Source organism: Hydrogenophaga bisanensis (genome assembly GCF_042665135.1).
Taxonomy (GTDB): domain Bacteria; phylum Pseudomonadota; class Gammaproteobacteria; order Burkholderiales; family Burkholderiaceae_C; genus Hydrogenophaga; species Hydrogenophaga bisanensis.
Window position 1 is genome coordinate 357,744 of sequence record NZ_JBHTBX010000002.1, and the last position, 202,431, is coordinate 560,174.

Annotated in this window: 186 protein-coding genes, 3 tRNA genes and 1 pseudogene (1 of these 190 cut by a window edge); 110 read left to right on the forward strand and 80 right to left on the reverse strand. The window is 65.2% G+C overall.

Features of this window, described 5'->3' with window-relative positions:
* From mutM to mutY, 3 genes are all read left to right on the forward strand, one after another.
* On the forward strand, positions 1-551 hold the 3' portion of the coding sequence (gene mutM, locus ACFQNJ_RS04410) for a bifunctional DNA-formamidopyrimidine glycosylase/DNA-(apurinic or apyrimidinic site) lyase (protein WP_382254164.1). 265 nt of this gene lie to the left of the window's left edge; 551 of the gene's 816 nt are visible here — the last part of the coding sequence; the start codon falls outside the window, past its left edge; it ends in the stop codon at positions 549-551.
* A 67-nt stretch (positions 552-618) separates the two neighbouring features.
* The gene (locus ACFQNJ_RS04415) at positions 619-2,562 is read left to right on the forward strand and encodes a dynamin family protein (protein WP_382254167.1); all 1,944 of its coding nucleotides are present in this window, start codon (positions 619-621) and stop codon (positions 2,560-2,562) included.
* The gene (gene mutY / locus ACFQNJ_RS04420; RefSeq protein ID WP_382254170.1) at positions 2,559-3,647 is read left to right on the forward strand and encodes an A/G-specific adenine glycosylase; all 1,089 of its coding nucleotides are present in this window, start codon (positions 2,559-2,561) and stop codon (positions 3,645-3,647) included. Before ACFQNJ_RS04415 ends, mutY begins: the two co-directional genes overlap by 4 nt.
* Before the next feature lie 12 nt (positions 3,648-3,659).
* On the opposite strand, the gene rapZ is transcribed toward mutY, so the two are convergent.
* The 3 genes from rapZ to ACFQNJ_RS04435 all read right to left on the reverse strand — a co-directional run bounded on the left by rapZ (position 3,660) and on the right by ACFQNJ_RS04435 (position 7,219).
* Positions 3,660-4,583 (reverse strand): RNase adapter RapZ, encoded by a 924-nt coding sequence (gene rapZ, locus ACFQNJ_RS04425; RefSeq protein ID WP_374642192.1) that lies wholly within the window; start codon positions 4,581-4,583, stop codon positions 3,660-3,662.
* A gap of 13 nt (positions 4,584-4,596) precedes the next feature.
* The gene (recN, locus tag ACFQNJ_RS04430) at positions 4,597-6,240 is read right to left on the reverse strand and encodes a DNA repair protein RecN (RefSeq protein WP_382254174.1); all 1,644 of its coding nucleotides are present in this window, start codon (positions 6,238-6,240) and stop codon (positions 4,597-4,599) included.
* Positions 6,241-6,304: 64 nt separating this feature from the next.
* A complete protein-coding gene (locus tag ACFQNJ_RS04435; RefSeq protein ID WP_382254177.1) occupies positions 6,305-7,219 on the reverse strand; it encodes an NAD kinase in 915 nt (304 codons plus the stop codon).
* A gap of 98 nt (positions 7,220-7,317) precedes the next feature.
* Here ACFQNJ_RS04435 and hrcA point away from each other — a divergent pair, with 98 nt between their 5' ends.
* Positions 7,318-8,337 (forward strand): heat-inducible transcriptional repressor HrcA, encoded by a 1,020-nt coding sequence (gene hrcA, locus ACFQNJ_RS04440; RefSeq protein WP_382254178.1) that lies wholly within the window; start codon positions 7,318-7,320, stop codon positions 8,335-8,337.
* Between the two features lie 33 nt (positions 8,338-8,370).
* Positions 8,371-8,447, forward strand: a tRNA-Ile gene (locus ACFQNJ_RS04445).
* A 19-nt stretch (positions 8,448-8,466) separates the two neighbouring features.
* Here the strand turns inward: ACFQNJ_RS04445 and ACFQNJ_RS04450 are convergent.
* The gene (locus ACFQNJ_RS04450; protein ID WP_382254180.1) at positions 8,467-9,459 is read right to left on the reverse strand and encodes an extracellular catalytic domain type 1 short-chain-length polyhydroxyalkanoate depolymerase; all 993 of its coding nucleotides are present in this window, start codon (positions 9,457-9,459) and stop codon (positions 8,467-8,469) included.
* Positions 9,460-9,563: 104 nt separating this feature from the next.
* Between ACFQNJ_RS04450 and ACFQNJ_RS04455 the strand changes: the two genes are divergently transcribed.
* A tRNA-Arg gene (locus tag ACFQNJ_RS04455) sits at positions 9,564-9,640 on the forward strand.
* 85 nt (positions 9,641-9,725) lie between these two features.
* Positions 9,726-10,280: a transcription elongation factor GreB gene (gene greB, locus ACFQNJ_RS04460; protein ID WP_382254182.1), complete on the forward strand. Its 555-nt coding sequence runs from the start codon at positions 9,726-9,728 to the stop codon at positions 10,278-10,280.
* A gap of 17 nt (positions 10,281-10,297) precedes the next feature.
* Here the strand turns inward: greB and ACFQNJ_RS04465 are convergent, their stop codons facing one another.
* The 8 genes from ACFQNJ_RS04465 to metG form a co-directional block, all read right to left on the reverse strand.
* On the reverse strand, positions 10,298-12,559 hold the full coding sequence (locus ACFQNJ_RS04465; protein WP_382254184.1) for a RelA/SpoT family protein: 2,262 nt from the start codon (positions 12,557-12,559) through the stop codon (positions 10,298-10,300).
* A 92-nt stretch (positions 12,560-12,651) separates the two neighbouring features.
* The gene (gene nadB / locus ACFQNJ_RS04470) at positions 12,652-14,256 is read right to left on the reverse strand and encodes an L-aspartate oxidase (protein WP_374642126.1); all 1,605 of its coding nucleotides are present in this window, start codon (positions 14,254-14,256) and stop codon (positions 12,652-12,654) included.
* Positions 14,253-15,113, reverse strand: a complete 861-nt coding sequence (locus tag ACFQNJ_RS04475; RefSeq protein ID WP_374642124.1) for a segregation and condensation protein A — start codon at positions 15,111-15,113, stop codon at positions 14,253-14,255. Before ACFQNJ_RS04475 ends, nadB begins: the two co-directional genes overlap by 4 nt.
* Positions 15,114-15,142: 29 nt before the next feature.
* Positions 15,143-15,355, reverse strand: a complete 213-nt coding sequence (locus ACFQNJ_RS04480) for a DUF3460 family protein (RefSeq protein WP_374642122.1) — start codon at positions 15,353-15,355, stop codon at positions 15,143-15,145.
* Positions 15,356-15,398: 43 nt separating this feature from the next.
* The gene (locus ACFQNJ_RS04485; protein WP_382254189.1) at positions 15,399-16,481 is read right to left on the reverse strand and encodes a hypothetical protein; all 1,083 of its coding nucleotides are present in this window, start codon (positions 16,479-16,481) and stop codon (positions 15,399-15,401) included.
* Between the two features lie 20 nt (positions 16,482-16,501).
* On the reverse strand, positions 16,502-18,145 hold the full coding sequence (locus ACFQNJ_RS04490) for a SulP family inorganic anion transporter (RefSeq protein WP_382254192.1): 1,644 nt from the start codon (positions 18,143-18,145) through the stop codon (positions 16,502-16,504).
* A 74-nt stretch (positions 18,146-18,219) separates the two neighbouring features.
* Positions 18,220-18,960: a YoaK family protein gene (locus ACFQNJ_RS04495; protein WP_382254194.1), complete on the reverse strand. Its 741-nt coding sequence runs from the start codon at positions 18,958-18,960 to the stop codon at positions 18,220-18,222.
* A gap of 11 nt (positions 18,961-18,971) precedes the next feature.
* Positions 18,972-21,071 (reverse strand): methionine--tRNA ligase, encoded by a 2,100-nt coding sequence (metG, locus tag ACFQNJ_RS04500; RefSeq protein ID WP_382254195.1) that lies wholly within the window; start codon positions 21,069-21,071, stop codon positions 18,972-18,974.
* A 155-nt stretch (positions 21,072-21,226) separates the two neighbouring features.
* Here metG and apbC point away from each other — a divergent pair, with 155 nt between their 5' ends.
* Positions 21,227-22,318 (forward strand): iron-sulfur cluster carrier protein ApbC, encoded by a 1,092-nt coding sequence (gene apbC / locus ACFQNJ_RS04505; protein ID WP_382254198.1) that lies wholly within the window; start codon positions 21,227-21,229, stop codon positions 22,316-22,318.
* A gap of 33 nt (positions 22,319-22,351) precedes the next feature.
* On the opposite strand, the gene ACFQNJ_RS04510 is transcribed toward apbC, so the two are convergent.
* The 3 genes from ACFQNJ_RS04510 to ACFQNJ_RS04520 form a co-directional block, all read right to left on the reverse strand.
* Entirely contained in the window at positions 22,352-23,497 is a 1,146-nt protein-coding gene (locus ACFQNJ_RS04510; RefSeq protein ID WP_382254201.1) for an ABC transporter substrate-binding protein, read from the reverse strand.
* Positions 23,498-23,610: 113 nt separating this feature from the next.
* Positions 23,611-25,191 carry a benzoate-CoA ligase family protein gene (locus ACFQNJ_RS04515; RefSeq protein ID WP_382254204.1) on the reverse strand — a complete coding sequence of 527 codons (1,581 nt, stop codon included), beginning with the start codon at positions 25,189-25,191 and terminating at the stop codon, positions 23,611-23,613.
* A gap of 76 nt (positions 25,192-25,267) precedes the next feature.
* Positions 25,268-26,851 (reverse strand): 3,4-dehydroadipyl-CoA semialdehyde dehydrogenase, encoded by a 1,584-nt coding sequence (locus ACFQNJ_RS04520; protein ID WP_382254207.1) that lies wholly within the window; start codon positions 26,849-26,851, stop codon positions 25,268-25,270.
* Between the two features lie 170 nt (positions 26,852-27,021).
* Between ACFQNJ_RS04520 and ACFQNJ_RS04525 the strand changes: the two genes are divergently transcribed.
* The 9 genes from ACFQNJ_RS04525 to ACFQNJ_RS04565 all read left to right on the forward strand — a co-directional run bounded on the left by ACFQNJ_RS04525 (position 27,022) and on the right by ACFQNJ_RS04565 (position 37,791).
* Positions 27,022-27,960, forward strand: a complete 939-nt coding sequence (locus ACFQNJ_RS04525) for a helix-turn-helix transcriptional regulator (RefSeq protein WP_382254210.1) — start codon at positions 27,022-27,024, stop codon at positions 27,958-27,960.
* A gap of 130 nt (positions 27,961-28,090) precedes the next feature.
* The gene (gene boxC / locus ACFQNJ_RS04530; RefSeq protein WP_382254212.1) at positions 28,091-29,755 is read left to right on the forward strand and encodes a 2,3-epoxybenzoyl-CoA dihydrolase; all 1,665 of its coding nucleotides are present in this window, start codon (positions 28,091-28,093) and stop codon (positions 29,753-29,755) included.
* A 90-nt stretch (positions 29,756-29,845) separates the two neighbouring features.
* Positions 29,846-31,273: a benzoyl-CoA 2,3-epoxidase subunit BoxB gene (gene boxB, locus ACFQNJ_RS04535; protein WP_382254215.1), complete on the forward strand. Its 1,428-nt coding sequence runs from the start codon at positions 29,846-29,848 to the stop codon at positions 31,271-31,273.
* Positions 31,274-31,662: 389 nt separating this feature from the next.
* Entirely contained in the window at positions 31,663-32,952 is a 1,290-nt protein-coding gene (gene boxA, locus ACFQNJ_RS04540) for a benzoyl-CoA 2,3-epoxidase subunit BoxA (protein ID WP_382254218.1), read from the forward strand.
* Between the two features lie 96 nt (positions 32,953-33,048).
* Positions 33,049-33,675, forward strand: coding sequence for a DUF3305 domain-containing protein (locus ACFQNJ_RS04545; protein ID WP_382254220.1), 627 nt, complete (start codon positions 33,049-33,051; stop codon positions 33,673-33,675).
* Positions 33,672-34,496 carry a gamma-glutamyl-gamma-aminobutyrate hydrolase family protein gene (locus tag ACFQNJ_RS04550; protein ID WP_374640653.1) on the forward strand — a complete coding sequence of 275 codons (825 nt, stop codon included), beginning with the start codon at positions 33,672-33,674 and terminating at the stop codon, positions 34,494-34,496. The genes ACFQNJ_RS04545 and ACFQNJ_RS04550 overlap by 4 nt, the downstream gene beginning before the upstream one ends.
* Positions 34,493-35,083, forward strand: a complete 591-nt coding sequence (locus ACFQNJ_RS04555) for a DUF3306 domain-containing protein (RefSeq protein ID WP_382254223.1) — start codon at positions 34,493-34,495, stop codon at positions 35,081-35,083. Before ACFQNJ_RS04550 ends, ACFQNJ_RS04555 begins: the two co-directional genes overlap by 4 nt.
* Positions 35,043-37,124, forward strand: a complete 2,082-nt coding sequence (locus ACFQNJ_RS04560; RefSeq protein ID WP_382254618.1) for a 4Fe-4S binding protein — start codon at positions 35,043-35,045, stop codon at positions 37,122-37,124. The genes ACFQNJ_RS04555 and ACFQNJ_RS04560 overlap by 41 nt, the downstream gene beginning before the upstream one ends.
* A gap of 49 nt (positions 37,125-37,173) precedes the next feature.
* Positions 37,174-37,791 carry a TorD/DmsD family molecular chaperone gene (locus ACFQNJ_RS04565; protein ID WP_382254225.1) on the forward strand — a complete coding sequence of 206 codons (618 nt, stop codon included), beginning with the start codon at positions 37,174-37,176 and terminating at the stop codon, positions 37,789-37,791.
* Positions 37,792-37,807: 16 nt separating this feature from the next.
* Here ACFQNJ_RS04565 and ACFQNJ_RS04570 read toward each other — a convergent pair whose 3' ends face one another.
* Both ACFQNJ_RS04570 and ACFQNJ_RS04575 read right to left on the reverse strand, forming a co-directional pair.
* Positions 37,808-39,853, reverse strand: a complete 2,046-nt coding sequence (locus ACFQNJ_RS04570; protein ID WP_382254228.1) for a sensor histidine kinase — start codon at positions 39,851-39,853, stop codon at positions 37,808-37,810.
* The gene (locus ACFQNJ_RS04575; protein WP_382254230.1) at positions 39,850-41,241 is read right to left on the reverse strand and encodes a sigma-54-dependent transcriptional regulator; all 1,392 of its coding nucleotides are present in this window, start codon (positions 41,239-41,241) and stop codon (positions 39,850-39,852) included. Before ACFQNJ_RS04575 ends, ACFQNJ_RS04570 begins: the two co-directional genes overlap by 4 nt.
* Positions 41,242-41,676: 435 nt before the next feature.
* On the opposite strand from ACFQNJ_RS04575, the gene ACFQNJ_RS04580 reads away from it, so the two are divergent.
* The 10 genes from ACFQNJ_RS04580 (at position 41,677) to ACFQNJ_RS04625 (ending at position 52,094) form a co-directional block, all read left to right on the forward strand.
* Entirely contained in the window at positions 41,677-41,895 is a 219-nt protein-coding gene (locus ACFQNJ_RS04580; protein WP_374640658.1) for a formate dehydrogenase, read from the forward strand.
* A gap of 19 nt (positions 41,896-41,914) precedes the next feature.
* Positions 41,915-44,875 carry a formate dehydrogenase subunit alpha gene (locus tag ACFQNJ_RS04585; RefSeq protein ID WP_374640659.1) on the forward strand — a complete coding sequence of 987 codons (2,961 nt, stop codon included), beginning with the start codon at positions 41,915-41,917 and terminating at the stop codon, positions 44,873-44,875.
* A 12-nt stretch (positions 44,876-44,887) separates the two neighbouring features.
* Positions 44,888-45,490, forward strand: a complete 603-nt coding sequence (fdh3B, locus tag ACFQNJ_RS04590) for a formate dehydrogenase FDH3 subunit beta (protein WP_374640660.1) — start codon at positions 44,888-44,890, stop codon at positions 45,488-45,490.
* Positions 45,487-45,717, forward strand: coding sequence for a hypothetical protein (locus tag ACFQNJ_RS04595; RefSeq protein ID WP_382254237.1), 231 nt, complete (start codon positions 45,487-45,489; stop codon positions 45,715-45,717). Before fdh3B ends, ACFQNJ_RS04595 begins: the two co-directional genes overlap by 4 nt.
* A gap of 11 nt (positions 45,718-45,728) precedes the next feature.
* Positions 45,729-46,913 (forward strand): formate dehydrogenase subunit gamma, encoded by a 1,185-nt coding sequence (locus ACFQNJ_RS04600; protein WP_382254240.1) that lies wholly within the window; start codon positions 45,729-45,731, stop codon positions 46,911-46,913.
* A gap of 28 nt (positions 46,914-46,941) precedes the next feature.
* Complete coding sequence (locus ACFQNJ_RS04605; RefSeq protein WP_382254242.1) at positions 46,942-47,238, forward strand: hypothetical protein; 297 nt, start codon at positions 46,942-46,944, stop codon at positions 47,236-47,238.
* Positions 47,239-47,382: 144 nt separating this feature from the next.
* The gene (locus ACFQNJ_RS04610; protein ID WP_382254245.1) at positions 47,383-48,282 is read left to right on the forward strand and encodes a formate dehydrogenase accessory sulfurtransferase FdhD; all 900 of its coding nucleotides are present in this window, start codon (positions 47,383-47,385) and stop codon (positions 48,280-48,282) included.
* 77 nt (positions 48,283-48,359) lie between these two features.
* On the forward strand, positions 48,360-48,992 hold the full coding sequence (gene upp / locus ACFQNJ_RS04615) for a uracil phosphoribosyltransferase (RefSeq protein ID WP_374640665.1): 633 nt from the start codon (positions 48,360-48,362) through the stop codon (positions 48,990-48,992).
* Positions 48,993-49,155: 163 nt separating this feature from the next.
* Complete coding sequence (locus tag ACFQNJ_RS04620) at positions 49,156-51,687, forward strand: ABC transporter permease (protein WP_382254248.1); 2,532 nt, start codon at positions 49,156-49,158, stop codon at positions 51,685-51,687.
* Complete coding sequence (locus ACFQNJ_RS04625; protein ID WP_382254251.1) at positions 51,687-52,094, forward strand: group II truncated hemoglobin; 408 nt, start codon at positions 51,687-51,689, stop codon at positions 52,092-52,094. The genes ACFQNJ_RS04620 and ACFQNJ_RS04625 overlap by 1 nt, the downstream gene beginning before the upstream one ends.
* A 3-nt stretch (positions 52,095-52,097) precedes the next feature.
* Here ACFQNJ_RS04625 and ACFQNJ_RS04630 read toward each other — a convergent pair whose 3' ends face one another.
* Positions 52,098-52,748: a Smr/MutS family protein gene (locus ACFQNJ_RS04630; protein WP_382254253.1), complete on the reverse strand. Its 651-nt coding sequence runs from the start codon at positions 52,746-52,748 to the stop codon at positions 52,098-52,100.
* Positions 52,749-52,790: 42 nt separating this feature from the next.
* A complete protein-coding gene (gene radC, locus ACFQNJ_RS04635) occupies positions 52,791-53,483 on the reverse strand; it encodes a RadC family protein (protein ID WP_382254256.1) in 693 nt (230 codons plus the stop codon).
* A 121-nt stretch (positions 53,484-53,604) separates the two neighbouring features.
* Here radC and ACFQNJ_RS04640 point away from each other — a divergent pair, with 121 nt between their 5' ends.
* From ACFQNJ_RS04640 to serS, 3 genes are all read left to right on the forward strand, one after another.
* Complete coding sequence (locus tag ACFQNJ_RS04640) at positions 53,605-54,051, forward strand: FKBP-type peptidyl-prolyl cis-trans isomerase (RefSeq protein WP_382254258.1); 447 nt, start codon at positions 53,605-53,607, stop codon at positions 54,049-54,051.
* Positions 54,051-55,007: a 4-hydroxy-3-methylbut-2-enyl diphosphate reductase gene (gene ispH, locus ACFQNJ_RS04645; protein ID WP_382254261.1), complete on the forward strand. Its 957-nt coding sequence runs from the start codon at positions 54,051-54,053 to the stop codon at positions 55,005-55,007. The genes ACFQNJ_RS04640 and ispH overlap by 1 nt, the downstream gene beginning before the upstream one ends.
* A gap of 61 nt (positions 55,008-55,068) precedes the next feature.
* A complete protein-coding gene (gene serS, locus ACFQNJ_RS04650) occupies positions 55,069-56,394 on the forward strand; it encodes a serine--tRNA ligase (RefSeq protein ID WP_382254264.1) in 1,326 nt (441 codons plus the stop codon).
* On the opposite strand, the gene ACFQNJ_RS04655 is transcribed toward serS, so the two are convergent.
* The gene (locus ACFQNJ_RS04655) at positions 56,358-57,296 is read right to left on the reverse strand and encodes a LysR family transcriptional regulator (RefSeq protein ID WP_382254267.1); all 939 of its coding nucleotides are present in this window, start codon (positions 57,294-57,296) and stop codon (positions 56,358-56,360) included. The two genes, serS and ACFQNJ_RS04655, sit on opposite strands and share 37 nt — an antisense overlap.
* Before the next feature lie 119 nt (positions 57,297-57,415).
* On the opposite strand from ACFQNJ_RS04655, the gene ACFQNJ_RS04660 reads away from it, so the two are divergent.
* From ACFQNJ_RS04660 to ACFQNJ_RS04680, 5 genes are all read left to right on the forward strand, one after another.
* Positions 57,416-58,837: a form I ribulose bisphosphate carboxylase large subunit gene (locus tag ACFQNJ_RS04660; RefSeq protein WP_382254270.1), complete on the forward strand. Its 1,422-nt coding sequence runs from the start codon at positions 57,416-57,418 to the stop codon at positions 58,835-58,837.
* Positions 58,838-58,972: 135 nt separating this feature from the next.
* Entirely contained in the window at positions 58,973-59,326 is a 354-nt protein-coding gene (locus ACFQNJ_RS04665) for a ribulose bisphosphate carboxylase small subunit (RefSeq protein WP_382254273.1), read from the forward strand.
* 13 nt (positions 59,327-59,339) lie between these two features.
* Positions 59,340-60,143 carry a CbbQ/NirQ/NorQ/GpvN family protein gene (locus ACFQNJ_RS04670; RefSeq protein WP_382254276.1) on the forward strand — a complete coding sequence of 268 codons (804 nt, stop codon included), beginning with the start codon at positions 59,340-59,342 and terminating at the stop codon, positions 60,141-60,143.
* Between the two features lie 16 nt (positions 60,144-60,159).
* Positions 60,160-62,517 (forward strand): nitric oxide reductase activation protein NorD, encoded by a 2,358-nt coding sequence (locus ACFQNJ_RS04675; RefSeq protein WP_382254278.1) that lies wholly within the window; start codon positions 60,160-60,162, stop codon positions 62,515-62,517.
* Positions 62,518-62,707: 190 nt separating this feature from the next.
* Positions 62,708-64,792 (forward strand): ATP-binding protein, encoded by a 2,085-nt coding sequence (locus ACFQNJ_RS04680; RefSeq protein ID WP_382254281.1) that lies wholly within the window; start codon positions 62,708-62,710, stop codon positions 64,790-64,792.
* Positions 64,793-64,864: 72 nt separating this feature from the next.
* On the opposite strand, the gene ACFQNJ_RS04685 is transcribed toward ACFQNJ_RS04680, so the two are convergent.
* A complete protein-coding gene (locus tag ACFQNJ_RS04685; protein WP_382254284.1) occupies positions 64,865-65,818 on the reverse strand; it encodes a LysR family transcriptional regulator in 954 nt (317 codons plus the stop codon).
* A 113-nt stretch (positions 65,819-65,931) separates the two neighbouring features.
* On the opposite strand from ACFQNJ_RS04685, the gene ACFQNJ_RS04690 reads away from it, so the two are divergent.
* The 9 genes from ACFQNJ_RS04690 (at position 65,932) to ACFQNJ_RS04730 (ending at position 74,864) form a co-directional block, all read left to right on the forward strand.
* Entirely contained in the window at positions 65,932-66,654 is a 723-nt protein-coding gene (locus ACFQNJ_RS04690) for an HAD-IA family hydrolase (RefSeq protein ID WP_382254286.1), read from the forward strand.
* Between the two features lie 19 nt (positions 66,655-66,673).
* Positions 66,674-67,768 carry a class 1 fructose-bisphosphatase gene (locus ACFQNJ_RS04695; protein WP_382254288.1) on the forward strand — a complete coding sequence of 365 codons (1,095 nt, stop codon included), beginning with the start codon at positions 66,674-66,676 and terminating at the stop codon, positions 67,766-67,768.
* Positions 67,769-67,796: 28 nt separating this feature from the next.
* Positions 67,797-68,681, forward strand: a complete 885-nt coding sequence (locus ACFQNJ_RS04700) for a phosphoribulokinase (RefSeq protein ID WP_382254291.1) — start codon at positions 67,797-67,799, stop codon at positions 68,679-68,681.
* A gap of 20 nt (positions 68,682-68,701) precedes the next feature.
* Entirely contained in the window at positions 68,702-70,783 is a 2,082-nt protein-coding gene (tkt, locus tag ACFQNJ_RS04705; RefSeq protein ID WP_382254293.1) for a transketolase, read from the forward strand.
* A 13-nt stretch (positions 70,784-70,796) separates the two neighbouring features.
* Positions 70,797-71,465 (forward strand): HAD family hydrolase, encoded by a 669-nt coding sequence (locus ACFQNJ_RS04710; protein WP_382254296.1) that lies wholly within the window; start codon positions 70,797-70,799, stop codon positions 71,463-71,465.
* Positions 71,466-71,489: 24 nt separating this feature from the next.
* The gene (gene fba, locus ACFQNJ_RS04715) at positions 71,490-72,557 is read left to right on the forward strand and encodes a class II fructose-bisphosphate aldolase (protein ID WP_382254299.1); all 1,068 of its coding nucleotides are present in this window, start codon (positions 71,490-71,492) and stop codon (positions 72,555-72,557) included.
* Between the two features lie 149 nt (positions 72,558-72,706).
* On the forward strand, positions 72,707-73,249 hold the full coding sequence (locus ACFQNJ_RS04720) for a redoxin family protein (RefSeq protein ID WP_382254302.1): 543 nt from the start codon (positions 72,707-72,709) through the stop codon (positions 73,247-73,249).
* A gap of 24 nt (positions 73,250-73,273) precedes the next feature.
* A complete protein-coding gene (locus tag ACFQNJ_RS04725) occupies positions 73,274-74,170 on the forward strand; it encodes an MBL fold metallo-hydrolase (protein WP_382254305.1) in 897 nt (298 codons plus the stop codon).
* A gap of 292 nt (positions 74,171-74,462) precedes the next feature.
* Positions 74,463-74,864, forward strand: a complete 402-nt coding sequence (locus tag ACFQNJ_RS04730) for a GreA/GreB family elongation factor (protein ID WP_382254308.1) — start codon at positions 74,463-74,465, stop codon at positions 74,862-74,864.
* Between the two features lie 50 nt (positions 74,865-74,914).
* Here the strand turns inward: ACFQNJ_RS04730 and ACFQNJ_RS04735 are convergent.
* Positions 74,915-75,006: transfer RNA gene (locus ACFQNJ_RS04735), tRNA-Ser, on the reverse strand.
* 111 nt (positions 75,007-75,117) lie between these two features.
* Here ACFQNJ_RS04735 and ACFQNJ_RS04740 point away from each other — a divergent pair.
* On the forward strand, positions 75,118-76,563 hold the full coding sequence (locus ACFQNJ_RS04740) for a sensor histidine kinase (protein ID WP_382254311.1): 1,446 nt from the start codon (positions 75,118-75,120) through the stop codon (positions 76,561-76,563).
* Between the two features lie 10 nt (positions 76,564-76,573).
* Here the strand turns inward: ACFQNJ_RS04740 and ACFQNJ_RS04745 are convergent, their stop codons facing one another.
* From ACFQNJ_RS04745 to ACFQNJ_RS04775, 7 genes are all read right to left on the reverse strand, one after another.
* Complete coding sequence (locus tag ACFQNJ_RS04745) at positions 76,574-77,167, reverse strand: response regulator transcription factor (RefSeq protein ID WP_382254314.1); 594 nt, start codon at positions 77,165-77,167, stop codon at positions 76,574-76,576.
* 180 nt (positions 77,168-77,347) lie between these two features.
* Entirely contained in the window at positions 77,348-78,640 is a 1,293-nt protein-coding gene (locus tag ACFQNJ_RS04750; RefSeq protein WP_382254317.1) for a tryptophan--tRNA ligase, read from the reverse strand.
* An 8-nt stretch (positions 78,641-78,648) separates the two neighbouring features.
* Entirely contained in the window at positions 78,649-79,317 is a 669-nt protein-coding gene (locus tag ACFQNJ_RS04755; RefSeq protein ID WP_382254320.1) for a site-2 protease family protein, read from the reverse strand.
* Between the two features lie 57 nt (positions 79,318-79,374).
* Positions 79,375-80,010, reverse strand: coding sequence for an L-threonylcarbamoyladenylate synthase (locus tag ACFQNJ_RS04760; RefSeq protein ID WP_382254322.1), 636 nt, complete (start codon positions 80,008-80,010; stop codon positions 79,375-79,377).
* 2 nt (positions 80,011-80,012) lie between these two features.
* Positions 80,013-80,912, reverse strand: coding sequence for a DMT family transporter (locus ACFQNJ_RS04765; protein WP_382254325.1), 900 nt, complete (start codon positions 80,910-80,912; stop codon positions 80,013-80,015).
* Complete coding sequence (locus ACFQNJ_RS04770) at positions 80,912-81,766, reverse strand: 3',5'-nucleoside bisphosphate phosphatase (RefSeq protein ID WP_382254328.1); 855 nt, start codon at positions 81,764-81,766, stop codon at positions 80,912-80,914. The genes ACFQNJ_RS04765 and ACFQNJ_RS04770 overlap by 1 nt, the downstream gene beginning before the upstream one ends.
* Before the next feature lie 47 nt (positions 81,767-81,813).
* The gene (locus ACFQNJ_RS04775) at positions 81,814-84,729 is read right to left on the reverse strand and encodes a phosphoenolpyruvate carboxylase (protein WP_382254331.1); all 2,916 of its coding nucleotides are present in this window, start codon (positions 84,727-84,729) and stop codon (positions 81,814-81,816) included.
* Positions 84,730-84,858: 129 nt separating this feature from the next.
* Between ACFQNJ_RS04775 and hemC the strand changes: the two genes are divergently transcribed.
* From hemC to ACFQNJ_RS04795, 4 genes are read left to right on the forward strand one after another with little or no spacing between them, the layout of a single operon-like run.
* A complete protein-coding gene (gene hemC, locus ACFQNJ_RS04780) occupies positions 84,859-85,821 on the forward strand; it encodes a hydroxymethylbilane synthase (RefSeq protein WP_382254333.1) in 963 nt (320 codons plus the stop codon).
* A 14-nt stretch (positions 85,822-85,835) separates the two neighbouring features.
* A complete protein-coding gene (locus ACFQNJ_RS04785) occupies positions 85,836-86,672 on the forward strand; it encodes a uroporphyrinogen-III synthase (RefSeq protein WP_382254336.1) in 837 nt (278 codons plus the stop codon).
* Positions 86,669-87,841 (forward strand): uroporphyrinogen-III C-methyltransferase, encoded by a 1,173-nt coding sequence (locus ACFQNJ_RS04790; RefSeq protein WP_382254339.1) that lies wholly within the window; start codon positions 86,669-86,671, stop codon positions 87,839-87,841. The genes ACFQNJ_RS04785 and ACFQNJ_RS04790 overlap by 4 nt, the downstream gene beginning before the upstream one ends.
* Before the next feature lie 2 nt (positions 87,842-87,843).
* Positions 87,844-89,160 carry a heme biosynthesis HemY N-terminal domain-containing protein gene (locus ACFQNJ_RS04795; protein WP_382254342.1) on the forward strand — a complete coding sequence of 439 codons (1,317 nt, stop codon included), beginning with the start codon at positions 87,844-87,846 and terminating at the stop codon, positions 89,158-89,160.
* A gap of 153 nt (positions 89,161-89,313) precedes the next feature.
* Here ACFQNJ_RS04795 and ACFQNJ_RS04800 read toward each other — a convergent pair whose 3' ends face one another.
* The gene (locus tag ACFQNJ_RS04800) at positions 89,314-92,211 is read right to left on the reverse strand and encodes an Rne/Rng family ribonuclease (protein ID WP_382254344.1); all 2,898 of its coding nucleotides are present in this window, start codon (positions 92,209-92,211) and stop codon (positions 89,314-89,316) included.
* A gap of 437 nt (positions 92,212-92,648) precedes the next feature.
* Here ACFQNJ_RS04800 and ACFQNJ_RS04805 point away from each other — a divergent pair, with 437 nt between their 5' ends.
* The 6 genes from ACFQNJ_RS04805 (at position 92,649) to galU (ending at position 97,340) form a co-directional block, all read left to right on the forward strand.
* On the forward strand, positions 92,649-93,797 hold the full coding sequence (locus ACFQNJ_RS04805) for an RluA family pseudouridine synthase (RefSeq protein WP_382254346.1): 1,149 nt from the start codon (positions 92,649-92,651) through the stop codon (positions 93,795-93,797).
* A gap of 37 nt (positions 93,798-93,834) precedes the next feature.
* The gene (locus ACFQNJ_RS04810) at positions 93,835-94,197 is read left to right on the forward strand and encodes an H-NS histone family protein (protein WP_382254349.1); all 363 of its coding nucleotides are present in this window, start codon (positions 93,835-93,837) and stop codon (positions 94,195-94,197) included.
* A gap of 158 nt (positions 94,198-94,355) precedes the next feature.
* Positions 94,356-95,015: an HAD family hydrolase gene (locus tag ACFQNJ_RS04815; protein WP_382254351.1), complete on the forward strand. Its 660-nt coding sequence runs from the start codon at positions 94,356-94,358 to the stop codon at positions 95,013-95,015.
* 22 nt (positions 95,016-95,037) lie between these two features.
* Complete coding sequence (locus ACFQNJ_RS04820) at positions 95,038-95,397, forward strand: Rieske (2Fe-2S) protein (RefSeq protein WP_382254353.1); 360 nt, start codon at positions 95,038-95,040, stop codon at positions 95,395-95,397.
* Positions 95,398-95,418: 21 nt separating this feature from the next.
* A complete protein-coding gene (locus ACFQNJ_RS04825) occupies positions 95,419-96,411 on the forward strand; it encodes a S49 family peptidase (protein ID WP_382254356.1) in 993 nt (330 codons plus the stop codon).
* A 41-nt stretch (positions 96,412-96,452) separates the two neighbouring features.
* Positions 96,453-97,340 carry a UTP--glucose-1-phosphate uridylyltransferase GalU gene (galU, locus tag ACFQNJ_RS04830; RefSeq protein ID WP_374640738.1) on the forward strand — a complete coding sequence of 296 codons (888 nt, stop codon included), beginning with the start codon at positions 96,453-96,455 and terminating at the stop codon, positions 97,338-97,340.
* A 20-nt stretch (positions 97,341-97,360) separates the two neighbouring features.
* On the opposite strand, the gene ACFQNJ_RS04835 is transcribed toward galU, so the two are convergent.
* A complete protein-coding gene (locus ACFQNJ_RS04835; protein WP_382254358.1) occupies positions 97,361-98,146 on the reverse strand; it encodes an SAM-dependent methyltransferase in 786 nt (261 codons plus the stop codon).
* A 10-nt stretch (positions 98,147-98,156) separates the two neighbouring features.
* Positions 98,157-98,753: a Maf family protein gene (locus tag ACFQNJ_RS04840; RefSeq protein ID WP_382254361.1), complete on the reverse strand. Its 597-nt coding sequence runs from the start codon at positions 98,751-98,753 to the stop codon at positions 98,157-98,159.
* A gap of 37 nt (positions 98,754-98,790) precedes the next feature.
* Here ACFQNJ_RS04840 and ACFQNJ_RS04845 point away from each other — a divergent pair, with 37 nt between their 5' ends.
* The 22 genes from ACFQNJ_RS04845 (at position 98,791) to nagZ (ending at position 118,324) form a co-directional block, all read left to right on the forward strand.
* On the forward strand, positions 98,791-99,360 hold the full coding sequence (locus tag ACFQNJ_RS04845; RefSeq protein WP_374640707.1) for a YceD family protein: 570 nt from the start codon (positions 98,791-98,793) through the stop codon (positions 99,358-99,360).
* 133 nt (positions 99,361-99,493) lie between these two features.
* The gene (rpmF, locus tag ACFQNJ_RS04850; protein ID WP_011794326.1) at positions 99,494-99,676 is read left to right on the forward strand and encodes a 50S ribosomal protein L32; all 183 of its coding nucleotides are present in this window, start codon (positions 99,494-99,496) and stop codon (positions 99,674-99,676) included.
* A gap of 135 nt (positions 99,677-99,811) precedes the next feature.
* Complete coding sequence (gene plsX / locus ACFQNJ_RS04855) at positions 99,812-100,873, forward strand: phosphate acyltransferase PlsX (RefSeq protein ID WP_382254364.1); 1,062 nt, start codon at positions 99,812-99,814, stop codon at positions 100,871-100,873.
* A 20-nt stretch (positions 100,874-100,893) separates the two neighbouring features.
* Positions 100,894-101,871: a beta-ketoacyl-ACP synthase III gene (locus ACFQNJ_RS04860; RefSeq protein ID WP_374640709.1), complete on the forward strand. Its 978-nt coding sequence runs from the start codon at positions 100,894-100,896 to the stop codon at positions 101,869-101,871.
* Between the two features lie 69 nt (positions 101,872-101,940).
* Positions 101,941-102,891 (forward strand): ACP S-malonyltransferase, encoded by a 951-nt coding sequence (fabD, locus tag ACFQNJ_RS04865; protein ID WP_382254367.1) that lies wholly within the window; start codon positions 101,941-101,943, stop codon positions 102,889-102,891.
* Positions 102,892-102,924: 33 nt separating this feature from the next.
* Positions 102,925-103,674, forward strand: a complete 750-nt coding sequence (gene fabG, locus ACFQNJ_RS04870; protein WP_374640711.1) for a 3-oxoacyl-ACP reductase FabG — start codon at positions 102,925-102,927, stop codon at positions 103,672-103,674.
* Between the two features lie 113 nt (positions 103,675-103,787).
* Complete coding sequence (gene acpP, locus ACFQNJ_RS04875; RefSeq protein ID WP_101047920.1) at positions 103,788-104,027, forward strand: acyl carrier protein; 240 nt, start codon at positions 103,788-103,790, stop codon at positions 104,025-104,027.
* Between the two features lie 6 nt (positions 104,028-104,033).
* Positions 104,034-105,278, forward strand: coding sequence for a beta-ketoacyl-ACP synthase II (gene fabF / locus ACFQNJ_RS04880; RefSeq protein ID WP_382254371.1), 1,245 nt, complete (start codon positions 104,034-104,036; stop codon positions 105,276-105,278).
* A 17-nt stretch (positions 105,279-105,295) separates the two neighbouring features.
* Positions 105,296-105,742: a hypothetical protein gene (locus ACFQNJ_RS04885; RefSeq protein WP_374640713.1), complete on the forward strand. Its 447-nt coding sequence runs from the start codon at positions 105,296-105,298 to the stop codon at positions 105,740-105,742.
* Positions 105,743-105,802: 60 nt separating this feature from the next.
* Positions 105,803-106,444, forward strand: coding sequence for an RNA polymerase sigma factor RpoE (gene rpoE / locus ACFQNJ_RS04890; RefSeq protein ID WP_374640714.1), 642 nt, complete (start codon positions 105,803-105,805; stop codon positions 106,442-106,444).
* 36 nt (positions 106,445-106,480) lie between these two features.
* Positions 106,481-107,173 (forward strand): sigma-E factor negative regulatory protein, encoded by a 693-nt coding sequence (locus ACFQNJ_RS04895; protein WP_382254374.1) that lies wholly within the window; start codon positions 106,481-106,483, stop codon positions 107,171-107,173.
* 93 nt (positions 107,174-107,266) lie between these two features.
* Positions 107,267-108,217: a MucB/RseB C-terminal domain-containing protein gene (locus ACFQNJ_RS04900; RefSeq protein WP_382254376.1), complete on the forward strand. Its 951-nt coding sequence runs from the start codon at positions 107,267-107,269 to the stop codon at positions 108,215-108,217.
* A gap of 54 nt (positions 108,218-108,271) precedes the next feature.
* Positions 108,272-109,753, forward strand: a complete 1,482-nt coding sequence (locus ACFQNJ_RS04905) for a DegQ family serine endoprotease (RefSeq protein ID WP_382254378.1) — start codon at positions 108,272-108,274, stop codon at positions 109,751-109,753.
* 521 nt (positions 109,754-110,274) lie between these two features.
* Positions 110,275-112,086: a translation elongation factor 4 gene (gene lepA / locus ACFQNJ_RS04910; protein WP_374640718.1), complete on the forward strand. Its 1,812-nt coding sequence runs from the start codon at positions 110,275-110,277 to the stop codon at positions 112,084-112,086.
* A gap of 11 nt (positions 112,087-112,097) precedes the next feature.
* Positions 112,098-113,072, forward strand: coding sequence for a signal peptidase I (gene lepB, locus ACFQNJ_RS04915; protein ID WP_374640719.1), 975 nt, complete (start codon positions 112,098-112,100; stop codon positions 113,070-113,072).
* Positions 113,073-113,101: 29 nt separating this feature from the next.
* On the forward strand, positions 113,102-113,452 hold the full coding sequence (locus ACFQNJ_RS04920) for a DUF4845 domain-containing protein (protein WP_382254382.1): 351 nt from the start codon (positions 113,102-113,104) through the stop codon (positions 113,450-113,452).
* A 43-nt stretch (positions 113,453-113,495) separates the two neighbouring features.
* Positions 113,496-114,197: a ribonuclease III gene (gene rnc / locus ACFQNJ_RS04925; protein ID WP_382254385.1), complete on the forward strand. Its 702-nt coding sequence runs from the start codon at positions 113,496-113,498 to the stop codon at positions 114,195-114,197.
* A 4-nt stretch (positions 114,198-114,201) separates the two neighbouring features.
* Positions 114,202-115,224 carry a GTPase Era gene (gene era / locus ACFQNJ_RS04930; protein WP_382254388.1) on the forward strand — a complete coding sequence of 341 codons (1,023 nt, stop codon included), beginning with the start codon at positions 114,202-114,204 and terminating at the stop codon, positions 115,222-115,224.
* A gap of 6 nt (positions 115,225-115,230) precedes the next feature.
* Complete coding sequence (gene recO / locus ACFQNJ_RS04935; RefSeq protein WP_382254390.1) at positions 115,231-116,019, forward strand: DNA repair protein RecO; 789 nt, start codon at positions 115,231-115,233, stop codon at positions 116,017-116,019.
* A 21-nt stretch (positions 116,020-116,040) separates the two neighbouring features.
* Positions 116,041-116,829, forward strand: coding sequence for a pyridoxine 5'-phosphate synthase (locus tag ACFQNJ_RS04940; RefSeq protein WP_382254393.1), 789 nt, complete (start codon positions 116,041-116,043; stop codon positions 116,827-116,829).
* Between the two features lies 1 nt (position 116,830).
* The gene (acpS, locus tag ACFQNJ_RS04945; RefSeq protein ID WP_382254395.1) at positions 116,831-117,223 is read left to right on the forward strand and encodes a holo-ACP synthase; all 393 of its coding nucleotides are present in this window, start codon (positions 116,831-116,833) and stop codon (positions 117,221-117,223) included.
* Between the two features lie 18 nt (positions 117,224-117,241).
* Positions 117,242-118,324, forward strand: a complete 1,083-nt coding sequence (gene nagZ, locus ACFQNJ_RS04950) for a beta-N-acetylhexosaminidase (protein ID WP_382254396.1) — start codon at positions 117,242-117,244, stop codon at positions 118,322-118,324.
* Between the two features lie 26 nt (positions 118,325-118,350).
* Here nagZ and ACFQNJ_RS04955 read toward each other — a convergent pair whose 3' ends face one another.
* From ACFQNJ_RS04955 to ACFQNJ_RS05005, 11 genes are all read right to left on the reverse strand, one after another.
* Positions 118,351-119,031, reverse strand: a complete 681-nt coding sequence (locus tag ACFQNJ_RS04955; RefSeq protein ID WP_382254397.1) for an LON peptidase substrate-binding domain-containing protein — start codon at positions 119,029-119,031, stop codon at positions 118,351-118,353.
* Complete coding sequence (accD, locus tag ACFQNJ_RS04960; RefSeq protein WP_374640728.1) at positions 119,028-119,906, reverse strand: acetyl-CoA carboxylase, carboxyltransferase subunit beta; 879 nt, start codon at positions 119,904-119,906, stop codon at positions 119,028-119,030. Before accD ends, ACFQNJ_RS04955 begins: the two co-directional genes overlap by 4 nt.
* A 48-nt stretch (positions 119,907-119,954) precedes the next feature.
* Positions 119,955-120,764: a tryptophan synthase subunit alpha gene (gene trpA, locus ACFQNJ_RS04965; protein WP_374640729.1), complete on the reverse strand. Its 810-nt coding sequence runs from the start codon at positions 120,762-120,764 to the stop codon at positions 119,955-119,957.
* Positions 120,761-122,053 (reverse strand): tryptophan synthase subunit beta, encoded by a 1,293-nt coding sequence (trpB, locus tag ACFQNJ_RS04970; RefSeq protein WP_382254400.1) that lies wholly within the window; start codon positions 122,051-122,053, stop codon positions 120,761-120,763. The genes trpA and trpB overlap by 4 nt, the downstream gene beginning before the upstream one ends.
* 42 nt (positions 122,054-122,095) lie before the next feature.
* Entirely contained in the window at positions 122,096-122,785 is a 690-nt protein-coding gene (locus ACFQNJ_RS04975; protein ID WP_382254403.1) for a phosphoribosylanthranilate isomerase, read from the reverse strand.
* Positions 122,786-122,790: 5 nt separating this feature from the next.
* Positions 122,791-123,576, reverse strand: coding sequence for a tRNA pseudouridine(38-40) synthase TruA (gene truA / locus ACFQNJ_RS04980; protein ID WP_382254406.1), 786 nt, complete (start codon positions 123,574-123,576; stop codon positions 122,791-122,793).
* Between the two features lie 11 nt (positions 123,577-123,587).
* Complete coding sequence (locus tag ACFQNJ_RS04985; protein ID WP_382254409.1) at positions 123,588-126,197, reverse strand: FimV/HubP family polar landmark protein; 2,610 nt, start codon at positions 126,195-126,197, stop codon at positions 123,588-123,590.
* Between the two features lie 287 nt (positions 126,198-126,484).
* Positions 126,485-127,615 (reverse strand): aspartate-semialdehyde dehydrogenase, encoded by a 1,131-nt coding sequence (gene asd, locus ACFQNJ_RS04990; protein WP_374640734.1) that lies wholly within the window; start codon positions 127,613-127,615, stop codon positions 126,485-126,487.
* A gap of 234 nt (positions 127,616-127,849) precedes the next feature.
* Positions 127,850-129,508: an HD domain-containing phosphohydrolase gene (locus ACFQNJ_RS04995; protein ID WP_382254413.1), complete on the reverse strand. Its 1,659-nt coding sequence runs from the start codon at positions 129,506-129,508 to the stop codon at positions 127,850-127,852.
* 23 nt (positions 129,509-129,531) lie between these two features.
* Complete coding sequence (gene bcsS / locus ACFQNJ_RS05000) at positions 129,532-130,218, reverse strand: cellulose biosynthesis protein BcsS (protein ID WP_382254416.1); 687 nt, start codon at positions 130,216-130,218, stop codon at positions 129,532-129,534.
* Between the two features lie 2 nt (positions 130,219-130,220).
* Complete coding sequence (locus tag ACFQNJ_RS05005) at positions 130,221-132,119, reverse strand: glycosyltransferase (RefSeq protein ID WP_382254419.1); 1,899 nt, start codon at positions 132,117-132,119, stop codon at positions 130,221-130,223.
* Positions 132,120-132,702: 583 nt separating this feature from the next.
* Here ACFQNJ_RS05005 and ACFQNJ_RS05010 point away from each other — a divergent pair.
* Positions 132,703-133,863 carry a GGDEF domain-containing protein gene (locus tag ACFQNJ_RS05010; protein ID WP_382254620.1) on the forward strand — a complete coding sequence of 387 codons (1,161 nt, stop codon included), beginning with the start codon at positions 132,703-132,705 and terminating at the stop codon, positions 133,861-133,863.
* Positions 133,864-133,925: 62 nt separating this feature from the next.
* On the opposite strand, the gene leuB is transcribed toward ACFQNJ_RS05010, so the two are convergent.
* The 12 genes from leuB to ACFQNJ_RS05070 form a co-directional block, all read right to left on the reverse strand.
* Positions 133,926-134,996 carry a 3-isopropylmalate dehydrogenase gene (gene leuB, locus ACFQNJ_RS05015; protein WP_382254422.1) on the reverse strand — a complete coding sequence of 357 codons (1,071 nt, stop codon included), beginning with the start codon at positions 134,994-134,996 and terminating at the stop codon, positions 133,926-133,928.
* 22 nt (positions 134,997-135,018) lie between these two features.
* The gene (leuD, locus tag ACFQNJ_RS05020) at positions 135,019-135,666 is read right to left on the reverse strand and encodes a 3-isopropylmalate dehydratase small subunit (protein WP_374643450.1); all 648 of its coding nucleotides are present in this window, start codon (positions 135,664-135,666) and stop codon (positions 135,019-135,021) included.
* A gap of 11 nt (positions 135,667-135,677) precedes the next feature.
* Positions 135,678-135,932 carry a hypothetical protein gene (locus tag ACFQNJ_RS05025; RefSeq protein ID WP_382254424.1) on the reverse strand — a complete coding sequence of 85 codons (255 nt, stop codon included), beginning with the start codon at positions 135,930-135,932 and terminating at the stop codon, positions 135,678-135,680.
* A gap of 35 nt (positions 135,933-135,967) precedes the next feature.
* On the reverse strand, positions 135,968-137,389 hold the full coding sequence (leuC, locus tag ACFQNJ_RS05030; protein WP_382254427.1) for a 3-isopropylmalate dehydratase large subunit: 1,422 nt from the start codon (positions 137,387-137,389) through the stop codon (positions 135,968-135,970).
* Between the two features lie 32 nt (positions 137,390-137,421).
* A complete protein-coding gene (locus tag ACFQNJ_RS05035) occupies positions 137,422-138,363 on the reverse strand; it encodes a LysR family transcriptional regulator (protein ID WP_382254429.1) in 942 nt (313 codons plus the stop codon).
* Positions 138,364-138,587: 224 nt separating this feature from the next.
* Positions 138,588-139,898 (reverse strand): citrate synthase, encoded by a 1,311-nt coding sequence (gene gltA / locus ACFQNJ_RS05040; protein ID WP_382254432.1) that lies wholly within the window; start codon positions 139,896-139,898, stop codon positions 138,588-138,590.
* Positions 139,899-139,922: 24 nt separating this feature from the next.
* Positions 139,923-140,228, reverse strand: coding sequence for an FAD assembly factor SdhE (locus ACFQNJ_RS05045; RefSeq protein ID WP_382254435.1), 306 nt, complete (start codon positions 140,226-140,228; stop codon positions 139,923-139,925).
* Positions 140,229-140,242: 14 nt separating this feature from the next.
* Complete coding sequence (locus ACFQNJ_RS05050; RefSeq protein WP_374643387.1) at positions 140,243-140,947, reverse strand: succinate dehydrogenase iron-sulfur subunit; 705 nt, start codon at positions 140,945-140,947, stop codon at positions 140,243-140,245.
* A 31-nt stretch (positions 140,948-140,978) separates the two neighbouring features.
* On the reverse strand, positions 140,979-142,781 hold the full coding sequence (gene sdhA / locus ACFQNJ_RS05055; protein ID WP_374643389.1) for a succinate dehydrogenase flavoprotein subunit: 1,803 nt from the start codon (positions 142,779-142,781) through the stop codon (positions 140,979-140,981).
* Between the two features lie 3 nt (positions 142,782-142,784).
* Complete coding sequence (gene sdhD / locus ACFQNJ_RS05060) at positions 142,785-143,150, reverse strand: succinate dehydrogenase, hydrophobic membrane anchor protein (protein WP_374643391.1); 366 nt, start codon at positions 143,148-143,150, stop codon at positions 142,785-142,787.
* A 28-nt stretch (positions 143,151-143,178) separates the two neighbouring features.
* Positions 143,179-143,610 carry a succinate dehydrogenase, cytochrome b556 subunit gene (sdhC, locus tag ACFQNJ_RS05065; protein WP_382254440.1) on the reverse strand — a complete coding sequence of 144 codons (432 nt, stop codon included), beginning with the start codon at positions 143,608-143,610 and terminating at the stop codon, positions 143,179-143,181.
* A 157-nt stretch (positions 143,611-143,767) separates the two neighbouring features.
* A complete protein-coding gene (locus ACFQNJ_RS05070) occupies positions 143,768-144,592 on the reverse strand; it encodes a GntR family transcriptional regulator (protein WP_382254443.1) in 825 nt (274 codons plus the stop codon).
* A gap of 234 nt (positions 144,593-144,826) precedes the next feature.
* Here ACFQNJ_RS05070 and ACFQNJ_RS05075 point away from each other — a divergent pair, with 234 nt between their 5' ends.
* The 7 genes from ACFQNJ_RS05075 (at position 144,827) to creC (ending at position 154,432) form a co-directional block, all read left to right on the forward strand.
* Positions 144,827-145,813, forward strand: coding sequence for a malate dehydrogenase (locus tag ACFQNJ_RS05075; RefSeq protein ID WP_382254445.1), 987 nt, complete (start codon positions 144,827-144,829; stop codon positions 145,811-145,813).
* Between the two features lie 26 nt (positions 145,814-145,839).
* Positions 145,840-146,823, forward strand: a complete 984-nt coding sequence (locus ACFQNJ_RS05080; protein WP_382254448.1) for an HpcH/HpaI aldolase/citrate lyase family protein — start codon at positions 145,840-145,842, stop codon at positions 146,821-146,823.
* Positions 146,824-146,861: 38 nt separating this feature from the next.
* Positions 146,862-149,459, forward strand: a complete 2,598-nt coding sequence (acnB, locus tag ACFQNJ_RS05085; protein ID WP_382254451.1) for a bifunctional aconitate hydratase 2/2-methylisocitrate dehydratase — start codon at positions 146,862-146,864, stop codon at positions 149,457-149,459.
* Positions 149,460-149,629: 170 nt separating this feature from the next.
* On the forward strand, positions 149,630-151,630 hold the full coding sequence (locus tag ACFQNJ_RS05090; protein WP_382254454.1) for a marine proteobacterial sortase target protein: 2,001 nt from the start codon (positions 149,630-149,632) through the stop codon (positions 151,628-151,630).
* Complete coding sequence (locus ACFQNJ_RS05095; RefSeq protein WP_382254457.1) at positions 151,627-152,202, forward strand: class GN sortase; 576 nt, start codon at positions 151,627-151,629, stop codon at positions 152,200-152,202. Before ACFQNJ_RS05090 ends, ACFQNJ_RS05095 begins: the two co-directional genes overlap by 4 nt.
* Positions 152,203-152,261: 59 nt before the next feature.
* Positions 152,262-152,972 carry a two-component system response regulator CreB gene (gene creB / locus ACFQNJ_RS05100; RefSeq protein ID WP_382254460.1) on the forward strand — a complete coding sequence of 237 codons (711 nt, stop codon included), beginning with the start codon at positions 152,262-152,264 and terminating at the stop codon, positions 152,970-152,972.
* The gene (gene creC / locus ACFQNJ_RS05105) at positions 152,969-154,432 is read left to right on the forward strand and encodes a two-component system sensor histidine kinase CreC (protein WP_382254463.1); all 1,464 of its coding nucleotides are present in this window, start codon (positions 152,969-152,971) and stop codon (positions 154,430-154,432) included. The genes creB and creC overlap by 4 nt, the downstream gene beginning before the upstream one ends.
* A 3-nt stretch (positions 154,433-154,435) precedes the next feature.
* Here the strand turns inward: creC and rarD are convergent, their stop codons facing one another.
* The 3 genes from rarD to trhP form a co-directional block, all read right to left on the reverse strand.
* Complete coding sequence (gene rarD / locus ACFQNJ_RS05110) at positions 154,436-155,311, reverse strand: EamA family transporter RarD (protein ID WP_382254465.1); 876 nt, start codon at positions 155,309-155,311, stop codon at positions 154,436-154,438.
* The gene (locus ACFQNJ_RS05115) at positions 155,308-156,180 is read right to left on the reverse strand and encodes a Rossmann-like domain-containing protein (RefSeq protein WP_382254467.1); all 873 of its coding nucleotides are present in this window, start codon (positions 156,178-156,180) and stop codon (positions 155,308-155,310) included. Before ACFQNJ_RS05115 ends, rarD begins: the two co-directional genes overlap by 4 nt.
* Positions 156,181-156,253: 73 nt before the next feature.
* Complete coding sequence (trhP, locus tag ACFQNJ_RS05120; protein WP_382254470.1) at positions 156,254-157,630, reverse strand: prephenate-dependent tRNA uridine(34) hydroxylase TrhP; 1,377 nt, start codon at positions 157,628-157,630, stop codon at positions 156,254-156,256.
* Between the two features lie 80 nt (positions 157,631-157,710).
* On the opposite strand from trhP, the gene ACFQNJ_RS05125 reads away from it, so the two are divergent.
* The gene (locus ACFQNJ_RS05125) at positions 157,711-158,349 is read left to right on the forward strand and encodes an FMN-binding negative transcriptional regulator (protein ID WP_382254473.1); all 639 of its coding nucleotides are present in this window, start codon (positions 157,711-157,713) and stop codon (positions 158,347-158,349) included.
* A 5-nt stretch (positions 158,350-158,354) separates the two neighbouring features.
* Here the strand turns inward: ACFQNJ_RS05125 and ACFQNJ_RS05130 are convergent, their stop codons facing one another.
* The 7 genes from ACFQNJ_RS05130 to ACFQNJ_RS05160 all read right to left on the reverse strand — a co-directional run bounded on the left by ACFQNJ_RS05130 (position 158,355) and on the right by ACFQNJ_RS05160 (position 163,211).
* Positions 158,355-159,653 (reverse strand): glycerophosphodiester phosphodiesterase family protein, encoded by a 1,299-nt coding sequence (locus tag ACFQNJ_RS05130; protein ID WP_382254476.1) that lies wholly within the window; start codon positions 159,651-159,653, stop codon positions 158,355-158,357.
* 84 nt (positions 159,654-159,737) lie between these two features.
* The gene (locus ACFQNJ_RS05135) at positions 159,738-161,015 is read right to left on the reverse strand and encodes an RNA polymerase sigma factor (protein WP_382254478.1); all 1,278 of its coding nucleotides are present in this window, start codon (positions 161,013-161,015) and stop codon (positions 159,738-159,740) included.
* A 9-nt stretch (positions 161,016-161,024) separates the two neighbouring features.
* The gene (locus tag ACFQNJ_RS05140; protein WP_382254481.1) at positions 161,025-161,435 is read right to left on the reverse strand and encodes a VOC family protein; all 411 of its coding nucleotides are present in this window, start codon (positions 161,433-161,435) and stop codon (positions 161,025-161,027) included.
* A 13-nt stretch (positions 161,436-161,448) separates the two neighbouring features.
* Positions 161,449-161,874: a YciI family protein gene (locus ACFQNJ_RS05145; protein WP_374642303.1), complete on the reverse strand. Its 426-nt coding sequence runs from the start codon at positions 161,872-161,874 to the stop codon at positions 161,449-161,451.
* Positions 161,862-162,299: a VOC family protein gene (locus ACFQNJ_RS05150; protein ID WP_382254483.1), complete on the reverse strand. Its 438-nt coding sequence runs from the start codon at positions 162,297-162,299 to the stop codon at positions 161,862-161,864. The genes ACFQNJ_RS05145 and ACFQNJ_RS05150 overlap by 13 nt, the downstream gene beginning before the upstream one ends.
* 22 nt (positions 162,300-162,321) lie before the next feature.
* Positions 162,322-162,765: an SRPBCC family protein gene (locus tag ACFQNJ_RS05155; RefSeq protein ID WP_382254486.1), complete on the reverse strand. Its 444-nt coding sequence runs from the start codon at positions 162,763-162,765 to the stop codon at positions 162,322-162,324.
* A 77-nt stretch (positions 162,766-162,842) separates the two neighbouring features.
* Positions 162,843-163,211 carry a YciI family protein gene (locus ACFQNJ_RS05160; RefSeq protein ID WP_382254489.1) on the reverse strand — a complete coding sequence of 123 codons (369 nt, stop codon included), beginning with the start codon at positions 163,209-163,211 and terminating at the stop codon, positions 162,843-162,845.
* A 125-nt stretch (positions 163,212-163,336) separates the two neighbouring features.
* Here ACFQNJ_RS05160 and ACFQNJ_RS05165 point away from each other — a divergent pair, with 125 nt between their 5' ends.
* Both ACFQNJ_RS05165 and acnA read left to right on the forward strand, forming a co-directional pair.
* Positions 163,337-164,407 (forward strand): patatin-like phospholipase family protein, encoded by a 1,071-nt coding sequence (locus tag ACFQNJ_RS05165; RefSeq protein ID WP_382254492.1) that lies wholly within the window; start codon positions 163,337-163,339, stop codon positions 164,405-164,407.
* Between the two features lie 121 nt (positions 164,408-164,528).
* Entirely contained in the window at positions 164,529-167,255 is a 2,727-nt protein-coding gene (acnA, locus tag ACFQNJ_RS05170) for an aconitate hydratase AcnA (RefSeq protein ID WP_382254494.1), read from the forward strand.
* On the opposite strand, the gene ACFQNJ_RS05175 is transcribed toward acnA, so the two are convergent.
* The gene (locus ACFQNJ_RS05175) at positions 167,237-168,451 is read right to left on the reverse strand and encodes a serine hydrolase domain-containing protein (RefSeq protein ID WP_382254496.1); all 1,215 of its coding nucleotides are present in this window, start codon (positions 168,449-168,451) and stop codon (positions 167,237-167,239) included. The genes acnA and ACFQNJ_RS05175 overlap by 19 nt on opposite strands.
* Positions 168,448-168,870 carry a hypothetical protein gene (locus tag ACFQNJ_RS05180; RefSeq protein WP_382254499.1) on the reverse strand — a complete coding sequence of 141 codons (423 nt, stop codon included), beginning with the start codon at positions 168,868-168,870 and terminating at the stop codon, positions 168,448-168,450. The genes ACFQNJ_RS05175 and ACFQNJ_RS05180 overlap by 4 nt, the downstream gene beginning before the upstream one ends.
* A gap of 145 nt (positions 168,871-169,015) precedes the next feature.
* On the opposite strand from ACFQNJ_RS05180, the gene ACFQNJ_RS05185 reads away from it, so the two are divergent.
* From ACFQNJ_RS05185 to ACFQNJ_RS05210, 6 genes are all read left to right on the forward strand, one after another.
* On the forward strand, positions 169,016-169,939 hold the full coding sequence (locus tag ACFQNJ_RS05185; protein WP_382254502.1) for a S1C family serine protease: 924 nt from the start codon (positions 169,016-169,018) through the stop codon (positions 169,937-169,939).
* 15 nt (positions 169,940-169,954) lie between these two features.
* The gene (locus ACFQNJ_RS05190; protein ID WP_382254505.1) at positions 169,955-170,956 is read left to right on the forward strand and encodes an AAA family ATPase; all 1,002 of its coding nucleotides are present in this window, start codon (positions 169,955-169,957) and stop codon (positions 170,954-170,956) included.
* Between the two features lie 10 nt (positions 170,957-170,966).
* Positions 170,967-171,983 carry a DUF58 domain-containing protein gene (locus ACFQNJ_RS05195; RefSeq protein ID WP_382254508.1) on the forward strand — a complete coding sequence of 339 codons (1,017 nt, stop codon included), beginning with the start codon at positions 170,967-170,969 and terminating at the stop codon, positions 171,981-171,983.
* Positions 171,980-173,050: a VWA domain-containing protein gene (locus ACFQNJ_RS05200; protein WP_382254511.1), complete on the forward strand. Its 1,071-nt coding sequence runs from the start codon at positions 171,980-171,982 to the stop codon at positions 173,048-173,050. The genes ACFQNJ_RS05195 and ACFQNJ_RS05200 overlap by 4 nt, the downstream gene beginning before the upstream one ends.
* Positions 173,051-173,111: 61 nt before the next feature.
* Positions 173,112-174,332, forward strand: a complete 1,221-nt coding sequence (locus tag ACFQNJ_RS05205) for an FAD-dependent monooxygenase (RefSeq protein ID WP_382254513.1) — start codon at positions 173,112-173,114, stop codon at positions 174,330-174,332.
* Between the two features lie 31 nt (positions 174,333-174,363).
* Positions 174,364-175,362 (forward strand): Bug family tripartite tricarboxylate transporter substrate binding protein, encoded by a 999-nt coding sequence (locus tag ACFQNJ_RS05210; RefSeq protein ID WP_382254516.1) that lies wholly within the window; start codon positions 174,364-174,366, stop codon positions 175,360-175,362.
* A 12-nt stretch (positions 175,363-175,374) separates the two neighbouring features.
* On the opposite strand, the gene ACFQNJ_RS05215 is transcribed toward ACFQNJ_RS05210, so the two are convergent.
* The 4 genes from ACFQNJ_RS05215 to ACFQNJ_RS05230 are packed head-to-tail and all read right to left on the reverse strand — an operon-like array spanning position 175,375 to position 180,103.
* Entirely contained in the window at positions 175,375-177,159 is a 1,785-nt protein-coding gene (locus ACFQNJ_RS05215) for a DUF3592 domain-containing protein (RefSeq protein WP_382254518.1), read from the reverse strand.
* A gap of 47 nt (positions 177,160-177,206) precedes the next feature.
* Complete coding sequence (gene kynA / locus ACFQNJ_RS05220; protein ID WP_382254520.1) at positions 177,207-178,076, reverse strand: tryptophan 2,3-dioxygenase; 870 nt, start codon at positions 178,074-178,076, stop codon at positions 177,207-177,209.
* A gap of 12 nt (positions 178,077-178,088) precedes the next feature.
* On the reverse strand, positions 178,089-179,378 hold the full coding sequence (gene kynU, locus ACFQNJ_RS05225) for a kynureninase (RefSeq protein WP_382254522.1): 1,290 nt from the start codon (positions 179,376-179,378) through the stop codon (positions 178,089-178,091).
* 20 nt (positions 179,379-179,398) lie between these two features.
* Positions 179,399-180,103: a cyclase family protein gene (locus tag ACFQNJ_RS05230; RefSeq protein ID WP_382254525.1), complete on the reverse strand. Its 705-nt coding sequence runs from the start codon at positions 180,101-180,103 to the stop codon at positions 179,399-179,401.
* A gap of 205 nt (positions 180,104-180,308) precedes the next feature.
* Between ACFQNJ_RS05230 and ACFQNJ_RS05235 the strand changes: the two genes are divergently transcribed.
* A complete protein-coding gene (locus tag ACFQNJ_RS05235; protein ID WP_382254528.1) occupies positions 180,309-180,635 on the forward strand; it encodes a FeoA family protein in 327 nt (108 codons plus the stop codon).
* Positions 180,632-182,503 (forward strand): ferrous iron transporter B, encoded by a 1,872-nt coding sequence (gene feoB / locus ACFQNJ_RS05240; RefSeq protein ID WP_382254531.1) that lies wholly within the window; start codon positions 180,632-180,634, stop codon positions 182,501-182,503. Before ACFQNJ_RS05235 ends, feoB begins: the two co-directional genes overlap by 4 nt.
* Positions 182,504-182,579: 76 nt before the next feature.
* Here the strand turns inward: feoB and ACFQNJ_RS05245 are convergent, their stop codons facing one another.
* From ACFQNJ_RS05245 to ACFQNJ_RS05275, 7 genes are all read right to left on the reverse strand, one after another.
* Positions 182,580-183,923, reverse strand: coding sequence for a glycoside hydrolase family protein (locus ACFQNJ_RS05245; RefSeq protein WP_382254534.1), 1,344 nt, complete (start codon positions 183,921-183,923; stop codon positions 182,580-182,582).
* 78 nt (positions 183,924-184,001) lie between these two features.
* A complete protein-coding gene (locus ACFQNJ_RS05250) occupies positions 184,002-184,553 on the reverse strand; it encodes a hypothetical protein (RefSeq protein WP_382254537.1) in 552 nt (183 codons plus the stop codon).
* Positions 184,554-184,641: 88 nt separating this feature from the next.
* Entirely contained in the window at positions 184,642-185,562 is a 921-nt protein-coding gene (locus ACFQNJ_RS05255) for a class I SAM-dependent methyltransferase (RefSeq protein ID WP_382254539.1), read from the reverse strand.
* A gap of 37 nt (positions 185,563-185,599) precedes the next feature.
* Positions 185,600-185,938, reverse strand: coding sequence for a YkgJ family cysteine cluster protein (locus ACFQNJ_RS05260; protein WP_382254541.1), 339 nt, complete (start codon positions 185,936-185,938; stop codon positions 185,600-185,602).
* A gap of 21 nt (positions 185,939-185,959) precedes the next feature.
* Complete coding sequence (locus tag ACFQNJ_RS05265; RefSeq protein WP_382254543.1) at positions 185,960-186,274, reverse strand: YkgJ family cysteine cluster protein; 315 nt, start codon at positions 186,272-186,274, stop codon at positions 185,960-185,962.
* Positions 186,275-186,293: 19 nt separating this feature from the next.
* Positions 186,294-187,241: an ornithine carbamoyltransferase gene (gene argF, locus ACFQNJ_RS05270; RefSeq protein WP_382254545.1), complete on the reverse strand. Its 948-nt coding sequence runs from the start codon at positions 187,239-187,241 to the stop codon at positions 186,294-186,296.
* Positions 187,242-187,251: 10 nt separating this feature from the next.
* Positions 187,252-188,466 (reverse strand): aspartate aminotransferase family protein, encoded by a 1,215-nt coding sequence (locus ACFQNJ_RS05275; RefSeq protein WP_382254548.1) that lies wholly within the window; start codon positions 188,464-188,466, stop codon positions 187,252-187,254.
* 349 nt (positions 188,467-188,815) lie between these two features.
* Here ACFQNJ_RS05275 and ACFQNJ_RS05280 point away from each other — a divergent pair, with 349 nt between their 5' ends.
* The 12 genes from ACFQNJ_RS05280 to ACFQNJ_RS05335 all read left to right on the forward strand — a co-directional run bounded on the left by ACFQNJ_RS05280 (position 188,816) and on the right by ACFQNJ_RS05335 (position 198,973).
* Positions 188,816-189,163: a DUF3579 domain-containing protein gene (locus tag ACFQNJ_RS05280; RefSeq protein ID WP_382254551.1), complete on the forward strand. Its 348-nt coding sequence runs from the start codon at positions 188,816-188,818 to the stop codon at positions 189,161-189,163.
* Between the two features lie 419 nt (positions 189,164-189,582).
* Complete coding sequence (locus tag ACFQNJ_RS05285; protein ID WP_382254553.1) at positions 189,583-190,155, forward strand: hypothetical protein; 573 nt, start codon at positions 189,583-189,585, stop codon at positions 190,153-190,155.
* A 127-nt stretch (positions 190,156-190,282) separates the two neighbouring features.
* Entirely contained in the window at positions 190,283-191,143 is an 861-nt protein-coding gene (locus ACFQNJ_RS05290; RefSeq protein ID WP_382254556.1) for a DUF6731 family protein, read from the forward strand.
* A 3-nt stretch (positions 191,144-191,146) separates the two neighbouring features.
* Complete coding sequence (locus ACFQNJ_RS05295) at positions 191,147-191,557, forward strand: hypothetical protein (protein ID WP_382254558.1); 411 nt, start codon at positions 191,147-191,149, stop codon at positions 191,555-191,557.
* Positions 191,558-191,689: 132 nt separating this feature from the next.
* Positions 191,690-192,127 carry a hypothetical protein gene (locus tag ACFQNJ_RS05300; protein WP_382254561.1) on the forward strand — a complete coding sequence of 146 codons (438 nt, stop codon included), beginning with the start codon at positions 191,690-191,692 and terminating at the stop codon, positions 192,125-192,127.
* A gap of 224 nt (positions 192,128-192,351) precedes the next feature.
* Positions 192,352-192,645: a YciI family protein gene (locus ACFQNJ_RS05305; RefSeq protein WP_382254563.1), complete on the forward strand. Its 294-nt coding sequence runs from the start codon at positions 192,352-192,354 to the stop codon at positions 192,643-192,645.
* Positions 192,642-193,352: a DUF1294 domain-containing protein gene (locus tag ACFQNJ_RS05310; RefSeq protein ID WP_382254566.1), complete on the forward strand. Its 711-nt coding sequence runs from the start codon at positions 192,642-192,644 to the stop codon at positions 193,350-193,352. The genes ACFQNJ_RS05305 and ACFQNJ_RS05310 overlap by 4 nt, the downstream gene beginning before the upstream one ends.
* A 68-nt stretch (positions 193,353-193,420) precedes the next feature.
* Positions 193,421-193,849 (forward strand): hypothetical protein, encoded by a 429-nt coding sequence (locus ACFQNJ_RS05315; RefSeq protein ID WP_382254569.1) that lies wholly within the window; start codon positions 193,421-193,423, stop codon positions 193,847-193,849.
* 27 nt (positions 193,850-193,876) lie between these two features.
* The gene (locus ACFQNJ_RS05320; protein ID WP_382254572.1) at positions 193,877-194,218 is read left to right on the forward strand and encodes a hypothetical protein; all 342 of its coding nucleotides are present in this window, start codon (positions 193,877-193,879) and stop codon (positions 194,216-194,218) included.
* 159 nt (positions 194,219-194,377) lie between these two features.
* Entirely contained in the window at positions 194,378-196,306 is a 1,929-nt protein-coding gene (locus tag ACFQNJ_RS05325; RefSeq protein ID WP_382254574.1) for a methyl-accepting chemotaxis protein, read from the forward strand.
* A 197-nt stretch (positions 196,307-196,503) separates the two neighbouring features.
* Positions 196,504-198,057 (forward strand): methyl-accepting chemotaxis protein, encoded by a 1,554-nt coding sequence (locus ACFQNJ_RS05330; RefSeq protein ID WP_382254577.1) that lies wholly within the window; start codon positions 196,504-196,506, stop codon positions 198,055-198,057.
* 82 nt (positions 198,058-198,139) lie between these two features.
* Complete coding sequence (locus ACFQNJ_RS05335; RefSeq protein ID WP_374643349.1) at positions 198,140-198,973, forward strand: TIGR00266 family protein; 834 nt, start codon at positions 198,140-198,142, stop codon at positions 198,971-198,973.
* A gap of 156 nt (positions 198,974-199,129) precedes the next feature.
* Here ACFQNJ_RS05335 and rpsT read toward each other — a convergent pair whose 3' ends face one another.
* On the reverse strand, positions 199,130-199,423 hold the full coding sequence (rpsT, locus tag ACFQNJ_RS05340; protein ID WP_374643347.1) for a 30S ribosomal protein S20: 294 nt from the start codon (positions 199,421-199,423) through the stop codon (positions 199,130-199,132).
* Positions 199,424-199,552: 129 nt separating this feature from the next.
* On the opposite strand from rpsT, the gene murJ reads away from it, so the two are divergent.
* Positions 199,553-201,118, forward strand: a complete 1,566-nt coding sequence (gene murJ, locus ACFQNJ_RS05345) for a murein biosynthesis integral membrane protein MurJ (RefSeq protein ID WP_382254579.1) — start codon at positions 199,553-199,555, stop codon at positions 201,116-201,118.
* 31 nt (positions 201,119-201,149) lie between these two features.
* The gene (locus ACFQNJ_RS05350) at positions 201,150-202,007 is read left to right on the forward strand and encodes a SirB1 family protein (RefSeq protein WP_382254582.1); all 858 of its coding nucleotides are present in this window, start codon (positions 201,150-201,152) and stop codon (positions 202,005-202,007) included.
* Between the two features lie 101 nt (positions 202,008-202,108).
* Here the strand turns inward: ACFQNJ_RS05350 and ACFQNJ_RS05355 are convergent.
* Positions 202,109-202,303, reverse strand: a pseudogene (locus ACFQNJ_RS05355) (AIR synthase-related protein); the annotation flags it as partial.
* Between the last annotated feature and the right edge of the window lie 128 nt (positions 202,304-202,431).

Genomic DNA, 202,431 nt, shown 5'->3' on the forward strand with positions numbered 1-202,431 from the left:
ATGACCATCTGAATATCGTCACCAGCCGCGGCACCCTGCGGCTGCATGACCCGCGCCGTTTCGGAGCGGTCATCTACGCCACTTCCCTGCAGGACGGCGTGGTGAGCAAGCTGCTGGGCGGCCTGGGCGTCGAGCCGCTGGAGGCCGGATTCGACCCGGTGAGCTTTCATCAGGCGCTCAAGCGCCGCCGCAGCCCCATCAAGCAGGTTCTGTTGGCGGGTGACGTGGTGGTGGGGGTGGGCAATATCTACGCCAGCGAAGCCTTGTTTGCGGCAGGCATCCGGCCGACGACCCGGGCTGATCGCATCAGCCTGCCGCGCGCCCGCAAGCTGCATGCCGCCATCGTGGCGGTGCTGCAGCGCGCGCTGGCGCTGGGCGGCAGCACCCTGCGCGATTTCAGCAGTGCCGAGGGGCAAAGTGGCTACTTCCAGCTCGATGCCATGGTGTACGGCCGGGTTGGGCAGCCCTGCCGCGTCTGCGGCACCGCCATCCGCCAGATACGTCAGGGGCAGCGGTCGACCTACTACTGCCCGAGCTGCCAGAAGCCGTGAGAGCGTTGACCGCAAGGGCCTTGCATGGACGCGATGCTATATTGACTGGCAGAGGAAAAGAGACCCCATGACATTCAATCAGGAACTGGACGAACACGGCACCTGGCGCAAGCAGTTTGCGCTGCGCCTGAAGCTGCTGGCCGAGTGGCTCAATGACCACGACCTGATGGATCCGGCCATCCGCGAGCGTCTTGACCAGTTGCATGCCCAGGTCAAGGATGACCGGATCATGGTGGCGTTCGTGGCCGAGTTCTCGCGCGGCAAGTCGGAACTGATCAACGCGGTGTTCTTTGCCGGCTACGGGCGCCGGATCATGCCGGCCAGTGCAGGGCGCACCACCATGTGTCCGACCGAGCTGGGCTACGACGCCGAGGTGCCTCCCTGCATCCGCCTGCTTCCCATCGAAACCCGCCTGCAACCGCAATCCCTGCTGGACTGGCGCAATGCGCCAGGCAAGTGGGAGCGGGTCGATCTGGACGTCAACGATCCCAAGCAGTTGGCCAAGGCCATCCAGAAAGTGGCCGAGGTCCGGCGTGTCACCCAGGACGAGGCGCGTGCCCTCGGGTTCTGGAACGACGAGTTGCCCGATGACAACCCGCCGCTGGGGGCCGACGGCCTGGTCGAGGTGCCCAAATGGCGCCATGCGCTCATCAACATGGCGCACCCCCTGCTCAAGCAGGGCCTGGTGATTCTGGATACCCCCGGCCTGAATGCGATCGGCGCCGAGCCCGAGTTGACGGTGAGCCTCTTGCCCCAGGCGCATGCCGTGGTGTTCATCCTGGCGGCCGACACCGGCGTGACCAAGTCGGACCTGACCATCTGGCGCCAGCACCTCAGTGCCCTGGGCAACACGCCCGAATCGCGGCTGGTGGTGCTCAACAAGATCGACACCATGTGGGACGAGCTCAGCTCGCCCGAACAGGTTCAGTTGCAGATCGCCTCCCAGCGCAGCGATTCGGCCGACGTGCTCGGTATCTCGCCGACGCAGGTGCTGGCGGTCTCGGCCCAGAAGGGCCTGCTGGCCAAGGTCAACCGGGACGACGAGCTGCTCAAGGCCAGCCGGCTGGCCGAGCTGGAAAAGGCGCTGGGTGTGGGCCTGATCGGCCAGCGCCGCCAGATCCTGCAGTCCGCCGTGAGCAAGGGCATCGAGGCCCTGCGGCAGGATACCGGGCGACTGGTGCGAACCCGCACCCGTGACATCGTCGAGCAGATGCAGGAGCTGGACGGCCTGCGTGGCAAGAATGCCGGCGTCATCAAGCAGATGCGGCTGCGCATCGAGCAGGAACAGGCCGATTTCGACGCCAGCGGCGCCAAGATCCAGGCGGTCCGCTCGGTGCATCTGCGTCTGCTGCGCGAACTGTTTGCCCTGCTCAGCAGTTCCCACCTGAAGAAGGAAGTCAGTGCGCTGGCCAAGGCGCTCAAGCAGCCGGGCATCAAGCTGGGCGTTCGCAGGGCGTACAGCGAGACCTTCGACCGCTTGCGGGCTGATCTGGGCAGTGCGGTCCGGCTGGTGGGCGAAATCCAGTCCATGCTGGAAGGCAGCTTCCGCAATCTCAATGCGGAGTACGGTTTCTCCCTGCAGCCGCCTGCCGCGCCGCAGTTGGAGAGCTGTGCCCGGGATCTGGATCAGATCGAGAAGAGCCACCTGCAGTACCTGAGTCTGGGCAATGCCTTGAGGCTGGCGCAGCCCGAGTTTGGCGAGCGTCTGGCCAGGGCGCTGATGAGCCGCCTGCGCGTGGTCTACGACTCGGCGGTCAACGAGGTGGAGTTGTGGAACAAGTCTGCGGCCTCCCAGCTGGATGCCCAGTTGCGTGAGCGGCGGCGCAACTTTGCCCGCCGGATTGAGGCGGTCTCCCGCATCCAGCAGGCCGCTGGCGGTCTGGATGAGCGCATCCGGGAACTGCAGAAGCAGCAGGGCGAGTTGCTGCTGCTCGATGCCAAGCTGGCCGAACTCACCAGCGCGCTGGTGGCGGGAGACGGTGTCCAGAAGCCGGCGGCCGTCACCGCATGAGTGCGCCGAGGTCGCCGGCGCTGTCGCTGGCGGTGCCTGCCGACATTGTTGAGGCCTTCGCGCCGGCGCTGATCGACTGGCAACGCCGTTGCGGCCGGCATGGGTTGCCGTGGCAGGGCACCCGCGATCCTTACCGGGTCTGGCTGTCCGAAATCATGTTGCAGCAGACCCAGGTGTCGACGGTGCTGTCGTACTACCCGCGCTTCCTGGCACGGTTTGACACCGTGCAGGCGTTGGCCGCTGCGAGCACGGACGAGGTCATGGCGCTGTGGAGTGGGCTGGGCTACTACAGCCGCGCGCGCAACCTGCATCGCTGTGCCCAGATGGTGGTCAGCGAATACGGCGGGGTGTTTCCCTTCAGCTGGCAGGAGTTGCAGAAGTTGCCAGGCATCGGCGCCTCGACAGCGGCGGCCATTGCCGCCTTCTGTCACGGCGAGCGCGTGTCGATCGCCGATGGCAATGTCCGTCGGGTGCTGTCCCGGTTGCTGGCCTACGAGGGTGATCTGGCCCAGGCGGCCGGGCAGGCGTCCCTGTGGGAGGCGGCGCAGCAGCTGGCGCCGCTTGCCCCCTCGCTGGCCGACATGCAGGCTTACACGCAGGGTCTGATGGATCTGGGGGCCACCGTGTGCACCCGCAGCAAACCCGCCTGTGTGGTGTGCCCCATGTCCGGGCTCTGCCGGGGGCGCCTCCAGGGGGATCCCGCGCGCTTTCCCGTGAAGTCGCAGCGCGCAGTCCGGCGACACGAAAGCTGGTGGTTGCTGGCGCTGCTGCGAGAGGGATCGGACGGGGCCGAGGTTTGGCTGGAGAGGCGGCCTGCGCCGGGCATCTGGGCTGGACTCCACTGCCTGCCCGTGTTCGCATCCGAGTCGGATGCTGCCCAGCAGGTGCCCGGTGGACTGGACGCAGCCACGGTGCTGCCGGTGAGGGGCCATGCACTCACCCACCGTGAACTTCGGCTCCACCCCCTGTCGGTGGCGGTCAGCGGCGACTGGCAGCCTGGTGGCCCCGGCCAATGGTTGCCCCTGTCCCGGCTCGCTGAGGTGGGCATGCCCACACCCGTTCGGGAGCTGCTGGCCGGCTTCTGAGGGGGGTGGCGCTCAGGCCGTGGCGCTGCCTTCGGCGGAGCGGGAGGGTGGTGTGGGCCAGGCCTCGATTTCCCGGTGCCGGATGCGGGTGGTCCAATCGGCGGCAAACCGTTTGGCCAGCAGCTCACTGAGGTAGACCGAGCGGTGCTGACCACCGGTGCAGCCGATCGCCACGGTCACATAGCTGCGGTGGTCTTCGAGCATCTGCGGCAACCAGTGCTCAAGAAAGCCGGTGATGTGATCGGCCATGCGCGCCACACCGGCTTGGCTGGCCAGGTAGTCGGCCACCGGGGCGTCCCGGCCCGTCAGCGGGCGCAGTTGCGGGTCGTAGTGGGGATTGGGCAGCATCCGCACATCGAAGACGAAGTCCGCATCGGTGGGGATGCCCCGTTTGAACGCGAAGGACTCGAACACCAGCGTCAGCGGCGAACTGGTGGTGCCGAGCAGCTCCTTGATGTGGCTGCGCAACTGGGCGGGCCGGATGATGCTGGTGTCCAGCACCAGGGCGTGCTCACGCAGCTCGGCCAGCAGCTCGCGCTCATGCTCGATCGCTTCGGTCAGTGCGCGCCGCTGGTCGTCGGACTGCTTGAGCGAGAGCGGGTGGCGGCGACGGGTCTCCGAAAAACGCCTGACCAGGGCGTCGGTGGCGGCGTCCAGAAACAGGGTGGTCAGGTGCACCGGACGTCCCGGGTGATGCCGCAGCGCATCGAGACGGGCGGGCAGCCCGGGCAGCGATCGGGCGCTTCGCACGTCCATGGCGATCGCCACCCGTTCGGCGCGGTGGCTTTGCTCCAGGGCAATGAACGCATCGAGCAGTTCGGGCGGCAGGTTGTCCACGCAATAGAACCCCAGGTCCTCCAGCGCGGTCAGGGCCACCGACTTGCCCGAGCCGGACATGCCTGTGATCAGCACGAGCTCAATGGGGGGCGCATCCATGGTCCGGGTCACGTCAGGCTCCCAGCAGTTCGCGGGCATGGGCCAGTGAGGCTTCAGACCGGTCATTGCCGCCGAGCATTCGGGCGAGCTCGCGCACACGCGATTCGGCATCGATGATGGTCACACCGCTTTCGGTCTGGCTGCCACTCAGGCGTTTGCTCACCAGCAGGTGGTGGTGCGCACTGGCAGCCACCTGGGCCAGGTGCGTGACGGCCAGCACCTGGCGGTCCTGTCCCAGCTGGCTCAACAGGCGACCGACCGTGTGGGCCACCGCACCACCGATGCCGGAATCCACTTCGTCGAAGATCAGGGTAGGTGCCTGCCCCAGCTGGCTGGTCACCACCGAGATGGCCAGGGCGATGCGCGAGAGTTCGCCACCCGAGGCTACCTTGCCTACCGGGCGTGGCGTGACCCCGGCATGACCGGCCACCAGGAACTCGACCTGTTCCCAGCCATGGGCCTGAGGCTCGTCCAGCCGGTTGAGTGCCACCTCGAACAGCCCGCCCTGCATACCCAGCTCCTGCATGGCCGCGGTCACGGCCTTGGCCAGGCGCGGGGCGCTGTCGGCGCGCTGCTTGCCGATGCGCCGGCATTCCGTATCGAAGGCCTTGAACGCTCGCCGCTCGCTGGCCTGCAAAGCGTCCAGATCGAGGGCTTCGTCGAGTCGCGCCAGTTCGGCTTTCCATTGCGCCAGGAGTGCGGGCAGTTCCTCGGGGGGGCGACGGAAACGCCGGGACAGCGACAGCCACTGCGACAGGCGCTCGTCCAGCGCCTGAAGGTCGGAAGGGTCCAGATCGCCGTGGCGCCCGTACTGGTGAAGGCTGTGGACCGTGTCCTGGACCTGGGCCAGAGCCGCTTCCAGCGCTTCGACTGGCGACGAAAAGGCGGGCTCGATCGCGGCCTGGGCCTGCAAGGCCTGCAGGGCGCGGTGAATCATGCCGGCCGCGTTTTCTTCGCCTTCATCCAGGGCGTGAATGGCCGTCTGCGCAGCTTCCTGCAGCGCCTGGGCGTTGGCCAGGCGGCTGTGGCGGGCGTTCAGTTCATCCCACTCGTCTTCCCCCGGCGCCAGCTTGTCCAGTTCACCGATCTGCCAGGACAGCCGCTCGCTTTCCTGCTGCAGACTGGCCTGGCGTTCGGTGGCCTCGTCCAGTCGCCGACGCTCCAGCCGCCACGCGTTCCAGAGACGAAGGGCCGGTGCGGTGTCCACACCCGCGTAGGCGTCCAGCAACTGGCGCACCGCGTCGGCGCGCGTCAGGCTCTGCCAGGCGTGCTGGCCATGAATGTCGACCAGATGGTCGGCCAGGGCCTTGAGCTGGGCCATCGTGGCAGCGCTGCCGTTGATCCAGCCCCGGCTGCGACCTTCGCTGTCGACGGTGCGCCGCAGCAGCAGCGTGTCCTCTCCGGCAAAGCCCTGATCGTCCAGCCAGCTGCGGATGGCAGCCGGCGTGTCGAACTCCGCGCTGATTTCGCAACGGGCAGCACCCTCGCGCACCACACCGGCCTCAGCCCTGGCGCCCAACGCGAGTTGCAGGGCGTCAATCAGGATGGATTTGCCGGCGCCGGTTTCCCCGGTCAGGACACTGAACCCGGGACCCACGTCGAGCTCGAGCTCGGGAACGATGACAAAGTCTCGCAGGGCAATACGGCGAAGGCTCATGGTGGTCGGAAGGACGGCGTATCGGACAGGAAAGGGTCGGATGCCGTGTATTGTGGCCCGGAAATCAGGCGCCTTCGTTCCAGTGGAGTTTCATGCGCAGGGTGTCGAAATAGCTCCAGCCCACCGGGTGCAGCAGCCGCAGCGAATGGGGGGAGCGCCGGACCACGATGCGGTCACCGTGCATCAGGCTGGTGAGCGTCTGCATGTCGAAATTGGCGCTGGCGTCCTTGCCCGCCACGATCTCGACGGCGATCTCGCTGTGCGAGGACAGCACCACCGGCCGGTTGGACAGCGTGTGGGGGGCAATCGGCACCATCACCCAGCCATCGATGGCGGGGTGCAACATGGGTCCGCCGGCCGACAGCGCATATGCGGTGGAACCGGTGGGGGTCGCGATGATCAGGCCGTCGGCCCGCTGGTTGGCCACGAAGTGGCCGTCCACCTCGACCCGCAGTTCGATCATGCTGGCCACACCGCTGCGGTTGACGACCACATCGTTGAGGGCGGTGGCCTCGAACACGCAGCGGCCGTCACGCCAGACACTGGCGGCCATCAACGATCGGGCGTCCTCTTCGTACTCGCCGCGCAGCATGGGTCCCAGCCGCTGCCGGAAATCCTCGAACGGGAGGTCGGTGATGAAGCCCAGGCGCCCCTGGTTGATGCCGATCAGCGGGACGCCATAGCGGGCCAGCTGTCGGCCGATGCCCAGCATCGTGCCGTCGCCCCCCACGACCAGGGCCAGGTTGCAGTCGCGACCGATGGCCGGCACGTCCAGCGCGGCATACTGGCTCAGACCCGTGTTCAGGGCGGTGTCCTTTTCCAGGGAGACATCGCAGCCTTCGTCGTGCAGAAAGTGCGCGATCTCTTCCACCGCGTGCCTGGAGCCCGGCGCCTGGTATTTGCCGATGATGGCCACATGCGCAAAGCGCAGTGTGCGCGGCCGAAGCGTGGCGCCTTGCGGAACGGAGGACTGGATCATGCGCGGATTACAGCATAGGCAGGCAGGGCCTTGCTGCAGGCAAGCCCTTGCCGGGGCTGCAGGCAAGGGCCGACCATCCTCCGTAAAATGGATGAACCATGATGGATGACCGTTCCAAACTGTTGCTCAAAGCGCTGGTCGAGCGTTACATCGCCGACGGACAGCCGGTGGGGTCGCGCACGCTGGCCAAGGCAACGGGTCTGGAGCTGTCGCCGGCGACGATCCGCAACGTCATGAGTGATCTGGAGGAACTGGGTCTGATCGCCAGTCCCCACACATCGGCAGGCCGCATTCCGACCGCGCGGGGCTACCGCCTGTTTGTGGACACCATGCTCACGGTGCGGCGCGAGGAGTTGGCCGGCATGGGTGAGCTGACGGCACCGGCCCTGGAAAGTGCCCAGCCACAGCGGGTGATCAGCCACGCGGCCCAGATGCTGTCCAACCTGTCCCATTTTGTGGGCGTGGTGATGGCTCCCCGGCGGGCGACCGTGTTCCGTCACATCGAGTTTCTCAGCCTGTCCGACCGGCGGGTGCTGGTGATCCTGGTCTCGCCCGACGGAGATGTGCAGAACCGCGTGATCCACACCCAGACCCAGCTGACGCAGTCCCAGCTGCAGGAAGCCGCAAATTTCTTCAACGCCCACTACTCCGGCCTGGCCATGGAGTCGGTGCGTGAGCGACTGAAATCGGAACTGGAAGCCCTGCGCAGCGAGATCGCCGAGCTGATGAAGGTGGCGGTGGACATCGGCAGCGAGGCCGGCGCCGAGCAGGACAAGGTGGTGGTGGCCGGTGAACGCAACCTGCTGTCGGTCAGCGAGTTTTCCAGCGACATGGACAACCTGCGCCGCATGTTCGACCTGTTCGAGCAGAAGACCCAGCTGGCGCGCCTGCTGGACGTGTCGGCCCAGGCCGACGGGGTGCGCATCTATATTGGTGGTGAAAGCCAGGTGGTGCCTTTCGAGGACCTGTCGGTCGTGACTGCACCGTACGAGGTGGACGGGCAGGTGGTCGGCACACTGGGGGTGATCGGCCCCCAGCGCATGCCCTACGACCGGATGATCCAGATCGTCGACGTGACCGCCAAGCTGGTGACCAACGCCTTGAGCCACGGCAAGTGAGGCCGTTGCCCGTCCTACAATAGCGGGTTCGGTGGGGCGTTAGCTCAGTTGGTCAGAGCAGGGGACTCATAATCCCTTGGTCGCTGGTTCGAGCCCAGCACGCCCTACCAACCCATCATCGCAGGCTCCTCAACGCGAGGGGGCTTGGCTGAAGAATTCCCAGATCACCCGACTGGCGTCCAGTGCCTGGCTGGCGGGCTCCTTGCCACGTCGCACGACGCTGGCTCCGGGCCAGGAATGTCCTCCCGTCTCCGTGACGCACAGCTGGACACGTGCACGACCGTCACAGGATTCGGTCACTTCGCATCGTGCGCCGTCGCGCTGCAAGACCGGACGGGGTGCCCCGGTGCAACGGTTGCGCACGATCCAGCGTTCCACGGTCTCGGGGACCGAGACAAAGTCCATCACCTTGGAGCGGTCACGAAACGCCCCTTCCCCTGCGCCACCCTGGTAGAGCACATGGGTGTCGTCCCGGGCATGGATGTGCAGCACGCTGACCGGCCGGGCAGGCTGACAGGCCAGGGTCGCGTCCGTGCCGGCCACCGCAGCGACGGCGCGGAACACATCGGCGGCTTCGCATGCCAGGCGGTAGGCCATCATGCCGCCGTTGGACATGCCGGTGGCGTACACCCTGTCCGGATCGATGGCCGTGCGTGAACCGATGTCTGCCACCACCGCACGCGCGAAGGCCACGTCGTCGATCGCCTTGTCGCGGGCGTCGCCACAGCAATGGCCGGCATTCCAGGTGGCCAGCTTGTCCCCAGGCCATCGGCTGTAGCCGTTGGGGAAGGCCACCACCACGCCTTCGCGATCGGCCAGCGAGCGCAGACCGTAGCGGGCATCATCCGCCATGAACTCGGCGTGTCCGCCACCGCCGTGAAAGGCCAGGATCAGCGGTGCTGGTCTTGCCGGGTTCAACGAGCGAGGGACGTGCAGCAGGTAACGTCGCTCCAGCCCCTGATGCGACAGCACCACGCTCTGCAGTTCAGGCATGTCGGGTGCCTTCTGGCGGGCGGCCAGCCGCTCGCGCAGCGAGGGGCCTTGAGCGTGTGCCGACAAGGTGGTCGATACCAGCAGGGCGGCCATGAGCCACAGAAAGCCATGTCGACAGGATGCGTTCATGTCATCTTCCCCCTGGCGCGCAGTGTAGGCAATCCAGCACTGTTGCCCAAGAAAATCAGGGGGCTGGTCAAGCGCCAAAAAACCATGCTATACTTCATGCTTCAGCGGCTGTAGCTCAGTTGGATAGAGTACTTGGCTACGAACCAAGGGGTCGTGGGTTCGAATCCTGCCAGCCGCGCCAAATAAAAAGCCTGCAGCCAACGCTGCAGGCTTTTTTCTTTGGCGAATCCGTTTCGTTCGTGTATCCCTTCAGCGGATGGCATCACATGAGCAAGGCATTTACCCGTGAGTCCGACCACGAGGACGACGATGAGGACAGTCCGGCAGTGGTGGTTGCCCCGGGCGGCAAGAACTACATCACACGCGCCGGTTACGACCGCTTGCGCGCCGAGCTGATGCAACTCATCGACGAAGAGCGCCCCAGGATCGTCGACGTGGTGCATTGGGCGGCCAGCAACGGCGACCGTTCCGAGAACGGTGACTACCTTTATGGCAAGAAGCGACTGCGCGAGATCGACCGGCGCATCCGCTTCCTGACCAAGCGTCTGGAAATCGCTGAGGTGGTGGATCCGTCCATCCATCATGGCGGCGATCAGGTCTTCTTCGGCGCCACCGTCACCTACGCGGATTCGGATGGCGAAGAGACGACGGTGCGCATCATGGGGATCGACGAAGCCGACAGCAGCCAGGGCCAGATCAGCTGGATTTCCCCGGTGGCCCGAGCCCTGATCAAGAGCAAGGTGGGCGACGTGGTCAAGCTGGCGCTTCCCGGCGGGGTTCAGGAACTGGAAGTGCTGGCGGTCGAGTACCCGGCACCCTGACGGGGCAGCCGCCAGGCTCAGGTCTTGGTGGGCGGTTTGTAGCGCTGGGCCCGGACGACCGATGTCGTGCGTTTGAGGCTGCGCAGCACCGCCGCCAGGTGCTGGCGGTCACGGACCGAGACCGTGAACCGGATGTCGGTGGCCGTTTGTGCCGGTTCATCTCCCATGTCCACATGGGTGATGTCCGACTCGGCCTGGGCAATGGCCGAGGCGACGCGCGCCAGCACGCCCTTTCCATTGGTGACCGTCACGACCAGCGTCGCGTCGAAGGCGCGCACCGGTTCGTCGGCCCACTCAACCGGCAGGAAGCGCTCGCTGTCACGGGCCAAGAGGCGTTTGCCGGTAGGGCAGTCCTCGACGTGGACCACTAGGCCCTCGCCACGGCCCAGGTAGCCCACGATGCGATCGCCGGGAATGGGGCGGCAGCAGGGCGCATACTGCACCGAGGCACCTTCGCTGCCGTCCAGGCTGACAACGCCCTGGCTGACGGTTTCGTCCTGTCCGCTGGCGTAACGTTCCCGGCTGATCAGCAAGGCGTCGGGTTTGTGTCCGGCTTCGGCCAGCAGGACAGCCAACTTCTTGCCCACCATGCTGGCGATGCGCTTGCCCATGCCGATGTCGGACAGCAGTTCCTCGCGGGTCCGGTTGCCGGAGAAGCGCAACAGTTTTTCCCAGGTGGCCTTGTCCTCGCCATCCTGGGCAGGCAGTGCTGCAATGCCTTCGGAGCGCAGGGCCTGGGTGAGCATGCGCTCACCCAGTTCCAGGGCTTTCTCGTGGGCCACCGTCTTGAGGTGGTGACGCAGCTTGGACCGCGCGCGCCCGGTCTTGACAAAGGACAGCCAGGCCGGATTCGGCTCGGCCTTGTCGCTGGTGACGATCTCGACGACGTCGCCGTTGTTGAGTTCGGTGCGCAGTGGCCGCTGCTCACCATTGACGATGGCGCCCACCGCGCTGTTGCCGACGCCGCTGTGGATGGCGTAGGCAAAGTCGATGACGGTGGCGCCCCGGGGCAGGGACAGGATCTTGCTCTTGGGCGTGAACACGTAGACCGCGTCCGGAAAGAGGTCGATCTTGACGTGGTCCCAGAACTCGGCGGCGTCGTGGGTTTCCTGCTGGATGTCCAGCAAGGATTGCAGCCACTGGGTGCCCAGTCGCTGCGAGGTGTCGCTGCCGGGTTCGCTGGCCTTGTACAGCCAGTGAGCGGCCACACCGGACTCGGCCACCACGTCCATGGCATGGGTGCGCAACTGGAACTCGATGTTGGTGCCGACGGGGCCAATCAGCGTGGTGTGCAGCGACTGGTAGCCATTGAGCTTGGGAATGGCCACATAGTCGCGGAACTTGCCCGGCACCGGCTTGTACAGCTGGTGCAGAACCCCCAGCCCGGTGTAGCAGTCGGTCAGCTCCGGCACGATGATGCGAAAGCCGTAGATGTCGGTGACCTGCGAGAAGGACAGGTGCTTGCTGTCCATCTTGCGGTAGACGGAATAGAGCGTTTTCTCGCGCCCCATGATGCGCACCTGCATGCCCTGCCGTGCGAACGCGGTTTCGACTTCACCTTGCACCCGGGCGATCAGATCCTTGCGGCGTGTGCGCGATTTGTTCAGGGCCTTGCTCAGCACCTCGTAGCGCCAGGGGTGCAGGAAGCGGAAGCACAGGTCCTGCAGTTCGCGGTAGGTGAAATTCAGGCCCAGCCGGTGGGCGATCGGGGCGTAGATCTCCAGGGTTTCGTTGCTGATGCGCTGCCACTTGCTGCGGGGCATGTCGCTCATGGTCCGCATGTTGTGGGTGCGGTCGGCCAGCTTGATCAGGATGACGCGCACATCCTTGGCCATGGCCAGCAGCATCTTGCGAAAACTCTCGGCCTGGTTCTGCTCTCGGGTGTCGAACTCCAGCTTTTCCAGCTTGGTCAGACCATCGACCAGGTCGGCCACCGTGACCCCGAAGCGCTCCGCCAGGTCCAGCTTGGTGATGCCGCAGTCCTCGATGACGTCGTGCATCAGCGCGGCCATCAGGGCCTGGGCGTCGAGCTTCCATTCGGCGCATTGCGCGGCGACCGCGATCGGATGGGTAATGTAGGGGTCACCGTTCTTGCGCAACTGACCCAGATGCGCTTCGTCGGCCAGCCGGTAAGCCTGCCGGATCTGTTCGATGTCGGTCGGACCCAGGTAGTCCAGCTTGCCCAACAGAGCGGCAAAGCTGGCCGCAGCCGCACTGGCCGTGGCCGAAACGAGGGCCTCGGAAGGGGATGCGACGGCTGGCTCGGCGAGCTGGGACATGCCCCTACTTTAGCGCGAGAAGCGGTGAGTTGCAGCCGGCAGCACGAATTCGGTGCGTATGCATGTGGTTGGACAGGGGGCGGTCACCGGATTCAACGGGCCGGAGGCACCAGAACAGTGGGCTTGGCCTCGGGCAGGCGGTCGGGGTAGTCGCGGCTGAAATGCAGGCCCCGGCTTTCACGGCGCAGCATGGCCGACATCACGATCAGGTCGGCCACCTGCACCAGGTTGCGCAGCTCCAGAAGATCCCGAGTGACGTGGAACTGCGAGTAGAACTCGTGGATTTCGCTCTGCAGCAGGGCGATGCGGTGGGCCGCCCGCTCCAGGCGCTTGTTGGTGCGGACAATCCCCACGTAATCCCACATGAAGCGGCGCAACTCGTCCCAGTTGTGGGAAATGACCACCTGTTCGTCCGCGTCGGTCACCCGGCTTTCGTCCCACAGCGGCATGGACGGGCGTTCGGCCACCTCGGCTTGACGGATGGCCGCCACCGCCGCCCTGGCGAACACCATGCATTCCACCAGCGAGTTGCTGGCCAGGCGGTTGGCCCCGTGCAGGCCGGTGCAGGTGGTTTCACCCACCGCGTACAGGCCCGACAGGTCGGTACGCCCTTCCAGGTCGGTGACCACGCCGCCGCAGGTGTAATGCGCCGCTGGCACCACGGGAATGGGTTCCTTCGTGATGTCGATGCCCAGTTCCGCACAGCGGGCCAGGATGTTGGGAAAGTGCTCGCGGATGAACTCGGGGCTCTGGTGCGAGATGTCGAGGTAGACGCAGTCCAGGCCGTGCTTCTTCATCTCGAAGTCGATCGCCCGCGCGACGATGTCCCGTGGCGCCAGCTCGGCGCGCGGGTCGTGGTCGGGCATGAAGCGGTGGCTGCCCAGGTGGGGCGGCAGCAGCAGCCGGCCGCCTTCGCCACGGACAGCCTCGGTGATGAGGAAATTCTTGACGTGCGGGTGGTACAGGCAGGTCGGGTGGAACTGGATGAACTCCATGTTGCCGACCCGGCAACCCGCGCGCCAGGCCGAGGCGATGCCGTCGCCCGTGGCCGTGTCCGGGTTGGTGGTGTAGAGGTAGACCTTGCCTGCCCCCCCGGTGGCCAGGATGGTGTGGGGGGCGCTGAAGGTCTCGACCTCGTCGCGGTCCACATCCAGGATGTAGGCGCCATGGCAGCGCAGCGGTGTGGCACCCGGCCGGTGGTCCGGCAATTTCCGGTCAGTGATCAGGTCCACCAGCATGTGGTTCTCGAAGAACGTGATGCCAGGGGTCGCTCGGGCCCGCTCGCTCAGTGTGGTCTGCACGGCGGCCCCGGTGGCGTCGGTCACGTGCACGATGCGCCGGTGGCTGTGGCCGCCTTCCCGCGTGAGGTGAAGTTCGCCGTTCTCGGTGGAAAAGGGCACGCCCATCTCCCGCAACCAGGTGATGGCCGAGGGCGCATTCTCCACCGTGAAACGGGTGGCTTCGAGGTCGCACAGGCCGGCACCGGCTTCCAGCGTGTCGTCCACATGAGAGGCGTAGCTGTCGCCTTCAGCGAGTACCGCGGCGATACCGCCCTGTGCCCAGTTGCTGGAACCGTCGGAAATGCCGCGCTTGGTGACAACCGCCACGCGGTATTGGGGGGCCAGGTGCAGGGCGGCTGTCAGGCCGGCCAGTCCGCTGCCGATGATCAGGACATCGTAGTGATGGGTGGTGGTCATGGTGTGTCGCTGGGGGTGTAGGCCAGGCGAACATAAATGGGGGCAAAGGCTTCGGCCTGGGTCAGCTCGATCAGCGTTTCCTTGGCCAGCTCCAGCATGGCGATAAAGGTCACGACCAGCAGCGGTGTGCCCTGGGTCACGTCGAACAGGTCGGCAAACTCGACGAACTTGCGGCCCTGAAGCTTGCGCAGCACGATGCTCATGTGTTCGCGCACCGACAGCTCTTCCCGGCTGATGCGGTGGTGTTGCACCAGCTTGGCCCGCTTGAGGATGTCGCGCCAGGCGCTTTGCAGGTCCAGCACGCTCACATCCGGAAAACGCGGCACCAGCGCCTGCTCGACATATACCTGCGCGCGCAGGAAATCGCGGCCGTACTGGGGCATGTCCGCCAGCCGCTGCGCCGCGATCTTCATCTGCTCGTATTCGAGCAGCCGGCGCACCAGCTCGGCACGCGGGTCTTCGGCCTCCTCGCCGTCGGCGGTCTTCTTGGGTGGCAGCAGCATGCGCGACTTGATCTCGATCAGCATGGCCGCCATCAGCAGGTATTCGGCGGCCAGTTCGAGGTTGCTGGCGCGGATCTCGTCGACGTAGCTCAGGTACTGGCGGGTGACCGCCGCCATCGGAATGTCGAGGATGTTGAAGTTCTGCTTGCGGATCAGGTACAGCAGCAGGTCCAGGGGGCCTTCAAAGGCCTCCAGGAAGACGCGCAGCGCGTCCGGTGGGATGTAGAGGTCGCGCGGCAGGTCGAACAGGGGCTCGCCGTACAGGCGTGCCACCGCCACGTGGTCCACGACCTCGGGCAGGACCTCATCCAGACCCTCGGGCGGGTCGTCGAGGACCGGGTTGTCCGGGTTCATGGTCAGTCAGCCGTGGACCGTGCCGGGGATCAGAGGGGGGTGGGCTCGGTCTGGTAGACGTAGGGCTTCTGGGGCACGCGGGCGGCCTCGGCCTGACGCTGGAACTCGCGGTCGACCTGCTTGTCCCACAGCAGGGAGCGCCCCTGGCGCTGACCTTCCTCAAGCTCCGGGCGGGCGGTCTTGAGCTGGTCGATGAACTGCGTGGCGTCGGAGGTGTAGTGGGGGCGACCGAAGATGGACATGCTTGTCTCTCTGCAAAGCGGACGGTGAGGGGAATCAGGGATTTTACCGATCCGCCGCCACCCCTGCAGGCAGGGGCTCCACCGACCGGCTGTCCCAGTTCAGTACCGTCTCACGCACGGTCATCCGGGGGGCCAGCGCGGGGAACTCACGCCGGATCACATCGGCCGCGAACCGCGCCATGAAGCGCGACTTGAGTTCGGCCCGAGCCCGGTCCACGCCGATGTCCTCGTAGGGCACCGAGGACAGGACGAGGAACCCGTCGTCCGGGATGCGGCCGGCCGCCATGTTGCCCTCGATGATGCCCGCTGCCTTGCGGATGGGGTCGGCCAGATCGGGGCTGTAGGGGCCGATGATCAGCGCCACGTTGGGCAGGTGCAGCCAGTCGAAACCTCGACCGACGCAGATCATCCATTCGCGGTGCTCGATGTCCAGGGACCGTTCGGTCTGCCGCAGGGCGGCGATGTGGGCCAGGTTGCCTTCCAGCAGGGGCAGCAGGTCGGCGCGCATCCTGGCCGGCATGTCTGGCAGGAGCTGCTGCAGGCGGGCTGGCAGCTCCGGCCGATCCGCCTCGCTCAGATCGGCCATCGACAGGGTCTGGCCATCGCGCCCGTGCAGGACCAGGGCTTCCTCGTCGGTCTCGAAACCGCAGACCAACGGGTAGACGGTGCCGTGTCCTTGCCCGAACAGTGCGGAGACCTCTTCGCGGATGCCGAAGGTGTGTGCCCGGGCGTCGTCGGTCCGGTAGTGAAAGCCGGCACAGCCGCGACGTTCGTCACCGCGCGAGTAGTGGTAGGTGATCATCATGAGCGCCTGCCGGCCGCTGGCGACCACCTTGCCGACTGCGGCCGTCAGCGTTTCCCCCAGATGGGGCCAGCCCAGGTGGAAGATACCCCCGAGGTTGCGGAACGGCAGGATGATGCCTTTGGGTGTGCGGGTGGCCACCGGGATATTGATGCGGCCATCCATGCATTTCATCACCAGGATCGCCGTGGGATGACTTGCGTGGTAGCGCTGACGGGCCAGCCAGGCTTCCGGACTGGCGTATTCGCCCGCATGGCGCCGGGCCAGGTCGAACAGCCAGTCAATGCGCTCCGCAATGGGTCGGTGGTGAACGGAGGTGGGCATGCCTGGGCCGCCGGGTCAGTCTATTGGCAGGTGTGCAGCCGATCCGCGAAGCCGGAGCGCCGGATCAGGGACATGGGTTGCTCGTGCAGACCCACCATGCCCAGGTGGGCGCCCCGTTTCTCCAGCGCCTTGTGCAATTGCTCCAGGGCGTCCAGGCCGGTGGTGTCCAGCGAGACGAGCTGGCTGGCGTCCAGCATGACGTGAGTACCTGTCGGCGCGGCCTCAACCTCGGCCACGATGGGGTCGATCTTGGCCACGGCACCGAAGAAGAGCGAGCCGTACAGCCGGTAGGTGAGCTGGTGCTCATGCCGGGCGACGAGGTCGGCCCTGAAGAGGTCGCTCTGGCGCCGCACGAACAGCACCACGGCCAGCACCAGACCGAGTTCGACCGCCACCGTGAGGTCGAACACGATGGTGACCAGGAAGGTCGAGACCATCATCAGGCGGTAGTGGTTGCTGAACTGGCGCAGGCGGGCGAACTCTTTCCATTCGCCCATGTTCCAGGCGACGAACAGCAGCACACCGGCCAGCACCGCCAGCGGGATGTGCTGGGCCAGCGGCGCGGCCAGCAGCACCACGGCCGCCAGGGTGAGGGCATGCACGATGCCGGCGATGGGCGACGTGGCGCCCGAGCGGATGTTGGTCACCGTGCGGGCAATGGTGCCGGTGGCCGGCATGCCACCAAAGAAGGGCACCACCGCGTTGGCCACGCCCTGCGCCATGAGCTCCTGGTTGGGGTCGTGCTTGGGGGTGTCGCCCAGCTGGTCAGCCACCCGGGCACAGAGCAGCGATTCGATGGCGCCCAGCATCGCAATCGTCAGGGTGGGGGTGACCAGCAGCCGGACGGTCTCCCAGGAGAAGTCGGGCAACTCGAACGAGGGCACCCCCTGGGGGATGCCGCCAAAGCGGGTGCCGATCGTCTCGACCGGCAGGCTCAGGGCCCAGGCCGCGACCGACAGTGTGACCAGGGCCACCACTGGCGCTGGCAGCCGGGACGTGGCCTTCAGGGCCGAGACGGTGTCGATCTGTTCGATCTGGCGGCGGAACTGCGAGTCGACAGCCCACAGCCGGGGCCAGATGAACAGGCCGATGACACAGATCACACCCAGACCAAAGGCCCAGGGGTTGAAGCTGTCGAGGTGGCGTGAAATGGTGGCGATCTGGCTGAAAAAGTCGGCCGGCATCTTGGTGATGTCCAGCCCGAACCAGTCCCGCAGTTGCGACAGGCCGATCAGCACCGCGATGCCGTTGGTGAAGCCGATGACCACGCTCACGGGCACATAGCGCACCAGCGTCCCGAGGCGGAACAGGCCCAGCAGGAACAGCAGCACCCCCGCACTGGCCGTGGCGATCAGCAGGTTGGCCACGCCGTAGCGTTCGACGATCCCGTAGACGATGACGATGAAGGCACCGGCCGGGCCACCGATCTGCACCGAGGTGCCGCCGAGCGCGGAAATCAGGAAGCCGGCGATGATGGCCGTCCACAGGCCCGCTTCGGGCTTGAGGCCCGAGGCGATGGCGAAGGCCATGGCCAGAGGCAGCGCCACGATGCCCACGGTCGCTCCTGCCCCGACATCACGGGCCAAACGTTCCTTGTTGTAATCCCGCAGATCCTGAACGATGCGGGGGCGAAAGGGGGCGAGGGGCGGCAACTTGACGGCCATCTGCCGATCTTAGCCACGCGCTGGCTTCGCCAAGCTGACACGGTGTGCGCTTCGTCGTCGGGGTTTACACCGACTCAGCGGGCGTGCAGGCGGTGCCAGTCGTCCAGCAGCGGGCGCAGCACCAGCAGGAGCAGCAGTGCCGCCAGCGGCACCGTGCTGATGTAGCCCAGGTACTTGAACCCCAGGGCGCCGGCGACGCCGCCCACCAGAAAGCTGGCCACGAGCTGGGCATGCACCTTCAGGCGTTTGCGGTCTGCCTGTACGGGTGCCATGTCGGGGTGGCGGTTGACGTAGAGCAGCTTGCCCAGTTCGATGCCCAGGTCAGTGATCAGGCCGGTCAGGTGGGTGGTGCGGATGCGCGCCTGCGAAATCTTGGTGATGACGGCATTCTGCAGGCCCATGATGTAGCACAGCAGCACCACAGTGACCGGCAGGAACAGGGTGTGCCAGAGGCTCATGGCGGCACCGAACAGACCGAAGATCAGCAGCAGCGCCGCTTCGATCAGCAGGGGAAGGCCATAGGCACTGCGCAGTTGCAGGCGCATGCCCCAGTTGACGATCCATGCGGTGCTCATCGCACCCAGCAGGAAGGCCAGCACCGAGGCGACGCCTGCACCGACCAGCGCGAACTGACCCAGCACCAGGTTGTCGGTCAGCGATGAAAGAATGCCGGTCATGTGCGAGGTGTACTGGCCCACGGCCAGAAAGCCACCCGCGTTGGTGGCCCCCGCGACAAAAGCCAGCACCGTGCCGAGCTTCAGGTCCGCCTGCGGCGTACGCTGCAGGGCGGTGAAGCCACGGATCGGGGCAAACATGCCAGCCGTGGTCAGTGAATGCGCATGCCGGGCGTGGCGCCTGGCCAGGGGTGCAGCACATGGATGCCGGGCTGGGCTTTCTCGTCGGCGTGGCTGGCGGCCAGCACCATGCCTTCGCTGATGCCGAACTTCATCTTGCGCGGGGCCAGGTTGGCCACCATCACCGTGAGTTTGCCCTCCAGGTCTTCGGGCTTGTACATGCTGGCAATGCCGCTGAAGACATTGCGGGTCTTGCCTTCGCCCACGTCCAGGGTCAGGCGCAGCAGCTTGGTCGAACCTTCGACCGCTTCGCACTTGACGATCTGGGCGATGCGCAGGTCGACCTTGGCGAAATCGTCGATGGAAATCGTTGGGGCAATGGCCTCGCCGCCGGGCCGCCCCAAGACGAGGTCAGCCCCCTCGGGGGGCAGCGAACCAGGCGCAGCCGGGAGCGTGGGGGCCACATTCTGGGGTTCGAACAGTGCATCGAGCTGCTTGATGTCAACCCGCTGCATCAGGTGCTGGTAGACGCCGATGCGGTGGCCGGCGCCCAGGAGCCTGGAGGCGTCGGCAAAGCGCAGCGGTTCGATCTGCAGGAAGGCCTCGACATTGGCGGCCAGGGCCGGCAGCACGGGCTTGAGGTAGAGCGAGATCAGGCGGAAGGCTTCAATGCAGGTGGTGCAGACGTCCTGCAGGCGGCCGTCCATGCCCTCCTGCTTGGCCAGCTCCCAGGGCTTGTTCTGGTCGACGTAGGCGTTGACGCGGTCGGCCAGTTGCATGATCTCGCGCAGCGCCTTGCCGTATTCGCGCTCGGCGTACAGCTCGGCCACCGCGGGAGCCGCGGTCTGGATGTGGTCGAGCAGTGCGTCGCCATCGGCCGCGACGGCGCCGAGCTGGCCGTCGAAGCGTTTGGCGATGAAGCCGGCCGCACGCGAGGCGATGTTGACGTACTTGCCGATCAGGTCGCTGTTGACACGCAGCATGAAGTCGTCGCGGTTGAAGTCGACGTCCTCGTTCTTGCCGGTGAGCTTGGCGGCCAGGTAGTAACGCAGCCATTCGGGGTTCATGCCCAGGCTCAGGTACTTCAAAGGGTCCAGGCCGGTGCCCCGGCTCTTGCTCATCTTCTCGCCGTTGTTGATGGTCAGGAAACCGTGCACGAAGACCGCGTTGGGCACCTTGCGGCCGCTGAACTTGAGCATGGCCGGCCAGAAGAGGGTGTGGAAGGTGATGATGTCCTTGCCGATGAAGTGGTACTGCTCGGTGGTCGGGTCGGCCATGAAGGCGTCGTAGTCGCGGCCGGTCTTGCCGAAGTAGTTCTTGAGCGAGGCGAGGTAGCCGATGGGCGCGTCCAGCCAGACGTAGAAATACTTGCCCGGCGCATCGGGGATCTCGATGCCGAAGTAGGGCGCGTCGCGGCTGATGTCCCAGTCGCCCATCTTGGGCTTGCCGTCCGGACCGGGTTCGATCCACTCGGCGATCTTGTTGAGGACCTCAGGCTGCACAGCGCCACTCTGCGTCCACTGGTCCAGGAAGGCCAGGCAGCGCGGGTCGGACAGCTTGAAGAAGAAGTGATCGGAGGTCTTGAGCACCGGCGTGGCCCCGGAGAGAGCCGAGTACGGGTTCTTGAGTTCGGTGGGTGCATAGACCGCGCCGCAGACCTCGCAGTTGTCGCCGTACTGGTCCTTGGCGCCGCATTTGGGGCATTCGCCCTTGATGAAGCGGTCGGGCAGGAACATGGCCTTCTCGGGGTCGAAGAACTGCTCGATGGTGTGGGTCTCGATCAGGTCATTGGCCTTGAGGGCGCGGTAGATGTCCTGGGCCAGGTGGTGGTTTTCCGGGCCGTCGGTGCTGTGCCAGTTGTCAAAGCCGATGTGGAAGCCATCCAGGTATTGCTTGCGGCCGGCGGCGATGTCGGCCACGAATTGCTGGGGCGTCTTGCCCGCCTTCTCTGCGGCAATCATGATCGGCGCCCCGTGCGCGTCGTCGGCGCAGACGAAATGCACCTCGTGTCCCTGCATGCGCTGGAACCGCACCCAGATGTCGGCCTGGATGTACTCCATGATGTGGCCAATGTGGAAATGGCCGTTGGCGTAGGGAAGGGCGGTGGTGACGAACAGGCGGCGCTGGCTCATGGCAGCTTTCTTTCGGTATCGGCTGGGGAAAACCCGTGATTTTAGGTGGCCTATGTCCATATGGGGGCTGGGTGAATCGGGGGAGTCCCCGCGCAGGGGTAGACTTCGGCCACTTTTCACCGTTTAGCGATACGCCCCACAGGAGACCCGATTCCATGGCCGTCGACCAACAAGCCCTGCTGCAGGCCCTGCAGGGTGTCACCGATCCGAACACCGGCAAGGACTTCGTGTCCACCAAAGCGCTCAAGAACCTGCAGGTGCAGGACGGCGACGTGGCGTTTGATGTCGAGCTGGGCTACCCGGCCAAAAGCCAGATGCCGGCCTTGCGGCGCGCCCTGATCACGGCCGCCAGGGAAGTGGCGGGTGTCGAGAACGTCTCGGTCAACCTGAGCGTGAAGATCATTCCGCACGCCGTGCAGCGCGGCGTGCAACTGTTGCCCAACGTCAAGAACATCGTCGCCGTGGCCTCGGGCAAGGGCGGTGTGGGCAAGAGTACGACCACGGTCAACCTGGCGCTGGCCCTGGCGGCCGAAGGTGCCAAGGTCGGTATTCTGGACGCCGACATCTATGGCCCGAGCCAGCCGATGATGATGGGTATCGAGGGTCGTCCCGAGAGCACGGACGGCAAGACCATGGAGCCGCTGGAGAACTACGGCGTGCAGGTCATCTCGATCGGCTTCCTGATCGACAAGGACGAGGCCATGATCTGGCGCGGTCCAATGGCCACGCAGGCGCTGGAGCAACTGCTGCGCCAGACGAACTGGAAGGACCTGGATTACCTGCTGGTGGACATGCCGCCCGGCACCGGTGACATCCAGCTCACCTTGTCGCAGCGCGTGCCGATCACTGGTGCGGTCATTGTCACCACACCTCAGGACATCGCCCTGCTGGATGCGCGCAAGGGCATTCGCATGTTCGACAAGGTGGGCGTCCCGATCCTGGGCATCGTGGAGAACATGGCGGTGTACTGCTGCCCCAACTGCGGCCACGTGGAGCACATCTTCGGTGCCGATGGCGGCAAGAACATGGCGGCTGAGGTGGGCACGGACTACCTGGGATCCCTGCCTCTGAACATGTCGATCCGCGTGCAGGCCGACAGCGGCATGCCCACCGTGGTGGCGGATCCGGAGGGCGAAGTCGCCAACATCTACAAGACGGTGGCGCGTCAGGTGGCCATCAAGATTGCGGCCAAGGCCAAGGATTTCTCCAGCAAGTTCCCGAGCATCAAGATTTCCAAGGACACCTGAGTGGTGGTGTGACTCGCGTGGCTTGGGGCTGGTTCAATAGCGAAGCTGCCCCTTGTCGTCGATGATGGCCAGTTCCACGTAGGCTGATCCGTTGTGGGATTGCGGCGAGTAGCGTGCCCTGAATGGCCCGAAAGCGATCTCGCCAGTTCCCTCCATGGTTCGGATGAAAGACGCCGCATTCAGTTCGCGGCCAGTGCGTTTGAGCCCTTCGACCAGGAGGCGCGCATGCACAAAACCCTCGAACTGCGACGCCGATGGCGCCGCGTCGGCAGACCGGGCCTTCAGCAGGCGCAGGTACTCCGCCACCACGGGGACGGTGCTGTTGCGCAGCGAAGGCATGATCTGCGCCAGAATGATGCCTCGTGACTTGTCCTTGAGTTCGCGGTTGATCACGTCCAGGCTGGCCACCGAGTAACCATAGAACACCGGCCGTGCTGCCGTGGCCTGCACCGCTTTGACATAGTTGGGGAAGGTCATGCCTGCCGTGCCCAGGATCACCGCCTGGGCGCCCGATTTGGCCGTGGCGACCGCAGCCGCCGCAAAGTCGGGCGAAGCCGGGTCGACGCTGATCTCGGCCACCAGGGGCATGTTCTCCGAGACGGACGCCTTGCGAACCTCGGACAGCAGGGCCTTGCCCAGGGGGTCGTCCTGATAGAAGAATGCCACCTTGCTCACGCCAGTCTGCTTGAGCTGCGACAACATCTTCTCGGACTCGTTGGCATAGCTGGCGCGCACGTGAAACAGGTAGGGATTGACGCCTTCCCGCAGGGACGAAGCGCCTGTCACGGGCCCGAAAAGAATGGTCCTGGATTCCTTCAGCAAAGGAAGCACCGCCGCCGTGTGGGCCGTGCCGGAACTGTTGAACAGCATGAACACCTTGTGTTCGTCCACCAGCTTGCGGGTGTTCTCGACCGAGCGTTTGGGGTCAAAACCATCATCCAGCGACACGAAGCTGATCTTGCGGCCGTGCACGCCACCAGCGGCATTGACCGAATCGAACAGCAGCCGGGCGCCTTCACCGTACTGGGCGGTCTGCGCTCCCAGTGGGCCGGACAGCACCTGGGAGGCCCCCAGCCTGATTTCGGTGGCGGTGACACCTTCATCCACCGCAAAGGCCGTGGTGGTGACCAGGCACATGCCTGCCAGGGTGCGTTTGATCCACAAGTTCTTCATTTCCATACTTTCTCCTCGGTGGGAAGTATGGTTATGAAGTAAAACGATTGCAAGCAAACGGGATCGGGGTTTTCCCGTGTGGCTACAGCTGCCGCGGACCAGCGGTCGCCTTGACCAGGTCAGTGGCGCCCGAACAGCCGCTGTGTCTCGATGTCCCTGAGCTTGAAGCGCTGGATCTTGCCGGTCGCGGTCTTGGGCAACTCGCTCACGAACTCGATGAAGCGCGGGTACTTGTACGGTGCCAGCCTTTCCTTGACGAACGCCTGCAGCTCCGCCTCTGTGGCATTCCAGCCGTTCTTGAGCACCACAAACGCTTTCGTCTTGGTCAGGCCTTCGTCGTCGTTCTTGCCGATGACGGCAGCCTCCAGAACCGCCGGGTGCTGGACCAGGGTGGCCTCCACCTCGAAAGGGCTGACGTAGATGCCGCTGACTTTAAGCATGTCGTCGTTGCGGCCGGCGTAGGTGTAGTAGCCGTCCGGATCGCGCACATACTTGTCGCCGCTCTTGGTCCACAGACCCTGGAAGGTATCGCGCGACTTGGCTCGGTTGTTCCAGTACATCAGGGCAGCGCTCGGCCCCTGGATGTAGAGGTCACCGATCTGGTTGTGCCCGGTGATGACGCTGCCATCTTCGTCGCGCAGTTGCACCTCGTAGCCCGGCACCGGCTTGCCGGTGGTGCCGTAACGCACATCGCCCGGGCGGTTGGACAGGAAGATGTGCAGCATCTCGGTGCTACCAATGCCGTCGATGATCTCGCAGCCGAAGTGGGCGGTCCAGCGCTCGCCGATGTCGCGTGGCAGTGCCTCGCCGGCCGACGAGCACAGGCGCAGGCGGACCTGCGATCGCGCCGGCAGATCCGGGCTGGCCAGCATGCCGCCGTAGCCGGTGGGTGCCCCATAGAACACCGTCGGCTGGTGATCGACCATGCGCTTGAAGGTGGCCTGCGGGGTCGGTCGTTCGGCCATCAGGACCACGCTGGCTCCGACCGACAGCGGGAAGGACAGCCCGTTGCCCAGCCCGTAGGCGAAGAACAGCTTGGCCGCCGAGAACACCACATCGTCTTCGCGCAGGCCGAGCACGCCCTTGCCATACAGTTCGGCGGTCCAGTACAGGTTGGCTTGCGTGTGCACCGTTCCCTTCGGGTTGCCGGTGGAGCCGGACGAGTAGAGCCAGAAGGCAGGCTCGTCGGCATGGGTGTCGGTGCCGTCGCCCGGGGCCTGGGCGTCCAGCAGCTCGCCCAGATCGCACGCACCGTCCGGCAGCGCGACCTGGGCGCGAGAGACGATGATCTGTCTCAGGCTGTGCCCGCCGCTGGCCAGGGCTTCCTGCAGGGCGGGCAGCAAGGCACCCGACACCAGGGCTGCTCGCGCGCGGCTGTCGGCCAGCATGTAGGCGTAGTCCTTGGCGGTCAGCAGCGTGTTGACGCACACCGGCACCACGCCCGCGTGCAGGGCGCCCAGAAAACTCACCACCCAGTCGCTGCTGTCGTGCATCAGCAGCAGGACGCGCTCCTCGCGCTGCAGGCCCAGGGCCTTCAGCGCCGCAGAGCAGCGCTGGACGCGGTCGGCCAGTTGCCCGTAGGTCAGCGTGCCGGCTTCGTCGATCAGCGCGGTCTTGCCGGACCGGTGGGCGTTCAGCGCCATCAGGTGGCGGGCGAAGTTGAAACGCTCCGGAGGTGGGGCGATCTCGGCGGTCGTCATGTCTGTCTCCTCGTGTCCTTTTCGGATCTGTCGGGTGGATTCGGGCGGTGTCTTGTTCCGGCGGTTTGGGCTGGTGTCAGGTGCGCCAGGGGGCCACGGCAACCAGGGCGTCCAGTGCGGCGGTGCTGGCCTGGATGGCACTGCGGCGGTGGTAGAAGCCCATGGCGCGCAAACCACCGAGCTCTTCGCCGCCGCCGGCGCGCCCAGGGCCACCGTGCAGGCTCATGGGCATCACATTGCCATGGCCAGTCTGGCTGGCGGCCACGTCCGGGCTGATGACATGCACGCGCCCGTGGCTGTCGGCCAGCTCCAGCGCTGCTCGTGCCATGAACGCCGGGTCCTCGCTGTAGACCGAGGCCACCAGCGAGCCTTCGCCGCGCCGGATCAGGGCGTAGGCCTGAGCCTCGTTGTCATACGGCATGAGGGTGGCCACCGGACCGAAGACCTCCACCTCATGCAGTACCTTGGCTGCCACCGGGTCCTGGGTGCCCAGCAGCACCGGCGCCACGCAGGCGGCCACCGCACGGTCGGCGTCCAGCAGCTCGGTGCTGTTGCCATCGAACAGCACATCGGCTTCGGTCTTCAGGTGGGTCAGACCAGCGATCACGTTGTCGTACTGCTCACGGCTGACGAGCGAACCCATGCGCACGTTCTCGTGGCGGGGATTGCCCACGCTGCACTTGGCCAGCTTGGCGCCAATGGCCTGCGCGGTGGCTTGATAGAGGGCGCGCGGCACGAAGATGCGGCGGATGGCGGTGCACTTTTGGCCGCTCTTGACGGTCATCTCTCGCACCACTTCGCTGACCAGCAGCTTGAAGGCTTCGCTGTCCTCGGTGGCGGCCGGGTCGAGCAGGGCGCTGTTGAGGCTGTCGGCCTCGATGTTGCAGCGCACCGAGCGCTGCGCCACGGCCGGGTGGCTGCGGATGATGCGTGCCGTCTCGGCCGATCCGGTGAAGCTGACCACATCGAAGGGTTGCAGCTGGTCCATCAGCCCCACGGACGACCCGCAGATGACCGACAGCGCGCCGGCGGGCACCACGCCTGCCTCGATCACGTCCGCCACCATGCGCTGGGTCAGCCACGCGGTGGCGGTGGCGGGCTTGACGATCACCGGCACGCCCGAAAGCAGGGCCGGGGCGGCCTTTTCCCACAGGCCCCAGCTCGGGAAGTTGAAGGCATTGATGAACAGTGCCACCCCCCGGGTGGGGCTGAAGACGTGCTGGGTCTGGAACACCGGGTCCTTGCCCATGCGGATGCGGTCGCCGTCCAGCAGCGCCCGGGCCTCGCCCAGGGCTTCACCCTGCTTGGCGTAGTAGCCCAGCGTGAAGATGCCGCCGTCGATGTCGACGGCCGAGTCCTTGGTGACGGTGCCGCAGTTGCGGGTGGCGATGTCGTAGTAGGCGTCGCGGTTGGCTTGCAGCACCTTCACGATGGCACCGAGCATCGCGGCGCGCTGGCCGTAACTCATGGCACGCAGGGCCGCGCCGCCGGTGTCGCGGGCGAAGGAAAAGCCTTCGGCCAGGTCCAGTCCGCGGTTGTCCACCCGCACCAGAGGGGTGCCCAGCACCGGGTCCAGCAGGGTGGTTCCCGGGCCGGAGCCGGTCTGCCAGCGGCCGGCGAGGTGGTTGGGCAGCAGGGGAATGTCGGTCGGGATGCTCATGGGTGGTGGCAATGGATTGCGTAAATGCCGTGGTCACGGCCAGGGTTTGACGGTATAAATGCACTATCTTGCGTCCCGGCAAGTATGCAATAAAGTGCATGTTTGTGGGACAGCTGGCCGCTAGGGTTTACCCGTGCCAACACCGTAAACAGACGAAAGGCGCCCGCGCCATGACCAGTACCGACACCATCGCCCCCCCATCGCCCGCCCTCTTGTCCGACGAGGAAGATCGCCATCCTTTTCTGGTGGCGCTGGGTGAGCGGGTGCGCAACCTGCGATCGCGCAAGGGCATGACCCGCAAGGCAGTGGCGCTGGCGGCCGACGTGTCGGAACGTCATCTGGCCAATCTGGAGTACGGTACCGGCAACGCCTCCATCCTGGTGCTGTTGCAGGTGGCGCAGGCACTGCATTGCTCGTTGGCCGAACTCATCGGCGACGTCACCACCTCTTCGCCCGAATGGTTGCTGATCCGCGAACTGCTGCAGGGCCGCAGCGAGGCCGATCTGCGTCGCGCACGCCTGCAACTGGTGGATCTGCTGGGGGCCGGCGGGGGGGTCGACGCCCAGGGCCGGCAGGCGCGGGTGGCCCTGATCGGGCTGCGCGGCGCGGGCAAATCCACGCTTGGCCAGCGGCTGGCCGACGACCTGGGCTATCCCTTCATTGAGCTCAGTCGTGAGATCGAGCAGTTCGCCGGCTGCAGCATCAGCGAGATCCACAACCTCTACGGCGCCAATGCCTACCGCCGCTACGAGCGGCGCGCGCTGGAAGAGGCGATCCAGATCTACCCCGAGGTGGTGATTGCCACCCCCGGCGGTCTGGTGGCTGACTCGGCCAACTTCAACCTGCTGCTGCAGCACTGCACCACCGTGTGGCTGCAGGCCGACCCTGCAGACCACATGGGCCGCGTGGCCGCGCAGGGGGACATGCGCCCCATGGCGGCCAGCCGCGAGGCGATGGAGGATCTCAAGCGCATTCTGGATGGGCGGGCGGCGTTCTACTCCAAGGCCGACCTGGCCTTCAACACCAGTGCCCAGCCACTGGAAGAAAGCTTCCAGAAGTTGCGCCAGCAGGTGCGTCAGTTGCTCAAGGTCCCGGTGCCTCGCGGTTGAAATCAGGGTAAATACCGAGGTGCATGCAGTAAATTGCATTTGACCTTGCTGTGATGCATGCACTATTATTCACGTCATGCCGCACGACCCCGTGCACCCTGACCGCCACCGCCCACCCCAGGAGACAACGATGAGCACCGCCAACCCCCGCGTCGACTACCAGACCCATCCGTCCCGTTACCAGCACATCCAGCTGGCCTTTGACGGCGCCATTGCGACGCTGTCGCTGGCCATCAACGAAGACGCCGGCCTGCGTCCCGGCTACAAGCTCAAGCTCAACAGTTACGACCTGGGTGTGGACATCGAACTGCACGACGCGCTGCAGCGCATCCGTTTCGAGCACCCCGAAGTCAAGTCGGTCGTCGTCACCAGTCTGAAGGACCGCGTGTTCTGCTCCGGCGCCAACATCTTCATGCTGGGCTTGTCCAGCCACGGCTGGAAGGTCAACTTCTGCAAGTTCACCAACGAAACCCGCAACGGCATCGAAGACAGCAGCCAGCACAGCGGCCTGAAATTCGTGGCGGCGCTCAACGGCGCCTGCGCCGGCGGCGGCTACGAGCTGGCCCTGGCCTGCGACGAGATCGTGCTGGTGGACGACCGCAGCAGCGCCGTGAGCCTGCCCGAGGTGCCCCTGCTGGGCGTGCTGCCTGGCACCGGCGGTCTGACCCGCGTCACCGACAAGCGCCACGTGCGCCACGATCTGGCCGACATCTTCTGCACCAGCGTCGAAGGCGTGCGCGGACAGAAGGCCGTGGACTGGCGCCTGGTTGATGCCATCGCCAAACCCGCGGTGTTTCAGCAGGCGGTGCGCGAACGCGCCGAGAAGCTGGCCGCCGGCAGCCACCGCGGCGCGCCCGGCGCCAAGGGCATCGAACTGACGCCGCTGAACCGGACCATCGAAGCCGACCGCCTGGTCTACACCAACGTCACGGTCGAGATCGACCGCAGCAAGCGCGTCGCCACCTTCACCGTCAAGGCTCCGCAGGGTGCGCAGCCCACCGACATCGCCGGCATCGAGGCCCTGGGCGCCGACTGGTATGCCCTGCAGATGGTGCGCGAACTGGACGACGCCATCCTGCACATGCGCACCAACGAGCTGGACATCGGCACCTGGCTGCTCAAGACCGAAGGCGACAGCGCTGCGGTGCTGGCCAACGACGCGCTGATGCTGGCCCACAAGGACCACTGGTTCGTCAACGAGACCATCGGCCACCTGCGCCGGACCTTCGCCCGCCTGGACGTGTCCTCGCGCAGCCTGTTCGCGCTGATCGAGTCCGGCTCCTGCTTCGCCGGCACCCTGGCCGAACTGGCCTTCTGCGCCGATCGCGCCTACCAGCTGGTGCTGCCCGACGAGCCGGAGAAGCAGCCGGTGCTGACCCTGGGTGAAATGAACTTCGGCTACCTGCCGATGGTCAATGGCCAGAGCCGCCTGCAGCGCCGCTTCTATGAAGAAGCCGGCCCGATGGAAGCCGCCCGAGGCGCGATCGGTCAGGCGCTGGACGGCGATGCCGCCGTGAAGCTGGGCCTGGTCACCGCCGCACCCGACGACATCGACTGGGCCGACGAGATCCGCCTGGCGCTGGAAGAGCGCGCGGCCATGTCGCCCGACGCGCTGACCGGCCTGGAGGCCAACCTGCGCTTCGCGCAGAAAGAGAACATGTTCACACGCATTTTCGGCCGCCTGACCGCCTGGCAGAACTGGATCTTCCAGCGCCCGAACGCCGTCGGTGAAAAAGGTGCGCTCAAGGTCTACGGCAAGGGCGACAAGGCCCAGTTCGACTGGAACCGCGTCTAAACAGAAAACTCGTTGTGCGGTGGGTTTCCCGGTGGAGCCAGCCGCAACCGAACGACAGTCCACCGAAGAGTCCACCCGCAGGAGCACACCATGTCGAGCATCAACTACAGCGAGAAGATCCCCAACAACGTCAACCTCAGCGAAGACCGCACGCTGCAGCGCGCGCTGGAGCACTGGCAGCCCAATTACCTGCAGTGGTGGCAGGACATGGGCCCGGAAGGCTCGCAGAACTTCGACGTCTACCTGCGCACCGCCGTCAGCGTGGACCCGCAGGGCTGGGCCCAGTTCGGCCATGTGAAGATGCCCGACTACCGCTGGGGCATCTTCCTCAACCCCGCCGAGCAGGACCGCAAGATCCACTTCGGTGACCACATGGGCGAAGCCGCCTGGCAGGACGTGCCTGGCGAACACCGCGCCAACCTGCGCCGCATCATCGTCACGCAGGGTGACACCGAGCCCGCATCGGTCGAACAGCAGCGCCACCTGGGCCTGACCGCGCCCAGCCAGTACGACCTGCGCAACCTGTTCCAGGTCAACGTGGAAGAGGGCCGCCACCTGTGGGCCATGGTGTACCTGCTGCACAAGTACTTCGGCAAGGACGGCCGCGAAGAAGCCGAAGCCCTGCTGGAGCGCAACAGCGGCAACGCCGACAACCCGCGCATCCTGGAAGCCTTCAACGAGAAGACGCCCGACTGGCTGAGCTTCTTCATGTTCACCTACTTCACCGACCGCGACGGCAAGTTCCAGCTCTGCGCGCTGGCCGAATCCGCGTTCGACCCGCTGGCCCGCACGACCAAGTTCATGCTGACCGAGGAAGCGCACCACATGTTCGTGGGCGAGTCGGGTGTCGGCCGCGTCATCACCCGCACCTGCGAGATGATGAACCAGCTCAAGACCGACGACGTGAACAAGCTGCGCGCCGCCGGCGTGATCGACTTGCCGACCATCCAGAAGTACCTGAACTTCCACTTTTCGGTGACCATTGACCTGTTCGGCGCCGACCAGTCGTCCAACGCCGCCACCTTCTACAGCTCGGGTCTCAAGGGCCGTTTCGAAGAGGGCAAGCGCACCGACGACCACGTGCTCAAGGGCAACACCTACAAGATCATCGACGTGGTCAACGGCCAGCTGATCGAGAAGGAAGTGCCGATGCTCAACGCGCTCAACGAAGTGCTGCGCGACGACTACATCAAGGACAGCGTCGGTGGTGTGGAGCGCTGGAACCGCCTGATCGAGAAGGCTGGCATCGACTTCCGCCTGAAGGTGCCGCACAAGGCCTTCCACCGCAACATCGGCACGCTCAAGGGCGTGAAGGTCAGCCCGGACGGCCGCGTGGTCACCGACCACGAGTGGAACGCCAAGGTCGAAGAGTGGCTGCCGACCGATCAGGACCGAGCCTATGTGGCCAGCCTGATGGGCCGCGTGGTGGAGCCGGGCAAGTTCGCCAACTGGATTGCGCCGCCGGTCATGGGTATCAACCGTCAGCCGGTGAACTTCGATTACGTACGCTTCAATTAACCCCCCTGCGCCGCTGCGCGGCTTCCCCCCTTTCTGGCGCACCTTCGGCGCTTGAAGGGGGGACGATGCGAGTGGCCCGGCGAAGCCGGTTCCACCGCATCCTTGACGAAGGCACGGCCTCCGGCGAGCTACAAGATGGACGACTTTTCTTGTCTCGCAAGCCTCCGAGCGTGAGCCTGGGTGGCTGACGCAGTGAGGTAAAGGAGGAGCCGGCCGCAGGCCGGCGGGGGACACGAACGGAGTCAGTCACCCGGGCTCACGCGGTGCCACCACGAAGTCAACCGCGACACGAACGGAGTCGGTTACCCCGGCCCATGCGGTGCCACCACGAAGTCCAAAGACACCACACAATAGAACGCCACGAAAACGAATCGCAACGGAGACCCCAGATGAACGCCCCCTTGGAAGCCGCCGTCATCAAGCAGCACCTGATCGACCCCGAGATCTGCATCCGCTGCAACACCTGCGAATCGATCTGCCCGGTCGGCGCCATCACGCACGACTCGCGCAACTACGTGGTCGACGTCAACAAGTGCAACTGGTGCAACGACTGCATCTCGCCTTGCCCCACCGGTTCGATCGACAACTACCGCCGCGTCGTCAAGGCCAAGGCCTACAGCCTGGAGGAACAACTGGGCTGGGACGTGCTGCCGCCTGAACTCTCGGGTGCCGAGATCGCCGCCATGGCATCGGACGCGGGCGCTGACGAAGCCGTTGCTGTCTACGAGCCGGAGGCCCAGCCCGCCGCCGACCCCAGCGGCCAGAGCGCCTTCAATTCCGCCCAGTACGGCGCCACGGTGCCGCCGTGGAGCGCCGCCCACGCCTACACCAACCTCTACGGCCCCAAGGCCGCCGAGAAGACCGTGACCGCCACCGTCACCGGCAACCTGCGCGTCACCGCGGTCGGCAAGGAGTACGACACCCACCACATCGTGCTCGACTTCGGATCCATGCCCTTCCCGGTGCTCGAAGGCCAGAGCATCGGCATCATCCCGCCCGGTGTGGATGCCAACGGCAAACCCCACCACGCGCGCCAGTACAGCATTGCCAGCCCGCGCAATGGCGAGAGGCCCGGCCACAACAACCTGTCGCTGACCATCAAGCGCGTGCTCGAAGACCATTCGGGCCAGCCGGTGCGCGGCGTTGGCAGCAACTACATGTGTGACCTCAAGGTCGGTGACCAGGTGCAGGTCATCGGGCCGTTCGGCACCAGCTTCCTGATGCCCAACCACCCCAAGTCCAGTATTGTCATGATCTGCACTGGCACCGGTTCGGCGCCCATGCGCGCCATGACCGAATGGCGCCGCCGCCTGCGCGCCAGCGGCAAGTTCGAGTCGGGCAAGCTCATGTTGTTCTTCGGTGCCCGCACGCAGGAGGAGTTGCCGTATTTCGGTCCGCTGCAGAGCCTGCCCAAGGATTTCATCGACAGCAACTTTGCCTTCAGCCGCACGCCAGGCCAGCCCAAGAAGTACGTGCAGGACGCCATGCGCGACCGCGCCGCCGACCTGGCTGCCTTGCTGCAGGACCCGAATGCGTACTTCTACGTCTGTGGCCTCAAGGCCATGGAAGAGGGCGTGGTGCTGGCGCTGCGCGACATCGCCGCCGGTGCCGGGCTTGACTGGGACACCGTGGGTGCTGAGCTCAAGCGCGAGGGCCGGCTGCACCTGGAGACCTACTGACCGACGACCCTTGCAGCCCATACCCATGGGCCAACGCTGACTTAGGGGAGCCACGTACGACGGGTCGGGCATGCATGGCGTACAGTCCGGTTTGCCATGCAAACCGATTCATATGACACGCACGCCCGACGCCCGTCCATCGATGTCGCCGTCGTGATGCGGCGCGAGCCTGTCACCGGCCCGATGAGCCGGTGGCAGTCCGCGCGCTGGGTGCTGGTGGACGTCATCCCCGAGGGCGAGCCGTTCCTGGCCGATCTCTCGGACGTTGGGCAGGCGATGCTGCCACCCGAGGAGGTGGTGCCCGTGGATGCGGGTGGATTGCCTGAAGCACGCCACTGGATATTCCGGCATCGCCGCGTGACCCTGTTCCGGGATGACGCCGAAGGCTATTTTCTGAACCTCACCAGCCCCACCCCTTGCTTCTGGGTGTTCTGGCGCAGCGACGACGAGTGGCTGGTGGACGGCGAGCCTGGAGCGATGCCGCAGATCGTCACCCTCAGCTACCACGACGCCGGCCGCTGGCTCGATGCCCAGGAAAAGGTCGATCAGGTGCCGGCGCCACCCGCGGTGGTGGGTTGGTTGCAGGCGTTCGTCGATCGGCACCACCAGGTCGAACCCAAGCGTCGCAAACGGCCGGAAAGCTTCCGCCCGCTCACCGACCGCTTCGGTCAACCTGTCCGGATCTCCACCGACAAGCTCTCGCGTGGCAGGGGCGGCACATGAGCCTGCGCATTGGCATCTCGGCCCGCCTCTTGCACGACCCGCCCCCCGGATTGGGACTGCCCCAGAAGCGGCTGCAGTTCCTGGAGAGTTCCATGGCCCACTGGATCATGGCACACAACGCCATAGCCCTGATGGTGCCTTTCGTGGACGAGGCGGCGCCCACGCTGGTGAACCGGGTGCCGGTCAGCGAGGTGGTCAATCTGCTGGACGGACTGGTGCTGCAAGGCGGCATCGACATCTGTCCGCAAACCTACGGTGCGCTGCCAGGTCATCCGGACTGGGCTGGCGATCCCATCCGCGATCGCTACGAGCTGGCCCTGCTTCGCGGGTTCGTGGAAGCGGGCAAACCGGTGCTGGGGGTCTGCCGCGGTGCACAACTCATCAATGTCTATTTCGGTGGCACCCTGGTGCAGGACATTCCGTCGCAGTGGCAGGACGCGGTGCCGCACCAGGATACCGGGCGCTATGACCGTCTGATGCACGACGTGACTTTTTCTCCGGACGGGCTGCTGGCCGACCTGTACGGTGCAGACCTCACCCATCGCGTGACCAGCATCCACCACCAATGCGTTGACCGACTGGGCGACGGTCTGGTGGTGGAAGCCCGCAGCCCTCGCGATGGCGTCATCGAGGCCATCCGCCACGAAGGCACTGGCTTTGTGCTGGGACTGCAATGGCACCCGGAGTTTCACCTGCAGGCGACCGATGAAACCCTGGGCCTGCTGGACAGCGGCCCCGTGATGGAGTCCTTTCTCAGGGCTGCCCGCTTGCGTGCCGGCAGGCCACGGAGCACGGCCCTGTCCAGCCAGGAGACGTCATGAGCAGCGAGGACAATGGCTTCCTCTCCCGCTGGTCACGGCGCAAGGCGCTGGTCCGCAGTGGTCAGTCTTTGCCACCGGAGCCCCCGCCGCCCGAGCCCGAAGCCCCTGTGCCGGTGTCGGCGCAGGCCCAACCTGGGTCAGCGCACGCCGAGGTGTCAGAGCCGGTGGTCAATCACCCTGCTGAGCAGCCCGCGCCCACCCTGGACGATGTGGCGGACCTGACCCCCCAGTCGGATTTCAGGCCGTTTGTCGCGCGGCATGTGCCGGCCGACGTGCGCAACGCCGCGGTCAAGAAGCTGTTTGCCGATCCGCACTTCAATGTGATGGACGGGCTGGACATCTACATCGACGACTACACGAAAAGCGAACCGATTCCCGCCGACATGCTGGCCAAGATGGTGGGCGCCCAGTTTCTCAAGCTGGTCGATGAACCGACGGCCACCGAGGCGCCTGCGCCGCTTGCTCAGCCAGAGCCGGTGGCACCCCCCACAGAACAGCCCCAAGAAGCCCACGATGACCACCCTGATCTGCAACTGCAACCAGACCATGCCCCTGGATCCCAAAGCCCTGGGGCAGGCGCTGGATGAAGACCTGACCCTGCATACCACGCTGTGCCGACGCGACGCACCGGCTTTCCAGCGCGCGGCCCGCAGCCGGGATGAGCTGGTGGTGGCCTGCACCCAGGAAAGCCGCCTGTTCACCGAACTGTCCCAGCAGACCGAAGGCGCGGTCGATCTGGATGTTCGCCCGATCCGTTTTGTCAATATCCGCGAGACCGGTGGGTGGGGGCGGGAGGCACGCCAGGCGACGCCCAAGATGGCGGCTTTGCTGGCGGCCGCGCGCCTGCCCGATCCCGAGCCGGTGCCCACGGTCACCTACCAAAGCGATGGTCGCCTGCTCATCATCGGCCCGCTGGAGCAGGCCGAAACCCTGGCCGCGCTGGTCAGCGACGCGCTGGACGTCACCGTCCTGGCCACCGGGGGCAGCGGCCAGCAGGCGCGTCAGTATCCTGTGGTGGCCGGACAACTGCAGAGCCTGCGAGGCTGGCTCGGTGCTTTCGAGGTGACGGTCAGCAGCAGCAACCCCATCGATCTGGACCTCTGCACCCGCTGTAACGCCTGCGTGGCCGCCTGCCCGGAAGGCGCCATCGGTCTGGACTACCAGATCGATCTGTCGCGGTGCCAATCGCACCGGGCCTGTGTCAAGGCCTGCGATGCCGTTGGTGCCATCAACTTCCAGCGCGATGCGCAGACACGCGAGGAAAAGTTTGACCTCGTGCTGGATTTGCGCGACGCGCCAGGCTTCACGCAGCATGCGCTGCCCCAAGGCTACGTTCATCTGCCGCCGACGGCAGACGCCATGGCGCAGGTGCGCGCCGTCACGCAGTTGCGCGATCTGGTCGGTGAGTTCGAGAAACCCAAGTTCTTCACCTACAAGCAGAAGCTCTGCGCCCACGGGCGCAACCTGAGCGTGGGTTGCAACGCCTGCGTGGATGTTTGCTCGGCCTCGGCCATCAGCAGCGACATCAAGCGCAACCAGATCGTCGTCAACCCCAATCTGTGCGTGGGCTGCGGCACCTGCACCACCGTCTGCCCCACTGGCGCCCTCAGCTACGCCTACCCGCGCGCCAGCGAGCAGGGTGTCAAGCTGCGCACCCTGCTGGCCAGCTACGCCAAGGCGGGCGGCAAGGATGCGGCCGTGTTGTTGCACAGCCAGGCAGCCGGTGCGGCAATGGTCAATGACCTGGGCCGCATGGCCCAACTGGACAAGACGGTGCGCGGTGTGCCGGCACGCGTGATCCCGCTGCCGCTCTGGCACACGTCCTCTGTCGGTATCGACCTCTGGCTCACGGCATTCGCCTACGGTGCCTCGCAGGTCTGGGTGCTGATGACGGGGGAGGAAGCGCCCCAGTACCACGACGCCTTGCGTGAACAGATGGCCGTGGCCGAATCCATCGTGCAGGCGCTGGGCTACAGCGGGCGCCACTTCAAGCTGATCGAGGTGCGCGACGCGCGCGACCTGCCGCTGCTGGACAGCGAACTCGGTGAGGCGCCGGCCCAGGGGGTGACCCGTGCGGCGAGCTTCGCGGTCCAGGCCGAGAAACGGGCCACACTGGACCTGGCACTGGACCACCTGCTGCAGGACAGCGCCAGCCGCGCCGGTCGCACCAAGGACGCCGCCATTGCCCTGCCCGCTGCGTCACCCTTCGGCACCCTGAACGTCAACCGCGATGCCTGCACCCTGTGCCTGAGTTGCGTCAGTGCCTGCCCGGCCGGCGCGCTGCAGGACAACGCCGATCGGCCGCAGCTGCGCTTCATCGAAAAGAACTGTGTGCAGTGCGGCCTGTGTGCCACCACCTGTCCCGAGAATGCCATCTCCCTGCAGCCCCGGTTGCTGCTGGGCGAAGAGCGCCGCCAGCCGCGTGTGCTCAATGAGGCGCAACCCTACCAGTGCGTGCGTTGCGGCAAGCCCTTCGGCACCCTCAAGGGTATCGAGGTCATGATCGCCAAACTCAGTGGCCACGCGATGTTCCAGGGCGAAGCGCTCGAGCGTCTGAAGATGTGCGGCGACTGCCGCGTGGTGGACATCTACACCAATCCGGACGAGAAGAAGATCACGGACATCTAGGCCCCAGCGCTGCTGCTGCGGTGATGAGCGAACCGAACCAAAGAACGATATGAACGAAAAGATTCCCGTGTCCTCCGCCCTGGATGAGGAAACCGCCCGTGCCGAGGTGTACGGCCTGCTCGCGGCCCTCTACTACGCCCCTCCCGGTGCCGATCTGCTGGCGCAGTTGCGTGTCGCCGTCACCGAGGCGCCTGCCGCCGGTGGTTTTCTGGAGGAGCCGTGGCGCCAGTTCGTGGGCACCGTGCGCGAGCTGAGCGATCAGCAGGTGGCTGACGAGTACGACGCCCTGTTCGGCGGCGTGGGCAAGCCCGAGGTGTACCTGTTCGGTTCGTTCTACCTCAGTGGCTTCCTCAACGAAAAGCCGCTGGCCGCCCTGCGTGGTGATCTGGCGGCGCTGGGGCTGGTGCGCGATGAAGCCATGCCCGAGACCGAAGACCACTTCGCCTGCGTGTGTGAAGTGATGCGCTACCTGATCGCGGGAGACGACGTCGAGGTGGCCAACCTGACGCAGCAGCAGAAGTTCTTCAGCACCCACGTGCAGCCCTGGGTGCCCGCCATGTGCGACGCCATTACCGCTCACCCCAAGGCAAGGTTCTACGCCGCGCTGGCGGCGTTCACCGCCGCTTTCATCAGTGTGGAGGCCCAGGGGTTCGATCTGATGGCCTGAGGGGCCGCGTGACCGGTCAAGGCTGAAGCAGCCCGGGCCGACCGTCCCGGGTGGGTGTGGCGTCGGGCACGCGGGGCTCGGTCAGCAAGCGCACGCTGAACACGGCACCGCGCTGGCCGTCTTCCTGGTTCCCAGCATTGATGCTGCCCCCATAGCGCTCCACCAGTCCCAGGCTGATCCACAGGCCCAGACCGTTGCCGTCGTTCTTGGTGGTGAAAAAGGGCCTGAAAAGACGCTCGGTCACGCCCGGCGCCAGTCCGAGGCCGGTGTCCTTCACCTGCAGCATCGCTCCGCGTGCGCCGTGTTCATCGGTCCAGTCCTGGGTGACCAGCCGCAGCGTGCCGCCCTGCGGCATGGCCTGGATGGCGTTGATCAGCAGGTTGATGATGACCTGTTGCAGTTCCTGCCGGTTGAAGCCCACCCGCTGTGTGGCCTGCAGGTCGCGCACCACTTCGATCCGGGTCTGTGCCAGCAGGTGCGCCACCAGCACCAGGCAGTCGTGAATGGTCTGGTTGAGATCCAGCGTTTCCACATAACCGGCGTATTCGGTGGGTCTGGCGTACTGCAGCAGCTGGGTGACGATCAGCCGCATGCGCTCGACCTGCTCGTCCAGGAGCTTGAATTCGTCTTTCACCGGTCGTGCATGCGAGCCCAGCGTCTCCCGGATCAGGTCCAGATTGCCCTGCATGACCGCGATCGGGTTGTTGATCTCGTGTGCGATGCTGGCGGTCAGCTGGCCGATGGCGGCGAGTTTCTCGCTCTTGACCAGCTGCTGCTGCGCCAGCCGCAGTGAGGCGTTGCTTTCCTCCAGCTCCCGCGTGCGTTCGGCCACCTTCTGGTCCAGCTCTTCGCCCCAGCGCCGCAGGGCGGTGGTCTTGTCGTCGATCACGTCCAGCAGCTGGTCCAGATGACCGGCCAGCGCGCCGAGTTCGTCGCGCGCCGGCAGCGGGCCCACACGCGCGGCGCTGTCGCCATCCTCCACGCGCTGCATGGTGCGGTTCATCTGCTCCACCGGGCGGAAGATGCTGCGCGCCCAGCGCACCGAGAGCATGGCCGACACCGCCATCACCCCCAGGAAGATCAGGCCCATGACCGCCAGCATGGCGTGCCGGACCCAGCGAAAGGGCGACTCCAGAAAGCCCACGTACAGCATGCCCACGCGCTGGCCGGCAGCGTCCAGCAGCGGCTCGTAGGCCGAGACATACCAGTCGTTGACGACAAAGGCGCGGTCCAGCCAGGTCTCGCCCTGACCGAGCACCCGGTCGCGCACGGTCTGCGAAACGCGGGTGCCAATGGCGCGCTGGTCCTGGAACAGGCGCACGTTGGTGGTGATCCGCACGTCGTCCAGGAACAGGGTGGCTGTGCCTTCACTTCCAAATGGCAAGGCACCGTCGGGATAGACGATGCGGTTGATGTGGTCGATGAAGTCCAGGTTCTGGTTGAGCAGCAGGCCGCCCACCAGCAAGGCTTGCGGTTGACCGGTCGCATCGAGTACCGGCTGCAGCGCCAGCAGCACCAGCGCGCGGTCTTCGGTGGCGCGCGCATCGGGGGATGCGTTGCGCGTGGGCACCAGGGGGATGTTCAAGCGGGGTAGCAACTGGGGAGCCAGTGCCGCCAGTTCCTCGCGTGAGAGCCGCACGATCTGGGCCGCGCGGCCCTGGTGCCCTGTGGTGGTTTGAAGCAACGGAACCACGCTGGCGGGCAGGGCGCTTCCCGGGTCCTTGTGCCGAAACAGCAGCAGGAAGTCCAGGCCAAGCTCCTGCCGGTCGGCGGCCAGCTGTGCACCCAGGTCATCGCCGGCCATGGCCTGCAGCAGCCTCTGCGAACGCGCCACGCCGCGGGTGCCGCTGCCCACCTCGGCCAGGGTCTGGTCAAAGTAGCCGCGGGCCACCGCCAGGTCACTGCGCACCTTGGTGATCAGCAGGCGGTCATAGGTGATGCTGCTCCAGACCGCGATGGCCAGCACCAGCAGGGGAAACACCACCAGCAAGGGCAGCAGCGCCATCGCCAGCAGCTTGTTGCGCACCGAGGTGGCCAGCCAGCGCGGCGTGGGCAGCTTCATGCCAGGCCCTGCCCCCATTCGGCCACCCGGCGCTCCAGGGTGCGGCGAGATACTCCCAGCAACTCCGCGGCCCGGGTCTTGTCGCCCTGCACCGAGTCCAGCACCGACAGGATGTGAAGCTTCTCCAGGGTGGCCAGGTCCATCGGGCCGCCAGCGGGTACCGGTGGTGTGCGGGGTGCTTCACCAGGGTAGAGGGCCGACACGTTGAGCGAACCCAGAATCAGCGAGCGCTCCAGCAGGTTGCGCAACTCGCGCACATTGCCGGGCCAGTCGTACTGGGCCAGGAAGGCCAGCTCCTCGGGGCTGATGGCCAGGGGGGGCACGCCCAGCGCTGGCGCCAGCTGCGTGATGAAATGCGCCACCAGCTCCGGGATATCCTGCTTGTGCTCGCGCAGCGGCAGCAGCGTCAGCTCCACCACCTGAAGGCGGAAGAACAGGTCCTTGCGGAAGCGTCCGGCCGAGACCTCATCGGCCAGACGCCGGTTGCTGGCGGCGATGATGCGCAGGTTCAGCGGCACCAGCTGTTCGCTGCCCACCGGCCGGATCTTCAGGTCCTCGATCGCCCGCAGCAGCGTGGCCTGCACGGGCAGGGGCAGCTCTGCGATCTCATCCAGGAACAGGGTGCCGCCCTGGGCATAGTGAAAGAGTCCCTCGCGCGCCCGGTTGGCGCCGGTAAAGGCCCCTCTGGCGTGGCCGAACAGCTCGCGTTCAATGAGCTCGGGCGACACCGCTGCGCAATTGACGGGCACGAAGGGGCCGGAGGCTCGCGGACTCTGGGCATGCAGTTCCCGCGCCACCAGCTCCTTGCCGGTGCCCGACTCTCCCTGCAACAGCACCGTGCTGTTGACGGACGCCACGCGGGCTATCGAGGCGCGCAGGGCCTGCATCGCGGGGGAGCTGCCCACCACCGAAGGACCGCCCGTGACCGGCATCGCCATGGCCCGGCGCAGCACGAAGTTCTCCCGCCGCAACCGCGCCCGCTCGTAGCACTGCTTGACCGCGTTCAGGATCTGGGGCACCCGAAACGGCTTGAGGATGAAATCGGACGCACCGGCACGCAGGGCTTCGATCGCGGTGTCCAGGTCGGCAAAGGCGGTGATCAGGATCACCTCGCCGGCGTAACCTTGTTCCCGCAGCTCCTTGAGCCAGGTCACGCCGTTCTTGCCGGGCAGCGAGATGTCCAGGATCACCAGATCGACGTGGTGGCTGCGCAGCCAGTTGGCGCCATCTTCCGCACTGCCGGCACTCATGACGAAATGGCAGCGGGGGGCCAGTGTCTTGACCAGAAAGTTCAGCATCCCCTGCTCGTCGTCGATCACCAGGATCGACCAGCCGGGCCAGCCTTCCAGGTGGCGTTCGGGCAGAGAGGGCAAATTGCTGGGTTCCACGCGGCCGCATTCTACGGACGTAACCGAGCGTTTCACTGGGGCATTGACGGAAAACCGACAGGGGCATCAGGCCTCTGCGCCGCACTGTTCGCGACAAGTTGTCGCATCGGCCAGTCGACAAGCTGACGTCTGCCCGCGGGGAATGGGCGCCCCGATCGCTCGTCCGCAGGGAAGGCGCGCGTCGGGGGGTACTTTTGCGCGGGCCAGCAGGCCCGCAGCGTCAGCAAGCGAAGGGTGGCACGAAAATCGCTTTCAGTTCTGGTTGCTGCGGATGTTGCAGCGCCGCAATCAAATACCCCGGGGTGTTCCCCGTGGGTTGTCGGGTAGGTGCCAGCTTGCACAGCCTGAGCACAATGGGTAGATTCAGCATATGCAAAAAGCCCGCAAGTGCAGCGTCTCGCCTGCACGTGCGATCGTGTTCCACAGGAGACATGCATGAGCAAGCCCCCACGTCCGAGCGACAAGCCTTCCCTGAGCCGCCGCACCCTGTTTGCGGGGGTCGGAACGGCCGGTGCCGTCGCCGCAGCCGCGAGCCTGATGCCCCGCGTGCAGCCGGAGGACATCGCACCCGTTGACAAGCCGGCGCCGACCCGCGGCGGTGGCTACAGCCTGACGGACCACGTCAAGCAGTACTACAAGACCACCCTGATCTGAACCGGACAGGAGCCCCACGATGTTGTTGACCAAAAAATCCGGCGGCGCCCATTCGCGCGGCCACACCCCGTTTGTCCAGAGCCTGCAGCGCGGCCTGTCCGCTGCCTTGCCGACCATGGACCGTCGCGCATTCCTGCGCCGCTCCGGTCTGGGCGTCGGCGTTGGCCTGGCAGCCACCCAGCTCACGCTCGTCAAAAAGGCCAAGGCCGCCAGCGGCGGCTCCATCGACGGCACCGGCAAGATCGAGGTCAAGCGCACCGTCTGCACCCACTGCTCGGTGGGTTGCGCGACCGACGCCATCGTCGAGAACGGTGTCTGGGTGCGGCAGGAGGCCGTGTTTGATTCGCCGATCAACCTGGGCGCCCACTGCGCCAAGGGTGCGTCGCTGCGTGAGCACGGCCACGGCGAGTACCGTCTGCGCTACCCGATGAAGCTCGTCAACGGCAAGTACCAGCGCATCAGCTGGGATCAGGCCTACGACGAGATCACCGCCCGCATGCTGGAGCTTCGCAAGGCCAGCGGTCCCGACTCGGTCTACTTCATTGGCTCGTCCAAGCACAACAACGAACAGGCCTATCTGCTGCGCAAGTTCGTCAGCTTCTGGGGTTCCAACAACTGCGACCACCAGGCGCGCATCTGCCATTCGACCACGGTGGCCGGTGTGGCCAACACCTGGGGTTACGGGGCGATGACGAACTCGTACAACGACATGCAGAACAGCAAGGTCGCCCTGTACATCGGTTCCAACGCCGCCGAAGCCCACCCGGTGTCGATGCTGCACATGCTGCACGCCAAGGAAAACGGCTGCAAGATGATCGTGGTGGACCCCCGGTTCACCCGCACGGCCGCCAAGGCCGACGAGTACGTCCGCATCCGCTCCGGCACCGACATTCCTTTCCTGTTCGGTCTGCTGTATCACATCTTCAAGAACGGCTGGGAAGACAAGAAGTACATCAACGACCGCGTCTACGGCATGGAGAAGGTCCGCGAGGACGTCATGGCCAAGTGGACGCCGGACAAGGTGGAAGAGGCCTGCGGCGTCAAGGAAGCGCAGATGCTCAAGGTCGCCAAGATGCTGGCCGACAGCCGCCCGGGCACCATCGTCTGGTGCATGGGCCAGACGCAGCACACCATCGGCAACGCCATGGTCCGCGCTTCCTGCATCCTGCAACTGGCGCTGGGCAACGTGGGCAAGAGCGGTGGCGGGACGAACATCTTCCGTGGTCACGACAACGTTCAAGGGGCCACCGACGTCGGGCCCAACCCCGATTCGCTGCCGGGCTACTACGGCCTGGCCGCCGGCTCGTGGAAGCACTTTGCCAATGTCTGGGGTGTGGACTACGACTGGATCAAGTCGCAGTACGCCGAAGGCATGATGGAGAAGCCTGGCATCACCGTCTCGCGCTGGATCGATGGCGTGCTCGAGAAGAACGAGCTGATCGATCAGGAAGCCAACATCCGCGGGATGTTCTTCTGGGGCCACGCGCCCAACTCCCAGACCCGTGGTCTGGAGATGAAGCGCGCCATGGACAAGCTTGATCTGCTGGTGGTGGTGGATCCGTATCCGTCGGCCACGGCCGCCATGGCGGCCATGCCGGGCAAGCCGGAAGACCTGAACCCGAACCGGGCGGTCTACCTGCTGCCAGCCGCCACGCAGTTCGAGACCAGCGGTTCCTGCACCGCCTCCAACCGCTCGCTGCAATGGCGCGAGCAGGTGATCGAGCCGCTGTGGGAGAGCCGCACCGATCACATGATCATGCACCAGATGGCGCAGAAGCTGGGTTTTGCCGAGCAGTTGTCCAAGAACTACAAGATGGTCAAGGGCAAGGGCGGCATGGAAGAGCCGTCGGTCGAGGACATCCTGCGCGAGATCAACCGCAGCGTCTGGACCATCGGCTATACCGGGCAGAGTCCCGAGCGGCTGCAGGCCCACATGCGCAACATGGGCGCCTTCGATGTCAAGACGCTCAAGTGCAAAGGCAAGGTGGTCGACAAGGTCAACGGCTACGACATGAGCGGTGACTACTTCGGCCTGCCCTGGCCCTGCTACGGCACGCCCGAAATCAAGCACCCCGGTTCGCCCAACCTGTACGACACGTCCAAGCATGTGATGGACGGTGGCGGCAACTTCCGCGCCAACTTCGGTGTCGAGCGCGAAGGCGTGAGCCTGCTGGCCGAGGACGGTTCGCACTCGGTGGGTGCCGAGATCACCACCGGTTACCCCGAGTTTGACCACGTGCTGCTCAAGAAACTGGGCTGGTGGGACGACCTGAGCGACGCCGAGAAGGCCAAGGCCGAGGGCAAGAACTGGAAGACCGATCCGACGGGCGCGATCATCCGCGTGGCCATGGCCCACGGCTGCCACCCGTTCGGCAACGCCAAGGCCCGCGCCGTGGTGTGGAACTTCCCTGATGCGATCCCGCAGCACCGCGAACCGATCTACGGCATCCGTCCGGACCTGGTGGCCAAGTACCCCAGCCACGACGACCAGAAGAACCGTTGGCGCCTGCCCATCCTCTACAAGTCGCTGCAGCAGAAGAACGTCGAGGAAAAGGTCCACGAGAAATTCCCGCTGATCATGACCTCCGGCCGACTGGTCGAGTACGAGGGCGGCGGCGAGGAAACCCGCTCCAACCCCTGGCTGGCCGAGCTGCAGCAGGAAATGTTTGTCGAGATCAACCCGGCAGCGGCGGCCGAGCGCGGCATCCGCAACGGTGACCGCGTCTGGGTCAGTTCACCGACCGGCGCCCGCCTGAACGTGCAAGCCCTGGTGACCGAACGTGTGGGCCCGGACACGGTGTTTCTGCCCTTCCACTTCTCCGGTCGCTGGCAGGGTCAGGACATGAAGCCGTACTACCCCGATGGCGCGATGCCCGTGGTGCGGGGCGAGGCGGTCAACACCGCCACGACCTACGGTTACGACATCGTGACCATGATGCAGGAAACCAAGACCACCGTCTGCAACGTCGAGAAGGCCTAAGGAGCACACACGATGGCACGAATGAAATTCATCTGTGACGCCGAGCGCTGCATCGAGTGCAACGGCTGCGTCACCGCCTGCAAGAACGAACACGAAGTCCCCTGGGGTGTGAACCGCCGCCGTGTGGTCACGCTCAACGACGGGGTCCCTGGCGAGAAGTCCATCTCGGTGGCCTGCATGCACTGCAGCGACGCACCCTGCATGGCGGTCTGCCCGGTCAACTGCTTCTACCGCACCGACGAAGGGGTGGTGCTGCATGACAAGGACGTGTGCATTGGCTGCGGCTACTGCTCGTACGCCTGCCCGTTCGGCGCGCCGCAGTTCCCTTCCCAGGGCACTTTCGGTGTCCGGGGCAAGATGGACAAATGCACCTTCTGCGCTGGCGGCCCGGAAGAGCACGGCAGCCAGACCGAGTTCGAAAAGTACGGACGCAATCGTCTGGCCGAAGGCAAGCTGCCCGCTTGCGCCGAAATGTGCTCGACCAAGGCACTGCTGGCCGGCGATGGCGACACCGTGGCCGACATCTTCCGCAGCCGCGTGCTGCGCCGCGGCAAGGGCGCCGAGGTCTGGGGCTGGGGAACCGCCTACGGCAGCAGCAATGGAGGCAAGGCATGATCACACGCATCCTGATCGCATCGGGCATGGTGCTGGCCCTGGCGGCCTGTGGCGAAAAACCGCAGGGCATGGGCGGCATCAAGCAGGACGCGGCGCCGTACACCGGCGTCGGCAAGAGCCAGTATGTGCAGGGTGGCTGGACCACCGGTGACAAGGGCAGCTGGGAACAGCAGCTCAAGGCGCGGGCACAGTACGGCCAGAACGACTACAGCCGGGCCAGCAATTGAGGGAGGCCACCATGCCCAACCGTTCTCTTTCGCGTTGGTGTCTGGCGGCCTGTCTGGCGCTCAGCGCCGGGCTGTTGCATGCCCAGGACGCCGCCAAACCCGCTGATGCGCCGGCTGCGGCGGCGCCTGGCGGCATCCGCAGCGCCAACATCTTCGAGATCGCCCCGGACGCCGACAAGGATCCCGGGTATGCATCCCAGACCAACGCCGAGCGGCGGCAGGTCCAGCCCGGCAACAACGCGCCCATGTGGCGCGATGTGGGCAAGGGGGTGACCGGCTACAGCAGCCTGCCGGTGACGCAGGCGCCTGAGGCGGGCAACCTGATCCAGCCCTTCGTCCAGTACCCCGGTTCCGCGTTGACCAATGCGGGAGAAGCCTGGCGCCAGGTGCGCAACCACTGGCTGATTCCTTATGGCGGTTCCTTGCTGTTCATCGTGCTGCTGGCCATGGCCATCTTCTACAAGGCCAAGGGGCCGCTCGGTGGCCACGTACCCGATACCGGCCGCAAGATCGAACGGTTCACGCCGTTGGAGAGGGCGGCCCATTGGACCAACGCCGGTGCCTTCGTGGCGCTGGCCATCTCGGGCATCGTGATGGCTTTCGGCAAGTTCTTCCTGCTGCCCGTGATTGGCACCACCCTGTTCGGCTGGCTGACCTACGCCCTGAAGAATGTCCACAACTTCGTGGGGCCGCTGTTCGCCGTGTCCCTGCTGATTGTCATCATCACCTTCGTCAAGGACAATATCGCCAACAAGGCCGACTTTGTGTGGCTGAGCAAGGCTGGCGGCATGCTGAGCGATCACGAAGTGCCCTCCCATCGCTTCAATGCGGGCGAAAAAGGCATGTTCTGGTGGGGCGTCACCATCCCGGGCATCATCGTGGTGGCCTCGGGGCTGGTGCTGAACAAGCTCGTGCCGGGCCTGCTCTACCTGCGTGGCGACATGCAGATCGCGCACATGATCCACCTGGCGGCGGCTGTGTTCATGATGGCGATCCTGATGGGCCATATCTACATGGGTACCGTGGGGGTCAAGGGCGCCTACGGGGCGATGAAGACGGGCTATGTCGACGAGGGGTGGGCCAAGGAGCACCACGAACTCTGGTACGACGACATCAAGGCCGGCAAGATCCCCGCGCAGCGCAGCCGCGTAGCCGACGATGCCAAGGTGCCGCCAGCCGCGGCGGCCAAGGCCTGAGTTCACACCACGCACGGACGGAAATTCCATGAAGAAGACACTGCTGATCACGGCCAGCCTGTTGCTGGCAGCGACCGCCCAGGCCAAGCTGCCAGCGCCGGTGCTGGACGATGCCGCCAAGGCCAAGGCCGAGGAAGCCAAGGCCAAGACCGCACACGGTGCCAAGGTGGAGGCATACAAGCTCTGCATGGCCATGGAGCGTTCGGCCGCGCACTACTTCAAGACGTCGGCCGCCGGTGGCAAGGCGGTCAAGCCGGCCCAGGCTTCTCCGGCCTGCGCCGATCCAGGGCCTTTCGTGTGGCCTGCGGCGCCCGCCAAGAGCTGATCTCACCCCTGCTGGTCCGGCCAGCGTTGGACAACAAGGCCTTTCGGGGCCTTGTTCCGTCTGTGGCCCGGGTGTTCTCGGTCCTGAACGCTGTCAGGGCATGACGACCGGCTGGTCCATCCGAAGCGATACTCGAACATCCGCATGTTTGCCGACACCCTGGACACCGTTTTGGCCACTTCTCCCACCCTGATGCGCCGTCCGCGTCTGACCAGCGCCAGCGCGCCGCTGACCCGTGATATTGCGGTCGTCAACGAGTTCGGCGAGCAGTCCAGCGTGGCCATTCCGGCCGAGCGGGACCTGACCGTCTATGTCGACAAGCGGGAGCTGGTGACCCTGATGACCCTGGGTGCCCATCCGGAATGGCTGGTGCTGGGTTACCTGCTGAACCAGCGACTGGTGACCTCCATCGATGAGATCGAATCGGTCACGGTGGACTGGGAGGTCGGCGCGGCAGCGGTCACCACCCGCCGGGGCATCGAACGCATCGAGGAGCGCACCGCCCGGCGCGTGGTCACCACCGGTTGCGGGCAGGGCAGTGTCTTTGGTGGGCTGATGGACGAGATCGACCGCATCGTCCTCCCGCCGGAGGCCGTGCTGCGGCAATCCGAGCTGTACCGGATCGTCAACGCCATCCGCCTGAAGGAGAGCACCTACAAGTCCGCCGGATCGGTACATGCCTGCGCCCTGTTCGATGGCGATCAGCTGCAACTCTTTGTCGAGGATGTGGGGCGCCACAACGCGGTGGACACGATCGCCGGCTGGATGGCTCTGCAGTATCCCCAGGTGCCACCGGCCCGGCGCGTGTTCTACACCACCGGGCGCCTGACCAGCGAGATGGTCATCAAGGCGGCCCAGATGCAGGTGCCGGTGGTGGTTTCGCGCTCGGGCATCACGCAGATGGGCCAGGAAGTGGCCCAGCGCGTCGGCCTCTGTGCGGTGGGCCGGGCCACCCACACCCGTTTCCTGTGCTTTGCCAACCCGCACCGGCTGCTGCACGATGCGGTGCCGCCTTTGCAGACTGTCCGGTCGCCGCAGGACTGAGCTGCCCGACTACACTTGGGTGATGGGTCCCGGCCGGGTGGCGCGGGCGGTCATTTCATTTCCGAGAAAGTCTTCCGATGAGCCGAGAAGTCCACATCATCGATCACCCTCTGGTCCAGCACAAGCTCACGCTGATGCGCAAGAAGGACACCAGCACCAAGAGCTTCCGGGAGCTGGTGCATGAGGTCTCCGCCCTGCTGGCCTATGAGCTCACGCGCGACATGCCGATGCAGGAGATCGAGATCGAAACCCCCCTGGAGACGACCAAGTCCCGGGTCATCGATGGCAAGAAGATCGTGCTGGCCTCCATCCTGCGCGCGGGCAATGGCTTCCTGGATGGCATGCTGCAGATCATCCCGGGTGCCCGTGTCGGGCACATCGGCCTGTACCGCGATCCTGAAACCCTGCAGGCGGTCGAGTACTACTTCAAGATGCCGCAGGACATGCACGAGCGGGACGTGATCGTGCTGGACCCGATGCTGGCCACCGGCAATTCCGCAGTGGCGGCGGTGGACCGCCTCAAGCAGACGAACCCGCGCTCCATCCGTTTTGTGTGCCTGGTGACCTGCCCGCAGGGTATCAAGACCTTCCACGATGCCCACCCGGATGTACCGGTCTACACACCCGCCGTCGATCGTGGCCTGAACGAGCACGGGTACATCGTTCCCGGACTGGGCGATGCCGGGGACCGGATCTTCGGCACGAAGTAAGGCCCACCCCCATCGCTGGCTCACTGCGTGTGGCCAGCTCCGCCCCTCAAGGGGCAACGCGAGCGGACCGGCGGAGCCGGATCCGCCGCGTTCTGGACCAGAGCCCCGGTGTTCCATACTTTGTTGAAACACGGGGTTGGGCCGGATGGGTTAACGTTCGGGGATGGCTGCTCTTCCTGTTTCTTCCTGGTCCCTGGGCTGGCGCACGCTGTGGCGCGACTGGCGCGCTGGCGAGTTGCGCTTGCTGGTGATTGCCGTGGTGCTGGCCGTGGCGGCCCTGACCGCTGTCGGATTCTTTGCCGACCGCCTGCAGAACGGGCTCAACCGGGATGCGCGGGCGCTCATCGGAGGTGACGCCGTGGTGGCCAGCGACAACCGGCCGTCCGATGCCTTTGCCACCCGCGCGGCGGAGCTGGGACTGCGCAGCGTGCAGACGCTGGGTTTTCCGACCATGGGTCGCGCACCCGACGATCTGGGTGGCGCGGCCCGGCTGGTGGCCCTGAAAGTGGTGGCGCCCGGTTACCCCCTGCGCGGTGTCCTGCGCGTGGCATCCGCACCGGGTGCCCCCGATGCACCGACCCAGGACATTCCCGCGCCCGGCACCGCCTGGGTCGATCAGGCCCTGCTCGTGGCGCTGGACCTGCAGGTGGGCCAGAACCTGCTGCTGGGCGATGCGGCGCTGCGCATCGATCGCATTCTGGTGGTGGAGCCCGACCGTGGCGCGGGCTTCATGACCTTTGCGCCCCGGGTGATGATCCATGACGCGGATCTGCCCGCCACTGGCCTGCTGCAGCCGGCCAGCCGCGTGACCTGGCGACTGGCCGTGGCCGGTGAAGACGCTGCGGTCCGGCGCTGGAGCGATTGGGCCCAGGCCGAGATCGACCAGCCCGAGGTCCGCGGCATGCGCCTCGAATCGCTTGAAGGGGGGCGGCCGGAGATGCAGCAGACCCTGGAGCGGGCCGAGAAATTCCTCAATCTGGTGGCCCTGCTGGCCGCCTTGCTCTCGGCGGTGGCGGTGGCCATTGCGGCCCGCGGCTTCGCCCAGCGCCATCTGGACGACTGCGCGATGCTGCGTGTGCTGGGTCTGTCCCAGGGTGTGATGGCGCGCGCCTATGCCTTTGAGTTCCTCGTGGTCGGCCTGGTGGCCAGTGCGCTGGGCGTCGCCATCGGTTACGGGGTGCACCACGCCTTCGTGGTGTTGCTGTCCGGTCTGGTGGAGTCGGCCTTGCCGCCGCCTTCGGTCTGGCCGGTGTTGCTGGGTCTGGGCATGGGGCTGACGCTGATGGTGGCCTTCGGCCTGCCGCCGGTGCTGCAACTGGCCCGCGTGCCGCCCCTGCGCGTCATCCGCCGCGATGTCGGACAGCTCAAACCCGCCACGCTGGCCGTGCTGGGCCTGGGTATCGCCGGCTTTGCCGGCCTGCTGCTGGTGGCCAGCCGGGACCTGGTGCTCGGTGGGATCGCGGTGGGTGGCTTTGCAGCGGCGGTGGCTGTGTTCGCCCTGGTCAGCTGGCTTTCGGTGCGCTTGCTGCGGGTGAGCGTCAACGAGACCACCGCGCCCCGTGCGTTGGTGCTGGCCACCCGCCAGTTCTCGGCACGTCCCGTCTTCGCCGTGGTGCAGATCAGTGCCCTGGCCGTGGGCCTGCTGGCTCTGGTGCTGCTGGTGCTGTTGCGCACCGACCTGATCGCCAGCTGGCGCAACGCGACGCCGCCCGATGCGCCAGACCGCTTCGTCATCAACATCCAGCCCGAGCAGGGCGATGCCTTCCGTCAGACGCTGGCACAGGCCGGCGTCGAGCGCTACGACTGGTTTCCCATGATCCGGGGCCGACTGGTCACTGTCAATGGTCAGGCGGTGCAGCCCGAGCAGTACGCCACCGACCGGGCGCAACGGCTGGTCGAGCGCGAGTTCAACCTCTCGCACACCGCCGAGAAGCCCGCACACAACACCGTGAGCGCCGGTCGCTGGACCGACGATGAGGCCGATGGGCTGAGTGTCGAGGACGGTCTGGCCGAGGAACTCGGTCTCCAGCTTGGGGACCGCCTCGGCTTCGATATCTCTGGCCAGATCGTCGAGCGGCGCATCACCAGCCTGCGCAAGGTGGACTGGGGCTCGATGCGGGTCAACTTCTTCGTGATCTTCCCGGTCTCGTCCCTGCCGGAGGTGCCCGTCACCTACATCAGCGCCTTCCGGGCGCCAGCGGGCGATCTCCGCTTTGACAACGCGCTGGTGCGCCAGTACCCCAACATCACCAACGTGGACATGAGCCAGACGATTGGTCAGGTGCAGCGCGTGCTGGGACAGGTGATCCGTGCGGTGGAGTTCCTGTTCGGCTTTGCATTGGCCGCCGGCCTGGTCGTGCTGTTGGCCACCATCACCGCCACCCGCGGTGAGCGCGAGCGAGAGTTTGCGGTGCTGCGCGCGGTGGGCGCCGGCTCGGTGCTGCTGCGGCGCGTGCAACGCATCGAACTGCTGGGCGTGGGCCTGCTGGCCGGTTTTCTGGCCTCGGTGGTGGCGGTGGTCGTCGGCTGGGCCCTGGCGAAATACGCCTTCCAGTTCAGCTGGCAGCCGCCCCTGCTCGTCCCGCTGGCGGGGTCGCTGGCAGGTGGTCTGCTGGCACTGGGTGCCGGCTGGTGGACCTTGCGCGGTATCCTGCGGACGCCCGTTGTCGATACCCTGCGAAAGGCCAGTGCCTGATGACCATGGAACCACCCACAAAGCCGTCCACCCCCTTCGATTGGATCGGGGGAGAACCCCGGGTGCGGGCGCTGGTCGACCGTTTCTACGACCTGATGGACATCGAACCAGGCTACCGGGAGTTGCGTGCAGCCCACGGCAGCCTGTTGGACGATGCGCGCGACAAGCTGTTCTGGTTTCTGTGCGGCTGGCTGGGCGGTCCGTCGCACTACGAAGACCGGTTCGGCCATCCCCGGCTGCGCATGCGCCACATGCCCTTTGCCATTGGCATCCTTGAACGCGACCAGTGGCTGGCCTGCATGGACCAGGCCATGGGCGAGACGGGGGTGCCCGAGGACTTGCGGGCACGGCTGCGCGAGAGTTTCTTTCGCACCGCCGACTGGATGCGCAACACCCCGGGATCCTGAGCCTCAGCGGCCGACCGGCCGCAGCAGCACCACCAGCGCGCCGGCACCGCCCTCGGCCGGCCGGGCCTGCACAAAGGCCATGACCTCGTTCTTCTGCACCAGCCAGCGCTGCACGCGCCCCTTGAGCACCGGGGTGCGACCGGGCGAGCCCAGGCCTTTGCCGTGCACCACGCGCACACAGCGCAGGCCCATCTGGTGACAGTCGCGGATGAACTGTCCCAAGGCTTCGCGGGCCTGATCGGTGCGCAGGCCATGCAGATCGATCTGGCGCTGGATGCTCCAGTGCCCCTCCCGCAGCTTGCGCATGACGTCGTCACCCAGACCCGGCCGACGGAAACTCAGGTGTTCGTCGGTATGCAGCAGTGTCTCGACGTCAAACTCGTCCGACAGGGCTTCCTGCATCACGGCCTGCTCGTCGCGCTGGCGCTGCACCGGCCGGGGCGGGACGGCAGGTGGACGGTGGTGCACCCGCCGCTGGTCGTTCAGGGGCCGCACGGGGCCCACCGTCAATTCGAAAAGCCTGCGCTGGCGCTCCTCTCGCTGGGCACGCTCGCGCTCTGCCGCCGCCTGTGCGGCAGCCGCCTCGGCACGGGCGCGCAACTCGCGCCTCAACTCACCCAGATCGGCCAGCGCATGAACCTTCATGCCCCGCATTGTCCCGCAGCCTGCAAGACCGTGCGGTCCGACCCGGCAAGTTCACACCAGTCCCATTTCCGCCATCGAGGCGGCCTCGGTCCGCGTGACAATGAAATGGTCCAGTACCCGCACGTCCACCAGGGACAGCGCGGCCTTGAGCGATTGGGTCAGGGTCTCGTCGGCGCGGGACGGCCGGGCCGTCCCGCTGGGGTGGTTGTGGGCCAGCACCACGGCCGCCGCGTGGTGGTGCAGGGCACGCAACACCACCTCCCGCGGGTAGACGCTGGTCTGGGTCAGGGTGCCGCGAAACAGCTCTTCCAGCACGATCAGGCGGTTCTGGCTGTCCAGGAACAGCACGCAGAACACCTCGTGCTCCCGTGCGCCCAGCTGAAGCTGCAGGTAGTGACGGACAGCGGCGGGGCTGTCGAACAGAGGCTGCTCGCGCAACTCCTGCACCAGGGCGCGGCGCGAGAGCTCCAGCACGGCCGACAGCTCGGCCCGCTTGGCCGGCCCCAGGCCCTTGACACTGCGCAACACCTCCGGGGAGGCATGCAAGAGGCCCCCGACACCACCGAGACGCTCGAGCACTTCGGCGGCCAGCTGCATCACGCCCTTGCCTTGCAGGCCGGTGCGCAGCAGCAAGGCCACCAGCTCGGTGTCGCTGAGTGTGCCTGCGCCGCGCGCGAGCAGCTTTTCGCGCGGTCGCGCGTCGGCCGGCAGGCCCCTCACACCTGGCCGTGTGGATGCTTCCATGGTCTTTTCCTCCCTGTCTGGCCCGCTTTTTACAATAGCGGCTTGGGGTCTTGACGCCCCCTCATCCCCCAGCTTGATGACGAAAGGCCGCTGCTGGCCCGCCATCTCACCGGAAACACGCATGTCCCAAGTCCAAGAAGGCTCCTTTCTGACCCTGCATTACCGCCTGTCCGGCCCCGATGGCCAGGTGGTGATCAACACCTTCGAGGGGCAACCGGCCACGCTGAGCATCGGCGGAGGGCAGCTCTCGCCCGCCATCGAGCAGCGCCTGCTGGGGCTGGCTGAAGGGGTGCACACCACCATCGAGCTGGCCGCCGGCGAGGCCTTCGGTGAACGCCAGCCCGACATGCTGCAATGGGTGGCGCGCAAGCTGCTGAACGAACTGGGTGATCCGCATGAGCAGTACGCCGTGGGTGATGTGGTGCAGTTCCCCACACCCGACGGGCTGGGCAGCTACGCGGGCGCCGTTCGGGAAGTGCGCGAGGATGGTGCGGTGCTGTTCGACTTCAACCACCCGCTGGCCGGCCAGCCGGTGACCTTTGAAGTGCAGCTGATCGGAGTCCTGTGATGTCTGAGATCCTTCTGGCAGAGCCGCGAGGCTTCTGCGCCGGCGTGGACCGGGCCATCGAGATCGTGGAGCGGGCGCTGGCCAAGTTCGGCCGGCCCATCTATGTGCGTCACGAGATCGTGCATAACACCTATGTGGTCAACGACCTCAAGGCCAAGGGTGCCATCTTCATCGAGGAGCTGGACGAGGTGCCACCGGGGGCGACCCTGGTGTTTTCGGCCCACGGCGTCAGCAAGGCCGTCCAGGACGAGGCCGAGCGCCGTGGGTTCCGCATCTTCGACGCGACCTGTCCGCTGGTGACCAAGGTGCATGTGGAGGTGGCCAAGTTGCACCGCGAGGGCTACGAGTTCATCATGATCGGCCACAAGGGTCATCCGGAGGTCGAGGGGACCATGGGTCAGCTCGACAGCGGCATCCACCTGGTCGAGGACGAGGCCGACGTGGCGCGCGTTCAGCTGACGCAGACCGAGAAGCTCGCGGTGGTCACCCAGACGACGCTCAGTGTGGACGATGCCGCGGGCATCCTGGCGGCCGTCAAGGCGCGCTTTCCACAGGTGCGAGAGCCCAAACAGCAGGATATCTGCTACGCCACCCAGAACCGCCAGGATGCGGTCAAGCTGCTGAGTCCGCAGGTCGACATCGTGATCGTGGTGGGCAGTCCGACCAGTTCAAACAGCAACCGCCTGCGTGAGGTGGCCCTCAAGCTGGGCACCCCGTCGTACATGGTGGACAACGCCGATGAACTGCGCCCGGAGTGGTTCGAGGGCAAGACCCGCGTGGGCCTGACCGCCGGGGCTTCCGCGCCCGACATCCTGGTGCAGCAGGTGATCGATCGCCTGCGCGAACTCGGGGCCATCGCCGTGCGGCGCATGGAGGGCCTGACCGAGACCGTCAAGTTTCCGCTGCCCAAGGGCCTGAAGCTTGACGACGATGCGTCGGTCAGCCACCTGCATTGAACCAGTCACACCGGACGCGCCGCGAACCTGCCCGGGCGCGAGCCAAACCTACAATCGACCCATGCTAGACATCCTTCAACTCCGCAAAGACCTGGACGCCGTGGTGGCGCGCCTGGAAACCCGCAAGCAGCCCCAGCCCTTCCTGGATGTGAACGCCTTCCAGGCCCTGGAGCACGAGCGCAAGGCCCTGCAGACGCGCACCGAGAGCCTGCAGGCCCAGCGAAACAGCCTGTCCAAGCAGATCGGCATGCTCAAGGGCAAAGGCCAGCACGCCGAGGCGGAGGCCGTGATGGCCCAGGTGGGCGAGATGAAGGCCGAACTGGAAGCCTCCGCCGCGCGTCTGGACGTGATCCAGACCGAGTTGCAGACCCTGTTGCTGGCCGTGCCCAACCTGCCGCATGAGAGCGTGCCGGTGGGGGCGGGCGAGGAGGGCAACGTGATGGTGCGCCAGTGGAGTCCTGACGGCAAAGGGCCGCGCACGTTCGACTTCGAGGTTCGTGACCATGTGGACATCGGCGAGAAGCTGGGCCTGGATTTCGACACCGGCACCAAGCTGGCCGGCTCCCGCTTCACCTTCATGCGCGGCCCCATTGCCCGCCTGCACCGCGCGCTGGCCCAGTTCATGCTGGACACGCAGACCCAGCAGCACGGCTACACCGAGTGCTACACGCCCTACATCGTCAACGCCGACACGCTGCGCGGCACCGGCCAGTTGCCCAAGTTCGAGGCCGACCTGTTCGCGGCCAACAAGGGTGGCCAGGAGGGTGCGGACGAGAACCAGGCGCTGTACCTGATCCCGACCAGCGAGGTGACGCTGACCAACGTGGTGCGTGACACCGTGCTGGCCGAAGCCGACCTGCCCATCAAGCTGACGGCCCACACGCCGTGCTTCCGTTCTGAAGCCGGCAGCGCCGGCCGCGACACGCGCGGCATGATCCGCCAGCATCAGTTCGACAAGGTCGAGATGGTGCAGATCGTGCATCCCGAGAAGAGCTACGAAGCGCTGGAAGAGATGACCCGCCACGCGGAGGCCATCCTGCAGAAGCTGGGCCTGCCCTACCGCGTGATGAGCCTGTGCACCGGCGACATGGGTTTCGGTGCCAGCAAGACCTATGACCTGGAGGTCTGGGTGCCGGCGCAGGGCACCTACCGCGAGATCAGCTCGGTCTCCAACTGCGAGGCCTTCCAGGCACGCCGCCTGCAAGCGCGCTTCAAGAACGCACAGGGCAAGAACGAGCTGGTCCACACCCTCAACGGGTCCGGCCTGGCCGTGGGCCGCGCGCTGGTGGCGGTGCTGGAGAACTGCCAGAACGCCGATGGCAGCGTGACGGTGCCCGAAGTGCTGCGCCCCTATCTGGGTGGCGCGGAGCGCCTGTCGGCCGTCTGAGCGAGGTGGCTGCGCTGATCGAACAGCCACTGTTTGAAGGCCTGCGCGGCGGGTGAAAGGTGCTTGCCGCGCGGGTAGACCACATACCAGTGGCGCATCAGCGGAAAGCCTTTCACATCCAGTTGCACCAGCTCGCCCAGCGCGAGCTCGGACACCACGGTGCTGGCCGAGACCACGGCCACGCCCAGGCCACCGGCCACCACCTGCTTGATGGCTTCGTGGCTGCTGACCTCCAGCCGGGGGGTGATCGTCACGCCCTGCTCGGCAAAGTAGCGTTCGCTCGTCAGCCGGGTGCCTGAACCGGCTTCCCGAAGGATGAAAGGCTCCTTGGCCAGACGCTGGGGTGCAATCCGGCGCTGGCTGGCCAACGGGTGTCCGGGGGGTGCCACCAGCACCAGCGGGTTGTCGGCAAAGGGCTCGCAGACCACATCCATGTGCTCGGGCGGCTGGCCCATGATGTAGAGGTCGTCCTGGTTGCTGCCCAGGCGCTGCAGCAGGTTCTCGCGGTTGCCCACCTGCATGGCCACGTCAATGCCAGGGTGGGCGACGCAGAAGCTGCCCAGCAGCTTGGGCACCGTGTACTTGACCGTGGTCAGGATGGCCACGCGCAGGCTGCCCCGTTCCACGCCCTGCAGCATCGCCAGGTCCTGTGACAGGCGTTCCATCCGGTTTTCGATGTCCTCGCACGCCTGCGCCAGGGTCTGGCCGGCGGCCGTCAGGAAGATCTTCTTGCCCAGCTGCTCGAACAGTGGCTGCCCTACCGTCTCCGACAGTTGTTTGACCTGCAGCGACAGCGTGGGTGGCGACAGGTGCATGGCGGCGGCAGCACGCGCGAAACTGCCATGCCGTGCCACCGACAGGAAGATGCGCAACTGGTGCAGGGTGGCGTGACGAAGGTTCATGCAGCCTCTTTTATAGATTTATAAAAGTCTAACGTAATCGTCAAAACAATTGACTTTTATTTATTTCACTAAGGACCAAGAATCGGCTCCATTCCATCCACATCCAAGGAGCACAGCCGATGGCCACGAAAACCTACAACGCGGGCGTCAAGGAGTACCGCAGCACCTACTGGGAACCCCACTACACGCCCAAGGACACCGACGTCCTCGCGTGTTTCAAGATCACCCCACAGCCTGGCGTGGACCGCGAGGAAGTCGCCGCCGCCGTGGCGGCCGAATCGTCCACCGGCACCTGGACCACGGTCTGGACCGACCTGCTGACCGACCTGGACTACTACAAGGGCCGCGCCTACCGCATCGAGGACGTGCCCGGCGACGACACCTGCTTCTACGCCTTCGTGGCCTACCCGATCGATCTGTTCGAGGAAGGCTCGGTGGTCAACGTGCTGACCTCGCTGGTGGGCAACGTGTTCGGCTTCAAGGCCCTGCGCGCCCTGCGCCTGGAAGACGTGCGCTTCCCCATCGCCTACATCAAGACCTGCGGCGGCCCGCCCCACGGCATCCAGGTCGAGCGGGACATCATGAACAAGTACGGCCGCCCGCTGCTGGGCTGCACCATCAAGCCCAAGCTGGGCTTGTCGGCCAAGAACTACGGCCGCGCCGTATACGAATGCCTGCGCGGCGGCCTGGACTTCACCAAGGACGACGAGAACGTCAACTCGCAGCCCTTCATGCGCTGGCGCCAGCGTTTCGACTTCGTGCAGGAAGCCATCGAGAAGGCCGAGCGCGAGACCGGCGAACGCAAGGGCCACTACCTGAACGTGACCGCGCCCACGCCGGAGGAGATGTACAAGCGCGCCGAGTACGCCAAGGAAATCGGCTCGCCGATCATCATGCACGACTACCTGACCGGTGGCCTGTGCGCCAACACCGGCCTGGCCAACTGGTGCCGCGACAACGGCATGCTGCTGCACATCCACCGCGCCATGCACGCCGTGCTCGACCGCAACCCGCACCACGGCATCCACTTCCGTGTGCTGACCAAGGTGCTGCGCCTGTCCGGCGGTGACCACCTGCACTCTGGCACCGTGGTGGGCAAGCTCGAGGGCGACCGTGCGTCGACCCTGGGCTGGATCGACCTGATGCGCGACAGTTTCATCAAGGAAGACCGCAGCCGCGGCATCTTCTTCGACCAGGACTTCGGCTCCATGCCCGGCGTCATGCCGGTGGCCTCGGGCGGCATCCACGTCTGGCACATGCCTGCGCTGGTCAACATCTTCGGCGACGACTCGGTGCTGCAGTTCGGCGGCGGCACGCTGGGCCACCCCTGGGGCAACGCCGCCGGCGCCGCCGCCAACCGCGTGGCGCTGGAGGCCTGCGTCAAGGCGCGCAACGAAGGGGTGGCGGTGGAGAAGGAGGGCAAGGCCGTGCTGACCGAAGCCGCCCAGCACTCACCCGAGCTTCGGATCGCCATGGAGACCTGGAAAGAGATCAAGTTCGAGTTCGACACAGTGGACAAGCTCGACCTGGCCCACAAGTAAGCCCCTGTCGATTTCGATCCATGACTTTGTCGCCAAGCCTTGCCGTGCCTTCAGCACTGTCTGCGGCTTTGCTTCGCGTCCTGAATCGAACTTGACCGGTTCGGACGCTGTTTCATTTTTCTGAGGACACACACCATGAGCATGCAGGATTACCACAGCCGCCTCTCCGACCCCGCCAGCCGCAAGTTCGAGACCTTCTCGTACCTGCCGGCCATGACGAAGGACGAGATCCGCAAACAGGTCGAGTACCTGGTGAAGAAGGGGCTGAACCCGGCCATCGAGCACACCGAGCCGCAGTACCTGATGGACTCGTACTGGTACATGTGGAAGCTGCCCATGTTCGGCGAGACCGATGTCGACAGGGTGCTGGCCGAATGCGAAGCCTGCCGCCAGGCCAACCCGGACAACCATGTGCGCCTGATCGGCTACGACAACTTTTCGCAGTCGCAAGGCGCCAGCATGGTGATCTACCGCGGAAAGACCGTCTGAGGGAGGAGGGGCCATGAGCGACACACTGGATGCCTACCGCGTCGCCGCGCAGCCTTACTACCGCCCCGTCGCCGACGAGGTCGAGCTGTTCGAGGCAGCGTATTCGGTGCGCATGCCCATGATGCTCAAGGGCCCTACCGGCTGCGGCAAGACCCGCTTTGTCGAGTACATGGCGTGGAAGCTCCGCAAGCCGCTGATCACCGTGGCCTGCAACGAGGACATGACGGCGAGCGATCTGGTCGGCCGCTTCCTGCTGGATGCCAACGGCACGCGCTGGCAGGACGGCCCGCTGGCCACCGCTGCGCGCCACGGCGCCATCTGTTACCTCGATGAAGTCGTCGAGGCACGGCAGGATACGACCGTGGTCATCCACCCGCTGACCGACAACCGCCGCGTGCTGCCACTGGAGAAGAAGGGCGAACTGATCAAGGCCCACCCGGACTTCCAGATCATCATTTCCTACAACCCGGGCTACCAGAGCCTGATGAAGGACCTCAAGCAGTCCACCAAGCAGCGCTTCGGCGCGCTGGATTTCAACTACCCCGAACACGCCGTGGAGGCCGAGATCGTGGCGCACGAAACCGGTGTCGCCCTGGACGTGGCGGACAAGCTGGTCGGCATTGCCGAACGTGCGCGCAACCTCAAGGGCCACGGTCTGGACGAAGGTATCTCCACCCGCATGCTGATCTACGCAGGCAGCCTGATCGCCCAGGGTGTGGCCGCGCAGGCCGCCTGCCGCGTCGCCCTGGTGCGCCCGATCACCGACGACCCGGACATGCGCGACGCGCTGGACGCTGCGGTTGCGACCTTCTTCTGAGTCACCCAGATCCCCCATGAGCGTTCACCTGAACGACCACACCGAGTGGACCGGGCAGCTTGCGCCGGCCTCGCGCGAGCTGCTGGAGCACAGCTGGTCCGACGCCACCAAGGTGTTTTCGGCGCGGGGTCTGGACAACTACGTCAAGGGCGCCGCTGCGCTGCGCGGTCTGGGCCGCGGCGACGAGCTGGTCAATGCCTGGATCGACAGTGCGCCGCAGGTGGCGAAGGAGGTGGGCGAAGACGTGGTGGGCGAACTCGCCACCACCGCGCTCATGCTCGCGTCCAAGACTTCGGGCGCAGTGATCGAGCTGGTGCTGGCCACCGCACCCACGGCGGCACGCCGCCTGGCCGACGGTGGGCTGTTCCTGCAGTACCTGCAGTTCGTGGGCACGCTCGTCGCGCAGGCGCCGCGTGGGCTGCGGCCCATGCTGGGCCAGCTCGATGCGCTGTTCGGCCAGCTCACGCTCGGCGGCCTGCGCCGCTGGGCCACCTGGGGAGCGCAGGCGCACCGCACGAACTACGAGGAACAGATCGCCTACTTCGGCCTGCAGTCCAAAGAGTCGCAGGCCATGCTGCAGAAGGAGCGCAAGGGCACGCTGCTGGTGGATGTGCAACGGCGGATCAACATGTACTTGCGCGCCCTGTGGGGACGCGACTTCTTCATGCGGCCCACGGCGGGCGACTACGAGAGCCGTGAAGGCTACCGCCCCTTTATCGAGGACTTCTTTCTGCACCTGCCCGACGCCTACGACGCGGTCGAGGGCAACACAGGCACCGTGCACGCCACCGAGCTCTACCGCGCCGCCGCCGCCCACGCCGCCGCGCACGTGGTGTTCACCCGCCAGCCGATCTCGGCCGAGTCGCTGAACCCCTGGCAGATGGCACTGATCGGGCTGGTGGAGGACGCGCGGGTCGAGGCGTTGACGCTGGCGAGGTTCCCCGGCATGCGGGCACTCTGGGCGCAGTTGCACACCGCGCAGGCCACGCAGCAGGGCACAGCGGGCGACTGGCTGAACCGCCTGGCGCGCGCGCTGCTCGACCCGGCCTATGACGACACGCATCCTTGGATCGTCCAGGGCTGCGCACTGCTGACCGAAGCCCTGCCGCGCATCCAGTCCGATCCGCACGATAACAGCGTGTCCTGGGACATCGGCGTGCAGCTGGCGCACAGCTACCGCGAGCTCACGCAAGGCCCAGCCTTCCAGCCGCGTACTGATGGGCAGACGGCCGCCTATCGCGACGACAACCGCTACTTCTGGGCCTTCGACGGGTTCGACTTCGAGCGCTCCATCGCCGCCGGCTACGAGCCGCCGCAACAAGTGCGCAAACAGGTCAACCTGATGGAGTTCGTCAACGAGCTGGAGGTGGAGGGCGCCGGCGACGACGCGCAGGAGATCTGGGTGCTGGGCACCGAGCTGTTTCCCTACGAAGATCTGGGCGTGTCTTTCAACGAGAGCGAGGGCCGCGAACCGGTGCTGCCGCCGGTGCACTACGGCGAGTGGGACCACCTGATCCAGCTTGAACGCCCGGTCTGGGCCACGGTGCAGGAACGTCGCCCCAAGGCCGGAGACCCGGCGGTCATCGACGGCATTCTGGCCGAACACCGGCGCCTGATCGGCCGCATGAAATACATCCTGGACGCGATGCAGCCGCAGGGCGTGCAGCGCATCCGCAAGCTGGAAGACGGCGACGAGATCGACCTCAACGCCGCGTTGGCCTCGCTGACCGACCTGCGCATGGGCCGTCAGCCCGACCCGCGCATCATGATGCGCAGCGTGCGCAAGACGCGCGACATCTCGGTGCTCGTCCTGCTCGACCTTTCCCAATCGACCAACGACAAGGTGGTCGGGCAGGAGCACACGGTGCTCGACCTCACGCGCTCGGCCTGCGCGCTGCTGGCCGATGCGATCCAGAAGGTGGGCGACCCGTTCGCCATCCACGGCTTCTGCTCCGATGGCCGGCACGATGTGAACTACTGGCGCTTCAAGGACTTCGATCAGCCCTACGACGAGGTGGCCAAGGCACGCCTGGCGGGCATGGAGGGGCAGCTCTCCACCCGCATGGGCGCGGCCATCCGCCACGCAACGGCCGCGCTGAAGGCGCAGCGCAGCAGCAAGAAGCTGCTGCTGGTCATCACCGACGGCGAACCTGCCGACGTGGACGTGCGCGACCCGCAGTACCTGCGCCAGGACACCAAGAAGTCGGTGGAGGAGGCCGGGCGCCACGGCGTGATGACCTACTGCATGAGCCTGGACCCGCGCGCCGACCAGTATGTGCGCCGCATCTTCGGCGAGCGGAACTACCTGGTGGTGGACAAGGTGGAACGGCTGCCGGAAAAGCTGCCGGTTCTGTACGCCGGTTTGACGCGCTGAACAGGCCCCTCACGGGCGTTCATGCTGCCCGACAGCCACCGGCGCCCAGTCCAGCGACGCGGCCATCGGCCGCTGGGCGGATGCCGGCAGGCACGGGCCAAGCGGTCAGTGAGCGGTTGAATTGCTCGAAATCACCGCTTTTCGCGCGTCCATGCGGCCAGAAAATCCATAAGATGGCGCGGATATGCCCATGGCTGACTCACCAACCGCCTGTGATCGTCTGATGTCCCGACTGTGCTGTCTTGCATCAGCAGCGCCTTGGGGCTTTGGCCTTGGGCGTGCGCTGGTGTGTCTGGCCGTCGCGCTGATCTCGATGGCTGTGCAGGCCGAGCCGCGCACGGTGCGGGTGGGCATCTACGAGAACCCGCCCAAGATCCAGGCGGGCCCACAGGGCCAGCCCAGCGGCATCCTGGGCGACCTGCTGGCGGAAGTGGCCCGACAGGAACAGTGGACCCTCGTGCCGGTGGGGTGCGACTGGGAAGAATGCCTGCGGCTGCTGGAGACCGGGGCCATCGACCTGCTGCCCGACGTCGCCTACAACGAGGAGCGCGCCAAGCGCTTCGATTTCCACCGCATTCCCGCGCTGCCAAGCTGGTCCCTGCTGTACCGGCGCCCTGATGTGACCCTGCAGTCGGTGCTTGACCTGAACCACAAGCGCGTGGCGGTGCTGGATGGGTCCGTTCAGCAGAGCCATCTCGCAGGAATGCTGAGCAGTTTCGGTCTGGACGCCGAGCTGCTGCCTGCCAAGACCTTTGAAGAAGCGTTTGCGATGGTGGTCAGCGGGCAGGCCGATGCCGTGGCCGCCAACAGCTATTCGGGCGACCTGGCCGCCAGCGACTACGGACTGGAGTCCTCCGCCGTGGTGTTTCAGCCCAGCAAACTGTTCTATGCCACCGGCAAGGGGCAGGGCGCCGACCTGCTGGCCGCCATCGACGCCTTGCTGGAGGCCTGGCAGGCCGATGCCGACTCCTTCTATTTCCAGACGCTGGCGCGCTGGGGCCAGCAGGGCACGCAGACGCGCGTGCCTGTCGCCTTCTGGTGGGGGCTGGCGGCGGTGGTGGGGCTGCTGGTGCTGGCGGTGGGGTTTGTGGCCCTCTTGCGGCGCGAGGTGGCCCGGCAGACGCGGGCGCTGCGCGAGAGCGAAGAACGCCTGCGCCTGGCCCTGGCCGCTGCATCGCAGGGTCTGTACGACCTGGACCTGCAGACGGGTCAGGCACAGGTCAGCCCCGAGTACGCGACCATGCTGGGCTTTGACCCGAAGACCTTCACGCTGACCTTCACCCGCTGGCTGGAGTACCTGCACCCCGACGACAGGCCGCTCGTCAAGTGCGTGTTTGATGACTACGTGGCCGGTCGCCGGGCCGATTACCGGGTCGAGTTCCGCCAGCGCACCCATGACGGTCGCTGGAAATGGGTTCTGTCGATGGGCAAGATCCAGTCCCGGGATGCCGACGGTCGGCCCCTGCGCATGCTGGGTACCCATACCGACATCGACGCCACCAAGGTCGCGCAGGCCGCGCTGCAGGAGCTCAACGCGTCCCTGGAAAGCCGGGTGGCCGCACGCACCGCCGAACTCACCGCCGCCAACCAGGAGCTCGACAGCTTTGTGTACGCTGTCTCCCACGACCTGCGCGCGCCCCTGCGCGCCATGATGGGGTTTTCCGGCTTGCTGGAGGAAGATCTGGGGCCCGGCCTGCCCCCCGCGGCCAAAGGCCATCTCGATCACATCGTGCAGGCCGGGCGCAAGATGAGCGCCCTGATTGAAGGGCTGCTGATGCTCTCGCGCAGTGCGCGGGACGCCTTGCAACTTCATCGGGTGGATGTGTCGGCCCTGGCGCGGGCCCGCCTGGCCGAACTGGCCGCTGCCGAACCTGCCCGTTCAGTGGCGGTGACCGTCGAAGATGGCCTGGTGTTCCAGGGCGACGAACGCTTGCTGGCCAGCGTGGTGGACAACCTGCTGGACAACGCCTGGAAATACACCGGCCACACCTCCCAGGCCTCCATCCGGGTGCAGGCTTGCGAAGAGCCGGGCTACCGCGGTTTCAGCGTCATCGACAACGGCGCCGGCTTTGACATGGCGCACAGCATGCGCCTGTTCAAGGCCTTCCAGCGCCTGCACCGGCAGGATGAGTTTCCCGGCATCGGCATCGGGCTGGCCACGGTGCAGCGCGTGGTGCAGCGGCATGGCGGCCACGTCACGGCCACGGCCGAGCCGGGCAAGGGCGCGGTGTTCTCGGTCTGGCTGCCCGTGGTCATGCCGACCTCGTCCGACTGACCGCGCGACGGTGTCAGGCGCCGCACGCCGGGCCGGCTGCCCGGCGGAGTCCTGACCATGGGTTGCCGTGGCTCATGAGGCGAGGGTGTTGGCCGGCGGCAACTGCAGCAACGGGCCGTATTTCTCGGCCAGGAACGTCTCTGCCCGCTCCAGCATGAAGTAGCGAAACGCCTCGGCCGCCGGCGACAGCAGTTTGGACAGGGTGTGCACCACGTTCCATCCACGAACGATGGGGGTGCCCTCCACGTCCAGGCGCGCGATCAGGCCGTGCTCCAGTTCCAGCCCGATGGTGTGCAGCGAGAGAAAGCTGATGCCCATGCCCGCCATGACGGCCTGCTTGATGGTCTCGTTGCTGGTCATCTCCATGACCACGCGCGGCTCCATGCGCGACTTCTCCAGAAACTTTTCCAGTGCGGCCCGCGTGCCTGATCCCCGTTCGCGCAGGATGAAGCCGTAGGGCCGCAGCGACTCCACGGTGGGGTGCCCGATGTTGAGCAGCGGGTGGTCGGTGGCGGCCACGAAAACATGTGGGTGGGCGGCAAAGGGCTCCGCGCGGGTGGCCAGTTCGGTGGGAGGCCGTCCCATCACCGCAATGTCCACCTCGTTGCCCTGCAGCATCCTCACCAACTGCTCCCGGTTGCCGACCGCCAGGCGGATGTCCACGCCTTCATGCTCCCGCTTGAACTCCGCCAGCAGTCGGGGCAGGAAGTACTTGGCGGTGCTCACCATCCCGATCGTCAACTGCCCCACCTCCACCCGCTGCAGGCGGGCCGCCGCATCCTCGGCGTCCTTGAGCGTGGCCAGCATCTTGCGGGCGTAGACCAGCATGTATTCGCCCGCCGTGGTCAGTGCCACACGGCGCCCGTTGCGCTCGAACAGCGGCAGACCCACGTGACCTTCCAGTTCCTTGACCTGCATGGTCACCGCCGGGGGGGTCAGGTGGAGCACCTCGGCTGCCCGGGCAAAGCTCAGCTGCCGGGCCACCTCGGAAAACACCCGCAGCTGTCGGAAGGTGGCGTTCTTCATTAAGTAAAAACTGAATCTAGAAACAAGATATTGTGAATTTACCTTATTTCAGTGCCTGCTTATAGTTGATTCAACCCGAAGCCCTCGGGACCTCCCGGAGTGCGAACAGCCCCATGCTTGAAGCCCTGATCTTTGATGTCGACGGCACCCTGGCCGATACCGAGCAAGTTCACCTGGCCGCTTTCAACCACGCGTTTGCTCAGGAAGGAATGGGCTGGCACTGGGACCTGCCCCTGTACACCCGGCTGCTCGAAATCTCTGGGGGCAAGGAGCGCATGCTGCACTGGTGGCGAGAGGTCCAGCCGGACCTGCAGGAACTCAGCGGCGGCGCTGTGCAGGCCGTTATCGACCGTCTGCACGAGGTCAAGACCGCTTACTACGAGCAGGCCGTGGCCGATGGCGCGGTCAACCTGCGCCCGGGCGTGCTCCCGCTCATGGATCAGGCCCGCCGTCAGGGCCTGCAGCTGGCGATTGCCACCACCACCTCGCCGGTCAATATCGCTGCCCTGCTGCGCAAGGCCATCGGCGAAGACTGGCGTCTGAACTTCCTGGCCATCGGTGACGCCAGCAACGCCCCCATGAAAAAGCCCCACCCGCAGGTGTACCTGAAGGTGTTGGCGGACATGCAGCGCACGGCCGCCCAATGCCTGGCCTTCGAGGACTCGTCCAATGGCCTTAAGGCCGCCATGGCCGCAGGCCTGGCCACCGTCATCACCCCGAACGATTTCACCGCTCACCACGACTTCCAGGGAGCGCTTCGGGTGGTGCCCGACCTCGGACATGTCTCGGTGGCCCAACTGCGGGACTGGCACGCCAGGGCGCGCATCAGCGATTGAACTTCAGAGAGCCTTCACCATGACCACACGCCGCCGTTTTACCCTGACCCAGTACCTGATTGAGCAGCGCCGCCGCTTTCCGGGCGCCAGCGGTGACTTCAATGCCCTGCTGCTCGATGTCGCGCTGGCCTGCAAGGCGATTGCCCGCTCGGTGGCACAGGGGGAACTGGGCAACGTGCTCAGCCATGTCGATCAAGAGGTGGCCACCGCTGTCAATGTGCAAGGCGAGGAACAGAAGCGCCTGGACGTGATCAGCAACGCCTACTTCACCGAGATGACCGAGTGGGGAGGTCACCTGGCCGGCATGGCGTCCGAAGAGATGGACCAGCCCTACCAGATTCCGGCACCGCACCAGCGCGGCAAGTACCTGCTGGTGTTCGATCCGCTCGACGGCTCCAGCAATCTGGACGTCAACGTCACGGTGGGCAGCATCTTCAGCATCCTGCGGGCGCCGCAGGATGCGATCGACAGTGGACGTGACGTGGTGGAGGCCGACTTCCTGCAGCCTGGAACGCAACAGCTGGCCGCCGGCTACGCGCTGTATGGCCCGACCACGATGCTGGTGCTCACCGTGGGCAATGGCGTGGCTGGTTTCACGCTCGATCCCAATCTGGGCCAGTTCATGCTCACACACCCTGACATCCAGGTGCCGCAAGAGACGCAGGAGTTCGCCATCAATGCGTCCAACAGCCGTTTCTGGGAGGCACCCATCAAGCGCTATGTGGACGAATGTCTGGCCGGCAGGACCGGCCCGCGCGGCAAGGACTTCAACATGCGCTGGATCGCCTCCATGGTGGCAGAGGCGCACCGCATCCTGATGCGCGGTGGCGTTTTCATGTACCCGAAAGACACCAAGGATCCTGCCAAGGCCGGCCGCCTGCGCCTGCTCTACGAAGCCAACCCGGTGGGGATGCTCATTGAGCAGGCGGGCGGTCGCGCCAGCACCGGACGCGAGCCGGTGCTGCAAGCCTTGCCCACCACGCTGCACCAGCGCATCGGTCTGGTGTTCGGCAGCAAGAGCGAGGTCGAGCGCATCGAGCGCTACCACCGAGAACCCGTGGCCTACAAGGACGACAGCCCGCTGTTTGCCGAGCGCTCGCTCTTTCGTGCCTGACAAGCATCTGCATTGATCGGAGACCCCCATGTCGGAGAGACACCCCATCATCGCCATCACCGGTTCGTCTGGTGCCGGCACATCCACGGTGACACGCACCTTTCAGAACATCTTCCGTCGTGAAGAGGTCACGGCCGCGGTGATCGAGGGCGACAGCTTCCACCGCCTCGACCGCAAGAGCATGAAGATCCGCATGGCCGAGGAGGAGGCCAGGGGCAACCGCCACTTCAGCCACTTCGGGGCCGAAGGCAACCTGTTCGAGGACATCGAGAGCCTGTTTCGCCAGTACGCCACCGACGGGACCGGCAAGTGCCGCAAGTACCTGCACAACGCCGACGAGGCCGCGCCCTATGGCCAGGAACCCGGCACCTTCACGCCCTGGGAGGACATTCCCGCCGGCACCGATCTGCTGTTCTACGAGGGCCTGCACGGCGCGGTGAAGACCGAGACGGTCGACATTGCCCGCTACCCGGATCTGCTGATCGGCGTCGTGCCCTCGATCAACCTGGAGTGGATCCAGAAGCTCATCCGCGACAAGACCCAGCGCGGCTACAGCCAGGAGGCGGTGGTCGACACCATCCTGCGCCGCATGCCCGACTACGTGAACTACATCGTCCCGCAGTTCGGCCTGACGCATGTGAACTTCCAGCGTGTCCCGGTGGTGGACACGTCCAACCCGTTCATCGCCCGCGACATCCCGACCGCCGATGAAAGCATGGTGGTGATCCGGTTTGCCAAGCCCAAGGGCATCGACTTCCAGTACCTGCTGAACATGATCAACGGTTCATGGATGAGCCGCGCCAACACCATCGTGGTGCCCGGCGGCAAGATGGAACTGGCCATGCAGCTGATCTTCACGCCCTTCATCTGGCGGATGATGGAGCGGAAAAAGCGGGCACTTGGTCTGGGTTGAAAAGAACAAGGAGACACACCATGCAGAACCCGACCCCTGAATTCGCCCGCCATATGGCCAACGCCATCCGCATGCTCGCCGTGGACGCCGTGGAAAAGGCCAAGAGTGGTCATCCCGGCGCGCCCATGGGCATGGCCGACATCGCCGAGGTGCTGTGGAACCGGCACCTCAAGCACAACCCGGCCAATCCGCACTGGCCGGACCGCGACCGGTTCGTGCTGTCCAATGGTCACGGGTCAATGCTGATCTATGCGCTGCTGCACCTGACGGGCTACGACCTCCCGATGGAGGAGCTGAAGAACTTCCGCCAGCTGCACAGCAAGACCGCGGGCCACCCCGAGGTGGGCATCACTCCCGGCGTGGAAACCACCACCGGCCCGCTGGGGCAGGGCATCAGCAACGCGGTGGGCATGGCGCTGGCCGAGAAGCTGCTGGCGCAGGAATTCAACCGCGAGGACGAAGACGCCACACACCACATCGTCGACCACTTCACCTACGTGTTCCTGGGCGATGGCTGCATGATGGAGGGCATCAGCCACGAGGCCTGCGCGCTGGCCGGGACGCTGCGCCTGTCCAAGCTGATCGCCTTCTACGACGACAACGGCATCTCGATCGACGGTCATGTGGAAGGCTGGTTCACCGACGACACCCCCAAGCGCTTCGAGGCCTATGGCTGGCATGTGATCCCGAATGTGGATGGCCACGACCCGGCCGCTGTGGAAGCGGCGCTGCTGGCGGCGAAGAAGCAAGCGCAGCAGGCCGATGGTCAACCGACACTGATCTGCTGCAAGACGGTGATCGGCATGGGGTCGCCCAACAAGGCGGGTACACATGACGTGCATGGCGCGGCCCTGGGGCCGGCCGAAGTGGCGGCCACCCGAGAAGCCCTGGGTTGGACCGCGGCGCCCTTCGAAATTCCAACCGACGTGGGTGCCGCGTGGAACGCCAAGGACAAGGGTGCTGCCGCCGAGGCCGAATGGCGTCGGCGCTTCGAAGCCTACCGCAGTCAGTACCCGCTGGAGGCCGCCGAGTTCGAGCGCCGGATGGCGGGCAACCTCTTGCCCGATCTCGCGACCCGGCTTCCCGAGCTGCTGGCCAACATCTCCTCGCGTGCCGAGCCGGTGGCCACGCGCAAAGCCAGTCAGAATGCGCTGGATCTGTTGGCCCCGCTGGTGCCCGAGTTCTTTGGCGGCAGCGCCGACCTGACCGGCTCCAACCTCACCAACTTCAAAGGTTGTGTGAAAGCCGGCCGCGATGCCTGGGGCAACCACCTGAGCTACGGCGTGCGCGAATTCGGCATGGCCGCCATCATGAATGGCATCGCCCTGCACGGAGGCTACATCCCCTACGGCGGCACCTTCCTGACCTTCAGCGACTACAGCCGCAACGCCATCCGCATGGCCGCACTGATGAAGTTGCGCGTCATTCACGTCCTCACCCACGACTCCATCGGTCTGGGGGAAGACGGTCCGACGCACCAGTCGGTCGAACATGTGCCCAGTCTGCGCCTGATTCCTCAGCTCGACGTCTGGCGTCCGGCCGATGGCTTGGAAACGGCTGTGGCCTGGTCCTGCGCTGTGGAGCGCCGCGACGGCCCTAGCGCCCTGTGCCTGTCGCGCCAGAACCTGCCGCGGATCACCGAACGCATCAGCGCTGGCCAGATCCGGCGCGGGGGCTACATCCTGTCAGAGATCGAGGATCCCCAAGCGGTTATCTTGGCCACCGGCTCCGAGGTGGAAATCGCCCTGCAGGCGCAAGCCACCCTGGCGGCCGAAGGGGTGCGCACCCGCGTGGTGTCCATGCCCAGCACCAGCGTGTTCGATCGCCAGCCACAGGCCTATCAGGACCTGGTGCTGCCCCTGTCGCTGCCTGTGGTCGCGGTGGAGGCGGCGCACCCGGACTTCTGGCGCAAGTACGTCGGTCGCACCGGTGTGGTGATCGGCATCGCCAGCTTCGGCGAGTCGGCCCCGGCCAAGGACCTGTACCGCCATTTCGGCATCACACCGACCCGTGTGGCGGATGCGGCACGAACCCTGGTGCACCGCGCCACCCAGCGGCGACAGGCGCCATTGCCCGAGCACATCATCCCGGCGAGCAACTGACGTGAGTGCCCGCATGCCCTTTGATCTGGTGCTGTTCGATCTCGATGGGACCCTCATCGAGACCGCGCCCGAGATCGCCGATGCGGTCAACGACACCCTGGCCAGGTTTCAGCTGCCTGCCGTCAGCCAGCAGCAGGTCAATGACTGGATCGGTCACGGCACACGGGAGTTGTTGATCCAGGCGCTGGCCTTCACCGGCAACACCCCGGCCGAGACGGTGCGCCACGCCGACAGTTTCCGCCTCATCGAGGCCGAGTTCTCGGTGTTCTATGCGCGCCGCTGCGGCACCCGAAGCCGCCTCTACCCCCGTGTGCGGGAGACCCTGCAGGCCCTGCGCGCCAGCGGGGTGAAGCTGGCGGTGGTGACCAACAAGGAAGGGCGATACACCGAGACGGTGCTGCGGTCGCACGACCTGCTGCCCCTGTTCGATCGCATCATCAGTGGCGACACGCTGCCGGTGAAGAAGCCCGATCCGGCCGGCATCCACGACTGCATGCAGCGCTTCGGTGTGGCACGCGAACGCACCCTGTTCGTGGGTGACTCCAGCATCGACGTGGCCACCGCCCGCAACGCGGGTGTCACGGTCTGGGCCTTGCCCTATGGCTACAACATGGGTCAGCCGATCGAGGCCTGTGGGGCCGACCGGGTGATCCCGGATTTCTCGGCGTTGAGCACCTCTTGATTCCCAACCACCAGAGAGACATCCATGGCCCTCATCTCCTTGCGCCAACTGCTCGACCATGCCGCTGAGCATCACTACGGACTGCCGGCGTTCAATGTCAACAACATGGAACAGGTGCAGGCCATCATGCAGGCCGCCGATTCGGTCGACAGCCCGGTCATCCTGCAGGGCTCCGCCGGAGCACGCTCCTACGCGGGCGAGCCCTTCCTGCGCCACCTGATCGCCGCCGCCATCGAGATGTACCCCCACATCCCCGTGTGTATGCACCAGGACCATGGCGCCACGCCGGGCGTGTGTTTCCGCTCGATTCAGTCGGGCTTCAGCTCGGTGATGATGGACGGTAGCCTGCTGGCTGATGGCAAGACGCCGGCGAGCTACGAGTACAACGTCGCCACCACCAAGCAGGTGGTCGATCTGGCCCATGCCTGCGGCGTGTCGGTCGAGGGTGAACTGGGCTGTCTGGGCTCGCTGGAAACCGGCAAGGCTGGCGAGGAGGATGGCCATGGCGCCGAAGGCGAGCTGGACCATTCCATGCTGCTGACCGATCCCGACGAGGCGGCCGACTTCGTCACCAAGACCCAGGTGGACGCGCTGGCGATTGCGATCGGGACCAGCCACGGCGCCTACAAGTTCACCCAGAAGCCCACCGGCAAGGTGCTGCGCATCGACCGCGTGCGCGAGATCCACCAGCGCATCCCCAACGTCCATCTGGTGATGCACGGCAGCTCCAGCGTGCCCGAGGACTGGCTGGCGATCATCAACCAGTACGGTGGCGACATGGGCCAGACCTACGGCGTGCCGGTGGAGGAGATCGTTGAAGGCATCCGCAACGGCGTGCGCAAGGTCAACATCGACACCGACCTGCGCATGGCCAGCACCGGTGCCATCCGCAAGCACCTGGCCGAAGACCGCAAGAACTTCGACCCGCGCAAGTTCTACAAGGAAGCGACCAAGGCCATGCAGGCGATCTGCGCCGCGCGCTACGAGGCCTTCGGCTCGGCCGGCATGGCCAGCAGGATCACCAAGGTCCACAGCCTGGAGGCGATGCAGAGGCGTTACGACAAGGGCGAACTGCTGGCCCGGGTGGCCTGAGTTTCCACGGTAACCCACACGACAGCGTCGGGCCGCTCGTCTGCGCTAGATTCGGGGTCAAACCACCTCACGATCTGGCCGATGTCTTCTTTGTTCTTCTCGATCCTGTCATCTCTTGCGACCGGACGCCACCCGCGTCTGCCGCAGTGATGGTGGCCTGGCTCCGCAAGCAGCTGGCCAACTGGCGCGGCCACCTGCTCACCCTGCTGATGGTGGCGGCGGTGGTGATCACGGTGCAGTGGTGGCAGACCCGCGACGTGCCTCCCGGGCCCCTGCCCGATGTGCCGCTGACGGTTCTCATGCCCGATGGCTCCCGATCCGAGGCAACCCTCAGGTCGCTGAGTGAGCGCCATGCCGGCTCACCGGTCGCACTGCATGTGTGGGCCGAGTGGTGCCCGATCTGCAAGGCCGAGGAGGGCACGATCACTTCCCTGGCCCGTGACTGGCCGGTGATCACGGTGGCCATGCAGTCCGGTGATGCCGCCAAGGTGGCGGCCGAGCTTCGGCAGCGCCACCTGCCCTGGGTGACCGCGGTGGATCCCCGCGGTGATGTCAGCCGGCAGCTCGGATTTCGCGCTGTACCGGCGTTTGCCGTGATCGATGCCGATGGCCGGCTGCGTCTGCCCGCCGTGGGCTACACCACTTCGCTGGGCATGCGCCTGCGCTTGTGGTGGATTCGTCTGGCTGGCTGATTCCCGCCTTACAGGAGTATCTGCATGGAGATGTTGAAGTTCGGGTCCGTGTCCGTCTGGCTGGGTGAGAAATCCGGCAAGTACCCCGACGGCAACCAGGTGATCGTGCAGGGATCGTCCGAGCGCGTGGCGTTCGACACGCCCCAGGTGGCTTTGCACATCGGCGCACCCCTGCTGGAGGTGGATCGGGTGATCCTGGGGCATGTGCACGAGGACCACATAGTCGCGCTGCACGCCCTGCCGCATGCCCAGGTGCAGGTCCATGAGGCCGATCTGGCCGCCGCGCAGTCGTGGGAGGGCCTGGCTCGGCACTATGGCTACCCACCCGACGTCCTCGAATCCGTGCGCCAGATGATCGTGCGCGACTTTGCCTACCACCCGCGTCCGGATGCCACCGCCTACCGGGATGGCGACACCTGGGACCTGGGCGGGGGCGTGACCATCCGGGCACACCACCTGCCGGGTCACACGTCCGGACACAGCGCCCTGGTTGTGGAGAGCGAGGGCGTGGCCTTTATCGGCGACATCGATCTGACCGGCTTCGGTCCCTACTATGGTGATGCCACCTCCGATCTGGCCCTGTTCCGTCGCAGCCTCCAGGCAGTCCGTGAGCTGGATGCCCGCGTCTGGGTCACCTCCCACCACCGGGGTGTCGTGACGGACCGCCAAGCCTTTGTCGAAGCCCTGGAGCGTTTCGCGGCCAGAATCGATGAGCGCAGCGAGCGATTGCTGGCCTACCTGCGCGACGGACCGCAGTCGCTGGACCAGCTGGTTGATCGCCGCTTGCTGTATCCCCCCGGCTTCGATCTGCCCTACGTGGTGTGCGCGGAGCGTCGCAGCATCCAGCTTCACCTGGACGAGCTGATCGCGCAGGGGCTTGTGCGCGAGACAGGCGACGGCACCTACCGCCATGGGGCCTGAGGGTCCTTCCGGGTTTCCGGTCTTGTCCCCAGGTGCGTGGCGGCTTACACTGGTCATATGTTGACCACTGACGTCATTCGCTGCGACTGTCTGCCTCGGCTGACAGGCACCACCCGGTGCCCTGTCTGCGCAGTCACGTCCATGCCACGTCACGGGTTGCACCTGCCGGTGGCACATTCCTGAGCCCGGCGATACCCCTCCCTCACTTCTGCGCCCCCTCTCCATCGCCGGGCCCCTCTCAGGCGCCAATGCGGCCAGTCGAACCGGTCTGGCCATTCCGATGGAGTCTTTCATGCCCGAAATTCAAGGCGTTGGCCGCACGCTGACCCAGCTCGATTTCGTCCGTCTGTGCAAACTCAATGGCGGGTCCTTGCCCGACATTCTTGAAGCAGGCCCGGTGGTGGCCGATCTGGTCGATGCCCGCGAGGTACCACCGGATGTGGTGACCATGTATTCCCAGATCGAAATCCGGCAGCACGGCAGCGGTCAGGTCAGCAGGCTGACCCTGGTGTATCCGGCCGACGCGGAGCCGGTGGCCGGGTTCGTCTCGGTACTTTCGCCGGTGGGTGCGAGTCTGCTGGGTTTGCGGGTGGGTGATACGGCGACCTGGGACACCCCCCACGGCGAGGCGTGCTCTGCAGAGATCCTGGCCATCCTCTTTCAGCCGGAAGCCAGTGGTGACTACACCACCTGACAGAACACGCCCATGAAAAAAGCGGCCCACAGGCCGCTTTTCTGGTGTCTTGGCGGAGAAGGAGGGATTCGAACCCTCGATACAGGAGATCCTGTATGCCGGATTTCGAATCCGGTGCATTCGACCACTCTGCCACCTCTCCGCGTCGAAGCGTCAAATTGTAGCAGGTCCGGTCGCGGTCATTGCCCGCATGCCGACGGCTTGGCGGGGGTGCGACAATCGTGCTTCCGCATTACACCGCGCCAGTTCATCCATGCTCGTCGATACCCAGCCGGCCACGCACCAGCACGTGCCCGCTTCGCCCGAAGTTCGCGACGAATGGATCGACTCGCAGCTCATCGGTGTGCTGATGGACAACGCCAGCATGGCACTGCTGGCCGCGGTTCTGGTGATTCCAGGTCTCATCTTCATCCTCTGGGACCAGGTCGCGACTCCCTTGCTGCTGGGCTGGCTGGGGATGGCCCTGGTTGTTCTCTACGGGCGTTTCAAGCTGTTGGAGGTGTACCGCCTGCGTTATGACAGTGTGGAGGGCATGCAACGCCAGGCCTTCATGCGTCGCTACGTCTGGACCTGGGGTGCGGTGGGGGCGCTCTGGGCATTGCCGGTGGCCATGACCTACCTGCAGACCACTCTGCAGACGCAGTTCGTGGTGGGTTTGGCTCTCATGGGCTACGGCTTGTTGTCCCTCACCGCGTTCAGCGCCTGGGCGGGCGCCTTCCACGCCTACATCAACTCGCTGGTCGGTACGGTGATGATCAGTCTGCTTGGCGTGCAGTGGTGGCTGGGTGGTTCCCGTCAGGACTACCGCATGACCATGGTGCTGATGTTTCTGCTGCTGGTCTTCTGGTTTCTGTTGCGCATGGCGGGGCAGCGACTCAATCAGATCCACCGTTCCAGCTTCGAGCTTCAATTTTCCAACCAGGAGCTGATTGATTCGCTCACACGGCAGACCCAGGCTTCGTTGCGGGCGGTGGCCACCAAGAACCGCTTCCTGGCATCGGCGGCCCATGACCTGCGCCAGCCGGTGCACGCCCTGAGCCTGTATGCCGACTGGCTGGCCACCGAGCCCGAAATGGCCCGTGAGATTTCACCGCGCATCCTCCAGTCCACCCGGGCGATCAACGAGCTGTTCGACTCGCTGTTCGACCTCACCCGCATCGATGCGGGCAACTACAAGGTGCGACTGCAGAATGTCGATGTGACACAGCTGTTTGCCGACCTGGCCCTGCAGTACGAGCCCATTGCCGCAGGCAAATCGCTGAAGCTGAGGACGCATGCACGTCCGGCGGTGATCTGGGCAGACCCGGTGGTGCTGCGGCGCATCCTGGGCAACCTGCTGTCCAATGCCATCAAGCACACGCAACGGGGCGGCATCCTGCTGGCCCTGCGTCAGCGTCCCGACATGCTGGTGCTGGAGGTCTGGGACACCGGGGTGGGCATTGCCCGTGAGCATCAGCAGGCGATCTTCCAGGAGTTTTTCCGGGTCTCTCAGCACCAGGGGACGGAAGACAGCCTGGGCCTGGGGCTGACCATCGTCTCCAAGCTGGCGACGCTCATGGGCTACCAGCTGGCTCTGCGCTCGGAGCCGGGACGCGGCAGCGTGTTCCGCGTCATGTTGCCTGCCTACACGCAAAACAGCGTCAGCGAACCGCTGACGCCCCATGTGTTGCTGAGTTCGCAGCTGATGGAGCTGCGCTGAGCCGATCGGCTCAGTAGTCCAGCAGGCCGGCGGTGCGGGCCAGGTGGCTCGCCTGAGAGCGGCTCTTGACGTTCAGGCGACGGAACAGGCGCCACAGGTGAACCTTGACCGTGTGTTCGCTGATTTGTAGTTGCTCAGCGATGTCTCGGTTGGAGAGACCGCGGTCGAGCATCACCAGCAGTTGCTTCTGCCGTTTGGACAGCTTTTCGGGAATGGTGGGGGCATTCTCGTCCTCGGGCTCGTCCGAGAGGAACTCGCGCAGCACCTTGCCGATCTGGGCGGCTCCGGCCGACTTCTCCACGTAGGCGTCGGCACCCGCTTCGCGGGCCAGATCTTCGTAGTCGGAGGCTGGGGAGGCCGACAACACGATCAACGACGTATCCGGCAGCATCTGACGGATCTCGCGCACACCGGACACGCCGTTGGTGTCGGGCAGCTTGAGGTCCAGACACACCAATTCCGGCTCGCCATGCTCTGCGATCGCCTTGCTCACCGAGGCCAGGCGCTCAAGTTCGACCACCTGGGTCGACGCGCGAAGACGACGCAACAGCATCACAACAGCTTCGCGCATCAGGGGGTGGTCATCGATGACAAAAATACTCATGGCGATCGCTATATTGGCAGGAATGTTAGAAGGATAGTCCCTAAGCCGCGTCTTGGCGATACTGAAAAGTACCGGCCGGCAAACTTTCTTTTAATGGATATCGGCAAAACCCGTTCCGACTTGAACCTTCGTGGTTCTTGCGCGAGCATATCCCGAAAACCGTGCGGCAGTTCTCACATTTCAGGCATCCGGCGCCAGTTGAGCCAAGGCGTCGGCGATGACCGACCGGTCTGCAGCCAGTTCAATGGATTTGGCCAGCGCCGCCAGCGCGGAGACTCCCTCTTGCTGCAGGCGCCCGATGTGCTGCGCTGCCTCGCGGGGATTGGCGAAACCCTGGCTCTGCAGCAGCAGCTCTCCACGGGCGTCGGTCAGCTTGAAGTAGAAAAGACCGTCTTTCTCGCGGTACTGCTTGAACGCCGGTTTGGCGATCTTGCCCGCCCTGGCGTCCTGAGCCGGTGCGGCCAGCTGGTGCAGCGGGCGCAGTCCAACCGCATGGCGCAGGCGTGCCGTGAATGGCGTGGCAATGGCGCGGGCCTTGACCGCGCCGATCTTCAGAATGGCTTCGATGCGGGCAGGATCGCGCACCAGCTCGTCATACACCACCCGCATGGGGGCAATCTCCCGGTCCAGCCGCTCGAACAGGCGTTCCTTGGCTTCTCCCCAGGCAATGCCGGCCGCAAAGGCCTTTGCCAGTTCGGCGGTTTCCTCGGCGCTGGCAAAGGCCTGGTACAGCTGGAACAGCGCCGAGCCTTCGGTGTCCTTGGGTTCGCCCGGTGCCCGGGAGTCGGTCACGATGCCCATGATGAGTTTGCGCAACTGCTCGCGTGGCACGAACAGCGGGATCGTGTTGTCGTAGCTCTTGCTCATCTTGCGCCCGTCCAGGCCGGGCAGGGTGGCCACGTGCTCCTCGATCACCACCTCGGGCAGGGTGAAGTGCTCGCCGTACAGATGGTTGAAGCTGGACGCCATGTCCCGCGCCATCTCGATGTGCTGGATCTGGTCACGGCCCACCGGCACCTGGTGGGCATTGAACATCAGGATGTCGGCGGCCATCAGCACCGGGTACATGAACAGGCCGGCCGTCACGCCGTGGTCGGGTTCCTCACCCGCAGCCGTGTTCTTGTCCACCGAGGCCTTGTAGGCGTGGGCCCGGTTGAGCAGCCCCTTGCCGGTCACGCAGGTCAGGAACCAGGTCAGTTCTGGGATCTCCGGAATGTCGGATTGCCGGTAGAAGGTGACCTTGTCCGGATCGAGCCCGCACGCCAGCCAGGTGGCGGCAATCTCCAGGGTCGAGCGCTGCACCCGGGCCGGATCACCACCGGTCTTGATCAGCGCGTGGTAGTCGGCCAGGAAATAGAAGTTCTCGGTATCGGGCTGACGGCTGGCTCGCACCGTGGGGCGGATGGCGCCCACGTAGTTGCCCAGATGGGGGGTGCCGGACGTGGTGATGCCGGTCAGGACGCGGGTTGTCATGGGAAGGCTCAGAAAAGGATCAGGCGCAGGGGGGTGAGCAGAAGCTCGATGGCTTCACTGGTGAGCATCATCAGGGGCCGCATCCACAGGGTGCTGACCACCCCGGTGATGACCAGGGCCATCACGACGAAGAAGCCCCAGGGCTCGACGCGGGAAAGCATCGAGGCCTGTTTCCAGGGCAGGACGCCCACCAGAATGCGGCCACCGTCCAGCGGCGGCAGAGGGAACAGGTTGAAGGCGAACATCACCAGGTTGACCAGCAGACCCGCCTCGCACATGCGGGTGAAAAAGTCTTCGGTCACCCCGGTGGCCACCAGCACGTACAGCAGCACGGTCCAAGCCACCGCCTGCACCAGATTCGCACCGGGGCCGGCCAGCGCCACCCAGATCATGTCGCGCTTGGGGTTGCGCAGGCGGCTGAAGTTCACCGGCACCGGCTTGGCGTACCCGAACAGAAAGGCCCCCGATGTGGCGACATACAGCAGCAGCGGCATCAGGATGGTGCCGAAGGGGTCGATGTGCTTGATCGGGTTGAGGGTGATGCGACCCATCATCTCGGCTGTCCGGTCGCCATAGTGGCGCGCTGCATAGCCGTGCGCAGCCTCGTGCACGGTGATGGCAAACAGCACCGGGATGGCGTAGACCGCAACGGTCTGGATGATCTGGGCGAAATCCATGGCAGGCAGGCGAAAACCGCTATTGTCCCCGAAGCGGGGCAGCCTCGAGGCGCAATCTCAAAGACCCAGCGCCGCCAGCGGGCCCTGGCCTTCGCGCACCACTTCCGGATCCCCCCCGGTGCCCATCGGCGTCAGGTCGATCACGGTGGTGGGCTCCAGCGAGCAGGCGCCCGCGTCGATGACCCCGTCCAGATCGCGTTCGAAGCGCTCGCGGATCTCGTGGGCGTCGTTCATGGGCGTCGTTTCCCCTGGTGGGATCAAGGTGGTGGCCAGCAGCGGCGCTCCGTGCTCGGCCAGCAGCGCCAGCAGCACGCCATGGTCAGGCACCCGCAGGCCGATGGTCTTGCGCGAAGGGTGGCTCACCCGCCGTGGCACTTCCTTGCTGGCCTCCAGGATGAAGGTGTAGGCACCCGGTGTGGCTTGCTTGAGCAGGCGGTACTGGCGGTTGTCGACCCGGGCGTAGCTGGCCAGTTCGCTCAGATCCCGGCACAGCAGGGTCAGGTGATGCCGGTCGTCCACCTGCCGGATCCGTCGCAGCCGGTCGGCAGCGGCCTTGTCATCCAGGTGGCAGACCAGGGCATAGCTGGAGTCGGTGGGTACCGCCAGCACCCCCCCTTTGGCCAGCAGCTGCACCGCCTGGCGCAGCAGCCTGGCCTGCGGATTGTTGGGGTGAATCTCGAAGAATTGCGACATGCTCAGGCGCTCCGTGGTGATGCTGCCGCCCGCGCGTTGATCCAGCTCGCGGTAACGCCGCAGGCCACGATCAGGGCCATGCCGGCCAGCTCGGTCGGCCCCGGCACATGGCCGAAGGCGACCCAGCCGCAAAGCATGGCGAAACCGATCTGCGCATACAGGTAGGGCGAGAGGGTGGATGCCGGTGCACGGGCAAAGGCCAGAATCAGCAGGAAGTGGCCCACCGTGCCCATCAGGCCGACCAGGCACAGCAGACCCAGCGTCTGCAGGTCCGGGATGGCCTGCCAGACCAGCGGCACCATGACCGTGGCCAGCAGGGCGCCAACCCAGCCGGTGTAGAAGTGCATGGTCATCGGGTCTTCGGTGCGCGCCATGCGGGCGGTCAGGATCTGGAACCACGCGTAAGTCAGCACCATCGCCAAGGGCAGCAGGCTCGCCCAGCCCAGCACACCGGCGCCAGGGCCGACCACCAGCAGCGCGCCACCAAAACCGCCCAGCACCAGCAGCCAGCGCAGCAGACTGACCTGCTCACGCAGGAACAGGGCCGCCAGCAGGGTCACCGCCAGCGGCGTGATCATCACCACCGCGGTGAACTCGCCCACCGGCATGTACTGGACGCTGACGAAGGACAGACCGCTGACGGTCAGCAACAGAAAGCCGCGCAAGGCCTGCCAGCGGGGGTGTTGCGTGTGCAGCAGACGGCGCCCCCGCACCGGCAGCATGACCGCAGTGACCGCCACCGCCTGGAAAAGGTAACGGAACCACACCGCCATCAGCACGGGCACAAAGGCCCCCACCACCTTGACGGCGGTGTCGAGCACGGCAAAGCAGGCCGTCGCGGCGATCAGGAACAGGATGCCGAGGGCCGCAGCGGGGGCTGCCTGAGGGCGGGAGACCGTCATCACTGCACCCGGGACTCGAGTGCTGTCCACACCGGGGTGACGTGTCCGGGCAGGTCGGGCAGTCGGCCCAGATCGCAGTGGCTCTCCTCGGGGCTGTGGAAATCGCTGCCCCGGGACGCCATCAGGTCGAACTCACGACAGAATTCGGCGTACTTGACGACATCGGCTTGACCGTGTGCACCGGTCACCACCTCGACCGCTTGCCCACCCAGGGCCTTGAACTCGGAGAACAGCGCGAACTCTTCATTGGTGCTCAGCTTGTAGCGACCCGGATGGGCAATCACGGCGACACCGCCGGCACCGGTGATCCAGCCCACCGCATCGCGCAGTGTCGCCCACTGGTGGGGCACGTAGCCGGGCTTGCCGTCGGCCAGGTACTTGCGGAAGACCTCGTAGGTGTCCTTGCAGTGTCCGGCCTCGACGATGTAGCGCGCAAAATGGGTTCGCGAGATCAGTTCCGGGTTGTCCACGAATTTCATGGCCCCCTCGAAGGCGCCAGGTATGCCGACGCGTGCCAGTTCGTCGCCCATTTCGCGGGCTCGCCGCTCGCGGCCCGACCGTGTGCGATGAAGTCCCTCGGCCAGCACAGAATCGCGATGATCGAAACCCAGGCCGACAATGTGCACCGTCACGCCGATGAAGGTCACCGAGATTTCGACGCCCGTCAGGCAGGGCAGGCCGGCGGCCCTTGCGGCCTGCAGCGCGCGCTCGGAACCACCGATCTCGTCATGGTCGGTCAGCGCCCAGAGACCGACCCCATTGGCCACGGCGCGCTGCGCCAGCGCCTCGGGCTCCAGCGTGCCGTCCGAGACGAGGGAGTGAGAGTGCAGGTCGGCGTTGAGCAGGTGGTCCACCGGCCCATTGTAGGTTCCTGTGGCTCATCCTGCCTTGTGCTCAGCCATCAGCCCGTGTTGCGAAGACCTGCCGCGATGCCGTTGATGGACAGATGGATGCCGCGGCGCACCTTCTCGTCGCGCTGCGGATCGCTCTCGCCGGCCCGGTAGCGGCGGATCAGTTCGACCTGCAGGTGGTGCAGCGGGTCGATGTAGGGGAAGCGGTGGCGCATCGAACGCTGCAGCGCCGCGTTGTCCACCAGGCGCTGCTTCTCGCCGGTGATCAGGGTCAGTGCCTCCGTGGTGCGGTGCCATTCGGCCTCGATGGCGGCGAACACCTTCTCGCGCAGCTTCTTCTCGGGCACCAGCTCGGCGTAGCGCGTGGCCAGGGCCAGGTCGCTCTTAGCCATGACCATGTCCATGTTCGACAGCAGGGTGCTGAAGAAAGGCCACTGCTTGAACATCTTCTGCAGCAGAGCTTTGCGCGCGGGCAGGCCCTTCGGTCCCTCGGCGTGCAGGAAGTCATGCACCGCCGAGCCGAAACCGTACCAGCCCGGCAGCGTCAGCCGGCACTGGCCCCAGCTGAAGCCCCAGGGGATGGCGCGCAGGTCCTCGATGCGCTGCGTGGCCTTGCGCGAGGCCGGGCGCGAGCCGATGTTGAGTTCGGCGATCTCGCGGATGGGCGTGGCGGCGAAGAAGTAGTCGGCAAAACGCGGCGTGTCGTACACCAGCGCGCGATAAGCGGCCATACTGGCGGCCGACAGGCTGGCGGCGGCTTCCAGAAAGGCCTTGGGCGCGTTGCGGGTGGGCTGCAGCAGGGTGGCTTCCAGCGTGGCAGCGACCAGGGTTTCCAGGTTGCGGCGGCCGATCTCCGGGTTGGCGTACTTGGAGCCGATCACCTCGCCCTGTTCGGTCAGGCGGATCTGGCCGCGCACCGTGCCGGGGGGCTGGGCCAGGATGGCCTGGTAGCTGGGGCCGCCGCCACGGCCCACGGTGCCGCCTCGGCCATGGAACATCCTCAAACGGATACCCCCACGCTCCACCGCTGCGCGGGTCGCTGCCCCCCGGGGGGGCGCGGTTTCAGCTTGGGGCGGCCCGGCGCTGAAACCCTCTGGGTGGTTTTCAGCATTGAGGCTATCGAACAGTTCCACCAGCGCGATCTCGGCGCGATAGAGCTCCCAGTTGCTGGTGAAGATGCCGCCGTCCTTGTTGCTGTCGGAGTAGCCGAGCATGATGTCCTGCTCGCTGTAGCCGCTGGCGGCGCCGCGCTGCACCATGGCCCGCACGCCGGGCAAGTCGTAGTAGGCGCGCATGATGGGCGCGGCGTTGCGCAGGTCTTCGATGGTCTCGAACAGCGGCACCACGACGAGGTCTGCGGTCGCGTCCTCGGCGAGCAGGCCGTGCATCAGACCCGTTTCCTTTTGCAGCAGCAGCACTTCCAGCAGGTCGCTCACCGTTTCGGTGTGGCTGATGATGGCGTGGCGAATGGCCTGGGCGCCAAAGGTCTCGCGCCCCCAGCGGGCGGTCTCGAAGATGGCCAGCTCGCTCTGCGTGTGCGCCGAATATGTGGCGCCGGGCACGCGCAAGGGGCGTGCATCGTTGAGCTGGCGCAGCAGCACGGCTCGCTTGGCATCTTCCGGCAAGGCGCTGTAGTCGGGTTCGATGCGGGCGGTGGCCAGCAGTTCGGCCACCACTTCTTCGTGCTTGTCCGAACTCTGGCGCAGGTCGACGGTGGCCAGGTGGAAGCCGAACACCTGCACCGCGCGGATCAGTGGCTTGAGTCGCTCACGCGCCAGCGGCGCACCGTGGTGTGCCAGCAGCGAGGTTTCGATGGTGCGCAGATCGGCCAGCAGTTCGTCGGCGCTGGCATAGGGGTCCTGCGGCGCGACGGCATGGCGCGCGGCCTCGCCGCCCGTGAGCTGCTGGAGCGTGGCGGCCAGGCGGGCGTACATGCCGGTCAGCGCACGGCGGTAGGGCTCGTCCTGCCGGTGGGCGTTGGTGTCGGGCGAGCGTTCGGCCAGCGCGCGCATGGCGGGCGTGACCTCGGTCAGGATGGCCGACATCGACAGTTCGCCACCGAGCAGGTGCAGCTGCGTGAGGTGGTGGCGCAGCACCATCTCGGCCTGGCTGCGCAGGGCCAGCTCCAGTGTAGGCGCGACCACGTTGGGGTTGCCGTCGCGGTCGCCGCCGATCCATTGGCCCATGCGCAGGAAGGGCGCAACGCCTGCGGCGGCGGCTTCGCCCAAGCCCTCTTCCAGATCGCGGTACAGGCGCGGAATCTCGGCCAGGAAGGTGGCCTGGTAGTAGCTCAGCGAGTTCTCGATCTCGTCGGCCACCGTCAGCTTGGTGAAGCGCAGCAGGCGGGTTTGCCACAGCTGGGTCACGCGGGCGCGGATCTGCAACTCGTTGTCGGCCAATTCGCGCGGCAGCAGGTGCTCGCGCTCGGCCAGCAGGCGGGCGATGGCGCGTTCGGCATCCAGAATGCTCTTGCGTTGCACCTCGGTCGGGTGGGCCGTGAGCACCGGCGAGATGTGGGCCTGCGCCAGGGTCTCCACGATGGCGACGGGCGCAATGCCGGCCTTGTGCAGACGCTGCAGCGTCATGGGCAGGCTGCCGGCCTGCAACTCGCCGGCGCGCTCATGCACGGCGCGGCGGCGGATGTGGTGCCGGTCCTCGGCCAGGTTGGCCAGGTGGCTGAAATAGGTGAAGGCGCGGATCACGCTGACTGTCTGCTCGCCCGAGAGACCCTTGAGCAGTTTCTTGAGCGCCTTGTCGGCCGACTCGTCGGCATGGCGGCGGAAGGCCACCGACAGCTGCCGGATCTGCTCGATCAGGTCGAACATGGCCGAGCCTTCCTGTTCGCGGATCACGTCGCCCAGAATCCGCCCCAGCAAGCGGATGTCCTCGACCAACGGGCGGTCCTTGTCGGTGGCAGGGTGCCGCTGGGACGGACGATTCAGGGCGCGGGACGGTGACGTGCTCATGGGCGGGTGTTGCTGAAAAAACGGGCAGCGGGCATGCTAGCATCCGAAAGCTGTCGGATCCCGGACGTCCCGTTACCAACCGGGTACGAAAACAACGCGCCGGGCTTGATCTTTTTTCACTTTCCCGCCGTGTCCCATTCAAATCCCGATACCCCGCTTTCGCTCACCATTGCCACGCGCGAAAGCCGCCTGGCGCTCTGGCAGGCCGAGCATGTCAAGGCCTTGCTCGAACAGCGCGGTCACAAGGTCACCTTGCTGGGCATGACCACCCGGGGTGACCAGATTCTGGACCGCACGCTCTCCAAGGTGGGTGGCAAGGGTCTGTTCGTCAAGGAACTGGAGGTCGCGCTGGAGGAAGGGCGGGCCGACATCGCGGTGCACTCCCTCAAGGATGTTCCCATGGAACTTCCCGCCGGATTCGAGCTGGCCTGCGTCATGGAACGCGAAGACCCGCGCGACGCCTGGGTGTCCCCGCTTTGCGCCGGTCTTGAGGCGCTCCCACCGGGCGCCGTGGTGGGTACCTCCAGTCTGCGCCGTGTGGTCCTGCTGCGTGAGGCGCTGGCCAGGATGGGGCGCGATGACGTGCGCATCGAGCCGCTGCGGGGCAACCTGGACACCCGATTGCGCAAGCTCGATGACGGGCAGTATCACGCCATCGTGCTGGCGGCCGCTGGCTTGAAACGGCTGGGCCTGGGCGAGCGCATCCGCAGCATTTTCGAGCCCGAGTCCTCGCTGCCTGCCGCAGGGCAGGGGGCCCTGGGCATCGAAATCCGCAGTGGGCGCCCTGACCTGGTGGCCGCCCTGGCGCCCCTGGTCCATCAGCCGACCTGGCTGTGTGTGGCCGCTGAGCGCATGGTGTCGCGCGCGCTGGGCGGCAGCTGCTCGGTGCCGTTGGCGGCACATGCCCGCTGGCAACCAGATGGCCGGCTGATGCTCGAGGCCGCCTGGGGAGATCCGGAAGGGCCGGCCGCCCTGCTGCGGGCCAGTGAGACGGTTGCCGTGCAGACACTGGACGAGGCCGAGGCGCTCGGCGAACGCGTGGCCTTGGCCCTTCGCGCCAAGGGTGCGCGGGTCGCGTCATCACAGGCCTGACGGATCAGGCTTCCATGAACCGGCCTGTCCTTCATGGCCTGTACATCACCCGGCCGGCGCAAGAGGCAGCAACCTGGGTGGCGTCGCTGGTGGATGCAGGCTGGCCCGCCATGGCCTTTCCGCTCATCGACATCGGCCCTCCCGCAGATCCGGTGTTGCTGGCCGCCCGGGATGCCATCCGACAGGAGGCCTACCGCTACGATGCCCTCATGTTCGTCAGTGGCGCCGCGGTCGTCCATTTTTTCGAGGGCCTTGACCGCCTGCCCTGGCGACCTGCAACGCGCTTCTGGGCCCCGGGGCCGGCCACGGGGCGTCGCCTCGTGGAGGCGCTGGCCTGGCACGGTGTGTCGCCTGACCGTGTGGACATGCCGGCTGCCGATGCCGACAACTACGATTCAGAATCCCTCTGGCCCGTGGTCCAGCCCATGGTCAGGTCAGGTACCCGGGTGCTGCTCGTCCGGGGACGTTCCCGGGGCGCCGATCCAGCCTCGGCGGGGGACATCCCGGGACAGGGCAGGAACTGGCTGATCGAGCGATGCCGCGAGGCTGGCGCCGTGGTCGAGGGCTGTGTGGCCTACGAGCGTGGTGTTCCCCGTTGGACCGAGGAGCGGGTGCGCCTGGCGAGTCAGGGAATGCGGCCCGGTCACGCCTGGCTGTTCAGCAGTTCCGAATCCATTGATCATCTCGCCAGGATGCCCGGTGCCGCCGACTGGCGTGAGGCCTGTGCGCTGGCGACCCATCCCCGGATTGCCGAGCGGGCGAGCCGGATCGGCTTCGGTTCGGTGGTCCGCCTGCGGCCGACCCTGCAGGACCTGCTCTCCGCTCTAGAATCAGGCTGGAGCCGCCCATGACCGAACCCACGTCGCCGTCCCCCGCATCCCCGCCGCCTGCGCACATCCCGGCCCATTCTGGTGTCGTTCCCGTTCACCGATGGACCGGGCTGGTCATCGGTGTCGTGGCCCTGGTTGCGCTGGCGGCCCTGGTGTCGGTCTTTCTGCTGTGGCAGCGCCTGGACATCACACAACAGGAGTTGGCCAGGCGCAGTCAGGACACCCTGGGCAAGGCCATCGAGGCCCGTACACTGTCCGAGCAGTCGGGTGCCCTTGTCGACTCGATTCAGGCGCGGCTGTCGGTGGCTGAGGTCAAGCTGTCCGAGGTCACTCTCCAGCGAAGCCAGCTCGAGGAACTGATGTTGTCGGTCTCCCGCTCCCGGGACGACAATCTGCTTCAGGACCTGGAGTCAGCCATCCGTCTGGCGCAGCAACAGGCCCAGCTGACCGGCAGTGCCCAGCCATTGATTGCTGCGCTGCAGGCGGCGGACCAGCGGATCGCCCGTGCCGCGCAACCGCGACTCAATCCCGTGCAGCGGGCCATTGCGCGTGACATCGAACGCATCCAGGGCGCGTCGACGGCCGACCTGCCTTCGTTGCTGGCGCGTTTTGATGACATTGCGCGCCAGGTGGACGACTGGCCGGTGCGCAATCAGGTCGGACCGTCTCTGGCGGCTGCCGACGGGGCATCCGAGGCGGTGAAGGGAAGCACCGGGTCAGCCGACGACGTGTCCGACGAACCTGCACCAGCCCCCGCTGCCGAGCCTTCAGCCGCAACCTCCCAGGCGACGGAGCAGGGTTGGTCAAGACTGGTGGCTGGATGGGACCGGTTTTGGCAGAGGGTGTGGTCCGACGTGACCCGTGAGGGGCGTGAACTGGTTCGTGTCAGTCGCATTGACGAGCCTGATGCCATGTTGCTTGCACCCGAGCAGGCCTACCTGCTCAAGGAAAACGTCAAGCTCAAGCTGCTCAATGCCCGGTTGGCCTTGCTGTCCCGTCAGGCCGCCGCGGTGCAGGCGGATCTGAAGGCGGTGGATGGGGCCATCGCCCGTTACTTCGACCCCCGTCATCCGCTGGTCGCACAGGCCCGAGATGAGGTCAAGGGCCTGCGTCAGCAACTGCTCTCGCTTGAACTGCCCCGTCCGGACGAAAGCCTGGCGGCACTTGTTGTGGCGGCAGGAGGTCGTTGACCATGCGCAAGCGATATCAGCGCGGGGCCATGCGAGGGGTTTTCTGGTTGCTGGCCATGGCCTCCATGGCGGTGGCACTGGCCTTGATGATGGGTGACAACGATGCGACGGTGACCCTTTTCTGGTTTCCCTATCGCTTTGATGCCTCGTTCAACCTCATCCTGGTGCTGTTGCTCGCCAGCTTCGCCCTGCTGTACCTCGGCCTCAGGGGATTTGCCACCTTGCGGGAGATTCCCCGGCGGGCGCGGCGCTGGCGCGACCGTCAGATCGAGCGTGCCGCAGTGTCCGGTATTCTGGATGCCCTGGCCTATCAGCTGGCGGGCCGATTTGTCCGCGCGCACACGTCCGCGGGTGAGGCGCTGCGTCACCTGGATGAGCTTTCGGAAGAGCCTGCTGGCCTCAATCTGGGACAGATGCGTCTGCTGGCCCACCTGCTGGCCGCGGAAAGCGCACAGTCGCTCCAGAATCGGGGTGCGCGCGATGAACACCTGGGTGTGGCGCTTCAGTCCTCATTGGCCAGGCACGCGCCGGATGCACACGAAGGCGCCCTTCTTCGGGCGATTCGCTGGGCGATCGAGGACCGCAACCCATCGCTGGCGCGCTCGCGCTTGCAGGATGTCCCTCAAGGGGCCGCGCGACGCATCCAGGCCTTGCGACTGCGTTTGCGCGTGGCCCGTCTGGATGGTTCTGTCGCCGAAGCGTTGGAAGTCACCCGTCTGCTGACCAAGCATCGCGCCTTCTCACCCGATGCGGGGAAAAGCCTTGTGCGCGGACTGGCACTCGATGCACTGAGGCAGGCGCGAGATTTCAACCAGTTGCAGAACGTCTGGCACAAGCTCACCGAATCCGAGAAGTCCATGCCGGAACTGGTGCTGGCGGGGGCGCAGCGTGCTCACGAGCTGCTGGCCCTGGAGACAGACACCGGGTCCGAGGGGCAGGCCGATGGGGCACAGAAGGTGCTCGGCTGGATAGAACCGATCTGGCCCCAGGTCGCCAATCTGGATGACGAATCGCTGCGGCGCCTGGTCAAGGTGATCGAGCCCGCCATGGCACATGTGGAGGGACCGTGGCTCTCCCGCATCGAGCAGGCGCTTCAGGATGCCCCTGGCAACCCCTATTGGCAATATCTGGTGGGGCAGGCCTGCCTGCAGCGCCGGTTGTGGGGGAAGGCCGCCCTGTTGTTGGGACAGGCCAGTCACGGCTTGCGCGATCCCGGCCTGCTGCGCCGCACCTGGCGTTCTTTGGCGCGTCTCGCTGAGGAACGTGGAGACCACGCCGCTGTGGTCTCTGCCTTGCAACGCGCAGCCAGCATCGACTGAGTTCGACAGTGCCCCGAGGCTGGTGAGATCGGGCCGAAACGGATGTGAATGGCGCACAAAAAAGCCGCTCTTTGAAGAGCGGCTTTTTCACTGGTGATGCCTTCAGGGGACCGACCCGGATGCACCAAAGCGCATCCGAGCCGGATGGGAGCATCACCGATTCTCGAAAGGCAGGGTGACCTGGCGCAGATCCCGTCGGGTTTCGACCAGCACCAGCGGACCTTCATCGACCACCACCACCGGGCGGGGTTCACGTGGCACATGAACCGGCTTGGGTTCCGCGGCAATCGCTGCCTGAACCTTGGCGACTTTCTCCTGGTCCGAGTTCACCCATTCCAGCCCAACTGCCTGTGCCACTTGCTGCATGTCGTCCACGGGCAGCGTGTAGGCGGACACGGCAGGCATGCCGGGAGTCTGGGCAGCGGCGGGCGCAGGTGCCGCGGCCACCGTGTTCACCGCCAGCACGGCGACCGGTTCGACCGTTGCTGCGACCACCGGGGTATCCACGTCGACAGGCGACTCGGCGGATGCCGAGGGTGCCACAGGCATGGTGAAGTAGCTGCGCTGCGGTGCCTCTTCGGCCGGTGCCTCGGCGGGCGTCTCGACTGGCTCGTTCCGGGTGTCGGCGCTGGTAACTTCCTCGCGCGAACGTTCCCGGCGATCACGTCCGTAGCGATCGCGGCTGCGGCGTTCACGCGGCTGACGCGCAGCCTGGCCTTCGTCCTGCGAGGCTTCCGTGGCTGCCGTGTTGGCCATGTCGGCAGCAGACACCGCGGTGTCCGCAGGAACATCGGTCACGGTCTGTGCGGTGGTGGGTGCTGCAGCCTGAAGATCGTCCGGTTGACGGCGCTGGCGATCACCACGGCCGCGTCGATCACCCCGCTCGCGGCGCTGACCTTCCGCCGTGCTGTCGTTGGTCTCCGTGGGGGTGACGCCCGAGGCGTTCTCGACCATGTTCTGTCCCTGGGCACCCTGCTGATCGCGGCGGCCACGGCCGTTACGGCCCTCCGGTCGGCCGGTCTGCTCCTGGCGCGTGTCGCCGCGCTCACGCTGGCCCTCGACGTTGCGCGCGTCTTGCCGGCGTTCGCCCTGTCGACCCTCCACGCGCTCTCCGCGCTCGGCACGCTCTCCGCGGCCGTTGCGCTGTCCCTCGCGTGCCGGGCGTCCTTCGCCGCCGGCTTGCTGGCCGCGATTGCCACGCCCGCCATCGCGTCGGCGATCACCTCGCCCTTCGCCGCGACCCTCGGCCGCCGTGCCGGCGGCCGGGGCGGTACTCGGGGTCACCACCGGGGCCGGCGTGGTCGCTGCCGGCGCCAGGCCGAACAGGCCCTTGAGCCAACCGAAGAAGCCTTTCTCGGCCGGCGCAGCCACCACGGTCGGTGCGGGTGCCGGCGCCGCGGGGGCCGGTGCCGGTGCAGCCTCTGCCTTGGGTGGTGCCACCGGTGCCGGGCCATCGAAGACCACGCCCTTGATCACCGGATCCTGCTTGTTGGTGCGTTCCTGGCTGCGGCGTGTGAAACTGGCCACGTCGTCCACTTCCTCGGCCAGCTTGTAGCTGGAATCCAGGTTGTCCAGGCGCGGGTCGTCGTGCTTGAGGCGCTCCAGTTTGTAGTTCGGCGTGTCCAGCGACTTGTTGGGTACCAGCAGCACGTTGATGCGTTGCTTGAGCTCGATCTTGGTGATTTCCGTGCGCTTTTCGTTGAGCAGGAAGCTCGCCACTTCCACCGGTACCTGCACCAGCACGGCGGCCGTGCTGTCCTTGAGGGACTCTTCCTGAATGATGCGCAGAATCTGCAGCGCCGAGGACTCGGTGTCGCGGATGTGGCCGGAGCCGCCGCAGCGCGGGCAGGGAATCGACGAGCCTTCGCTGAGCATGGGCTTCAGGCGCTGGCGGCTCATCTCCAGCAGGCCGAACTTGCTGATCGAGCCGAACTGCACGCGGGCACGGTCCTGGCGCAATGCGTCGCGCAAACGGTTCTCCACCTCGCGACGGTTCTTGGACTCGTCCATGTCGATGAAGTCGATCACGATCAGGCCGCCGAGATCGCGCAGACGGGCCTGGCGCGCGACTTCGTCTGCGGCCTCCAGGTTGGTGCGGGTGGCGGTTTCCTCGATGTCGCCGCCCTTGATGGCGCGTGCCGAGTTCACGTCCACAGCCACCAGCGCTTCCGTCTGGTCGATCACGATGGCGCCGCCGCTGGGCAAGGTCACGATGCGGCTGTACGCGGTTTCGATCTGGTGTTCGATCTGGAAACGGGAAAACAGCGGGGCATCATCCCGGTACCGCTTGACGCGATGCTTCTGCTCCGGCATCACGTGGCTCATGAACTGGTGAGCCTGTTCGTAAATGTCGTCGGTATCGATCAGGATTTCGCCGATATCGCTGTTGAAATAGTCGCGGATGGCGCGGATCACGAGACTCGATTCCTGATAGATCAGGAACGCACCCTTGCCGGATTGGGCCGCACCATCAATGGCGGTCCAGAGCTTGAGCAGGTAATTGAGGTCCCATTGCAGTTCGGCCGCGTCCCGGCCGATACCCGCCGTGCGGGCAATGATGCTCATGCCATTGGGGTACTCGAGCTGGTCAAGAGCCGCCTTGAGTTCGGCGCGGTCCTCACCCTCGATGCGTCGGCTGACACCACCACCCCGCGGGTTGTTGGGCATCAGCACCACGTAGCGGCCGGCGAGGCTGATGAACGTGGTCAGGGCGGCACCCTTGTTGCCCCGTTCTTCCTTCTCGACCTGAACCAGCAGTTCCTGGCCTTCCTTGATCACGTCGTTGATGCGTGCCTGCGAGGGCGAAACGCTGCCCTGGAAGTACTGACGCGAGATCTCCTTGAACGGCAGGAAGCCGTGACGATCTTCGCCGTAGTCGACGAAACACGCCTCCAGCGAGGGTTCCACCCGCGTGACGACCGCCTTGTAGATGTTTCCCTTGCGCTGTTCGCGCCCTTCGATTTCGATCTCGTAGTCGAGCAGTTTCTGCCCGTCGACAATCGCCAGCCGGCGTTCCTCGGCCTGGGTGGCGTTGATCAGCATGCGCTTCATGGCGGCATTTCCTTCGTAAACACGTTGCACGTCGTCCGGACAGGGCCGGACATCGGGGCTGAAGCCCGCTGACAACGCAAACGAGGGAGGAATTGCCGGAGAGTCGTCGAGGTGGTCGTTGCACGGGCGTTCGCGACAGGCGCGGTGGGCCGTGCGCCCCTTCCTCAAGGCATAGGCGCGTGGAGTCGGTTGACCAGGAAAGGCTGCAGGGATGTCGAAGACATGGACTCGCCGCTGATTTTCTCTGATGTCGCTTCATCCTCGGCCAGCTCAGGGCGCCCATCGTTGGGTCCGCACACAGGGCTGGCCGATTGGGGTATTCCGTTTCGGGTTTGCAATCGTCTCACGGGTTTCCCTGCCTCGCGGACCCGGTCTCTACGGCTGCGTGCCCCGAAAATGCGAGGTCACGCCACGTTTCGGGCGTCAAGCGCGGCAGGTTGCCGGTTGCACAGTCGGCGGCGGCAAGCGTCCGGTTTTCCGGTGTCGCCTGGATGGTTCATCCAAATTCAAGCAAATCAACCACTTACGGCTTTCAGACTGGCAAAGGGCATTATAGTGCGAGGCCCCGCATCGCGGTATCGGTATCAACAGCAGGTTTTCCCTTGAGTTCCAGTCCAACTTCCCACCAGACGCCTGCCGTGCAGCACCTCACGGTCGACGAGGAGTCGGCGGGTCAGCGGCTGGACAACTATCTCATCCGGGTGCTCAAGGGAGTCCCGAAGACCCATATTTACCGGATCATTCGCTCCGGTGAAGTCCGTCGCAACAAGGGTCGTGTGGCAGCCGACGACCGATTGGCGGCGGGGGATGTGCTGCGCGTGCCTCCGGTGCGCGTGTCGGCCCGGCCGCCAGACATGGCGCCTGCCGTGCCCGCCAGGCAGTTCCCCGTGCTCCATGAAGACGATGCTTTCCTGGCCATCGACAAACCGGCCGGGGTGGCTGTGCACGGGGGCAGTGGGGTCAGCTCCGGTGTCATCGAGCAAATGCGTCAGGCCAGGCCGCAGGCCCGATTGCTGGAGCTCGTGCATCGCCTCGACCGCGAAACCAGTGGCGTGCTGCTGATCGCCAAGAAACGCAGCGCACTCAAGGCCTTGCAGGACCAGTTCCGCGAACGCGAAACCGGAAAAACCTATCTCGCCCTCGTCAAAGGTGCCTGGCCGCAGCGACTGAAGGTGCTGGACCAGCCACTGCACAAATACCTGTTGCCTGACGGAGAGCGACGTGTGAAGGTCGTTTCGCGCGATGATCCGGATGGCATGCGATCCATTTCCCTGGTGCGGGTGGTCCGTCATCTGCCGCCAGCGCCGGAATTGGCGCTGTCCTCTCCGCAGGGCTTCAGCCTGCTGGAAGTCACGATCAAGACCGGGCGTACCCATCAGATACGTGTTCATCTCGCGCATGCAGGTCATCCGATTGTGGGTGACGACAAATACGGCGATTTCGAACTCAATCGCCAAATGGACCGACGGGGACTCAAGCGCATGTTTCTGCATGCCTGGCGCCTCAAATTTGTGCATCCGGTGACGGGTGAGGCAGTGGAATTGCAGGCCAAATTGCCTCCGGATCTTGAGGCCTTCCTGCATTGAATGAATTTGGTATTAGAATTGGCCCCGCATCGTTGGGATGCAGATTCCGATCAATACAATTTCTTTCAAACACAAGACACAAGGATCGACAATGGCAACCTATTCCGAATTGATGGCGCAGGCGCAGGCACTCATGGCGCAGGCCGAACAAGCGCGCAAGGATGAGCTGGCTTCCGTGATTGCCGACATCAAGGCAAAGATGAAGCAATACGGCATCACAGTGTCTGACCTGGGTGGTGCCAGTGCCGCTGGGCGCAAGGCGGCCAAGAGCAAATCGGCGGCACCCGCCAAATACCGCGGTCCGAATGGTGAGCTCTGGGCCGGCGGCCCCGGTCGCAAGCCGGAATGGGTTCGCGCCGTTCTGGCTGCAGGCAAGAGCATCGAAGACTTCCGGATCTGAACCCGGTCGCACCTGCGGCGTGATGGTTTCGGGGGCGCTTGTGCGCCCCTTTCTGTTTTCTGTGGCGTGCCCGAGTCTGTCAGTCCTGTCATTCCGGGCATTCGATTGGGCGATTCGTTGCGACGGATAATCGGTGTCCTTCAATTTCACCGCTGCCCATGCGACCCCGACAGTTCGATCTCATTGCCTTCGACTGGGATGGCACCCTGTTCGACTCCACAGCCATCATCGTCCGTTGCATCCAGGCGGCGGTGGCCGATGTGGGCGGGCGTGTGCCCGATGACCGGTCAGCCAGCTATGTGATTGGCATGGGCCTGATGCAGGCACTGGCGCATGCCGCGCCCGATGTCCCGCCGGAACGGTATCCGCTGTTGGGTGAGCGCTACCGCCACCACTATCTGGCCCACCAGCATGACATCAGTCTGTTTGATGGGGTTCTGCCCATGCTGCACATGCTGCGGGAGCGGCACCACTGGTTGACGGTGGCCACGGGCAAAAGCCGGCGCGGACTCGATGAGGCCCTGCGCAGCACCGAGTTGCATGGCGTTTTCGATGGCTCCCGAACGGCCGACGAGACCGCTGGCAAGCCTGACCCCAAAATGCTGCTGGAACTGATGCGGGAGTTTGGTGTCGAGGCCGATCGGGTTCTGATGATCGGTGACACCACCCACGACCTCCAGATGGCGGTCAATGCCGGCTGTGCCAGCGTCGGCGTGAGCTATGGCGCTCACGAACCCGATGGGTTCGATGCCCTGTCGCCCCGTTACGTGGCGCATTCCGTTCAGGCACTTCATGACTGGCTGCAAGCCCATGCCTGATCAGCAGGACGTTAACGATGGCATGTTGCATCCCCTGTGCAACAGCCGCGACCTGGTCGACAGCGGTCTTGCCGCGTCCTTCGATGTGATCTATGCCGGACAGACCTGCCGCGCCTTCGCCATCCGGTTCCGCGGACAGGTCCATGCCTACCTCAACCGCTGTACGCACGTGGCCATGGAAATGGACTGGCGACCGGACCACTTCTTTGACGATACCGGTCAGTGGCTGCTGTGCGCCACCCATGGAGCGCACTACGACCCGGCGACCGGCGCCTGCCGGGGAGGTCCCTGCAAGGGCGGCCTGATCCGCATCGATGTGGTCGAGCGGGACGGGGTCGTTCACTGGCGTTCACAATACCACCTGAAACCAGCTCTTTTCTGAGCTGGGTCTCCACCTGCTGTCATGACCGAAGAGAACACCGCCCATCCCGTACCCCCTCTGACCCAGCCGCCGGCTTCCGTTGCCGCATCCGGCTGGGAAAGGGCGACCATCGAGAAACTCCTGATGGCCAGTCTGCGCGAGCAGCAGGCGGCCAGACGCTGGCGCTGGTTCGGTCGCCTGTTCTGGCTGGCGCTGATCGGCGGCGCTGTCTGGCTCGCGCTTCAGTCGGGCCAGGTCACGCACCAGACTGCCTCGCCCCACACGGCGGTGGTGGAAATCAGCGGCGAAATCGCCGCCGAGTCCGAGGCCAGCGCCGAGAACGTGGTGTCTGCCGTTCGTCAGGCCTTTGAGGACAATGGTGCCCAGGCGGTGGTGCTGTTGATCAATTCGCCGGGTGGCAGCCCGGTGCAGGCCGGCATCATCAACGACGAGATCCATCGCCTCAAGGCGATGCACGGCAAGAAGGTCTATGCCGTCGTGGAAGAAACCTGCGCGTCGGCTGCGTACTACATCGCGGCGGCGGCCGACAACATCTATGTCGACAAAGCCAGTCTGGTGGGCAGCATTGGCGTGCTCATGGACGGTTTTGGCTTCACCGGACTGATGGACAAGCTGGGCATCGAGCGCAGACTGATGACGGCGGGTGAAAACAAGGCGATGCTCGACCCGTTCAGCCCGCAGGACGAGAGCCAGAAGGCGTACATCCAGTCCATGCTGGCGGAAATTCACCAGCAGTTCATCGAAGTCGTCCGCAAGGGCCGGGGGGATCGGCTGGAGAACAACCCCGACATTTTCTCTGGCCTTGTCTGGAGTGGCCAGCAGGCGGTGGCCCTTGGTCTGGCCGACGGTCTGGGCAACCTGGACTACGTGGCGCGCGAGGTCGTGCAGGCCGAAGACATCGTCGACTACACCCAGCGCGAACCGGTGGGCCTTCGACTGGCCAAACAGTTCGGCATGAGCATCGGCCAGGGTATCTGGCAGGCGGCGTCCGCCGCCGGCGTGAAGCTGCGCTGAACTGATCTGATCTGCTTGAACTTGCCTACCAATCACGGAGGATTTGCTTGATCACCAAAGCCGTTTTTCCCGTTGGCGGACTCGGTACCCGCTTCCTGCCTGCCACCAAGGCCATTCCCAAGGAGATGCTGCCGGTGGTGGACAAGCCACTGATCCAGTACGCGGTGGAGGAGGCCTATGCCGCCGGTGTCAGGGAAATGATCTTCGTCACCGGTCGTCACAAGCGCGCCATCGAGGACCACTTCGACACGGCCTACGAACTGGAGGCCGAACTGGAGCAGGCGAACAAGAAAGCACTGCTGGACCTGGTTCATTCGATCAAACCCGACGACATGGACTGCGTGTACGTGCGTCAGCCGAGGGCTCTGGGACTGGGGCATGCCGTGCTGTGCGCCGAGCGATTGGTCGGCGACGAACCGTTTGCCGTGCTGCTGGCCGATGACCTGATGCTCGGTCGCGACCAGGCCTCAGGGGGCCCCACCGTGCTCCAGCAGATGGTCCGTGCCTATGAGCAGCACCAGGGCACCATCCTGGCGGTGCAGGACGTCCCGCGCGCAGAGACCCGTCGCTACGGGGTGGTGGATGTCCGCGGGGTCAATGAACCGGTGGCCGAGGTGTTCGGCATGGTGGAGAAGCCGGTTCCCGAAGTGGCGCCGTCCACGCTGGCCGTGGCCGGGCGCTACATCCTCACCCCTGCCGTGTTTGAAAGCATTCGCCGTCAGCCCAGGGGCGCTGGCGGTGAAATCCAGCTGACAGACGGCATTGCTGCCCTCATCGGAACCGAGAAAGTGTTTGCCTACCGCTACGACGGCCGGCGATACGACTGTGGCAGCAAGCAGGGTTTTCTGGAGGCCACCATCGATCTGGCGCTGGCCAATCCGGAGCTCAGTGCCAGCGTGCGAGAGCACATGGTGCGCGCACTGGGCTGACGCATTTCGGGTGCCATTGGTCAGGCGCCCAGCAGGAAAATGCCCGGCAGATCCAGCGGCATCTGTGACGCCCAGCCCTGCTGACGCCACTGACTGACGGTCCCGCTGCGCAGGGCTTCCTCAGGCAGGGTGAGGCCGCAGGCCAGTGCCAGACGCGTGCCAGGTTGCAGGCTCTGCAGCAGGGTCTGCAGCAGGGCTGCATTTCGATAGGGCGTCTCGATCAGGATCTGTGTCTGGCCGGTGCGCAGGGCCAGTTGCTCTAGTTCCTTCAGGCGCCGCGTGCGCCCGGCCGGATCGCTGGGGATGTAGCCGACGAACGCGAAGTTCTGGCCGTTCAGGCCGCTGGCCGCCAGTGCCAGCATGAGAGACACCGGGCCGGTCAGGGCCCTGACCACGATGCCATGGGCATGGGCTGCCCGGACCACCGAGCTGCCAGGGTCGGCAATCGCCGGCATGCCGGCCTCGCTGACCAGGGCCATGTCGTGACCCTGCAGGGCAGGTTCGATCAGCGGCCTGATCTCGGCCGTGTAGCTATCGCCGGGGCGGTGATCTCCCTGCTTGTGGATGCTTCGGGGCAGTTCCACGATGGACTGTGCCTGCAGGGGGGCCGCCAGCGGGTGCGTGAGCGCCACACGCTTGAGGAAGGCGCGGGTGGACTTGGCGTTCTCCGTGATCCAGTGGGTGATGCCGGATGCCCTGTGCAGGGTGGCTTCGGGCAGCACACCGGTCAGTGGCGCAGCCTCTTGGCCCTGCTGGAGGCAACCGAAATCCAGTGGGGTGGGGATCAGGTACAGCGTGCCGGCCATGTCCGAAATCTCAGAGCAAGGGGATGCCCGCCGCGCGGATCATCCGGCAGGTGCGGATCAGCGGCAGGCCCACCAGGGCGGTGGGATCGTCGTTGTCAATCCGTTCGAGCAGCGCAATGCCCAGTCCTTCGCTGCGGGCGCTGCCGGCGCAGTCGTAAGGTTCCTCGGCCCGCAGGTAGCGTTCGATCTCCTCGTCGGTCAGGTGCCGGAAGGTCACCTCGACCGGCGCCAGATCGACCTGCTCAAAGCCGGTGTGCCGGCAAACCACGGCCAGGGCGGTCTGGAACACGACGGTTTGCCCGCTCATGGCCTTCAGTTGGGCCACCGCCCGCTCATGGGTGCCTGGCTTTCCAAGGGATTGGCCGTGCAGGTCGGCGACCTGATCGCTGCCGATGACCACGGCATCGGGGTGGCGATCCGCGACGTCGCGGGCCTTGGCCAGGGCCAGCCTGCGCGCCAGCGCCACCGGCGCTTCGCCAGGCTGCGGGGTTTCATCGACGCGAGGTGCGTCGGTTTCGAAAGCAATGCGCAGCCGTTCCAGAAGCTCACGACGGTACTTGGAGGTGGAGCCCAGAATGAGGCGGCGCGCAGAGGAAGGGTTTGTCATTTCGCTATTGTCGGCCCATTCTTTTAAACTCCCTGTGATGAGCAAAAGCGCTGCCAAACAGAACTGGAATCCGGATCGCCTCGACATCATGGCCATGGCCCAGGCCGGTGGATCCCTGGCGTCGGAAGACCCCGTCTCCGCCTATGAACGGCTGGGTGCCGAAGTCTTCGCGCCTGATGGACAGGCCTTGCCGTCGCAGGTCTCGTGGTCGGCGCGCGCGGAGCTTCGTCAGGGCAGTGGTGTGCAGGTCGATCCCTGGTTGCACCTTCAGGCGACCGTCACGATTCCCCTGTGCTGCCAGCGGTGTCTCCAGCCCGCAGACGTGCGCCTGGAAGTGGATCGCTGGTTCCGCTTCGTCGCGGACGAGGCGACCGCAGAGGCCCAGGACGACGAATGCGAGGAGGATGTGCTGGCGCTGGAGCCCAGACCCCGCTTGCGGGACCTGATCGAGGACGAGTTGCTGATGGTCATTCCCCTGGTGCCGATGCACGAAGCCTGTCCTCAGACACCGCCTCAGCTGTTGCAGGCCAGCACCGAAGCCGAACTTCCTGACGAGCGGCCCCATCCGTTTGCCGCCCTGTCCGGGCTCAAGCGCGGATCCGACTGACGGTGATGTGCGAGTCGCTTCACTTCAGGCTATAATGCTTGGCTTTGCGCTGGCATGCATATCACGGAATGTGTAAGGTACGTGGCGCACCCCCTCAGACCCATACCGATCCCCGGATCCCAAGGAGCCCAACATGGCCGTCCAGCAAAACAAGAAGTCGCCTTCCAAGCGCGGCATGCACCGTTCGCACAACGCCCTGACCGTGCCCGGCATCGCCGTCGAGCCGACCACTGGCGAAACCCACCTGCGTCACCACATCAGCCCCAACGGTTTCTACCGTGGCCGTCAGGTGCTCAAGAACAAGTCAGAAGCCTGATGTGAGGGCTCGCTGCAGGCAGGATCGCGATACCGCGAGCCGGTCGCAGGAGTCCGCACAGGCGCCGGCCCGCATGTCTCATGCGGGCTTTTTTGTTTCTGGTGGCCTGTGGGCTGCCGAATCCAGGTTCTCAGAATGATCACCATTGCTGTGGATTGCATGGGGGGAGACGTCGGCCCGGCGTCCACCTTGCCGGCGTGTGCGGCCTTTCTGGACAGTCATCCGGAGGTCCGGTTGCTGCTGGTTGGCCGACCGGAGGCCATGAGTGCCTGGCCCAGTGTGCTGCAGCACCCCCGCTGTCAGGTGGTGCCGGCGACCGAGGTGGTCGCGATGGACGATCCGGTCGAGGTGGCGCTGCGCAAGAAGAAGGATTCTTCGATGCGGGTGGCCATCACCCAGGTCAAGGACGGTGCTGCCCAGGCGATCGTGTCCGCTGGCAACACCGGTGCGCTCATGGCCATCGCGCGCTACGTGCTCAAGACGCTGGACGGTATTGATCGTCCGGCGATCGCCACCCAGATGCCCAATGCCCGGGGTGGGGCCACGACCGTGCTGGACCTGGGGGCAAACGTCGACTGCTCGCCAGAGCATCTGCTGCAATTTGCCGTCATGGGGTCGGCACTCGTGCAGGCCGTCAGCGGTCTTGCATCCCCGTCGGTGGGCCTGCTCAACGTGGGCGAAGAGGTCATCAAGGGCAGCGAGGTCATCAAGCAGGCGGGTGTCCTGCTGCGCAGGGCGGCCGAGGCCGGCGACCTCAACTTCCACGGCAACGTCGAAGGTGATGACATCTTCAAGGGCACCACCGACATCGTGGTGTGCGACGGCTTTGTCGGCAATGTGGCGCTCAAGGCCAGCGAAGGCCTGGCTTCCATGATCGGTGCATTCATCAAGGAAGAGTTCTCGCGCAGCATCTTCACCAAAATGGGTGCCTTGTTTGCCTATCCGGTGTTATCCGCCTTCAAAAAGCGGGTCGACCATCGCCGCTACAACGGCGGTGCCTTGCTGGGGTTGCGCGGTCTGGTGTTCAAGAGCCATGGATCGGCCGATGCGTTCGCGTTTGAGCATGCCCTGGCGCGGGCGTATGATGCAGCCCGCAACCACCTGCTGGAGAGCGTGAGGGATCGCATCGCTCACGCGGCGCCGCTGATGTCCGCGGCGCTGCAAGCCCAAGACGCTGGTGCTGCCACCTCTGCCTGACCGAATCCGATACCTACCGAATGTCCCGCTACGCCCGCATCACCGGAACCGGCAGCTGTCTGCCGCCGCGCCAGCTGTCCAATGCCGACATGGTCGAGCTGTTGGCACAACGCCAGATCGAGACCAGTGACGAGTGGATCGTTGAGCGGACCGGCATCCGTTCGCGGCATTTCGTGGACGATGGTGTGTTCGCCAGCGATCTCGGGGTGCAGGCGGCGCGTCAGGCACTCAAGGCTGCTGGCGTGGACGCGGCCGACATCGATCTCATCATTGTGGCGACGTCGACCCCGGACATGGTCTTTCCGTCCACGGCAGCCATCATCCAGCACAAGCTGGGAGTGGCCGGCTGTCCGGTGTTCGATGTTCAGGCGGTCTGCAGCGGCTTCATTTACGCACTGACGGTGGCCGACGCCATGATCAAGGCGGGCACCGCCACCCGTGCGCTGGTGATCGGGGCGGAGGTGTTTTCCCGCCTGCTCGACTTCAACGACCGCACCACCTGCGTGCTCTTCGGGGATGGTGCGGGCGCGGTCGTGCTGGAGGTGTCGGATACGCCCGGCATCCTGGCCACCGACATCCACGCGGACGGCAAGCACGTCGGCATCCTGTGTGTGCCGGGCCATGTGTCGGGCGGCCAGATCCTGGGCGATCCCCTGCTCAAGATGGACGGCCAGGCTGTGTTCAAGCTGGCGGTCGGTGTGCTCGAAGACGCTGCGCGGGCTGTGCTGGCCAAGGCGGGTCGAACCGAAGCCGACATCGACTGGCTGATTCCCCACCAGGCCAATATCCGGATCATGGCGGGCACGGCGCGCAAGCTCAAATTGCCCATGGACAAGGTCGTCGTGACGGTGGATCGGCACGGCAACACCTCGGCGGCGTCCATCCCTCTGGCGCTGGATCACGCGGTGCGTGCCGGGCAGGTCAAACCCGGGCAGACCCTGCTGCTAGAGGGTGTGGGCGGCGGTTTCACCTGGGGTGCGGTCCTCGTCGACTTCTGACACAGGGCTGCAGCAGCCTGCCGATGGCAGCGGGCGCGCGGCCTCACTTACCTTGGAGACTCCTTCGACATGAGCCAGTTTGCTTTCGTATTCCCGGGTCAGGGCTCGCAGTCCGTCGGCATGCTTGATGCCTGGGGTGATCACCCGGTGGTGATCGAGACCCTGAACGAGGCGTCCGATGCCCTCGGTGAAGACGTGGGCCGTTTGATCAAGGAGGGCCCCAAGGAGGCGCTGGCCCTGACGACCAATACACAGCCCGTCATGCTGGTGGCAGGCGTCGCTGCCTGGCGGGTCTGGGTGGCCGAGGGTGGCGCCATGCCTGCGGCTGTGGCCGGTCACTCGCTGGGCGAGTACTCGGCGCTTGTGGCCTCCGGGGTGTTGACGCTGACCCAGGCGGCGCCGCTGGTGCGTTTCCGCGCTGCCGCCATGCAGGAAGCGGTGCCGGTGGGCACCGGCGCGATGGCGGCCATCCTGGGCATGGATGCAGCCAGGGTTCGGGAAGGCTGTGCCGAGGCTCAGGCTTCGTTTGGTCCCGGCAGTGCCGAGGTGGTCGAGGCGGTCAACTTTAACGATCCCGCCCAGACCGTGATTGCCGGCAGCAAGGCTGCCGTCGACAAGGCCTGCGAGGTGCTCAAGGCCAACGGCGCCAAGCGGGCCTTGCCCCTGCCAGTGTCGGCTCCCTTCCATTCCAGCCTCATGAAGCCCGCCGCCGAGAAGCTGCGTGCCCGTCTGGCCGAGACGGTGCTGGCGGCTCCGCGATTCCCGGTGATCAACAACATCGACGTGGCGGTGGAGTCAGACGCCGATCGCATCCGTGATGCCTTGTACCGCCAGGCCTTCGGTCCGGTTCGCTGGGTCGAGTGCGTGCAGGCCATCAAGGCCCGCGGCATCTCGACCATCGTCGAATGCGGCCCCGGCAAGGTGCTGGCTGGCATGACCAAGCGCATCGACGGCGAACTGACGGGGTCTGCCCTTTACGATCCCGCGACGCTGGCCGAAGTCAAGACCTTGCTGTCCTGACCGCCTGTCATTCATTCCGAACAGGAGAGGAACATGTCCGAGAACGTTTTTGCTGGTCAGGTGGCCCTGGTCACCGGTGCTTCACGGGGCATCGGAGCGGCCATCGCACTCGAACTCGCCCGCAAAGGGCTGAAAGTCATCGGCACCGCCACGACCGATGACGGTGCGGCCAAGATCAGCCAGGCCCTAGCCAACTTCGAGTTCTGTCGTGGCGCGCGGCTGGATGTGAACAACGCGACCGAAGCCGAGGCCCTGATCGACGCCATCGTCAAGGAGCACGGTGCGCTGCATGTACTGGTCAACAACGCAGGCATCACCCGCGACATGCTGGCCATGCGGCTGAAGGATGAGGACTGGGATGCGGTACTGGATACCAATCTCAAGGCGGTGTTCCGCATGAGCCGCGCCGTGATCCGCCCGATGATGAAGCAGCGTTACGGGCGCATCATCAGCATCACCAGCGTGGTGGGAGCCTCCGGCAACCCGGGGCAGGCGAACTATGCGGCGGCCAAGGCCGGTGTGGCCGGCATGACCCGCGCGCTGGCGCGAGAGCTGGGCAGCCGCAACATCACGGTCAACTGTGTGGCCCCTGGCTTCATTGAGACCGACATGACCGCATCGCTGCCTGAAGAACAACAGAAAGCCCTGCTGGGCCAGATCCCTCTGGGGCACCTGGGCAAGCCGGCCGACATTGCGCATGCCGTGGCCTATCTAGCCAGCCCCCAGGCGGCCTATGTCACCGGGCAGGAACTGCATGTCAACGGTGGCATGTTCATGGCCTGAGGCCGGAACCGGTACGATCACGCCGCGCAGGCCGCCCGGCGGGCCGTTCTAGGGGTGCTACCCTAGCCCGGCTAAAATGGCGGTTTGTATCTCAACCACCCTTAGAGGGACTTATGAGCGATATCGAAGCACGTGTGAAGAAAATCATTGCCGAGCAACTCGGCGTGGAAGAAGGTCAGGTCACCAACGAGAAGGCTTTCGTGGCCGATCTGGGTGCTGACTCGCTCGACACCGTGGAACTGGTGATGGCCCTCGAAGACGAGTTCGGCATCGAGATTCCGGACGAAGACGCCGAGAAGATCACGACCGTGCAGAACGCCATCGACTACGCTGTCGCCCACCAGAAAGCCTGATTGCCCATGAGCCGCCGTCGCGTCGTCGTGACCGGCCTGGGTTGCATCAGCCCCGTGGGCAACACGGTGTCTGACGCCTGGGCCAACCTCCTGGCCGGCCAGTCCGGTATCGACCTGATCACCAAGTTCGATGCCTCGGCCATGGCCTGCAAGATTGCCGGGGAGGTCAAGGGTTTTGATCTCGAGTCCTACATCGGTGCCAAAGAGGCACGGACGATGGACACCTTCATCCATTACGGCATTGCTGCGGCCCACCAGGCCGTGATGGATGCCGGGCTTCCCACCGGGGAGTCGCTGGATGAGGAAACGGCCACGCGCATCGGCTGCATCATCGGCTCGGGTATCGGCGGTCTTCCGCTGATTGAAGAGACACACACCGAACTCACGAACCGTGGTCCACGCAGGATCTCGCCGTTCTTTGTCCCGGCGTCGATCATCAACATGATCTCGGGTCATGTGTCGATGCGGTTCGGTTTCAAGGGCCCCAATCTGGCGGTCGTCACCGCCTGCACCACCGGACTGCATTGCATTGGTGAAGCTGCCCGCAAGATCGAATACGGCGATGCCGATGTGATCGTGGCCGGCGGGTCCGAGGCCACGGTGTCGCCCTTGGGCGTCGGCGGTTTTGCCGCCATGCGAGCCCTGTCCACCCGCAATGAAGACCCCAAGACCGCTTCCCGTCCCTGGGACAAGGACCGTGACGGTTTTGTCCTGGGTGAGGGCGCGGGTGTGATGGTGCTGGAAGAGTACGAGCACGCCAAGGCACGCGGTGCGAAGATCTACGCCGAGGTGGCGGGCTACGGCATGAGCGCGGACGCTGGTCACATGACCGCCCCGAACATGGACGGGCCCAGGCGCGCCATGCTCAATGCCCTGCGCAACGCCGGACTCAACGCCGACCAGGTGGACTACATCAATGCCCACGGCACGTCCACCCCGTTGGGCGATGTCAACGAAACCAATGCCATCAAGGCGGCTCTCGGGGATCACGCCCGCAAGCTGGTGGTCAACTCGACCAAATCGATGACCGGTCACCTGCTGGGAGGTGCCGGCGGCATCGAGAGTGTCTTCACGGTGCTGGCGCTCCACCACCAGAAGAGTCCGCCGACCATCAACATCTTCAACCAGGATCCTGACTGCGACCTGGATTACTGTGCGAACACCGCGCGGGACATGAAGATCGATGTGGCCGTGAAGAACAACTTCGGCTTCGGCGGCACCAACGGAACGCTGGTGTTCAAGCGCGCCTGATTCCCGTCCGGACCATCATGCGTCACGCCCCATCGGTGATCCATCCGGTGGGGCGTTCGTCTTTTCTGGCGCGGCTCCTCATCGTTCTGGCTGTCATTGGCCTGCTCATGATTCTGGCGTGGCTGGCTTCGGCGGGCAACACCGGATCGGTATGGGCAGTGGCAGGCACCTCCCTGCTGGTGTGGGTGCTCTGGTGTTTCTGGGCGTTCTCCGTGTGGCGGCGCGGTCCTGAGGGACGTCTGGAGTGGCGGGCGGGGGAACCCGAGGTGGCGGGGTGGTACTGGCATGCCATGGCGCGAGACACCGGCATTCCGCTGGATGGAGCGCCGGTTCAGACCCTGGAACTGCCGGGTGTGGTGCTGGTGCGGTTCCCCGGGTTCTGGCTGTGGCTGGAGGAAGCCTCGGGACGTCGGACCTGGTGGCCCTTGCGCCGGGCCTTGAAGGCTTGCCAGGAACGTTCATAGCCCCGGTGCCTTGGGGCTGAAGACCGATGGGGTATATTTCCCGGCCAATCTGAATGCCGCATGAGAACCAACGACACCACGGCTGCGCCTTCCTCCGACAGTGATGCCTTGCTGGTGCAACGCACGTTGGCTGGCGAGATGCGGGCCTACGAACTCCTGGTGCTCAAGTACCAGCGCCGGGTCGAGCGCCTGATCGGGCGCATGGTTCGTGATGTGGATCTGGTTCAGGATATCGCACAGGAAACCTTCATCCGTGCCTACCGGGCCCTCGGTCAGTTTCGTGGGGATGCCCAGTTCTACACCTGGCTGTATCGCATCGCGGTCAACACCGCCAAAAAACAGTTGATGGAGCTCAAGCGGGATCCGCTGGTGTTCCAGTCTGCGCTCAAGTCGGCCGAAGAAGATGAAACTTCCTCGTCCGAACGCGAACTAACCCACGGAGCGACCGACGGTGAGACGCCTGAGGCGATTCTGGCCAGCAAGGAGATTGCTGAGGCGGTCAATGCGGCCATGGAAGCCCTGCCCGAGGAACTGCGCATGGCCATCACCCTGCGTGAAATCGAAGGTATGAGCTACGAAGAGATCGCCCAAGCGCTTGATTGTCCGATCGGGACGGTCCGTTCGCGGATCTTTCGAGCCCGGGAGGCGATATCGGCCCGTATCAAGCCCATGCTGGATCGCCAGGGGGGCAAGCGGTGGTAGTTCGTTGGGAAAGTTCAGTTTTTCAGGATGTCAGTCATGGATGCCAGCTCGGATAGTCAGCGCCACCCGTCAGGGGAGGATGCCGCGGTCGGTGTGCAATTGCAGCAGATGTCGGCTTGCCTGGATGGTGAGCTGTCCGATGCGGAGTTTTCCGACGTGCTGCAGTGCCTGGATCGCCAGTCAGGCGGATCGATGCGCCAGTCTTGGACGGCCTACCACCTGATCGGCGAAAGCCTCCGGGGTGAGATGGCGGGCCATCGCGGTCTCGCTCCCGCCGATTTCCTGGCGGGCGTCCGTGGCCGGCTGGCTGAAGATGCCCAGGCGGAGGTGGTGCCCCCATCGTTGCCTTTGCCGGACGTCAGTCAGCCCCTGGTGAGGGGCAAGGCCGCCAATGACGCGGTTTTCCGCTGGAAGATGGTGGCGGGTCTGGCGTCGGTGGCCGCCGTGATGGCCGTCACCTGGGGGGTCTTGGGCACAGGTCCCTCAGGGGTCAGTGGTCCGGTGATGGCGCAGCGGGGTGGCGAGGTCTCACCGGTGGTGGCCGTCAGCGCGACGCCCGCCCAGGAAAGTACAACGACTGTCGCGGTCGAAACTCCCCAGGGTACGATCATCCGGGATGCCCGTTTGCAGCAATTGCTGGCCGATCACCGTCAGAATGGGATGTCTGCCCTTCAGATGCCGGCGGGTTTCCTGCGAAACGCCACGCACGACAATGCTCGCGGCCGTTGAGAGTACAGGCTGATGCAGGCGATCTTTCTTCATCCATTGCTGTTCATGCGCTCTTGGCTGACGGGAACTCCGAGACGATGGGGGGCCGCTTCCATGGTGGCTCTGTCGATGGGCTGGTGCGGTGTGGCCGCGGCCGAGTCTTCCCGCAGCATCAACGAATGGCTGAGCCGGATGCACGAAGCCTCCAGGCAAAGGGCTTATGTGGGCACTCTCGTGGTGTCTGCCGGTCCGGCCATGTCGGCCTCCCGGATCTGGCATGTCTGTGACGGCACCCAGCAGATGGAGCGAGTGGAGACCTTGACCGGCGCGCCACGGACCACGATCCGCCGCAACAGCGAGGTGATCACTTTCGACACCGAAGCAAAGGTGGCATGGACCGAGAAACGGGAGTCGCTGGGGCTGTTCCCTGAGTTGCTGCGTACTCCCAGCAACCTCATTCCCGACTTCTATGCCGTGCGAGAGCAGGCGCCTGAACGCGTGGCCGGCCACGTGTCCGACGTGATTGAACTGCAGCCCAAGGACAAGCTGCGGTTTGCCTACCGCATCTGGGCCGAGAAGAAAACCGGTCTGGTGATGAAACTCCAGACGCTGGATGAGCGCCACCAGGTGCTTGAGCAGGTAGCTTTCACCGAGCTCCAGTTGGATGCCCCGGTGCGGATGGACAAGCTCAAGAAGCAGATGGCCGACACCAGGGGCTATGAAGTCCTCAAGCCCTCCTTGCGCAAGACCACCCCCGAGGCAGAGGGCTGGCGCCTGCGCGAGCCCGTGCCAGGGTTCCAGTCCATGAGTTGCCACGTGCGCGAGAGCGAGGGCTCGGCGGCAGGGGCTGCGCCCATGCAATGGGTCTTCTCCGACGGTCTGGCTTCGGTCTCGCTCTTCCTGGAGCCGTATGACCCCAAACGACACGTGGAAGAAGGTCAAGCCGCCACCGGCGCCACCCACTCGCTCACACGACGAATGGGTGAACATTGGCTGACGGCGATGGGTGAGGTGCCCATGTCCACACTCAAGCGATTTGCCCAGAACCTGGAACGCGCGCGCTGACACTGCCCAGGCGCGAGTCACCCGGTCAGATGACCCTGTTTTTTCGGGAGTACCATGAAGACGACTTTCGTCATGCATCGCGCATTGCTTTCTGTCGCGGGCGCTTTGGTGCTGGGGGGGGCACTGTCACTGCCTGTGGCGGCCCATGCCCAGTCTGCGCCTAACCCGCTCGTCCGCGGCCTGCCAGACTTTACTGATCTGGTGGAGCAGGTCGGACCATCGGTGGTCAACATCCGCACCCTTGAGCGCGCCACTGCAGACCCTGGCAGCGGAGGGCCGGACGAACAGATGCTGGAGTTCTTCAGGCGCTTCGGCATTCCGGTACCGCCGGGGGGCGCTACGCCCAGAGGCCCACGCCAGGACAGGGGTGGTGCGGAAGAGGCGGTGCCCCGTGGGGTGGGTTCCGGATTCATTCTCAGCAGCGACGGGCTGATCATGACCAATGCCCACGTGGTCGATGGTGCGGATGAACTGGTGGTGACGCTGCCCGACAAACGTGAGTTCAAGGCCCGCATCGTCGGCACCGATCGCCGCACGGACGTCGCGGTGGTCAAGATCGATGCCAACGGACTCAACGCCGTGCGGGTGGGTGACGTCAATCGCCTGCGGGTGGGGGAGTGGGTGATGGCCATCGGCTCTCCCTTCGGTCTCGAGAACACGGTGACCGCCGGCATCGTCAGTGCCAAGAAGCGCGACACGGGCGATTTTCTTCCCTTCATCCAGACAGACGTGGCCATCAATCCTGGCAACTCCGGCGGCCCGCTGATCAACATGCGGGGCGAGGTCGTGGGCATCAACAGTCAGATCTACTCGCGCTCCGGTGGCTTCCAGGGCATCTCGTTTGCCATTCCCATTGATGAAGCCATGCGCGTGGCCGACCAGCTACGCAGCAACGGACGCGTGACCCGAGGCCGCATTGGCGTGCAGATCGACCAGGTCAGCAAGGAGGTCGCCGAATCCATCGGACTCGGGCAGCCGCGCGGTGCGCTGGTGCGTGCCGTGGAGCCCAACTCGCCCGCGGCCAAGGCGGGCGTTGAACCTGGCGACATCGTCATCCGGTTCGATGGCAAAGAGGTCGAGAAGTCTGTCGATCTGCCACGGATGGTCGGCAACACCCGTCCGGGTTCGCGCAGCAGCCTCACGGTCTTCCGCCGGGGTGCGCAAAAGGAATTGTCGGTCACGGTGGCGGAACTCGAACCTGACCGGCCTGAGCGCAAGGCGGCGGCTCCCGAGTCGCCCAAGTCTTCGGCCACCCTCAATGCCCAGTCGCTGGGCCTCACACTGGCCGAATTGACCGCTGCTCAGAAAAAGGAACTGAGCCTTCAGGGTGGGGTCAGGGTTCAGGCCGCTGACGGGCCCGCCGCACGAGCGGGTCTGCGCGAGGGAGACGTGATCCTCGCGATTGCGAACACCGAAACGCCCGGCCTCAAGGAGTTCGATGCGGTGCTCTCCCGCTTGGACAAGTCTCGCCCGGTCAATATCCTGTTCCGGCGCGGAGAGTGGGTACAGTACGTGGTGGTCAGGCCTGCGCGCTGACACGGCGAGACGACGTGATCAAGACAAACCGCCAATACCACCCACGCGGTGGGGGTTATTGGCGGGCGGATGCAGATTCGCGACGGTCAAGTTTTCTATCACCTCAAACACACCCATAGTTTTTGATTGTTAGTGAACGCTTGCACCATTTTCTTGAACGCGTCGGGATTCGATAGAATCGAACGCAAACCGGGACGTTGTTTTCGGACCAGGGGCCGTAGAGTCCACCATGCGGGATGTTCACAGTTTGTCCCAACCCCTTCCACAAGGGGTGCACAGGAATCGCCTGGAGGCTTGTGCATAAAATGTGGATAAAATCCCTTGTTGTTGCGCTGCAACGAGGCAGTATGCGGCTTGGCAGGGTGTGCAGAACGGGCTTTTTGCCTAAAATGAAACCCCAACTATCGCAGTTGCCATAGATTGTTGGTTACGGGCGCGTCGACACCAGACGCGCCCTTTTTTATGCACTCGCGCGGTAGCGCAGAGATGCAGTTTCTTCCTGTGCTCGCGTCCCACTTTCGATGAACCACATCCGCAATTTCTCCATCATCGCGCACATCGATCACGGCAAGTCCACGCTGGCTGATCGCATCATCTCCCGTTGCGGTGGCCTGTCGGATCGGGAGATGAGTGAGCAGGTGCTCGACTCCATGGACCTTGAAAAGGAGCGAGGCATCACGATCAAGGCCCAGACCGCTGCGCTGCAGTACAAGGCGCGGGACGGAAAGGTCTACAACCTCAACCTGATCGATACCCCCGGCCACGTGGACTTCTCGTATGAGGTCTCGCGCTCGCTGTCGGCTTGCGAAGGCGCGCTGCTGGTGGTCGATGCCAGCCAGGGTGTCGAGGCACAGACCGTGGCGAACTGCTACACCGCGCTGGACCTGGGTGTGGAGGTGCTGCCGGTTCTCAACAAGATGGACCTGCCGCAGGCCGACCCGGACAACGCGAAGCAGGAAATCGAGGACGTCATCGGCATTGATGCGACCGAGGCGGTGCCTTGCTCGGCCAAGACCGGCATGGGGGTGGAAGACATCCTGGAGATGGTGGTCGCCAAGGTGCCGCCACCCCGGGGCAATCCCGACGCACCGCTGCGCGCCATGATCATCGACAGCTGGTTCGACAACTATGTGGGCGTGGTGATGCTGGTGCGGGTGGTGGACGGACGCCTGAACCGTGGCGACAAGATCAAGCTGATGGCCACCGAGTCGCTGTACAACGCCGAGAAGCTTGGGGTGTTCACGCCGCACAACGAGCCGCGCGAGTCGCTCAACGCGGGCGAGGTGGGCTACATCATCGCCGGCATCAAGGAACTCAAGGCCGCGAAGGTGGGCGACACGGTCACCGCCATCAAGACCAGCAGTGGCGCCAACCTCCCGTTTGCCACCGAGGCGCTTCCCGGTTTCAAGGAGGTCCAGCCGCAGGTGTTTGCCGGCCTGTACCCGTCCGAAGCCAGCGAGTACGACCAGTTGCGGGATGCGCTGGAGAAGCTGCAGCTCAATGACGCTGCGCTGCGCTACGAGCCCGAAGTGTCGCAGGCGCTTGGGTTCGGCTTCCGCTGCGGCTTTCTGGGGCTGCTGCACATGGAGATCGTGCAGGAACGCCTGGAGCGGGAGTTCGACCAGGACCTGATCACCACCGCACCCAGCGTGGTGTATGAAGTGGTCAAGGGCGATGGCGAGGTCATCATGGTGGAGAACCCGTCCAAGATGCCCGATGCCGGCCGTATCGAGGAGATCCGCGAGCCCATCGTGACCGTGCACCTGTACATGCCGCAGGAGTATGTGGGGGCGGTCATGACCCTGGCCAACCAGAAGCGCGGGGTCCAGCTGAACATGGCCTACCACGGCAAGCAGGTCATGCTGACCTACGAACTGCCGCTGGGCGAGATCGTGCTGGACTTCTTCGACAAGCTCAAGTCGGTCAGCCGCGGGTACGCGTCGATGGACTACGAATTCAAGGAGTACCGGGCGTCCGACGTGGTGAAGGTGGACATGTTGCTCAACGGCGAGAAGGTCGATGCCCTGTCGATCATCGTGCACCGCACGCAGGCGCAGTACCGTGGTCGCGCCGTGGCGGCCAAGATGCGCGAGATCATCAGCCGCCAGCAGTTCGACGTGGCCATTCAGGCGGCCATCGGCGGCAACATCATTGCGCGTGAAACCATCAAGGCGCTGCGCAAGAACGTGCTGGCAAAATGTTATGGGGGTGACATCACCCGCAAGCGCAAGCTTCTTGAGAAGCAGAAGGCAGGCAAGAAACGCATGAAACAGATCGGTTCGGTTGAAGTGCCGCAAGAAGCCTTCCTGGCCATCCTGCAGGTGGAGGAATGATGCAGGCTGTCATGGGAGGCATCACCGGGATGGTGCTGGCCGCTTTCGCGGCTTACGCAGGGGCTTGGTACTTCGGTTCGGTCGAGGGAAACTTTGCCCTCTTGCTCATGCTGGCCACCGTGGTCACGGGTGGCTATTGGATCGCCGAGCGGCTCTACTTCCTGCCGCAGCGAAAGAGGGCGGCAGAGAGATTCGACGCGGAGCGGAATGAACGTCTGAGCGCCTTGAAATCACAGGGCTTCCAGCCCGAGGCCTCCGATCAGGCCGCGGCCCAGCAGACCCGGCAGAAACTCCTGATGCAGCCCTGGTGGCTCGATTGGACTGCCGGCCTGTTTCCGGTCATTCTGGCCGTCTTTGTCCTGCGATCCTTCCTGTTCGAGCCCTTCAAGATTCCTTCGGGCTCCATGGTGCCCACCTTGCGGGTGGGCGACCTGATTCTGGTCAACAAGTTTCACTACGGCATCCGCATGCCGGTGTTCAACAACCTGCTGGTGGCCAACCATACCCCCGAGCGAGGGGATGTGATGGTGTTCCGGTACCCGCCGCAGCCCAGTCTGGACTACATCAAACGCGTCATCGGGGTGCCTGGCGACGAGGTCGCTTACCTGAACAAGCAGCTGACGGTCAACGGTCAGCCCGTGCCCAAGGAGCCCAAGAGCGACTTCTTTGATGGCGACTCGATGCGCTACTCCAAGCAATTCGGTGAGAAGCTGGACAGCAGGGTCTACAACACCCTCAACGACGATGACAGGCCCGCGTTTGTTGCCGGTGCCGCCGAGTTCCCCTACAGGGACAACTGCCGCTACAGCGTCGAAGGCGTGGTGTGCAAGGTGCCTCCCGGGCATTACTTCATGATGGGCGACAATCGGGACAACTCGCTCGACTCCCGCTACTGGGGCTTTGTGCCCGAGGCCAACATCGTGGGCAAGGCCTTTTTTGTCTGGATGAATTTCGGGGATCTTGGCAGGATCGGCAGTTTCGAGTGAGGCGAATCACATCAACCGGAGGAACGAGCATGCAACTTCAACGGCGGCAACGTGGACTGACTTTCATCGGACTTTTGTTTGTGGGAGCGATCGTCGCGTTTTCGGGCGTCATCGTCGCCCAGATCATTCCCACCTACCTGGAGTACATCTCCGTCGACAAGGCAGTGAAGAAGGCCGCCACCGGCACCACGGTTGCCGAAGTGCGTGCCACCTTCGACAAGGCGGCCCAGATTGATGACATCCGCTCCATTGCGGGCAAGGATCTGGATGTGGGCAAGCAGGGTGACAAGGTCATCGTTCGCTACTCCTATACCCGCGAAATCCATATCGGTGGGCCGGCCTACATCGTCATGAAGTACCAGGGAGACTCCAACCGATGACCATTCGGGGCCGGCACCGGCCGGCTATCTGGGGGTATTTCTGATGACCACCCTCGCAGCGCTTGAGCAGCGCCTCGGGCATCGGTTTGAACAGCAACGGCTGCTTGAACGGGCTGTGACCCACCGAAGTTTCTCGGCCGACCACAATGAACGGCTGGAATTTCTGGGTGACTCGGTCCTCAATCTGGCCATCTCCGGGCTGCTGTTCGAGCGCCTGGGGGACTTGCCTGAGGGAGATCTCTCCCGGGTGCGCGCCAACCTGGTCAGACAGGAAACCCTGTTTGAGATTGCCACCCGGCTGGATGTCTCGTCCAGCCTTCGTCTCGGGGACGGCGAGAAGCGATCAGGGGGACAGAAGCGTCCCTCCATCCTCGCGGATGCGCTGGAGGCGCTCATCGGCGCCGTGTACCTGGATGCAGGATTCGACGCTGCCAACTCGCTGGTGCGCCGGCTGTACGCTGGTCTGGAACTGCATGCCAGCATGCAGGCCATGGCCAAGGATCCCAAGACCGAGTTGCAGGAGTGGTTGCAGGCACGGAAGATGAAGTTGCCCGCCTACCGGGTGGTGGCCACGACCGGCGAGGCGCACCGTCAGACCTTCGACATCGAGTGTGCGGTGCCGGAAGCGGGGCTGGTGGAGCGCGGCATCGGGAGTTCCCGCCGTGCCGGTGAGCAGGCGGCCGCAGCCGCCATGCTCCAGACCCTGTTGGCACGTCAGTCACGTGTCGCCGCCAAGAAAGCCTGAACGAATGTCTATCCCCTCACGTCCCCCTACGCCCAGCCCGGCCGATCAGGACCTGGAAGCCATGCTGGCGCGCGCCCTGGGCAAGGACGACGCTACCGAGGCCTCTGCGCCACCTCCGGCCGAAGAGCCGGTCGAGGTGGACCCCGCTGATCAGCGCTGCGGGTTTGTTGCCATCGTGGGCAAGCCCAATGTGGGCAAATCCACGCTGCTCAATGCCCTGGTGGGCCAGAAGATCAGCATCACCTCCCGCAAGGCGCAGACCACAAGGCATCGCATCACCGGTTACCGGACGGTCGGCGCCAACCAGTTTGTCTTTGTCGACACGCCGGGATTCCAGACACGGCATGGCAACGCACTCAACCGATCGCTGAACAAGACGGTGCTGGGGGCGGTGGCCGATGTGGACCTGATCCTCTTTGTGGTGGAGGCAGGGCGTTTCAATCTGGCCGACGCCAAGGTGCTGGACCTGCTGCCCAAGGGCATTCCCGTGGTGTTGCTGGCCAACAAGTTTGACCTGATTCACCGGCGTGGTGAGCTGGCTCCCTGGCTGCGCAGCATGCAGGAGCGGCATGCCTTTGCCGAGTATGTGCCCATGTCGGCCAAGAACCCGCGGGATATCCAGCGGCTGTTTGCCATCTGCGAGAAGTACCTGCCGCAGCAGCCCTGGATGCACGACCCCGAGGAACTGACCGATCGCAGCGAGCGTTTCATGGCGGCCGAGATGGTGCGCGAGAAGCTGTTCCGTCTCACCGGCGATGAGTTGCCCTACACCTCGACGGTCATCATCGACAAGTTCGAGCAGGAAGGCGCGCTGCGCCGCGTGGCCGCCACCATCGTGGTCGAGCGCGAGGGACACAAGGGCATGGTCATCGGCGAGAAGGGCGAGAAGCTCAAGCGGATCGGGACCGAAGCCCGTCAGGAGCTGGAAAAACTCTGGGACTGCAAGGTGTTTCTCGAGCTGTGGGTCAAGGTCCGGTCCGGCTGGGCCGATGATGACGCCCGGGTCAGGTCCTTTGGCTACGAGTGACGCGGCATGGCCACGCGCCGGACTTCCGATGAGCCTGGCTTTGTCCTGCACCGCTACGACTGGAGCGAGTCCAGCCTGATCCTGGAGGTGTTCTCGCGACACCATGGTCGCCTGGCGCTGGTGGCCAAGGGCGTCAAGCGTCCCACTTCCCAGTTTCGAGCCGTGCTGTTGCCGCTGCAACCGATCCTTCTAGCGTGGGGGGGGGAAGCCGAGGTTCGCACACTCAAGTCGGCCCAGTGGCAGGGTGGTCATGTCATGCCGACCGGCGATGCCCTGCTGGCAGGCAGCTACCTCAATGAACTGCTGATGCGCCTGCTGGCGCGCGACGATCCCCACCCGCGTCTTTTCGATGACTATGCGCTGGCGGTTCAGCTGCTCGCCGAGCGCAGCGAAACCCAGTCTCTCGTGCTCCGAGCCTTCGAGCTCGTGCTGCTGCGTGAGACCGGGTTGCTGCCGGATCTTGCCCGCGAGGGCAGTTCGCTGGCCCCCCTGGATCCTGAGGGCGTCTATGTGCTTTCACCGGAGGCGGGCTTGCGGCCTGCCCACGAAAATGATGCTCATCCGGTGACCGGCGAGTGCTGGCTGGCGCTGCAGCAGGCACTGGCCACACCCGATGCCTTGCTCAATGCCATGAGGATCAGCATGGGGGTGATGCCGGCATTGCGTGCCCAATTGCGTACCTTGCTGCACTACCATAGTGGCGTTCGCACATTCCGTACGCGCCAGCTGATGCTGGACGTTCATGCGCTCTCGCGAGGGAAGGCCACCGGATCCCGGTCCGAGGCCCCCGCGTGATTTCACTTTTTCAGGACACACATGGCATCCGATCCGGTACCGCAAGGTTGCAAGACCGCCTTGTCGGTCAACCTCAACAAGGTCGCGCTGGTGCGCAATACCCGCCATCTGGGCATTCCCTCGGTCACCAAGGCGGCCACGCTGTGCCTGCAGGCGGGAGCGCGCGGCATCACCATTCACCCGCGTCCGGACGAGCGCCACATCCGGCGACATGACGTCTTTGATCTGGCCGAGCTGATGCGGGACTGGCCCGATCGCGAATTCAACATCGAGGGCAACCCGTTCCACAACCTCATGGACATCGCCCGGGATGTCCGGGCGCGGGGTCTTCCATTGCACCAGCTGACCTTCGTCCCGGACAGCGAAGGACAGTTCACCAGCGACCATGGCTGGGCCTTTCCGCAGGATGCGCAGCGTCTGGTCCCGGTGATCGCCGAGGCGAAGGCACTGGGTGCGCGCGTGAGCCTGTTCATGGACCCGGCACCTGAGCAGATGATCGGCGCCCATGCGGTGGGCGCTGACCGGGTCGAGCTGTACACCGAGCCCTATGCCGCGGCCTGGGTCGACCCGGCGTCCCGAGCCGAACAGCTGGAGCGTTACCGACGTGCGGCGCTGGCGGCGCAGGCCGCCGGGCTGGGCGTCAATGCCGGTCATGACCTCAACCGCGACAACCTGACCGAGTTTCTGCGCACCGTCCCAGGCGTGGACGAGGTGTCCATCGGCCATGCCTTGATCGCCGATGCGCTCGAACTGGGTTACGTGGATACCGTGTCGGCGTACAACCGCTGTATCGACCAAGCCTTCGCCTGAGATGATCTACGGCATAGGGACCGACATCTGTGACATCCGCCGTGTGCAAGCGGTGCTGGACAGACAGGGGGAACGCTTTGCGCAGCGGGTCCTGGGTGAGACGGAGCTGGCCGTCTGGCGCCAGCGGCGACAGCGATGGCCCAGGCGCGGTCTGAGCTATCTGGCCACCCGCTTTTCGGCCAAGGAGGCGTTCTCCAAAGCCATTGGATTGGGCATGCGCACGCCCATGACCTGGCGCGATTGCGAGATCCTGAACGAAGCAGGGGGCCGGCCGGTGATCGTGCTGCACGGCGCCTTGCGTGAATGGTTCGATGACCGTCGCCTGCGCGCGCATGTCACTGTGACCGATGAAACCGATTACGCCGCCACCTTCGTGGTGGTCGAGCAATCCTGAACGAAAAGGTCTGCGAACATGCATGCAGCACCCCTGATCATTGATGTGGCCGGCTTGCGGCTGAGCGACGATGACCGCCGCCGTCTCGATCATCCCTTGGTGGGCGGCGTCATTCTTTTCGGCCGCAACTGGCAGAACCGAAGGCAGTTGACCCAGTTGTGCCGGCAGATCAAGACCGTGAGGCGGGATCTGCTGATCGCGGTGGACCACGAAGGCGGTCGCGTGCAGCGTTTCCGGACCGACGGGTTTACGCACTTGCCTGCCATGGCGAGGCTGGGTCAGCTGTGGACGGGGTCCGGCAAAGGTCATGCGGCTGCGTCGGCGCTGTCCGCGATGAACGTGGCCACGGCCACCGGTTTTGTGCTTGGCGCCGAGCTCAGGGCCTGTGGGGTCGATCTCAGCTTCACACCGGTGCTGGACCTGGATTACGGGGAGAGTTCGGTCATCGGTGATCGCGCCTTGGCGCGTGATCCTTCGGTGGTGGCTGCCCTTGCGCAGGCGCTCATGCATGGCCTGCGCCGATCAGGCATGGCCAATTGCGGCAAACATTTTCCCGGGCACGGATTCGTGCGTGCCGATTCGCATGAAGCCATTCCGGTGGACCGGCGCAGCCTGACCGCGATCCTGGCCGAGGACGCGGCGCCGTACGGCTGGCTGTCGGCGAGCCTGGACGCGGTGATGCCCGCGCATGTGATCTACCCGCGCGTGGACACGCGACCTGCCGGGTTCTCGTCGCGATGGATCCGGGACATCCTGAGGGGACGACTCGGTTTCACCGGGGCGGTGTTCAGTGACGACCTGAGCATGGCCGCCGCCCGCCAGATCGAGGGCCGGCAGGTGAGCTTCACCGAGGCCGCCCTGGCCGCGCTGGGAGCGGGCGGTGACATGGTGCTGCTCTGCAACCAGTCGGTGGTGGACGGTGGTGCGCCCATTGACGACGCCATCGAGTCGCTTTCCCGGGCCGTGGTCGAAGGAACGTGGGTGCCGGATGCGGCCAGCGAAAGCCGCCGCCTCGCGCTCCTGTCACAAGGCGCGGCGCCCGACTGGGACGAATTGGTGATCAGCGAGCGCTACATGCAGGCGCTGGCACTGCTGCCCTGACAGCGCACCCAAGACTGAAGACGGGTTCAGCGCTCCACGCCCATGCGGTCGAGGAGGTCGGACACCAGCTCCAGTCGCAGCAGGGGATTGTCCAGGGTCATGAGTCGCTGCTTGACTTCCGGGGGCAGGGGCAGGAGTTCTGCCCACCGGTTGGCCACCCAGCCGCAGTCGTCCCACTGATAGGGGGGCTGCAAAGGCAGTTCGTTCATGGACGAAGGTTCGCGCTCCTGCAGGTTGGCCAGCACGCGTTGCAGGGCATCCCGGGTGCTCACCAGATGCTCCGGCACCGCGATGACCCGTTCCGCGGGGTCCAGCACCACATCGCCGACCCAAAGCCCGTGAGGCAGCTGGCGGCTGCTGCGGATGTGGAAGCGCTGTTGACCGCGGCAGTGGATGAGCATCAGTCCTGCCTGGGGGCGCTCCACCTGTTCAATGTGGGCCAGCGTGCCGATCGGGTGAAAGGCCTCGGCAGCGAAACCGGCCTGTCCGGGCGCCGCTGACGGGTCCAGGCGACGCACTTCGCTGCCCTCGGTCAGGCAGACCACGCCGAAGGGAGCGCCGGCCTTGATGCAGCGGTTGATCATGTCGAGGTATCTCACCTCGAAGATCCGCAGCGGCATCCAGCCGCCGGGAAACAGCACGGTCTGCAATGGAAACAGGGGAAGCTGCGTCAGGGTCAGCGGCGCAGCGGCGGATGCATCGCTCAATCGGGCACCACGGCGTCGGCGCTCTGGCGCTGGAGCATGGCCAGAATGCTGGCCACCTGGCTGCGCAACTCGCGGCGGTCACAGATGAAGTCGACGGCGCCTTTGGTCTGCAGGAACTCGGCCCGCTGGAAGCCCTCGGGCAGCTTCACACGCACGGTGTTCTCGATCACGCGGGGGCCGGCAAACCCGATCAGCGCCTTGGGCTCCGCAATCACCACGTCGCCGACAAAGGCGAAGCCGGCCGACACACCGCCCATCGTCGGGTCGGTCAGCACGCTGATATAGGGCAGGCCCTTCTTGGCCAGCCGAGTCAGCGATGCATTGGTCTTGGCCATCTGCATCAGGGACAGCAGACCCTCCTGCATGCGGGCGCCGCCGGTAGCGGTAAAGCAGACAAAAGGCACCTTCTGGGCAATGGCCTCTTCGACGCCGCGCACAAAGCGCTCGCCGACCACCGATCCCATCGAGCCGCCCATGAAGTCGAATTCGAAACAGGCGGTCACCAGGCTGATCCCCTGAACCGCACCACCCATCACGATGAGCGCGTCGGTCTCGCCGGTGACCTCCAGCGCTTCTTTCAGGCGCTCGGGGTACTTGCGGCTGTCCTTGAACTTCAGGGCATCGACCGGCAGCACTTCCTGGCCAATCTCATAGCGCCCTTCGGCGTCGAGGAAGGCGTTGAGACGGGCGCGCGCACCGATGCGGTGGTGGTGGCTGCAATGGGGGCAGACGTTCTGGTTTTTTTCCAGGTCGGTCTTGTAGAGCACCGCTTCGCAGCTGGGGCATTTGATCCAGAGCCCTTCGGGCACACTGCGCCGCTCGGCCGGATCGGTCTGGGTGATCTTGGGCGGCAGCAGTTTTTCGAGCCAGGACATGAACTTCTCCTTCAACGCCCAGGCGCTGGGCCCGGGAAAGATGCTGGATTATGCGTCCAGCGCTTTTCGTATCGTGCGCAGGAAATGGGCCGCCACCGGGATGACCTTTTCGTAAGGTTCATCCTCGATCAACTGGATCAGGCGGCTGCCGATGACCACCGCGTCAGCAGTCCGGCCAATCGCCTTGGCTGTGTCGGCATCTCGGATGCCAAAGCCCACGCCAACCGGAATGCTGACATGCCTGCGGATGCGCGGCAGCATGGCTTCCACCTGGCCGACGTCGAGCGTCCCTGCCCCGGTGACGCCTTTGAGGGACACATAGTAGACGTATCCGCTGGCCACCCTGGCCACCTGTGCCATGCGCTCGTCGGTCGAGGTGGGGGCCAGCAGGAAGATCAGGTCCATGCCCTGGTCGCGCAAGGCGGCGGCGAACTCCTCACACTCCTCGGGCGGGTAGTCGACCACAAGCACACCATCCACGCCGGCCGCGCCGGCATCCCGGACAAAGCTTCCCGCGCCGTGCTTCTGGTCGTATCGTTCGATCGGGTTGGCATAGCCCATCAGCACCACCGGGGTATGGGCATTGCGCTCGCGGAACTTGCGCACCATGGCCAACACCTGGACCAGGCCAATGCCCAGCGCCAGCGCACGGTCGCCGGCCTTCTGGATCACCGGGCCATCGGCCGACGGGTCGGAGAAGGGGATGCCCAGCTCGATGATGTCGGCGCCGGCTTCAGCCATGCCCTGCATCAGGTCGGGTGTGATGTCGGCGTAGGGGAAGCCGGCTGTGACGTAGGGAATCAGAGCCTTGCGGCCATCGGCCAGCAGGGTGGCCAGGGTGTGTTCGATACGGCTCATTTGGACACCTTGATGACGGCAGTTTCGGTACCACCCTTGACCGACTGGCCACGGCAGCTGGGACGGCAGTAGAAGTCCGCGTTGGACAGGTCGGCCACGGTGCCGATATCCTTGTCGCCTCTCCCTGAGAGGTTGACCAGAATGGACTGTGTCGGCTTCATGCCCTTGGCCATCTTCATGGCGTAGGCCACCGCATGGCTGGACTCCAGCGCCGGAATGATGCCTTCGGTCCGGCAGAGGTAGTGGAAGGCCTCCAGTGCCTCGGTATCGGAAATGCCGACATATTCCGCGCGACCGATGTCCTTGAGATAGGCATGCTCGGGTCCGACGCCAGGGTAGTCCAGCCCGGCACTGACGCTGTGTGTCTCGGTGACCTGGCCATTGTCGTCCTGCAGCACGTAGGTGCGATTGCCGTGCAGCACACCGGGGCTGCCCTTTTGCAGCGACGCCGAGTGCTTGCCGCTGTCCAGACCTTCGCCCGCGGCTTCCACCCCGATCAGGCGTGTGCTTTCAAACGGGATGTACGGGTGGAAGATGCCCATGGCGTTGCTACCACCGCCCACGCAGGCCACCACCGCGTCAGGCTGTTCGCCAGCGCACCCGGCCTCCCGGAGCATCTCGGGCATCTGCACGAGGCATTCCTCGCCAATCACGCTCTGGAAGTCCCTCACCATCATCGGATAGGGATGGGGGCCGGCGACCGTGCCGATGATGTAGAAAGTGTTGTCCACATTGGCCACCCAGTCGCGCATTGCCTCATTGAGCGCATCCTTGAGCGTCTTGCTGCCGGACTCGACCGGCACCACCGTGGCGCCCAGCAGTTTCATGCGGTAGACGTTGGGGCTCTGGCGTTTGACGTCTTCGCTGCCCATGTAGACCACGCACTCCAGACCATAGCGGGCGCAGATGGTGGCCGTGGCCACGCCGTGCTGCCCTGCGCCGGTCTCGGCAATGATGCGCGGTTTGCCCATGCGTTTGGCGAGCATGGCCTGCCCAATCACGTTGTTGATTTTGTGGGCGCCGGTGTGATTCAGGTCTTCGCGCTTGAGGAAGATTTGCGCACCGCCCATTTCGCGACTGGTGCGCTCCGCGTGATACACCGGACTGGGGCGGCCGACGAAGTGCTTGAGTTCCTTGCGGAATTCGGTCAGAAACGCCGGATCGTGCTGATACTTCGCGTATGCAGCCTTGAGTTCGTTGATGGCGTGAGTCAGGGTCTCGCTCACGAAGCTGCCGCCGTAGATGCCGAAGTGGCCGCGGGCGTCAGGTTGCTGGTAGGCGTAGGTCATGGGGTGTCTTTCGGGGTTTTGGCCCGGCTGCACCCGTGGGTGTCAGCTGTGGCTGGGGGACTGTCTGGCGTCTGCCGCCCTGACGGCGGCGACAAAAGCGCGCATTCGGGCGCTGTCCTTGATGCCTTTGAGTGGCTGACCGTCAGGCCCGATGGCCTCGACGCCGGAGCTCACATCAACGGCCCAAGGCCGCACGATGGCCATGCCATCGGTCACGTTTGCAGGCGTGAGTCCACCAGACAAAACGAGGCGAGAGCTGGCGTTTAGTCGCTGGTGTGACCACGGGAAGGCTGTCCAGTCGAAAGATTGTCCGCCGCCGCCGTAGCCGTCGACGTGGGCGTCGAGCAGGAGAGCCTGGGCATTGGCGTAGTCATCCGCATATTTTAGGAGATCGAAGCGGGCGCCGTCAGGGCCCGGGGGAATCCTTGCCGCCCGGATGAAAGGTCTGCCCACTGCCGCACAGTCGGAAGGGCTTTCATCGCCATGGAACTGCAGCAGGGCGTGTGGAACCGCCGCCACGGCTTGCGCGATGAACGCCGGGTCGGCGTTGACGAACAGCAGCACCGGCGTGACAAAGGGCGGCAAACGCCGAGCCAACTCGCTGGCGCGCTCGGGGGTGACAAATCTCGGGCTGCGCGGATACAGCACGAAGCCGATGGCGTCGGCCCCGGCGCGCACCGCGTCGTCCACATCGGCCTCGCGGGTCAGGCCGCAGATCTTGATCCGGGTCATGAGGGTCAGGGCAACCAGTCGAAAGCAGGGGTACGGACCGGCAGTCCGAACGCCTCATCATAGACCGGACCCAGAAAGTAAAGGCCGTCGGGGGAAAAGGTTGGTGCCGCAGCGTCCCTGTCCCGGGCGGCCAGCACCTCCGCCATCCAGGCGGCAGGACGGTTGCCAGAGCCGATGTAAATCAGGCAGCCCATGATGTTGCGGATCATGTGGTGCAGGAAGGCGGTGGCCTCGAACTCGAAGCGCCAGTAGGCGCCGCGGCGCGCGATGTCGATGCGCAGCATCTCTTTCACCGGGGTGTGGGCCTGGCACTGGGACGCGCGAAACGAGGTGAAGTCGTGCTCGCCCAGCAGGGTTCTGGCCGCCTGTTGCATGGCCTCGATGTCCAGGGGTCTGAACACCCAGCCAACCTGGCCCTGATCGATGCTGGGCCGCACCGGGGACTCCAGCAGGACGTAGGCATAGCGCCTGGAACGCGCACTCGCCCTTGCATGGAACCGGTCCGGGACCTCGCGGGCCCATTGAACGGCGATATCGGGTGGCAGAAAGCTGTTCGTACCCCGTACCCAGGCGTTCTCCGGCCGTGCAACAGGGCTGTCGAAATGAACCACCTGGTTCAGGCCGTGGACGCCCGCATCCGTACGGCCCGCGCACAGGGTGTGGACCTCCGGCACGGCCAGAAGCGCCGCCAGTGCCTTCTCCAGGTGATCCTGCACGGTGCGACCCGACGGCTGGCTCTGCCAGCCGTCGTAGGCACCACCGTGGTAACTGACGCCGAGTGCGATCCGCAATGGCGATGCGCTCAGGAGAGATCGGCCAGGAAGGTGCTGGCCTTGGTCTTGAGGGTGCCGGTGGCCTCGGCCAGGACTTCCTCGGCCAGTGAGCGAGCGCCTTCCAGGTCACCGATGGCACGGAACTCTTCGGCCAGCGACAGCTTGGTTTCAAGGGGGTTCTCGCCACCGGGGTCAACGTTGTCAGCGGCCGTGTCTTCGGTTGCCGGCCCGAGGTCGAGGTTGATTTCGTCCAGATCGAAGGAGAGCATTTCGCCGCCGGTGGTGGCCGGCGCGGGCGCTGGGGCCGAGGCGGGCGGGGCCTCTTCCAGTGGGACAGGTAGGGAATCCTGGAGATCCAGAATGTCGAGCGATTCGTTGGGGTCAAAGGTCGGGGCCTCTGCCGCAGGTGCAGGCGCAGCGGACACCAGAGGGGCAGGGTCGGACGGGAAGTCCAGATCGAAGTCCATCGAGCGTGAGGCGGGGCCTTCTGCAGTGGCGGGTTCCTGGGTGAGGGAATCTGTCGATCCCAGGTCATCCAGCCGGGACACCGCGGCAGGCGCGGCTGTGGGTTCGACCGGCGCGCTCGTGTCGAGACCCAGGTCAAGGTCCAGATCGAGATCGGCCGGGACAGACAGGGCATCTTCCTGGCCCAGCGTGCTCGCGCCGAACGGCACCGTGTTGGGTGCGGCATAGGCTGTCGAAGCGCCAGCGCCAGCGCCAGCGCCAGCGGCGGCGGCAACCATGCCTGCGGGCTTGCCACCCGGCTGGTACAGCGGGTTGCCCGGATCCAGCTCGCGGCCGAGTTCGCAGGCACGCTCCCACTCAGGGCCCTGACCCTGTGTCAGGCTGAATGCCTCGGTCGCCACCACTTCGAACGCACGCGTGTCCCGGCGCTTGGCGTAAATCTCCAGCAGCTTGTTGTGGATGGCCACGCGTGTCGGTGTGCTGCGCATGGCTTCCTTGAGGATCTCCTCGGCCTGCAGATCACGCCCGTACGCAAGGTACACATCAGCTTCGGCAACCGGGTCCACGTCGCCGGCCGCGTCGAGCTGGCTGGGCGAGTAGACCATGGACGACCCGGAAACCGAAGCCTCGGTGGTGTCGATGCGCTGACCACCGCTGGAGCCGAAGAAGGAATCGGGCTGCAGGCGGCTCTCCAGGAAGGAACTGTCTACCGGTGCATTCTTTTTCCGCTGGCGCATGCGGTAAAAGCCAAAGCCGGCCAGCAGGGCAAGAAGGCCACCTGCGGCAGGCAGCACCAAGGGGTTCTCCACCAGGCTGGACACGAAAGAGGGCTCTTCCGGTGCAGGGGCTGGCACAGCTATTGGCTTCTTGGGCGGTACGGGGGCTGCGGCCGCCGGCGGGGGCGGCTCCACCGGGGCCGCTGCGGGTGTTGCCGATGCATCGGCAGGGGCAGGCGCAGTGGCGGCGGGGTCAGCGGCCGCCGGAGTGGATGCCTCCACCGCCACGGTGCCTGGTGCAGTTGATGCGGGAGCCGCCGGCGAGGCAGGCACTGCCGGCGTCGCCGCCGTGCTGGCTGCTGTCGGGGCAGCAGCGGGCGGTGTCAGCTTGGACAGATCATTCACGTTGCGGGACAGCTCAGCGACACGCGTCTCGGTCTCTTGCTTCTGGCGCTGCTGGGCAATCTGCGCTTCATTGCCGTCATTGGTGCCGGGTTTGGACAGTGTCAGCTTGTCCTGCGCGGTGGCGGCAGGCTTCTTGTCTTCCACCTGTGTCTGGATCTGGCCGGATGCCTGCCGGTCGGCGGCGGCGACGGCAGCCGGTGCGGCGGTCGACGCCAGGCGACGGCGGAATTCGTTGAAGTCCCGGCTCTGGGACACGATGGTCTGGCGGGCTTCCGCCGCAGGAATCGACGATGCCGCAGCTGCGTCGGGCATATCGAGCACGGCGCCCGCCTTGATGCGGTTGACGTTGCCTCCGATGAAGGCCTGCGGATTGCTGCGCAGCATCGCCACCAGCATCTGGTCCAGGGATACCTCGGCAGGCCGATATGCTTCGGCAAGTCGTCCCGCGGTATCACCCGCCTTGACCCGCACTTGCCCTCCGCTGCTTTCGGCGCGTGGAGCTGGTGCCGCTGTTTGACGCTGGGCAGCCTGAGGGGCGCGGGTATCCTGCGATGGGACACTTCCCGGCGCTGGACGTGTCTGTGTCGCTGCGGGCGCAGCGACGGCCGCCGGCGTCCTGGCACCAGTGCCGCCAGCCACGGGCGGGAGAGGTGCAGGTGCAGGGCGCGGGCTCGGCGGATCGAACAGCATCGTGTAGTCACGAACCACACGGCCTGCTGCCCAGTTGGCTTCCACGATCAGGTCCATGAATGGCTCGGTGACGGGCCGTGTGCTCGTGACGCGAAGGAAAGCCCGACCGTCTGCACTGCGTTGCAGGACGATGTTCACACTGGCCGCCACTGACGTGAGTTCCATGCCCGCAGCTCTGTAGGCCGCCGGTGAGCCCACACTGACCCGCAGGCTCGCAGCCTCTTCGGCGGTGATCTCGGGGACCTCGATGTCGGCTCGTAGAGGCTCTCCCAGCGCCGACTGCACCACCACACGGCCCAACGCCAGCGCGTGGGCATCCAGCGGTTGTGCGAGGCCACTGCACAGCATCACGGCGGCAGCCACCGCATGCAGGCGAGCCCAGCCCCTCGCAGAAGTAACCGGTGTTTCAGCAGAAGGAGCTTGGTGGGAATGGGTGATTGTGGGCACGGGAACCTCGACGTGATAAACCGAGAAAAGACCTTAACATCAACGTATTACGGTGACAAGCTGAGAATCAGCTTGAGTTTCCGGGCAGGCCGTTGATCGGCTGCCGGCGCCGTTTGTCGTTGCTAGTTCACAACGAAAAAGCCGGCGCGTGGCCGGCTTTTTCGGGGTACTGAGAACTATGTAACGGTCTGTGGCCTCTTGGCTTACGCATCCAGCAGGATACGCAGCATGCGGCGCAGCGGCTCGGCGGCGCCCCACAGCAACTGGTCGCCGATGGTGAAGGCGCCGACGTACTCGGGGCCCATCGCCAGCTTGCGGATACGACCGACCGGGATGGTCATGGTGCCGGTCACGGCCACCGGGGTCAGGTCCTTGATGGTGGCTTCACGCGTGTTGGGCACCACCTTGGCCCACGGGTTGTCGGCAGCGATCATCGCCTCGATGTCGGCCACCGGCACATCCTTCTTCAGCTTGAAGGTCAGCGCCTGGCTGTGGCAGCGCATGGCACCCACGCGCACGCAGAAACCGTCGACCGGGATCGGCGCCGAGCCGAAGCCCTCGCCCAGCCCCAGGATCTTGTTGGTCTCGGCCATGCCCTTCCACTCTTCCTTGGACTGGCCGTTGCCCAGGTCCTTGTCGATCCAGGGAATCAGGCTGCCGCCCAGCGGCACGCCGAAGTTGGCGGTCTCGGCGCCGCTCAGGCTGCGCTGCTTGGCGATCACCTTGCGGTCGATTTCCAGAATGGCGCTCTTGGGGTCATCCAGCAGGGCCTTCACTTCGGCGTTCAGCGTACCGTACTGCGTCAGCAGTTCGCGCATGTGCTGGGCGCCGCCACCGGAAGCGGCCTGGTAGGTCTGGGTGCTCATCCACTCGACCAGTCCGGCCTTGTACAGCGCACCCACGCCCATCAGCATGCAGCTGACCGTGCAGTTACCGCCAATCCATTCCTTGCCCCCATTGGCCAGTGCGTTCTTGATGACCGGCATGTTGACCGGGTCGAGGACAATGACCGCGTCCTTTTCCATGCGCAGGGCAGAGGCGGCGTCGATCCAGTGGCCGTTCCAGCCGGCAGCGCGCAGCTTGGGGTAGACCTCGTTGGTGTAGTCCCCGCCCTGGCAGGTGATGATGATCTCGCAGCGCTTGAGGGCGTCGATGTTGTTCGCGTCCTGCAGCGTGGTCTCGTTCTTGGCCATCGCCGGGGCTTTGCCGCCGGCGTTTGAGGTCGAGAAGAACAGTGGCTCGATCAGGTCGAAGTCTTTTTCCTCGACCATGCGATCCATCAACACGGAGCCGACCATGCCACGCCAGCCGACCAGACCAACCAACTTGCTCATTTGAAAACGCCCTTTCAAGTTAAGAAACAGTGCCCGACCGGCCTGTCTGCCCCGGCTCGTCTGGCCAGGGAGGGCGCACGACGATACCGGAGCTGGATCAGCCCTTAATGGTCGTGGTTTTGATGGTGGTTGCGCGCGCAGCCACACCCGCCGGGGCGGCGGGTGAGAGGTTCAGGGCGAACGGGCGAGCGACACACATATGGAGATTCTAACGCAGGCTGCCTTGATGGAGCCTTACGCCGGTGTGGGCATTGTCCCAGACACAGGGGCGGCGGCGGTGTCTTTGAATCGCAGAGCAATCGCGCGAAACTGGTCTTCCTGAAGCAGAAATGCGTCGACCAGCAGCGGATCAAATTTGGCACCCGACAGCTTTTTGATTTCTTCAGACGCCTCTTCGTGCGTCCAGGATTTCTTGTAGACACGTGTTGTGGTGAGGGCATCGTAGTTGTCAGCGAGGGCCATCAGTCTGGCCTCCAGTGGAATCTGGTGCGCCTGGAGGTGCCGCGGATAACCACTGCCATCCCAGTTCTCATGGTGTCCGCCGGCGATACGTGCCGCTACCGATACGACCGATTGCGGGTCCTCGTTGCTATCGCGCATGGCGTTCAGTGTTGCCTCACCGATCAGGGCATGTGTGCGCATGATCTGCATCTCGTCGTCCGTGAGACGACCCGGCTTCTTGAGAATCGCGTCCGGAATGCCTATTTTGCCCAGATCATGCATCGGTGCGGCCTTCACGGTGGTTTCCACGAACGATTCGTTCAATTGGTCAGAGTACGCATTCATCGCGCGGAGGCCGTCTGCCAATGCACGGATGTACAACTGGGTACGAACGATGTGTTCGCCAGTTTCTTCGTCGCGGTATTTCGCCAGCTTAGACAAAGCTTCAATGACCTGTTCGCGTGATCTCGCGTGGTCCTTCCTTCTCAGCTGATGCATGTCCTGAATGACCGACAGCATCTGCCGGTTCACCAAGACACTGTCCGTCACATCTTCGTAGGTTCGGATGTGGCCCCCGTCATCAGCAGGTGCGACCGTGACCTTCAGATACCGTCCCTTGTTGTTTTTTCGTATGTAGTATCCGAACACCTCTCCTTGGCCCAGGCGAGCCAGGAGCGACTCCTTGGCGCCGTCATCGTCTGTCTCTGACGGGATGGACCTCCACTGCCGATCGTACAGCTGGATGGTCTCCACGCTTTGCGCGGTCAGCTCACCGCGACGACGCAGGAACGTGAGCAGATCTGCTTCCGGAACACCCGCTTTGATCAGGTCGTCAGGAAGATCAAGCAACTCGGACACTCTCTGATTCGATACCGTGATCTTCCCGTCTGCGTCAACCAGCATCACGCCGTAGACCAGTGACCGAATGCTGTTGTTGAGCGTGGTACGAGTGCTGTGCAGGTCCTCCAGGGTCTGGCGCATCAGCGAGAAGAAGATCTGGAAGATGATGATGATCACCGACCCAATGGTGATGGTGCGGTAGATCTGGAACGACGTGACCGATTCCCGAGCGGTCATGATGAGCACAAACACCGCCAGGGAGGCGCCAGCGAGGGCGCTGGCCTGCCATGGCTTTAGCCTGATGAAGGCCAGAAACGTCAATACTGGCCACATGGCTGCCGCTGCAGGGTTGGTGACCCAGGCGCTCGCGCCGATGGACGCATATCCCATCAGGATCAGGCCAGTACCGGCCGGGCCGTGTACCTTCTGGATACTGAGTCTGCGGCTCTCGATGGCGGTCAGGGCGAATGCGGTGCCGAGCATCCAGACCACAGGGTCACTTGGGTTGCCGCCGGTGTTGTAGAGACGGATCAGCAACAGAAGAGGGATCGCCAGCCAGAAGGAGTAAAGAATTCTCCTTTCGATATCCAGCCAGACGGTGTTGGCAGCCAACGTTGCTATTGTGCTTCTTGAGGTCACGGTGTTGCTCCCGACAGGTCCACGCCAACGAATGGCTTGCTGGATTCCCGCCCAGTTCGCGTGGCGCCGATCCGGACCGAATACGTGAATCCAGCTGGCCCCTTCCATGAGGGAAGGATGATCCCGAATGTACGCTTGTGGTAAGAGGGGTCACCCTGATTGATGACTTCGATCGATACGGGAAGGACCGGCAGCGCACGCAGACGCGCACGCATCCAGTAGGCGCGTGTGCGTGTCAGCACGGAGATGGCTGTTTCGATCCGGGTTTGCTCCCAGAGCGGAGCATCCACTTCTGCCGCGAGATAGGGAGAGATGACATCACCCCTCGCTCGGTTCTGCGCATCGTTCGGGGTGAGTTGTGTGTACCGGACATCCAGGCCGGCATACGCGGCGTAGTTTGCAGTTTCCGTTCGGCCCAGATGACCGATGCCGTAGCTGGCGCCGGGAGCCAACCCGTGGATGGTGATCTCTCCCGATTGATAGGCATAGCGTACGTGATCCAGCCAAAACCGATGGACCCAGCCTTGCCCCAAGGCTCGCCCATCTGCCGGGACCAAGCGACCCAGATAGGCGTAGCTGGCGCCAGACTGTGCTTGCAGGCCAGCCAGCCACAGATCCTGACCCAGAGCATGAGTGGTCAGGAGTATCAGCGGCAGGGATGCACAAAGACGGGCGATCTGCATGGTCAACTCCTGGCGTAGGTGCACAAAAAGTAGGGCTTTGCTGGGGTGCTGACCATTCGATAGTCAATCAGGCGCAGATCCAACGTCTGGTTCTGCCGACGGCCCACCGCAATGACGCCAATCAGATGCGAATGTGGTGTCTCCGTGCTGATGGCGCGAACATGGCCACTGGACGGATCGACGCGCTGCGAGATCACCCCTAGCACCTGGCCGTTCGTGTGGATCAGGGGCTGCCAGTCACTGGCTTTCTGATGCAGACGTGCCGGACGCCGCATGATCCAGCGAGTTACCTTTTCCAGGGGCGTGTGATCCTGTTCGGTAAGGTTGTTGAGGCTCCACTGGTGATCGGATCCGTACAGGTATTGCTCCAGCGCCAATTTGTCAGTGTCAGATGACCAATCGACAGTGCACCCGATTGCGGTGATGAAAGAGGTGCCTTGGTGTTGCTGTCTGAACCGGTGTCGCACTACCAGGGAGAGAGGTAGAACTTTATTGGGCAGATGCAGCAACGCATTGATGCATTCATCGTCTTTCAGGTCGATAGGCACCTTGCCATATATGCGGCAGCCGTCAATGGACAGGTTGTCGATGACACAGGGCAGCCTGTTCGGACCCCTGAACAGTTCAATGGCGTGAGGTACCCCGAACCGGTGATTCTTTCGGCGGTAGCGCGTCTTGAATCCCGCGAATCGGATCACCGACGAGGCAAGCACGACGTTGATGAGCGACCAGATGCATGCCAGCATCAGGCCCTCCAGTCCGATGTGGCCAAACGCCAGATAGAGGGCAACTCCAATGGGGATGGCGGTCAGATTGAGGAGATACACCACCTGCACAGGCCGGGTGGCGCCTGAACCGCTTTGTCCCGTGTGTTCCTTGTCGGTGACCTTGAAGGACAGTGGTCGTTTCCAGAAGAGGGAGAGAGTAGCGTAGGCAAACGCGAAGAACCGGGCTAGGTTGTACTGCTCCACATACAGGCTGCGGCCGTACCCTCGCGCCAGCTCTTCAAACACAAGGTAGTTGAGGACAATGAAAGGCAGCCAGTGAAGCATCAACGTGCCCACGTCCGTTCGCAAAGGCAACTGGCCTGTCCACAGCGAGTACACCGGCAGGAAGTAGAGAATGGCCTTCTGCCAACCGTCAAAGTAGGTCGAGACAGACGCGAAGTAGTTCAGGCGCTGCGCGATGGTCAGTCCCTTGGCGAACAGCAGTCCTTCCTGGCGCCACACCTGCATGGCACCCTGACCCCAGCGAATTCGCTGTGTGATGAACGGATCCATGGTGGCAGGAGCGATTCCGAACGCAAGAGATTCGGCGTGGTACACCGATTTCCATCCGGCCTTGTGCAAGCGAATCGAGGTGTGGAGGTCTTCCGTGATGGTGCTGGTGGCGAATCCACCGATCCCATCCAGGGCAGAGCGGCGTGCAATGGCACAGCTTCCGCAGAAGAAGGCTGCATTGAAGAAGTCCTTCCCACGCTGGATCACCCGAAAGAACAAGGACTGCTCGGTCCACACCAGCCCTTTGGCGTTGCGCTCCCGATGCTGGAATGAGTCCGTGTTGTAGAAATCCTGCGGGGTCTGAACAAAGGCGACATCGGGGTCACGGAAGTAGCCCAGAGTTCTGGTCAGGAAGTGCTTGTTGGGTACGTGGTCAGCGTCAAAGATCGCGACGAAGTCTCCCTTTGCGTGTTGCAAGGCGTGGTTGAGGTTGCCTGCCTTTGCATGTGCGTGGTCTGTTCTCGCCAGGTACTTGGCACCCACGCTGCGAGCGAGTTGCTCCATCTCGGGGCGGTTGCCGTCGTCCAGAAGCCAGGTGGTGTGTGGCAGGTCCATGGCTACGGCGGCAGCCAGCGTGCGTCGAACGATGTCGACCGATTCGTTGTAGGTGGGGATGAGCACGTCAATGCTGACATGACCCAGTGGCGGGGGAGGTGTCCTCTCGGTCAACCGCCAGGTCATCCAGATGTGCAGTGCGCCCATGACAACGCCATACAGCTCTGCGACCAGCAGGACATAAGAGAGGCCAACGGCTTCGGGGTTGATGGCCGAGGGACGCCAGCTGAAGTAGAACGCCGTGGCACCAACGAACAGCGCCAGGAGCCAAGGCAGGTGCCATGGCGGTCCTTGAACCCTTGTCGAGCCTGGGCATCCTCCGCTCGCTGCCGGGCCTCGTGAACCTTGATCGGACGTCTCGTTTGGGTCCATGTTCTTCCTCTTGCCGGTCGACAGCTGTCGTGGACGGTGTTCCCTACCTGGCTGTGGTTCAACAACTCTGCAGGTGATCAACAGAAAGTGTCAATGTTGATTCAAAATATAAACATTGATATTTTGACAGAATAATGCAAAATGCAAACCGAAAAATTATTAAATTGCATTCAATCTAAATATTGCATTTTTCTGCAAGCCAATAGTTCATATGGACTAGCCTGCTCAAATCATGTCCAGAGAAAGTGACTCCAGCTTGAGGAGAGCCTTGGAATGCGTGCTCAGGGACCCACTGGCGCGCATCCCTTCCACGTTGCTCGGGGAGTTCTACGCGCACCAGTTGCGCCACCGCCGGAGGTTTCTCCTGCTCATCAATGTGCTGGGACAGCTGGCGTTTCTGACATACGGATGGGCGGATCAGCTGGTGATTGCTGATCAAGCTTTGGCGTCATGGATCCTCAGGGTGGGCTATGTGGCGATGATGGTCGTGCCGACTTACCTGGTCTTCTACCGATTGCAGAACGTCTTGCTGATGGATGTGTTGCTGCCGGTCTCCATCGTTGGCGCCGCCGGAATCTGGTTCTGGCTGCTTGCGCAAAGCACCGACCCCCATACTGCTGTGTATCAGTACGCATCCCTGATCTTCATTGTGTTGGCCAACCTCGGGATTCAGGTGAGCTTCGTTGCGGCACTCATGCTGTCTGTGGGCATTTCCCTTGTGGTCGGCGTAGGAGTTCTGAATGTGACGAAAGCGAACATGCACGACGTGTTGATCTTCACGCTCGTTTACTACCCGGTGTTTTTCTTCAGCCTGTTCATCAGCTGGAGCAACACCGTTTCGCGGAGAAAAGAGTTCGCTCAGGCGATGCTCAACGAGCAAGCGAAGCGGTCACTTGAGGCCAGCAACCGTGTACTGGACCAACTGGCGCATACCGATGCGTTGACCGGTTTGGACAACCGCAGACAGTTCGAGAAACTGGTCAGGTATGAGTTGGCCAGAAGCGCAAGGACACATCAACCCGCCTGCATGATGCTGTTTGACATCGATCACTTCAAACAGATCAATGACACCCGCGGACATGATGTTGGCGATCTGGCGCTCAAGTCCATGGCAGAGGTGGCACGCATGCAGATTCGCGAACAAGACGCGATTGCCCGCTATGGCGGTGACGAGTTCGCCGTGCTGCTCACCAACACGTCCCTGGAGGCTGCCATGGTGGTGGCAGAGCGGGTACGGCGCTCGATTGAGGTCTGCACCTTGCAGCTCCCGACAGGAGATACCCTGCGCATGACAACATCGATTGGTGTGGTCGGCTTCGGCCCGACAACGAGGAGGCTGGAGGATCTGGTGTCTTTGGCCGACCGCGCTCTGTACCTTGCCAAAAAAGGAGGGCGCAATCAGGTTGTCCGGCAAGATGAGCCAGAAACGGTCACCTAGTCAAAGGCCCATCAGGGACTGCAAGGGTTCCTGATGGGCAGATGCACTCCAGGCGTCGTGAGTCAACCCAGGGCCTTGACCACCGCATCGCCCATTTGTGCGGTGCCCACTTTGGTCGTGCCTTCGCTCCAGATGTCGCCAGTGCGCAGGCCCTGGGCCAGCACCTTCTGTACGGCGGCTTCGATGCGCTGGGCGGCTTCTTCCTGGTTGAGCGAGAAGCGCAGCATCATCGCGGCCGACAGGATGGTGGCCAGCGGGTTGGCGATGCCCTTGCCCGCGATGTCGGGCGCGCTGCCATGGCTGGGCTCGTACAGACCCTGGTTTTTGCTGTTGAGCGAGGCCGAGGGCAGCATGCCGATGGAGCCCGTGAGCATGGAAGCTTCGTCGGACAGGATGTCACCGAACATGTTGCCGGTGAACACCACGTCGAAGGCCTTGGGGTTCTTGACCAGTTGCATGGCCGCGTTGTCCACGTACATGTGCTCCAGCGCCACGTCGGGGTACTGGGCGTGCACTTCGATCACGGTGTCCTTCCAGAACTGGAAGGTCTCCAGCACGTTGGCCTTGTCGACCGATGTCACCTTCTTGTTGCGTTTGCGTGCGGCCTGGAAGGCGACATGGGCGATGCGCTCGATTTCCGGCTTGGTGTAGCGCATGGTGTCAAAAGCCTCTGGTGCACCTTTGAACTCGCCGTCCGGAGCCTCGCGGCGGCCCCGCGGCTGGCCGAAGTAGATGTCACCGGTCAGCTCGCGGATGATCAGGATGTCCAGGCCCGCCACCAGCTCGGGCTTGAGGCTGGAGGCACCCACCAGCTGTTCGTAGCAGATGGCGGGGCGGAAGTTGGCAAACAGGCCCAGGTTCTTGCGCAGGCCCAAGATGGCCTGCTCGGGGCGCAGCGGACGGTCCAGCTTGTCGTATTTCCAGTCGCCGACGGCGCCGAACAGGATGGCGTCCGCCTCCTTGGCCAGCTTGAGTGTGGACTCGGGCAGCGGGTGGCCGTGCGCGTCGTAGGCGGCGCCACCGACCAGGGCCGATTCCATCTCGAACTTCAGGTCTAAGGTCTTCAGGACCTTCACCGCTTCGGCGACGATTTCGGTGCCGATGCCGTCACCGGGGAGAACTGCGATTTTCATTGTGGCTTGCTGTTGAAGAGAGTTACATGGTGTGGGCGAGCCACGGTTTGGTCGCCAGACGCTGCTTTTCGAACGCCTCGATCTTGTCCTTGTGGCGCAACGTCAGGCCGATGTCGTCCAGCCCGTTGATCAGGCAGTACTTGCGGAAGGCGTTGACCTCGAAGGGAATTTCCTCACCCTGCGGCTTGACGATGACCTGGCGCTCCAGGTCGATGGTCAGCTGGTAGCCCGGGAAGGCGGCTACTTCGTTGAACAGCTGGTCGACCTGGGATTCGCCGAGCACGATGGGCAGCAGGCCGTTCTTGAAGCAGTTGTTGAAGAAGATGTCCGCGAAGCTGGGGGCAATGACCGCGCGGAAACCGTACTGGTCAATGGCCCAGGGGGCATGCTCTCGGCTGGAGCCGCAGCCAAAGTTCTTGCGGGCCAGCAGGATGGAGGCACCTTGGTAGCGCGGCTGGTTCAGCACGAAGTCCGGATTGGGCTTGCGCTGGCTCTCTGGCACGCCGGGCTGCCCGGGCTGGTCCAGGTAGCGCCATTCGTCGAACAGGTTGGGGCCGAAGCCGGTCTTGCGGATCGACTTGAGGAACTGCTTGGGGATGATGGCGTCGGTATCGACGTTCTCGCGGTCCATGGGGGCCACGAGGCCGGTGTGAAGGTTGAATTTCTGCATGATGTTGGGTGTCAGTTGGTCGCGCCCTTGACCGCTTCGCCGGCTTTCTCCAGGCCGGAGCCGACCGCCTGGCCGGCGGCCTTGCCGCCTTCGACGGCCTTGTCCTTGACCAGGATGGCCTTGTCCACCACCACGTCCTTGACCTCGATCGCTTTGTCCTTGACGACATGCACGTCCTGCTTGACGCCTTGCACGGTGTTGCAGGCAGCCAGCGACGTCAGCGCGGCGACGGTGATGAGGTTGAGCAAAGGCTTGAACGTTGGCATGAGGGGACTCCAGTGAGAAGGGCTCGGGACGTGGCTCAGGCGATGGTCCGGATATCGACGAAGTGGCCGTGAATGGCAGCGGCGGCGGCCATGGCCGGGGAAACCAGGTGGGTTCGGCCACCAGCGCCCTGACGGCCTTCAAAGTTGCGGTTGCTGGTGGAAGCGCAGCGCTCGCCGGGTTCCAGGCGGTCGGCGTTCATGGCCAGACACATCGAGCAGCCGGGTTCCCGCCATTCGAAGCCCGCGGCCCGGAAGACTTCATGGAGACCTTCGCGCTCGGCCTGTTCCTTGACCAGACCCGATCCTGGAACCACCATCGCCAGCTTCACGTTCTTCGCGACCTTCTGGCCCAGTTTCTTCACCACGGCAGCGGCCTCGCGCATGTCCTCGATACGGCTGTTGGTGCACGAGCCGATGAAGACCTTGTCGACGTGGATGTCGGCCAGCGGCTTGCCCGGTTGAAGACCCATGTAGGTGAGCGCACGCTCCATGGCGTTGCGCTTGTTCGGATCCTTTTCCTTGTCGGGGTCAGGGACGGCGGCGGTGACGTCCAGCACCATCTCCGGCGAGGTGCCCCAGGTCACCTGCGGCAGGATCTGGCTGGCATCGAGTTCGACCACGGTGTCGAAGACGGCATCCGGGTCGGAATGCAAGGTCTTCCAGTAGGCAACCGCCTGATCCCACTCCACGCCCGTGGGGGCCAGGGGGCGACCCTTGACGTATTCGATGGTCTTGTCGTCCACGGCCACCAGACCGGCGCGCGCGCCACCCTCGATGGCCATGTTGCAGACCGTCATGCGGCCTTCCATGGACAGCGCGCGGATGGCGCTGCCGGCGAATTCGATGGTGTAGCCGGTACCGCCCGCCGTGCCGATCTTGCCGATGATGGCCAGCACGATGTCCTTGGCGGTGCAGCCCTTGGGCAACTGGCCTTCCACCTTGATCAGCATGTTTCTGGCCTTTTTGGCCAGCAGGGTCTGCGTGGCCAGCACGTGCTCGACTTCCGACGTGCCGATGCCGTGGGCCAGGGCGCCGAAGGCCCCATGCGTGGAGGTGTGCGAGTCACCGCAGACCACGGTCATCCCGGGCAGCGTGGCGCCGTTCTCGGGTCCGATGACATGCACGATACCCTGGCGCTTGGACATGAAGGGGAAGAAGGCGGCGGCACCGAACTCCTGGATGTTGCTGTCCAGGGTGACGATCTGTTCCTTGCTGATCGGATCGGCGATGCCGTCGTAGCCAAGTTCCCAGCCGGTGGTGGGCGTGTTGTGGTCGGCGGTGGCCACCACCGAGCTCACGCGCCAGACCTTGCGGCCCGCCTGGCGCAGGCCTTCATAGGCCTGGGGGCTGGTGACTTCGTGCACCAGATGGCGGTCGATGTACAGGACGGAGGTGCCGTCTTCCTCGGTGTGGACGACATGTTCGTCCCAGATCTTGTCGTAGAGGGTGCGTGCCATGGGTGGGGGTACTCCTGTGGGGAACTGAAATTCTAGGTGGGTGTGGGACCGTCGCCGGCCCGGGAGGACAGGTGGTCCACCAGCAGCCGTGCGCTGACGGGCAGGCTGGAGAAATCGCGGGCTACCAGATCGATGCGCCGGGTCGCCCATGCATCGGTCAGATCAATGGCGCTCAGGTGGCCAACCCCATGCATCAGGTCGAAGGCCCGGCGGGGCATCAACCCGACGCCCAGACCGTTGTGGATCATGCGGCACATGGCGTCCAGCCCCGTGACACGGATGCGCAGGCGGATGCCGCGCCCGGCCCGATGGGCGGCCTCATTCATGGCCAGGTAGATCGAGCTGTTGGCATGCAGACCGACATGGTCAAACTCGAGACTGTCCGCGAATGCCATCCGGGTTTGGTTCGCCAGGGGGTGTCCCTGGGGAACGATGAGCACCAGTCGGTCCTGGCGATAAGGCAGGGTCTGCAGCTCAGTGCCCGCACCGGCGACACCGACATGGCAGATGCCCAGGTCGGCAGCGCCTTCCTGCACCGCCCGCAGTACCTCGGTGGACAGGTGCTCTTCCAGGTCGATCTTGATGGCATCGTGATCCCGGATGAAGCTGCCCAGGTCTTCCGGGAGAAACTGCACGATGGCCGAGATGTTGGCGTGGACCCGGACATGACCGCGCACGCCATGTGCGTACTCGGCGAGTTCACCCTGCATCTTGTCCAGGCTGAACAGGACCGATCGGGCGTGGTGGAGCAGGCTCTGGCCCGCCGGCGTCGGCGTGACGCCCCGGGCGTGCCGCAGGAAAAGGGAGGTGCCGACCGTGGCTTCGAGGTCGGACAGGCGCTTGCTGACCGCCGAGGGGGCCATGAACTCGTTCTCGGCCGCCTTGCCAATGCTGCCGCGCTCACACACCGCCACAAAGAGTTGCAGCGTGGTCAGGTCTAGGCGGCGGGTGAAGGCGCGGTCGGGTGCGTTCATGGGAAGGTCATCGTGTTTCAAGATGACTTTCGGGATTCTCCCTCTTTTGTTGGGTTGGATACATCGTGAATCACGATGTCAGACCCCGCAAAAACAAAACCCGCCACCAGAGGTGAGCGGGTTCGAGTGAAGTGCCTTCTTCGGCACACACCGCGGAACCGGCTTGGCCGGGCCGCTGGTGTGGTCCCCCTTTCAAGGGGGAAGCCGCGAAGCGGCGCAGGGGGTTATCGTTTAAATCCGGCGGGCACGTCACGGCGGGGCGAGCCGGTGAACAGCTGGCGCGGACGGCCGATCTTGTACTCGGGGTCGGCCAGCATTTCGTTGAGCTGGGCGATCCAGCCGACGGTGCGGGCCAGGGCAAAGATGCCGGTGAACAGGCTGACCGGGATGCCGATGGCCCGCTGCACGATGCCGGAGTAGAAGTCCACGTTCGGGTAGAGCTTGCGCTGCACGAAGTAGTCGTCTTCCAGGGCAATCTTCTCCAGCTCCTTGGCCAGCTTGAACAGCGGATCGTTTTCCAGACCCAGTTCCTGCAGCACCTCGTTGCAGGTTTCCTGCATCAGCTTGGCGCGGGGGTCGTAGTTCTTGTACACGCGGTGGCCGAAGCCCATCAGCTTAACGCCGCTGTTCTTGTCCTTGACCTGGTTCATGAACTCGCCGACCTTGGCCACGCCACCGCTGGCCTGGATCTCTTCGAGCATGTTCAGGCAGGCCTCGTTGGCGCCGCCGTGCGAGGGGCCCCACAGGCAGGCCACGCCAGCCGCAATGGCGGCAAATGGGTTGGTGCCCGACGAGCCGCACAGGCGGACCGTCGAGGTGGAGGCGTTCTGCTCGTGGTCGGCGTGCAGGATGAAGATGCGGTCCAGAGCACGCTCGAGCACCGGGTTGACCTTGTAGTCCTCGCAGGGCGTGCCGAACATCATGCGCAGGAAGTTGCCGGCATAGGACAGGTCGTTGCGCGGGTACATGTAGGGCTGGCCGATGCCGTACTTGTAGGCCATGGCGACCAGCGTCGGCATCTTGGCAATCAGGCGGATGGCCGCGATGCGGCGGTGCTCCGGATTGTTGATGTCGGTGCTGTCGTGATAGAAGGCCGACAGGGCGCCGACCAGACCGGTCAGCACGGCCATCGGGTGCGCGTCACGGCGGAAACCGCGCAGGAAGAACTGCATCTGCTCGTTGACCATCGTGTGGTTGATGACGAGCTTGTGGAAGTCGCCGCGCTCCTGCTCGTTGGGCAGTTCGCCGTTGAGCAGCAGGAAGCAGGTGTCGAGGTAGTCGGCTTGCGTGGCCAGCTGCTCGATCGGGTAGCCGCGGTAGAGCAGCTCACCCTTGTCGCCGTCGATGTAAGTGATGGCCGACTGGCAGGAGGCGGTGGACAGGAAACCGGGGTCGTAGGTGAACATGCCGGTCTGCGCGTACAGCTTGCGGATGTCGATGACATCCGGGCCGATGCTGCCCTGGTAGATCGGCATCTCGACGCTGGGGCTGCCGTTGGAGAACGACAGGGTGGCTTTGTTGTCGGCGAGTTTCATGTGCGGTTTCCTTATCGGGATGACTCAAACGGGTTGGCGGGCAGCGCGCAGCAGGCCAAGCACCTGCATCACGTCCGGGTGGGCCTGATCGCCCTGGGGTTCCTTGCGTCCGAGCAGCAGATCCAGCAGATCGTTGTCGGACAGATCCATGAGAACACCCAGCGCGTCGGCTTGGCGGACCGTCAAGCCAGATTCGTGCCTGGCAAAGAAGCGCTCGATGAACAGGTCGTTCTCGAGCAGGCCACGGCGACAGCGCCACCGCAGCTTGCTCAACGCGCGCTCGTCGAGCATCGCGTCGGGCGAAGGCAGGGAGGTGGTGCTGTCGGCCATGTGGGGTAGCGTGATCACACCGCGCGGCGGACCATCAGTTCCTTGATCTTGCCAATTGCCTTGGTGGGGTTCAGGCTCTTGGGGCAGACGTCCACACAGTTCATGATGGTGTGGCAACGGAACAGGCGGTACGGATCTTCCAGGTTGTCCAGCCGCTCGGCGGTGGCCTGGTCGCGGCTGTCGGCGATGAAACGATAGGCTTGCAGCAGACCGGCCGGGCCGACGAACTTGTCGGGGTTCCACCAGAAGCTGGGGCAGCTGGTGGAGCAGCTGGCGCACAGGATGCACTCGTACAGGCCGTTGAGCTCTTCGCGCTCTTCAGGGCTCTGCAGGCGCTCGCGCTCGGGGGCGGGCGTCTCGTTGATCAGGTAGGGCTTGATCGAGTGGTACTGCTTGAAGAACAGCGTCATGTCCACGATCAGGTCGCGCACAACCGGCAGGCCGGGCAGCGGCTTGAGGACGATGTCGCCCTTGAGCGTGTTCAGGTTGGTCAGGCAGGCCAGACCGTTCTTGCCGTTGATGTTCATGGCGTCCGAGCCACAGACACCCTCGCGGCAGGAGCGGCGGAAAGACAGCGTGGGGTCCACGGCCTTGAGCTTGACCAGGGCGTCCAGCAGCATGCGCTCGGTACCGTCGAGCTCGACCTGGATGGTCTGCATGTACGGCTTGGCATCCTTGTCCGGATCGTAGCGGTAGATCTTGAAAGTGCGTTGTGCCATTTTTCAGGTTCCTTGTGTTCGCGCGTTCCGGTCAGAAAGTACGTGGCTTGGGCGGCACGGTCTCGGCCGTCAGGGGCTTCATGCGCACCGGCTTGTAGTCCAGGCGGTTGCCGTCCTTGAACCACAGGGTGTGCTTCATCCACTCGGCGTCATTGCGGCCCAGCGGGCAGGTCGGGTGGTTGACGTCGTGCTCGTAGTCGCGCACCAGGTGAGCGCCACGGCACTCCTTGCGGGCAGCGGCGCTGGTCATGGTGGCCTGGGCGGCTTCCATCAGGTTCTCGACTTCCAGCGCTTCGATGCGCGCGGTGTTGAAGACCTTGGAGTTGTCCTTCAGACCGATGTTGGCGACGCGGTCGCGCAGCGCGTTGATCTTGCGCACGCCTTCGTCCATGGATTCCTGGCTGCGGAACACGCCGGCATGCGTCTGCATGATGGCGCGCATGTCGTTGGCGACGTCCTGCGCGTACTCGCCGTCCTTGCAGCTGTCCAGACGGGCCAGGCGGGCCAGGGTCTGGTCGGCGGCATCCTTGGGCAGGGGCTTGTGCTCCTGCTTGGGGTTGACGTTGGCCACGATGTGGTTGCCGGCTGCCTTGCCGAAGACCAGCAGGTCCAGCAGGGAGTTGGTGCCCAGGCGGTTGGCGCCGTGCACCGAGACGCAGGAGCACTCGCCCACCGCGTACAGGCCATTGACCGGGCGGTCCTGGCCATTGACCGTTTCGACGACCTGGCCGTGGATGTTGGTCGGGATGCCGCCCATCTGGTAGTGGATGGTGGGCACGACCGGGATTGGCTCGCGGGTGATGTCCACGTTGGCGAAGTTGTGACCGATCTCTTCCACCGAGGGCAGGCGCTTGCGGATCGTCTCGGCACCGAGGTGGTCCAGCTTCATGTGGATGTAGTCCTTGTTGGGACCGCAGCCACGGCCTTCCAGGATTTCCTGGCCCATGCAGCGCGAGACGAAGTCGCGCGGGGCCAGATCCTTCAGCGTTGGCGCGTAGCGCTCCATGAAGCGCTCGCCGTTGCTGTTGAGCAGGATGGCGCCTTCACCGCGGCAGCCTTCGGTCAGCAGCACGCCGGCACCGGCGACGCCGGTCGGGTGGAACTGCCAGAACTCCATGTCCTGCAGGGCGATGCCGGCACGCGAGGCCATGCCCAGGCCGTCGCCGGTGTTGATGAAGGCGTTGGTCGAGGACTGGTAGATGCGGCCGGCACCACCGGTGGCCAGCAGCACGGTCTTGGCTTCGAGCACGTAGACGTCGCCCGTTTCCATTTCCAGGGCGGTCACGCCCACGCAGTCGCCGTCGGCATCGCGGATCAGGTCCAGCGCCATCCATTCGACGAAGAAGGTGGTGCGTGCCGACACGTTGGCCTGGTACAGCGTGTGCAGCATCGCGTGACCGGTCCGGTCGGCTGCAGCGCAGGCACGCTGCACCGGCTTTTCGCCGTAGTTGGCGGTGTGGCCACCGAACGGACGCTGGTAGATGGTGCCGTCCGGGTTGCGGTCGAAGGGCATGCCGAAGTGCTCGAGCTCGTACACGACCTTGGGTGCCTCACGGCACATGAACTCGATCGCGTCCTGGTCACCGAGCCAGTCGGAGCCCTTGACGGTGTCGTAGAAGTGGTATTCCCAGCTGTCTTCGCTCATGTTGCCCAGCGAGGCGGACACGCCGCCCTGGGCGGCCACGGTGTGGGAGCGGGTCGGGAAGACCTTGGAGAGCACGGCCACCTTGAGGCCGGCGCGGGCCAGCTGCAGGGAGGCACGCATGCCGGAGCCGCCGGCTCCGACGATGACCACGTCGAACTTGCGCTTGGGAAGGGATGCGGTGGTGGTCATGAATCAGAGCCTCCAGAGAACTTGAACAGCCCAGCCCAGGCAGGCCACGAGCCAGACGATGGTGAAGATGTGCAGGGCCAGGCGGATGCCGGTGGGCTTGACGTAGTCCATCCAGATGTCGCGCATGCCGATCCAGATGTGGTAGGCAATGGCAATGAACACGGCGAATGTGAGCGCCTTCATCCACTGGGGGGCAAAGATGCCGGCCCAGCCTTCATAGCCCAGCGGGCCGCTGGTCAGCAGGACCTTGACCAGCACGATGAGGGTCAGCAGCGCGAAGAGGGCTGCAGTGATGCGCTGGGCCAGCCAGTCGCGCAGACCGTAATGGGCGCCGGTGACGACGCGTTTGGAACCATAGTTGACGGACATGGGATTACCTCTTGTAGTTCGTGGGCGCTCAGTACAGGCCGAACAGCTTGGCACCCAGGACCACGGTCAGTCCGATGGACAGCGCCAGCGTGAAGATGGCCGAAGACTTGCCGAACTCCTTGGTGACGGAGTGCGTCATGTCCATGTAGAGGTGACGCAGGCCGGCAATCAGGTGGTGCAGGTAGGCCCAGATGATGGCCAGCGTGACCAGCTTGACGAACCAGCCCGGCACAAAACCGATACCGGCATCAAAGGCCGCCGTGAAGGTACCGTGAGAAATCTCTGAGGACACCGAGGTGTCGAACATCCAGACGATCAGCGGCAGCAGCAGGAACATCAGCGCGCCACTGACGCGGTGCAGGATCGACACCCAGCCGGCGACGGGGAGCCGGTAGGTGGTCAGGTCCTTGAAGGCATTGATGTTGCGGAACTCGGGCCGCTTCTTGGTCAACTCGGACATGGTGGGGCTTTCTTCCGGTGTACGGAGTCGGGGTTGTAACGCGCTGGTAACTCAAACCAGGGGCCGGCAAATTCTATTGCAACGCACCATGCCCGAAGCTGACACCGGGCTCATTGCTCGGGCATTCCGGTCGGCTAAATACCCCAGGGAGTTCATTTCAGCTCAATTCGTTGTGATAGTGCCTCGTTTCGGTGCGGTACAGCCCGCGCCGAAGCTCCATGGGTACGTCGTTGTAGGTGTAGGCCAGACGTTCAACACTGAGCAGGGGGTGGCCCGTCGGCACGCCAAGAAGGGGGCCGGTTTCGGTGTCCGCGATCACGGCCTTGACCTTCTCGGTGGCTCGAACCATCCGCACGCCCAGTTCGGTTTCGAACAGGGCGTACATGGGGCCCTTGTTGGCGGCCAGGGTTTCCAGTGTCAGGCCCTTGAACGGGCCTCCGGGCAGCCAGAGATCTTCCAGAATGGCAGGCGTCCCGGTAAAGGCAAGGACCCGCCGGACCTGCAAGACCGGGTCGCCGGTGCGCAGGTTGAGCTGGCGCGCCACTTCGGCGGGCGCACGCAGCCGGCGGAAGTCGACGATCTGGCGTTCGGCCGGTCCCTGGCTGTCCGGGTTGCCCTGGTCGGGCAGGACCCGCAGGAATCGGTACTGGATGTGCTGTTCGGCGTGCGTGGCCACAAAGGTGCCCTTGCCCTGCCGGCGCACCAGCAGGTTGTCGTTGGCCAGTTCGTCGATGGCCTTGCGCACGGTGCCCTGGCTGACGCGGTAGCGGGCGGCCAGTTCGATCTCGCTCGGGATGACGTCACCGGGCTTCCATTCGCCGGCCTGCAGGCTGCGCAGGATCAGGGTCTTGATCTGCTGGTACAGGGGGCTGAAGGCGGGTGTGGAGGTGCTGGCCACGCCGGTTTCACCAGGACCTTCGGCGACGGCAGGGCGGCCGTCGCTGACGGTGGAATCGGGTTGAAGACTGGAGTTCTGGGGCATGGCTGGGAGTCTGTGGGACCGGACCGCGGCGTACCGTCGCGCATCTGTCACAGATGCCAATGATATCTTATATAAGACATAAGACAAATTGACCGACCTGTTGGGTCACGGGTACACTTGGCGGTTGACCTTGCACCACGTTTTTCGGGTTTTCCCGCACCTCTGTGGGCGCCGTCAGGGGTGATCACCCCACCGCACATCCACTTTCATCACGTCCTTACCTGGAGTTCTCACATGAGCAAGAAGCCCGTCCGAGTTGCCGTCACCGGCGCCGCTGGCCAGATCGGTTACGCCCTGCTGTTCCGCATCGCCTCTGGCGAAATGCTGGGCAAGGACCAGCCCGTGATCCTGCAACTGCTGGAGATTCCGGACGAGAAGGCCCAGAACGCGCTCAAGGGCGTGATCATGGAACTGGAAGATTGCGCCTTCCCGCTGCTGGCCGGCATCGAAGCCCACAGCGACCCGATGACCGCCTTCAAGGACACCGACTACGCCCTGCTGGTCGGCGCCCGTCCCCGTGGCCCCGGCATGGAGCGTGCTGACCTGCTGGCCGCCAACGCCCAGATCTTCACCGCCCAGGGCAAGGCTCTGAACGCCGTGGCTTCGCGCAACGTCAAGGTGCTGGTCGTCGGCAACCCCGCCAACACCAACGCCTACATCGCCATGAAGTCGGCCCCCGACCTGCCGGCCAAGAACTTCACCGCCATGCTGCGCCTGGACCACAACCGCGCCGCCTCGCAGATCGCCGCCAAGATCGGCTGCGCCGTGGGCGACATCGAGAAGCTGGCTGTGTGGGGCAACCACTCGCCCACCATGTACGCCGACTACCGTTTCGCCACCGTGAACGGCAAGTCCGTCAAGGACACCATCAACGACCACGAGTGGAACCGTGACGTGTTCCTGCCCACCGTGGGCAAGCGTGGCGCTGCCATCATCGCCGCCCGCGGCCTGTCGTCGGCCGCCTCGGCCGCCAACGCCGCCATCGACCACATGCGCGACTGGGCCCTGGGCACCAACGGCAAGTGGGTCACGATGGGCATCCCGTCCAACGGCGAATACGGCATTCCCAAGGAAGTCATGTTCGGTTACCCCGTCACCTGCGAAGGCGGCGAGTACAAGATCGTCGAAGGTCTGCCCATCGACGAGTTCTCGCAAGAGTGCATCAACAAGACCCTGGCCGAGCTCGAGGGCGAGAAGGACGGCGTCAAGCACCTGCTGTGAGTTGGTAACCACTTGGTAACTCATCCGTGAAGCCGCATCCGCGCGACATCCTTGCAGGGGCTCAGGCCGGCGCATTTGCGCTGCCGGTCTGTGACCACTACAGCGGTGTCGAGGCGCGGATGCGCAAGAGCCTGCAGCTGCAGGCCGAGCTGACCGCCGAATTCGGCACCTGCGTCTTCGATGTCACGCTCGACTGCGAGGACGGCGCCCCTGTCGGCGGCGAAGCCGAGCACGCGGCCCTGGTGACCGAGCTGGCGCTGGGTGCCCCGGCCGGCGCCCGTGTGGCCGCACGCGTCCATCCGGTCGATCACCCGCATTTCGAGGCCGACGTGGCCACCATTGCCGGGCGTGCCGGCGCGCGCCTGTGCCACCTGATGGTGCCCAAGGTCGAGTCGCTGGCCGACGTGGAGCGGGCCGTGGCCGCGCTGGATGCGGCGGGAGCTTCGGCGCTGCCGCTGCATGTGCTGATCGAGTCGCCGGCGGCGGTGCACCGGGCCTTCGATATTGCGGCCCATCCGCGCGTCGCGTCGCTGAGCTTTGGTCTGATGGACTTCGTCTCGGCCCACGGCGGGGCCATCCCGTCCTCGGCCATGACCCTGGCCGGCCAGTTCAGTCACCCGCATGTGCTGCGCGCCAAGCTGGAGATGGCCGCAGCTTGCCACGCCCATGGCAAGGTGCCTTCGCACAACGTGGTGACCGAGTTCAAGGACCTGCCTGCCCTGCAGGATGCCGCGCGCAAGGCGGCCACCGAACTGGGTTACACCCGCATGTGGAGCATCCACCCGGACCAGATCCGGCCGATCCTGGCGGCGTTTTCGCCGGCCGAATCCGAGATCGATACGGCGGTATCCATCATTGAAGCTGCCGCTGCTGCCAACTGGGCGCCGGTGCAGCACCACGGACGGCTGCACGACCGCGCCAGCTACCGCTATTTCTGGCAAGTGATCGAGCGCGCGCACCAGACCGGGCACCCTTTGCCCGAAACGGTGCGTGGCTGGTTTCTTGCATGACCCCATTCCAACCATCACCCACCCCACCGGAGATCACCATGTCGACCTTCCTCGCCGACTACCGTGCCCACGCCGCCGAGCGCGCTGCCCTGGGCATTCCCCCGCTGCCGCTGGACGCCAAACAGGTGTCCGCGCTGATCGAGCTGATCAAGAACCCGCCCGCTGGCGAGGAAGCCTTCCTGATGGAACTGCTGACCTTCCGCGTGCCGCCGGGCGTGGACGATGCCGCCAAGGTCAAGGCCAGCTTCCTGGCTGCCGTGGCGCACGGTGACGAAAAGGTCGCCCTGATCTCCAAGGCCAAAGCCACCGAGCTGCTGGGCACCATGGTGGGTGGCTACAACGTGCATCCGCTGATCGAGCTGCTGGACGACGCCGACGTGGCGGGTGTGGCCGCCGAGGGTCTGAAGAAGACCCTGCTGATGTTCGACTACTTCAATGACGTGGCTGCCAAGGCCAAGGCCGGCAACGCCAAGGCCCAGGAAGTCATGAAGAGCTGGGCCGACGCCGAGTGGTTCACCAGCCGTCCGGCCGTCGAGAAGAAGATCACCGTCACCGTCTTCAAGGTGCCCGGCGAAACCAACACCGACGACCTGTCGCCCGCACCCGATGCGTGGAGCCGCCCGGACATCCCTATGCACTACCTGGCGATGCTGAAGAACACGCGCCCGGACGCGGCCTTCAAGCCCGAGGAAGACGGCAAGCGCGGCCCGATGCAGTTCATCGAGGACCTGAAGAAGAAGGGTCACCTGGTCGCCTACGTGGGCGACGTGGTCGGTACCGGCTCCAGCCGCAAGTCGGCCACCAACAGCGTGATCTGGGCCACCGGCCAGGACATCCCGTACGTGCCTAACAAGCGCTTTGGCGGCGTGACCCTGGGCGGCAAGATTGCCCCCATCTTCTTCAACACGCAGGAAGACTCCGGCTCGCTGCCCATTGAAGTGGACGTGAGCAAACTGGAAATGGGTGATGTCATCGACGTCTACCCCTACGACGGCAAGATCGAAAAGAACGGCGCCGTGGTGGCCGAGTTCGCGCTCAAGAGCCAGGTGCTGCTGGACGAAGTGCAGGCCGGTGGCCGCATCAACCTGATCATCGGCCGCTCGCTGACCGCCAAGGCGCGCGAGTTCCTGGGCCTGCCGGCCTCGACCGCCTTCCGCCTGCCCGTGGCTCCCAAGGACACCGGCAAGGGCTTCACGCTGGCGCAGAAGATGGTCGGCCGTGCCTGCGGCCTGCCGGAAGGCCAGGGCATCCGCCCGGGCACCTACTGCGAGCCCAAGATGACCACCGTCGGCAGCCAGGACACCACCGGCCCGATGACCCGCGACGAACTCAAGGACCTGGCCTGCCTGGGCTTCAGTGCCGATCTGGTGATGCAGTCCTTCTGCCATACCGCCGCCTATCCGAAGCCGGTGGATGCCAAGATGCACCGCGAGCTGCCGCCCTTCATCAGCAGCCGCGGCGGAGTCGCACTGCGTCCGGGCGACGGCGTGATCCACAGCTGGCTCAACCGCCTGCTGCTGCCCGATACCGTCGGTACCGGTGGTGACTCGCACACCCGCTTCCCGATCGGCATCTCGTTCCCGGCCGGTTCCGGCCTGGTGGCCTTCGGCGCTGCCACCGGCGTGATGCCGCTGGACATGCCCGAGTCGGTGCTGGTGCGCTTCAAGGGCCAGATGCAGCCGGGCGTGACCCTGCGCGACCTGGTGCACGCCATCCCGCTGTACGCCATCAAGGCCGGTCTGCTGACCGTGGCCAAGGCCGGCAAGAAGAACATCTTCTCGGGCCGCATCCTGGAAATCGAAGGTCTGCCCGACCTGAAGGTGGAACAGGCTTTCGAACTGTCCGACGCCTCGGCCGAGCGCTCCGCTGCCGGCTGCACGATCAAGCTCAACCCCGAGCCGATCAAGGAGTACCTGACCTCGAACATCGTTCTGATGAAGAACATGATCGCCGACGGCTACCAGGACGCCAAGACACTGCAGCGCCGCATCGAGAAGGTCGAAGCCTGGCTGGCCAAGCCCGAGTTGCTGGAGGCCGACAAGGACGCCGAGTACGCCGCCGTGATCGAGATCGACCTGGCCGACATCACCGAGCCGATCGTCTGCTGCCCGAATGATCCGGACGACGCCAAGTTCCTGTCCGAAGTGGCCGGCACCAAGATCGACGAAGCTTTCATTGGTTCGTGCATGACCAACATCGGCCATTTCCGCGCGGCCGCCACCGTGCTGGGCGGCGCCCGTGACATCCCGGTCAAGCTGTGGGTGGCACCGCCGACCAAAATGGACGCGTCCGAGCTGATGAAGGAAGGCCACTACGCCGCCTTCGGCAGCGCCGGTGCCCGCACCGAGATGCCCGGCTGCTCGCTGTGCATGGGCAACCAGGCCCAGGTGCGCGAAGGTGCGACGGTGATCTCCACCTCGACCCGCAACTTCCCGAACCGCCTGGGCAAGAACACCAATGTGTTCCTGGGCTCAGCCGAGCTGGCCGCCGTCGCGTCCAAGCTGGGCAAGCTGCCCACCAAGGAAGAGTACCTGGCCGCCACCGGTGTGATCACCGCCAAGGCCGACCAGATCTACAAGTACATGAATTTCGACCAGATCGAAGAGTATGCCGAGGTTGCCAAGACGGTCGCCTGACAGGCTGGCTGACTGAGTGACAAAGGCCCGGGGAGCGATCCCCGGGCCTTTGTTTTTTGGGCCTTTCTGAACGACATCGCACGGTCGCCGCAGAATCCACACACAAACCACATCATCCGCACAAACAGCGGAGCGAGCATCTCCGACAGGTCAACACAGGAGAACCTGTCATGCTGAGATTGCTGGGATGTCTCATCCTTCTGGTGGGTTTGCTGGGGCGCCCGGGTGCCGCCCAGGCGCAGCCTGCCCACATCAACAACTGGCTCAACGACGCCCAGAGTGGCGCTCTGCTGCTGCGCGCCAGCGAGCGCGAGGACTGGCAGCCTGCGCTGTTGCTGGAAACCCGCTTCGACGTGCAGGTCAGCGGACCCGTGGCACGGGTCAGGCTGGAGCAGCGCTTCCGCAACACCCTCGACCGGTTTGCCGAAGGGATGTATGCGTTTCCCCTGGCCGAGCGTGCCGGCGTGCATGGCATGCAGATGGTGATCGGCGAGCGGCGCATCATCGGGCGCATCGAGGAGAAAGCGCAGGCGCGCCGGATCTACGAACAGGCCCGCGCACAAGGGCAGGCCACCGCACTGGTGGAGCAGCGGCGTCCCAACATCTTCAACACATCGGTGGCCAACATCGAGCCGGGCAAGGACATCGTTGTCCATCTGGAGTACACCGAGCTTCTGGTGCCCGATGGCACACGCCTGTCCTTGCGCCTGCCCTTGACCATGACACCGCGGTACCGCCCGCCGGTGCAGGAACCGAGGGAAGGGCAGGCCACGGCCACAGCGGTCGAGACGGACAGCCTGGAGGGGCCGGTCCTGCCGGCTGGCATGCAGCCTGCCCGGTCGCACCGCACCCGCGTGAATCTGGATCTGGACGCCGGGCAGCCGGTGGCCAGCCTGTCCAGCCCCAGCCATGAGATCCGGATGCGCTCGGACGGCAACCGCCACCGGGTCACGCTGGAGACGGAAGCGGTGCCGATGGACCGGGACTTCGTGCTCGACTGGCAGTTGCCCGCCGGGCCGTCCAGCCGCGTCAATGTGTTTGCCGAACGCGTCGATGGCGACCTGCACGCGCTGCTGATGCTGATGCCCGGTGACCTGCCGGCGCACACCGAACGCATGCCGCGTGAAGTGATCATGGTGATCGACACCTCGGGGTCCATGGGGGGTGAACGCATCCGGCAGGCGCGGGAAAGCCTGATCTACGCCCTGGGCAGATTGCAGCCCGAGGACCGGTTCAATGTGCTGGAGTTCAACCACCAGCACAGCATGCTGTTCCGCGATCTGCAGCCAGCGAGTGCCAGCCATATCGCGCAGGCTCAGGCCTGGGTCAGGCGGCTGCAGGCCGACGGCGGCACCGAGATGCTGCCGGTGCTGCGCGACGCATTGGCCTTTCCCAGCGACCCGGCTTTCCTGCGCCAGGTCATCTTCATCACCGATGGCTCGGTGAGCAACGAGGCCGAGATCCTCTCCCTGATCGAGCGCCGGCGCCACCGGGCCCGGGTCTTCACTGTGGGCATCGGTGCGGCACCCAACAGCTATCTGCTGCGGAAGGCGGCCGAACTGGGCCGCGGCACCTACAACTTCATCGCCCATGCCCATGAGGTCGAGACGCAGATGGCGTCCCTGTTCGAGAAGCTGGAGAGCCCGGTGTTGACGGATTTGCGCCTGGAGCTGCCCGCCGGCATCGAAGCCGAGTACTGGCCCCGTGAGCTGCCCGACCTGTATGCAGGTCAGCCCCTGTTGCTCGCCATGAAGCTCAATCGCATGCCGGCACATCTGACGCTGCATGGCCGTCAACCGCAGCCTTGGCAGCAGCAGGTGGTGTTGCCGGCCGAACAGCACCATGCGGGCGCAGCCGTGCTGTGGGCGCGCCAGAAGATCGAGGTGCTGATGGACCAGCTGACCCAGGGGCAGGACGCCGGGCAGGTGCGCCAGCAGGTGCTGGAGGTGGCCCTGAAGCACCGCCTGATGAGTGCGTATACCAGCTTTGTGGCGGTGGATGAACGGCCGGTGCGTGATGCCGATCAGCCGCTGGACAGCGAGGCGGTGGGCAACCTCAACCCGGTCGATCACCAGTACCCGAAGACCTCGCTGGGCCTGCTGCAGAAATGGCTGCTGGCGGTGTTGCTGGCGCTCATGGGTGTGCTGCTGATGCGCAGGAAGATGGCATGATCCAGCGCCTGCGTCCGATCCTGGGAGGTGTTCTGCTGCTGGCTGGGTTGGCGCTGGCCGGGCAGGCCCTGTGGCTGCAGGGCAAGGCCTTGGTGGCCCAGCAGTTGATCGCACATGCCTGGGAACAGACCCTGCGCACTGGCCAGCCGGTCAAGCCCTGGCGCTGGGCTGATACATGGCCCGTGGCCCGGTTGACCGAACCCGGTGGCCGACAGCATTACGTGCTGGCCAGCGTCAGCGGGCAGGCATTGGCCTTCGGCCCCGGGCACCACCCGGCCAGTGCCCGGCCTGGCGAAGCGGCCACCATGCTGCTGGCGGGTCACCAGGACAGCCATTTCGCCTTCTTGCAGCACCTTCAACCGGGCCAGCGGCTGACGGTGCAGGACAGCCGGGGGGTGGAGCACGTGTACCGGGTCGACACCCGGCAGGTGGTCGACAGTACCCGGCAGACCATGCGGTTTCAGCAGGGCCTGGCGGAGTTGAGGCTGGTCACCTGCTATCCGTTTGCATCGTTGCAAAGCGGCGGACCGTTGCGCTACGTGGTCAGTGCCCGGCTGGAGCCTGTCACATGATTGCGCCGCCGGCCGCAAAGCCGCCACAATGGCCGCTGGCCGACACACAAGCAGAACCCATGGGTGAGCGAATACTGATCATCGAGGACGAGGGAGCCATCGCCGATGCCCTGATCTATGCCTTGCGCAGCGAGGGATTCGAGGTGCACTGGTGCCAGCTGGGCAGGGAAGGGCTCGAATGGTTGCAGCATCAGGCGGTGGACCTGCTGGTGCTGGATGTCGGGTTGCCCGATACCAGCGGGTTCGAACTGTGCCGCCAGATCCGGCAGTTTTCCAGCGTGCCGGTGGTGTTTCTGACCGCGCGCAAGGAAGAGGTGGACCGCATCGTCGGCCTGGAGATCGGTGCCGATGATTACGTGGTCAAGCCCTTCAGTCCGCGGGAGATGTCGGCGCGGGTGAGGGCCATCCTGCGCCGCGCCCGTGGGCCTGTCACCGCCATGTCGCCGCCACCGCAGGCGTCCGACGCGTGTTTCGAGCATGACGCGCAGCGGCGGCGCATCCGTTACCGGGGCCAGTGGCTGGACCTGACGCGCTACGAATACCTGATTCTGAGCACCTTGCTGCAGCGTCCCGAGCATGTGCTCAGCCGCGAGCAGCTGCTGGATTCGGCCTGGGACGATCCGTCGGCCAACTTCGATCGGGTGGTGGACACCCACATCAAGGGCATTCGGGCCAAGCTCAAGCGCGTGGATCCCGCGCACGATCCCATCGTCACCCATCGCGGGCTGGGGTACAGCCTGGATGTCCACGGTGGAGCGCCGCGTCCATGAGGCTGGGGTTCAGGGTCTTCGTGGCCTGGTTTCTGCTGGCGGGCGTCGGGACGCTGCTGTTCTATCACAGCATCATCAACCAGCTGCCGTCCTCCATGCGCCAGGCCAGCGAGGAAGTGCTGGTGGACAGCAGCCAGCTGCTGGCGGAGCTCAGTGCCCTTCATTGGGACGACGGTTTTGCGCCAGGCTCGGCCTTCAGCGAGGCGCTGGCCAGGTACCGGCAGCGCCCTCTGAACGCCATGATCTGGTCGCGGGAGAAGACCCGGACCGAACTGGTGGTCTACATCACCGACACCCGGGGCAAGGTGCTGTTCCACACGGATCCGGATCTGATCGGCGAAGACTTCTCCCGCTGGCGTGACGTGGCGCTGACCCTGCGCGGAGCGTATGGGGCCCGCACCACCCGCACCGATCCGATCGATGAGACCAGCAGCTACATGTTTGTGGCAGCACCGGTCATGGGCGCCGAGGGGCTGCGAGGGGTGCTGAGCGTGGGCCAGCCCACCGCCAGCCTGCAGCCCTTCATCACCCTGGCCAACGCGCACTTCTGGCAACGCGGCGGGCTGATCCTGCTGGCGGCCCTTCTGCTCGGTGGCGCCATGGCCTACTGGCTGACCCATTCGATCCGCCGCCTGGTCAGCTATGTGGAACGGGTGCGCCATGGCGAGCGGGCCAGTCCGCCCGTGATGGGTGAGCCGGAACTGGATCGGCTGGCGCAGGCCACGGGCGCCATGCGAGAAGAAATCGAGGGCAAGGCCTATGTGGAGAACTACGTCCACACCCTCACCCACGAGATGAAGTCGCCCCTGTCGGCTATCCGCGGTGCTGCCGAACTGCTGCAGGAGGCAGACCTGCCCGAGGAAGCACGCCAGCGGTTCACACAGAACATCGATGCCGAGTCGGCGCGGCTGCAGCGCCTGATCGACCGCCTGCTGTCCCTGGCAACGGTGGAAAAGCGCCAGCAGCTCGACAGTGTCGAGCGGATCGACCTGCAGACCTTGCTGGCCCAGGAACTGCAGGCCAAACAGAGCCTGGTCAGCCGCAAGCAGCTCAGGGTGGAGATGCATGTCACACCGGGGCTGCAGGTGGACGCCGAGCGCTTCCTCATCGAGCAGGCGCTGAGCAATCTGCTGGACAACGCCATCGATTTCACACCGCCGGGCGGGCATATCCTGGTCAGGGCCGAGCTCACCGACCACGCACAGGTGAGGGTCGGCATCTTCAACGAAGGCCCCCTGGTGCCGGACTACGCCATCGAACGGGTGTTCGAGCGCTTCTACTCGCTGCCACGCCCCGACAGTCAGCGCAAGAGCACCGGGCTGGGCCTGAGTCTGGTGCAGGAGGTGGCCCATCTGCACCGGGGTTCGGTGAGGTTGTCCAACGTACCCGGCCAGGGTGTGCAGGTGGACCTGACCCTGCCCCAGGTGCAACGCGGCGCCGCCGCCGGTCGTCGGGCCTGACGGTCAGGCAGCGGCCGGTCGCGCCCGGTGTCGCCAGCCGTCAACCGAGTAGAGCAGCAGGGCGGTCCAGATCAGGGCAAAGCCGGCCAGCCGCGGTCCGGCAAAGGGCTCGCCGTAGAGCAGGGTGCCCAGGAACAGCAGGATGGTGGGCGTGAGGTACTGCAGGATGCCCATGGTGGACAGCGGCACCCGCCGGGCACCGGCCGAAAACAGCAGCAGCGGAATGGCGGTGACCGGGCCGCAGAGCAGGAACAGCAACCAGGTGTGCGTGTCGTGCGCGGGCATGCTGCCACTCTGGTGGCCCCACAGCAACGCCACGGCCGCCAGCGGGGCAAGCAGCATGGTTTCCAGCGACATGCCCTCCAGCGCACCCAGCGGCGCGAGCTTGCGGATCAGGCCATAGAAACCGAAACTCAGGGCCAGGCCCAGCGCAATCCAGGGCACATGCCCGGTGAGCAGGGCCAGCCACAGCACCCCGGCGGCGGCGATGCCGAAGGCCAGCCACTGCCCCAGACGGGGGCGCTCGTGCAGGAAGACGAAGCCCAGCGCCACATTGACCAGTGGCAGGATGAAGTAACCCAGGCTGGCATCGAGCACATGCCCGTTGTTGACGGCCCAGATGTAGGTCAGCCAGTTGGCCGCCAGAAGCAGGGAGGAGACGGCGAAGGTGGCCAGCAGGCGCGGACTGCGCAGCGCCTCGCGCAGCCAGGTCCAGCGGCGCAGGGCGGCCAGCACCAGCAGCACAAAGGCCAGCGACCACACCATGCGGTGCAGCACCACCTCGAGCGAGCCGACGTGCTGCAGCTGCTTGAAAAAGAGCGGGAACAGGCCCCAGAGGCCATAGGCCGAGATCCCGTACAACAAACCTTTGCGCGTCATGCGGCGCACCCGGTCATGGCCTGCCAGCCTGGCCAGCCCTCACGCGCGATGGCGAACTTGCGGGTGGCGGCGCTCCAGCTTTCGCCGGCGGCCATGGCGTCCGCAAAGGCTTGCGGATCGGTCACGCGCGTGCCGCCCAGCAGCGTGACGCCGCGGGCGAACAGGGCATCGGGCCAGAGCCCGGCCGACGGGCCGATGACCGCAAAGCGCGTGGCTTGCGGGGCCGCCGCCAGCATGTCGTCCAGGCTGTCGTTGAGCAGCATGGTGGACGTGCCGACCACGGTGTTGCAGGTGGCCAGCAGCCCACGGTCGAGGCCGATGGTGATCTGCGGGTAGCGGGTGCGCTGGCGCTCCACCATCTCGGTGTTCATCTCCACCACGCTCAGGCGCCCGCCAGCCTCGGCCACGCGCTGCACCAGCGGGGGGAAAAAGCCGATCATGCCCAGGTGGTCGTCCGGCCCCAGCACCACATCGCCCAGCGAGTTGCCGGCCGAGGGCGGCTCATAGCCAATGCGCCGCCAGACCGAATCGGTGAGGGCGCTGATGGCGGCCAGGGCCACGGCGCGGGCCACCTCGTCGCCATCCGTCAGGGCCCGCGCCAGCACCATCGGGTCGGCACCGGCCAGGGGGGCAGAGCGGCGGCCATGCTGCGCGAGCAGGCCACGCAAAGTGCTGCCCAACAGCACGTACGACAGGCCGAAGGCCCCGTCATCCAGCTCGATGGCGCAGAACTCGGCGTCGTGCTCGCCGGGCTGGAGTTCGCCACCAGGCAGGTGAAGGCGGCGCACCGCGGGCGCGCGCCATCGCAGGCCGATGGTGTCGAGCTGCCTCAGGATCTCGGCAGCGATGGAAGGTGAGCCAGCGTTCATACGGGCATGGTACCGGGTCATGGGTGTGTGTCAGGCGCCTCAGGCACGCGCCTGGTGAGCCAGCGGTCGTGCGTCAGAGAAGCCGCGCAATCAGCGCACCTTCGCTTGGGCCGTTCAGCGGCACCCAGACGCGGATCGGGCTGCCTTGCGCCACCTCAATGGCCTGACCGTCCTGGTTGTGCATCTGGCCCAGCTCGATGATGCGGTTGCCGGCGGGGTGGATGACCTCCAGCTTGTCGCCCACGGCGAAGCGGTTCTTGGCTTCCACCTCGGCCCAGCCGTCTTCGCGCACCTGCAGCACCTCGCCCACGAACTGGCTGCGTTGGCCCTGCGAACTGCCGTTGATGTAGTTCTGGTAGTCCTGGCTGGGTCGGCGCTCCAGCAGGCCGCCGGTGTAGCCGCGGTTGGACAGGCCCTCCAGCTCCAGCAGCAGTTCGGGGTTGAAGGGCTTGCCGGCCACCGCGTCGTCGATGGCGCGGCGGTAGACCTGCGCGGTGCGCGCCACGTAGTAGTGGCTCTTGGTGCGGCCCTCGATCTTGAGCGAGTCAATGCCCATGGCCGCCAGCCGTGCCACGTGCTCCACCGCACGCAGGTCCTTGCTGTTCATGATGTAGGTGCCGTGCTCGTCCTCCATGATGGGCATGAGCTCGCCCGGGCGGCCGGCTTCCTCGATCAGCCAGACCTTGTTCGCCTCGGGGTGTCGCTGGCCGTTGCCGGTGGTGGAGAACGCGCTGGCCGCTTCCTCGTCTTCCTTTGCAAAGTTGAAGCCGTCCAGCGTCTGCAACGGGGCCGCGTCGCCGGTGTCGGTTTCGGTGGTGGCGCCGTGCGTCTTGTATTCCCAGCGGCAGGCGTTGGTGCAGGTGCCCTGGTTGGGGTCGCGGCGGTTGAAGTAGCCGCTGAGCAGGCAGCGCCCGGAATAGGCGATGCACAGCGCGCCGTGCACGAACACCTCCAGTTCCATGTCGGGGCAGTCGTTGCGGATGGCCTCCACCTCGTCCAGGCTCAGCTCGCGGCTGAGGATGATGCGCGTCACCCCCTGCTTCTGCCAGAACTTCACTGCCGCGCTGTTGGTGGTGTTGGCCTGCACCGACAGGTGGATGGGCACCTCGGGCCACAGGCCTTTTTCCATCTGCTCGCGCACCAGCATGATCAGGCCGGCGTCGGCCATGATCAGCGCGTCGGGACGCAGCTCCACCACCGGCTGCAGGTCGCGCAGGTAGGTGCGCAGCTTGTCGTTGTGGGCGATCAGGTTGCTGGTGACAAAGAACTTCTTGCCGCGCTGGTGCGCTTCGGAAATGCCCTGGGCAATCTGCTCCAGCCGGAATTCGTTGTTGCGGGCGCGCAGGCTGTAGCGCGGCTGGCCGGCGTAGACGGCGTCGGCGCCAAAGTCGAAGGCGGCGCGCATGCGTTGCAGCGAGCCGGCGGGCAGGAGCAGTTCGGGTGATTTCATGGTGAACCTGATATTGTCCCGGAAGCGGCCGGTTCACACAATTCAGCGGCCAAGTGCCCTTGCGAGAAGGATGGACGACCGTGTACAACCCGAGCCACTTCAACACCTCAGACGACCGTGCCGCGCTGCTGGCACTGATGCGCTCCCACCCGCTGGGCGCCCTGGTCATCCACGGCCCGCAGGGGCTGGACGCCAACCACCTGCCGTTCGAGGTGGACGAGGCCGCCGGTGTGCTGCGCGCCCACGTGGCCCGCGCCAATCCGCTGTGGCAGCAGGTGCCGGCCGATGGCGGGATGGCGGCCATGGTCATCTTCCGCGGCGAGGCTGGCTACATTTCGCCCAACTGGTATCCCAGCAAGCACGAAACCCACCGCCAGGTGCCCACCTGGAACTACCAGGTGGTCCATGTGCACGGCCAACTGACCGTCATGGACCAGGAGCGATTCGTCCGCGGCCTGGTGGCGCGCCTGACGCGCGAGCACGAAAAACGCTCTGGCCAGGCCAAGCCCTGGATGATGGGCGACTCACCGGCCGACTACATCGACCAGATGCTGGCCGCCATTGTGGGCATTGAGGTCAGCCTGCAGCGGCTGGAGGGCAAGTTCAAGCTGAGCCAGAACAAGGAGGCACGCGACCGCGAAGGCGCCATCGCCGGGTTGGCCGACCGACAGTGCCTTGGGCTGGCCGATGCCATGCGCGCCTTTCAGCCAAAGGACTGAAGCCTTCAGCGCAAATCCATGCAGTTGGCGTAGAAGGTGGTGGTGGCCGGCCAGTCCGAGAACACGCCCATCACCCCAACGTCCTGCGCCAGCACGTGCAGGGCCTGCAGCATGTCACCCTCGCGCCGCACGGCGCTGTCGAAGGTCTGGAAGTACCAGCCGTTGTTGCCGTCGGCCAGCACGCCCGAGCGCTCCAGCGTCCAGGTGATCAGACCCAGTCCGGCGGCCTTGGCATCCCTGGCGGCCTGCGAGGGCACGATACGGCCGTTCTCCGCGGCCAGCAGGGCAAAGGTGGGTGGCGCCCAGATGTTGATGCCCTTGGCCTTGTAGTCCTTCAGGGTGGCCAGATCGGGCAGGTCGGCGGCCTTGTCGGCGTCATCCAGGTACACCGCCTGCTGGCCGAAAGCCGGTTCTTTGGCCACCCAGTACAGCACATCCCGGATGTCGAAGGACTGCGGGTACACCTGCCGCGCAGGCACACTGGCGCGTTTGTACTCGTCGATCATTTTCTGTGCGTAGGCTTCTTGGCTGAAGCCGTTGAACGGCATGGGCACGCTGGGGCTCTTGAGTTCGGGGGTCATCTTGACGCCCAGCCGTTTGAACAGCTCGATGCTCTCGGCGTGGGTCATCAGCGTCCCGCTGGTCGGGCCCGAATACAGATCGGTGCGCCAGTTGGCGGTGCCGGCCACGTACTGTGCGGGCGTGCGGGCGGCCGGGTTGAAGGCGTCCATCTTTCCCCTGAGGGTGCGGAACTCGGCCAGGGTGATGTCGCTGGTGCGGCACTCGGCCTTGGCTGGCGTCACCACCTTGCCATCGACGTCGAGCACGGCGGGCACAAAGGGCTGGGTGCACCTGGCCGCCAGCGGCGTGAGCAGGATGTTGGTGGTGGTGTGCAGGTCGTTCTGGGCGTGGCGGCAGACCAGTTCGTGATCCTTGGTGAAGGTCACGTCGCATTCCAGGATGCCGGCACCCATGCGAGCGGCCGCCACATAGGACTCCACCGTGTGCTCGGGGAACTGCATCGGGGCACCGCGGTGGCCGATGGAAAAGTCGCGCGGTGTGAAACGACCGCGTTGCGCGCATTGCTGAAGCTGCTGCTTGAGCGGGCCATCGGCCATGTCATCGGCAAGAAAGAAGGGACGTGGTCCCAGCTGAACATGGCTGGGCCGTTCCGTGGCGCCGGTGGCACGGGCTGGGGCGGTGATGGGTTGTGCCCAGACCGCGGCGCTCAGCAGGGCGGCGGTCGCAGTGATGGCGTGGCGAAGCATGTTCGGCATGGTTTCCTCCCGGTCTGTAGTGGTCATGATGTCTCACCTGGCCTTGGTCACGCAAGGGCAGGTGGGCTGGCGCATCATCCGTCGCCGGCGTGAAAGCCGTGTGACGGCCTTTCAGTCCCGTGAGGCGTTTGACACGCGCCGCAGCAAGGTGTGGCGATCCTGATCGTTGCCCGCGAGGCTGGCCGCGCGTTCGAAGGTGCTGCGGGCTTCGGCATGCCGGCCCAATCGCTCCAACAGGTCACCATGCACCGCCCACAGCCAGGGGTAGCGCTGCAGGGTCTTGTCGTTGAGCAGAGGGGTGACCACGGCCAGACCAGCGGTGGGCCCTTCGGCCATGCCCACCGCCACGCCGCGGTTGAGTTCGATCACGGGCGATGGAGCGACTTGCATCAGCGCACCATAGAGCATGGCGATGCGATGCCAGTCGGTGTCGCGGGCCTGCAGCGCGCGGGCATGGCAGGCTGCAATCTCCGCCTGGAGCCGGTAGCGGCCGGCGCCTTGATGGAGCGCCTGGGCGCGGTCCAGGGCGGCCAGACCGCGTCGGATGAGCAGGTGATCCCAGCGGGCCCGGTTCTGATCGGCCAGCAGAATGGGGCGTCCCTGAGGATCGGTGCGCGCGGCGGTGCGCGAGGCCTGGATTTCCATCAGCGCGACCAGGCCATGCACCTCGGCCTCCTCAGGCGCCAGTTGCGCCAGCACACGCCCCAGGCGCAGGGCTTCGTCGCACAAGGCGGGGCGCATCCAGTGAGTGCCGCTGGTGGCGGTGTAGCCTTCGTTGAAGATCAGGTAGATCACCTCCAGCACCGAACCCAGGCGGCGGGCCAGTTCCTGACCCTGGGGGACTTCGAAGAGGACACCCGCCTCGGCCAGTGTGCGCTTGGCCCGCACGATGCGCTGGGCCATGGTGGTCTCGGGCACCAGGTAGGCCCGGGCGATTTCGGCCGTCGACAGACCGCCCAGCAGCTTGAGCGTGAGTGCCACCCGGGCTTCGGCACCCAGCACCGGGTGGCAGGCGGTGAAGATCAGTCGCAGCAGATCGTCACCGATGGTGGCCTGTTCCCGCCGGTGATCGAGCTCGTCGCTGAAGTCGGGCACCACATGGGCCTGCAGCGCTTCGGTGTCGGCGGCGATGTCGTCGTGGCGCTGGCTGGTCATCTGCCGGTGGCGCAGGTGGTCCAGGGCGCGGTTCAGGGCGGTGGTCATCAGCCACGCGGCGGGCTTGTCGGGCAGGCCGTCCAATGGCCAGCGCTCCAGCGCAGCCACCAGGGCATCCTGTGCCAGCTCTTCGGCCACGCCAAGGTCCCGCACCCGCCGTGCCACGGCCGCCACGATGCGGGCGGACTCGATGCGCCAGACGGCGGCGATGGTGTCGTGAACCGCGGAATGCACGCCCGCCGACTACATCTGCTCAGGCGCGGCGGCCTCGTCCATCCAGAACACCTCCCACTGGTGCCCATCCAGGTCGGCAAAGCCGTGCTGGTACATGAAGCCGTAGTCCTTGGGTTCGACCGGTGTGGTGGCTCCTGCGGCCACCGCCTTGCGGATGACCTCTTCGACCTCGGCGCGGCTGTCCACCGACAGGGCCAGCAGCACCTCGGTGCTCTGGTGGGCGTTGCTGACCGGCTTCTTCGTGAAGCCCTGGAAGAACGGCTCGACCAGCAGCATGGCGTAGAAGTTCTCGCCAATCTCCAGGCAGGCGCCCTGTTCGTTCGTGAAACGGGGGTTGAAGCTCAGCCCCAGGGCCTTGAAGAAGGCCTGCGAGCGGGCCATGTCGTGGATGGGAAGGTTCACAAAGATTTGTCGAAACATGGCGGGCACTCCCTCAGGTGTTGCTCAGGCCATCGATGGCCCGCATCTGGTCCAGCGCCTGGCTGGGCGGGAACTCGTCGAGCTCGATCAGCTGACGCAGCTCGATCACCGCCGCCTTCCCACGGCCGGCCGGGTTGGGAAAGCGCCGGCTCCACTCCAGGGCCTCTTCGCGCGATCGCACCTGAATCAGGGTGTAGCCAGCAATCAGCTCCTTGGCTTCGGCGAAAGGTCCATCGACGACCCGGCGGCCGCCGTCTTCGTCGTAGTGAATCCGCCAACCCGTGCGGCTGGGATGCAGTCCGCTGCCGTCGAGCAACACCCCAGCGCGTGCCAGCTCTTCGTGGTAGGCGGCCATCTCGGCCATGAGTTCTTCCGGCGCGTCGGGCATCAGCTCGGCCTCAAACTCGGGACAGGACTTGACGATGATCATGAAGCGCATGGCTGGTCTCCCATGCTCGGCTGGATGATGCTGTTGCGGTTGCCCTCGGTGTCTTCGAAGGCCACGTATTCGCCGACGCCCGGGATGGTCATGGGCTCGCCCAGCACTTGTCCGCCGGCCGTCCGGACCCGCTCCATCGCGGCACGGATATCCTCCACTGCAATCACGACCGACGGGTGCTGAATGGGAGAGGCCGGGTCCTTCGGATAGAGCCCGCCGTGGATGGCGGCCACCGGTGCCTCTGGCAGCACGCCAGGCCGGGGTCCGTTCTCAACCGTGTTGACCAGCAGGTACTCGCCCATCTCCGGTCCCATCATCTGGTGGGTCCAGCCGAAAACGGCAGCATAGAAGCGCGCCGCGCGTTCGCGGTCCTGGTAGGGCATCTCAAAGTGCACGACGGGGCACATGGGGACAGGGGGGGTCATGGTGCTTCCTTCGGTGGAGTGGTCAGGTGGGGGTCTCGCAGATCGCCTTGAGGGCCTGCAAGGCTTGGGGCCAGGTCTGGTTCATCCAGTCCTCGTAGGTACCGAACACATCGACATCGATGCGCAGTCGGGTACCACCGGCTTCGTCAGTGAAGGTGTAGTTCTCGAAACAGGGGGCCCAGGCACGAACGGACTCGCTGGTCGTGTCTTCCACGCCATTGGCGATGGCGCCGATGTGACGGATCGACAGGAACTGGGCCGGACGGTGTTCCGCAATCTCGGAAACCATGCCGTCGCCGTTGGGCGCCAGGAAGCGGATGATCGATCCGGCATCCCAGCTGCCTTCGTAGCGCGAGCCTTCACAGAAGGACGCGGTCCACCGCTCGTAGCTGGGCGTGAACAGCATGGTGCGCCAGACGTGCTCGCGCGGTGCGTTGATGTGGATGTCGAAATGCAAGGTGGACATGGTTGCTCCTGATGGGGTTTCAATGCCACGACGAAACAGCCCGCCTGATTTCGACAACCGCTTTCTCAGTGAAAACCCTAGGTATCGACGCTGTCGTCAAAGCACGGCGCCAGCGCCCGCACCTCCACGGTGCACCACTGGGCTGCAGGGCAGGCGTGTGCCCAGGCCAGGGCTTCTTCACGGGTGACGTTCTGCAGCAGAAAGAAGCCGCCGATCATCTCCTTGGCCTCGGCAAACGGGCCATCGAGCACCTGGGGCTGGCCACTGGCGTGGGTGACGCGCACCGCGTGGGCCAACGAGGCCAGGGATTCGACGGCCCTGAGCTGCCCCTTGGCAGCGATGGCCTGTCCGAACCGTTGCATGGCGGCGTAGGCCTCGCGGCCTTCGGCTTCGGTGCGGGTGGCGCGTTGGCCGGCCGGTTCGATGATCAGGAGCATGTAGGACATGGGCATTCGCATGTGTGTGGCGCGTGCATCATGCCAGCGCTGCACCGATTGCGGAATACCGCACGACCCGTCTGCCGTGCAGCGGGAGCCGGCTGCACAATGAACCCCTGCATTCGGGAGTACCCATGACCAAACACAAGCGACAGCAGATCGATCTGGCCCTGCAGGGCGGTGGCTCGCACGGCGCGTTCACCTGGGGCGTGTTGGACCGTCTGCTGCAGGACGACAGTCTGGAAATCGCCGGTGTCAGTGGCACCAGTGCGGGGGCCATGAACGCGGTGGCACTGGCGGCCGGGCTGATGGAGGGGGGACGCGATGGCGCGCGCGAGTGCCTGGGCCGGTTCTGGCGCCGGGTGGCACAGACATCTCCCTTCCATGCGCTGGAGATGGGACCGGCGGCGGCACTGTGGGGTCCCGACAATCCGTGGCTGGCTGCATGGACGGCGCCCTGGCGCCAGGCTGTCAGCGTGCTGGGCAGCCAGTTCTCGCCCTATCAGCTCAACCCGCTGAACCTCAACCCCTTGCGGGATGTGTTGCGCGAGACTGTGGATTTCGATCGGGTGTGCGGCTGCAACAAGACACAGCTGTTCATTGCTGCCACCCAGGTGCGCACCGGTGCCCTGCGCACCTTCCGCCAGCACGAACTCAGCGTCGACGTGGTGCTCGCTTCGGCCTGTCTGCCATTGCTGTTCCAGGCGGTGGAGATCGATGGCGAGGCGTACTGGGATGGCGGTTACGCCGGCAACCCGACCCTGTTGCCGCTGATCAGCGAAAGCGCTGCGCAAGACCTCCTGCTGGTGCAGATCAACCCGAGTCTGCGTGATGAAGTGCCCGTCAGCGCAGAGGCCATTCTGGATCGCATCAACGAAGTGACCTTCAACGCCAGCCTGCTCAAGGAGTTGCGCTCCATCGCCTTGCTCAAGCAGCTCATCGCCGATGAAGGACGCCCCGGACATCACTACCGCAATCCGCTGTTCGCACGCATCGATGCCCTGAAGGTGCATCGTGTCGAAGGGGGGCAGGCACTGGCTGAGCTCGGTGCCGGCAGCAAGGTGCAGACCCAGTGGCCTTTCCTGTCGATGCTGTTCGAGCGTGGCGCAGAGGCGGCTGACCGCTGGCTGCACGAGAACCGGCGGCACATCGGCCGACGCAGTACCCTGGATCTGCGTGAAGCCTTCGGAGAGGTGATGCCCTGATTTGCATGACGGTTGTGCCTCGCGCCGACCCGAAAAGGCTTAACCCCTGTATCGGCGCGGAAAAGCCCCTGTGCCGAGAATCGAATCTTGTGCTGCTGGTTTCGAATAAAGGGAAGACCCCATGAGTCCGTCGTCGCGTTTCCGTCATCCGTTTGCCAACACCCTCAAGTCGTTTCGAACGGCATCGGGCAAGTCGGGGCGTCTGTATTCCTTGCCTGCGCTGGCCAGGCAGTTTCCGACGGTCTCACGGCTGCCACATTCGCTGCGCATCGTGCTCGAGAGCGTGTTGCGCCATTGCGATGGCGAACGGGTGTTGCCCGAGCATGTGAAGCAACTGGCCAGCTGGCAGCCCAACGCGCCACGCACCGACGAGGTCCCGTTCACCGTGGCACGGGTGGTGCTGCAGGATTTCACCGGTGTGCCCCTGCTGGCTGATCTGGCGGCCATGCGCAGCGTGGCCCAGCGTCTGGGGCAGGATCCGAAGAAGATCGAGCCGCTGGTACCGGTGGATCTGGTGGTGGACCACTCGGTCACCGTGGACCATTACGGCACGAAGAACGCGCTGGATCTGAACATGCGCCTGGAATTCCAGCGCAACAAGGAGCGCTACCAGTTCATGAAGTGGGGCATGCAGGCCTTCGACACCTTCGGTGTGGTGCCGCCAGGTTTCGGCATCGTGCACCAGGTCAATCTGGAGCACCTGGCGCGCGGGGTTCACCTCAAGGGCGGGCTGTACTACCCGGACACGCTGGTGGGCACCGACAGCCACACCACCATGATCAATGGCATCGGTGTGGTGGGCTGGGGTGTCGGGGGCATCGAGGCCGAGGCGGCCATGCTGGGTCAGCCGGTGTACTTCCTCACGCCTGACGTGGTTGGGTTCGAGCTGACCGGCCGGCTGCGCGAAGGCTGCACCGCCACCGATCTGGTGCTGACTGTTACCGAGATCCTGCGGCGGCACAAGGTGGTGGGCAAGTTCGTCGAGTTCTTTGGCGAGGGCACAGCTTCGCTGGCGCTGCCGGACCGCGCCACCATCGCCAACATGGCGCCCGAGTACGGGGCCACCATGGGCTTCTTCCCGGTGGACGAGAAGACGCTGGATTACTTCCGTGGCACAGGTCGCAGCAAGGCGGAGATCGAGTCCTTCGAGGCCTACTTCCGCGCGCAAGGCCTGTTCGGGGTGCCGCGCCGTGGTGAGATCGACTATTCGCAGGTGGTCACGCTGGACCTGGGGACGGTCGCGCCCAGCCTGGCCGGTCCCAAGCGTCCGCAGGACCGTATCGAGCTCGGGCAGGTGGCGGCGCAGTTCAGCAGCCTGTTCAGCAAACCCAACGCCGAGAACGGCTTCAACCAGCCAGCCGACCAGCTCGACCGGGTGTTCCCGACCACCAGCGGCATCGACATCCGCAATGGCGACGTGCTGATTGCGGCCATCACCAGCTGCACCAACACCAGCAACCCGGGCGTGCTGCTGGCCGCCGGCTTGCTGGCCAAGAAGGCCGTGGAGGCGGGGCTCAAGGTCAAGCCACACGTCAAGACCTCGCTCGCGCCGGGCTCTCGCATCGTCACCGAGTACCTGCGCGAGACCGGTCTGCTGCCCTATCTGGAGAAGCTGGGCTTTGCGCTGGCCGGCTATGGCTGCACGACATGTATCGGCAACGCGGGCGATCTCACGCCCGAGCTCAACGAGGTCATCACCCGCAACGACCTGGTCTGCGCGGCGGTGCTCTCGGGCAACCGCAATTTCGAGGCGCGCATTCACCCCAACCTCAAGGCCAACTTCCTGGCCAGCCCACCGCTGGTGGTGGCCTACGCGATTGCCGGCAACGTGACCCGTGACCTCATGACCGAGCCCGTGGGCACCGGCAAGGGTGGCCAGCCGGTGTTCCTGGGCGACATCTGGCCGGGCAGCGACGAGATCCACGCGCTGATGAAGCACGCCATGAAGGGCAAGGCCTACCGGGACAACTATGCGCAGGTCCGCACCGACCCGGGTGCCCTGTGGGAGAAGATCAAGGGCGGCACCGGCCACACCTATCGCTGGCCGGCCAGCACCTACATTGCCGAGCCGCCGTTCTTCCAGCGCTTCGAGTTGCAGCCGCCAGCCGCCGACGGCCAGGTGTCGGTGCAGGGCGCGCGCATCATGGCCCTGTTCGGTGATTCGATCACCACCGACCACATCTCGCCGGCCGGCTCGATCAAGGAGAGTTCACCGGCGGGCCAGTGGCTCACCGCCCATGGCGTGGCCAAGGCCGACTTCAACAGCTACGGCGCACGCCGCGGACACCATGAGGTCATGATGCGCGGCACCTTTGCCAACGTGCGCATCAAGAACCTGATGCTGCCCCCGCAGGCCGACGGATCGCGGGTGGAAGGCGGCCTGACGCTGTTCCAGCCACAGGGCGAGACCCTGTCCATTTACGACGCGGCCATGCGCTACCAGGCGCAGGGCGTGCCCACGGTGGTGTTCGCCGGCGAGGAATACGGCACCGGTTCCAGCCGCGACTGGGCGGCCAAGGGCACGCAGCTGCTGGGTATCCGCGCGGTGGTGGCGCGCAGTTTCGAGCGCATCCATCGCAGCAACCTGGTGGGCATGGGCGTGCTGCCGCTTCAGTTCCGCGCCGGTGACTCGTGGGAAAGCCTGGGGCTGACCGGCAGCGAGCTGATCGATGTGATCCCGCACCCGGACCTGCTGCCGCAAAGCGATGCCACACTGCGCATCACCCGTGCCGACGGCTCGGTGCACGAGATCACCGTGACCCTGCGCATCGACACCCCGGTCGAGGTGGCCTACTACCGCGCCGGTGGCATCCTGCCCTACGTGCTGCGTCAGTTGTTGGCGGCCTGAGGCGCCTCGGCGTCCACCGCCTGCTGCACCGCACGGTAGAAGGCTTCGCGGGCGTCCGTGGCCTTGGGGTCGCGGGCACCGCCCGCCCAGTTCGCGTTGGAGACGATGACCAGTTGGCGTCGGGGGTCGATGAAGATGCCCTGGCCGAAGATGCCGCGGGCGGCAAAGCCGCCGTCGTCGTAGGTCCACCACTGGTAGCCGTAGCCGCGTCCGGGCTGGCCGATGTCGGCCTGGCGGGTGCCGGCCTGCTGCAGCCAGCCATCGGGCAGGATGCTTTGTCCATTGATCCGGGCACCTTCCAGGATGAACTGGCCAAAGCGCGCATAGTCGCGCGCCGACGCCTGGATGCAGCAGCCGCTGATTTCCTCTCCCGTCTTGCTCAGGATCCAGGTGGCCTGCTGTTCCATGCCCACCGGCCCCCAGACCTTTTCCTGCAGGTACTGCGACAGGGGTTTGCCGGTGGCCTGGCTGATCAGGATGCCCACCAGGTTGGTCTCGCCGGTGCTGTAGAGCCAGCGCTGGCCGGGTGGGGCCTCACGCGGTAGCTGGCGCAGGTAGCTCACGATGGCGGGCACACCGGGCTCGGGCTGGTGATTGTTGAACCGTGCCACGTCCGATGCCGGGTCGTCGTAGTCCTCGTTCCAGCGCACGCCCGAGGTCATGGTCAGCAGCTGACTGATGCTCACGTCGTCATACGCCGAGCCCTTCATCTGCGGGATGTAGTCGCTGACCTTGTCGTCCATGCTCTTGATGTGTCCGTCGCGCAGCGCGGCACCCACCAGGGTGGAGGTGAAGGATTTGGCCACCGAAAAGCTGGTCCAGCGCCCCTGGGCATCGAAGTCCAGCCCGTAGCGCTCCAGGCGCAGCTGGCCCTTGTGCAGGATCAGCAGTGCCGCGCTGCGCTGGCCGGCCATGTAGGCGTCGATGTCAACGGGCAACGCCAGCGGCGAACCGGCGGGCAGCGGGCGGGGCGTGCCGGCCGTGTGGATGTCGCGCCACTTGGCCAGCAGGGAGATGCGGTCCAGCGCGCGGAAGGCTGCATCGCGTTGCGGCACGCTCCAGAACAGCAGGTCTCGGTTGGTGGGCACGGTCTTGAGCAGGCCGCGGGTTTCCTTGTCCAGGCTGAACCAGCCGGCGGTACCGGCCACGGCCAGCACCAGCACACCGCCCAGCAGAAGTTTTCCGAGTCGCTTCATGGACGTTGCGGGCAACCGCCCGTTTCGCACTTGACGGTGTACTGGGCAATGAAGCTGCGGAAGTTCTTGCCCAGCTTGCCCATCTCCTGGCACACATCGCCGCGGGCATCAAAAGCGAAGCCTTGCGACCCGTTGGCATTGATCAGCTCGACGCGCTGCAGCCCGAAGTTCTTGAATTGCTGTGGATTCATCCACTGCTCACCACAGATGTTGTGAAAGATGAAGGTGGCGTACACCAGTTCGGACACATCGGCCTTGGTGGATTGCAGGCGCAACACGCCACTGTCCATTTGCGCTGTTTTCAGGGCGTTGCCGTGAAGGGCCTTCTGCAGCGGCAAGGGCACGTTCCTGAACTCGGTGTTGGCCTGGGCCATCGGGGCCAGAGCGGCCATGAGCAAGGTCAGCAGTGTTTTGGTCATGTCGGTCATCCTCGTGCGGAGCACCTGCCCCGAGCACGCATTGTGCCGTCTCTGCTGCGTTTGAATACCCCGGCGCTTGAGTGGGGGACCACATCGCGGCATCATGTGACTTCACCGCCCAAGGCCGGGCGCCACAGGAGTCGCGATGCGAAAGCCTGCCCTCTACAGCCGTACGCCGCGCACCGGTCCGCTGACGGGTGTGCCAGCTGTGCGCGATGAACCGGCCCGGCCCGAGGCAACTGGTGCGCCGTCGACCAGATCCTCCTGGCGCCAGAGGATGGGCCGGGCCGCCACCGACCCGCGCGTGATGTGGGCCAGCCTGTTGTTGCTGTCCGTGGCGCTGGGTGTGAGCCTCTGGCAGGGCAGGGTGGGCGCCGGTCAGGCCCTGACCCAGAAAGACATCGATGCCGCGGTGCTGCGCACGCTGACCACGCAGGTGCTGCCTTCACCGGCGGCCCGTGCGGCCGAGAAGGTACGTCCCTCGGTGGTCCGTGTCGAAGCCTTTGTGCGCAACCGCAAGGGTGAGGAAGAGGACCACGGCGTCGGCACAGGCGTGGTCATCGTCGATCGGGGCGTCATCCTGACCAACCTGCATGTGGTGCAGGGGGCCGACCGGCTGCGCATCGTGTTTGCAGATGGGTCTGATGCCGGCGCGAGCGTGACCGGTGTGCAGGCCCAGAACGACCTGGCGGTACTGCAGGCGGACACCGTGCCCGATGACCTGCAGGCCGCGACCATGCGGTCCACCAGCGATCTGCTGCCCGGTGACCAGGTGGTGGCGGTGGGCTTCCCCTTCGGCATCGGTCCCTCGGTCTCGGCAGGCGTCATCTCGGGCTTCGGCCGGTCGTTTCGCGCACCCGAGGGCCAGCAGGACATCGAGAACCTGATCCAGTTCGACGCCGCCGCCAATCCCGGCAACTCCGGGGGGCCGCTGGTCACCATGGATGGCGAGGTGGTGGGCATCGTCACCGGCATCCTCAACCCCACCAAGGCCCGCACCTTTGCGGGCATCGGCTTTGCCGTGCCCATTGAGAGCGCGGCCCAGGCCGCCGGGCTTCCCCCTTTCTGATTCCAGGAGCCGCACATGAGCGATCGCAATACGCAGGACAACGCCCAGCTGATGGAGCAGATCCTCTACGAGGTCAAGCGCGTGGTGGTGGGCCAGGACCGCTTTCTGGAACGCGTGATGGTGGCCATGCTGGCCCAGGGTCATCTGCTGGTCGAGGGCGTGCCCGGTCTGGCCAAGACGCTGACCGTCAAGACCCTGGCCAACGTGGTGCAAGGGCGGTTCAAGCGCATCCAGTTCACGCCCGACCTGGTGCCAGCCGACCTGATCGGCACCCGCATCTTCAACCAGAAGACGGGCGAGTTCAGCACCTCGCTCGGGCCGGTGTTTGCCAACCTGCTGCTGGCCGACGAGATCAACCGGGCGCCCGCCAAGGTCCAGAGCGCCCTGCTGGAGGTGATGCAGGAGCGGCAGGTGACCATCGCGGGTGAGACCCACCGGGTGCCGCATCCTTTCCTGGTGATGGCCACGCAGAACCCGATCGAGACCGAGGGTACCTACCCGCTGCCTGAGGCGCAGGTGGACCGGTTCATGATGAAGGTGCTGGTCGACTACCCCACCGACGAAGAGGAGTACGTCATTGTCGAGCGCGTCACCGGGTCGGCGGTGCAGGTGCAGGCGATTGCCACCACCGACCAGCTGGCCCAGCTGCAGCGCCAGTGCAGCGAGGTCTATGTCGACCCGTCGCTGATCCAGTACGCGGTCAAGCTGGTGTCGGCCACCCGCACGCCCGAGAAACACGGCATCGCCGACACGGCGCGCCTGATCACCTACGGCGCCAGCCCGCGCGCCACCATTGGTCTGGTCGAAGGCGCACGCGCATTGGCCCTGCTCCGTGGCCGCAGCTATGCACTGCCCGAGGACATGGTCGATCTGGTGCCTGATGTCCTGCGCCACCGCATCGTGCTGTCCTACGAGGGCTTGTCCGAAGGGCTGGGTGCCGAGGACATCGTCGCGCGGATCATGAAGGTGATACCCCCACCGGCCAAGCCGCTGGACATCGAGAAGAAAGTGGCCTGAGGCTTCCGCCATGCTGTTCGGCCTGTTCGGATCACGCGTGAAGCCACCGGCCTCACCCCCACCGGTGGCCGTGCGTGCGGGTCAGGCCGACGCCTTGCTCAAGCGGCTGGAGTGGACCGTCATCCGCCGGCTGGACGGCTTGCTGCAGGGCGACTACCGGACGCTGATGCGCGGCACCGGTCTGGACCTGGCCGACCTGCGCGAATACCAGCTGCACGACGACGTGCGCCACATCGACTGGAACGTGACCGCCCGACTGCAGCAGCCGCACGTGCGGGTGTTCACCGAGGACCGCGAAATGGCGGCCTGGTTCCTGCTGGACCTCAGCCCCTCGGTGGACTTCGGCTCCGGCACCCAGCGCAAGCGCGATGTGCTGCAGGGCTTTGCCGCCGTGCTTGCGCGCCTGCTGTCCCGCCATGGCAACCGGGTGGGCGCCATGCTCTACGGCGGCCAGGGGCGGGCGGCGGTGGACACCGTGCTGCCTGCCCGGGGCGGGCGCATGCAGGTGCTTCAGCTGCTGCAGTTGCTGATAGCCCCGTCGGGTGTACCCGCCAGGTCCGGTGCCAAGCCACACGGACCGACCCAACTGGCCGAACTGCTGCGTGCTGCCCAGCACACCCTTCGCCAGCGCAGCACCGTGTTCGTGGTGTCGGACTTCATCAGTGAACCTGGCTGGGACAAGCCCCTGGGCGAGCTCGCGCGCCGGCACGACGTGGTGGCCGTGCGCCTGCTGGACCCTCTGGAACTGGCACTGCCGAACCTGGGTCTGGTCACAGTGCGCGATGCCGAAACCGGTGAGCAGATGCTGGTGGACACCAACGATGGCGGTTTCCGCCAGCGCTTCGCCCGCATCGCGGCCCAGCGCGAAGCCGAACTGAGGGAGGCCTTGGCGCGCGCCGGGGTGGACACGCTGGAGCTGTCCACCGATGATGATCTGGCCGATGCCATTCTGAGATTCGTGGATCTGCGTCGCCGCCGTCTGGGCGTGCGGCGTGGCCTGCCCGCGCACCTGGGAGTGTCCGCATGAAATCCCTGCCTGTCTCCTTCCTGTGGCCGGAGCTGCTGTGGCTCTTGCTGTCCTTGCCGGTGCTGGTGCTGCTGTACTGGTGGCTGATGCGCCGTCGACGGCGTTCGGCGCTGCAGCTGGCGTCCCTGTCCATCGTGCGCGAGGCCGCGGGCCGCGGTCCTGGCTGGCGCCGCCATGTGCCGCCGGTGCTGTTGTTGCTGGCCTTTGCAGCGATGCTGCTGGCCGCTTCCCGTCCCATGGCCACCATCGTGCTGCCTTCCACCCAGCAGACCATCATCCTGGCCATGGATGTGTCTGGCAGCATGCGCGCCACCGATGTGCAGCCCAACCGTCTGGTCGCCTCGCAGAACGCGGCCAAGGCCTTTCTGCAGGAGCTGCCGCGCCACGTCAAGGTCGGTATCGTGGCCTTTGCCGGTTCGGCCCAGGTGGTGCAGCCGGTCACGCTCAGCCGCGAAGATCTCAACGCCGCGATCGACAAGTTCCAGCTGCAGCGCGCCACCGCCATCGGCAGCGCCATCGTGGTGGCCCTGTCCGAGCTGTTTCCGGGTCAGGTGGACCTGGCCAGCGTCACCTACGGCCGCCAGCGCGACCCGTTCGCCCCGCAGGGGCGCGCCATCGACCAGAAGCCGTCCCCCCAGGACGCCAAACCCTTCCAGCCTGTGCCCGCAGGCTCGTACAGTTCGGCCGCCATCATTCTGCTGACCGATGGCCAGCGCACCACCGGGGTGGACATTGAAGAGGCCGCGCACATGGCCGCCGAACGCGGCGTCAAGGTCTATACGGTGGGTGTGGGCACGGTCGAAGGTGAGGTCATCGGCTTTGAAGGCTGGTCCATGCGTGTGCGTCTGGACGAGGAGAGCCTCAAGGACGTCGCCCGTGTGACGCAGGGCGAGTACTTCTACGCCGGTACTGCCGAGAACCTCAAGAAGGTCTATGAGTCGCTGAGCACCCGCCTGACCGTGGAGAAGAAGGAAACAGAGATCTCCGGCCTGCTGGCTCTGGCCGCGGCGGTGCTGGTCATGCTCTCGGCCGGTCTTTCGCTGTTCTGGTTCGGACGCATCGCCTGACACGCAGGCCTTCTGACCTCGGTCAACCCGATCGCCGGTCGCCGGGGCACAATGCCCCTTCATGAATTCACAGGTCATCATTGCCGGCGGCGGTATAGGCGGGCTGGCGTGCGCGCTGGCCCTTTCACGGGCCGGGCAGCCGGTTCAGGTGCTGGAACAGGCCACGCGCCTGTCCGAGGTGGGCGCGGGCATCCAGCTCGGGCCCAATGCGGTGCGTGTCCTGCACGACTGGGGTCTGGCCGATGCGCTGACCGCCTGCGCCGCCTTCCCCGAGTCGCTGCAGGTGCGCGATGCCCACTCGTCCGCCACGCTGGGGCAGTTGCGCCTGGGCGCCATGGTTCAGGCCCGCTACGGCAAACCCTACGCCACCATCCACCGCGCCGACCTGCACGGCCTGCTGCTCAAGGCCCTGCGCGAGCAGCCGCTGGCCACCATCGCGCTCGACGCCCGCGTGTCCTCCTATGAGGAGTCCCCCCTGGGGGTCACCGTCCACTGCGAGGACGACCGTGTCTTTGAAGGGGCCGCCCTGGTCGGCGCCGACGGCCTCTGGAGCCGGGTGCGCCTTCAACTGCTGGGCGCACAGCCGGTGCGGGCCAGTGGCCACCTGGCTTACCGCGGCCTGGTCGATCCGGCGCGCCTGCCGCAGGCCCTCAGACGTCCCGTCGTCACCGCATGGCTTGGTCCGCGTCTGCATGTGGTGCACTACCCGGTGCGGCGCGGCGAGATCTTCAACCTGGTCGCTGTGGTCGAAGGCGTGATCGGGCAGGGGCACGGCGGCCATGTGGACAGCGATCCGCAGAGCTGGACACACGAAGCCCATGCGGCCGATCTCAAGCGCACGCTCGGTCCGGCCTGTGCCGACCTGATGGCCATGATCGATGCGGCGCAGGAGTGGAAGCTCTGGGCGCTGAACGACCGCCCGCCGGTGGCCGGTGCCGACGAGCATGCCTGTGGCCGTGTGGCCCTGCTGGGTGATGCCGCGCACCCGCTGCGGCCCTATCTGGCCCAGGGGGCGGCCATGGCCATCGAGGACGCCTGGACCCTGGGCCAACTGCGTTCGGCCACCCACGGTGACATCGACTGGTCCGCCCTGTTCGGGCGCTACGCCCGCACCCGCTGGGCACGCAATGCCCGCGTGCAGGCGCGCTCCGAGCGCAACGGGCGCATCTTCCATGCCGATGGGCTGGTGCGCCTGGGGCGCAATGCGGCCATGGCCATGCTGGGAGAATCGCTGCTCGACCAAGCCTGGCTCTACAGCGGCCCACCGCCGCTGGCCGACTGAATTTCATCGCCCGACAAGGACCCCTGCGGCCATGACCAAACCAGTATCACACCATCACCGTCGATCGATCCTTTGTGCCGCTGTGGCGCTGGCCGCTGGCATCGCCATGCCCGCCTGGGCGCAGAAGGCGGTCCCCTGGCCGAGCAAGCCGCTGAAGATCCTGGTGGGCTTTCCCGCCGGGTCGTCGCCAGACCTCATGGCCCGCACCATTGCCGAGCCGCTGTCGCAGGCGCTGGGCCAACCAGTGGTGGTGGAAAACCGTCCGGGCGCCGGCGGCAACATCGCCGCCGACCAGGTGGCCCGGGCCACCGACGATCACACCATCGGCCTGATGATCAATGGCAACCTCACGATTGCCAGGATCCTGAACCCGGTCACACCCTACGATCCGCTCAAGGACCTGCAGCCGGTGTCGCTGCTGGCGGTGGCGCCTCTGGTGCTGGCCGCACCCGCTGGTGCCCCCGGGGCCACCCCCGCCGATTTCCTGGCGGAAGCCCGCCGCGCCGGTGATCGCTGGAACTACGGTACCCCCGGCATCGGCACGGTGGCGCACCTGGGCATGGAACTGCTCAAGACCAAGGCCGGCATTGCGCCAGTGCATGTGCCCTACGCGGGCAACCCTCAGGTCATCACCGGCATGCTGGGCAACCAGGTCCAGATGGCGCTGCTCCCACCCGGCCTGGCCATGGCACAGGTCAAGGGCGGCAAGCTCAGGGCCATCGGGGTCACGTCCGCCGGGCGAAGCAGCGTCGTACCCGAAGTGCCCAGCCTGTCCGAGGCGGGCGTCCAGGGTCTGCAGCTGGAGATCTGGAACGCTGTCGCGGCCCCGAACAGCCTGCCCAAGGCCCACGCCGACCGGCTGGCCAGCCTGCTGACCGGCATCGTGCGCCAACCCGAGGTGCGCCAGAAGATCCTGGCCCAGGGCTGGCAGGTGGCCGGTACCGCGGCCGAGGGTCTGGCCAAGCGCATGCAGGCCGACACCGCCGCCATGGCCGAGGTCATCCGCAAGAACAACATCCGGCCCAACTGAGCCGACGGCGGTTCAGGTGGCGGCGCGCCAGCCGGTGTGCCGGGCGATGTCCTGCATCAGCAGTCGTGCGGCCCCTTCGCCGCTGATGCTGTCGGCCAGCACCACCGGTTTGCCTTGACGCGGGTGTGCCCGCACCTGCCAGATGCTCTCCGGTCGCCGTCCGTTCACCTGCATGCCGTAGCTGCGGTGCACGCTCAGGCCCTCCATGGCCTGTGCATCCCAGTGGCGCGTGCTCACCGGCAAGCCCAGCAGCCGGCGCACGATGGTGGTGCCCTGGCTGCGGTCCATGGTGGTGGTTCTCCGGTTGAGCAGAAGCCACAGGCTCAGCACCAGCGCCAGCAGGCCAAGCCCGCCGAACAGGATGCCCATCAGCCCGCCCAGTGCTCGCACATTCCACAGATAGCCGCCCGAGATCACGAACACCACGCCCATGAACAGCCAGGGCAGTTGCGCGCGCCGCATGCGCGCATAGGGCTGATCCAGCACCAGGCGCCCTTGCATGTCCATCTCAACGCGGCAGACGGCGCCGATGCGCTCGCGCAGCAAGGCCTCATCCTCTGCCTGATGCGCCGATGCGGTGCCGAACATGGCATCGGGTGCACCGAAGCTGGCGCTGGCGCCAGTGGCAAACACGGGGATGTCGTACGTCGCGCTGAACCCGTCTTCCAGCCCCTGGCCGTCAACGCTGACTCGCCATGCGGTGCCGTCTTCTCCAGGTGGTGAGGATGGCGGCAGGTGCCCTGGCAATGCCGTCTGCCATTGCACCCGGGTGCCTGCGGCGGTGGGTACCAGTCGGGCCACGCCTTCATCTTCCCATTGCAGGTGCTCGCTGGTGCTGCGATCATCGCCACTGCCGCTGGTGCTGCGCTCCAGGCAACTGAGCGCCATCACCACGCGTGCCTGCGGGCCCACCTGCAGCGGTAGGTCCAGATGCATGCTCACCTGCCCGCCGAGGGGGGCAGGGTGGGGCGAGAGCACCAGCGCCGCTGCGCCATAACGGCGATGCTGGCGCCAGCCCTTGAAAGCCTGCCAGCACATCACCAGGCCAAAGAACGGAAACAGCAACACCACCCAGACGATCGGGCGGCCGTTGACCGCATCCGGCAAGGCGATGGCGCTAACGACGCCGCCAAACCCAAGAAACACCACCCCCATGACGGTGAACACCCAGCGCTCGGCCCGCAGGTTCGATGCAATGGCCGGGCTGGCCCATTCCGGGTACTGCATCCAGGGCTGGGTGGCGGCCTGCGGGTGCTCTGGCTGCGCAGCCTTGCGCCAGTTGTGTCGGCCCCACACCATCATGCCAAGGCCCACACCCCCAAAGATCGCGATGAAGATGCCCCAGAAGCCCAGCAGAGGCCAGCGAAGGCTGCGGTCCAGGACGGCATCGGTCGGGTCTGCCGGGTTGACCCAGGCAGTCACGGGCTTTCCCTGCCGGTGCGCGGACTCCAGACGCCAGCCCAGCTGGTACCAGAAGTCGCCGACGTTGTCCGCCGTGTTGCTCACCGCCACCCGCTGGCCCACGTGTGTCTGTCCATTGACCACGTAGCGGTAGGTGGCGTGTGCCCGGTAGGTGGTGCCACCCTTGCTGCCGCGCAGTGATTCCAGGCGCGCGCTCAGCAGTTGCGCCTGCACTGGCTCCCACTGGCGCATGCGCACACTGTCGATCACGGTGGGCACCATCGCCAGCACCACGAACCCCAGGCCCACCAGAAAGAAGATGCTGCCGAACGCGCCGAGCCAGACGGCACCGTTGCGGCGTCGCTGGCGCAGACTCGGACGTTTCAACAGGCTCATGCGGCGATCACTCCCTTGGTGGCCGCAGTGTATGCCGTCTCAAACCATCACAGGGCCGTGCGCAGCGTCCAGATCTCCGGGAACAGCACCACATCCAGCATCTTGCGCAGGTAGCTCACACCACCGGTGCCGCCTGTGCCGCGCTTGAACCCGATCACCCGTTCCACGGTGGTCACGTGGCGGAAGCGCCAGAGTCGGAAGGCGTCTTCCAGGTCGGTCAGCTCCTCGCCTAGCTGGTACAGGTCCCAGTGCTGCTTCGGGTTGCGGTAGACCTGCAGCCAGGCCTGCTCCACGCCCTCACTGGCCTGGTAGGGCTGCGTCCAGTCGCGCTCGGTGTGCGAGGCCGGCACCGCAATGCCACGGCGCGCGAGCAGGCGCAGGCACTCGTCGTACAGCGAAGGTGCTTCGTACGCGGCCTGCACCATGGCCGCCCGTTCCGGGTGATGCGCATGCGGCTTGAGCATGGCCGCGTTCTTGTTGCCCATCGCGAACTCGATGCAGCGGTACTGGAAGCTCTGGAACCCGCTCGAATGGCCCAGGTAGGGCCGGATGGCGCTGTACTCCGGCGGCGTCATCGTGGCCAGCACATCCCAGGCGTGCACCAGCTGTTCCATGATCTTGGACACGCGCGCCATCTGCTTGAACGCCGGGTTCAGGTCGTCGCGGGCAATGTTGCCGATGGCGGCGGTCAGCTCGTGCAGCATCAGCTTCATCCACAGCTCGCTGGTCTGGTGCTGCACGATGAACAGCAGCTCGTCGTGCGCGGGAGACAGCGGATTCTGCGCACTGAGGATGGCGTCCAGCTGCAGGTAGTCGCCGTAGCTCATGTCGCGGCTGAAATCCAGCTGCGCCTTCTCCTCGTGGACGATGGACTCGGGCTTCGAGGCGGGTGATGCGTCGTGATAGGGGCAGGTCATGGCGCGTCTCCTTCAGGTCACCGCGTGCTTGCGGTTGAACTCGGGCCGCTGCCACTCGCCGCTTTCCAGCACCTGTTTCAGGTGCTCCACCGAGTGCCACACATCCTCGAAGCCGATGTACAGCGGCGTGAAGCCAAAGCGCAGGATGTCCTTGTGGATGCCGCCATCACCGGCGCGGAAGTCGCCCACCACGCCACGCGCGATGAGCGCCTGCACGATGGCGTAGGCGCCTTCGTCCCTTGTCAGACACACTTGTGAGCCTCGCTGCGCATGCTCGCGGGGCGTTGCCAGGCCCAGGCCATGGCCTGCGCAGCGCTCCTCCACCAGACGGATGAACAGGTCCGTCAGCGCCAGCGACTTCGCGCGCAGCGCCGCCATGCCGCCCAGGGTCTCGGCCGCCAGCACGGTGTCCACACCGCACTCCAGCGCGGCCAGGCTGATCATGGGCTGGGTGCCGCACTGGTAGCGCGTGATGCCCGGGGCGGGCTGGTAGTCGGGCGTGAAGGCGAACGGCGCCGCATGGCCCCACCAGCCGGCCAGCGGCTGCCAGAAGCGGTTGGCGTGCAGCGGATTGACCCACACGAAGGCCGGCGCGCCCGGGCCGCCGTTAAGGTACTTGTAGCCGCAGCCCACGGCAAAGTCGGCCTTGGCGCCGGTCAGGTCCACCGGCACGGCACCCGCGCTGTGCGCCAGGTCCCACACCGTCAGGATGCCCTCGGCATGGGCGGCAGCGGTCACGGCCGCCATGTCGTGCATGGCGCCAGTGCGGTAGTTCACGTGCGTCAGCATGAGGATGGCCACCTCGGCGGTCAGGGCCGAAGCTATCTCCTCGGGCTCCAGCAGCACCAGTTCCATCCCGTGCTGCTTGCAGAGCGCTTCGGCAATGTACAGGTCGGTCGGGAAGTTGCTGCGCTCGCTGATGATCCGTTTGCGAGTCAATTGGCCATTGGGTGCATCGGCCTGCACCATGTTCAGCGCCGCGCTCAGCACCTTGAACAGGTTGACCGAGGTGCTGTCGGTGGCCACCACCTCGCCCGCACCGGCGCCGATCAGGCGCGCGATCTTGTCGCCCACCTGGCCCGGCATCTGGAACCAGCCGTGCTTGTTCCAGCTCTGGATCAGGTCGGTGCCCCATTCCCGCGTCACCACCTCGGCCACGCGGGCCGGTGCGCTGGCGGGCATCACGCCCAGCGAATTGCCGTCCAGGTAGATGGTGCCGGCGGGGATGTTGAACTGCGCGCGCAGGCCACGCAGCGGGTCGGCCGCGTCCAGCGCCTGGCAGTCTTGAAGGGTGGTCGTCATCGGTTGGTCTCCTATTGTGTTCACAGTTCGCGCAGCACCGCCCGCACCGGGCTGGCGTCGCAGGTGGTCAGCTTCAGGGGCAGGGCGATCAGTTCGTAGTCGCCCTCGGGCACGTCGTCCAGCAGCAGGTTTTCCAGCACGCGCAGACCGCGACGCCGGATGGTCTGGTGGCTGTCCAGGGTCTTGCTGTCGGCCGGGTCGATGCTGGCGCTGTCGATGCCGATCAGCACCACACCTCGGTCGGCCAGCAGGGCCACCGTCTCGGGCGCGAAGGCGGGCAGGCCGTTGTCAAACCGGTCCTGGGGCATGCGTTCGTACACCCGCACCAGCACCCGTGGAGGAAGTGGCCCCCACGCTCCGCCGCTGCGCGGGTCGCTGCCCCCCGGGGGGGCTGATTCGCCTTGGGAGCGGCCCGTCGGCGAATCGCCCATCGCATGCGCCAGATGCTCGGGCCGCACCAGCGGGCCGCAGCCTATGGCGTGGATCACCCGGCAGGGGCCGATGAAGGCCTCCAGCGGGACCGCACCGATGGCGGCACCCTCCGGGTCGTAGTGCAGGGGCGCATCGGCGTGCGCGCCCACGTGGGGCGAGAGCGTGACCGCGCTCACGTTCACCGGGCAGCCGGGGCCGATGCTGGCCACCCACTGCTGGCTGTAGGCCGTGTCGCCCGGAAACACCGGCGCGCCGGCATGGACAGGGGGGGAAATGTCCCAGAGCTTTTTCATCGCCGCAGAAGGTAGCACCCGCACAAAAACCGTGGTGTCGGTTATTTCCAACAATCAGCAAAATCGCTTGAGGCTTAAAGCATCTGTCCGATCGGCGGTGCGATTCAGAAGGTGATCTGCGCAAAGTTTGACAAAAGACAAATACGAATGGATTTCATTTACTTAGGATGCCTGTATTGCGAACTGGCCTGATGGCCTCCTCATCATGAACAGCACCCTCGCCACCCCCTGGGCCCCCGTCAACGCCGCCGAGCCGGACGCCGGCCCTCCGTCCACCAGCGGGCTGGACGTCTGGCCGCCGCAGGTGCCGGGCGTGATCCACGGCTACGTTGCCACCGAAGACCCCGAGAGCCTGCGCACCCAGCGCCGCCTGGCCGAGCTGGGTTTCCTGCCCGGCGAGACGGTGCGCATCGTGGCCCGTGGCTGGCTGCGCCGTAGCCCGGTGGCAGTGCGGGTGGGGCAGTCCACCTTTGCGCTGCGGGCCCATGAGGCGGCCCTGCTGCGCGTGCACGCGGCCGAGGTCGTCCGATGAGCAGCACAAGCGCCCCCCGCCTGGCCCTGCTGGGCAACCCCAACTGCGGCAAGACCGCGCTGTTCAACCTGCTCACCGGCACCCGGCAGAAGGTGGCCAATTACGCCGGCGTCACCGTCGAGCGCAAGGCCGGCTGGATCACCACCCCGCAGGGCCGGCAGGCCCAGGTGCTGGACCTGCCCGGCACCTACAGCCTGGTGCCGCTCAGCCACGACGAGACCATCACCCACGACGTCGTCACCGGCCGCCAGGCCGGCGAAGCACGGCCGGATCTGCTCGTCTGCGTGGCCGACGCCACCCACCTGCAGCTCAACCTGCGCCTGGTGCTCGAAGCCCAGGCCCTGGGCGTGCCCATGGTGCTGGTGCTCAACATGTTCGATGTCGCCCAGGCGCAAGGCCTGAGCATCGACACCGCACGGCTGTCGGCCGCGCTGGGCATGCCGGTGGTCACCGCCATCAGTGTCCGCAAGGACGGCGCCCTGGCGCTGCTGGCCCAGCTCGATGCCCTGCTGTCGTCGGGCCTGCCGCCCGCCCAGCCTGCCCGTGATGCCGACATTCCCGGCCCCGACGCACTCAATGCCCGGGTCTGTGCCATCCTGGCCGACGCGGTGCAGACCGATGCCAGCCGCTGGGCCTTCACCGACCGGGTTGACCGCTGGGTGCTGCACCCCCTGTGGGGCATGGTGCTGCTGGTGGGGGTGCTGCTGTTCATGTTCCAGGCCGTGTTTGCCTGGGCGGCCCTGCCCATGGACGCCATTGAGGCCGGGGTGGGCTGGCTGGGTGAGCAGGTGGCCGCCCGCATGGCCGACGGTCCCTTGCGCAGCCTGCTGGTTGACGGCGTCATTGCCGGCGTGGGTGGCGTGCTGGTGTTCCTGCCGCAGATCCTCATCCTGTTCTTCTTCATCTTCCTGCTGGAAGACTCGGGCTACCTGCCGCGCGCCGCCTTCCTCATGGACCGTCTCATGGGCACCGTGGGCCTGTCGGGCCGGTCCTTCATTCCGCTGCTCTCCAGCTTTGCCTGCGCCGTGCCCGGCATCATGGCCACGCGCACCATCAGCCACTGGCGCGACCGCTGGCTCACGATCCTGATCGCCCCGCTCATGACCTGCTCGGCCCGCCTGCCGGTCTATGCCCTGCTGATCGCTGCCTTCATCCCCGACCGCAGCGTCGCCGGCCTGTTCAACCTGCAGGGCTTGGTGCTCTTTGCGCTGTACCTGGCCGGCATCCTCAGCGCCATGGCGGTGGCCTTCATCGTCTCGCGCCGGGGCCAGGCACAGGGCCGCCAGACGCCGCTGCTCATGGAACTGCCGGCTTACCGCTTTCCCAGTGCCCGCAACATCGCGCGCGGTCTGTGGGAGCGCGGCTGGATCTTCGTGCGCCGGGTGGGCGGCATCATCCTGGCGCTGATGGTGCTGCTGTGGTTCCTCTCGTCTTATCCCGCCCCGCCGGACGGCTTTACCGGCAACGCCATCGAGATGAGCCTGGCCGGCCGCCTGGGTCATCTGCTGGCGCCGCTGTTTGCGCCGCTGGGTTTTGACTGGCGCATCGTCGTGGCCCTGATCCCGGCCATGGCCGCGCGTGAGGTTGTGGTGGCCGCGCTGGGCACGGTGTACGCCCTCTCGGCCACCGGTGACGGGGTCGCCGGTGCGCTGGGCGCCGTGGTGGCCGACCAATGGTCCCTGGCCACCGCCTTGTCGCTGCTGGTGTGGTTTGTGTATGCGCCACAGTGCATCGCCACGCTGGCGGCCGTGCGGCGTGAAGCCGGGGGCTGGAAGTCCACCGCCATCGTCACCGCCTACCTGTTCGCGCTGGCCTACGCGGCCGCGTGGATCACCTACCGCATCACCTTGCTCTGGAGCGGATCATGATGAACCTCGATTGGCAGACCGGCGTGGTGCTGGCCTGTGTGACGCTGGCCGCGGTGGCGCTGCTGCGCCCCGTGCTTCAGCGCTGGCGTACGCCGTTGGACCAGGCCTCGATCTCGCCCGCCACGGGCGACAGCGCCGCCAACCGGTCGGCGCCGCGTTCAACCCAACCTTCGACCACTTGCGGCAGTTGCCGGGGCTGTTCCTCTGGCGGTTGCCACTGAAACCGGGACAGGGCCGTGGGGATGTGCATCTCGCTCATCAGCGGGCCGTGCAGCCCCGCCAGGGTCTGACCGTCGCGGCTGAGCAGCACGCGGTCCGCCGGCCCCAGGTGGGCATGGCGCTGCAGGTGGTCCTGCCACGCATGGCCAATCTGCTGCCGTGTCGCACCGTCGTGGCCGGCCGCCTGCAAGGGGGCCTCCAGTTCGGGCAACAGCGGGGCGGCGGCACGCTCATTCACCGCCGGTGTCTGCCGGTTCATGGGCAGGGTCAGGGCATTCGGTCCGTCGCCAATGGTGACGTTCCAGTCGCCCTTGGTCTGGCCGGGGCGCACATGCAGGTCCTTCACGTCCACGCGGTCGTCGGCCAGGGCCTCGGCATGGGCCGGGTGTTCGGCGCGCAGGTGGCTCAGCAGGGCCAGGCGCGCGGGGTCCAGCGCCTCGCGCAGGGTGGGCACCTCGCCAAAGGCCTCGGTGATGGCCGGGTAGTCCCGGTTGGCCAGGGCCACCAGATCGCGCTTGCCGTCGGTCCCGTCGATGGTCTGGCCAAAGCGCTTTTCCACCGCGTCCATGGCCTCGCGGCGCTGCTCGGCCATGCCCAGCACAGACAGTGCCTCGTCGCGGCCCACCTGGTCCGGGTTGTCGTACAGGCCAAACACCTGCGCCTCGGCCAGTCGGCGCTTGCGCAGCCCGGCCTCGGCCGTGGCGTTGGAGCCCCAGCAGTTGTAGCGCAGCTGGTACCAGGCCTCGGCCCGGTCACCGGCCTCGATGGCGCCCAGCACCGGGTGGTCCTTCATGGCGCCCACGCCCCGGTTGTAGGTCACCGACACCAGCGCCAGCCGTTCGCGGGAATCGGGCAGGGCCAGCGCATCGGCATAGGTCTGGTAGCTGGGTGACGAGGCGATCAGCAGCCGGTCGGCCTCGCTCTCATTGAGGGTGCGCCCGAAGTCCAGGCCCAGCGCGGTCTTGCGGCTGCTGGCGGCCTGGTCGATGTCGCGCAGGCGCTGCCATTGGCCGTCGCTCAGCCCGATGCCCGAATCGCGCCAGATGGCTTCGTTGTTGTTGCGGTTGAAGGTGTAGCCCCACCCGATGGTGGCCTTGCCGTCGCCCACATCCTGGGCGTGGGCGTGCAGGGACTCGGTCCCGGCGATCAGTTCACGGAAACGGCGGGCGTAGGTCGCCTCGTCCAGCAGTTGATGGTCCATCGTGCCTCCCTGGGGCCGAAAGTCGCACACCGGATGGCCGGCTGTCCCGCCGGTGGCCACCCGTGTGGCGGGGATGAATCAGTCGAAGCTCTTGCGGCAGGCGTCGCGCGCGGCCTGCCAGGCCTCGTTGCGCTCGTCGTTGGCTTCGCGGCGCAGGGTGGCCTTCTGGGCCACCACATGGTCGGTGCCATCGCCCGTCACGGTGTCCACCACGCGCCACTGCAGCGCACGGCCCTGGTGTTCGGCCACCGCCAGGAACAGCGTGCCTGCCTCGCTGGCCCGGGTGCTGTGCACCGTCATGACGGCCTTGCGACCTGCCACCGCCCCCACGATCGAGCGCGGCTCGCCGTCGTCCAGGCGCGAGAGGTTGACCGTGGCCCCATGGTGGTTGCCGCACAGGCGTTCACCCTTCTGGAACAGGAACACGGTGAACCCACCGCAGTCGGCCTGCGGCCGGGCCTTGTCGCACCATTCCACGCGCCAGGTGCCCGAAAAATCGGGCGCCGACGCCGTGGGGGTGGCTTTGGGCTCGGCGGCCAGGGCCGAAGCGCTCAGCCCGGCGGCGGCCAGGCCCAGCAGAACAGGGCGCAGCCAGCGGCGGCCCCGGGGTGTGTGACAGCGTTGATTCATGGCTTCTTCTTTTTCAAATGAGAACTTTTGGATTCTATGGGGCACCGCCGGCCCCAGCGCCGGGCACAAGGTAACCGGGTGTGACCGTTCAGCCCAGCCGCGCCACCAGCACCTTCAGCGCCCGGTCGGGTGAGACATCGGCAAACGCGGGCGGGTTGGGCAGGCGCTGCTCCACGACCATGGCGGGGGCCTCTTGCGCCAGCTGTTCGCGCAGCACCGCCTCGGGGATCTCGGGCGCGTTCAGGCAGATCAGCGCGTGGCCGCCGGGCATCAGCAGATCGGGCAGCCGGCGCAGCAGGCGCGGCCAGTCCTTGCCGGCCACAAAGCTGCCTTTCTGGTAGCTGGGCGGGTCCATGATGACCAGGTCGTGCGGCCCCAGCCGGTTGACCTTGCCCCAGGAATTGAACAGGTCATGCGCCAGAAACTTGGCGCGGCCGCTGAAGCCGTTGAGCTGGTGGTTCTGCTGCCCCGTGGTCAGCGCGCCCTGGGCCATGTCCAGGTTGACCACCTCGCGCGCGCCGCCCTGCAGCGCCGCCACCGAGAACGCGCAGGTGTACGCAAACAGGTTCAGCACCTTGGCGCCCTGCGCATGCTGTCGCACCCAGCGCCGGCCCTCGGCCATGTCCAGGAACAGGCCCCGGTTCTGGCCCTTGAGCACGTTCACCCGGTAGCGGGCGCCGTCTTCGGTCACCACATGCGGCTCGGGCACGCTGCCGGCCATCAGCTCGGTCACGGCGCAGCTGGCCGGGCCGTCGGGCTGGCGCCGCTGCAGCACCCAGTTCAGCGGCTGCCCCTGGCCGATCTGCGCCCAGCGCGTGGCCAGTGCCTCGCCCAGCGCCTGCACCTCGGCCGCAGGGGCTTCGCCAAAGTGGGTGGCCACCCACACCGGCGGGTACCAGTCCAGGGTCCAGTCCTCACCGCCGGGGTACAGGCCGCCACGGCCATGAAAGACGCGGCAGGCGTCTGCAGAAAGGTCAACTGACGCAATGGCGTCGATCAGGGCTTGCATGGCCGGCATTGTCGCCCGGCGACGGGCTCCGTCGTGCTCAGGCCCCGTGCCACTCACCCAAGGGCGGCAGGCCGTGGCGGACCCGGGCCTTGTTGCAGCCGTAGCTGCCTTCCTCCAGTTCGGCGCAGGGGCGGGGTCGCCGGTCGTAGATGCTGCAGGCCACTGTCTGGCCCACGGTGCCGTGCAGCGCCACACAGCGGATGGGCACCGTGCCGGTGCCCTGCATGCGGCAGGTGCTGCCATTGACCGGCTCGGTCAACGCGGCGGGCACCTGGCCGCCCATGTCATCCAGTTCATACACCGCGAATTCCACGCGGAAGCTTTGGCAGCAGGCGCCGCAGGTCAGGCACGCGGCCAGGGTAGGTTGCTGACTCATGATGGGTCAGAAAATCAGGGTTCAGATGTCGTGAGGCAGGGGGTCCAGTCCGTGGCGGCGGCGCGCCTGTGCGCACGCGTCGCTGCCTTCTTCAAACTCGCGGCAGGGGCTGGGTCGCCATTCGTAGATTCCGCAGATGGCTTTCTCGCCGATCTTGCCGTACAGCGCCGCACAGCGCGGGCGGGCGTGGTCAGTACCCCTCATGCGGCAGGTGCTGTCGGTCACCCCCACCGCCAGCCCCGCAGGCACGCGCCCGCCGTGCTCCTCGTGCTCATACACCGAGAAGTCCACGCGAAAGCTGGCGCAGCAGGCGCCACAGGTGGTGCACGCACTCACGGCGGTGGAAAAAACCAGTTCAGGCCAGCTTGCCCAGCAGCAGGTACTCCATCAGCGCCTTCTGCACGTGCATGCGGTTCTCGGCCTCGTCCCAGACCACGCTCTGCGGGCCGTCGATGACTTCGGCGGTCACTTCCTCGCCGCGGTGGGCGGGCAGGCAGTGCATGAACAGCGCATCGGGCTTGGCCACGGCCATCATGGCCTCGTCCACGCACCATTGCTTGAAGGCGGCGCGGCGCACCTCGTTCTCGGCCTCGTAGCCCATGCTGGTCCACACGTCGGTGGTCACCAGATCGGCGCCCTGGCAGGCCTCCTTCGGATCGCTGAACACCTTGTAGCAGGCCGGGTTGCTGATGCCCGCCAGTTGGGCGTCCACTTCGTAGCCGCTGGGCGTGCTCACGTGCACGGTGAAGCCCAGCAGCTCGGCCGCCTGCAGCCAGGTGTTGGCCATGTTGTTGCCGTCGCCCACCCAGGCCACCACCTTGCCCTTGATCGCGTCCAGCGGGTTGCCGCTGGCGGCGGGGCGGTATTCCACCAGGGTGAACAGGTCAGCCAGGATCTGGCAGGGGTGGAACTCGTTGGTCAGGCCGTTGATGACCGGCACGCGCGAGTACTGCGCAAACTTCTCGATCTTGTCCTGGCCAAAGGTGCGGATCATCACGATGTCGACCATGCGGCTGATCACGCGCGCGCTGTCTTCGATCGGCTCGGCCCGGCCGAGCTGGCTGTCGCCGGTGGTCAGGTGCACCACCGATCCGCCCATCTGGTACATGCCGGCCTCAAAGCTCACACGGGTGCGCGTGCTGGCCTTCTCGAAGATCATGGCCAGGGTGCGGTCCGGGTCGGCAAAGGGCTGGTACTTCTCCACCGCCTTGAACTTGGCCTTGATGAAGGCCGCGCGGCCCAGCAGGTAACCGTATTCGTCGGCAGAAAAATCCTTGAACTGCAGGTAATGGCGAATGCTCATGGGGTCTCCGTCAGGCGTTCTCGGCCAGGAAGGTCTCGATGATCGGCAGCAGGATGTTGGCCACCTCGTCGGCCTCGTCCTCGGTCATGATCAGCGGCGGCACCAGGCGGATCACGCTGTCGGCCGTGACCGACAGCAGCAGGCCCGCATCGGCCGCGCGCTGGGTGATCACGCCGCAGGGCTTGTCCAACTCCACGCCAATCATCAGGCCCTGGCCGCGAATCTCCTTGACGCCCGGCTTGCCTGCCAGCGCGCGCTGCAGGCGCCCGGTCAGGTGCGCGCCCACCTTGGCCGCGTTCTCCAGCAGGCCGTCCTCTTCCATGATGCGGATGGTCTCGACCCCCGCGCGCATGGACAGCGGGTTGCCGCCAAAGGTGGTGCCGTGGTTGCCCGGCTGGAAAATGTTGGCGGCCTTGGGGCCGGCCACCACCGCGCCAATGGGCACGCCAGAGCCCAGGCCCTTGGCCAGCGGCATCACGTCGGGCTTGATGTCGGCCCACTGGTGGGCAAACCACTTGCCGGTGCGGCCCATGCCGCACTGCACCTCGTCAATCATCATCAGCCAGTCGCGCTCGTCGCACAGCGCGCGCACCTGGCGCAGGTATTCGGCGCGCATGGGGTTGATGCCGCCTTCACCCTGGATCGTCTCGAAGAACACCGCCACCACGTTGGGGTTGCCTTCGGTGGCTTTCTTCAGCGACTCGATGTCGTTGGCCGGCACGCGGATGAAACCCTCCACCAGCGGGCCAAAGCCGGCCTGCACCTTGGGGTTGCCGGTGGCGCTCAGCGTGGCAATCGACCGGCCATGGAAGGCCTTCTCATAGACCACGATCTCGGGCCGCTCAATGCCCTTGTCGTGGCCGTACTTGCGCGCCAGTTTCAGCGCGGCCTCGTTCGCCTCCAGCCCGGTGGAGCAGAAGAACACATTGGTCAGGCCCGAACGCTCCACCAGCAGGCGCGCCAGGTTCTCCTGGTCAGGCACGTGGTAGTAGTTGCAGCAGTGGATCATCTTGGCCACCTGGTCCTGCAGCGCCGTCACCAGCTTGCTGTGGCCGTGGCCCAGGGTGTTGACCGCAATGCCGGCCAGCGCGTCCAGGTACTCCTTGCCGTTCACGTCCCACACGCGGCAGCCTCGGCCATGCGACATCGCAATCGGCAGACGGCCGTAGGTGTTCATCACATGCGGCGACGACGGAACGACGGGGGCGGCGGCAGCAGCGTTCATGACGGAAAGACTCCGGACAAGGTGAAAAGTGGCTGAAAAGGCAGAGAAAGCCGACAAAAAACAAGCGGCTCAACGAAAAGGTTGAGCCGTTGAAAGGTCATTGTAGGGGCAGCCGCTTAGGCTACTCATGACGATTGGGCATCGCAGCCATGCCCCGGCGCAGCGGTGGCCCGTGTCATTGGTTTGTGCCACCATGGCTGCGGGTTATCCCTGTGCTCAAGTCTTATATAAGATACAATACCAGCATCTGAAACGCCGCCCCACCCGGTGGCGTTGGCAGACCGCAGCAGCACCCACTGCCCTCCACCCGAGGCACCGAGCGAAGAACCACCGCAGCAGCGCAGCGACCATGGCCGTCACACCCACCGCCAAGCAAGTGTTCATCCAGGGCATCACCCGGGGTGGCCGCACCTTTCGCCCCAGCGACTGGGCCGAGCGCTTGGCCGGTGTCATGAGCCAGTTCCGCCCCGGCGGCGCCCAGGCCGCCCTGGGCAGCCACATCTCGTATTCGCCCTGGTGCGTGCCCACCGTCATGAACGGCGTCAAGGTCGTGATCGTGCACACCGACCTGCGCGACGCAGAACCCATGGCCTGGGACTTCGTCATGAACTTTGCCAAGGACAACGAGCTGCAGGTGTCCGAAGGTTGCGCGCTTCCTGATCAGCCCGGCCAAGCAGGCACTGCCGGCAAGGCCTGAGGCTGCTGGCCGGCTGACTGGCGGCTGTCTGCCGCTGGTTTCTCTCCGCTCCCCCTTTTCTCACCCACCTCACACCCTTCCCACGCCTGTTGCTTTGGGCGGAGCGCTATCCCCAAAACGGGGGATGAATCGGCCGCACCCTGTTGGATTTGACAGGGGTGCGGCTTGCGCATGCCTTGAGGGTGGCTATAGTGGGTTGGTGTTACATCTGGTTGCTTAGGTGGTGGCGCTAGCGCTGCCAGACGGTAGTCGGGTTTGTGGATATTGATATACCACTAGGCACCCGATTGTTGATGGCCCATGTAGTTGATTTGCAAGGGGAAAGTGAATGCATTTAGTACTGTGTTACCCGACTTCCGCGATGGGCGGCCAACCTTCTGTCGTCTAAATCAAAGTTGGGCATCTCAATAGGACTCCCCATGCATCATTACATCGTCCTACTGTCGGACCTTAGCTATCAACTTGGCCTTATCGGTATTGCGGAGTACGAAGAGCGTCGTGAAATAGCGTATTGGCTATCGACGAATGGAAATGGCAAGCCCGATCCCCGAAGTGGCCGGCATGAAGAGCCGGAACGTTCGCGTGAAAATGATGAAATACAGGAAAACGGGGGCGCACAGAGCCAAGGAGGTTCCGGTTCAGCTAACGCCCCAGACGAAGATCCGAGCGACAGATGGCCGCGGTTCCTCGCGTTCAATAAGTGGATGTTTACGGTTGGAGATCGGGACTGCTACCCGTCTGTGCCCCACGGACATCTTCATCGCAAGACTAATGAGTGGCCAAAGCTAAATCCATATACGGGCCGAGTTTTTGCTGACGTGCATGATGAAGATGTATCCCGTCGCTTAACCAAGGCTGAAATGAAGGTGCTCTGGAACGACGAGGATTTTGTGGAGCACTGTCGCAAGCAGGTGCTTTGGTATAGCGATTTCGCACCGGACTACGCATTTCCCCGCGCTCGATTTGGAAAACTTCGTTTCCCAAAATGGTAGCCCGATACCCAACCCATCATTCCACCGGACCTTACGCATAAAGCCGCGCAAGCCCGGTGAATTCTAACGTTAGCGCGTAGTCTGGGTCTTGGGTGGTCATTAATATCAAACTAAGGATTTAGGGTATATGAAGGTACACGCATACAAAGTTGAATTTGCTGATGGAAGTCAGCCACTCGAAGAAGTGTTGCAGCAAATTGAGAATGAGCAGAGTCTTAGAGAAAGAATAAGATTGATAAACCAAGTAGAGCTTAGGGTTGAGTCTATCACGCAGCTGGATGGGCTATGGCTTATGGATTTCGTTAGGATAAGAACCAGTCATGGTCCGGGAAAGGTTGGGCGGGACTCTGAAGTCGAGGGCTTCGAGTTTGAAGAAGAGGAAGGTTTCGGTGAGGAAACTGCCGCTCTATATGACCCCACAACCGGCTATATTCTTATTCAATACAATCATTTTGGGGTTAGAGGTGGGGCGATAGCTGATTATTTTAGTGCCTATGATGGCACAGAAAACAACCTATACACCTTCAAGCCGAAATATGATGAGGACGTGGAAAGAAGGTTAATTAATCATGGCATAACTCGGAAAATTTCATTCTGTCTCGATGTTACGAGGATGTCAGAGCAGGATAGGCAGCGTGGCCGCCCGCTATCAGAAGCTATCGATTATGGTCGGCAGAATGGTGCTGACAAAATCAAGGTTGAGATTTCAGTGCATGGTGAGCGAAACCGTAGCCTTGCCCAAGGTGCTCTTGATGGTCTTGCAGCGCTGCGTTCAATTCTTGGCCAGAATCCTGATGCCGTGACAAAATTAGAAGTCTCAGGAAAAGAAAATCAAGATTCTGTTACTGAGGTGTTGGATTTGATTGCTCATAGACTTTCGGTTGAGTTCAATGACCTTGTTCTCGGGGCTGATCTTCGTTATCCCCGCGATGAAAGATGGCGTGCATTGATAAGAGCCAAGAATGGTTGGCGCCAAATGTTGAGATAAAAAATGAAGCTTTTCTTTGAAAAGATTTATCCATATTTGTTTGGCTTGATAGCAGCTGCTTTCTGGTTTCAGGCAGAAGCAGTGTTTCCGACTGGAGAGTCGCTACTCTCTGCCACATTGACAGTATCAGGGATTTTTGTCGGTTTTCTGGCTACTAGCAAGTCGATACTTATTAGTATGAGTTCGCCGATAATCGATCAACTGAAGAGGAGTGGCTATATCGAAGAGTTAGTCTCGTATATCGGCCAGGCAATATGGGTGAACTTATTCTTTTGTAGTCTCAGCGTTGTTGGTTATTTTGTCGATACACATTCAGGTTGGTACTCGTTGATTTGGGTTGGCGCCTCAGTTTGTGCCCTTTCAGCATTTATTCGTGTCACTCATATCATGCTCAAGATTTTTAAGTATGGTTAATGGTGCTAACAAAGTGCTGCTACGGAAGATTTATTCTCTGGCGCTCCTAAATTTCCGCAGAGCACGGCGTTATGCCTCATCAGCGGGCTGCTGCATAACCTGAGCGATATAAGCGATTGGAGTTAATTTAAAATGGGTCTGATTGACGAAATAAAGGTTAGAGGGGCCACTTTCCGAGTAACTGAAGAAGCGCTATATGCTGAGGCGCTGCGGGAAGTCGAAGCAGGCCAACGCCGTGATGGGCTCTGGGCAAAAGCTCTGACTGAATGCACGATGGATGTTCAGCGCGCACAAGCACTGTACTTAAAACTCCGTGTTCAGTCATTAAAGGACGAAGTGGCGGTTGTAGAGCAGCACTTAAAACAGTCAAGTTCGGCCATTCAGTCGCACGGTAGTTCAGATCGCCAGAGTCCGAAGCCGCGCAACAGCGGACTGACCTCGCTGAAGAAGGAGATTGACTATCAGCTAAACGGAACGTCAGAGTTAGGGAACGCTTTCGCAAAATGGCTTGGGTTATTGCTTCTTGCACTAGTGCTTGCTGGTTTTATTGGTATCATCTTCGGCTTATAGATTAATGCAACCATAATTTGGCAAATGAGGCGCGGATTGACACGTGAAGTGTAATACTCAAATTTTAGGGCAGTCGTAATTCAAAAACCTTCCACTCCGCGCCCCAGCCTAACTGTAAGGTCAACGCGGACGCAAACAAGGGCCATGCCTTCGGCATTTTCATGGCCCTTGGTTGTGCCCTCCGCCTTCGCGGACGCCGGCGCCGGTTACCTTGGTAGTTAACGATGCGCTACATAGTCATCTTCGAAGAAGGCCAAGAAATGATCCCCGTGAGGAAGGCGCTGGAGCCCGCGCATCTGGCGCTTCTGGATCAGCACCGCGCCGAGATTCCCATGGCCGGGGGCTTGCGCGATGAGCATGGCGGGCCGTATTTGGGCGGCTTGTGGGTGTTTGAGGTGGCCAGTCGGCAGCGGGCGGTGGAGCTGATTGAGGCCGATCCGTACTACCAGGCCAACCCGCGCAAGTACCGCTTGCTGGCCTGGGGCAAGGCGCTGCCGCAGTTCCAGGTGCTGATGTGACACGACCCGCCATGCGTTTTGAGGGCACGATCAAGTCATGGAATGACGAGCGGGGCTTTGGCTTCATTGAGCCGGCCCTGGGCGGGGACGAAGTGTTCGTTCACATCAAGGCCTTCACCATGTCGTCGCTGGTGGGTGGCCGGCCCCGGGTTGGCCAGCGCGTGAGCTTTGAGGTGGAGCTGGGGCCCAAGGGCAAGAAGCGGGCGCGGCTGGCCGCGCTGGTGTCGGCGGCGCCTGTGTCTGCATCCGCTTCGTCTGCCTCGTCACGTCGCCGGTCTTCGTCTGCGTCGGTTTCTTCATCTTCATCTTCTTCATCAAGATCATCGCCGGCCCGTTGGGGCACGGCCACGCTGTTCGCCATCCCGGCCTTTCTGGTGCTGGCGCTGGTGGTCGGCGTGCTGTGGAAGCCGCCGGCCTGGCTGGCGCTGGTCTATGCGGGGCTGAGTGTGGTTACCTTTGTGACCTACGCCATGGACAAGTCCGCCGCCGTGCAGGGCCAGTGGCGCACGCCCGAGAGCACGCTGCACACCCTGTCACTGGCCGGCGGCTGGCCCGGCGCCCTGCTGGCGCAGCAGGTCCTGCGCCACAAGTCCACCAAGGCCCCGTTCCGCGCGGTGTTCTGGCTGACGGTGCTGGGCAATGTGGCCGGCTTTGTGTGGCTGGCCTCGCCCTATGGGCGGCCGGTGCTGGATGGGGTGGTGTTTTAAAAAAAAAGGGGTTGCCGAGCGCGCACGGGCTGGCTCAGCTCGAAGTTGGCGCTCAGGCAGGGGAACACATGAAGACGCAAGACATTTTCAAGATCGCTGCAGGGGTGGCGCTGGGTCTGGTGATCGCGGGTTCCGCCGCGTATGCCTTTCGTTTGTGGATGATCAACCGTGCGCTGGAGGGCATAACGCAGACGGCCAAGCAGTCGGCCCAACAGATCATGGAGTCCAGCAACCGCCAGATCGAGGCGGCGAAGGAGGCCGAGCACCGGCGCAAGCTGGAGCAGGTCAGGCTGGAGATGCAGGCCCGCATCGATGCGGAGCAGCGCGAGCAGGCTGTCAGAAAGGCAGCGCAGGCCCGCGAAGCCGCCTGGAACCGCTATTACCAGCGCCCCAAGCATTGCGATGACGCAGTCGGCAACGCCTTTGTGGAGTGCGGCAACCACTACATTCGGGCCAAGCGCAAGTTCGACGAGCTGTACGACACGGGCAAGCTCTGATTCAATGGCCTGCAATCGCCGATTGAAATGACCTTTCTGCACCGCCCCCGCGTCCAGCAGACCTTGCTGATCCTGTTCACCGGGATGGTGCTGATCAGTTGGAGCGCGGCGGCCTACACCTGGCGGCTGCGCTGCGAGGGTTTTGGCTGCATCGGCGTGGGCATTGCCTGGGCCATGTGGACGGGGGTGCTGTATGCGCCCGCCTTGCTGCTGGGCCTGCTGCTGCGGTGGCTGCCGACCAAGGCGCCGGGTGAGGAGGGCGCTGCGCCGCTCCCGGCGCGCTGGTGGCCACGCTGGCTGCTGTGGCTGCATCTGGGCCTGGGCGCGGCGCTCGGGCTGTACTGGGTGGTGGCGCGGCTGCGTTTCTGAACGTTTCTTGCGCTGCATGCGTACGCTCTTGCGCCCGCATACTTTGTTGTGCGTAGTTCTGTCGAACTAGTCCTTCAAAAACCCCGTTTGTGACCTACAGTCACTAGGGTTTGCACCGATATGACCTTTGCGAATGGATAAATGGCAAAGGTGTTACGAATGCAAACCCTTCTCGGCAACATGCGCCTGGCGCAAAAATTCTTCCTGATCGGCCTCATCGCCCTGGTGATGACCGCATTCCCCACGGTGATGGCGGTGCGGGCCGATCTGTCCGTCTGGCGGGCCGCCAATGGCGAGACCGAAGGCATCCCCTCGGCCGGGGCCGCCCTCAAGCTGGTGCAGTTGACGCAGCAGCACCGGGGCCTGTCGGCCAACTTCCTGGGTGGCAACGATTCCGTCAAGGACACGCGTGCCAAGCGCCAGGGCGATGTGGACACCGCGTTTGCCAACTTGGGCAGCGCACTGGCCGCCATGGGCGCGCCGGCCTTGCAGTCCAAACACCGCGAGCTGACCGAGCAGTGGAAGGCGCTGTCCGCCGACGTGGCAGGCAAGTCGATTCCCGGCCCGCAGAGTTTTGCGCGCCACACCGCGCTGATTGCTGCTCAGCTGGCGCTGATCGAGGACATCAACGACGCGTCGGGCATGAGCCTGGACCCGAACGCGCACACCTACTACCTGATCCAGTCGGTGCTGGTGCACCTGCCGCGACTGACCGAGACGCTGGGCCAGGCCCGCGCGCAGGGCTCACTCACGCTGGCCCGGGGTGAGCTGGGGAGTGACCAGCGCTCCAGCCTGACCACGCTGGTGAATGTCTCGCGTTCGCACGTGGCGCAGGCCCGTCGCAGTCTGGACAAGTCGGTGGCGGCCAACACCCGCCTGAACTCGGCCATCGGCGCCAAGGCCACCGCCGCCTGGACCGCTGCCGATGCCGCCTTTGCCCTGGTGGACAAGGAAATCCTCAAGGCCGAGCAGTTGACGATGGCGCCCAACGACTTCTTTGCCGCCACCACGGCCCAGATCGATGCCCAGTTCGCCCTTATCGACGACGCCTTTAAGGTGCTGACCGAAGAACTCAACGCCGAAGCCGCTGCCGCCATGCAGCGCCTGACACTGTTGCTGGTGGGCATTGGTGTGCTGGTGGTGCTGGGTGGCCTGATCATGCTGGGCATTGCCCGCCAGACCACGGGTGCGATCCACAAGGCCGTCAAGGTGGCCGAGACCGTCGCATCCGGTGACCTGACCTCGCAGATCGAGGTGCGCAGCACCGACGAGACCGGTCAATTGCTGACCGCCTTGCGGACCATGAACGAGAGCCTGGTGACCATGGTGTCGGCCGTGCGCCAGAGCAGCGACAGCATCGCCACCGGCAGCAGCCAGATCGCCACCGGCAACGCCGACCTGTCTTCACGCACCGAGACGCAGGCCAGCAACCTGGAAGAGACCGCCGCCAGCATGGAGGAGCTGACTTCCACTGTGCAGCAGAACGCCGAAACCTCGCGCGAGGCGGCCCGCATCGCCCGCGAGGCGCGCGCCGCAGCCGAAGAGGGTGGCCAGGTGGTGGGCCGCGTGGTGCAGACCATGCAGGGCATCAACGACAGCAGCCGCCGCATCAGCGACATCATCGGCGTGATCGACGGCATTGCGTTCCAGACCAATATCCTGGCGCTCAACGCCGCGGTGGAAGCCGCCCGCGCGGGCGAGCAGGGCCGCGGCTTTGCCGTGGTGGCGGGTGAGGTGCGCAACCTGGCGCAGCGCAGCGCCCAGGCCGCGCGCGAGATCAAGACCCTGATCGGCGAGAGCGTGGAGCGGGTCGAGTCGGGCACCGGCCTGGTGGCCCAGGCGGGCCAGAGCGTGGGCCAGATCGTCGATCAGGTGGCGCGCGTGTCGCAGCTGATCGAAGGCATCACCCTGGCCAGCCAGGAGCAGTCCGAAGGTATCTCTCAGGTGGGTGATGCCGTGGCCCAGCTCGACCAGGTCACGCAGCAGAACGCCGCATTGGTGGAAGAAAGTGCCGCCGCCGCTGAAAGCCTGCGCAGCCAGGCCCAGCGTCTGGCCGAGGTGGTGGGTTCGTTCCGGCTGCGGGGGTGACCGTGCATCATTTTGGTGAATGCATGACGAAAGTCACAAAAATGTCATAAAAGGCCTTTTATAGGGTAAATACCTAAATATACTTTCTGACTTGTAATTAGGTGGTGTTGGCGTTTTTGGTGACTGATAGGTCTCATTGATGACTTTTTCGGTTTCCAGGGCCAACACCGGGAGTTCAACCAACAAGACAGAAAGACATGAAGTATTTGCTGCAGAAGCTGTCCATCGTGGCAAAGCTGCGCCTGATGGCGGCAATGGGGATCGGGGCGCTGGTGTTTGTGGCTTTGCTGGAAGGCTACGACGCTTATCAGCAGGGATATGCCCAGCGTGAGAACGCCACCCGTCAGACGGTAGAGATCGCACACGGTGTGCTGGCTTGGGCCCACGGCCAGCAGCAGGCGGGCCAGCTGGACCAGGCGGCGGCCCAGGCGCTGGCCAAGGACGCGCTGAGCAAGTTGCGCTACAGCGGCAACGAATACTTCTGGGTCAACGACATGCACCCGCGGGTGGTCATGCACCCCATTCGGCCGGAGCTCAACGGGCAGGATGTGACGGAGAACCGCGATCCCACCGGTAAACCGCTGTTCCAGGCCTTCGTGCAGAAGGTGCGCAGCGACGGCGCGGGTTTTGTGACCTACATGTGGCCCAAACCCGGCAAAAGCGAGCCGGTGGAGAAAATCTCCTATGTGAAGGGCTTTGAACCCTGGGGCTGGGTGGTGGGCTCGGGCATCTACATCGACGACCTGAACGACGAGTTGATGGCCTACATTGGGAAGCTCTCGCTGATTGTCGGTGTGGCGCTGGTGGTGACAATCATGCTCACCCGCTCGGTGTCGCTGTCGATCGTGCGCGGCCTGAACAAGGCGGTGCGGGTGGCCCAGGCGATTGCGAAGGGTGACCTGACGCAGGACATCAAGGTGCGCGGGGGCAAGGACGAAATCGGCCTGCTGATGCAGTCGATGGCCGAGATGACGGTCAACCTGCGCCGCATGGTGGGCATGGTGCAGGACTCGGCCCACAGCATGGAGACGGCCGCCACCCAGATTGCCGCCGGCAATGCGGACCTGTCAGGGCGCACCGAGCAGACGGCCTCCAACCTGGAGGAGACCGCTGCAGCCATGGCTGAGATCAACGACACCGTGACCCGCAACGCCGAGGCCGCAGCGCAGGCCAGCCAGATCTCGGGGGCGGCCTCCCGCTCGGCCGAGGCCGGCAACCAGGCGGTCAAGGACGTGGTGACGACGATGACCGACATCACCAATTCATCGCGGCGCATTGCGGACATCACCGGGGTGATTGACGGCATTGCGTTCCAGACGAACATCCTGGCCCTGAACGCGGCGGTGGAAGCCGCACGCGCGGGCGAGCATGGCCGGGGCTTTGCGGTGGTGGCGTCGGAGGTGCGCAGCCTGGCCACACGGTCGGCCGAGGCGGCCAAGGAGATCAAGCAGCTCATCGGGGAGTCGGTGGAGCGGGTGGAGGCCGGTGGGCAGCAGGTCTCCAGTGCGGGGCAAACGATGTCACAGATCGTGGCCTCGGTGCATGAACTGGCCGGGCTGCTCGAACAGATACAGATGGCCAACCGCGAGCAGGCCACGGGCTTGGGCGAGGTCAATCTGGCGGTGTCCAACCTCGATCAGATGACGCAGCAGAACTCGGCGCTGGTGGAGGAGTCGGCCGCAGCAGCGGCCAGCCTGCGTGACCAGGCCACGCACCTGCTGGAGGCCGTCAAGGTGTTCAGGCTGGCCTGAGGCGCCTGACGCCACCGGCCAGCCACGCCGATGGCGTATCGTTCGGGGTGGAATCCCATACCAACCTCCGGAGGACATGACCATGGCAATGGACCAAGTGGACTACTACCTGCATGGCGACGACATGCAGCTGGTCGAGATTGAGCTGGACCCGGGCGAAGCCGCCATTGGCGAAGCCGGCAGCATGATGTACATGGAAGACGGCATCCAGATGAGCACCGTCTTCGGTGATGGATCGGCCGGCTCGGGCGCCAGCGGCCTGCTGGGCAAGCTGATGGGCGCGGGCAAGCGCCTGATCACGGGTGAATCGCTGTTCACCACCGTGTACACCAACGAAGGCCAGGGCAAACGCAAGGTGGCCTTTGCCGCGCCCTACACCGGCAAGATCGTGCCGTTTGACCTGTCGCAGCTGGGCGGCACGCTCATCTGCCAGAAGGACGCCTTCCTGTGCGCCGCCAAGGGCGTGTCGCTGGGCATTGCCTTCCAGCGCAAGCTGGGCGCCGGCTTCTTCGGCGGCGAAGGCTTCATCATGCAGAAGCTTGAAGGCGATGGCCTGTCCTTCATCCACACCGGCGGTACGGTGCTCAAGCGCCAGCTGGCCCCGGGCGAAGTGCTGCGGGTGGACACCGGCTGCGTGGTGGCCTACACGGCCGATGTGGATTTCGACATCCAGTTTGTGGGCGGCATCAAGACCGCGCTGTTCGGCGGCGAGGGCCTGTTCTTTGCCACGCTGCGCGGCCCGGGCACGGTCTGGCTGCAGTCGCTGCCCTTTGCCCGCCTGGCCTCGCGCATCTTTGCAGCGGCGCCGGTCAGCAAGGGCGGTGGCGGTTCGGGCGGCGAGCAGGGTGGCCTGGCCGGTGGTCTGGTGGGCGGCAGCCTGCTGGGCGGTTTCTTTGGTGGTGACCGCGATTCCTGAGCGTCCAAGGTTTCAAGCGCCCAAAGAAAAACCGCCCCGAGGGGCGGTTTCTCATTTATTTGCTGGCAGCGCACCGTTTCAAACGGCGGACCCTGATGCTGATGCCACAGGGTCCGGGCTGTCGGCCTGCCGGGGTAGGCCGCTTGCCGCTGAAAATCAGGCGGCGGCCAGGGCCTTGACCTTGGCGGACAGGCGGCTCTTGTCGCGAGCGGCCTTGTTCTTGTGGAAGATGCCCTTGTCGGCGATGGTGTCAACCACGGCCTGCATCTTGGCAAACAGTTCGGTGGCCTTGGACTTGTCGCCGGCCACAACGGCCTTCTCGACGTTCTTGACGGCCGTGCGGTACTTCGAACGCAGCGAGGTGTTGGCGGCGTTCAGTTTGACGTCCTGGCGGGCGCGCTTGCGGCCGGATGCCAGGCGGGGGTTCTTTTTCTTCGGCTTGGTTGCCATGTGAGTATTCCTTTACGTGTTTGGGATGATGCCAGCAAAGCCCGCGATTCTACCATTTGATACGCACTGGTGCCACCAAAGCCCGCCAGGCGGTGCCAATCGGGTGGGGCGGGGGGCTACACTGGCGGCGTGTCCCTATTCAAGTCCGCCTCCCTTGTTTCGCTGCTGACGCTGGCCTCGCGCATCACCGGTCTGGTGCGGGAGCTGCTGGTGGCCTCCACCTTCGGTGCCAGCGCGCTGACCGACGCCTTCAACGTCGCCTTCCGCATTCCCAACCTGCTGCGCCGCCTGTTTGCCGAGGGCGCCTTCAGCCAGGCCTTCGTCCCGGTGCTGGCCGGCGTGCGCGAAAAAGAGGGTGACGAGGCCACCCGCCAGATGGTCGACCAGATCGCCACCGTGCTGGTCTGGGCGCTGATCATCACCTGCGTCATCGGCGTGGCGGCTGCGCCGGCGCTGGTCTGGGCCATGGCGGCGGGCCTCAAGCAGAACCCGCAGGGTTTCGAGACAGCGGTGGTGCTGACGCGCTGGATGTTCCCCTACATCGCCTTCATGTCGCTGGTGGCGCTGGCGGCGGGCATCCTGAACACCTGGAAGCGCTTTGCCGTGCCGGCGGCCACCCCGGTGTTGCTGAACCTGGCCATGATTCTGGCGGCCTGGCAGGGCGCGCCCTGGTTTGCCTCGATGGGGCTGGAACCCATCTACGCCCTGGCTGGCGGGGTGATGCTGGGCGGGATGCTGCAGCTGGGGGTGCAGATACCAGCGCTGGCGCGCATCGGCATGATGCCCCGGCCGCACCTGGGCTGGGGCGGCGTCAAGGCCGCCTGGAACCATCCCGGCACCCGCCGCGTGCTCACGCTGATGCTGCCGGCCCTGCTGGGCGTGAGCGTGGCGCAGATCTCGCTGCTGATCAACACGCAGATCGCCTCGCACCTGCCCACTGGCAGCGTCAGCTGGCTGACCTACGCTGACCGGCTGATGGAGTTCCCCACCGCCATGCTGGGCGTGGCACTGGGCGTGGTGCTGCTGCCCCAGCTGTCGTCCGCGCGGGCGGCCGACGACAACCAGCGTTACAGCAACCTGCTGGACTGGGGGCTGCGCCTGGTGGTGCTGCTGGCCGTGCCCTGTGCGGTGGCGCTGCTGACCTTCGCCAAGCCGCTGGTGGCGGTGCTGTATCACTATGGCGCCTTCACGGCGGCCGACGTGCGGCAGACATCGGTGGCATTGGCCGGCTACGGCGCCGGCCTGCTGGGGCTGATCGCGATCAAGGTGCTGGCCCCGGGCTTTTACGCCAGCCAGGACATCCGCACGCCGGTGAAGATTGCCGTGGTGGTGCTGGTGCTGACCCAGCTGATGAACCTGGCCTTCGTGCCCCTGCTGGCCCATGCGGGTCTGGCCCTGGCCATCGGCCTGGGGGCGATGATCAATGCCGCCTGGCTGCTGATCGGCCTGTTGCGCCGGGGTGCCTACAAGCCCTCGCCGGGCTGGGCGCGCTTTGCCCTGCAGGTGGTGGCTGCCAGTGTGCTGCTGGCCGTGTTCCTGAGCTGGACCGCCACCACGCTGGACTGGACAGGCTTCGAGGGGCAGCGGCTGCTGCGCGTCGGCGCCCTGACCCTTTGCGTGCTGGGGGCGATGGTGATCTACTTCGCCAGCCTGTTGCTGTCCGGGGTCAACCTGCGGCAGTTCGTCAGAAGATAATGGGCGCCTGCCGTGTAGGACGACCGCCGCCATGTCCAGCTTCCTCGATCGCCTGACCCCCACGCCGCTGGGTTACTTTGCCAGCCTGGTGGGTGACGACGACAGCATTCCGCTGCTGGAAGCCGCCGCGTCCATTGCCCAGGACGAGTACCCCGAGCTCGATGTGCAGCAGGTGCTCGGCGATGTGGACCAGTTGCTGGCGCGCTTGCGCCGGCGCACCGCCGACATGAGCGACAGCCTGGAGAAGCTGCGCGCGCTCAACCAGTTTTTCTTCCGCGATCTGGGCTTTGGCGGCAACGTCAACAATTACTACGACCCGGACAACAGCTACCTCAACGCGGTGCTCAAGACCCGCCGGGGCATCCCGATTTCGCTGGCGGTGCTGTGGCTGGAGCTGGCGCAGGGCATCGATCTGAAGGCGCGGGGGGTCAACTTTCCCGGCCATTTCATGGTCAAGGTCAATCTGCCCAACGGCCAGGTGGTGATCGACCCGTTCAGCGGGCAGTCACTCAGCCGCGAAGACCTGTCCGAGCGGCTGGAGCCCTACAAGCGCCGCAACGGCCTGGTGGACGACTTCGATGTGCCGGTGGGGCTGTACCTGCAGCCCGCGCCTTCGCGCGAGATCCTGGCGCGCATGCTGCGCAACCTCAAGGAAATCCATCGCACGCAGGAAGACTGGCTGCGCCTGATCGCCATCCAGGACCGCCTGCTGATCCTGCTGCCCGACGCCTGGGTGGAATACCGCGACCGCGGCCTGGCCTGGGCCGAGATGGGCGATGCCCGGCTGGCGGTGCAGGACCTGGAAACCTACATCGAGCACACCGACGACCTGCTCGACCGCGAGGCCATCAACAGCCGCCTGGCCGAGCTTCGGCGGGCGCTGAACTGAGGTCTGGCCTTAGACCCCGCGCCTGATGCCCGCGCGGGCAGGCCGGGCACCATGAAGGAAGGCCCGTCGCCGGGCCTTCCTGCTGTGGGAGAGGCGAAGCCTCAGCCGACCACCACCGCTGTGCCTTCACCCTTGGGGGCGATCACGCCGATGTCGTAGACCGTCTCGCCCAGCTCGCGCAGGGTGGCGGCGCAGGCAGCGGCTTGGGCGGCGTCGATGACGACCACCATGCCGATGCCGTTGTTGAAGGTGCGGTTCATCTCGATGTCGTCAATGCCGGCCACCTTCTGTAGCCAGGGCGGAGTCAAGCACCAAGTGCAACACCGATTTATTGAATTGAGGAATTGGGTTGATTGAGCTTGTCCAACATGGCCTGGTAGACGACGATCGGCGGGTAGAAGCCGTGGACGGCACGCGGGCGGTT

Coding starts and splice junctions, on each gene's coding strand:
- ACFQNJ_RS04415 (WP_382254167.1), top strand. CDS start 619: ATGACATTCAATCAGGAACTGGACGAACACGGCACCTGGCGCAAGCAG.
- ACFQNJ_RS04745 (WP_382254314.1), bottom strand. CDS start 77,167: ATGAGTATTTTTGTCATCGATGACCACCCCCTGATGCGCGAAGCTGTT.
- metG (WP_382254195.1), bottom strand. CDS start 21,071: ATGAGCCAGCGCCGCCTGTTCGTCACCACCGCCCTTCCCTACGCCAAC.
- ACFQNJ_RS04625 (WP_382254251.1), top strand. CDS start 51,687: ATGACCATGGAACCACCCACAAAGCCGTCCACCCCCTTCGATTGGATC.
- leuC (WP_382254427.1), bottom strand. CDS start 137,389: ATGGCACGCACCCTCTACGACAAGATCTGGGACGAACATGTCGTCCAC.
- ACFQNJ_RS04725 (WP_382254305.1), top strand. CDS start 73,274: ATGGAGATGTTGAAGTTCGGGTCCGTGTCCGTCTGGCTGGGTGAGAAA.
- kynA (WP_382254520.1), bottom strand. CDS start 178,076: ATGACCTGCCCCTATCACGACGCATCACCCGCCTCGAAGCCCGAGTCC.
- ACFQNJ_RS04835 (WP_382254358.1), bottom strand. CDS start 98,146: ATGGCCGGCACGCTGTACCTGATCCCCACCCCACTGGATTTCGGTTGC.
- ACFQNJ_RS04630 (WP_382254253.1), bottom strand. CDS start 52,748: ATGCGGGGCATGAAGGTTCATGCGCTGGCCGATCTGGGTGAGTTGAGG.
- ACFQNJ_RS05275 (WP_382254548.1), bottom strand. CDS start 188,466: ATGAACGCTGCTGCCGCCGCCCCCGTCGTTCCGTCGTCGCCGCATGTG.
- acpS (WP_382254395.1), top strand. CDS start 116,831: ATGATCTACGGCATAGGGACCGACATCTGTGACATCCGCCGTGTGCAA.
- ispH (WP_382254261.1), top strand. CDS start 54,051: ATGTCTGAGATCCTTCTGGCAGAGCCGCGAGGCTTCTGCGCCGGCGTG.
- mutY (WP_382254170.1), top strand. CDS start 2,559: ATGAGTGCGCCGAGGTCGCCGGCGCTGTCGCTGGCGGTGCCTGCCGAC.
- ACFQNJ_RS04665 (WP_382254273.1), top strand. CDS start 58,973: ATGAGCATGCAGGATTACCACAGCCGCCTCTCCGACCCCGCCAGCCGC.
- ACFQNJ_RS04620 (WP_382254248.1), top strand. CDS start 49,156: ATGGCTGCTCTTCCTGTTTCTTCCTGGTCCCTGGGCTGGCGCACGCTG.
- creB (WP_382254460.1), top strand. CDS start 152,262: ATGGGTGAGCGAATACTGATCATCGAGGACGAGGGAGCCATCGCCGAT.
- ACFQNJ_RS04695 (WP_382254288.1), top strand. CDS start 66,674: ATGACCACACGCCGCCGTTTTACCCTGACCCAGTACCTGATTGAGCAG.
- ACFQNJ_RS04800 (WP_382254344.1), bottom strand. CDS start 92,211: ATGAAGCGCATGCTGATCAACGCCACCCAGGCCGAGGAACGCCGGCTG.
- ACFQNJ_RS04515 (WP_382254204.1), bottom strand. CDS start 25,191: ATGACGACCGCCGAGATCGCCCCACCTCCGGAGCGTTTCAACTTCGCC.
- upp (WP_374640665.1), top strand. CDS start 48,360: ATGAGCCGAGAAGTCCACATCATCGATCACCCTCTGGTCCAGCACAAG.
- ACFQNJ_RS05290 (WP_382254556.1), top strand. CDS start 190,283: ATGAAGGTACACGCATACAAAGTTGAATTTGCTGATGGAAGTCAGCCA.
- ACFQNJ_RS05245 (WP_382254534.1), bottom strand. CDS start 183,923: ATGGACCATCAACTGCTGGACGAGGCGACCTACGCCCGCCGTTTCCGT.
- ACFQNJ_RS04825 (WP_382254356.1), top strand. CDS start 95,419: ATGACCGAAGAGAACACCGCCCATCCCGTACCCCCTCTGACCCAGCCG.
- ACFQNJ_RS05295 (WP_382254558.1), top strand. CDS start 191,147: ATGAAGCTTTTCTTTGAAAAGATTTATCCATATTTGTTTGGCTTGATA.
- ACFQNJ_RS04785 (WP_382254336.1), top strand. CDS start 85,836: ATGAACCGGCCTGTCCTTCATGGCCTGTACATCACCCGGCCGGCGCAA.
- serS (WP_382254264.1), top strand. CDS start 55,069: ATGCTAGACATCCTTCAACTCCGCAAAGACCTGGACGCCGTGGTGGCG.
- ACFQNJ_RS05250 (WP_382254537.1), bottom strand. CDS start 184,553: ATGAATCAACGCTGTCACACACCCCGGGGCCGCCGCTGGCTGCGCCCT.
- ACFQNJ_RS04450 (WP_382254180.1), bottom strand. CDS start 9,459: ATGAACGCATCCTGTCGACATGGCTTTCTGTGGCTCATGGCCGCCCTG.
- ACFQNJ_RS04560 (WP_382254618.1), top strand. CDS start 35,043: ATGCCCCTGGATCCCAAAGCCCTGGGGCAGGCGCTGGATGAAGACCTG.
- ACFQNJ_RS04860 (WP_374640709.1), top strand. CDS start 100,894: ATGTCCCGCTACGCCCGCATCACCGGAACCGGCAGCTGTCTGCCGCCG.
- ACFQNJ_RS04570 (WP_382254228.1), bottom strand. CDS start 39,853: ATGAAGCTGCCCACGCCGCGCTGGCTGGCCACCTCGGTGCGCAACAAG.
- rpoE (WP_374640714.1), top strand. CDS start 105,803: ATGAGAACCAACGACACCACGGCTGCGCCTTCCTCCGACAGTGATGCC.
- ACFQNJ_RS04600 (WP_382254240.1), top strand. CDS start 45,729: ATGCCCAACCGTTCTCTTTCGCGTTGGTGTCTGGCGGCCTGTCTGGCG.
- ACFQNJ_RS05025 (WP_382254424.1), bottom strand. CDS start 135,932: ATGCCAACGTTCAAGCCTTTGCTCAACCTCATCACCGTCGCCGCGCTG.
- ACFQNJ_RS05050 (WP_374643387.1), bottom strand. CDS start 140,947: ATGGCACAACGCACTTTCAAGATCTACCGCTACGATCCGGACAAGGAT.
- bcsS (WP_382254416.1), bottom strand. CDS start 130,218: ATGCAGATCGCCCGTCTTTGTGCATCCCTGCCGCTGATACTCCTGACC.
- ACFQNJ_RS04550 (WP_374640653.1), top strand. CDS start 33,672: ATGAGCCTGCGCATTGGCATCTCGGCCCGCCTCTTGCACGACCCGCCC.
- ACFQNJ_RS04640 (WP_382254258.1), top strand. CDS start 53,605: ATGTCCCAAGTCCAAGAAGGCTCCTTTCTGACCCTGCATTACCGCCTG.
- ACFQNJ_RS04595 (WP_382254237.1), top strand. CDS start 45,487: ATGATCACACGCATCCTGATCGCATCGGGCATGGTGCTGGCCCTGGCG.
- ACFQNJ_RS04795 (WP_382254342.1), top strand. CDS start 87,844: ATGCGCAAGCGATATCAGCGCGGGGCCATGCGAGGGGTTTTCTGGTTG.
- ACFQNJ_RS04605 (WP_382254242.1), top strand. CDS start 46,942: ATGAAGAAGACACTGCTGATCACGGCCAGCCTGTTGCTGGCAGCGACC.
- ACFQNJ_RS04775 (WP_382254331.1), bottom strand. CDS start 84,729: ATGAGCACGTCACCGTCCCGCGCCCTGAATCGTCCGTCCCAGCGGCAC.
- ACFQNJ_RS04845 (WP_374640707.1), top strand. CDS start 98,791: ATGAGCAAAAGCGCTGCCAAACAGAACTGGAATCCGGATCGCCTCGAC.
- ACFQNJ_RS04755 (WP_382254320.1), bottom strand. CDS start 79,317: ATGGATTTCGCCCAGATCATCCAGACCGTTGCGGTCTACGCCATCCCG.
- boxC (WP_382254212.1), top strand. CDS start 28,091: ATGAGCACCGCCAACCCCCGCGTCGACTACCAGACCCATCCGTCCCGT.
- ACFQNJ_RS04810 (WP_382254349.1), top strand. CDS start 93,835: ATGCAGATTCCGATCAATACAATTTCTTTCAAACACAAGACACAAGGA.
- ACFQNJ_RS05155 (WP_382254486.1), bottom strand. CDS start 162,765: ATGTCCACCTTGCATTTCGACATCCACATCAACGCACCGCGCGAGCAC.
- radC (WP_382254256.1), bottom strand. CDS start 53,483: ATGGAAGCATCCACACGGCCAGGTGTGAGGGGCCTGCCGGCCGACGCG.
- ACFQNJ_RS04730 (WP_382254308.1), top strand. CDS start 74,463: ATGCCCGAAATTCAAGGCGTTGGCCGCACGCTGACCCAGCTCGATTTC.
- ACFQNJ_RS05180 (WP_382254499.1), bottom strand. CDS start 168,870: ATGACCAAAACACTGCTGACCTTGCTCATGGCCGCTCTGGCCCCGATG.
- ACFQNJ_RS04680 (WP_382254281.1), top strand. CDS start 62,708: ATGGCTGACTCACCAACCGCCTGTGATCGTCTGATGTCCCGACTGTGC.
- boxB (WP_382254215.1), top strand. CDS start 29,846: ATGTCGAGCATCAACTACAGCGAGAAGATCCCCAACAACGTCAACCTC.
- ACFQNJ_RS04765 (WP_382254325.1), bottom strand. CDS start 80,912: ATGACGGTCTCCCGCCCTCAGGCAGCCCCCGCTGCGGCCCTCGGCATC.
- ACFQNJ_RS04545 (WP_382254220.1), top strand. CDS start 33,049: ATGCAAACCGATTCATATGACACGCACGCCCGACGCCCGTCCATCGAT.
- sdhC (WP_382254440.1), bottom strand. CDS start 143,610: ATGTCCGAGTTGACCAAGAAGCGGCCCGAGTTCCGCAACATCAATGCC.
- ACFQNJ_RS05260 (WP_382254541.1), bottom strand. CDS start 185,938: ATGAGTCAGCAACCTACCCTGGCCGCGTGCCTGACCTGCGGCGCCTGC.
- leuD (WP_374643450.1), bottom strand. CDS start 135,666: ATGCAGAAATTCAACCTTCACACCGGCCTCGTGGCCCCCATGGACCGC.
- ACFQNJ_RS04720 (WP_382254302.1), top strand. CDS start 72,707: ATGGTGGCCTGGCTCCGCAAGCAGCTGGCCAACTGGCGCGGCCACCTG.
- ACFQNJ_RS04690 (WP_382254286.1), top strand. CDS start 65,932: ATGCTTGAAGCCCTGATCTTTGATGTCGACGGCACCCTGGCCGATACC.
- ACFQNJ_RS05195 (WP_382254508.1), top strand. CDS start 170,967: ATGCTGTTCGGCCTGTTCGGATCACGCGTGAAGCCACCGGCCTCACCC.
- trpA (WP_374640729.1), bottom strand. CDS start 120,764: ATGAGCCGTATCGAACACACCCTGGCCACCCTGCTGGCCGATGGCCGC.
- ACFQNJ_RS04465 (WP_382254184.1), bottom strand. CDS start 12,559: ATGTCCCAGCTCGCCGAGCCAGCCGTCGCATCCCCTTCCGAGGCCCTC.
- ACFQNJ_RS05145 (WP_374642303.1), bottom strand. CDS start 161,874: ATGCGCTTCATGATCATCGTCAAGTCCTGTCCCGAGTTTGAGGCCGAG.
- trhP (WP_382254470.1), bottom strand. CDS start 157,630: ATGAAATCACCCGAACTGCTCCTGCCCGCCGGCTCGCTGCAACGCATG.
- ACFQNJ_RS05280 (WP_382254551.1), top strand. CDS start 188,816: ATGGCCGTCACACCCACCGCCAAGCAAGTGTTCATCCAGGGCATCACC.
- ACFQNJ_RS05070 (WP_382254443.1), bottom strand. CDS start 144,592: ATGCCCCAGAACTCCAGTCTTCAACCCGATTCCACCGTCAGCGACGGC.
- ACFQNJ_RS04660 (WP_382254270.1), top strand. CDS start 57,416: ATGGCCACGAAAACCTACAACGCGGGCGTCAAGGAGTACCGCAGCACC.
- nadB (WP_374642126.1), bottom strand. CDS start 14,256: ATGACCACCACCCATCACTACGATGTCCTGATCATCGGCAGCGGACTG.
- ACFQNJ_RS04495 (WP_382254194.1), bottom strand. CDS start 18,960: ATGTTTGCCCCGATCCGTGGCTTCACCGCCCTGCAGCGTACGCCGCAG.
- rpmF (WP_011794326.1), top strand. CDS start 99,494: ATGGCCGTCCAGCAAAACAAGAAGTCGCCTTCCAAGCGCGGCATGCAC.
- ACFQNJ_RS04920 (WP_382254382.1), top strand. CDS start 113,102: ATGCAACTTCAACGGCGGCAACGTGGACTGACTTTCATCGGACTTTTG.
- sdhD (WP_374643391.1), bottom strand. CDS start 143,150: ATGTCCGTCAACTATGGTTCCAAACGCGTCGTCACCGGCGCCCATTAC.
- ACFQNJ_RS05205 (WP_382254513.1), top strand. CDS start 173,112: ATGAATTCACAGGTCATCATTGCCGGCGGCGGTATAGGCGGGCTGGCG.
- fba (WP_382254299.1), top strand. CDS start 71,490: ATGGCCCTCATCTCCTTGCGCCAACTGCTCGACCATGCCGCTGAGCAT.
- ACFQNJ_RS04490 (WP_382254192.1), bottom strand. CDS start 18,145: ATGGCCGTCAAGTTGCCGCCCCTCGCCCCCTTTCGCCCCCGCATCGTT.
- ACFQNJ_RS04520 (WP_382254207.1), bottom strand. CDS start 26,851: ATGAGCATCCCGACCGACATTCCCCTGCTGCCCAACCACCTCGCCGGC.
- lepA (WP_374640718.1), top strand. CDS start 110,275: ATGAACCACATCCGCAATTTCTCCATCATCGCGCACATCGATCACGGC.
- feoB (WP_382254531.1), top strand. CDS start 180,632: ATGAGCAGCACAAGCGCCCCCCGCCTGGCCCTGCTGGGCAACCCCAAC.
- rpsT (WP_374643347.1), bottom strand. CDS start 199,423: ATGGCAACCAAGCCGAAGAAAAAGAACCCCCGCCTGGCATCCGGCCGC.
- ACFQNJ_RS05095 (WP_382254457.1), top strand. CDS start 151,627: ATGATCCAGCGCCTGCGTCCGATCCTGGGAGGTGTTCTGCTGCTGGCT.
- ACFQNJ_RS04750 (WP_382254317.1), bottom strand. CDS start 78,640: ATGACAACCCGCGTCCTGACCGGCATCACCACGTCCGGCACCCCCCAT.
- ACFQNJ_RS04510 (WP_382254201.1), bottom strand. CDS start 23,497: ATGGAAATGAAGAACTTGTGGATCAAACGCACCCTGGCAGGCATGTGC.
- boxA (WP_382254218.1), top strand. CDS start 31,663: ATGAACGCCCCCTTGGAAGCCGCCGTCATCAAGCAGCACCTGATCGAC.
- ACFQNJ_RS05140 (WP_382254481.1), bottom strand. CDS start 161,435: ATGTTTCGACAAATCTTTGTGAACCTTCCCATCCACGACATGGCCCGC.
- plsX (WP_382254364.1), top strand. CDS start 99,812: ATGATCACCATTGCTGTGGATTGCATGGGGGGAGACGTCGGCCCGGCG.
- ACFQNJ_RS05130 (WP_382254476.1), bottom strand. CDS start 159,653: ATGACCACTACAGACCGGGAGGAAACCATGCCGAACATGCTTCGCCAC.
- ACFQNJ_RS05045 (WP_382254435.1), bottom strand. CDS start 140,228: ATGGCCGACAGCACCACCTCCCTGCCTTCGCCCGACGCGATGCTCGAC.
- lepB (WP_374640719.1), top strand. CDS start 112,098: ATGGGAGGCATCACCGGGATGGTGCTGGCCGCTTTCGCGGCTTACGCA.
- ACFQNJ_RS05320 (WP_382254572.1), top strand. CDS start 193,877: ATGACCTTTCTGCACCGCCCCCGCGTCCAGCAGACCTTGCTGATCCTG.
- trpB (WP_382254400.1), bottom strand. CDS start 122,053: ATGACCTACGCCTACCAGCAACCTGACGCCCGCGGCCACTTCGGCATC.
- ACFQNJ_RS05185 (WP_382254502.1), top strand. CDS start 169,016: ATGCGAAAGCCTGCCCTCTACAGCCGTACGCCGCGCACCGGTCCGCTG.
- ACFQNJ_RS04565 (WP_382254225.1), top strand. CDS start 37,174: ATGAACGAAAAGATTCCCGTGTCCTCCGCCCTGGATGAGGAAACCGCC.
- argF (WP_382254545.1), bottom strand. CDS start 187,241: ATGAGCATTCGCCATTACCTGCAGTTCAAGGATTTTTCTGCCGACGAA.
- ACFQNJ_RS04820 (WP_382254353.1), top strand. CDS start 95,038: ATGTTGCATCCCCTGTGCAACAGCCGCGACCTGGTCGACAGCGGTCTT.
- ACFQNJ_RS04700 (WP_382254291.1), top strand. CDS start 67,797: ATGTCGGAGAGACACCCCATCATCGCCATCACCGGTTCGTCTGGTGCC.
- ACFQNJ_RS04685 (WP_382254284.1), bottom strand. CDS start 65,818: ATGAAGAACGCCACCTTCCGACAGCTGCGGGTGTTTTCCGAGGTGGCC.
- hrcA (WP_382254178.1), top strand. CDS start 7,318: ATGATGGATGACCGTTCCAAACTGTTGCTCAAAGCGCTGGTCGAGCGT.
- ACFQNJ_RS05315 (WP_382254569.1), top strand. CDS start 193,421: ATGAAGACGCAAGACATTTTCAAGATCGCTGCAGGGGTGGCGCTGGGT.
- ACFQNJ_RS05230 (WP_382254525.1), bottom strand. CDS start 180,103: ATGAAAAAGCTCTGGGACATTTCCCCCCCTGTCCATGCCGGCGCGCCG.
- gltA (WP_382254432.1), bottom strand. CDS start 139,898: ATGAAACTCGCCGACAACAAAGCCACCCTGTCGTTCTCCAACGGCAGC.
- rnc (WP_382254385.1), top strand. CDS start 113,496: ATGACCACCCTCGCAGCGCTTGAGCAGCGCCTCGGGCATCGGTTTGAA.
- rapZ (WP_374642192.1), bottom strand. CDS start 4,583: ATGGATGCGCCCCCCATTGAGCTCGTGCTGATCACAGGCATGTCCGGC.
- ACFQNJ_RS04790 (WP_382254339.1), top strand. CDS start 86,669: ATGACCGAACCCACGTCGCCGTCCCCCGCATCCCCGCCGCCTGCGCAC.
- ACFQNJ_RS04710 (WP_382254296.1), top strand. CDS start 70,797: ATGCCCTTTGATCTGGTGCTGTTCGATCTCGATGGGACCCTCATCGAG.
- ACFQNJ_RS05075 (WP_382254445.1), top strand. CDS start 144,827: ATGAGCAAGAAGCCCGTCCGAGTTGCCGTCACCGGCGCCGCTGGCCAG.
- ACFQNJ_RS05325 (WP_382254574.1), top strand. CDS start 194,378: ATGCAAACCCTTCTCGGCAACATGCGCCTGGCGCAAAAATTCTTCCTG.
- acpP (WP_101047920.1), top strand. CDS start 103,788: ATGAGCGATATCGAAGCACGTGTGAAGAAAATCATTGCCGAGCAACTC.
- ACFQNJ_RS05305 (WP_382254563.1), top strand. CDS start 192,352: ATGCGCTACATAGTCATCTTCGAAGAAGGCCAAGAAATGATCCCCGTG.
- ACFQNJ_RS04895 (WP_382254374.1), top strand. CDS start 106,481: ATGGATGCCAGCTCGGATAGTCAGCGCCACCCGTCAGGGGAGGATGCC.
- ACFQNJ_RS05235 (WP_382254528.1), top strand. CDS start 180,309: ATGAACAGCACCCTCGCCACCCCCTGGGCCCCCGTCAACGCCGCCGAG.
- ACFQNJ_RS05115 (WP_382254467.1), bottom strand. CDS start 156,180: ATGAACGCTGGCTCACCTTCCATCGCTGCCGAGATCCTGAGGCAGCTC.
- era (WP_382254388.1), top strand. CDS start 114,202: ATGTCTATCCCCTCACGTCCCCCTACGCCCAGCCCGGCCGATCAGGAC.
- ACFQNJ_RS05330 (WP_382254577.1), top strand. CDS start 196,504: ATGAAGTATTTGCTGCAGAAGCTGTCCATCGTGGCAAAGCTGCGCCTG.
- ACFQNJ_RS05090 (WP_382254454.1), top strand. CDS start 149,630: ATGCTGAGATTGCTGGGATGTCTCATCCTTCTGGTGGGTTTGCTGGGG.
- ACFQNJ_RS04435 (WP_382254177.1), bottom strand. CDS start 7,219: ATGATCCAGTCCTCCGTTCCGCAAGGCGCCACGCTTCGGCCGCGCACA.
- ACFQNJ_RS05285 (WP_382254553.1), top strand. CDS start 189,583: ATGCATCATTACATCGTCCTACTGTCGGACCTTAGCTATCAACTTGGC.
- ACFQNJ_RS05255 (WP_382254539.1), bottom strand. CDS start 185,562: ATGCAAGCCCTGATCGACGCCATTGCGTCAGTTGACCTTTCTGCAGAC.
- tkt (WP_382254293.1), top strand. CDS start 68,702: ATGCAGAACCCGACCCCTGAATTCGCCCGCCATATGGCCAACGCCATC.
- ACFQNJ_RS04585 (WP_374640659.1), top strand. CDS start 41,915: ATGTTGTTGACCAAAAAATCCGGCGGCGCCCATTCGCGCGGCCACACC.
- ACFQNJ_RS04655 (WP_382254267.1), bottom strand. CDS start 57,296: ATGAACCTTCGTCACGCCACCCTGCACCAGTTGCGCATCTTCCTGTCG.
- ACFQNJ_RS04905 (WP_382254378.1), top strand. CDS start 108,272: ATGAAGACGACTTTCGTCATGCATCGCGCATTGCTTTCTGTCGCGGGC.
- fabF (WP_382254371.1), top strand. CDS start 104,034: ATGAGCCGCCGTCGCGTCGTCGTGACCGGCCTGGGTTGCATCAGCCCC.
- ACFQNJ_RS05215 (WP_382254518.1), bottom strand. CDS start 177,159: ATGAGCCTGTTGAAACGTCCGAGTCTGCGCCAGCGACGCCGCAACGGT.
- ACFQNJ_RS05175 (WP_382254496.1), bottom strand. CDS start 168,451: ATGAAGCGACTCGGAAAACTTCTGCTGGGCGGTGTGCTGGTGCTGGCC.
- ACFQNJ_RS04485 (WP_382254189.1), bottom strand. CDS start 16,481: ATGCCCACCTCCGTTCACCACCGACCCATTGCGGAGCGCATTGACTGG.
- ACFQNJ_RS05160 (WP_382254489.1), bottom strand. CDS start 163,211: ATGTCCTACATGCTCCTGATCATCGAACCGGCCGGCCAACGCGCCACC.
- ACFQNJ_RS05150 (WP_382254483.1), bottom strand. CDS start 162,299: ATGACCCCCCCTGTCCCCATGTGCCCCGTCGTGCACTTTGAGATGCCC.
- ACFQNJ_RS04610 (WP_382254245.1), top strand. CDS start 47,383: ATGTTTGCCGACACCCTGGACACCGTTTTGGCCACTTCTCCCACCCTG.
- greB (WP_382254182.1), top strand. CDS start 9,726: ATGAGCAAGGCATTTACCCGTGAGTCCGACCACGAGGACGACGATGAG.
- recO (WP_382254390.1), top strand. CDS start 115,231: ATGGCCACGCGCCGGACTTCCGATGAGCCTGGCTTTGTCCTGCACCGC.
- acnA (WP_382254494.1), top strand. CDS start 164,529: ATGAGTCCGTCGTCGCGTTTCCGTCATCCGTTTGCCAACACCCTCAAG.
- ACFQNJ_RS05200 (WP_382254511.1), top strand. CDS start 171,980: ATGAAATCCCTGCCTGTCTCCTTCCTGTGGCCGGAGCTGCTGTGGCTC.
- ACFQNJ_RS04480 (WP_374642122.1), bottom strand. CDS start 15,355: ATGTCCATCTTCGGTCGCCCCCACTACACCTCCGACGCCACGCAGTTC.
- ACFQNJ_RS04740 (WP_382254311.1), top strand. CDS start 75,118: ATGCTCGTCGATACCCAGCCGGCCACGCACCAGCACGTGCCCGCTTCG.
- acnB (WP_382254451.1), top strand. CDS start 146,862: ATGTCGACCTTCCTCGCCGACTACCGTGCCCACGCCGCCGAGCGCGCT.
- ACFQNJ_RS04815 (WP_382254351.1), top strand. CDS start 94,356: ATGCGACCCCGACAGTTCGATCTCATTGCCTTCGACTGGGATGGCACC.
- ACFQNJ_RS05335 (WP_374643349.1), top strand. CDS start 198,140: ATGGCAATGGACCAAGTGGACTACTACCTGCATGGCGACGACATGCAG.
- fabG (WP_374640711.1), top strand. CDS start 102,925: ATGTCCGAGAACGTTTTTGCTGGTCAGGTGGCCCTGGTCACCGGTGCT.
- ACFQNJ_RS04555 (WP_382254223.1), top strand. CDS start 34,493: ATGAGCAGCGAGGACAATGGCTTCCTCTCCCGCTGGTCACGGCGCAAG.
- ACFQNJ_RS04670 (WP_382254276.1), top strand. CDS start 59,340: ATGAGCGACACACTGGATGCCTACCGCGTCGCCGCGCAGCCTTACTAC.
- ACFQNJ_RS04940 (WP_382254393.1), top strand. CDS start 116,041: ATGGCATCCGATCCGGTACCGCAAGGTTGCAAGACCGCCTTGTCGGTC.
- ACFQNJ_RS04525 (WP_382254210.1), top strand. CDS start 27,022: ATGACCAGTACCGACACCATCGCCCCCCCATCGCCCGCCCTCTTGTCC.
- ACFQNJ_RS04760 (WP_382254322.1), bottom strand. CDS start 80,010: ATGTCGCAATTCTTCGAGATTCACCCCAACAATCCGCAGGCCAGGCTG.
- apbC (WP_382254198.1), top strand. CDS start 21,227: ATGGCCGTCGACCAACAAGCCCTGCTGCAGGCCCTGCAGGGTGTCACC.
- ACFQNJ_RS04475 (WP_374642124.1), bottom strand. CDS start 15,113: ATGAACCCGGACAACCCGGTCCTCGACGACCCGCCCGAGGGTCTGGAT.
- kynU (WP_382254522.1), bottom strand. CDS start 179,378: ATGACGACCACCCTTCAAGACTGCCAGGCGCTGGACGCGGCCGACCCG.
- nagZ (WP_382254396.1), top strand. CDS start 117,242: ATGCATGCAGCACCCCTGATCATTGATGTGGCCGGCTTGCGGCTGAGC.
- ACFQNJ_RS05300 (WP_382254561.1), top strand. CDS start 191,690: ATGGGTCTGATTGACGAAATAAAGGTTAGAGGGGCCACTTTCCGAGTA.
- asd (WP_374640734.1), bottom strand. CDS start 127,615: ATGAGCAAGTTGGTTGGTCTGGTCGGCTGGCGTGGCATGGTCGGCTCC.
- recN (WP_382254174.1), bottom strand. CDS start 6,240: ATGAGCCTTCGCCGTATTGCCCTGCGAGACTTTGTCATCGTTCCCGAG.
- ACFQNJ_RS05350 (WP_382254582.1), top strand. CDS start 201,150: ATGTCCAGCTTCCTCGATCGCCTGACCCCCACGCCGCTGGGTTACTTT.
- rarD (WP_382254465.1), bottom strand. CDS start 155,311: ATGACGCGCAAAGGTTTGTTGTACGGGATCTCGGCCTATGGCCTCTGG.
- ACFQNJ_RS04900 (WP_382254376.1), top strand. CDS start 107,267: ATGGTGGCTCTGTCGATGGGCTGGTGCGGTGTGGCCGCGGCCGAGTCT.
- ACFQNJ_RS04840 (WP_382254361.1), bottom strand. CDS start 98,753: ATGACAAACCCTTCCTCTGCGCGCCGCCTCATTCTGGGCTCCACCTCC.
- ACFQNJ_RS05035 (WP_382254429.1), bottom strand. CDS start 138,363: ATGAACGCACCCGACCGCGCCTTCACCCGCCGCCTAGACCTGACCACG.
- ACFQNJ_RS05165 (WP_382254492.1), top strand. CDS start 163,337: ATGACCAAACACAAGCGACAGCAGATCGATCTGGCCCTGCAGGGCGGT.
- ACFQNJ_RS04885 (WP_374640713.1), top strand. CDS start 105,296: ATGCGTCACGCCCCATCGGTGATCCATCCGGTGGGGCGTTCGTCTTTT.
- ACFQNJ_RS04975 (WP_382254403.1), bottom strand. CDS start 122,785: ATGACCCGGATCAAGATCTGCGGCCTGACCCGCGAGGCCGATGTGGAC.
- sdhA (WP_374643389.1), bottom strand. CDS start 142,781: ATGACCACCACCGCATCCCTTCCCAAGCGCAAGTTCGACGTGGTCATC.
- fabD (WP_382254367.1), top strand. CDS start 101,941: ATGAGCCAGTTTGCTTTCGTATTCCCGGGTCAGGGCTCGCAGTCCGTC.
- leuB (WP_382254422.1), bottom strand. CDS start 134,996: ATGAAAATCGCAGTTCTCCCCGGTGACGGCATCGGCACCGAAATCGTC.
- ACFQNJ_RS04675 (WP_382254278.1), top strand. CDS start 60,160: ATGAGCGTTCACCTGAACGACCACACCGAGTGGACCGGGCAGCTTGCG.
- ACFQNJ_RS04580 (WP_374640658.1), top strand. CDS start 41,677: ATGAGCAAGCCCCCACGTCCGAGCGACAAGCCTTCCCTGAGCCGCCGC.
- ACFQNJ_RS05190 (WP_382254505.1), top strand. CDS start 169,955: ATGAGCGATCGCAATACGCAGGACAACGCCCAGCTGATGGAGCAGATC.
- accD (WP_374640728.1), bottom strand. CDS start 119,906: ATGTCCTGGCTCGAAAAACTGCTGCCGCCCAAGATCACCCAGACCGAT.
- creC (WP_382254463.1), top strand. CDS start 152,969: ATGAGGCTGGGGTTCAGGGTCTTCGTGGCCTGGTTTCTGCTGGCGGGC.
- ACFQNJ_RS05210 (WP_382254516.1), top strand. CDS start 174,364: ATGACCAAACCAGTATCACACCATCACCGTCGATCGATCCTTTGTGCC.
- fdh3B (WP_374640660.1), top strand. CDS start 44,888: ATGGCACGAATGAAATTCATCTGTGACGCCGAGCGCTGCATCGAGTGC.